Annotated in this window: 169 protein-coding genes and 2 tRNA genes (2 of these 171 only partly in view); 92 read left to right on the forward strand and 79 right to left on the reverse strand. The window is 45.7% G+C overall.

The features are described from left to right. Both V144x_RS20030 and V144x_RS20035 read right to left on the reverse strand, forming a co-directional pair. A protein-coding gene (locus V144x_RS20030) for a peroxidase family protein (protein ID WP_144987481.1) crosses the window boundary here: on the reverse strand, window positions 1-1,497 show its 5' portion. Its footprint begins 780 nt before the window's first position; 1,497 of the gene's 2,277 nt are visible here — the first part of the coding sequence; its start codon is at window positions 1,495-1,497; its stop codon lies beyond the left edge, outside the window. Window positions 1,498-1,814: 317 nt separating this feature from the next. Next, on the reverse strand, window positions 1,815-3,245 hold the full coding sequence (locus tag V144x_RS20035) for a sulfatase family protein (RefSeq protein ID WP_144987483.1): 1,431 nt from the start codon (window positions 3,243-3,245) through the stop codon (window positions 1,815-1,817). A gap of 372 nt (window positions 3,246-3,617) precedes the next feature. Between V144x_RS20035 and V144x_RS20040 the strand changes: the two genes are divergently transcribed. From V144x_RS20040 to V144x_RS20070, 7 genes are all read left to right on the forward strand, one after another. Then, a complete protein-coding gene (locus V144x_RS20040) occupies window positions 3,618-3,983 on the forward strand; it encodes a hypothetical protein (RefSeq protein WP_144987485.1) in 366 nt (121 codons plus the stop codon). Between the two features lie 281 nt (window positions 3,984-4,264). Next, window positions 4,265-6,250, forward strand: coding sequence for a DUF1549 domain-containing protein (locus V144x_RS20045; RefSeq protein ID WP_144987487.1), 1,986 nt, complete (start codon window positions 4,265-4,267; stop codon window positions 6,248-6,250). 83 nt (window positions 6,251-6,333) lie between these two features. Then, window positions 6,334-7,623 (forward strand): DUF1501 domain-containing protein, encoded by a 1,290-nt coding sequence (locus tag V144x_RS20050; RefSeq protein ID WP_144987489.1) that lies wholly within the window; start codon window positions 6,334-6,336, stop codon window positions 7,621-7,623. Window positions 7,624-7,912: 289 nt separating this feature from the next. Next, window positions 7,913-10,594 (forward strand): PQQ-binding-like beta-propeller repeat protein, encoded by a 2,682-nt coding sequence (locus tag V144x_RS20055; RefSeq protein ID WP_144987491.1) that lies wholly within the window; start codon window positions 7,913-7,915, stop codon window positions 10,592-10,594. Between the two features lie 83 nt (window positions 10,595-10,677). Further along, window positions 10,678-11,355, forward strand: coding sequence for a hypothetical protein (locus V144x_RS20060; protein WP_232102581.1), 678 nt, complete (start codon window positions 10,678-10,680; stop codon window positions 11,353-11,355). A gap of 119 nt (window positions 11,356-11,474) precedes the next feature. Further along, window positions 11,475-13,340, forward strand: a complete 1,866-nt coding sequence (locus V144x_RS20065; RefSeq protein WP_144987493.1) for a c-type cytochrome — start codon at window positions 11,475-11,477, stop codon at window positions 13,338-13,340. Then, on the forward strand, window positions 13,337-14,038 hold the full coding sequence (locus V144x_RS20070) for a TlpA family protein disulfide reductase (protein WP_144987495.1): 702 nt from the start codon (window positions 13,337-13,339) through the stop codon (window positions 14,036-14,038). Before V144x_RS20065 ends, V144x_RS20070 begins: the two co-directional genes overlap by 4 nt. 36 nt (window positions 14,039-14,074) lie before the next feature. Here the strand turns inward: V144x_RS20070 and V144x_RS20075 are convergent, their stop codons facing one another. The 8 genes from V144x_RS20075 to V144x_RS20110 form a co-directional block, all read right to left on the reverse strand. Further along, complete coding sequence (locus tag V144x_RS20075; protein WP_144987497.1) at window positions 14,075-15,709, reverse strand: sodium:solute symporter; 1,635 nt, start codon at window positions 15,707-15,709, stop codon at window positions 14,075-14,077. 10 nt (window positions 15,710-15,719) lie between these two features. Continuing rightward, the gene (locus tag V144x_RS20080) at window positions 15,720-16,841 is read right to left on the reverse strand and encodes an Ldh family oxidoreductase (protein ID WP_144987499.1); all 1,122 of its coding nucleotides are present in this window, start codon (window positions 16,839-16,841) and stop codon (window positions 15,720-15,722) included. Between the two features lie 76 nt (window positions 16,842-16,917). Continuing rightward, the gene (locus tag V144x_RS20085; protein WP_144987501.1) at window positions 16,918-18,333 is read right to left on the reverse strand and encodes a DUF1501 domain-containing protein; all 1,416 of its coding nucleotides are present in this window, start codon (window positions 18,331-18,333) and stop codon (window positions 16,918-16,920) included. Window positions 18,334-18,384: 51 nt separating this feature from the next. After that, complete coding sequence (locus V144x_RS20090; RefSeq protein ID WP_197998543.1) at window positions 18,385-21,717, reverse strand: DUF1553 domain-containing protein; 3,333 nt, start codon at window positions 21,715-21,717, stop codon at window positions 18,385-18,387. A gap of 572 nt (window positions 21,718-22,289) precedes the next feature. Further along, the gene (gene pheT / locus V144x_RS20095) at window positions 22,290-24,746 is read right to left on the reverse strand and encodes a phenylalanine--tRNA ligase subunit beta (protein WP_144987505.1); all 2,457 of its coding nucleotides are present in this window, start codon (window positions 24,744-24,746) and stop codon (window positions 22,290-22,292) included. A gap of 54 nt (window positions 24,747-24,800) precedes the next feature. Further along, window positions 24,801-25,784: a phenylalanine--tRNA ligase subunit alpha gene (gene pheS, locus V144x_RS20100; protein WP_144987507.1), complete on the reverse strand. Its 984-nt coding sequence runs from the start codon at window positions 25,782-25,784 to the stop codon at window positions 24,801-24,803. A gap of 341 nt (window positions 25,785-26,125) precedes the next feature. Continuing rightward, the gene (locus tag V144x_RS20105; protein WP_144987509.1) at window positions 26,126-27,535 is read right to left on the reverse strand and encodes a DUF1501 domain-containing protein; all 1,410 of its coding nucleotides are present in this window, start codon (window positions 27,533-27,535) and stop codon (window positions 26,126-26,128) included. Between the two features lie 22 nt (window positions 27,536-27,557). Next, entirely contained in the window at window positions 27,558-30,536 is a 2,979-nt protein-coding gene (locus tag V144x_RS20110) for a DUF1553 domain-containing protein (RefSeq protein ID WP_197998544.1), read from the reverse strand. 1,019 nt (window positions 30,537-31,555) lie between these two features. Between V144x_RS20110 and V144x_RS20120 the strand changes: the two genes are divergently transcribed. Both V144x_RS20120 and V144x_RS20125 read left to right on the forward strand, forming a co-directional pair. After that, on the forward strand, window positions 31,556-32,944 hold the full coding sequence (locus V144x_RS20120) for a Gfo/Idh/MocA family protein (protein ID WP_144987515.1): 1,389 nt from the start codon (window positions 31,556-31,558) through the stop codon (window positions 32,942-32,944). 172 nt (window positions 32,945-33,116) lie between these two features. Next, complete coding sequence (locus tag V144x_RS20125) at window positions 33,117-34,424, forward strand: hypothetical protein (protein ID WP_144987517.1); 1,308 nt, start codon at window positions 33,117-33,119, stop codon at window positions 34,422-34,424. Window positions 34,425-34,462: 38 nt separating this feature from the next. On the opposite strand, the gene V144x_RS20130 is transcribed toward V144x_RS20125, so the two are convergent. Next, window positions 34,463-35,830: a hypothetical protein gene (locus V144x_RS20130; RefSeq protein ID WP_144987519.1), complete on the reverse strand. Its 1,368-nt coding sequence runs from the start codon at window positions 35,828-35,830 to the stop codon at window positions 34,463-34,465. Window positions 35,831-36,017: 187 nt separating this feature from the next. Here V144x_RS20130 and V144x_RS20135 point away from each other — a divergent pair, with 187 nt between their 5' ends. Both V144x_RS20135 and amaB read left to right on the forward strand, forming a co-directional pair. Then, entirely contained in the window at window positions 36,018-37,142 is a 1,125-nt protein-coding gene (locus V144x_RS20135) for a saccharopine dehydrogenase family protein (protein ID WP_144987521.1), read from the forward strand. Between the two features lie 8 nt (window positions 37,143-37,150). Beyond that, the gene (gene amaB / locus V144x_RS20140; protein WP_144987523.1) at window positions 37,151-38,689 is read left to right on the forward strand and encodes an L-piperidine-6-carboxylate dehydrogenase; all 1,539 of its coding nucleotides are present in this window, start codon (window positions 37,151-37,153) and stop codon (window positions 38,687-38,689) included. Between the two features lie 13 nt (window positions 38,690-38,702). On the opposite strand, the gene V144x_RS20145 is transcribed toward amaB, so the two are convergent. The 6 genes from V144x_RS20145 to V144x_RS20170 form a co-directional block, all read right to left on the reverse strand. Next, the gene (locus V144x_RS20145; protein ID WP_144987525.1) at window positions 38,703-39,140 is read right to left on the reverse strand and encodes a hypothetical protein; all 438 of its coding nucleotides are present in this window, start codon (window positions 39,138-39,140) and stop codon (window positions 38,703-38,705) included. 89 nt (window positions 39,141-39,229) lie between these two features. Beyond that, window positions 39,230-40,201 (reverse strand): DUF1559 domain-containing protein, encoded by a 972-nt coding sequence (locus V144x_RS20150; RefSeq protein ID WP_144987527.1) that lies wholly within the window; start codon window positions 40,199-40,201, stop codon window positions 39,230-39,232. Window positions 40,202-40,247: 46 nt separating this feature from the next. Further along, complete coding sequence (locus V144x_RS20155; protein ID WP_232102582.1) at window positions 40,248-41,708, reverse strand: DUF1501 domain-containing protein; 1,461 nt, start codon at window positions 41,706-41,708, stop codon at window positions 40,248-40,250. A 14-nt stretch (window positions 41,709-41,722) separates the two neighbouring features. Beyond that, window positions 41,723-44,803, reverse strand: coding sequence for a PSD1 and planctomycete cytochrome C domain-containing protein (locus V144x_RS20160; protein ID WP_144987529.1), 3,081 nt, complete (start codon window positions 44,801-44,803; stop codon window positions 41,723-41,725). 30 nt (window positions 44,804-44,833) lie between these two features. Continuing rightward, window positions 44,834-46,573 carry a FecR domain-containing protein gene (locus V144x_RS20165; RefSeq protein ID WP_144987531.1) on the reverse strand — a complete coding sequence of 580 codons (1,740 nt, stop codon included), beginning with the start codon at window positions 46,571-46,573 and terminating at the stop codon, window positions 44,834-44,836. After that, entirely contained in the window at window positions 46,570-47,100 is a 531-nt protein-coding gene (locus V144x_RS20170; RefSeq protein ID WP_144987532.1) for a sigma-70 family RNA polymerase sigma factor, read from the reverse strand. The genes V144x_RS20165 and V144x_RS20170 overlap by 4 nt, the downstream gene beginning before the upstream one ends. Before the next feature lie 363 nt (window positions 47,101-47,463). On the opposite strand from V144x_RS20170, the gene V144x_RS20175 reads away from it, so the two are divergent. Genes V144x_RS20175 through V144x_RS20185 form a run of 3 tightly spaced genes read left to right on the forward strand, consistent with a single transcriptional unit; the run spans window position 47,464 to window position 50,081 of the window. After that, window positions 47,464-48,069 (forward strand): C40 family peptidase, encoded by a 606-nt coding sequence (locus V144x_RS20175; protein ID WP_144987534.1) that lies wholly within the window; start codon window positions 47,464-47,466, stop codon window positions 48,067-48,069. Window positions 48,070-48,083: 14 nt separating this feature from the next. Continuing rightward, complete coding sequence (locus V144x_RS20180; protein WP_144987536.1) at window positions 48,084-49,139, forward strand: hypothetical protein; 1,056 nt, start codon at window positions 48,084-48,086, stop codon at window positions 49,137-49,139. Window positions 49,140-49,181: 42 nt separating this feature from the next. Then, on the forward strand, window positions 49,182-50,081 hold the full coding sequence (locus V144x_RS20185) for a carboxypeptidase-like regulatory domain-containing protein (RefSeq protein ID WP_144987538.1): 900 nt from the start codon (window positions 49,182-49,184) through the stop codon (window positions 50,079-50,081). 147 nt (window positions 50,082-50,228) lie between these two features. Here V144x_RS20185 and V144x_RS20190 read toward each other — a convergent pair whose 3' ends face one another. Together V144x_RS20190 and V144x_RS20195 are read right to left on the reverse strand one after the other, a co-directional pair. Continuing rightward, window positions 50,229-51,110: an alpha/beta hydrolase gene (locus tag V144x_RS20190; protein WP_144987541.1), complete on the reverse strand. Its 882-nt coding sequence runs from the start codon at window positions 51,108-51,110 to the stop codon at window positions 50,229-50,231. 190 nt (window positions 51,111-51,300) lie between these two features. After that, the gene (locus V144x_RS20195) at window positions 51,301-53,229 is read right to left on the reverse strand and encodes an FAD-dependent oxidoreductase (RefSeq protein WP_144987543.1); all 1,929 of its coding nucleotides are present in this window, start codon (window positions 53,227-53,229) and stop codon (window positions 51,301-51,303) included. Window positions 53,230-53,284: 55 nt separating this feature from the next. Here V144x_RS20195 and V144x_RS20200 point away from each other — a divergent pair, with 55 nt between their 5' ends. The 9 genes from V144x_RS20200 to V144x_RS28490 all read left to right on the forward strand — a co-directional run bounded on the left by V144x_RS20200 (window position 53,285) and on the right by V144x_RS28490 (window position 64,197). Further along, complete coding sequence (locus tag V144x_RS20200) at window positions 53,285-53,998, forward strand: FadR/GntR family transcriptional regulator (protein ID WP_144987545.1); 714 nt, start codon at window positions 53,285-53,287, stop codon at window positions 53,996-53,998. A gap of 36 nt (window positions 53,999-54,034) precedes the next feature. Then, window positions 54,035-55,111, forward strand: a complete 1,077-nt coding sequence (locus V144x_RS20205; protein ID WP_144987547.1) for a glycoside hydrolase family protein — start codon at window positions 54,035-54,037, stop codon at window positions 55,109-55,111. Between the two features lie 162 nt (window positions 55,112-55,273). After that, window positions 55,274-55,993 (forward strand): GntR family transcriptional regulator, encoded by a 720-nt coding sequence (locus V144x_RS20210; RefSeq protein ID WP_144987549.1) that lies wholly within the window; start codon window positions 55,274-55,276, stop codon window positions 55,991-55,993. Next, window positions 55,983-57,098 (forward strand): sialidase family protein, encoded by a 1,116-nt coding sequence (locus tag V144x_RS20215; RefSeq protein ID WP_144987551.1) that lies wholly within the window; start codon window positions 55,983-55,985, stop codon window positions 57,096-57,098. The genes V144x_RS20210 and V144x_RS20215 overlap by 11 nt, the downstream gene beginning before the upstream one ends. Before the next feature lie 307 nt (window positions 57,099-57,405). Beyond that, on the forward strand, window positions 57,406-58,314 hold the full coding sequence (locus tag V144x_RS20220) for a DUF1559 domain-containing protein (RefSeq protein WP_144987552.1): 909 nt from the start codon (window positions 57,406-57,408) through the stop codon (window positions 58,312-58,314). A 94-nt stretch (window positions 58,315-58,408) separates the two neighbouring features. Further along, window positions 58,409-58,828, forward strand: coding sequence for a YajG family lipoprotein (locus V144x_RS20225; protein WP_144987554.1), 420 nt, complete (start codon window positions 58,409-58,411; stop codon window positions 58,826-58,828). Between the two features lie 24 nt (window positions 58,829-58,852). Further along, window positions 58,853-59,950, forward strand: coding sequence for a sialidase family protein (locus V144x_RS20230; protein ID WP_197998545.1), 1,098 nt, complete (start codon window positions 58,853-58,855; stop codon window positions 59,948-59,950). Window positions 59,951-60,131: 181 nt separating this feature from the next. Continuing rightward, window positions 60,132-63,155 carry an outer membrane protein assembly factor BamB family protein gene (locus V144x_RS20235; RefSeq protein WP_144987558.1) on the forward strand — a complete coding sequence of 1,008 codons (3,024 nt, stop codon included), beginning with the start codon at window positions 60,132-60,134 and terminating at the stop codon, window positions 63,153-63,155. A gap of 220 nt (window positions 63,156-63,375) precedes the next feature. Further along, entirely contained in the window at window positions 63,376-64,197 is an 822-nt protein-coding gene (locus tag V144x_RS28490) for an EF-hand domain-containing protein (protein ID WP_197998546.1), read from the forward strand. An 89-nt stretch (window positions 64,198-64,286) separates the two neighbouring features. Here V144x_RS28490 and V144x_RS20245 read toward each other — a convergent pair whose 3' ends face one another. Beyond that, on the reverse strand, window positions 64,287-64,667 hold the full coding sequence (locus V144x_RS20245; RefSeq protein ID WP_144987559.1) for a hypothetical protein: 381 nt from the start codon (window positions 64,665-64,667) through the stop codon (window positions 64,287-64,289). Window positions 64,668-64,761: 94 nt separating this feature from the next. Then, window positions 64,762-65,736 (reverse strand): DUF1559 family PulG-like putative transporter, encoded by a 975-nt coding sequence (locus V144x_RS20250; protein ID WP_144987561.1) that lies wholly within the window; start codon window positions 65,734-65,736, stop codon window positions 64,762-64,764. Window positions 65,737-66,787: 1,051 nt separating this feature from the next. On the opposite strand from V144x_RS20250, the gene V144x_RS20255 reads away from it, so the two are divergent. Next, window positions 66,788-68,329 (forward strand): ATP-binding protein, encoded by a 1,542-nt coding sequence (locus V144x_RS20255; protein WP_144987563.1) that lies wholly within the window; start codon window positions 66,788-66,790, stop codon window positions 68,327-68,329. A gap of 300 nt (window positions 68,330-68,629) precedes the next feature. Continuing rightward, window positions 68,630-70,063, forward strand: a complete 1,434-nt coding sequence (locus tag V144x_RS20260) for a neutral/alkaline non-lysosomal ceramidase N-terminal domain-containing protein (RefSeq protein ID WP_232102583.1) — start codon at window positions 68,630-68,632, stop codon at window positions 70,061-70,063. Window positions 70,064-70,087: 24 nt separating this feature from the next. Here V144x_RS20260 and V144x_RS20265 read toward each other — a convergent pair whose 3' ends face one another. Together V144x_RS20265 and V144x_RS20270 are read right to left on the reverse strand one after the other, a co-directional pair. After that, window positions 70,088-71,002 carry a dihydrodipicolinate synthase family protein gene (locus tag V144x_RS20265; protein ID WP_144987565.1) on the reverse strand — a complete coding sequence of 305 codons (915 nt, stop codon included), beginning with the start codon at window positions 71,000-71,002 and terminating at the stop codon, window positions 70,088-70,090. 35 nt (window positions 71,003-71,037) lie between these two features. Next, a complete protein-coding gene (locus V144x_RS20270) occupies window positions 71,038-72,090 on the reverse strand; it encodes a pyridoxal-phosphate dependent enzyme (RefSeq protein WP_144987567.1) in 1,053 nt (350 codons plus the stop codon). Window positions 72,091-72,404: 314 nt separating this feature from the next. Between V144x_RS20270 and V144x_RS20275 the strand changes: the two genes are divergently transcribed. The 8 genes from V144x_RS20275 (at window position 72,405) to V144x_RS20310 (ending at window position 82,396) form a co-directional block, all read left to right on the forward strand. Continuing rightward, window positions 72,405-73,124 (forward strand): FadR/GntR family transcriptional regulator, encoded by a 720-nt coding sequence (locus V144x_RS20275; protein ID WP_144987570.1) that lies wholly within the window; start codon window positions 72,405-72,407, stop codon window positions 73,122-73,124. A gap of 298 nt (window positions 73,125-73,422) precedes the next feature. After that, window positions 73,423-74,334, forward strand: a complete 912-nt coding sequence (locus V144x_RS20280; protein WP_144987572.1) for a DUF1559 domain-containing protein — start codon at window positions 73,423-73,425, stop codon at window positions 74,332-74,334. 92 nt (window positions 74,335-74,426) lie between these two features. After that, window positions 74,427-74,852 (forward strand): hypothetical protein, encoded by a 426-nt coding sequence (locus tag V144x_RS20285; protein WP_144987574.1) that lies wholly within the window; start codon window positions 74,427-74,429, stop codon window positions 74,850-74,852. A 69-nt stretch (window positions 74,853-74,921) separates the two neighbouring features. Next, window positions 74,922-75,989 (forward strand): sialidase family protein, encoded by a 1,068-nt coding sequence (locus tag V144x_RS20290; RefSeq protein WP_144987576.1) that lies wholly within the window; start codon window positions 74,922-74,924, stop codon window positions 75,987-75,989. A gap of 309 nt (window positions 75,990-76,298) precedes the next feature. Beyond that, window positions 76,299-77,396 (forward strand): LacI family DNA-binding transcriptional regulator, encoded by a 1,098-nt coding sequence (locus V144x_RS20295; protein WP_144987578.1) that lies wholly within the window; start codon window positions 76,299-76,301, stop codon window positions 77,394-77,396. After that, window positions 77,378-78,370 carry a sugar phosphate isomerase/epimerase family protein gene (locus tag V144x_RS20300; RefSeq protein ID WP_232102584.1) on the forward strand — a complete coding sequence of 331 codons (993 nt, stop codon included), beginning with the start codon at window positions 77,378-77,380 and terminating at the stop codon, window positions 78,368-78,370. Before V144x_RS20295 ends, V144x_RS20300 begins: the two co-directional genes overlap by 19 nt. A gap of 40 nt (window positions 78,371-78,410) precedes the next feature. Next, a complete protein-coding gene (locus V144x_RS20305) occupies window positions 78,411-80,963 on the forward strand; it encodes a PSD1 and planctomycete cytochrome C domain-containing protein (RefSeq protein ID WP_144987580.1) in 2,553 nt (850 codons plus the stop codon). A 44-nt stretch (window positions 80,964-81,007) separates the two neighbouring features. Next, window positions 81,008-82,396: a DUF1501 domain-containing protein gene (locus V144x_RS20310; protein ID WP_144987582.1), complete on the forward strand. Its 1,389-nt coding sequence runs from the start codon at window positions 81,008-81,010 to the stop codon at window positions 82,394-82,396. A 13-nt stretch (window positions 82,397-82,409) separates the two neighbouring features. On the opposite strand, the gene V144x_RS20315 is transcribed toward V144x_RS20310, so the two are convergent. Genes V144x_RS20315 through V144x_RS20325 form a run of 3 tightly spaced genes read right to left on the reverse strand, consistent with a single transcriptional unit; the run spans window position 82,410 to window position 87,929 of the window. Then, window positions 82,410-83,348, reverse strand: coding sequence for an alpha/beta hydrolase (locus V144x_RS20315; protein ID WP_144987585.1), 939 nt, complete (start codon window positions 83,346-83,348; stop codon window positions 82,410-82,412). Next, window positions 83,345-84,802 carry a DUF1501 domain-containing protein gene (locus V144x_RS20320; RefSeq protein WP_144987587.1) on the reverse strand — a complete coding sequence of 486 codons (1,458 nt, stop codon included), beginning with the start codon at window positions 84,800-84,802 and terminating at the stop codon, window positions 83,345-83,347. Before V144x_RS20320 ends, V144x_RS20315 begins: the two co-directional genes overlap by 4 nt. After that, window positions 84,795-87,929 (reverse strand): PSD1 and planctomycete cytochrome C domain-containing protein, encoded by a 3,135-nt coding sequence (locus V144x_RS20325; RefSeq protein WP_232102585.1) that lies wholly within the window; start codon window positions 87,927-87,929, stop codon window positions 84,795-84,797. The genes V144x_RS20320 and V144x_RS20325 overlap by 8 nt, the downstream gene beginning before the upstream one ends. 438 nt (window positions 87,930-88,367) lie before the next feature. On the opposite strand from V144x_RS20325, the gene V144x_RS20330 reads away from it, so the two are divergent. From V144x_RS20330 to V144x_RS20350, 5 genes are all read left to right on the forward strand, one after another. After that, complete coding sequence (locus V144x_RS20330; RefSeq protein WP_144987589.1) at window positions 88,368-89,327, forward strand: DUF1559 domain-containing protein; 960 nt, start codon at window positions 88,368-88,370, stop codon at window positions 89,325-89,327. Window positions 89,328-89,471: 144 nt separating this feature from the next. Beyond that, window positions 89,472-89,969: a hypothetical protein gene (locus tag V144x_RS20335; protein WP_144987591.1), complete on the forward strand. Its 498-nt coding sequence runs from the start codon at window positions 89,472-89,474 to the stop codon at window positions 89,967-89,969. A 356-nt stretch (window positions 89,970-90,325) separates the two neighbouring features. Beyond that, complete coding sequence (locus V144x_RS20340) at window positions 90,326-92,218, forward strand: ABC transporter ATP-binding protein (protein ID WP_144987593.1); 1,893 nt, start codon at window positions 90,326-90,328, stop codon at window positions 92,216-92,218. Between the two features lie 180 nt (window positions 92,219-92,398). Beyond that, the gene (locus V144x_RS20345) at window positions 92,399-93,682 is read left to right on the forward strand and encodes a cytochrome-c peroxidase (RefSeq protein ID WP_232102586.1); all 1,284 of its coding nucleotides are present in this window, start codon (window positions 92,399-92,401) and stop codon (window positions 93,680-93,682) included. 214 nt (window positions 93,683-93,896) lie between these two features. Further along, on the forward strand, window positions 93,897-95,699 hold the full coding sequence (locus tag V144x_RS20350) for a heavy metal translocating P-type ATPase (protein WP_144991039.1): 1,803 nt from the start codon (window positions 93,897-93,899) through the stop codon (window positions 95,697-95,699). A 37-nt stretch (window positions 95,700-95,736) separates the two neighbouring features. On the opposite strand, the gene V144x_RS20355 is transcribed toward V144x_RS20350, so the two are convergent. Further along, window positions 95,737-96,837, reverse strand: coding sequence for a prolyl oligopeptidase family serine peptidase (locus V144x_RS20355; protein WP_197998548.1), 1,101 nt, complete (start codon window positions 96,835-96,837; stop codon window positions 95,737-95,739). A gap of 138 nt (window positions 96,838-96,975) precedes the next feature. On the opposite strand from V144x_RS20355, the gene V144x_RS20360 reads away from it, so the two are divergent. The 10 genes from V144x_RS20360 to V144x_RS20405 all read left to right on the forward strand — a co-directional run bounded on the left by V144x_RS20360 (window position 96,976) and on the right by V144x_RS20405 (window position 108,485). Further along, window positions 96,976-98,103 carry a serine hydrolase domain-containing protein gene (locus V144x_RS20360; RefSeq protein WP_144987597.1) on the forward strand — a complete coding sequence of 376 codons (1,128 nt, stop codon included), beginning with the start codon at window positions 96,976-96,978 and terminating at the stop codon, window positions 98,101-98,103. Between the two features lie 51 nt (window positions 98,104-98,154). After that, the gene (locus V144x_RS20365; RefSeq protein ID WP_144987598.1) at window positions 98,155-98,538 is read left to right on the forward strand and encodes a DoxX family protein; all 384 of its coding nucleotides are present in this window, start codon (window positions 98,155-98,157) and stop codon (window positions 98,536-98,538) included. Between the two features lie 341 nt (window positions 98,539-98,879). Next, entirely contained in the window at window positions 98,880-99,860 is a 981-nt protein-coding gene (coxB, locus tag V144x_RS20370) for a cytochrome c oxidase subunit II (protein WP_144987600.1), read from the forward strand. After that, window positions 99,857-102,088: a cytochrome c oxidase subunit I gene (gene ctaD / locus V144x_RS20375; RefSeq protein WP_144987602.1), complete on the forward strand. Its 2,232-nt coding sequence runs from the start codon at window positions 99,857-99,859 to the stop codon at window positions 102,086-102,088. Before coxB ends, ctaD begins: the two co-directional genes overlap by 4 nt. Then, window positions 102,085-102,921, forward strand: a complete 837-nt coding sequence (locus V144x_RS20380) for a cytochrome c oxidase assembly protein (RefSeq protein WP_144987604.1) — start codon at window positions 102,085-102,087, stop codon at window positions 102,919-102,921. Before ctaD ends, V144x_RS20380 begins: the two co-directional genes overlap by 4 nt. Further along, complete coding sequence (locus V144x_RS20385; protein WP_144987606.1) at window positions 102,918-103,151, forward strand: hypothetical protein; 234 nt, start codon at window positions 102,918-102,920, stop codon at window positions 103,149-103,151. The genes V144x_RS20380 and V144x_RS20385 overlap by 4 nt, the downstream gene beginning before the upstream one ends. Continuing rightward, window positions 103,148-103,681, forward strand: coding sequence for a QcrA and Rieske domain-containing protein (locus V144x_RS20390; RefSeq protein WP_144987608.1), 534 nt, complete (start codon window positions 103,148-103,150; stop codon window positions 103,679-103,681). Before V144x_RS20385 ends, V144x_RS20390 begins: the two co-directional genes overlap by 4 nt. A 34-nt stretch (window positions 103,682-103,715) precedes the next feature. Beyond that, on the forward strand, window positions 103,716-105,152 hold the full coding sequence (locus tag V144x_RS20395; RefSeq protein WP_144987610.1) for a cytochrome b N-terminal domain-containing protein: 1,437 nt from the start codon (window positions 103,716-103,718) through the stop codon (window positions 105,150-105,152). A gap of 70 nt (window positions 105,153-105,222) precedes the next feature. After that, a complete protein-coding gene (locus V144x_RS20400; protein WP_144987612.1) occupies window positions 105,223-106,815 on the forward strand; it encodes an FMN-binding glutamate synthase family protein in 1,593 nt (530 codons plus the stop codon). 512 nt (window positions 106,816-107,327) lie between these two features. Beyond that, window positions 107,328-108,485, forward strand: a complete 1,158-nt coding sequence (locus V144x_RS20405; RefSeq protein WP_144987614.1) for an ATP-binding response regulator — start codon at window positions 107,328-107,330, stop codon at window positions 108,483-108,485. A gap of 14 nt (window positions 108,486-108,499) precedes the next feature. On the opposite strand, the gene V144x_RS20410 is transcribed toward V144x_RS20405, so the two are convergent. Continuing rightward, window positions 108,500-109,126: an RNA polymerase sigma factor gene (locus V144x_RS20410; RefSeq protein WP_144987616.1), complete on the reverse strand. Its 627-nt coding sequence runs from the start codon at window positions 109,124-109,126 to the stop codon at window positions 108,500-108,502. A gap of 42 nt (window positions 109,127-109,168) precedes the next feature. Further along, on the reverse strand, window positions 109,169-111,100 hold the full coding sequence (locus tag V144x_RS20415; protein ID WP_144987618.1) for a protein kinase domain-containing protein: 1,932 nt from the start codon (window positions 111,098-111,100) through the stop codon (window positions 109,169-109,171). A 297-nt stretch (window positions 111,101-111,397) separates the two neighbouring features. Between V144x_RS20415 and V144x_RS20420 the strand changes: the two genes are divergently transcribed. After that, complete coding sequence (locus V144x_RS20420; RefSeq protein WP_144987620.1) at window positions 111,398-112,954, forward strand: hypothetical protein; 1,557 nt, start codon at window positions 111,398-111,400, stop codon at window positions 112,952-112,954. A gap of 84 nt (window positions 112,955-113,038) precedes the next feature. On the opposite strand, the gene V144x_RS20425 is transcribed toward V144x_RS20420, so the two are convergent. Next, window positions 113,039-113,365: a hypothetical protein gene (locus V144x_RS20425; RefSeq protein WP_144987622.1), complete on the reverse strand. Its 327-nt coding sequence runs from the start codon at window positions 113,363-113,365 to the stop codon at window positions 113,039-113,041. 69 nt (window positions 113,366-113,434) lie between these two features. Beyond that, window positions 113,435-114,460, reverse strand: a complete 1,026-nt coding sequence (locus V144x_RS20430; RefSeq protein ID WP_197998549.1) for a DNA alkylation repair protein — start codon at window positions 114,458-114,460, stop codon at window positions 113,435-113,437. Between the two features lie 288 nt (window positions 114,461-114,748). Here V144x_RS20430 and V144x_RS20435 point away from each other — a divergent pair, with 288 nt between their 5' ends. Together V144x_RS20435 and V144x_RS20440 are read left to right on the forward strand one after the other, a co-directional pair. Beyond that, window positions 114,749-115,483 (forward strand): helix-turn-helix transcriptional regulator, encoded by a 735-nt coding sequence (locus tag V144x_RS20435; protein WP_144987625.1) that lies wholly within the window; start codon window positions 114,749-114,751, stop codon window positions 115,481-115,483. Between the two features lie 157 nt (window positions 115,484-115,640). Further along, entirely contained in the window at window positions 115,641-116,351 is a 711-nt protein-coding gene (locus tag V144x_RS20440; protein ID WP_144987627.1) for a DNA alkylation repair protein, read from the forward strand. 172 nt (window positions 116,352-116,523) lie between these two features. On the opposite strand, the gene V144x_RS20445 is transcribed toward V144x_RS20440, so the two are convergent. The 3 genes from V144x_RS20445 to V144x_RS20455 all read right to left on the reverse strand — a co-directional run bounded on the left by V144x_RS20445 (window position 116,524) and on the right by V144x_RS20455 (window position 120,057). Next, on the reverse strand, window positions 116,524-118,473 hold the full coding sequence (locus V144x_RS20445; protein WP_144987629.1) for a M56 family metallopeptidase: 1,950 nt from the start codon (window positions 118,471-118,473) through the stop codon (window positions 116,524-116,526). A 3-nt stretch (window positions 118,474-118,476) separates the two neighbouring features. Then, window positions 118,477-118,869: a BlaI/MecI/CopY family transcriptional regulator gene (locus V144x_RS20450; RefSeq protein ID WP_144987631.1), complete on the reverse strand. Its 393-nt coding sequence runs from the start codon at window positions 118,867-118,869 to the stop codon at window positions 118,477-118,479. Window positions 118,870-119,001: 132 nt separating this feature from the next. Continuing rightward, on the reverse strand, window positions 119,002-120,057 hold the full coding sequence (locus tag V144x_RS20455; RefSeq protein ID WP_144987633.1) for a C45 family autoproteolytic acyltransferase/hydolase: 1,056 nt from the start codon (window positions 120,055-120,057) through the stop codon (window positions 119,002-119,004). A gap of 226 nt (window positions 120,058-120,283) precedes the next feature. Between V144x_RS20455 and V144x_RS20460 the strand changes: the two genes are divergently transcribed. Beyond that, window positions 120,284-121,408 (forward strand): prenyltransferase/squalene oxidase repeat-containing protein, encoded by a 1,125-nt coding sequence (locus tag V144x_RS20460; RefSeq protein WP_144987635.1) that lies wholly within the window; start codon window positions 120,284-120,286, stop codon window positions 121,406-121,408. A gap of 32 nt (window positions 121,409-121,440) precedes the next feature. Here the strand turns inward: V144x_RS20460 and V144x_RS20465 are convergent, their stop codons facing one another. Together V144x_RS20465 and V144x_RS20470 are read right to left on the reverse strand one after the other, a co-directional pair. Further along, on the reverse strand, window positions 121,441-122,199 hold the full coding sequence (locus tag V144x_RS20465) for a deiodinase-like protein (RefSeq protein ID WP_197998550.1): 759 nt from the start codon (window positions 122,197-122,199) through the stop codon (window positions 121,441-121,443). A gap of 293 nt (window positions 122,200-122,492) precedes the next feature. Then, window positions 122,493-122,942, reverse strand: a complete 450-nt coding sequence (locus tag V144x_RS20470) for a hypothetical protein (protein WP_144987639.1) — start codon at window positions 122,940-122,942, stop codon at window positions 122,493-122,495. Window positions 122,943-123,495: 553 nt separating this feature from the next. Here V144x_RS20470 and V144x_RS20475 point away from each other — a divergent pair. After that, a complete protein-coding gene (locus V144x_RS20475) occupies window positions 123,496-124,581 on the forward strand; it encodes a class I SAM-dependent methyltransferase (protein WP_144987641.1) in 1,086 nt (361 codons plus the stop codon). Window positions 124,582-124,609: 28 nt separating this feature from the next. Further along, complete coding sequence (locus V144x_RS20480; protein WP_144987643.1) at window positions 124,610-125,023, forward strand: methionine-R-sulfoxide reductase; 414 nt, start codon at window positions 124,610-124,612, stop codon at window positions 125,021-125,023. A 5-nt stretch (window positions 125,024-125,028) separates the two neighbouring features. Here V144x_RS20480 and V144x_RS20485 read toward each other — a convergent pair whose 3' ends face one another. The 4 genes from V144x_RS20485 to V144x_RS20500 all read right to left on the reverse strand — a co-directional run bounded on the left by V144x_RS20485 (window position 125,029) and on the right by V144x_RS20500 (window position 129,930). Further along, window positions 125,029-126,648 (reverse strand): protein adenylyltransferase SelO, encoded by a 1,620-nt coding sequence (locus V144x_RS20485; RefSeq protein ID WP_144987645.1) that lies wholly within the window; start codon window positions 126,646-126,648, stop codon window positions 125,029-125,031. Window positions 126,649-126,845: 197 nt separating this feature from the next. After that, on the reverse strand, window positions 126,846-128,501 hold the full coding sequence (locus V144x_RS20490; RefSeq protein ID WP_144987647.1) for a hypothetical protein: 1,656 nt from the start codon (window positions 128,499-128,501) through the stop codon (window positions 126,846-126,848). Window positions 128,502-128,545: 44 nt separating this feature from the next. Beyond that, a complete protein-coding gene (locus tag V144x_RS20495) occupies window positions 128,546-129,460 on the reverse strand; it encodes an ABC transporter ATP-binding protein (protein WP_144987649.1) in 915 nt (304 codons plus the stop codon). Window positions 129,461-129,480: 20 nt separating this feature from the next. After that, on the reverse strand, window positions 129,481-129,930 hold the full coding sequence (locus V144x_RS20500) for a GntR family transcriptional regulator (RefSeq protein ID WP_144987651.1): 450 nt from the start codon (window positions 129,928-129,930) through the stop codon (window positions 129,481-129,483). 253 nt (window positions 129,931-130,183) lie between these two features. Here V144x_RS20500 and V144x_RS20505 point away from each other — a divergent pair, with 253 nt between their 5' ends. Next, window positions 130,184-131,431, forward strand: a complete 1,248-nt coding sequence (locus V144x_RS20505; protein ID WP_144987653.1) for a hypothetical protein — start codon at window positions 130,184-130,186, stop codon at window positions 131,429-131,431. Between the two features lie 67 nt (window positions 131,432-131,498). Here V144x_RS20505 and V144x_RS20510 read toward each other — a convergent pair whose 3' ends face one another. Next, a complete protein-coding gene (locus V144x_RS20510) occupies window positions 131,499-132,698 on the reverse strand; it encodes an aminotransferase class V-fold PLP-dependent enzyme (protein ID WP_144987655.1) in 1,200 nt (399 codons plus the stop codon). A 461-nt stretch (window positions 132,699-133,159) separates the two neighbouring features. Between V144x_RS20510 and V144x_RS20515 the strand changes: the two genes are divergently transcribed. Together V144x_RS20515 and V144x_RS20520 are read left to right on the forward strand one after the other, a co-directional pair. After that, window positions 133,160-133,825, forward strand: a complete 666-nt coding sequence (locus V144x_RS20515) for a response regulator transcription factor (RefSeq protein WP_144987657.1) — start codon at window positions 133,160-133,162, stop codon at window positions 133,823-133,825. Window positions 133,826-134,105: 280 nt separating this feature from the next. Continuing rightward, window positions 134,106-134,489, forward strand: a complete 384-nt coding sequence (locus V144x_RS20520; RefSeq protein ID WP_144987659.1) for a rhodanese-like domain-containing protein — start codon at window positions 134,106-134,108, stop codon at window positions 134,487-134,489. A gap of 141 nt (window positions 134,490-134,630) precedes the next feature. On the opposite strand, the gene V144x_RS20525 is transcribed toward V144x_RS20520, so the two are convergent. The 4 genes from V144x_RS20525 to V144x_RS20540 form a co-directional block, all read right to left on the reverse strand. Beyond that, window positions 134,631-134,900, reverse strand: a complete 270-nt coding sequence (locus V144x_RS20525) for a BON domain-containing protein (RefSeq protein ID WP_197998551.1) — start codon at window positions 134,898-134,900, stop codon at window positions 134,631-134,633. 108 nt (window positions 134,901-135,008) lie between these two features. Further along, the gene (locus V144x_RS20530) at window positions 135,009-135,497 is read right to left on the reverse strand and encodes an Hsp20/alpha crystallin family protein (RefSeq protein WP_144987663.1); all 489 of its coding nucleotides are present in this window, start codon (window positions 135,495-135,497) and stop codon (window positions 135,009-135,011) included. 304 nt (window positions 135,498-135,801) lie between these two features. After that, window positions 135,802-136,014 carry a carbon storage regulator gene (locus V144x_RS20535; protein WP_144987665.1) on the reverse strand — a complete coding sequence of 71 codons (213 nt, stop codon included), beginning with the start codon at window positions 136,012-136,014 and terminating at the stop codon, window positions 135,802-135,804. Further along, entirely contained in the window at window positions 135,986-136,336 is a 351-nt protein-coding gene (locus tag V144x_RS20540) for a hypothetical protein (protein ID WP_144987667.1), read from the reverse strand. The genes V144x_RS20535 and V144x_RS20540 overlap by 29 nt, the downstream gene beginning before the upstream one ends. 408 nt (window positions 136,337-136,744) lie before the next feature. On the opposite strand from V144x_RS20540, the gene V144x_RS20545 reads away from it, so the two are divergent. The 3 genes from V144x_RS20545 to V144x_RS20555 all read left to right on the forward strand — a co-directional run bounded on the left by V144x_RS20545 (window position 136,745) and on the right by V144x_RS20555 (window position 141,577). Beyond that, entirely contained in the window at window positions 136,745-138,205 is a 1,461-nt protein-coding gene (locus tag V144x_RS20545; protein WP_144987669.1) for a PAS domain S-box protein, read from the forward strand. A 213-nt stretch (window positions 138,206-138,418) separates the two neighbouring features. After that, window positions 138,419-139,825: a magnesium chelatase gene (locus tag V144x_RS20550; protein ID WP_144987671.1), complete on the forward strand. Its 1,407-nt coding sequence runs from the start codon at window positions 138,419-138,421 to the stop codon at window positions 139,823-139,825. 51 nt (window positions 139,826-139,876) lie between these two features. Then, window positions 139,877-141,577: a vWA domain-containing protein gene (locus tag V144x_RS20555; RefSeq protein ID WP_144987673.1), complete on the forward strand. Its 1,701-nt coding sequence runs from the start codon at window positions 139,877-139,879 to the stop codon at window positions 141,575-141,577. 115 nt (window positions 141,578-141,692) lie between these two features. On the opposite strand, the gene V144x_RS20560 is transcribed toward V144x_RS20555, so the two are convergent. The 6 genes from V144x_RS20560 to V144x_RS20585 form a co-directional block, all read right to left on the reverse strand. Continuing rightward, complete coding sequence (locus tag V144x_RS20560) at window positions 141,693-142,421, reverse strand: hypothetical protein (RefSeq protein WP_144987675.1); 729 nt, start codon at window positions 142,419-142,421, stop codon at window positions 141,693-141,695. Window positions 142,422-142,866: 445 nt separating this feature from the next. Beyond that, window positions 142,867-143,268 (reverse strand): hypothetical protein, encoded by a 402-nt coding sequence (locus tag V144x_RS20565; RefSeq protein ID WP_144987677.1) that lies wholly within the window; start codon window positions 143,266-143,268, stop codon window positions 142,867-142,869. A gap of 84 nt (window positions 143,269-143,352) precedes the next feature. After that, window positions 143,353-144,465, reverse strand: coding sequence for a DUF1559 domain-containing protein (locus V144x_RS20570; RefSeq protein WP_144987679.1), 1,113 nt, complete (start codon window positions 144,463-144,465; stop codon window positions 143,353-143,355). A 143-nt stretch (window positions 144,466-144,608) separates the two neighbouring features. After that, entirely contained in the window at window positions 144,609-145,907 is a 1,299-nt protein-coding gene (locus V144x_RS20575) for a tetratricopeptide repeat protein (protein ID WP_144987681.1), read from the reverse strand. Next, window positions 145,904-146,938: a hypothetical protein gene (locus tag V144x_RS20580; protein ID WP_144987682.1), complete on the reverse strand. Its 1,035-nt coding sequence runs from the start codon at window positions 146,936-146,938 to the stop codon at window positions 145,904-145,906. The genes V144x_RS20575 and V144x_RS20580 overlap by 4 nt, the downstream gene beginning before the upstream one ends. Before the next feature lie 465 nt (window positions 146,939-147,403). Further along, window positions 147,404-150,745 (reverse strand): LamG-like jellyroll fold domain-containing protein, encoded by a 3,342-nt coding sequence (locus V144x_RS20585; RefSeq protein ID WP_144987684.1) that lies wholly within the window; start codon window positions 150,743-150,745, stop codon window positions 147,404-147,406. Between the two features lie 264 nt (window positions 150,746-151,009). On the opposite strand from V144x_RS20585, the gene V144x_RS20590 reads away from it, so the two are divergent. The 3 genes from V144x_RS20590 to V144x_RS20600 are packed head-to-tail and all read left to right on the forward strand — an operon-like array spanning window position 151,010 to window position 154,897. Continuing rightward, the gene (locus V144x_RS20590) at window positions 151,010-151,864 is read left to right on the forward strand and encodes an HAD-IIB family hydrolase (RefSeq protein ID WP_144987686.1); all 855 of its coding nucleotides are present in this window, start codon (window positions 151,010-151,012) and stop codon (window positions 151,862-151,864) included. A gap of 44 nt (window positions 151,865-151,908) precedes the next feature. Next, entirely contained in the window at window positions 151,909-153,129 is a 1,221-nt protein-coding gene (locus tag V144x_RS20595) for a glycosyltransferase family protein (protein WP_144987688.1), read from the forward strand. Window positions 153,130-153,133: 4 nt separating this feature from the next. Next, window positions 153,134-154,897 (forward strand): sugar phosphorylase, encoded by a 1,764-nt coding sequence (locus V144x_RS20600; RefSeq protein WP_144987690.1) that lies wholly within the window; start codon window positions 153,134-153,136, stop codon window positions 154,895-154,897. A gap of 27 nt (window positions 154,898-154,924) precedes the next feature. On the opposite strand, the gene V144x_RS20605 is transcribed toward V144x_RS20600, so the two are convergent. Continuing rightward, the gene (locus V144x_RS20605; protein WP_144987692.1) at window positions 154,925-155,332 is read right to left on the reverse strand and encodes a VOC family protein; all 408 of its coding nucleotides are present in this window, start codon (window positions 155,330-155,332) and stop codon (window positions 154,925-154,927) included. A 259-nt stretch (window positions 155,333-155,591) separates the two neighbouring features. Between V144x_RS20605 and V144x_RS20610 the strand changes: the two genes are divergently transcribed. Next, a complete protein-coding gene (locus tag V144x_RS20610; protein ID WP_144987694.1) occupies window positions 155,592-156,134 on the forward strand; it encodes a hypothetical protein in 543 nt (180 codons plus the stop codon). Between the two features lie 48 nt (window positions 156,135-156,182). Then, a complete protein-coding gene (locus V144x_RS20615; protein WP_144987696.1) occupies window positions 156,183-156,722 on the forward strand; it encodes a type 1 glutamine amidotransferase domain-containing protein in 540 nt (179 codons plus the stop codon). A gap of 44 nt (window positions 156,723-156,766) precedes the next feature. Here the strand turns inward: V144x_RS20615 and V144x_RS20620 are convergent, their stop codons facing one another. Then, window positions 156,767-162,208 carry a neutral/alkaline non-lysosomal ceramidase N-terminal domain-containing protein gene (locus V144x_RS20620; protein ID WP_144987698.1) on the reverse strand — a complete coding sequence of 1,814 codons (5,442 nt, stop codon included), beginning with the start codon at window positions 162,206-162,208 and terminating at the stop codon, window positions 156,767-156,769. Between the two features lie 204 nt (window positions 162,209-162,412). On the opposite strand from V144x_RS20620, the gene V144x_RS20625 reads away from it, so the two are divergent. From V144x_RS20625 to V144x_RS20690, 14 genes are all read left to right on the forward strand, one after another. Further along, complete coding sequence (locus tag V144x_RS20625) at window positions 162,413-163,570, forward strand: XylR family transcriptional regulator (RefSeq protein ID WP_144987699.1); 1,158 nt, start codon at window positions 162,413-162,415, stop codon at window positions 163,568-163,570. A 201-nt stretch (window positions 163,571-163,771) separates the two neighbouring features. After that, window positions 163,772-164,254, forward strand: a complete 483-nt coding sequence (locus V144x_RS20630) for a MarR family winged helix-turn-helix transcriptional regulator (protein ID WP_144987701.1) — start codon at window positions 163,772-163,774, stop codon at window positions 164,252-164,254. Between the two features lie 518 nt (window positions 164,255-164,772). Continuing rightward, the gene (locus V144x_RS20635) at window positions 164,773-165,387 is read left to right on the forward strand and encodes a sigma-70 family RNA polymerase sigma factor (RefSeq protein WP_144987703.1); all 615 of its coding nucleotides are present in this window, start codon (window positions 164,773-164,775) and stop codon (window positions 165,385-165,387) included. 19 nt (window positions 165,388-165,406) lie between these two features. Then, on the forward strand, window positions 165,407-167,605 hold the full coding sequence (locus tag V144x_RS20640) for a serine/threonine-protein kinase (protein WP_144987705.1): 2,199 nt from the start codon (window positions 165,407-165,409) through the stop codon (window positions 167,603-167,605). A gap of 184 nt (window positions 167,606-167,789) precedes the next feature. Then, a complete protein-coding gene (locus V144x_RS20645) occupies window positions 167,790-169,250 on the forward strand; it encodes a glycosyltransferase family 2 protein (protein ID WP_144987707.1) in 1,461 nt (486 codons plus the stop codon). A gap of 633 nt (window positions 169,251-169,883) precedes the next feature. Continuing rightward, the gene (locus V144x_RS20650) at window positions 169,884-170,807 is read left to right on the forward strand and encodes a DUF1559 domain-containing protein (RefSeq protein WP_144987709.1); all 924 of its coding nucleotides are present in this window, start codon (window positions 169,884-169,886) and stop codon (window positions 170,805-170,807) included. Between the two features lie 121 nt (window positions 170,808-170,928). Next, window positions 170,929-171,399 carry a hypothetical protein gene (locus V144x_RS20655; RefSeq protein WP_144987711.1) on the forward strand — a complete coding sequence of 157 codons (471 nt, stop codon included), beginning with the start codon at window positions 170,929-170,931 and terminating at the stop codon, window positions 171,397-171,399. A gap of 88 nt (window positions 171,400-171,487) precedes the next feature. Then, window positions 171,488-172,108: a GntR family transcriptional regulator gene (locus V144x_RS20660; RefSeq protein WP_144987712.1), complete on the forward strand. Its 621-nt coding sequence runs from the start codon at window positions 171,488-171,490 to the stop codon at window positions 172,106-172,108. 19 nt (window positions 172,109-172,127) lie between these two features. Next, entirely contained in the window at window positions 172,128-175,505 is a 3,378-nt protein-coding gene (locus V144x_RS20665; protein ID WP_197998552.1) for a PSD1 and planctomycete cytochrome C domain-containing protein, read from the forward strand. A gap of 15 nt (window positions 175,506-175,520) precedes the next feature. Beyond that, window positions 175,521-176,906 (forward strand): DUF1501 domain-containing protein, encoded by a 1,386-nt coding sequence (locus V144x_RS20670; RefSeq protein ID WP_144987715.1) that lies wholly within the window; start codon window positions 175,521-175,523, stop codon window positions 176,904-176,906. A 31-nt stretch (window positions 176,907-176,937) separates the two neighbouring features. Continuing rightward, window positions 176,938-178,056, forward strand: a complete 1,119-nt coding sequence (locus V144x_RS20675) for a mandelate racemase/muconate lactonizing enzyme family protein (RefSeq protein ID WP_144987717.1) — start codon at window positions 176,938-176,940, stop codon at window positions 178,054-178,056. Window positions 178,057-178,099: 43 nt separating this feature from the next. Then, window positions 178,100-179,134 carry a succinylglutamate desuccinylase/aspartoacylase family protein gene (locus V144x_RS20680; protein ID WP_144987719.1) on the forward strand — a complete coding sequence of 345 codons (1,035 nt, stop codon included), beginning with the start codon at window positions 178,100-178,102 and terminating at the stop codon, window positions 179,132-179,134. 33 nt (window positions 179,135-179,167) lie between these two features. Next, complete coding sequence (locus tag V144x_RS20685) at window positions 179,168-180,835, forward strand: sodium:solute symporter family transporter (protein WP_197998553.1); 1,668 nt, start codon at window positions 179,168-179,170, stop codon at window positions 180,833-180,835. Between the two features lie 25 nt (window positions 180,836-180,860). Further along, on the forward strand, window positions 180,861-181,709 hold the full coding sequence (locus tag V144x_RS20690) for an alpha/beta fold hydrolase (RefSeq protein WP_144987723.1): 849 nt from the start codon (window positions 180,861-180,863) through the stop codon (window positions 181,707-181,709). A 14-nt stretch (window positions 181,710-181,723) separates the two neighbouring features. Here the strand turns inward: V144x_RS20690 and V144x_RS20695 are convergent, their stop codons facing one another. Continuing rightward, on the reverse strand, window positions 181,724-182,197 hold the full coding sequence (locus tag V144x_RS20695; protein ID WP_144987725.1) for a PEGA domain-containing protein: 474 nt from the start codon (window positions 182,195-182,197) through the stop codon (window positions 181,724-181,726). A gap of 403 nt (window positions 182,198-182,600) precedes the next feature. On the opposite strand from V144x_RS20695, the gene V144x_RS20700 reads away from it, so the two are divergent. From V144x_RS20700 to V144x_RS20720, 5 genes are all read left to right on the forward strand, one after another. After that, window positions 182,601-182,674: transfer RNA gene (locus V144x_RS20700), tRNA-Pro, on the forward strand. Window positions 182,675-182,803: 129 nt separating this feature from the next. Further along, a complete protein-coding gene (locus V144x_RS20705; RefSeq protein WP_197998554.1) occupies window positions 182,804-183,406 on the forward strand; it encodes a class I SAM-dependent methyltransferase in 603 nt (200 codons plus the stop codon). A 375-nt stretch (window positions 183,407-183,781) separates the two neighbouring features. After that, window positions 183,782-185,266, forward strand: a complete 1,485-nt coding sequence (locus tag V144x_RS20710) for a DUF3375 family protein (protein ID WP_144987729.1) — start codon at window positions 183,782-183,784, stop codon at window positions 185,264-185,266. Next, window positions 185,263-185,844, forward strand: a complete 582-nt coding sequence (locus V144x_RS20715; protein WP_144987730.1) for a DUF4194 domain-containing protein — start codon at window positions 185,263-185,265, stop codon at window positions 185,842-185,844. Before V144x_RS20710 ends, V144x_RS20715 begins: the two co-directional genes overlap by 4 nt. 11 nt (window positions 185,845-185,855) lie before the next feature. Beyond that, window positions 185,856-189,263, forward strand: coding sequence for an ATP-binding protein (locus V144x_RS20720; protein WP_144987732.1), 3,408 nt, complete (start codon window positions 185,856-185,858; stop codon window positions 189,261-189,263). A gap of 151 nt (window positions 189,264-189,414) precedes the next feature. Here the strand turns inward: V144x_RS20720 and V144x_RS20725 are convergent, their stop codons facing one another. Together V144x_RS20725 and V144x_RS20730 are read right to left on the reverse strand one after the other, a co-directional pair. Continuing rightward, a complete protein-coding gene (locus tag V144x_RS20725) occupies window positions 189,415-189,663 on the reverse strand; it encodes a hypothetical protein (protein ID WP_144987734.1) in 249 nt (82 codons plus the stop codon). 220 nt (window positions 189,664-189,883) lie between these two features. Next, a complete protein-coding gene (locus V144x_RS20730) occupies window positions 189,884-190,135 on the reverse strand; it encodes a hypothetical protein (RefSeq protein ID WP_232102587.1) in 252 nt (83 codons plus the stop codon). Between the two features lie 869 nt (window positions 190,136-191,004). On the opposite strand from V144x_RS20730, the gene V144x_RS20735 reads away from it, so the two are divergent. Next, window positions 191,005-192,234 (forward strand): MFS transporter, encoded by a 1,230-nt coding sequence (locus tag V144x_RS20735; protein ID WP_144987738.1) that lies wholly within the window; start codon window positions 191,005-191,007, stop codon window positions 192,232-192,234. Next, a complete protein-coding gene (locus V144x_RS20740; protein ID WP_144987740.1) occupies window positions 192,231-193,454 on the forward strand; it encodes an anion transporter in 1,224 nt (407 codons plus the stop codon). Before V144x_RS20735 ends, V144x_RS20740 begins: the two co-directional genes overlap by 4 nt. Here V144x_RS20740 and V144x_RS20745 read toward each other — a convergent pair whose 3' ends face one another. The 12 genes from V144x_RS20745 to V144x_RS20800 form a co-directional block, all read right to left on the reverse strand. Beyond that, window positions 193,455-193,862, reverse strand: a complete 408-nt coding sequence (locus V144x_RS20745) for a DoxX family protein (RefSeq protein ID WP_144987742.1) — start codon at window positions 193,860-193,862, stop codon at window positions 193,455-193,457. Window positions 193,863-194,029: 167 nt separating this feature from the next. Then, window positions 194,030-194,920: an SgcJ/EcaC family oxidoreductase gene (locus V144x_RS20750; protein ID WP_144987744.1), complete on the reverse strand. Its 891-nt coding sequence runs from the start codon at window positions 194,918-194,920 to the stop codon at window positions 194,030-194,032. A 92-nt stretch (window positions 194,921-195,012) separates the two neighbouring features. After that, complete coding sequence (locus tag V144x_RS20755) at window positions 195,013-195,399, reverse strand: YciI family protein (RefSeq protein WP_144991041.1); 387 nt, start codon at window positions 195,397-195,399, stop codon at window positions 195,013-195,015. 41 nt (window positions 195,400-195,440) lie between these two features. Further along, the gene (locus tag V144x_RS20760; RefSeq protein WP_144987746.1) at window positions 195,441-195,827 is read right to left on the reverse strand and encodes a YciI family protein; all 387 of its coding nucleotides are present in this window, start codon (window positions 195,825-195,827) and stop codon (window positions 195,441-195,443) included. A gap of 21 nt (window positions 195,828-195,848) precedes the next feature. After that, window positions 195,849-196,328, reverse strand: coding sequence for a DUF1579 domain-containing protein (locus V144x_RS20765; protein ID WP_144987748.1), 480 nt, complete (start codon window positions 196,326-196,328; stop codon window positions 195,849-195,851). Window positions 196,329-196,342: 14 nt separating this feature from the next. After that, a complete protein-coding gene (locus tag V144x_RS20770) occupies window positions 196,343-196,738 on the reverse strand; it encodes a YciI family protein (RefSeq protein WP_232102589.1) in 396 nt (131 codons plus the stop codon). A gap of 87 nt (window positions 196,739-196,825) precedes the next feature. Next, window positions 196,826-198,076, reverse strand: a complete 1,251-nt coding sequence (locus V144x_RS20775; protein WP_144987750.1) for an RNA polymerase sigma factor — start codon at window positions 198,074-198,076, stop codon at window positions 196,826-196,828. Window positions 198,077-198,803: 727 nt separating this feature from the next. Continuing rightward, on the reverse strand, window positions 198,804-199,658 hold the full coding sequence (locus V144x_RS20780) for a GntR family transcriptional regulator (protein ID WP_144987752.1): 855 nt from the start codon (window positions 199,656-199,658) through the stop codon (window positions 198,804-198,806). A 289-nt stretch (window positions 199,659-199,947) separates the two neighbouring features. Beyond that, entirely contained in the window at window positions 199,948-201,321 is a 1,374-nt protein-coding gene (locus V144x_RS20785; RefSeq protein ID WP_144987754.1) for an alkaline phosphatase PhoX, read from the reverse strand. A 426-nt stretch (window positions 201,322-201,747) separates the two neighbouring features. After that, window positions 201,748-202,899, reverse strand: coding sequence for an MlaD family protein (locus V144x_RS20790; RefSeq protein ID WP_144987755.1), 1,152 nt, complete (start codon window positions 202,897-202,899; stop codon window positions 201,748-201,750). A gap of 80 nt (window positions 202,900-202,979) precedes the next feature. Beyond that, on the reverse strand, window positions 202,980-203,795 hold the full coding sequence (locus tag V144x_RS20795) for an ABC transporter ATP-binding protein (RefSeq protein WP_144987757.1): 816 nt from the start codon (window positions 203,793-203,795) through the stop codon (window positions 202,980-202,982). 40 nt (window positions 203,796-203,835) lie between these two features. Further along, window positions 203,836-204,678 carry an MlaE family ABC transporter permease gene (locus tag V144x_RS20800; RefSeq protein ID WP_144987759.1) on the reverse strand — a complete coding sequence of 281 codons (843 nt, stop codon included), beginning with the start codon at window positions 204,676-204,678 and terminating at the stop codon, window positions 203,836-203,838. Window positions 204,679-205,046: 368 nt separating this feature from the next. Here V144x_RS20800 and V144x_RS20805 point away from each other — a divergent pair, with 368 nt between their 5' ends. Continuing rightward, the gene (locus V144x_RS20805; protein ID WP_144987761.1) at window positions 205,047-205,781 is read left to right on the forward strand and encodes a leucine-rich repeat domain-containing protein; all 735 of its coding nucleotides are present in this window, start codon (window positions 205,047-205,049) and stop codon (window positions 205,779-205,781) included. Between the two features lie 71 nt (window positions 205,782-205,852). Further along, window positions 205,853-206,314 (forward strand): SRPBCC family protein, encoded by a 462-nt coding sequence (locus V144x_RS20810; RefSeq protein ID WP_144987763.1) that lies wholly within the window; start codon window positions 205,853-205,855, stop codon window positions 206,312-206,314. Window positions 206,315-206,322: 8 nt separating this feature from the next. On the opposite strand, the gene V144x_RS20815 is transcribed toward V144x_RS20810, so the two are convergent. From V144x_RS20815 to V144x_RS20845, 7 genes are all read right to left on the reverse strand, one after another. Then, complete coding sequence (locus V144x_RS20815; protein ID WP_144987765.1) at window positions 206,323-208,014, reverse strand: WD40 repeat domain-containing protein; 1,692 nt, start codon at window positions 208,012-208,014, stop codon at window positions 206,323-206,325. After that, window positions 208,011-209,285 (reverse strand): DUF1501 domain-containing protein, encoded by a 1,275-nt coding sequence (locus V144x_RS20820; protein ID WP_144987767.1) that lies wholly within the window; start codon window positions 209,283-209,285, stop codon window positions 208,011-208,013. The genes V144x_RS20815 and V144x_RS20820 overlap by 4 nt, the downstream gene beginning before the upstream one ends. 65 nt (window positions 209,286-209,350) lie before the next feature. Beyond that, on the reverse strand, window positions 209,351-211,087 hold the full coding sequence (locus V144x_RS20825; RefSeq protein ID WP_144987769.1) for a DUF1549 domain-containing protein: 1,737 nt from the start codon (window positions 211,085-211,087) through the stop codon (window positions 209,351-209,353). Between the two features lie 280 nt (window positions 211,088-211,367). After that, on the reverse strand, window positions 211,368-213,020 hold the full coding sequence (locus tag V144x_RS20830) for a PQQ-binding-like beta-propeller repeat protein (protein WP_144987771.1): 1,653 nt from the start codon (window positions 213,018-213,020) through the stop codon (window positions 211,368-211,370). Between the two features lie 16 nt (window positions 213,021-213,036). Continuing rightward, window positions 213,037-213,312: a hypothetical protein gene (locus V144x_RS20835; protein ID WP_144987773.1), complete on the reverse strand. Its 276-nt coding sequence runs from the start codon at window positions 213,310-213,312 to the stop codon at window positions 213,037-213,039. 98 nt (window positions 213,313-213,410) lie between these two features. Continuing rightward, window positions 213,411-214,796 (reverse strand): sulfatase family protein, encoded by a 1,386-nt coding sequence (locus tag V144x_RS20840; protein WP_232102590.1) that lies wholly within the window; start codon window positions 214,794-214,796, stop codon window positions 213,411-213,413. Between the two features lie 36 nt (window positions 214,797-214,832). Then, on the reverse strand, window positions 214,833-215,348 hold the full coding sequence (locus tag V144x_RS20845; RefSeq protein ID WP_197998555.1) for a thiol-disulfide oxidoreductase DCC family protein: 516 nt from the start codon (window positions 215,346-215,348) through the stop codon (window positions 214,833-214,835). 294 nt (window positions 215,349-215,642) lie between these two features. Between V144x_RS20845 and V144x_RS20850 the strand changes: the two genes are divergently transcribed. The 3 genes from V144x_RS20850 to lexA all read left to right on the forward strand — a co-directional run bounded on the left by V144x_RS20850 (window position 215,643) and on the right by lexA (window position 221,252). Continuing rightward, window positions 215,643-216,620: a vWA domain-containing protein gene (locus tag V144x_RS20850; RefSeq protein ID WP_144987775.1), complete on the forward strand. Its 978-nt coding sequence runs from the start codon at window positions 215,643-215,645 to the stop codon at window positions 216,618-216,620. Between the two features lie 295 nt (window positions 216,621-216,915). After that, on the forward strand, window positions 216,916-220,443 hold the full coding sequence (locus V144x_RS20855; protein WP_144987777.1) for an acyl-[ACP]--phospholipid O-acyltransferase: 3,528 nt from the start codon (window positions 216,916-216,918) through the stop codon (window positions 220,441-220,443). Window positions 220,444-220,646: 203 nt separating this feature from the next. Next, window positions 220,647-221,252 carry a transcriptional repressor LexA gene (gene lexA / locus V144x_RS20860; protein WP_144987779.1) on the forward strand — a complete coding sequence of 202 codons (606 nt, stop codon included), beginning with the start codon at window positions 220,647-220,649 and terminating at the stop codon, window positions 221,250-221,252. A gap of 14 nt (window positions 221,253-221,266) precedes the next feature. On the opposite strand, the gene V144x_RS20865 is transcribed toward lexA, so the two are convergent. Continuing rightward, complete coding sequence (locus tag V144x_RS20865; RefSeq protein WP_144987781.1) at window positions 221,267-221,830, reverse strand: DinB family protein; 564 nt, start codon at window positions 221,828-221,830, stop codon at window positions 221,267-221,269. 37 nt (window positions 221,831-221,867) lie between these two features. Continuing rightward, window positions 221,868-222,023 carry a hypothetical protein gene (locus V144x_RS28495; RefSeq protein ID WP_197998556.1) on the reverse strand — a complete coding sequence of 52 codons (156 nt, stop codon included), beginning with the start codon at window positions 222,021-222,023 and terminating at the stop codon, window positions 221,868-221,870. Between the two features lie 81 nt (window positions 222,024-222,104). Here V144x_RS28495 and V144x_RS20870 point away from each other — a divergent pair. Continuing rightward, window positions 222,105-222,177, forward strand: a tRNA-Ala gene (locus tag V144x_RS20870). Between the two features lie 177 nt (window positions 222,178-222,354). Here the strand turns inward: V144x_RS20870 and V144x_RS20875 are convergent. Both V144x_RS20875 and V144x_RS20880 read right to left on the reverse strand, forming a co-directional pair. Then, window positions 222,355-222,816, reverse strand: a complete 462-nt coding sequence (locus tag V144x_RS20875) for a Flp family type IVb pilin (RefSeq protein WP_144987783.1) — start codon at window positions 222,814-222,816, stop codon at window positions 222,355-222,357. A 971-nt stretch (window positions 222,817-223,787) separates the two neighbouring features. Continuing rightward, window positions 223,788-230,686, reverse strand: the final stretch of a protein-coding gene (locus tag V144x_RS20880) for a golvesin C-terminal-like domain-containing protein (protein WP_144987785.1). The gene runs 7,237 nt beyond the window's last position; the window shows 6,899 of its 14,136 coding nt (coding positions 7,238-14,136); its start codon lies beyond the right edge, outside the window; it ends in the stop codon at window positions 223,788-223,790.

The following is a 230,686-nucleotide window of genomic DNA, read 5'->3' on the forward strand; positions in this document are numbered from 1 at the left end:
GAACGTCTCCCCCATACTCGATCCCGGCAGATGATCTTCGGCCAGGCCGCCGACCCACAGATCGATGTTATCAACTGTGCCGTACAGCGCTTCCAGTTTGGCAGCGACTTCCGGATCGGATGAGATGTCGGAGAAGCTTTCCACGGCTTCCAGTCCCAAAGCAACCCTTGTTGAGTTATAGTCTGACAGTCCATGGTCGCGACCACGCTGAATATTCAACGACGCCAGATCGAAACCGCCGGCTCCTGGAGGACCAAACAGGAAGTTGCGAACATCATCAACGACTTCGTTATCGAGTTCCTGTGCCAAATTCACGGTTACCCCGCGCAACAGAGAATCAATCCCATGGTCTTCCAGTTCGCTCGGGTTGAAGAACGCGTCCAACAACGCAATATTGCCTTCGTCAGCAACGTTCCCGTTCTCGTCAAGCCGCAACAGTTCGGACGAGAGCATGGAGTGCCCAAAGCGATAGGCGGCATTTGAAAATTCGTTGGCGATACTGGGATCGACCGTGGAATCATATCCAGCGTATTCACTGACAGCACCGGTGCCGAACAAAGCCGGGAGGAATTCATTGAACGTGATTGCCTGTAACTGGGCAGCAACGGTCTGCCGCGCCTGTTGATACAGTTCTTCATCGGTCAGGTTCGGGTTTTCAGTTGCCAACTCTGTCGCAATCCGATTGTGCTCGCGCACCCAGATGGTGTGCATCGCAGTCAATGCGACGTTCTCGTTGGCCCGAATATCGCCCGCCAAAAAGAAGCCATCGTCTCCGTATGGCAGCAGATCACCGTCACTGGTTGCCAGCAGGCCACCTTCGAAAGTTCTCAACTGGGCGGCCAACTCTTCATCCGAACCGTAGATTACCGAACCATCGATAAACGCCGTAATCTGATTGATCTGCTGTCGAACACCGTTCTCATCCTCTTCGAATATTGATCGATTCAGATTAATAACAGCATCCCCAGTGCCTGTTGGATCGAAAAATACGTCACCGGTCGGTACTTCGATCGGGAATGACTCCAGCGGATTTCCGTCTGCATCATGAGCGGCTTCGGTCAGGGTGATATCATGATCGAGGAATTGTCCCCATAACCAGAAGATGTCTGTCAGATAGCGATCGTTGGTTTCAGAAGAGTCTGCGGCAGCGATGACATTGCTGATTTCACGAGCACTTGGACGATCTTCCCCCGCAGGAGTCGACAGGCCGTCACCATAGTCCGCGTTGGCCAGACGCAGAAGTTCTGTGTCGGTACTGCCGAGTTCCGGGTTGTTGATGTTATTGCCAATCCCGTCGATCGATGCGTATTCGGTAACGGTGTTTGACTCCGTGTTCGAATCGATAATGTCGGTTGAGATGGAATTCACCGCAGAGAGCAATTGACGATCTTCAAGGTACTCAGCAGCTGAAATGTGATATGATTTACGGGTGGCCTTGCGTTGACGATTGGGTTTTCTTAATAGCATTTCGAGTTCTCCTGATGCGTGCAGTGGCATGCGCGCAGTTCTCTCGAACTGATCGACGGAAGCCACCAGACGCGTGGTTGATTTTTTGTATAGACGAAGGCCCGCCCTACAAAAGGTTGATCAACCGGACTACTCAAGACAGCGAGTATTCCTTTTAGATAGAGTCTCTAATTTGAAAAACGAAAACCCGTTAAACTGATCCACAGAAATTCGACAGAAAATTTATCAAATTCATCAAAATGGATATGTTCGACACCTGTCAGTTCACTAGAGTTCGTTTCGAAATTCAAAATTAAGTGGACAGGCCGGTACCAAATCAGGCTCAGAAAATTTGTGAACGATAAAGCTTATTTGATTAATCGTGTTAATTCGGCCTGTAAGGTTTTGATGGTTGTCTGAGACTCTGGCTGATCAATCAGGTTTTTCATCTCATAAGGATCATGCTGAACGTCATAGAGTTCGTTCATACCTTCCAGCTCATTAAACTGGATATACTTCCAACGCGGTGTTCGTACTGCTTTATATCCCATTTTGACAAGACGTGGAAAAACAGTATCGCTGTTATATTCGATCAGGAACGAATCTCGCCAATCATCGGGTTGTTCCCCTTTGAGTAAAGGAACCAAAGTTCTTCCATCGTACTTCTGTTCCACTTTCACATGTGCCAGGTCCAGTATCGTCGGGGCCAGATCCACGCTGACAGCAAACTGATCGACGAGCGTACCTGCTTTGATTAAAGGGGGATAACGAACTAACAGCGGAACGCGAATTCCTTCCTCATAAGGAAGCCGTCGTTCGACACTCAAGCCATGCTCTCCATACCAGTAACCGTGATCACTGGTAAAAACAAACACGGTGTTATCAAGCTGCCCCTGTTTTTCCAACAGTGCACAGAGCTGCCCTACCCCTTCATCGATGCCCGCCAACATCCGCAGCCGGTCACGGATGACCTCATCGCTGGTTCCCGTTTCTCGACTTAAAGGAGGCAACCCTGGAACGGCTCGTAATAAGGCGCGTTTGCCTTTTAAGTTATCAATCACGTTTAAGCGTCTTGGTATCGCATCATTCGCGTATAAGTTCTCATGTCGTTTTGCCGGCATAAATTTCGCTGCGGAGGGATCAGTAATACTGCCGTCGTCACGTTGCGTCAATTCTGGATGTAACGCCTTATGAGCAATGTAAATGCAAAACGGTTTGTCTCGTTTCTGCTGAACGAATTCATTGACTTTCTGATTCAGAACATCCGTCGTGTGTCCGCTGTGTGGTACACGTTTGCCATTCTCATTTAACACCGGATTGAACGACGTTCCCTGCCCCTTCATACTCACCCAATAATCAAAACCGGGGCGGGCCGTATCGTCGTTGCCCATATGCCATTTACCGACGTAGGCTGTATTGTAGCCTGCTTTTTGGAGTGCATGCGGAAATGTTTTCAACGTGTGACTATGCTGGCTTCGATTTACATTGTCCAGAATTCCATGATTGTGTGTATAAAGCCCGGTCAGTAAACATGCCCGCACAGGAGAACAAAGAGGAGTGGAACAAAAGGCATTGCGAAAGCGGGCACCTTCATTAGCAATACGGTCGATGTGAGGCGTTCGCACAAAAGGATGCCCCATACAGCCCAGTTCGTCCCACCGCAGGTCATCTACCAGCACTACCACGATATTCGGCCTTTGCGCTGGTTCGGCAGCCTGCAATAAACTGACTTCGGAGGCTGAGAAAAGGCAAAGCCAAACTAAAACCCACTTCGACACACTCTGAATCAACCGTTTCATCTGCTCTGTTCCCGGATGTCATATTGGAAAAATGGTTTGAGCACTCTCGTCAGTTGCAATTAGCTCTTAGCCACTGTACCAGACTCCCTGACTGAATCAAGCAAAGCGCTTCGGGACACACTAAAAGCAACGATACCGGTTTCATGAAACAGCATGACATATTCCAGAAAGAAACGTAGGTCTCTCTTGTTACTAGTGCCCTGTTTTCATCTCAGACGCTGGAACCCGATCAGTTAAAATAAGAGAACCCGAACGGAATCTGGACCGCGCATTGTGCGTAGGAAGTTGTAGACATCCCAAAGGATGCGGTGAGAGCAGTACTTTGCGGGCTCTGTCTGTATTTCGTGTGTCTGCTAAAAAAGGAGAATTAAGATGCTGATCTGGTTTGTCCTGATTTTTCGTATGCCGATTTTGTTTTTGATTACACAGCATCATGGTGAACTGCATGAGTCGGTCAAGCGAAGTATTTGCGCAGTTTTGTCTCAGACATGGTATCTGCGCGGTCGTATAAGTCGTGGTTTTAGTAGAAAACAGACCATTTTGGATCAAAATAGTAGTGTGCATCGAGAACTGAACGTAAGAAGATATTTGCAAAATTTTGAATGCATAGCGGGTTTTGTGGTGAATGTTTTCGCAGCTGAAGAAGTTATTACTATTAGAAAAAGGTTGCCTCGCGCGCGACAGAAACGTAGTGTCCCGAGCGGCACGATTGTGTCAAGATGTGGTTTGCACCACTGAAAAAGAATCACGAAAAGACTCGGAGTTGCGTAAATGTCAAAAGATTTCCATTTTTACTCTAGTAGATTCACTGAGGTTAACATTCACAGGCAGAACCAGTTACTGTTTGTTCTCCTGTATTCGAATATTCTGTTTTCTTAAGAAAAAATTAATCGACTTTATATTAGTCATCGCTGGTCGGTTTTGTATAAAATAGTAACACACTCCATTCCATAATCCTCTTTATAGTCTGGAGTTCGGTCATGTGTGATTAATCGAGGAACAACTCTGGGAGTTATTGCATGTCAGGAAAGCAAGTCAAAAATGCGAGGGGACTCTCGCGACGCTGGAAGATCAGCGGTTTGTTTGGTGTGGTTGCCTTAAGCATCATCATCTTCTCGGGGCTTCATGATTCGGAAGCCGCTCAACGAAAACGAGGAGCCAAGAAGAAGCCAGCTCCCAAAAAAGAAGAACCACTTCCACCTCGATTTATGGTGAAGTCAAAACCGGTCAGCACAACGAAACTCTCCAGTGCGATCAAATCAGCAGAAAAGATCGATAAGCTGGTTGAATCAAATTACTTCAAACACAAAGTCAAACCCAATCCGATGTCGACAGACGAGCAATTCCTACGTCGCATCTATCTCGATATCACCGGCACGATTCCCACCTATCGCGAAACACGCTACTTTTTAGCTTCGCGTCATCCGGATAAACGAAAAAACTTAATCGACCGTTTATTAAACAGCGATGGCTACGCCAGTCATTTCTATAACTATTGGGCTGATGTCCTACGTTATACCGACCGTTTAAACAACAATGTCGATGGGCGCCCCTATCGACAATGGATTAAACAATCTCTGGCGGAAAACAAACCGTGGGATGATATGGTCAGCGAAATGATCACAGCAGAAGGCTTGATCTGGGAAAACCCCGCTACGGGTTATCTGCAACGCGACTCCGGTATGCCGCTGGACAATATGAATAATACGGTCCGAATTTTTCTGGGTACACGCATCGGTTGTGCGCAATGCCACGATCATCCCTTTGATCGCTGGAAACAAAAAGAATTTTATCAAATGGCGGCATTTACATTTGGTTCATCGACACGTGCCAATGGAAGAGACAAACGATTTTATACAGGCAGTGATCCTAACCGCCGTCTGCGAAAAGAATATAACGAGTTGGGACAGGAGGAAAAAGACAGACGCCGCAATCAGGGACGGTTTAACCGTATGATTCGGGTTAACATGATGGTTGTCAACGATCAGATCAATCGCAAGATCCGGCTGCCACATGATTACGCTTACACGGACGCCAAACCGAAATCGGTGATTGAACCAAAGACCTTGTTTGGCAAACCGGCTGATATCAAAAAGGGAGAAGCGCCACGCAAAGCGTTCGCCCGCTGGATGGTATCGAAAGATAATCCCCGATTTGCTCTGACCATCGCCAACCGCTTGTGGAAGCGGGCATTTGGTCGCGGTCAAATCGAACCTGTGGATGATATGATGGATCATACCGTTGCAGAAAATCCGGAATTGATGAAGTATCTTGAATCAGAGATGAAACGACTCAATTTCGATATGAAAGAATATCTGCGAATTCTATACAACACGAAAACCTATCAAAGACAAGCCACTACCACTGATACGCCCTTGAGTGAAGCTTATCATTTCCCCGGTCCCATTCTAAGACGTATGACAGCAGAACAGGCCTGGGATTCATTCTTAACGTTGGCAGTTGTTGATCCTGAAGAGTATCGAGAATTACCTTCGGATGTTCGATCTGACATCATCGCTGTGAACTTGAATGATGCTTCAGCTCAGGAAGTTCTCGATGCTGACAAAAAAGTACGAGAGGAAGTTGACCGTAAGCGTTATAAACGTGAAAAGAAATATAAATACAAAGGGCAATTACTGGCAAGAGCTTCCGAGTTACCCTCACCAGTTCCGGCCAGTCACTTTTTAAGGACCTTTGGTCAATCGGACCGTGAACTGATTTCTGCCTCTTCAGACTCAGGTTCGGTACCTCAAATTCTGTTTATGTTTAACGGTCCTGTAACTCATATGATGCTTGAGAAAGGATCTACGATTTACAATAACGTAATCGAACAAAAAACAGTCAAAGAGGGAGTGGATGTCATTTTCATGACAATTTTAAATCGACGTCCCGATAAAGAAGAATCCAAAATTGCAATGGACGAAATCGAAAAGAATGGAGCCGCCGGTTATGGAAATGTCATCTGGTCGCTCGTGAATACACGCGAGTTTCTGTTCATTCAATAATTGTCAATAAGACTACGTCCAGAGCGTTTGCTCTGGGCTAGACTACAATCACAAGAAAATTTTCAAATATAAAGGCATTCGCAATGCAAGAACTTCTTTCGAAACTTGATGGACTGGGTCGGCGACAGTTTATTGAATATGCTGCCAAGTCAGCTTTGGGAGTCAGTGTACTCCCCGTATTCAATAATCTGATAGAAGCGGCTCCAGCAAAATCCAAAGGTGGCAAAGCCAAACGCTTGATCTATTTATATATGGCCGGTGCCATGACTCACCTTGATACGTTTGACCTGAAGCCAGGACATAAAAATCAAGGCGAAACCAAAGCGATCAAGACCAGTGTTCCCGGAGCACAAATCAGTGAGTTCCTTCCCACACTGGCCGAAGAGTTTGATAAGATGGCGGTCATCAATTCCATGTATACCGAAACCGGCGCTCATGGTCCCGGCGAATACATGATGCGTACGAGCTATAAGAAGATCGCGACTACGCGACATCCTTCTATGGGTCCCTGGATTCAAAGATTTAAAGGACGTTACAACAAAAATCTGCCTGATACGGTTCTGATCAGTGCCCCGGCACGACACCCCAGTGCAGGATTCCTGGATCCTTCGTTTAGCCCCTTGCCAATCGGCGATCCTAATCGAGGCCTGGAAAACACAAAATCGCCTTCCTATCTGTCAGACAATTCATTTGATAAACGAATCAACTTGATCAACAAGTTTGATAAAAAGTTTCAAAATAAATTTAAAACCAAAGATGTTCTGGCTTATACGGATTTCTATTCCCAGGCCACTACACTACTTTCCAGTGATGAGCTCAAAGCATTCGACTTGAATGAAGAAAAGCCGGAAGACCGCGATAAATATGGTCGTAATTCCTTCGGCCAGGGTTGTATGCTGGCGCGACGTCTGGTTGAAAATGATGTGCGTTGTGTGGAAGTCACTTTCGGTGGCTGGGACATGCACCGCGATATCTATGATGATCGAACTTTACCAACACGTGCCGGGATTCTGGATAAGGCTTTAGGCAACCTCCTGAAAGATCTATCCAGTCTTGGTCTCCTGGATGAAACACTTGTAGTGCTGACAACGGAATTTGGTCGTACTCCTGTGATTAACCAAAACGCAGGCCGAGACCACCATCCCGGCGTCTTTTCTGCCGCACTGATGGGAGGCGGAATTAAAGGTGGTCAGTTCTATGGAAAATCAGACGAAGAGGGCCACAGTGTTGATGCGGATGGTGTCTTACCAGCCGACTTCAATGCAACGATTGCTACTGCTTTGAATCTGCCTTTGGACAAAGAAATTTTCTCACCCGATGGTCGCCCCTTCAAGGTTGCCCACGATGGTGAACCTGTCACAAAGCTGCTCTAAGTTCAGTTGTGGCTCGCAAAAAATCAAAACGGCTTCCACTTTGGAAGTCGTTTTTTTGTATGATATCACACAAAAAAAAATCCGATGTTTTTTTCGAAATCATATAATTATAGTAGCTTCCCAAATTTTCCGTGACTATGATCAAACTGTTGGTTCTCTACTGAATCAGCATCGCGTCCTTCCGAATAGATCAGAGTACCTCAAACTGTTAACCACTTTAAGTCAGTAGTTTGAAAGATGAGTCCCTCCTGCTTAACCTCAAGATTGTAAGCTGAGAAAGATCGCTCAGATGATGAAAGTCAGCCGTACATTGTTATTGGTTCAAATGTTGTTCAGCCTGTTTTGGTGCTGTACGATTACCAAAGCAGATGATAGTTGGACTCAGCTGAAAGGAAGCAGTCAACGATCGGGAAACGCGGCTGAGATCACTTTAAAAACTCCGCTCTCCCTTGCTGCAGCGGTTCCTCTTACAGACGGTATTTTTACATCTCCTGTCGTTAGTGAGGATCAAGTTTTCGTCGTTGATGGATCAGGGGTTGTCTTTGCCATAGACACAACGAGTCATAAAGTTATATGGAAGTTCGCCACGCGTGGCGGTTTGGGGAACTGCAATAATGTAGCTTCGCCTGCAATCATTGATAATTATCTACACGTTGGCACAACTGCCGGTTACTATTACGTTCTTGACTGTAAAAACGGCGCTGTCATCAAAGAAATAGACTGTCGTGAGCCAATTTTTTCTGCTCCCGTCGTAAACGCAAATCGGGTCTATTTTGCCACATTGGGAGCACAAGTCTATGCGGTCGAACCCAATGGTGAAGTTGCCTGGACCTGGGATTTCGTGAAAGAAGTTGTTCAGTTCAATGGGAACCGCTGGAGTGGTGCAGACTGGCTCGCACACCGCAAAGATCGAGTCACGTGGCGCGACCACTTTGTGTGTTCTCGCGACATTTGCTTCGCTGGAAATTCGATTGTCATTCCCGCAGGAGGGAGAACCGTATTTCTTGAGGACGATGGTAAACAACCCCGTCTGCGCGCAGTAGGCGAAGTCCCTAAATATGCCGGTTCAGAATATCCGGCGACCTTTGGGCAAAGTGCCGATGACGCTGGTAATGTATTTGTACAATGGCATCGCCGCGACAACGCAGGCCGCGTGGAAGTGATGCAGCTGGATGGTGAAAAAATCAAAGCAGATTATATCAAGGGAACTCAAACATCAATTCGAGATCCGGGGCTCTTGAGTTTTGCTTCCGTCAGTATTCGAGGCAATGATGTCTACCGTGTTCGCCCGGAAGAAGGGCTGGGACTGTGTCGTCACACCATGGGGGACGAGACCACTGAAGTCCTCTGTGCGGCTGCTTCTGTCTGTTCTCCTGTATTAACCCACGATCATGCTGTCTACGGAGGCCTTGATGGAAAACTATATGTTGTCCCACTGAAAGGTGGAGAGGCAACGACATTCACCACAGCCTTCGATGCACCGATCACAGCGCCCGTGGCAATCGCGAATAATAAAATCTATGTTCCCTGTGAAGATGGTTATCTTTATGTTCTGAACGCTGACGGAACAATTTCAGGACCAAAGGCTGCCTTACCGGAGCGAGATTTACAAGTCTGGAAAATACGCAGCCCCCTGACCGGACCACTCACTGATCCGAAATTTGACTGGTACACCAATTATGGAGACTTCGGTGGAACCAATGCGAACGCACAAGGTCTAAAGCCTCCACTCCGGATGCGCTGGGCACGTCGGTTGGAAGGGACCGTCAAACATCTGCCCGTCTGTGGTGGTGGTCGACTCTATACACATACTGCGGAAGGTCAAATCATTGCCGTTGAGCAGGACACCGGTAGACTACTCTGGAGACGCTATTGGCCCGACGTCTATTTATCATTTACCTCGCCACTATATATTGATGGGAAACTTCTGATCCCACAAGCAGGTATCAAAAAATCACGCATGCGCTGTCTGGATGCAGCAACCGGTAAATTACTTTGGGAAGCGCCCTTTACCGGTTCCCCCAGTTGGAGCCGTCAGTTTCCACCGGTCGTGCATGGCAATATTGCGATCTACGCTTCCGGCTCCGGCGAATACGCAACACAGGGAACGGAAAAGGCATTCACATTCGGAGGCAAGCCAGCAGTACAACCAGACGGACGCGAAGTGATGAGCTGGATCTATTCCAATGACAATCCTTACTACCCGAAAGATCACCATCCGATCGTCTGGGCCTGGGATTTAGATACCGGCGAGGTCATCTGGAAAAAAGACTTTTCCCAATATGGTCGTGGCGGAAATGATTGCGGTATCGCGATACTTGATGGCAAGCTTTATTACTCCACATTTTTTGGTTACGCCACCAGTCAACGCAAGCGGCGCGGATTACCTGTCGAAAACAATGGAATCACTGCCTGCCTCGATCCTGAAACAGGTAAAGTCGAATGGCTGACAAACAAATATTATGTCACTTCAAAGTGCACTCTCAGTGCGCGTGATGGGCGGATCTATATCGGTGGTTTTAACCGGGCTAATGAAAACACACAGGATCGATTCGTATGGTGCCTGGATGCAAAAGACGGATCACTGGTGTGGAAATCGGATGCAGTGACTTCGGCACTCAATGTCGTGACCGTAGGTGAGGAATTCATCTTTTCGAATGCATTACGAGGCAAGGGAAATGTATTTGATCGAGTTAGCGGAAAAGTTGTCAACAGCATCGGCCATAACTACGCCTGCTGTCGCTTCACACTTTCTGAGCCTTACGTTCTCGGTGCGAATATGGATATGATTGATCTTTCAGACAATGGCAAACTGGTTTCGACCGGCCCCGCCATTGATTCACGTGAATGTCTTGGAGCGGTCGTTTCGAACGGACGCATTTTCTATACATCACAGGCCAGTGGTTTTGTTGTCTCACAGACGTTTGGTGAAGAATCAAAAAAACTACCTGCGATCTGGGAAAGGCCGTGAATCAAGGGCATTCATTTGATGTCTGACTGAACTTTCTAATTAAGGATTTATTAATTTATGACACCTGGAGGGAAAAGAAAAAAGTGCCAACTCGTTTGCACTCCCTTTTGGCTCACATTAAAATTCGTGGATACGTCAGTGTAATGGCGTACCCTTCTGCAGTTGCAGAAATATTTTGTCGCGTATTGTTAACCAAGGAGAAATACATGAAAAGACTGCTTACACTTTCAGTAGCAATGATGTTTGTCGCTGCCAGTTCTATCAGTTCTGCTGCAGAACTAAAGTCTGGTATCGAAGTTGGTGGTAGACCTGGTGCTTACACAGTTAACGACTGCACCGGCCCTAACGCTGGTAAATCACTTTGCTACCGTTGCAGCTATGGCGGACGTCCTGTAGTCAATATTTTCGCTCGCGAAATCGATGGCAATGTTGAAGATCTGATTGCACAGATTGATGAAAAAGTTGGTGCAAACAAAGATCAAAAGATGGCCGCCTTCGTTGTTCATTTGACAGACGATGCTGACAAATCTAGCGCTGCCCTGAAAAAAGTGGCTAACGCTAAGAAAATCAAAAACACACCTTTAACTAACTTCGAAGGTGAAGCTGGTCCCTCATCATACAAAATCTCTAAAGATGCTGATGTTACTGTTTTGATGTGGGTTAAAGGAAAAGTGAAGGTCAATCACTCTTTCAAAAAAGGTGATCTGTCCAAAGACAAAATCAAGAAGGTCGTTAATGATACATCTAAGATTTTGAACTAACGATTTCTTACCATAACTCTGAAGATTCGTAGACCCCGCTTCCCAAAATTGGTTAGCGGGGTTTATGCATCCCACCGCATTAGACTAAGACGAGTCTCACAATTGGCAAAGGGGTTTCAATGTCTCACCGCAGAAGGTCCGTTCGTTTTTTTTACCCTCTGACACTTGCATGCTTCATCAGTTTGTTGCTGAGCCCCCAGTTTGTCAGTGCCGGCAAATCCAATAGTTTGATGGACATCTCAACGGATGGGAAATTGCTGGCTTGTTCCAATCGAGATAGCGGCTCTGTCACCATCATCGATTTGGATACCAACAAAAAATTAACCGAAACCAAAGTAGGCAAGCATCCGGAGGGAGTTACCTTTCTCGGTGACACTCACACACTGGCGACCGCCGTCTATGATGATGATTTAGTTGTGTTCCTTGATGGTGATACCGGTAAGAAAATCGGCCAGACGGAAGTATTTGACGAACCTTACGGCGTTGTCTCCACAAGTGATGGTACTAAAGTTTTTGTCACGCTCGATTATCCGGGTCGTATAGTCGAAATTGATACAAACTCTAAAAACGTCATTCGCGAATTTTCGAACGGCAAACACCTGCGAGGAATTGCGATTTCCAGCGATGATCAAAATCTCTTTACTACCGAGTACTATACAGCCCTGGTTCGCAATATTGATGTGAAAAATGGCCAAACGGTTGATGAATGGCCTGGAGGAAGTACCGATAATCTTTCTCGACAGATTACCTTACACCCTCGTCGTCCTAAAGCATATCTGCCACATATTCGATCGCGGGTGACTGTCGCTCATGGTGCTGGTTCCATCTTCCCGATCGTTTCAATTGTCGATACGAAATCCGGTGAAGGAAAGCGAAGACGAAAAATCCCGATGGATTCTTTTCGAGGGGCCCGTGTCACTTCAAATCCCTGGGACACAGCCATCACACCAGATGGCAAAACTTTTTTCGTCATCTTCGCTGGAACAGATGACATGTATATCTGCAATGTCATCGATGATGACTACCGCGAATTGACTTTTCGAGCATCACTCAACTTAGGACATAACCCGCGGGCAGTACGCGTCGCCCCCGATGGAAACACCGTTTATGTTTACAATGCGCTCGACTTTGAAGTAGTGGCATACGGCACACAATTCCCACGCCCTCGAGCTAGAATTAAGGTCACCGAAAATCCTTTGGGACAAGAAATCTTATTGGGCAAACGACTTTTTTATACCGCCTTACAACCAATGTCCAGCCGCCTCTGGATTTCCTGCGCAAGCTGTCACCCAGATGGACAGCCTGATGGAAAAACCTGGCATAATCCAGAAGGACTGAGAAACACACAATCACTTGCAGGAATGGCCTGGACGCACCCCATTCATTGGTCAGCGGATCGCGACGAAGTTCAGGATTTTGAGCACACGATCCGAGGACCACTAATGCAGGGAAAGGGGCTGGCCCAGGGAAAGATCAACCCTTCTTTGGAAGCACCTAACAAAGGATTATCCCGCGCATTGGATGCGATGGCAGCTTACTCAAACACTCATGAATTCACCTTGAGCCCCTATGCGAAAAAAGGACTGACTCCCGCAGCCAAACGCGGACGTCGACTTTTCTTCTCAAAACAGACTCAGTGTGCCACATGTCATAGTGGACCGTTCCTGACAGATTCTGTTCCGACGGGAAAGATCGTTCGGCATGATGTGGGAACATCGGTGGATAACCCTGGAGAGAAGATGGGACCCGCCTATGACACTCCAACTCTGCTGGGTCTTTATCGCACTGCTCCTTATTTACATCACGGAAAAGCCCAGAGCCTGGAAGAAGTGTTGACGATATATAACCATGATGACAAGCATGGAAAAACGAGCCAGCTCTCGAAACAGGAAATTGCGGACCTTGTCGAATTTTTAAAAGCACTCCCCTACGAAGACCCTGTTCCCAAAGCGAAAGCTGCGGGACTGGTTAAAATATCAAAATGAAAGTCACCAGTAACCTCATCGACAAATACTCACCTGGAAAAGCAATGCTCATGTATGCGAAATCGATCTGCCTTTTATTATCTGTAGTTTTACTCAGCAGCTGTGATCAGGAAGTACCTTCCGAATCGAAGACTGTGAAAACAGAAACGACTTCCGAGCCAATGGTAGAACAACAGCAGGCCATACCCGGAGCTCAAACATTTGAGGAAGATGGGATCACAGCAGAAATTGCCAGTTGGGGTCAACTGCAAGAATTTATCGCGAAACAAAAAGGAAAAATTGTGGTCGTCGACCTCTGGTCTACCTGGTGTGAACCATGTCTTCGCGAGTTTCCACACCTGGTTGAATTACAAAAGAAATATCCCGAAAAAGTCGTCTGTGTTTCTTTCAACATGAACTACGATGGAAGTAAGAACTCGCCTCCTGAATCAAATCGTGAAGAACTAATGGAATTCTTCACCGAACAAAAAGCGGATATCGTCAACATCATTTCCAGTACGCCTGACGAAGAACTTTATGAAAGTATCAATCTGGCGGCAATTCCAGCAGCTTATGTCTACAGTCCTGATAGTAAGTTAAAAAAACGTTTTGACAATGAAACACTAGCCTATGGTCAGGAAGGTTTTACATATAACAAACACATTGTTCCACTAATCGATGAAATGCTGAAGGAACCTCAAAAACAAGATTCGCATTAGAACAGATTGTTGTTCTTTAGAATCAGCGACTGTTAATTATGCAAAAGTAATATAAACACAAGACATGATTATCGCCAACAGTAAGGCAATCAGACGAGGATCGGTAACTCCAGAAAGTTTGCGGAATATAATTTCTTTCAGTGGGTGTTTCCAACACATCATTTCGATTTGATCGTTTGCAGGTGGTGGAGTCATCAGACTGACGGCAACAAAAATCACCGAACAAATCACAAACAACCACCATGCCTGAAGCATGAAAGGGATTCCTAATTCATTGGTAATCAGGCCAAAACCAAAGTCCAACGCAAATGTAAGCCCTCCCAAAACAGAGCCTGCAATCAATGTGACGAGTGACGCTTTGGCGGTTCCTCGTGGCCAAAGCACTCCCCAGATAAACACCACGGTAATCGGCGGCGCCAGACAGGCAATCATACTGTTAAGCCCTGAAAAGATGCTCTCGAATTTACTTCCCATTGTTGACCAACCAATTGCCAGAATCATAACAACAATCGCAGTGATTCGACCGGCTACAACCAACTTGGCATCACTCGTTTCCGGCTTGAGCTTTTTCACAACATCGATACTGATTAATGTCGCCGTGCTATTTAATGCCCCGGCAATGGTACTCATCAGCGCTGCCAATAAACCGGCTGCGATTAATCCTTTCAACCCCATGAGATCTTCAGTAATGAGTTTATTGATTAACACTGGTAACGCTCTATTTGGATTCTCTCCAATTTGATCTTGAAACAGAACATAAGCAAGGACTCCGGGAAAAACCATAATCATTAATGGTAAGATTTTAATGAACCCTGCAAAGAGCGGTCCGATCTGAGCATCTCGCTCCGCTTGCGCCCCTAAAACTCGTTGCACGATTGTCTGATCAGAACACCAGTACCAAATGCCCAGAACGGGATATCCTAAAACAAACGCATACCAGGAAAATCCGCCGTTTTCTTGAATCATACTCATATGCTGCTCAGGAAGTGCCGCACGAAGCTCAGAAAAGGAATTGATTCCTTGTTCATTGAGAGCACCAACTGCAAACCAGGTCACTGCAAAAGATCCAATAATCAGTAGTACGGTTTGAATCGACTCTGTGATGACTACCGCCTTGAGCCCTCCCATCACTGTATAAAGTGTCGTGATGGCAGAAATTACCAAAACCGAAGTAAAAACATCGATCCCAAAAAACTCATGTAAAATGGTGGAACCAGCATAGAGTGTCATTCCAATATGAATGAAGAGCGCAGCAACAACTCCCATAATCGCCAGCATAATCCGTGAACCGGCGCTATAACGCTGCTCTAGAAAATCAGGAAGCGTCACCACTCCACTGCGGTGGTAAATCGGAGCAAATACGAGCCCTAACATAATCAATGTAAACGCAGCCAGGCATTCGAAGTTTCCTACCACTAACCCTACTCGATACCCATCCGCCGCAAGCCCAATCAAGTGAACTGTGGAAATATTAGTCGCAAATAAAGATAATCCGATTGTGGTCCATTTAAGTGAGCGCCCTGCTAAAAAATAACTATTGACGGTTTGCTTTTGTTTGTAACTAACGTAAAACCCCATCCCAATAATCAATAGTAAATAAACCAGGATGATCACGAGATCTAAATGGGAGATATTAAGTTGGGTAGCTGCCAGCAGGAATGGCCCATTCATAAATTTTCAATCAAATCAAAGATTCCATGGCAGAAGTTTCCAACACAGGATCAACATCCGTTTGTGATTTAGAAACTTCAAGTGGAGACAGACCATATTTCGAAGCAAGCTGATTAAATTGTTTGACTAACTGCCAGCCGACGGGAATCCCCGTTTTCAATCGTTCTTGACGTGTTCTCAATTCAGGCTCACCCGGATAGTAAACCTGATCTTCTTGCTTGAGTGGTTGTAAAGCCCCCCAACGTTGAATGATCTCTACAATTCTTTCCTGAAACGAGTCTACTGAAGTGAAGTGGCTGATATCAATTGCGCCAACCAGGCCTCCCAACATTCGTTTTTGTGAAAGGTCCCCATACATCTTCGGAATGTCTGGTCCAATTGGTGCACCTCCTAAAAGCGCACACAACACATCAATCAACAACCCCAAGCCAGACCCTTTAAATCCACCAAACGGAAATAAAGCAACCACTTCGTTTGGATCAGTCGTCTCTTTTCCATTGGCATCCAGGGCCCAGTCACCGGGAATCGAAACTCCTTCAATCGCGGCATTCGCGATGGTATTCCAGGGGGTAATGCTTGTAGCCATATCCAGACAAAGTGACTTCCCATTTTTCCCGGGTGCGGTAATACAAAGTGGGTTCGTCCCACAAAACGGTTCTGCGGCTCCGTGTGGTGTCACCATTGGATCAACATGCGTAAATGCAAAGCCGATCATCCCCTGCTCGGCAATTTTTAATCCGTAGTATGCAAGTGCTCCGCAATGGGATGAGTTACAAATTGATACCCAACCAGCACCAGAATCCCTGGCAAGATCAATGGCATGATCCGCTGCCTTTACCATCGCAAGCTGACCCAATCCATGATCACCATCAACACGCCCGACAGCAGTTCCCAGCTTTTCCCATTGCATCTCAGGACGTGGGTTAATGCTCTGTTGTCGGATTCGCTCCAGATAATGAGGTAGGCGTGCGATACCATGCGAATCAATTCCCCGCAGGTTAGACTCTATCAGTGAATCTGAGACAAGTTCCGCTTCATCTTTTTTTAAATTGGCATGAGTCAGTAAGCGGAAGCAAAATTCTTTCAGCTCCTCAGCATTAAACAGAGTACTCTTCACTTGAATTTGTGGCAAAAGTCACCTCGTATAAAATATTTTTCAAGCAGGAAAGAAATGAGCACAGAATGGAAATTCGATTTCATCTTAAAATTCAGGCAAAGAGATCATACATCACTTCGCCATGAACGTCGGTTAAACGAAAATCTCTGCCCGCAAACTGATATGTCAGCTTTTTATGATCCAGTCCCAAAAGATGTAAGATCGTCGCGTGCAGGTCATGAATGTGAACCTTGTTTTTGACTGCATAATATCCATAGTCGTCAGTTGCACCATACTGTAACCCGGCTTTCACACCACCACCGGCCATCCACATCGTGTATCCTTGTGGATTATGATCGCGTCCATCATCACCCTGACTCACAGGAGTTCTTCCAAACTCTCCTCCCCAAAGCACTAACGTGTCTTCCAGGAGACCACGCGACTTCAAATCTTTTAATAAAGCAGCAATCGGTTGGTCGACTTCCATCGCATTACGAGGAAGCACCGTTTTCAGACCTGAGTGTTGATCCCATTTATAACTGTGTGTGATTTGAACGAAGCGTACTCCCCGCTCCGCAAAACGGCGTGCCATCAGACACTGACGTCCAAAATTCTTGGTGACATCATTGTCCAGACCATACATCTTTTGAGTCGTCTCAGATTCATCACTGATATCCTGCAACTCAGGTGCAGCGGTCTGCATACGGTACGCAAGCTCAAACGAGTTGATCCTGCCTTCAAGTGCGTCATCAGGGCCGGATTTTGTTAATTGTTCCCGATTCATTTGCTGGAGATAATTCAATTCCTTACGTTGAATTGATAAGGGGATTCCACTCTTGTTATTGATAAAAGGAATCAGAGCCCGGTCAGCGGGAATACTCGCATTCCCAATGGGAGTTCCCTGATAGTCGGCCGGTAAAAATGAGGAACTATAGGCATTCACTCCACCATGTGTCAGAGTCGGACAGACTGTAATGAAACCTGGTAAGTCCTGATTCTCCGATCCTAATCCGTAAGTGATCCAGGATCCCATACTGGGACGGACAAATGTGTCACTCCCCGTATGTAATTCTAATAGCGCTCCACCATGTCGAGAGTTAGATCCATACATCGAATTGATGATACATAGATCATCCACACAGCCCGCAACATGCGGAAAGACTTCACTGACCCAGGCACCACTCTCACCGTGTTGCTTGAACTTCCAAGGCGACCCCAACAAATTACCTGTTGTCGCCGAGAAAACACGTGGCTTATCAAAGGGAAGCGGTTTTCCGCTATCTTTCTGTAACTGAGGTTTATAATCAAAAGTATCCATATGCGAAGGACCACCGTGCATAAACAGAAAGATGACACGTTTTGCCTTCGGCGTGAAATGGGGCTTTTGAACTAATTTTTGTTGTGCTGCTTGACTGTCACTTCCCAGCAATGCAGCCAAAGCGAGACTCCCAAACCCGGCAGAGCTTTTTTGGAGCATCTCCCGCCGCGACATCAATGTATGCCCGAAATAATTAGTCCCACTACTCATATGATATCCCATTCAAAACCGACTATTAAAAGTCTTCTATTGATCTGATCATTAATTAACAAATAGAAATTCATTGCTGGCAATCAGAATCCGGCACAAGCTCTGCCAGGTTCGTCGTTCTTTTTCTTCTTCCGACATCTTTAATAATTGCAAATCCTGATTGTATTGACCGATATAATTTAACGCCTGATTGATTTCCTTCGCTGACGCCGGGCGACTGAATGTCCGCTCATAAATTCGATTAATTTTGGCAGAATTATCTAACTGCGTTTCATGAATGATTTCATCTGCAAAGTCTTTGGTATGCTGCATCATAAAATCGCTATTCATCATAAATAACGCTTGTGGTGCCACAGTTGTATGCGTGCGATCTCCCGAGAGAACACTCGGATCGGCAAAATCAAATGCCTGCAATACTTCATATAAGGCACTTCGTACGATCGGTAAATAAACAGAGCGACGATTCGTATCATAGACCACAGGGTCAACATTAGCTGTGCTCGTCACGTACTTCCGATTTTCGACATTCAACAAGGACCCCCCCATTTCATTATCGAGTTTTCCACAAACGGCGAGAATCGAATCCCGAATCGCTTCTGCTTCCAGTCGTCTGCGATTCATACGCCAGAGCAATCGGTTTTCAGGGTCGATTTCTGCTAATTGAGGATGATAAGCCGTACTCATCTGATAAGTCGAAGAGAGCATAATTAAACGATGCATTGATTTGATGGACCACTTATTTTCAACAAATTGCACTGCCAGCCAATCCAATAATTCTGGATGTGTGGGACGTTCACCAAGTTTTCCAAAATTGTCGGGCGTTCTGACAAGACCCTTTCCAAAATGCCAGCGCCAAATACGATTGGCCATTACTCGAGCCGTTAAAGGATGCTTGCCGCTGGTTAACCATTGCGCGAGTTTGAGCCGTCCGCTTTGTTGGTCATCGAGGGGAGTCTGATTTTCTCCTTCAATAATTCTCAAAAACTGCCGCGGCACTTCTTTGCCGAGCGTGAAGTGGCTCCCGCGGAGGTGTACCTTAATGTTTTCCGGTTTTTGTTCGGATACCGCCATTGCTGTAGGATATTTGGGTAACGCTTTTTCCAAATCTTGCTTTGCTTCCCTTTTTTTCGTTAGGACGGTTTTGATTTCCGCAACAAAATATTTTTCGTGATCCGCGGGTAAAGCAAAGGGGCCTTTGGAATCATAGAGCACTTTGCGAATGGCTTCTCGCTCGACATCGATTAAAGAAGTCGTTTCTTTTTCGGCTTTACTTTTTTGAATGGCCTGCCATTCTTTTTCAACGTCTGCAAATAGATCTCCATAAATCTGAGCTGCTTTTGTTAAGCGTTGTTTCAGAGGTAGATCATTAAGTATTTCAAATCGTTGATAATTTGTGCTCAGATTCTCTGGAGTTTTTCCAGTCCGAATGATTTCATTCCAGACAAAAAAGGGAGACGATTTGCCCGCTGAATCTTTCGTCAGATAATCGGCCCATTGCATCGTAACGCTGTCAATGAGTTTTACTTGAGGCGGAGCCACCTCAGCAATCAGACTCTTGTTTTCATCTGGGACTTTGCGAGGTTGAGAGATCAGGATTTTATCGATATGCGGAAAGGGAGTTTTACTTTCAAGATGGACCTTGTTCTTCCCTTGCTCAAATTGAAAAACCCCTTCCATTTTCCATTGTTGGGACTTCGGCAACCAACTCCCCGTCACTTCGCCGGCTGCATTATTTTTGACTAATTTATCGTTGATAGACAACTGAAGCGGACGAGCTGTTTGTGCGGCATAACGGATTTCAAATTGATACAGGCCGCTATCAGGGACTTCAATTTCATACTCGGCAATATTGGGTAAAGGTCCGTTATTATAAATGACACCAATTCCCTCACCATATCCGGTAAAGGACTTCTTCACGTTACCCGTCTGATAATCTTCTGCTTCAACAATAATCGCAGAATGGGACGCATAAGCTTCTGGATCATCACCAATCGGTTTTGTGGTTTTCAATAACTGATCGGCATGTTTTTTGATTTCTCCAGACAATAAGTAATCGGAAACCCGTTCACGTGCTAAATGCAGTAACTCGTCATCCGCTTTTTTCACAACAGATTGAATCTGAGAATCCAAGTCAGCGATTTGTTTTTGCTTCTGCTTTAGAGCTTTAATCTCACTGGGACTGGCCAGAATTCGTTCCTGCCAGCGTGCAACAACCTGGAAGTTTTCCATGGTCTTTGTGCTTTTAAAGATTCCCGCCAGAGAGTAATAATCTTCAATCGGAATAGGATCAAATTTATGTGAATGACAGCGGGCACAACCCATGGTAAGCCCCATAAAAGCACGGCTCACGGTATCCAGTTGCTCATCCACAATATCCATTTGCATTTTGGTTTCATCATCTTCGGCCAGCATTTTGGCACCGATGGAAAGAAATCCTGTCGCCGTGATTTTCTCAAGCCGACTTTCATCAGTCGTTTGATCAGCCAGGATATCACCCGCCAACTGCTCCTGCAGGAACTGATCGAAGGGCTTATCCTTATTAAATGCAGCAATCACATAATCGCGATATCGAAATGCGTTGGCATATGCTAGATTTTCATCGAGACCATTCGAATCGGCATACCGGGCTACATCAAGCCAATGACGTCCCCAGCGTTCGCCGTATCGGGGAGATGCGAGTAAGCGCTCAATGACTTTTGCAAATGCATCCGGGGAATCGTCTTTGAGAAACTGCTCCACTTCTTCGCGCGTCGGTGGCAAACCGATCAAATCAAATGTGGCGCGTCGAATCAGAGTTTGTTTATCTGCGGGCCTGGCAGGAGAGGCCTGCTTCTTTTCCAGTTTTGATAACACAAAGAAATCGATGGGACTTTTGGCCCATCCCCTGTTTTTTACTTTGGGAATTTCTGGTCGCTTTGGTGACTGAAATGACCAGAATTCTTTCTCTTTCTGACTAAAAAGTGGGCCATCATATTGGTTCGTTTCCGTATGAACTATTGGCTTTGAGTTAGGCCAAACCGCTCCCATCCGAACCCATTCGGTCAAGTCACGAATTTCTTTTTGCGAGAGCTTTTCTTTCGGCGGCATATGCACCTGGCCGCTATGGTTCACCGCACTAATCAAAAAGCTCTCTTTAGGCTTTCCGATGACGATTGCAGGACCACGATCTCCCCCCTTCAGTAAACCAGACAGGGAATCAACCCGCAAACCGCTCTCAACAGAATCCTCACTGTGGCAGTCGTAACACCGATTAATGAATAACGGTCGGATATGCTTTTCGAAAAACGCCTCTTGTTTAAGATCGGTATCCTCAGCTCCAGGCAAAGCCATGGGTGCGAATACCACAGTAAAGAATCCAAAGGCTACTGAAAGCATGCGATTCATTGCAGAAGATCCAAACATCTATTTATTTTAATCTGAATTACCTGAGCATATCCATTATCTTAAGGGCTGGAAAGCCCTTAGACTTGCCCAAAACGACCTCCAGCCAACGATTATATATTATATATAATATGAACTGCCAAGTAAAATCAACTCTAGATGAGAGAATCTGGCTCACTTTTTACATAATAAATCAGAGTGACCGCTAAACATCAAAATAAGGCCAAAAATCGTGATCTTACAATTAGCCTTTCAACGAAGTCAGCTTGACTCTTCAGAGGATTCTTGAAAAGAAAATCTAATTCATTTCAGAAAACCAGATAGATCCTTCACCCGCAGATTCAGATCTTACTGGATATCACCGGCCAGGCCTCTACCAAATCATCATGGCATGGTGCGAATTTGCGCGGGTCGATTCTTGGGGTCCCCTTCTCTCAGAGCATCTAGCATCCAAAAGAAGGGCCACCACATTTTTTGAATTGATTTCTGGCATCGCTGCACATGATGTGGATCACACGGGATTCCCAAATATTGTACCATTCAGAAAATCCCGACTGAACGAACTGCTATTCCAGCTATCGTTGAACTGCACCGTGCTCTGAGTGGAGTTGCTTAACAACATAGTCCATTAGTTGCTGTGCCTCGCCGGAAGTCAGAGAATATGTGTCATCGCGGAACAGCATGCGAATTGTCAAGCTCATCGCACCGTCCCCTACACTTTCACCGACAAAGGTATCGATACAGATAACTCTCTCAAGCCTCGGCTGTAATTCAACCACTGATTCCGTTTCTTTTCGCGGCTCAATTTCCAAATTCTCTACGGCAGATGCAAACGCGTTTTCAAGTGATTTTTCAATTTCTGCATAGCGTAAATCGATGGGAACCACGATCGAAATATCGCGGGCAATCACCTGAGTCCGTGCCAAACCAGCAAACATTTTGGCTGGCGATTTAATTCGGTTGAGTGCGGAGATATCTAATTCGAATCCATAAAGTGGAACGCGCGCACGATCTTTCATGCCTAAGACATTCAAGTCGATTCGGCCCAATGCACCAATTCGCTGATCACCGTGCTTTAGCGCCGCGAATTCTTCACCACGGTATCCGTGAGCAGGCTCATCACCCTCAAATGTGATTTCATCCACACTCATCTGAGCAAGCAGGTTTTGAACAAGCCCTTTTGCTCGTAGGAAATCGATTTCTTTTTCAGAAGCGATCCAGGCAGAATCATTCACAACTCCACCCAATACTCCACCAATCATCCAGCGTTCATCGATGTCATCCTGGTTCTGTCGAAATGTGCGGTCGATTTCGAAGAAACGGAAATTACTGGCACCGCGACGTGCGTTCCGTTCCACAACTTCAACCAGGCTCCCCACCAGACTTTGTCGTAGTGAAGTCATCTCCTTGGAAATCGGATTCTGAACCTGAATCCGTTCGCCCTGCCATTGACTGAATGATAACGCGAGCTTCTCGGTTGTGAGAGGAGGCGTACGACATTCCAGAAATCCATTGCTGTTGAGAAAAGTCGCAATACCCGTTCTGAGACTATCCGTCTCAGAGATCCGGCCTTTGGTCGTTGTCGCGATCATCGGCTTCATATCAATGCTGTCATATCGCAACATGCGAGCAACATCTTCAGCTAAAACGACCTCGTTATTGACATCGACACGCCAGGTTGGAACAGAAATCGTAAGATCACTATCATGCGTCATCTCCAGCTTGGAAAGACACTCCTTGATCTGATCATCACTGATCTCCGCCCCCAATATTTTGGAAAGTCGACCGGAATCCAAAGTGAATTTCGTCTGTTCTCGCTCAGTGGGATAATTGTCGGTTACGTTCGAAGCAGGCTTTGCCCCAGAAAGCTCCGAATCCTGCAACAACTGCGCGGCTCGGTTGAAAGCCCCACTCATCATACCATTGGGGTCGGTTCCCCGCTCGAAGCGGTAGGAAGAATCGGTACTGATGCGAAGTTTTCTTGAGGAGGTTCGAATACAGACCGGATCAAAACAGGCCGCTTCCAACAAAATTCGTTTTGAATCTACCGTCGTCTGGGAATCCCAGCCTCCCATAATTCCCGCTAGCGCAATGGGCTTCTCCGCATCCGCAATGACCAGCGGTTGATGCGTGCCATCCACTTCGGCTTCATCCAGCAGCTTCAGTTTTTCTGTTTTCTGAATGCGACGGACTTCAATCCGATTCCCCTTCAATGAATCAAAGTCAAACGCATGTAAAGGTTGCCCCCATTCCAACATTACAAAGTTAGTAATATCGACGACATTATTAATCGGACGCAAACCCGCCGTCTGGAGACGACTCTGTATCCAGTGTGGTGAAGTGCGGATCTGAACGTTATCAAACACCTGACAGGTATACCGGGAACAAAGCGTTTCATCTGCGATTTCAACAACGACGGACTCTGTCTGATTCTCAGCAGGGCTAATGACACGCTCGCTGGGATACTTCAGTTTCATATCGAGCACCGCTGCGACTTCGCGGGCAATACCAATCATTCCCAGACAGTCCGGGCGATTTGGCAAGACAGCCACTTCCACCAACGATTCCTGAAACGGTGAGACGGCTGGCAGACTCTCACCCAGAGTCGCTTCATCTTGAAAGACCTGTAAGCCATCTGATTTTGCAATCATTCCCAATTCACCATCGAGACAGATCATCCCTTCAGAGCGAACCCCTTTGAACTTTCCTTCAGAGATCAAAGCACCAGTAGGCAGCTTCGTGCCGGCAATCGCAACAGGGACTCCCCAGCCAACTTCGACAGGATGCGCGGTAGCACAAACGATCGTAATCAGTTTGCCTTTTTCGATTTCAACCTGACATTCAAAGTAATTGCCTGCTTCGTCTAATGGCTGCTTTTCCCGAATAAAACCAATCCGAATTGGTTCCAGTGCATGCGAGAGGTCATGTTCTTCTTCGATTTCCAAACCAACCGTCATGAATGCATCAAGCAATTCGCTCTCTTTGCAATCTTCAGTCAGATAATCGCGCAACCAACCAGTATTTATTTGCATCTTACTCTCTTCTCTGCCAGAAAAATTGTGTCAGTTTTTACAAGGAAATGGAGTTTAAAACTGACGCAAAAACGCTTCTTCATTTTCATACATCAACCGGATATCACTGATCCCGTGTCGAATCATCGCCATACGATCCAGCCCTAAACCAAAGGCAAAACCCTGCCACTTTTCAGAGTCCACACCGCCGGCTTGCAGCACTTCGGGTCGGATCATGCCCGCTCCCAAAATTTCGAGCCATTTACCGTTAAACATCACATCCACTTCCGCACTGGGTGTTGTGAACGGGAAATAACTGGGACGGAAACGGAGTTGGACATCTTCGCCAAACAAAGCGCTGGCTAATTGATACAACACCCATTTCAAATCTGCAAAACTGATATTCTCATCGATGGCGATCACATCGAGTTGATGAAAAATAGGAAAATGCGAGGCATCAATTTCATCACGTCGATAACAACGTCCGGATGTCATCGCCCGCAAGGGAGGCGGACCGAATTCCTTCATGGCCCGTGTTTGAAACGCAGACGTATGCGTCCTTAGCACGTTCCCTTTTGTGGTATAAAACGAATCGTGCATATCACGCGCCGGGTGCCAGTCGGGTGTGTTCAACGCGTCGAAATTATAAAATTCCGTTTCGACTTCGGGATAATCATCGTAACGAAAACCCAACCCGATCAGAATGGACTTTACTTCTTCCATCGTCGTTGCCAGTGGGTGACGATGCCCCGGCAAGGCACGTACGCCGGGAAGTGTTACATCAATGGCTTCGATGTCAGGCCCTGAGTTTTCACTCTCTTCCAGTTGTGACTTTTTCTCAGCCAATGCGGTCTGAATACTCTGTTTAATGCCGTTGAGAACTTTTCCAAACTCGCGTTTTTCCTCAGGCGACAACGACTTCAACTGTGCTTGCAGGGATTTCAGTTTTCCCTTCTTACCCAGATATTGGACGCGCACTTCATCCAATTCTGCAAGAGATTGTGCTCCCGCAATGCCTGCCATTGCTTCTTCAACCAGCGCGTCATTGTTGTCCGACATTTTGATTCTTCAGATTCTGGAATTTCTGTGTGATAGTATTTTGGTACTTTAAAGACCACTAACTCGCTCATATCTCATGAAATCACAACGAGTTGCGCACAAAAAATGTACTGAGACGAGGATTGTAACTATTCCGTCAAAATTCTGCAACCACCCTAAAATTCAAGGGATTTATGATTCATCGAAAGACTCAGCTGTGACTGTGCTTAGCAACAACAATCAGTTCACATTAATTAATAGCATCGTCATAGATTATGACAAAAAAGAGTTGGCCGGGTTCCCCTTAATAATGCCATGTCCCTTACCCTATGGATCGGATTTTAGGGACCTGCATAGGTGGATCAACTGGAAATAATATCAGTCACCACTTCACCATAGACATCAGTCAGACGGAAATCGCGACCCGCATAGCGATAGGTCAGTTTCTTATGATCCATACCCATCAGATGCAGCAGCGTGGCATGCAAATCATGAATATGTACTTTATCGCGTGCGGCATAGTAACCATACTCATCGGTGGCGCCATGCACATGGCCACGTTTCACCCCGGCTCCCGCTAACCACATGCTATAACCTTGTGGGTTATGATCGCGACCATTTTTCCCTTGTGCGATTGGCGTACGTCCGAATTCGCCGCCCCACACCACAAGCGTGTCTTCCAGTAGCCCCCGCTGTTTCAAATCAGCCAGCAAACCGGCAATCGGTTTATCCACCATCTGAGAATTGCGTTCGTGCCCCGCTTTCAATCCGCTGTGTTGATCCCATTTGTTGTTCCCCAACGCCACTTCGATATAGCGCACGCCCGCTTCTGCAAAGCGGCGGGCCATCAGACATTGACGACCAAAATTTTCTGTGGACTTCTCATGGATGCCATACAACTCGTGAGTCTCTTTTGTTTCAGAAGATAAATCCATCAAGGCGGGAACATTTGATTGCATCTTGAAAGCCAACTCATAGGAATTGATCACTCCTTCGATCTCATTGTCAACTTGCACTTTTTCCAAATGTCTCCTGTTGATCGCTCGCAATAAACCTAGCTGTTTTCGTTGTTGTTCTTCTGAAGCAGAATGATTGGTGAGAAAGCGTATCCGCGCCTCTTTCGCAGCCGTATCAGCATCACCAATTGCCGTTCCCTGATAGGCGGCAGGCAGAAACGCACTCCCATAATTCCGAACCCCACCATGCCCCCGTGAAGGACAAATCGAAATAAAGCCGGGCAAATTATTATTTTCCGTCCCTAGACCATACACCATCCAGGAACCCACCGAAGGACGCACCAGACTGTCCGAACCGGTATGCAGCTTCATCACTGCCTGCCCGTGCGATTGGCCATTGGTATGCATCGAATTGATCACGCACAAATCATCGGCATGACCGGCGACATTTTCAAACAGTTCGGAAATCCAAAGTCCGCTTTCCCCGCGCTGTTTGAATTTCCAGGGAGACTTCATCAATCGCAAATTTTCCTGCGATGATTTCTCGATGTTCTTGGCTGCTTTAAAAGGTAGCCGTTTGCCATCTTCTTTGTTCAAACGAGGTTTGTAATCGAATGTATCCACATGGCTGGGTCCGCCATGCATAAACAGAAAGATCACACGTTTGGCGCGTGGCTCAAAGTGAGGTTTCTTCTCCAGCAAAGGAGACCGTGATTTCATCGCTGCTTCAGAACTGAGGCCCGCCAGCGCAAGATAACCAAAGCCACAAGCGGATGACTTCAACATTTGCCGACGAGAAGGTTGGAACGGTTCCATAACAAATCAATCTGATTAAAAATTAATTGAGAAAACGAAATTCAGTAGAAGCGAAAAGAATCTGACAATAAGAGGCCCACGCTTGTAATCGTGCTGCCGATGAATCGGTACTCGTATTCGCCAGAGATTCAATATACTTGAGCGCTTCAGTCTGTTCTGCTGCTTCTGCTTCGCGTCCCAGACAAGTCAAATATAACTGAGATATTCTTTCCTGATCATTTTGTTTTGTATCTGCTAATAAGCGCTGCGCAGTGACTTGCGCCTGCTCCACCACAAACGGGCTATTCATCATAAACAGCGCCTGGGCGGGAACCGTTGTCACCGGACGATTTCCGACCAGCATTTCCGGTGCAGGAAAATCAAAGACCGCCAAGGCAGCCGGCACACTTCCCCGCACGATGGGGAGATAGACACTGCGACGGTACTGATTTGGATTCACTTTCACTTTTTGATTCTTGTTGGGATTTACCGCTTGCTCTGGGTAATGGTCGACTGAAGAACCGCCCTGCTTCAAATCGATCTTACCGGAAATCGACAATACCGCATCCCGAATACTTTCCGCTGACAACCGCCTGCGATTCATCCGCCAGAGGTGATAATTTCCCGGATCTTTCTCATATTGAGCCGCACTGAATTCCGAACTCAAACGGTATGTCTTGCTCAGCATAATCTGACTGATGAGAGTTTTGATTGACCAACCTTCTTTAACAAAGCGAATCGCCAGATAGTCTAACAGTTCAGGATGTGTGGGCTGTTCTCCCAGGTGACCAAAGTTATCGACACTACGCACCAGGCCATTTCCAAACAAGTGTTTCCAGACCCGATTCACAATTACGCGGCTCGCCAGTGGATTCTCGGGACGACTCAACCAGTTCGCCAGTTCCAGACGTCCACTCTGACGCGGACTAACAGGACGCGATTTTACAACAGAGGCAATCGTCAAAAACCCGCGATCGACTTTGTCACCCAGTTGATGAATATTCCCTCGTCGCGCGATACGATAATCTCCTGGTTCAGGCTGCTCACCTACGGCGAGTGCCACCGGTGCCGGAGGCGGTGCCTGCTTTTTCAACTCGGCAATCTGCGACTTTAGTTTTTTCACAGCAACCTGCAGACTTTTAATCTTCTTCTGCCTGGTGGTATTCCCAGGCTTTCGTGCTTCGATAGCTCCGGCCAGAGCAGCCTCTTGTTTTGGCAATTCAAACTGTGGAAGAAACTGAACGGCATCCACAATCACATAACCTGAAGTGTCTTTATTCGAGATGACAACCGAACTGGTTTTACCGGCTTCAAATTCAAAGCGGCCCAGTGAGACAAACATACCATCAATGGGACCTTGTTTTGTTTGGTTGACATAAACCGTCTTCGCACCTTGATGCGAATGAATCGTCACAGGCACACGATTGGCACGCCCGTTACTGCCTGCAAAGGCAAAACGAACTTCATACTTTCCGGCTGCGGGCAGATCGGGGACAAAACGAACTGATTTCTCCCCTTTACTCTGATTAAGATCATGTATGTAACCGATCCCTAAATAATTTTTAGAGTAAACCGATTCTTTCCAATCACCTGTTTTCACCGCGTGCACGTCATCAACGATAATCCCAGGCAGTGACTTTAAGTGCTCCTGCTGATCTTTTTTGTTCTGAAGCGTTTTGAGTTCTTTTGAACTCGCTTTCAGTTTCTTTTCCAATGACTTCAACTGTGACTGATACTTTTCCAGTGCCGCCGCATGCTCTGGTTTGATCGGCAAAGGACGTGTCATCCAGCCGGAAACAAACTGGTTATTTAATCGATTCCCCCGCACCGTTTCCGTACTGCGGAAGATACCCGCCAACGCGTAATAGTCGGTCATGGGAATCGGATCGAACTTATGGTCATGACAGCGGGCACATCCCAAAGTCATCCCCATAAAAGCGCGACCAGTTACGTCGATCTGCTCATCAACGACATCCATACGTAATTTCTCTTTATCCCGCTCACTGAGCATTTTGGCTCCCATCGCCAGAAATCCGGTGGCGATGATATTGCGAGACAACTCGGCATCATTCTCATAAGGCAGGAGATCACCGGCAATCTGCTCGCGGATAAATTCATTGTACGGTTTGTCTGCATTGAACGCCTGGATGACATAATCGCGATACCGCCACGCATTATAAAACGTCAGGTTAATATCGAGGCCATTCGAATCGGCATAGCGGGCAAGGTCGAGCCAGTGCCGTCCCCAGGTTTCACCAAACTGAGGCGTATTCAACAATCGATCAATCAGATGCTCATAAGCCTGTGGCGACTTGTCATTCAGAAACTTCTGAATTTCTTCAGGTGACGGAGGCAGACCGGTCAAATCAAAATAGACACGCCGAATCAATGTGCGTCTGTCAGCATCTGACACGGGTTTCAGCTTAGACTGTTCCAGCTTCGCAAGAATAAAGCGGTCGATAGGATTCGTAGCCCATGTTTTATCTTTGACGTCCGGAATCTTGGGATTCTTCAAAGGTCGAAACGACCAGAACTCGCGTTCTTTATCAAAGTCAATCGCCAGTTGTTTTTTAGTTTTGGGACGACTCGTTGCTTTTCCCTTACGTGGATCGGGCGCCCCCATTTGAATCCACTTTTTAAAATCGTTAATGACTTGTGCCGGTAACTTCTCATCCGGCGGCATCGCATAAAAATCAGGATCGTGCTCAATTGCCTGCAGTATTAAACTCTGCTTGAGGTTTCCAGGTACGACTGCTTTGCCGGAGTCGCCCCCCTGCAACATTCCTTCTCGTGTGTCGACCACAAAAGACGCACTTTCGACATCGGGTTCGCCGGAATGGCATTCATAACAATGTTCTACCAGAACGGGACGAATTTTCTTCTCAAAGAATTCTATGCCCGCTTGCTGATTCTGAGCAACTGCTTTTTGTTTGGGAGCTTGAGCGCTCACCGTCTGCTCGTTAACGAAAGTCAAAGCAGGTACGAATACAATCAGGAATGAAAAATAGAGGTAAGACCGCAACACAGTTCTCCTTCTCGAAACCGTGAATGATGAACACAATCAATACGCTAACGGAAATCAAACTCTTAAGGATGGATGAGGTTCAGGCCGGGAGGAAGTTTGTTTGATCATTCGGATCGAGCCTGAATTTCAATCATCGGTCATTGTAATCCAAAAATGGTTGAATATGAACTAAATAAAGTCATTTTTTACCTTTTTAAGACAGTTCTAACTTAGAAATTACCAAACTAGCGTCAAACCGAACCCATTAGATACGAACAAACAGAATGCTCCCAATAATCGGACCCAACAAACTAAAAGAAAACCTCCTCTCCTATTTCCTTAATGAACTAAAATTAATCCATTCCCCCGGTTCAGTTAGATTTCGACACCTGTATTTGAAATCAACAAATCATCTTGACATTTTCACGACTCCAAAACCTCTCGTTTTCCAAGAGACAAACCACACCTTGACACAGCCGCGCCTCTCGCGAAACTCCGTTTCTGCGTCGCGCGCGCGAGGCAACGTTTTTTTGGATAGTAATGACTTTCGCAGCTGCGAATACTTTCACCATAAAACCCGCTAGGCGTTCGAAATTTTTCAAATACCTTCTCAAGTTCAGTTCTCGATGCTCACTACCATTTTGATCCCAAATGGTCTGTTCTTTACTAAAACCACGACCTGCGCGAACGCGCAAATACCATATCTCAGACAAAACTGCGCAAATCATTCGCTTGACCGCCTCATGCAGTTCACCAAAATGCGACGTCGTTGAAAAGAAGCGCATCAAACAATCAACCGAGACCAAACAGACCAGCAATGTAATTCCCCTTCTGAAACAGACCCACTAAAATGATAGACAGAGCATGTGGAAGACTTTGACTTTCTGCGCAAGGCTCAACTCAGATTCCATTCGGATTCATTCATTGTAGTTGATCGCATTCCATCGTCTGAGATGAAAATCCGGCAGTAGTGCAAACCGAGACTGATTCTTGAAATCAGCAAGATTTATTTTGCACTGTCGAATCTGGTTCTTATAATGAACAACACACAGCACACACACCTTCACTTAAACTTTCCTCCTGAATCGTTTAGCCCACCTGGAGAGAATCTCATGGATCGCAGAAAGTTTCTACAAAATTCCGCCGCTGGAATCACAGCCACAATCGCCCTGGATGAAGTCGCGAAGGCCTCTGCCAGCGAACGTATTCGCGTTGGAATGATCGGCGCCGCGGGCCGTGCGTCTGCCCTCAATAAATACTTTGCCGCGAATCAGAATGCAGAAATTGCCTCGATCGCCGAGATTGATTCCGCCCGTCTGGGAAATACCGTCGAAACCGTCACGAAGTTGCAGGGTAAACAACCCCAGATCTTTCAGGACTTTCGCCGACTGATCGATGACAACAGCATTGATGCCATCGTGGTGGGAACCCCCGATCATTGGCACGCTATTCCGACCATCCTCGCCTGTCAGGCCGGGAAAGATGTCTATGTCGAAAAACCGGACGGCCACAATATTGTGGAAGGCCAACGCATGGTGGCTGCGCTGAAAAAACACAAACGCATCGTGCAAATGGGCTCACAACATCGTTCTACAGAACGCTTGAAATCCGCCCTCGAATATATCCGTAGCGGTGCACTCGGTCGTTGCCTGGTTGCGAAAGCCTGGGAAAGCACGCGTCAGGGAAATATCGGAAACCCACCGGACAGCACTCCCCCCAAAACCGTTGACTACGATATGTGGCTCGGTTCCGCCCCCAAACGGCCGTTCAACCGAAATCGATTTCATGGCCGCTGGCGCTGGTTCCATGATTACGGCACCGGAGACCTCGGCAATGATGGCGTGCATCGACTCGATATGGCGTTCGCAGCCCTCAACGCCGCCTGTGAGGCACAGGGAGACGAAGCGGTCTCGCTCCCCACAAAAATTTCAGCGACCGGCGGAAAATGGTATTTCGACGACATGCAGGAATGGCCTGACACCTTGCAGGTCACTTACGAATACACGAGCAAAACTCCGAAAATCCTGACTTATGAAATGCGAATCTGGGCTCCCTACCATTACCATGGTGAATCCGAAGGCGCCGTAATCTATGGCGACAAAGCCCACATGACCATCGGTAACAGCCGTTGGCGCGTCTACGGAAACCGCGGTAAGTTAATCAAGGAAGTCAAAGGGGGCAGCAACGCCGCGGCTCACGTAGCAAACTTCCTGGACTGCATCAAAACCCGCAACAAGCCGGTCTGCGACCTGGAAACCGTGGGCCATCCCGCCTCCGTGCTCTGCCATGCCGGCAACATCGCCGCCCGCGTCGGACGAACTCTTGTTCTTGATTCCAAAACAGAAACATTCGTCAATGACGACGAAGCAAACCAACTCCGCGGCCGCAAAGAATGGCGTAAACCCTGGGAATTGCCCGAAGTCTGATTTGACTCACACACACCACATTCAAGAAAAATATCGATTGAATCACTGGCTAACCTGTAGTAAACATCAATATTTTTCGTGTCTTTCATTGGAAGAAAAAAGAAGTCATGTCGAATTTTGAGTTTGTTCCAGCCTATTGTGCATTTTAAGAAGGTTAAAGAGGAGTTCGATTATGAATTTTCAAAAAGCCTTTTTAGTAAGTGCCATGAGTGCTTGTTCGATCATAAATAATTGTGATCTTTTAAATGGTCAGGAAAATTGTCAGACTGCGCCAGCATTCAAATGGACTCCATTGATGAGTGAGCAGTCCATTTCGCTAAAGTGCGAGGATTGTTCCATATTAGAGTTTGGAAAATCCTTGAATCAAGCACGCGGTGCTCAGAATTTTCCGCTTTCATTTGATGATTATGATAACTACCTAAAAAATGGCTCACTTGCTCTTTCAAAAGAAGTTCTGGATAGAAAAATTTCACTTAATCTGAATCGAGTTCCATTCTGGGATGCGGTTGGTGGGATTGCGTCTAAGACCAACTTAGGGATTTTGACCGATATTGATGGTTATCCCTATCTGACTGACGGTCTAGATACACCAAGCAATCACTGGGAAGTTGTTGGCCCCATGTTACTACGTGTGAATTTTGAATTTCCGGAGAAAGAAACTTCTGGTATCGAGGGGAAAGATAATATTGAAAAAGCAACCCATTTAGAACTGCGGTTCACCTATGGTGATGGAGAAGCCGATCGCTTCGATATGAAACTGAATGAGGTAGCAGTTATGACGAAATCGAAGCAATTACATCCCGTTAAGCTCAAACGATATTCTGATGGTACACGGTTTGGAAAGATACCATTTGGCCAGGACGAAGTAGCCATGATTCGTGGCAAAGTGATCGCGAATGTCGCAACGAAATTGCTTTGGTTAAGAATTCATCCCAACTCTATTTGTCAGGACAAGGATTTTGGATTACGAGCAAAGTGTAGCGAAGTGAAATCAACAAAAGAGTTAATACTTCGCCGAACCAATCGCACTGGAAAGGGTGTCGGTAAAGGGTTTGGAATTAATGGCACAACATACTTACCTTCCAAAGGACACGAAAAAATATACTACACAACCATTGAACTCGAGTGGAAGACAGACATCACAGAGAAGCAACAGAGCAGATTGGCAAATCAAGTTTCGTGGGATCGTCTTGATACGAATGAAGTTAATTTTATCGAAAAAATAATGCAGGATAATCTCATCTTAGATTTTGTTCGGAATAGACCGAACCAAATCAAAACTACCGATGGCAAGGTGCCAGATCGCTCTAACTTCTTCGCAGCAGCACCAAACTCTTTTGTTGAAACGAATATAGATAAAATATTGATTACACTTTTTTCAGAAGACCGTAACAAAATTAATATCTGCCACAAATTACTTTTTGCACGCAAGGGTCTACTTAAAGAGAACTTTACAGTAAGCACTGGATTTGGGAATTAATGTTCAAGGGGAGGTAGTACAAGTCCCAATTCCCAAACTCACGACTGATGAATTTTCAGCGGGTTGGTCTCCAGAATGATGTCATTAATCCCCGTCTGATTAAAGCCTTTGAAACCCTCTTCGCGTTGTAGAATTTCCATGTGAGATCCGATCGCGCCTTCCCTGCGGAAGCGGTCGGCCTCTTCTGCGGAAATCAAACCTTCCTCAAGCAGTGACATAATCCGCGACTCTTCAACAGCCCAGATTTCACCGGCGGTAAACGCCTGCTTGAGATGCGGTAGATCCGTAAACGGTTTCATCGTTTTGACTTCATTTTCGGACGCCAGTTGATCGCGGGCCGCATCGAATTCAAACAGACATTCGAGGTGATGCATGCCCGCCTGCAGAAATGCTTCGCCATGCAGACGACACCAGAGTCCCACCGTTCCCAGTTCGTCCAATTCCAGTAACGGCTCATGTGCAAAGTCCTGTGAGACTTCCGCAGGCGACAAATCGACGTCGGCAAAAATCACCACGCCTGTTGTCGGGTGCTCCAACACTTGAGCCCCCCACCCCGCTTCCTTGCCTGCATAAAAACGTTCTCGCAGGTCAAAGCCGAGTAGCTCAAACATCGCAATCAAACGTTGAAAATGCTTTCGACTGGAGCGATAGGTATGGTGATCGTGATTCGCCCAACCCAGGCCCATTGTATCCTGACGGGCTTTTTGAATGCGGGCGACTCCGTTTCTTTGTTGCCAATACGCACGTTCGGCAGCAAAGAAAAGATCACAAGTGCGATCCACACCCAAATCTTCAATCGCAATTTTAATCAGCGACTCGGCGTGTTCAAACCCGGCGATCTCATCTGAAAAATCGCGTTTACGAAGACGAAAGGCTTCAGTATGCGAGAGCAGATCTTCCAGGTCAGCCTGAAAGGATCTCTCCACGGAATCAAGACGAACACCATGTCTTTCGATGGCGTGTAACTCAAAATCGTTTTCCTGAAACGCCAGTCGATGTCGCACCGCAGCAGCGATTTCCCCTTCAATCGGAAGTTGTAGCGAATACTGATGAGTGGCTAAGAAATCTACCACAGATTCCACACGCAGAAACAGTCGTTCTGCTGACAAGGAACTGGATTGAATCGGCGGAAAATGTGCGGCAACATGTCGAAACAATTTGAAATTAAAACCGGTTACTTCCTCATAACCTAAACGGATCAAGGTCGCTTCTAACGCGTTGGACCAATGCAGTTCCAAATGATCCACCCAATCAATCAAGCGGGTCCCCGTTTTCGCTTGCAAATCACTCGCAAATTTTACGAGGGTGGGAGATTGTTGAGAAAACGTTACAATCCGCTCATTCAGAAAGTCGGCTGTCTCGGGAAAGCGTTTCCAGTCATAAGTTGCAAGTTGTTCGTCAGACATGTTTTATCTCCTTCAAACTTCATTCTTTCCTCTCAGAATTAAGAGTCAAGTCGCCTTTCTCTTTTAATACGATAATTATCCGTAAAACCGTAACTCAATCAGAAACGACTTTTCCAACGTATATAATTAAGTAGAGACTGATCTACTGAGAATACCACATCTTGAATTCACGTCTGGAGGACCTGGAATGTCTCAAACCATCTTACTCATCGGCGCGGGAAAAATCGGACGCATGATTGCATCCTTGCTTAACGATTCCGGCGATTATCAACTGCGAATCGCGGACCGTGTTCCCGCTGCCTTGGAACGAATACAGAAACGTATTCCTTCCGCTGAAACCTATGCCCTGAATGCCGACTCGCATGCGGAACTGGTCCACATGATGCAGGGTTGCACTGCAGTCATCTCGGCTTTGAGTTTTCGAGAAAACCCGGGCGTCGCCCGCGCTGCGTTAGAAGCAGGCATTAACTATTTTGATCTCACCGAAGACCGGCAGACAACGGTCGCCGTCAAAGAGATCGCCGACGATGCCGTCCCCGGTCAGGTGTTTGTTCCTCAATGTGGTCTGGCTCCCGGCTTTGTGACGATTGTGTCAAAACATGTGATGGAATGGTTTGATGAGATCGATACCATTCGCATGCGCGTCGGTGCATTACCCCAACACCCGACCAATGCACTCTCCTATAATCTCACCTGGTCTACCGACGGCCTGATTAATGAATATTGTAATCCCTGCGAAGAGATCCACGCGCACGAAATCAAGAACCGGCTCCCTTTGGAAGGACTGGAACAGTTTACCCTCGATGGCAATGTTTATGAGGCCTTTAATACTTCCGGGGGCCTGGGAACGTTATGCGAAACGATGCATGGGCAGGTTCGCGAATTGAACTACAAAACGATTCGTTACCCCGGCCATCACATGTTGATGAAGTTCCTGCTGCAGGATCTCAGGCTCGCAGACCGTCGTGAATTACTGAAGGATGTGATGGAACACGCTATTCCCATCACATTTCAGGATGTCGTGATCGTGTTCTGCACTGTCACAGGTAAACGAAATGGACAATTTGTTGAAAAAAGCGACTTGCGCAAACTCTATGCGCAGGAAGTCAAAGGAGAACAGTGGAGTGCGATTCAATTGACAACAGGAGCCGGTATCTGCGCTGTCGTCGATCTGGTTCAGCAGGATCAGATAAATGGAACCGGGTTTCTCAAACAGGAAGATGTGCCGTTCGATCTGTTTATCAATAACCGATTCGGTCGTTACTATCAGACAGATAGTCTTCTCTCTGAAAAATCGAATTTTATCAAGTGAGCTAAACTATGACTCATTCAATACAAGATGTCTTACAACGCATCGGCGTTCCCGGTCAGCCCTCCGCAGTTGGTATTGGAACCACCTGGCAAGCGGGCGCGGGAGAAGTCCTGACAGGAAAATCGCCCATTGATGGCGAGACGTTGGTCACGTTACAGGAAGCCACGCTCGGCGATGTCGGTCTGGTTGTCGACACCGCCAAAAATGCCTTTCTGAAATGGCGACAAGTCCCCGCCCCCCGACGCGGTGAATTCGTACGCTTAATCGGCGAAGCCCTGCGCGAACACAAAGCAGACCTGGCCGCGATCGTCAGTTGGGAAGCTGGTAAGATCACGCAGGAAGCATTAGGGGAAGTCCAAGAGATGATTGACATCTGCGATTTTGCGGTCGGCTTGAGCCGTCAGCTTTATGGATATACCATCGCCAGCGAACGTCCGGGGCACCGCCTGATGGAACAATGGCATCCATTGGGTCCCATCGGAGTCATCAGTGCGTTTAATTTCCCGGTTGCGGTCTGGGCGTGGAACTCGATGCTCGCGTTTGTGTGCGGAGATTCGGTGATCTGGAAACCTTCAGAGAAAACGCCTCTTTGTGCGATTGCCTGTCAACAAATCGTCAACAATGTTGCACAGGATTTCCCCGAGGTCCCCGACGGCATTTCGAACCTGCTCGTCGGACGCGCGGAAATTGGCAAAGCGTTAACAGAACATCACGAAATTCCATTGATCTCGGCAACGGGATCGATCCCCATGGGCCGCGCTGTTGCCAAAACTGTCGCCGGTCGCCTGGGACGCAGCCTGCTGGAATTAGGTGGCAACAACGCCATGATCGTCACCGAATCCGCAGACCTGGAAATGACCGTTCGTTCTGCGCTCTTCTCCGCCGTTGGCACCTGTGGTCAACGTTGCACCACACTGCGTCGTCTTATCGTCCACGAAAGTATCGCAGACCAATTACTGAACTCACTCAAGAATGCCTACCAGCGATTGCCCATTGGAAATCCCTTGAGTACAGGCACGCTGGTTGGGCCCCTCGTTGATCAGGCTGCGCTCGATGCCATGCAACACGCGCTGCGAACTGCTGAAAGTCAGGGGGGCACAGTCCACTATGGGAACCCCATTTTGGAAGATGTTCCCGCAGGCGGCTGCTACGTGCATCCGGCGATTGTAGAGATGCACAGCCAGACCGAAATCGTGCAACAGGAAACATTCGCCCCCATTCTGTATGTCATGCGCTATCGCACGCTGGAAGAAGCATTCGAAATGCACAACCAGGTTCCGCAGGGGCTTTCGTCAGCCATCATGACAAATGATATCCGGGAAGCAGAATTGTTCATTTCACCCGTCGGATCAGACTGTGGTATCGCCAATGTGAATGTCGGCTCCAGTGGCGCGGAAATTGGCGGCGCCTTTGGAGGTGAAAAAGAGACCGGCGGCGGGCGCGAGTCAGGCTCTGATTCCTGGAAAGCCTACATGCGACGCACGACAAACACGATCAATTATTCTACCGAGTTGCCGCTCGCTCAAGGCATCGAATTCAATCTGTAAGACATCAACGCAATTATTCATCGCTTTGGGTTCGATTCTCGGGTACTTCGAATTTCTGGACTGAGTTCTCTTCGGGAAAGACGGCCGTGGTTTGGAAATCAGCAAAGAGAGGGGGATCTCCCCCTCCTTCGTCCTCTTCTTGTGAAGACTGTGTACTGCGTCCCTTAATGATGACGGTATACGCGCCGCCAACGACGCCCCGCCCTGCTTTTGCCGTATCAAACTTACCATCTTCAATCGCCGCTACCCCCTGAGGTCCGGTGTTTCCTTCGTCAGCGTCTGCGACGAACAACACGGAACCATAGGGAACGGGTTTGCCGGCATAAGTCACCGTTCCTGAAACATCATACAATGTTTCACTTCTCCCGTTTGATCCACAGCTTTGGCTTAACAAACAACACAGACCGCCCAATAACATCACTGTCAGCTTGGGAACATTCAAATGAAACATGATCAGACTACCAAATCAGTTGTAGGTTACAATGAAAAAAGCATCTCCCAAGGAAGACTTCATGAGAGATGCAAGTTGAATCGATATGACTAGAACTCAAGCGTATTGGTTTCGCCCCCTTCGCGGCTGGCCGTCGCCAGATACACATTCAGATCGATATTTTCGGAAGCAAAATGTACGCTACCATCGGACATTAAAATGTGAGCGCCCCCTTCGTGTGTGCTACCGAAGCTCATATTATTGAATTCACCAGAAACGAATCCGTGCACGTTAATTCCAAACTTCACGTTCTTGCTACTCCCACACGAATCATTGTGGCAGCCACGATTCCAGGATCGGGGGGCAATTGCTTCGGCCAGATATTTATGAGCAGACATTTCTCCCACCATAATGGTATTGGAAGATCCATCCAGAATATCCCGCAGCCGCACCTGGGAACGAGGACCACCTAAGACTCCCAGATTGGAAACGTCATTTCCACTTCGACAATTGGGAATCGAAGTACCCGATGAAGGGTTTTCGCACTCCAGTTGATAAGGCGCCGAAGAAGTTGCATTGGTTCCCACCGGCCCCATGTTGCCCACATAGTGTGAGGCGAATGTCGGTGTGGAATTAAAGACTTCACTTGTATGCGTGGATTTCGTTTTATTAGAACTCGGGCAATGGTAAACCTGTGGCACGTTCAGACAGGCTTGCCGATTATCGGAAAAGGCATAGCCTCGATTGAGATTAAACGTTTGATACAAAGGCGCCTGATCCACAAACGGAAGAATCATCACAAGAAAGCTCATACTCACGTTATTGGCCGTCGAACTACCGGTTCCCGAACCAATCGATTGCCCATAGCCCCCTTGGGGAAAGATCCGATGAGTCTCATGATAATTATGTAACGCCAGACCAATTTGCTTTAATTGATTCTTGCAGGTACTGCGACGCGCGGCTTCGCGCGCCTGTTGGACTGCCGGTAATAATAACGCGATTAAAATGGCAATAATGGCAATCACCACCAGCAATTCAATCAGAGTAAAGCCACGCCGCTCTCTTCTGCCTGATGAACTCATGATTTCTTCCTTCGGTAAGATTTAAAAACGATTAAGAAAATCCGAACTAAAACACCTCATTGATGACTTCACCCCCTAATACGGTGGCGATTTCTTTTCGATTATTATGCATATAAAACAGTTTGTGCTGATCGATACCCAATGCGTGAAGCAGTGTGGCGTGTAGATCGGCGGGAGAGACGGGACGTTCGACGGGCGTGTATCCCAGGTCGTCCGTTCTGCCAATGATCTGCCCCCCCTTCACGCCTCCTCCGGCCATCCACATACAATAGGTCGTTGGTAAATGATCGCGGCCGCGCCGGTCCCCTTTTGCAGAGCCTTCCGTGGTCGGCGTTCGTCCGAATTCGCCTCCCCAGATCACCAGCGTCTCCTCCAGTAAACCTCGCTGTTTCAAATCTTTGAGCAAACCCGCTATTGGTCGATCCGTCGCACGGGATCGTTTCAGATGATTGGCCTTGAGCGAACCATGAGCGTCCCAACCTCCGTTTCGTAATTGCACCACCCGCACGCCGCGCTCCACGAGCCGTCGCGCAATCAGACAATGCCTGCCAAATTCCGCAGTCGGCTTATCATCCAGACCATAGAGTTTGGCAGTCTCAGCCGTTTCGCTCTCCAGATCAAAGACTTCCGGTGCGGAGGTTTGCAAGCGGAACCCGAGTTCGTAAGAGGCAATTCGCGCCTCCAGTTCGGAATCCTGACCGAGCTGCCCCAGATGCTCCTGATTCATCCATTTGATGAAATCGAGTTGCTGACGGCGATTCTGATTCGAATAACCGGACGGCATCTGGGTGTAGGGAATCCCCCGCTTTCCATCCACCAGTGTTCCCTGGAATCGCGATGGTAAAAACCCGGCCCCCCAGCCCGGTGTCTGCGGGGCGGGACCGGTACTGTTGGAAAGCATCGAAATAAACCCGGGTAGATCGCGGCTTTCACTTCCCAATCCATACGTCATCCAGGCGCCCAGACTGGGTCGATCACCAATGGCTGAACCGGTCAATGCAATACACTCTCCCGGTCCATGTACGGGCACCCGATGATTCACCGACCGCAAGACACAAATTTCATCAATCAACTGTGCGGTCTCGGGAAACAGATTCGAAACGGGAATGCCACTCTCACCATATCGTTTGAATAAAAACGGTGATGCCATCAGCTTGGAACCCAGGCCCGCACGCGGAATGTTCGGCACACGGGCCGCTATGCTCGCAGGGACCGCCTGCCCTTCCAGTTCGGTGAGCAATGGTTTCGGATCAAACGTATCAACCTGACTCGGTGCTCCCGACATAAACAGAAAAATCACGCTTTTGGCCGTCGCGGGAAAATGACGTTCGCCGCTACTGATGTGAGTTCCCTCTTCTGCACACAACAGCCCTTCATCGGCCAGCAAAGACAATAATCCCACAGCGCCAAAGCCGAGCACACTCTGCCCCAGCATTTCACGCCGACTCACAAACCGTCGATCGATGCCGGGAGAAAACCAAGTTTGATTCATTTCATCAGATAACATTAAAAATCTCTGAATTAAGGGATGTACATAAACTCGTTCAAATTCAGTAACGCATGACAGAGCATCGACAGCGGACGTTTCTGCTCCACTACAGGTTTCTCCATTTCATAAAAGAGCATCGCACGCTTCTGTTCCTGTGCAGTCGGCATGCGACCTAACACTCGTAAAAACGCACGCTCGACCTGTTGACCGTGATGATCGCCGGCTTCCTCAACAATCGTTTTCGCCAGGACCTGCGCCCGTCGATCCATGAACTGACTGTTCAACATAAAGAGAGGTTGCAGTGCGACGGTCGAAACCTGCCGACGGGAACAACTGGCGATACTGTCCGGCGCGTCAAACATCGCCATCACGGATGGCTTCTCGCTCCGCCGCTGAAACAGATAAATTGTGCGTCGCAAATTTTCCTCTTCGCGTTCCTGAGGCACACTCGGTCCTCCAAGTTCGCGTTTGAGTTCACCCGTCGCACATAAAATTGAATCGCGAATCGCTTCCGCTTCCAACCGACGACGAGGCCAGCTCCAGAGCAGTCGATTCTCGGGATCCTGTTTCAAATTGGTTTCGTTAAATGAACGTGCCTGCCGATAGGTTGACGAAAGCACAATCAGCCGATGAATGTGCTTCGTGCTCCAGCCCTGATCCATCAACTCAGCCGCCAGCCAGTCCAGCAACTCGGGATGTGTCGGTTTCTCGCCCTGCACACCAAAATCACTGGGGGTTGCCACCAGACCCCGTCCGAAATGATACTGCCAGAGCCGATTGACCCACACGCGGGATACCAGCGGATTCTTCCGATCCGTCAGCCAGTCCGCCAGCGCGGTCCGCGACATCGTTTCTGACGATTCCGAAGTGGCCCCCAATACTGCTGGCCAGCCTTTTCCTACTTCCGGTCCCCGCTTGTGCACATCGCCGCGAAGCAGGATTTGCGATTTGGTCAGTTTCAAGCGTTCTTTGGAATACGGGATCGGATCACGGTTCACTACCGGCAGCCGTTCGATGTTTCCATGCCCTGTTAACGGAGAATAATACCCCCAGGTATGCGGTTTCGTCGTGTGCTGAAATCGCTTCTGTTTGATTAATTTCTTCGCCTCGCGTTGATAAAAATCAAACGTCCCTTTCGGCATCCACGCTTTCATGTCTGTGGGGTTGGAAAGCGACTGACTCTGGAGTGACAGATTCCCCAATTGGCCATTCACAAAAAAGCCCTGCAGCCGATAATAGTCCCGCTGTGTCAACGGATCGAATTTATGGTTGTGGCATTGAGCACATTCCAGAGTCAGACCAAGCAGCGCACTACTGGTGACATTCACAATATCCACCAGCACATCATTTCGCTGTGCCGCCTTATCCATCTGATTACCGCTGATTCGAGCCGATGCTAAAAAACCGGTCGCGATCACATGCTCGTCTGCATACGGCTTCAGCTCATCTCCCGCTAACTGTTCCCTGATGAACTGATCAAAGGGTTTATCCTCATTAAAACTCTCGATGACATAATCACGATACCGCCAGGCATAAGGCCGCGGCAGATCATGCTGGTAACCGTGGCTCTCCGCCCAGCGCGTGAGATCGAGCCAATACCGCGCCCAACGTTCGCCATAATGTTTCGATGCTAATAAGTGGTCGACCAGTTTTTCGTAAGCACGCGGATCCGTATCGTTCACAAAGGTCTCGATTTGCTCTGCCGTTGGCGGTAAACCGATCAGATCCAAATAGAGGCGCCGAATCAATGTTCCCTTGTCGGCTTCCGGTGCAGGTTGAATGCCCTGTTTCTGATACGCGCGCTTGATAAACGCATCCACGGGCGTACGCACACGTTTGGAGTTTTGCATCACGGGCACTTCGGGGCGTTTAATGATTTGAAAGGCCCAATGATCGGACTCGGCTTTGGGCGTCGGTAATAACTGATGATCCCATTTTGCCCCTTGATCGATCCAGGCACTTAACAAAGCAACTTCCCGTTCAGACAACGGCTGTGTTGAATCTACAGGCGGCATCCGTTCCTCGGCGACTTTTGAGGAAACTAGCTGAATCAGCTTACTTTGTGCGCTTTCCCCCGGCACAATCAACTCTTCGCCGGTACTGAACCCAAGTAATTCGTCATACACATCCAGTCGATAGCCGGAATCGGGATTCGTGCCCGCATGACAGGAAAAACAACGTTGTTTAAGCAACGGATAAATTTCTTTGCGAAAATCAACCTGCGACTGCCAGGCTTGCTGTTTTTTCTGATTCATTGAGGGAATCTGTGACGGTGATAAATCGAGCATATCACTCCAGGTGCGACTCAATACCAGATCACTCACATAAATCCGGTCATCCACTTCCGTTTTATACCCGGTCGCAAAACCGACCCAACGCACCGCATTGACACTCTGCGGATTTACCGCGGTGGCCACGGGTTGGTCGAATTCGTCCGGTTTCGGATCGACCCATAAATCGAATCGCGTAAACCCCGCACGCAGGGATTTTTCCGGCTTCGATAATCTGCCGACAATCTGGTAATCCCGATCGCGTTCCAGCTCAACAGAACTCCAGGCGGTTTTATGGCTCCCAATCCGAACCATAAACACGACTTTTCCTTTTTGTGGACCGCTGGCAGCCACATGCACACCGATATTCGGAATGTGTGAAGCATGGACCGCCTCATCAGTGCCTTCATAACGATCCAGCCAGAAGACAAAAAACTCGCCCTGATCACGCAATCTTTCATCGACCGCATAACGGAATCGAAACCGCAGAAACAATTCCTGTCCCTGATAGGTTTCCTGCAACTCTCTGCGCAACGGATTATTGCGTTTGTTGGAACCTTGAATCAGCGCTTCATGTTGAATGGCCTGTTGCTGTTCGTTTTGTGATTTCTTTTGCTTCACATCGACAAACAGAGCCGGTTGCTGTTTCGAAAGTACCCAGCCTCCGTTCCAGCCAAATCCCGGTTGTTCTTTTTTGTGTGAATCAAACGTCTGATTGACTAAGCCCTGTGCCAGTCGTGATTCTTGTCCCGGTATCTGCTGAATGTGAGAGAGCAGCATCCCACAAACCAGTATGGAAAGTAGTCTTGTATTAAAAAGAAAAGCCCGCACAGCGCAAAACATCACAAAACTTTCAGTACAAACATTGATAAACTATTTCTGAACGGCAGCAGGTTGTGTGACTGCTTCATACGAATCACCAATGACGAGCCGATCCAGAAAAAGCGAATCGGTCACTTCAGTATATTGCCCGATCCGCATGCCTAGAGCGTTAATCGATTTCAGGAGCTTCCCCTCTTTCGGTAGGTTCACAACAACATCCGGAGTTTCTACCCGATCACCAACCGGGTTCACCCAGACCTCCAGATGATTAAAATGAGGGGCATTTTTCCTGGCAAGATGGCCTACCAGCAAAAACGTTTCATGATCGATGGGCTCCTGAAATAAGACTTCATCTTTCACAGTAAAACGAGCAAAGAACTGCCCCTCTTTAAACCCGACACTCGGCACCAGGGAATGGCTGTTTCCCAGACGGCCCTTTGAATCATCAAACCAGAGGCCAAAAAAGTCATCTCCATCCAAACCATGATATTGGACCAGGACGCTGAAATAGAAATCATCCTTAAGTGGTGTTTCCAGTTTGCGGGCCATCCGATGTGCGAGTGAAGGATAGGCATGATGACGACCGCGGGCCTCTAAGATCATCGGCCCCCCATCCAGTCCTCCCCATTGCATTCTTTTCTCAGGAACCATCAAGCGGGTAAAATTTTGATCGACCCACCAGCCTTCATGATCGAATCCGATACCACCGTTTTGTTGAAATAGCGAAGTCGACGGATATTCAAAATCCTCACCCACCAGAATCCCCGCAGGCAATGCGGAATTCTCTTTGATGAGCGAAATTTGATTCAATGGCTGGTGATTCTCAAAATGAATTGTCTCTTGCGGCGGATAGTTACCGGACTTCGCCGCGACGAGTTGTTCGAGCGTCGGCACATCTGCAAACTTCGCTGGCGTCACACTGATTTCTGCCCCCTGAACTGTTCCGTTCGAAAACCGTAGTGCCTGGCTGGCCTTGAGGTTGGCAAGCTTCTTGTTCGCGGACATCACCGGTTTCACATCAACTTCGCCTTCAAACACATGCACTTCCGCTTCGCCTGACCGATCCACAACGGTACCAAACCGTGTTCCCAAATCAACAATTCGTATTTTGGAAGTATCCACAGAAAACCCCTGCGCCTCATCAGGCACATACGCAGCCAGTTTTCCATGATGCAGCAGTGCATTCAAAGGAGAACGGAATTCGATCTTCGCCGGACCTTCTAAGACAACTCCTGCCCCACTCTGAAAATGGATGCGGGCAATTCCCGATTTCAACCACAGAGATTGCCCTGTTTTAAACTGAGTGCCATAGGGAATGTCTTCTTCGAGATCGTCATGTCCCCAAACCGCATCTTCCGTATCGAGTAGCATACCGACGTAGTCGGGGCGAGAGGCGATTTGGTTCTCTTGTCGGGGCGGCACTTTCTGGTTCAACCAAACAACAGCACCGACCAACAGAACCACCATGACTAACGCGATCCCTCGCAAGCGAAAAGAAAATCGACGGGAAGCTGGGAGCTCCGCGGAAGGGATTCCCAAATGAGTTGTCTGACTTTCGTGAGACAAATTTTCCTGATCTACAACATTGATTCCTTCCGGAACTGATTCATACAAGCTGGCAGACAAGAGTGAATCGAGATGAATTTGATTCGTATAATCTTTAATGAGATCAGGATACGCATTGAGAATCTCGGTCAGCCGCGCGTCTTGATCTGTCGTCAACTGTTTTTCCAGGAGACGGCAGGTCAGAGCTTCCAGTTCTTTGCGAATGGCATCATTGGGTTGATTCATAAATGCGCCTCCTGGGCAACCGTCTTTTGAATACACTCCATGAGTGTCTTACGAATCCGATACAAGGTCATCGAAACCGCATCCGCCGAGCGCCCTGCTTGCGAAGCGATCTGATTCACGGGTATCGACTCACAATATCGGTTTTCTACCAACTGACGATGTTCCGGCGAGAGCTTTTCCATACAATATGTGAGCGCCTCAGCGTGTGTTTTTGTATTGACCGCCTGTTGTGTGGCGATGACAGCGATCTGCTCCAGCGTCCGATCATCGAGGGCCGCCTGTCCGTGATTCCGTACCCGCTTAAAAAACGCCATCGCCTGCAGTTGAGCAATCCGACACGCCCAAGGCGTGAAATCTAATCGCCAGTTATACTCGGCCCGTTTCCGCCACAAAACGGTATTCGTTTCCTGCAACACATCATCCACATCCGCGGCCCGACGAATCAACGCCATTAACAAACCACGCAATACAGGTTGGCTGGCTGCAATTAAAGCGACGTATTCTTCATCAAGTTCCTGATTCTGCAAAACGAAAAACCTTCTCTGGCCTCAAGCCGATGAATCTACGTCAAAACAAAACACCGTGTAAGTTCATTAGATCAAACCCCACCAATCTAACGCACATTTTTTAAAAAAGATCTTTTTAATGCTCTCTGACAGTGCTTTGGAATAGCTTTAGTTTCATGAACTATTGCAAAAACAAAGATAGTATGGTTGTCAGAATAAGTCGTTAAAAGTTCTAAGCAATAATGGGCTAATAGATCAGCGATATTTAATCATGGATAAAATGGAAAAACTTTAACGATTAGTTGACATATTGACATAACCAACACATAATAGCAAAAATCCAGTATACAAAATTTATATTTATACTAGATTTAGGAACTCAAAATGCCCAGGTATGAAGAAATTCGGGATCAATTCAAAACTGGTGATATCATCTTATTCTCTGGAAAAGGTGCTTTTTCAAGTATGATTAAATTGTTTTCCGGAGGAAAATGGTCACATATAGGAATGGTTATTCGTCTTCCAGATTTTGACGATGCAGTACTACTTTGGGAATCTACTACACTAACAAATACATCTGATGTAGAGTTCAATAGCAGCATCAAAGGTGTACAGTTAGTTGCACTAAGTGAAAGAATTTCACGATATGCTGGAGAAATTTCCCTAAGACCGCTGAACAAACCAATTAATGAATCTATGTATTCAGACCTTTCTCAACTACGTCACAAGCTGTCTAGGCGCCCCTATGAAAGAGATGAATTAGAGCTATTGCGATCTGCTTGGGACGGAATTGCAGGGGCTAACAGTGAAGATCTCTCAAGTGTGTTTTGTTCGGAGCTAGTGGCAGAAGCTTATCAGTCAATGGGCTTGTTACCAGAGCCTCCAGTTGGGTTACCTTCAAACGAATATACGCCTCTTGATTTTTCTGAAGCAAGAGAATTGAAGCTTCAGGGCGACTATCGTTTGAAAAGAGAAATTTCTATTACCTAGCTGGATAAGGTCTTATGAATAAGAAGATAGTAGGCAGGAAGGTGAAAACAACTATGGCGGATACAGATACAACTCAAGATTCATCGAATAAAACTAATCCAGTTTGGGGAACTCAATACTTACCATATATCTTCTTGACGGCTGGGCTCCTATTAATAGTTTGGTTGATTTTACGAAATGAACCTTTCAAAGAAGCAATCTTTGCTTATGCACTACGTGTTTTTCTTAGCGTTTGTTCTGCATATTCCGTACAAGTTGTTCCCGGTTTTCTAAATCTTGAAATTAGTCAGAGGGGACGACGAATTACTGCAGGAGGTGCTTTTGCCTTCGCAATAATTACATTTTTTGGAGCTCCTGTTATTGCACCAACTTTAGATCCAGAAAACATTAGAAGAGAACCCCCTCGTACTTTTCCATGTAGAGTATGGCTACCAGAAAATTATTCAAGCAAACAGGTTGGATCGCTTTACTCAACATCTGCTCGTGAAGCGGGCTTTTGGGTTAGTAACTTAATTGATCAACATGAAGCAGATAAAGCTGGTTATTTGTCTCAACAACCTAATCTACTAAGAAATGTTGTCAAAGAGCTACAAACCACCTCGCTTAAAATTGATTTTGTTGAAAAAAAGAAAGACGAAAAAAATAAAGATGAATTAGTCAAAATCAAGGAAGAATTAAACCAACAAACAAATAAAGTGCAAGAAATTGCTAATCAATTAGGTGAATTATTACCTAGTACTCAACCATTAATTGTTATAGCGGAGACAGATCCATTTGAAAGTCCGTATGATGCTTTTAGTGCATCAGTCTCTACACTAACTTCAGCAACTGGCAATCCATCTGGCTCACATAAGATCTCTGCGTTTCTAGTTCGCAAAAAAGATGCAAAATACACATTTGAACCATTACTAGTATTACACAGCTCACAGTTAGAACGTAATACTATTCACGTCCCAGCATCAAACTCTGGTGATCAAATTCTTCTAGTAATTAAATTTATATTGAAAAAAGATGATCCATTTCCAAAACGTGCAGACCAGATACCTGTCCAAATAATTCCATTGAACTAAGTATAATTATAAATTTAAAGCTTAACTAAAGGGAGACAAGTAATGTTTCGACAATTGACTGGTGTATTAGTACTATTACTTACTTTGACAAACCCCTCATATAGTGATGTTGAGCTTTCAGGAATTGTTACTAGTAATGATACTCAAAAACCTATTAAGGGCGTTTTTATTAGGGTAAAGGCAGAACGATCAGGACGTACCTTGGGAAATATAGGAAGAACTGATAAAGATGGAAGATACTCCATTAAAATCAAAGAAGTAGACGAAGCAATTTTTCTAGATTTTAATCCAGGTGATCGAACAAATAACGCACCCGACAGTGTTAGACTATTATCTGGAAGTAAAAAACAACAAATCAACAAAGTTCTTAGAGCTGGTAACATTGTAAGAGCTAGATCGATGGCTCCACGTTCTTGCCCAAAACCTTGTTGCCCAAATCCTTGTTGCCCAAATCCTTGTTGCCCAAATCCTTGTTGCCCAAATCCTTGTTGCCCAAATCCTTGTTGCCCACCAATAGAAAAATCGGAGAAACAGAAAATTGAGCCGATTCCTGATGGAAAATCAAACTTTAGAAAGATGTCCTCTAATGATAGATTAAAAGATGCTCTGGAAAAACTTGCTTCATTTGAGGATTTTGGCTATCGATTGATACAGATTAATAATCCTGATGAATTTGATATTCAAATGAAAAAATCTATTGTAAACTATATGCGTAATATGCCACTCGCTAAAGAATTAATATACGGTGAAGACCAATACAGCCAAGGTCTTTATAATGCCTTAACTCGAAAGAGAGAAATCGTATTTTCTCTCTATAATCTAGAAAATATTGAACAAACTAGAGTCAACTCTCCAGAACCTTGTTGCCATGTTTACAAATGTAAAAAGCGATATCGAAAATCGAGAAAATGTAGAGTTCGTAAAAAATGCTGGCGTCGATAATTAACTTCTTTCACTCAATTAATATTAACTCTTACTGTTAAAAAAACAGAGTGATGAGAAATATCACTCTGTTTTTTTGTTTGTGCCAGAAACGCATCCTCCAAAGTATTCAATTTTCATGAATTCAAAGTTCGTTTAGTGAGATAATTATATCTGAAACGCCCGTTTCGTAAACTCCAACATAAGCGGAATAGATTCACTCACCACAGAAAACGTATGCCTTCCTTTAAGCATGATCCATTCGGGCGGCTGCTTCAGTTCGATCAGCCGTTCTCGAAAATGTTCGTTCATCGTCCGGTCGAATGCCTTGTCAGCGGTGACGATTAATACGCACATCCCCTTCAGCTTCTCGGCCCGCTCAATCGGATTAAACTGTTTCCAGACTGCTTCGTCTGAACCAAAGCGGGCGGTGGGCACACGGTACGACTGGCCTTTTGGTAAGCCGTTTCGCGGAAAATCGAGTAACCCAATCATCGAACTGACGGCAATAAATCGATCGGGATGGCGTGCAGCAAAATTCACACAACCAAAGCCCCCCATCGACCAGCCGGCAATCGCCCATTGTTGACGTGCAGTGGGTAACTGAAATTCCTGAGTAACAACAGCCAGCACTTCTTCAAGATACATTTCATAAACGTCTGACTTGCGCACCGGCGAATTAATGTACCAGCCATCATCGCCATCCGGCAGGATCACAAACAGACCGGAATCGAGCAACTGCTTGCGAACGCCCTTGTCTTCAATTAAAGAGAGTTCATGCCGACCACGACCATGTAGAATCACTAACATGCGACGTTTTTGCTGTTTGATCTGTTGCCGATGTTTTGGCAAGACGACCACAGCCCGTTTCCGTTGCTTGAGATTCTGGCTGAAAAACGTCACTCCCAGAATCCGTGGAAAGAGCTCCTCAGTTTCGAGCTTCGTCTCCTTAGTTTTCGGATTCTCTGCCATAACGAAACCAGCATTAAATGACAGTAAAGAAAGAACAATCCAGATTATCAGAAAATTCAAAAACAAACGCTGTTGCATCAAGTTACTACCCAAGCTGAATCAATGGAAAGATTACTACCACGAAATACACGAAAAGCACGAAATTTTTCTATATGAGGAATTGTTGAAAGCAGCAGAGATTGTATCACACACGATTAAAGATATTTTAATTGGATGACCATTAATGTTTTCGTGAATTTAGTGTATTTCGTGGTTAAAAAATCAGTCCTCAATAAACACGTACTTCACAAATCCGAGCATGATCGACTCCATTCGAAGCGGTCACAACAACACGGATTGCTGACAATGACGATGTTCGTTCGACTGTATGCACACGGCGACGTTGAAAATTCCCCTCGACTTCTGCTAACAGAAACCAGGTTTTTCCGTCAAAGACTTCGATGCGATAATCACGCACTGTTTCCGCCTGCGGCGCTCCCCACTGCATCTTTGACGTGTATCCATCATGATGACTGAGTGTCAGATGCCGATGCAAGCCTGTATCAAAAATGAGTTGAATTTCACTCGGTTGAATCGGCACATCCCACTCCAGTTGTAATGTAGCAGGTAAACCCGCTTTGGGATCAGACATCCAGCGGTGACCACCAGGATTCGCACGGCCCTCCGGTGCTCCCGCAGCTCCATGCACACAACGCGTCTGACCTGAAACCACATTCGCCGCTTCATAGCCAACCCGCTCGCTGCTGGCTGAAATACACGCGGCTCGCGCAAGATCGTTGTGATCCTGAATCTGAATCCCGACCAGATACGAATCGTCCCGCAACAACTGTTGCTGAACTTGTGCCATCACACCTTGATTCGAAATCAGCTCCGCCGGCGGCAACTTCTGCTGCACAGCGAACGCGGCTGCGGTCCCGACCCCCTGCCCGATCACCGCACAAGTCGCCATCACCCTTGTAGAAGAGAAAGCCACATGTGTTGCAGAAATATTGCGGCCGGCAAACATCAGATTGGTTCTGTTTTTCGAAATACAGGCAGACAGAGGCACATTATACAACGAAGGTACCGGATGTTGAGTACAGGGCTCAAGGTCGGGTGCGTCGATGCCTTCCGGGGGATGTAGATCGAGCGACCAGCCGCCAAAGGCAATCGCATCGGGAAAGTCGCGTGAAGTAAGCAGATCCTGTTCGGTCAGAATGTGTTGACCGATAAACCGTCGGCTTTCACGTTTGCCGGGGAGAAAACCAAACCAATCCAGCGCCCAGTGCGCCGCTTCAAAGGGATCGTCTCCTGCAGGCGTTCCCGGTGGTCCGTTCTTTACATGATCCCAAATCCCCATCACGACCGCTAACAACTCATCGCGGATCTCTTCATTCTGCTTGATCGTATCCAGTACACCGCCCCACTCTGCCCACCAGTAACCGTATTCATGCGTCGGTTGCTCTTCACCGGGTGTCGCATAGAGTCGCCGTTTCAATTCGTCCTGTTCAAATTTCCGTACCCACTCAGGTGCGATAAAGGGCATCGGTCGATTATGACGACGGGCCTGCAGCAAAATCGTGGAACCCAGGCGATGATTGTCTGGCGTTTCAGGAGCCAGTGATTCGTTGAACTGCTGCCGCCCTTCTCGCCCCTCAATAAACAGAGCCCCCGCTTCCGCTGCCAGCCGACCATCGCCGGTGCAGTCAATGAAGATCTCTGCGTTGATCGTAAAACGGTCTTCAGTACTTTGACGTTCTGCAATCGCATGCTCGATTTGATCACCGTTTAACGTGACGGCGGTCACCGCAGTATTGAGCAGCAATGTGAGATTTGGCTCCGCCTTGCATTTCTCAAATAAGATCAAATCAAACATCGAAGCCGACCGCTGAGGATTGCGGACACAATTCTCCAGCCGCAACTCTTCGATGATTCCCCCTTCACGGGCCTCTGTTTCCAGCTCCACCCCACGATCAAAGCCGCCTGTTCCATTCGCCCCTACGATATGCATGCGAATTTCGCTTGAGGCATTTCCGCCGAGTACAGAACGATCCTGACATAAAATGACCTTGGCCCCACAACGGGCCGCAGCGATAGCGCAACAGCAGCCCGCCATCCCGCCACCAGCGACGAGGATCTCGCAATTCAATGTATGTTCTTGCAAAAGGGTCACTTCGTTTTTATTGCCTTTGAATTTGACAATGCTATTAAATGCCATATAATAATCAAATCCAACCAATATTCAATCATAAACTCGTTAATAACACACTATAATGACACTTATAACCAAAGAACCACAGAATTCACTGGCACTGGAATTGTCAGAACGCATTCGACACCGGATCCAGTCTGCTGAGTTCAATGATGGTGATTTTTTTCTCACCGAAGCCGAACTTGCAGAGGAATACAACGTCTCGCGACGAATCGCCCGCGAAGCTGTCAACCGTTTGTGTGCACTGGGATTGCTGGAAGGTCGCAAACGAAAAGGACTCATTGTTCGCCATCCCGATCCGGTCGAAGTCTGGGCCAACTGCCTGCCATCACTGGCCAGGTCACAGGAAAAACTGGCCGAACTCGCACAGTTCCGTTATGCCCTGGAAGTGGGTGCTGTGGAAATGGCAGTCAAAAATGCGAGTGAAGAACAAATCGCTCAACTGGCAACTCTGGCCAAAGAATTCAAATTGATTGCGAGTAAAAAGAAGAACCGCAAACAACGAACCGAACTCGAACGACAATTCCATGGGCTGATTCTGGAAATGTCAGGTTCATCGTTTATCGCGGACATGCAGAAGCTATTAGCGACGCTCTTTGAAACATCTTACCCTCCAAGAGAATCCCCCGTTTTAGAAGACGACGTGAACGACCGCATCATCTGGCAGCACTTTGAACTCGTCAGCGCGATTCAAGACCGGGATGTGGAACGGGCACGTTCCGTGATGCGATCCCATTTGAAATACTTATTGATGTCCAAACCAGATATTCCCTGATAAATTGAATACCAACATTCTTTGAGGCCCATTACAATGAAAAAACAGATCCCCTCTCTGATTCCCTTATTGGCACTGTTCTCTGGCTGTCTGATGAATCTACCCGCTTTACTCGCGGGAGAGAACTCTACACTCCCCGAAGTGGAAGTCACCAACGTGCGCCGTGTTTTTCATAATGGAGAGCACAATGCGTTTACCGATATGATTGAGTTCAAAGGAAAATACTATCTCACCTTTCGCACTTGTCCGGGTGGCCACATGTTGTTTCCCAGCTCGCGCATTCTGGTGATGCAAAGTGATGACACCAAAACCTGGAAACAGGTCGAAGAATTTTCCGTTCCCAAACGGGATGTACGCGATCCTCACTTTTTGATCTTCAAAGACAAACTGTTTGTGTATACGGGAACCTGGTACTGCGGCGATGCTCCACCAAAAACCAGAACCCTCAATCAACATCTCGGATATGCAGTCTGGACTGCCGATGGTACGAACTGGTCCAAGCCGATCATGCTGGAAGGCACCTACGGTCATTACATCTGGCGGGCTGCCGCCTATGACGGCAAAGCGTACCTCTGTGGCCGACGCATTAAACATTTCACAGAAGGGGATAAAGATCGCGAACTCATCGAAACCGCGATTCTCGAAAGTGATGACGGTTTAGTATGGAAGACCGCGAGTCTGTTTAATGAAAAACAGGGTGACGAAACGGCGTTCCTGTTTGAAAAGAATGGCGACCTCTTGGCCATCGGCCGTAGTGGCACCAAGCCCGCCTGGGTCATGCGTTCGCGTCCCCCCTTTGAAAAATGGGACCGCAAGCAACTGGATCGCTACATCGGTGGTCCCTTACTAGCGAAATGGGGGAAACATTATCTGGTGGGAGGTCGTCAGCTCAAAAACAGAAAACCCGTCACGTCTCTGTACTGGTTCCAGAATGATCAACTGCACGAATTCGCCTCGCTCCCCAGTGGCGGTGATAATTCATACCCCGGAATCCTCATTCTGGAACCCGATCGTGCACTGATCTCCTATTACTCCAGTCATGAAAAAGACGAGAAAGGAAAGCCCATCACGGCAATCTACCTGGCAGACCTCAAGTTGAAGAACCAGAAATAGTTGGCCGCAGATAACAGGCAAAAATCCTTACTCTATTATTACTGACTGAGTAGAGTTGAATCCACATTGTGGAATTGAGAAACTTGACCCTGACGATATATCATGATATATTAAAGGGTGCAAATCTGCAATAAAACGATTTAACCGAATAACTGAGTCATTATGGAAGAAGCGCCTAAAAATCTGACCGAGCAATCCTATCAATATATCAAACAGCAAATGGAACGTAATGTTCTGCCCCCTGGTTCTCGATTGGTTAACAGGAAACTGGCATCAGAACTTGGCGTGAGCGCGATCCCCGTACGTGAGGCCATCTGTCGTCTCGCCTCTGAAGGCTTCGTCGAACACATTCAGGGATCGGGGGCATTCGTCAGGCAACTCAGCCGGGAAGATTTAGACGAACTTTATGTTCTAAGAGACCTTCTGGAAAGTTTCGCCGCAAGCGAAGCCGCGTTATATATTTCACGCCAGCAGTTAGAAGATCTACAGTTTATCATTGACGAACACCGTGAAATCACAGCCACAATGGTAGAACGCGATGCAAAACACACGACTCCGGCACAATTCAATCGCTGGGTCGACTGCGAAACAGAATTTCATGAGATCCTGGTGGATGCTTCGCGTAATCGTCTACTGAAAAAAGTCATCCAGGAAAACCGGGCCATCACGGCTGTGTTCTATGCCCTGCGTCAGTTGAAACATAAAATCATCACACCGGAAAGTGCAGAAGAAACCTGTGCAGGCAAAGAGCAGTTATTAGCTGCCCTAACAAAACGAGACGCTGAACTCTCTCGCAAAATCATGAGTGAACAAATCCAGGCGGGCCGCCGTGATGTGCTTGCTTTTATGCGAAAACAGGAAAGAGAGAGAAATGCGTCTTAACAACCTGGAAACGGGGATCCTCTTTAAAAATGACAAACCGCACGTCAAGAGTATCCACGCCTATTTTCCTTCTGTTGTGGTATTACCCGATGGCGCGCTACTCGGCATGTACATGCTGGGGGAAGCCTTTGAAGCAACTAACGCGCAGGTCCATTTATCTCGCTCTTACGACCAGGGCCGGACATGGAAGTATCAGGGACGCCTCTGTCCTGATACAACAGACCGAATCACATCCATGTTCGGACGAGTGGCGATTAACGATGATGGCGAATTAATTGCAAATTTGATTCGCTTTGACCGAACTGATTACCCAGATCAGGGTCTCTCAAATCCTGAAACTCTGGGGATGGTCCCCGCCGATTTATTATTAATGAGGTCGAGCAACTACGGGGAAACCTGGGATAATCCAGAAAAAGTCAAGCCCCCTTTGGCTAATTCGGAATTTGAAATGTGTAGCCCGATCACATTTTTAAAGGATGGTCGCTGGGTTTGGCCCACATCGCTGTGGCGTGACTGGGAGGGCAACTTGCCGCACGGCAACCGCATGGTGGCACTCGTTTCCCAAGATCGCGGCGTCAACTGGCAACATTATTTCGACGTGATGCATCATGAGAGGAATCATCAAACGTTCTGGGAATCTAAAATTGTAGAATTTCCCGATGGCCGTTTGCTGGCAATTGCCTGGTGCTATGATGAAGAATCAAAAAGCAATCTTCCCAATCAGTATTCCCTTAGTGACGATGGTGGCGCCACATGGTCGGCACCATCGTCAACGGAAATCTGCGGACAGACATTAACTCCTTATCTGTTAGATGATGGAAAAATTCTGAACATTTATCGTCGGCTTGATCAACCCGGGCTCTGGGCTTGCATGTCTCGTTTTAAAGAAGGACGATGGGAGAACCTCGATCAACAACCACTCTGGGGAAATAATTCCCAGGAAGGGAAAACGGCGACCGGTGAAAATATGTCGGAGAATTTTGCGGTACTCAAATTTGGAGCGCCCCATATTACTCGTCTGCCTGATGGTGACCTGTTTGTGACATTCTGGTGTTATGAGCAGTGCGTGAGTGTCATTCGCTGGTTTCGCTTTAGTATTGGTTAGAGCTCCTCTTGCAAAATCAACGTCTGATACGAACAGACTGAACTTTTCAAGAGCACTTGAAAAACCGGTAGCCTTTCAGTTGTATTAAGTCGCAAATGATTTCTTTGTAAATTCTTTAAGCGAATCGTACAAAACGCTAATTCTTCAAAAGCACTCCCTTTCTTCATTTTTGTATTGACAATATAGCAAACTACAATCATGATATATCATGATATATCTATATTTATTTAGAATCATAAATATGAATAGAAGGCGTTCAACTGATTTCATTCCGATTTTCTTTTCGCGTTGTGGGAGGCCCTAAACAATGTTGCGACGTAATTTTTTATCAAACACCATTCGTAGAGGTTTTACCTTAATCGAACTCTTAGTTGTGATCGCCATCATCGCCATTTTGATTGCCCTGCTCCTACCTGCCGTTCAGCAGGCTCGCGAATCAGCGCGCCGCAGTACCTGTAAGAACAATCTAAAGCAAATCGGGCTGGCGCTACACAACTACCATGATTCACACAGCATTTTTCCAGCCGGAAGAAGTTATACCGATAGTTCCTTTTCAGCGCCACAACTTTATGGATCTCATATGTGTTCCACGATGTTACTTCCCTTCCTGGATCAAGCACCACTTTATAATCAATTCAATTTTCAGTTAGCCTTCTATCAGGCACCCAACTCTGCCTTAACTCAACAAAAAATTGTCGTTTTTATTTGCCCCAGTAACCCGCAGGACGAAGGGCAAAATTGGACCGGTGCCGGTGGCCCCAATGATTCGTGGGGCAGCCATTATCACCCCGTTGCCCACAGTGGACGCGATGGAAATCCAGCGCGGGATGGGCAGGATGCCGTTGGTTTTAATAAAGATGGCATGTTTTTTAGAAACTCAAAAATCAGATTCCGAGACATCACCGATGGTTCCAGTAATACACTGGCATTCGCGGAAACTGTTGGCAACAAATTAGGCTCTCATCAATTATTTACCTGGGGAGCCTTTGGAGGCGGTGGAATTGGAGTCAGAAGCGGAATCAATACCAACTTTCCTTCACTATCCGGCTGGAGCTGGAACGGTGATGATTTTACCGGACCTGCCAGCCACCATACGGGAGGCTGTCATTTCCTTATGGGTGATGGTGCGGTCCGCTTTATTTCTGAAAATATTGATTTGGGTACGCTGCAGGACCTTACCACACGCGCTGGTGGCGAAGTGGTTGGTGAGTTCTAAAATCTATTCATTTTTCATGGCATCTACTTTTGTGTAACACGTATTGCATTTTCGATTTCAACAGACATTGATTCTTTCCCTCTGGTACTGGTAAATGAAAAGCAAGTTCTCTCTCTGTATTAGTCTGTTTGTAATACTTCTGGCTGGATGTGGCCAAAATTCTGATCAACTCTCATTGACTCCGGTCAGTGGTAAAGTGACTTATCAGGGAGAGATCATTCACGATGGCGTGATTCGCCTGATTCCTATCAAGGGCAATCAGGCGCCGGCAAGAACTACACAAATCAAAAAAGGACTTTATCAGTTCGCGGAACGGTCTGCAGTAAAACCCGGTACGTATCAGGTCGAAATTGACGCTTATCGAGGGGGTGCCAGTCTGCCGGGAGACAAAACTGAAAACTCAACAGAACGGGAACAGTTCCTCCCGGAACAATTCAATAAAAAAACGACAATCGAAACATTCACTGTCAAACCTGATAGTAACGAAATAAAAAAAGACTTTGACCTCAAGTAGAGAGAAACTTCCATGATCCGGAATATGAAGCACATAAAATTAAGAACCCTTTGTCTGGCGTTGACTGCATTCATCGCTACGATGAACTTATTACCTGACCATAGTGATGCGGAATCACGTCTCTTAATTAAATCTACAAAGGACCTACCTCGACATGGGGAAGGTGCCCTGCTGACACTCGATAACGGACGGTTACTTCTGGTTTACACTCAATGGTATGGCGCCAAAGGTAACGATCATGATCCAGCACGACTGGTGGAAATTCATTCGGACGATGGCGGCAAGACCTGGTCAGAGCCGAAAACAATCCAGGAAAATATTGGCAAGATGAACGTCATGTCCGCCAGCCTGGTGAAGACAACCAGCGGGAAGATCTTGCTGACTTACATCCGCATCGACAGTAACCGCTTCGCCAATTTATGGTTCAAAGAATCGACTGATGAAGGAAAAACCTGGAGCGAGCCCAAACAGCTTTCGCACGGCAAAAAAGGTCTGATTTTCACCGTCAACGCAGCCGCCATTCGTTTGAAATCAGGTCGTATCTTATTAGCCGCCTATGGTTCTCCCAGCGCCTGGCAGAAAGACGAACACTTTCGCGCCTTCAGCTATTACACCGATGACGAAGGAGCCACCTGGCATCGCTCAGAAAATGATGTCGATTGTCCTATGCGGGGCGCGATGGAACCGGAAATCGAGCAATTGAGCGATGGCCGGATCCTCATGTTGATTCGCACACAGACCACCAGAATGTACCGTTCCTATAGTAGTGATGGAGGCAAAACCTGGAGTCCTGCTAAAAAAACCGAAATCGTTCATCCCGAAGCACCAATGCTCTTACAACGCGCACCAGGCAAAGACGCACCTCTCATTTTAATCTGGAACAACGCCGTCGTTCCCGGTGCCGATCACCAGGGGCCACGTACGCCTTTCACACTGGGTCTTTCTTATGATGACGGAAAAACATGGGAGAATCTGACCAATATTGAAGAAAGCGCTAAGGGTTCTTACTGTTACGCTGCAGCAGCATTTCGAAAGAATGTACTGCACCTGGTCTATTATGGACCGGGTGGCCTGCGTTATCAGAGCATTCCCCTGGCCCAACTATTAAAGAAGAAGCAGTAAACAAAGACATCGAACCCGCTCTGATTCCATCGGCAAATGCTTCGTTGAAATCATGGATTTCGCCCCTTCTTTTCGGTGACAAGTCCTCGCGCAGCGATTACCATTAATATAGTAATCGCTGCACTCCTTGTTCTGTCAGATCACCACCAGACAGAGATCACCAATCAAATAGAGGCCCTCCATGAGATTCCTGACGGTTATTGCATTTCTGTTCGCACTGGGATTCAGTTCTGAAACCACGGTTGCCGACTGGCCCCAATTTCGAGGAAACGCAGCCCGCACTGGATATACCCGTGAACCACTACCAAACCGCCTGGAATTGAAATGGACGTTTCGTGTCCAACATGCTCCTACTCCTGCCTGGCCCACACATACACGCATTAAATTTGATGAAGTCTTTCAGCCCATCATCGTGCAGCAGACCGTTCTATTTGGGAGTTCCACCGATGATCAACTTTATGCACTCGATTTAGAAACAGGGGAACTCAAATGGAAATTCTTTACAGAAGGTCCCATTCGTTTTGCACCGGCTGCCTGGAAAGACCGCATCTTTGTTGCCAGCGATGATGGCAACCTCTACGCTTTGGCCATCAAAGATGGCTCTCTCCTCTGGAAAAGACAAGGTGGTCCCAAGAAAAAGTATATCATGGGCAATGATCGACTCATCTCGCACTGGCCTGCCAGAGGTGGCCCGGCGGTCGTGGGAGATCAGGTCTATTTTGCTGCGGGAGTCTGGCCCTCCGATGGTGTTTACCTTTATGCACTCAATGCAGAAACAGGAGAGGTGATCTGGAGCAACCGCGATTCAGGTCAGCTGGTGATGGATCAACCACATGGTGGCGCGAGGGCCAAAAGTGGCGTCTCTTCACAAGGGTATCTGGCGGCCAGCCAGGATCAGATTTTCATGCCTACCGGACGCGCTGTGCCTGCGGCATTCGAACGAACAAGTGGAAAATTCCAATACTTTCATATGCAGAAAAACCAGCAACGGGGCGGTTCTGAGGTCATCCTGGCTGATCAATTCTTTTGTAACGCCGGTTGCCTGTTCGATCAGTCGACGGGTCAACTGACACAACAAACGGGCACCGGACCGATGGCGGCAACCGATGGTGGAATTCTGCGCGGCAGTGGTCAATCACTGCTTTACAGCGCATGGACAGACACACAAACCCGCGACCGTAAAGGGAAGCCGATCACCATCAAACAGTTACAAGAGAAACGAGTCATCCCATTAAACTACACGATCACCGATGTCATTATTGCTGGAGTCGACGCCTACTGCGGATCGCATAACAAAGTCACCGCCGTCGATTTCAGCAGGCAGGCCAACACCTGGTGGTCCCATGAAATTGAAGGCACCGTCCGCGGTCTGGCTGCCTCCGATGAATGCCTTGTTGCCAGTACAGACCAGGGAGTAATTTGCTGTTTTGGAAATGGTGGAGCACAAGAGACAGACAACACTTCACCTTCCCCCACTCCAAAACCTGTCGCATCCCCCAAGGAATACCAAGCGGCCGCAAAAGAAATTCTCGACAAAACAAACCGGAAGACAGGAATCTGTGTCGACCTGGGTGCTGAGAATGCGCAACTCGCTCTGGAGCTTGCACGGCTCTCTGATTTGCAGATTTATGTCGTTATGCAAGATGCAAAACAAGCGGCTCAGGCCCGCAAGCTGCTTTCTAATGCCGGCGTTTACGGTTCACGCGTTGCCGTCCATGTGGCTGATCCGAAACGTACTCCCTACTCGAAAAACTTTGCAAATCTGGTGATTTCTTCGTCTTCTCTTGATAAAACAATAGGCTCCAAGCTGCTACAAGAAGCACGTCGTATCCAACGTCCCTATGGTGGTCAATTTTGTCGGGGAGCTTTGGGAAAGATCCAGGTTGAAACCAAATCGGAATTAAAAGGAGCCGGTAGCTGGACACACCAGTATTCCAATGCCACGAACACCGTCAACTCGGATGATGAAATCGTCAAAGGTCCTCTCAAAATGTACTGGTATCGTGACATGGATTTTCAGATTCCAAATCGTCACGGCCAGGGACCCGCGCCACTGGTGAATCAGGGAGTGATGGTCGTCGGTGGTTTACATGGCCTTTGCGGACTGGATGCCTATAACGGCCATACGGTTTGGCGATATCAACTCAAGAATAATCTCACGGAGATGAATGGCATTCATCATGATGTGGGAACCGCGGAAGTAGGCAGTAATTTCTGCCTGGGAGGCGATTATGTCTTCGTTAAACAAGACACCTTCTGTCATCAGATCGATTTAAAAACCGGAAAACTGATTCGAAAAATTTCCACCCCCGTCAGTCAAGACAATCCGAATCAGAACTGGGGCTATATCAGCTATCATGACGGTATTGTATATGGTACTGTCAGCAATGACGCACACTACACAAGCCCCCGTTATAAAAATCTGAAACTCCGTAACGAATCAGTTCTGTTTTTTGCCATCGATGCCAAAACCGGCAACATTCTCTGGACCTACCAACCCGAATATTCCATTCGCAATAATGCGATTACCATTGGAGACAACAGTGTGTATCTCATCGATCGTGAAATTGCGAAGGCTGATCACATCAAAGAATCTCGCCGAAACGGCAGACCTAATCCTGCCTCGGCTGAAGATGAAAAACGCAAAGGAAAATTGAAAGCCTTTCATGCCAAAGAGGGTACGGATCTCTGGAAAGCCGATCAGGACATCTTTGGAACTCAACTCGCCGTTTCAGAAGAAAACCAGACCCTCTTGATGTTCTATCAGGGTATCCGCCATAGTTTTTTCAAACTTCCCTCTGAAGTCGGCGGCCGAATTGCCGCCATCGATACCAAAACGGGAAAACGTATCTGGGATATCAAAGCCAAGTATCAATCGCATCCCGTCATCAACGGTGACAAAATTTATGCACAAGGGGGCGCCTGGGATTTAAAAACAGGTAAAAGTATCGACTTCAAATTTGATCGTTCCTATGGCTGCGGACAAATTTCTGCCAGCAAACACCTCATGGTCTTTCGCTCCGCCACGCTCGGCTATGTCGATTTAACCCGCAAAGCAGGCGTTGAAAACTTCGGGGGCATCCGCCTGGGTTGCTACATCAACGCCATCCCTGCCGGCGGACTGGTCCTCGTTCCCGATGGTTCGTCGCAATGTAACTGCTCTTACCAGATGCAGGCCTGGTTTGCCTTGGAAGGGAGTGAGTGAAAAACACTCAACCTTCCATTTGCTTCAAATGAAACGTTGCAGGAACACCAGGAACACTTAATCTGCAGATTCTCTGCGAAATTTCAAATAAATCCCGTGGTGATGCCCCAATAGATGCGTTATGCCTGCTGACGAGTCGTTTTCCGATGAAAAACTAGCAGAATTTTCATGGAAAATGAATGATGAGCGATTATGTACCATCAACGGGAGAGTCCATCGAATGAAGAAAATTATTGCATTCCTTGCTATCGCAGCTATTGCCGGGTTAATCACCACCAGCGTCTCCTCTCAGCCACCAGGAGGTGAACGAGAACGTCACCGACCAGAAGGACCTCCGCCTGATCCGCTCCTGATGTTATTTGATACAAACCGAGACGAAGAAATTTCGACACAGGAAATGAAACAGGCGACGGAAATCTTAAAAAAGCTGGATCGCAATCAAGATGGAGTTCTGAGGCGAGAAGAACTCCCTCGTCCCCCTCGCCCGGGAGAAGTTCGCCCCGGCAAAAATCCAGGAAAAATTCGTCATCAACAGAAACCTGTGTCAAAAAATGCCCCCGCTGGCAGTGTTATTTTCACAAATGGCCATCAAACCGATCCTCGTGATCATGGTCGGCCAGTCACTCTCATTGCAGCTGCGCTAGGTGTCAAACCCGAAGTCTTTCGTCAGGCCTTCAGCAATGTGAACCCGGCTCGCGGAGGAGATCCAACCCCCACACGTGCTCGTGCCAACAAAAAAGTGCTGATGGATGCGCTGGGGAAATACGGGATCACTAATGGTCGACTTGACGCCGTATCAAATTATTATCGCTACCAGCCAGAGAGGGGAGACCTTTGGAACCACACTCCTGCCGCTGCCAAAGCGATTATCAAAGATGGTAAAGTAACTGGTTTTCGTATTACGAATGCCGGTTCCGGCTACACGACAGCTCCTAAAGTGACAATTGCCGGACATGAAAATGTTCAAGTGAAAGCCACACTTGAATTCAGCAAGAATTTTCGTACGAATGGCAGTATTAAATCACTGATCATTGTGAACTGAGATTTTTAAATGGTTATCGCATGCGACGACGAAGCACATGCGATAACTATTCTACTAGAATCACATAATCGCCGAAGCACATTTCATACTTATGAACTCGCAGAAGAGAGGGCCGCTGCCTTTTGCTTGAGCACATCCAGTTGTGCTTGAATTTTATCCTTTGCTGCTGAACTCTGATAAAGCGACAAAAGTTCCTTGGCTGAATCTCGCAATTCAATGTAAGGCCCCTCATATTCGCTGGCGTAGGCGTCTAAAGATTCCATCAGCACAGACAGTTCCTGAGCCGCGCTCTTCGGTTTTTTCTTAGCAGATGCGATAAATGCTTCAACGGACTTCTGTGCAATCTCGCTTTTCTGTGACTCCGATGGTGGTGGAGCTGAAGGACCACCACAACCAGTAAAAACAACCGTCAATAAGAGCAACACCAAACAACTTGTCAGTTGCTCACCAATCGCAATTCTACTTTTCATTTCTATGTGCCTTTGTAGCTTTGAGTAAAAAAACAGCCCCAATAGAAACGATTGGAGCTGCTAACTTTTTGAAGAGAGAGAATCCATCTAACGATTAGAATTCACCAATCACATTTCCATCAGCAATCGATAATAAATTCAGGTAGGTCGTTTGATCGATGTTCTCAGAGATGAAACGCACCGAACCATCTCCAAGGCAGACATGTACACCACCTACGTGAAAACTGCGTGCCGCCTGCCCTCCCCCGGCGTTTGTATCATCAGGGTTGTTTCGCTTATTAAAGTTATTATCACTCGTGTTGTTAGAAGCATATGGAGTTCGATCAGTAACTAGACTGGTATTGGGAGTTAAAACACCATTCTCGTTTGTCCCACTAAACAACGCTCCCGTACACCATCCCCAGGCTCCTTTGTCATCACCAGTATTCGTACCAGTGACAACTTCACCCAGCATAATCACATTGGTAGTCCCATCGGAAATGTCTCGGATTTTCGCTCCATACTGCCCGATGGCACTAAAGACCCCTCGCTCATTGTCATTGTTATAGTCAGCGATATCTAAAGTCGATCCGGAACCAACAGATCCTGCATAGGTGATTTTTGAAAATCCGTTGAAGTCTTGTGTGAGTAAGAAACGATCAATGCCTGGATGGGAGGGGCATCGTAATACGGGAATTTTAGCTTGTAAAACACTATCCGTCGTATTTGCATTCGCACTACGTGCGGGCAGCGACATGTTGTAGTTGTTGTATAACGGGGCTTGATCCATAAATGGAAGAATTTGAACCACCCACGTGGTGCCCCAGTTAGCATCGCGGCCATTTGCAGGTGCAGAACCGACTCCATACCACACTGCCCCGGGAGGAAATGTGCGGTGTGTATCATGATAATTATGCAATGCAACTCCAATTTGCTTCAAGCTATTTTTACAGGTACTGCGGCGCGCTGCCTCACGTGCTTGTTGTACTGCTGGCAATAAAAGTGCAATCAGAATCGCAATAATGGCAATCACCACCAGCAATTCGATTAGCGTAAAACCTCGTTTTTTCTGTACGTTCTTCGATCGCATGAATGAAATCCCTGATAAATAATTTGAGTAATAAAATGGCCCGGAGACTAAGTTGGTCCTAAATAGGGACCACACTAATACGCTTCTAATTGGTGGAAGCTGGCCCTGAAAAAAGTTTGAAAGCTTGAGGAAGAAAACAAATTCCGCCACGTTGAGATATGCAATGAAACACTCTTCTTACGTTAACGTTACGGGAATTCTAGATTTTTCTTTAGCTCAGGCAACAAATACAATGAATCTTTTGTGACTGATCACCCAAAAACTATTACATGTTGAGTAAATTCAAAATAACACTGTATAGAAAGGAATTAATATTGAAGCTCCAAAAACACTTATATGTAAATTCAAATCCTATACATTACACTAAACAGAACAGTACTCTTGCTCGCTTTCCCTTATAAAAAAACTCAGCTTTATTGAATCAAACCTTAGTTAATAAAAAGAGAGAACCGAATTGATCGCATACATAAGATGAAAAATGCTTCAATCATTCTGTGAATCAAAAAACACACTCGTGCAACTTCTGCTTAAAATCAAGTGTTATACCCTGAAAGATACTTCAGATACTTCCCTCCCTGTAAGTACTATAAACATTCGACGTGAGATTTCTTTACGTACAAAACTAACTTGAACATAGTACAAGGAGGGTTTCAGCTCTTTCCCTGAAAGTGTAACTGTGTTTAAAATCTTCCCCTCGCTCAAACCATTTCATTACATTACGACATTCACAATTCAAAATAGTTCCGATCATAATTAGGCAATATTAACTCTGTTGATAACCCTAAAATCATTACTGCATCTGGTTTCTACTATGATCTAACCAGGTAATAACCGATTTTCTGATAACCAATTCATCTTGCTTATAACAGGAGAACAAAAACAAGAAAAAAGACCCAATGTAATTAAGTCCCTCTACTCTACTTTTATATTGAATCTAATTTCTTCCAAACCAATTCTTACCATAATCGAGGCACTACTCATTTAATGAGACGATTTGAGAGAGCGGTTGGTATCTATCGTACGCGCTAAAGCTGAAGGAGTACCACAAAGCATGACCAAGCCTCAAGTCTCACTTTTGCCGCTAGAAAATCTTATTACAGAAATTGAGCATTCAACTGTTTCGAATTTCAATCAAGCCCTATCGGATATGCATCTTCTTGCTGATATGCAGTTGCTTAGCGAGCAGGAATGCCAGACAAAAGCACAACCCAAAACATGTCATGAGACGGTCCTTTCAAATTGTACACTGGCACTGAATCATCTTCAGTCGACAATCACCAGAATGAAAGAGGAAGTGCATCAACTAAGTAGCCAGTTTGATGAAAACAAAAACAAGACTCTGGAATCAATCAATTCCTCACTTAGCGATAATGAAAATTCAGAACTAGAATCAACGAACGCTGTCATCCAGTCTCGGAGCGAGTTTCTCGCAAATATGACTCACGAAATCCGCACTCCCATGACAGCAATACTGGGTTTCAGTGAGCTGCTGGAAAACAAAGATCTCACGGCCTCACAACATTCAAAAGCGGTCCAAACAATCCAACGTAATGGCCGCTATTTACTGGATTTGATCAACGATATTCTTGACCTTTCTCAAGTCGAAGCGGGGAAATTTGAAATTGAAAAACGAAAGACAAATCCCGCAAGAATGCTCCTTGAAATAAAGGAGTCCTTAAATCATCGCGCATCGGCACAAAACAACAAACTCTTGATTGAACTTCAAGGTAAGATTCCTCAGTTCATTCATACTGATCCCACGCGGCTCAAACAAGCGCTGGTTAATCTAACCGAAAATGCAATCAAATTTACAAAGCATGGTACGATCCGGATCACTGTTGAACATGACCCACAGCAGCAACGGCTCTGCTACTATGTAACCGACACCGGAATTGGCATTCCATTGAATCAACTACAACACATCTTTCAGCCGTTTGGTCAAGTCGATTCATCTCTGACACGAAAACAAAGTGGAATCGGTCTGGGATTAACGATGACCCAACGCATTGCCAAAATGCTGGACGGCGATGTGAATGTTGAAAGTACGTATGGTAAAGGGAGCAAATTCACGTTCCACATTTCGACGGGAGATCTGTCAGGAGTGGAAATGGTAACATCTCTTGATTGCGATAAAATACGCAAATCAACGCCCATGGAATATTCAGCCAACAGCAAAATTAATGGACGAATTCTGTTAGTGGAAGATCGACCGGATAATCAACATCTGATCCGATTTATTTTGACAAAAGCGGGAGCAGAGGTCACGATTGCCCACAACGGTAAAGAAGGAACGGAACTCGCGTTGATAGAACTGCAAGCCAAGAATCCGTTCGACCTGATCTTAATGGATATGCAGATGCCAATTATGGATGGCTATGAGGCCACCCAGGTTCTTCGTAATGCTGGTTATAAAGGTCAAATTGTTGCATTAACTTCTGAAGTGAGGGATGCCAAGCTCGACAAACGTCTGTCAGCAGGCTTCGATGGTTTTTTGCCGAAACCTATTGATCGTAAAACCTTCATTCCAGAAATCGCTGCGCGGATGAGTCTGACATTAAAGAACGATCAAAATCAGCATCCGCAAGTCGCTTAATAAGAGTATCCCTTCGCTATCTCTCTCCAATCCGAAATGGGAAATGACGCGTTTCAACTGGGTGATGAATCCTGTTACCTTGTGAGTTGTCAATTTCAGACTTTTGCTGACTCAAACGAGCTTGCTATTTGGTATTCTCGCATTTACATTGGAAAGTTAAGAAAAGTGATTTCCTCTTCGTTTTCGTGAACAGACCATGTCCGTTTACACTGCAAAATCAAGTGGAAGCTTTCGAGAATGAAAAGGCTCTTTTAGCAATCAGCTCAAAAAAGTCTGATCCAAATGACAAGGAATTGTTCCATGAACCAGAGCCAGAAACTGGAGTCTCCTTCAAAAAAAATGCGAGGCTTGAGTCGTTTGTTTGTTTTGCAAATCTGTCTGCTGTCAATCAACTTTTGTGGCCTTACCAGTCATGAACTCTCTGCTGCAGAAAACTGGAAAGTGGGTATCGCCAAGGCAATCATTACTCCTGAAAAAGGAGTTTGGCTCGCCGGCTATGGGTCAGCAAGAGCCCCCGAAGGAAAACTGCATGATATCTGGATGAAAGCGCTGGCACTAGAAGATAGCCAGGGACATCGCGCCGTGTTAATCACCAGTGATTTTCAAGGCGTTCCTAAAATGATGAGCGATCGCGTCTTTGCACAAATCAAGAACCAGTTTGGACTTCAGCGTAAACAAATCATGTTTACATTCTCACACAATCATTGTGGGCCGCGTTTAGGTGATGATCTTTATGACTACTACCCGACCACTCCAATGCAGGACAAACTGGTTGATGAATACACGGATGCCATGGTAAACAAGACGGTCGAAATGATCGGACAGGCACTCACCAACCTTGCCCCCGCCAGTTTGAAGATGGGAACAGGCCACACCACGTTTGCAGTCAATCGCCGTAACAATCGCGAAGCCGATATTCCCGCTCTCTTAAAAGCAGGCAAGAAACTTGTTGGCCCCGTAGATCACTCTGTCCCCGTCATGACTGTTACGCGACCTGATGGAAAATTGGACGCCGTACTGTTTGGATACGCCTGTCATCCCACAACGCTCAGTTTCAAAAAAATATGTGGTGATTACCCCGGCTATGCACAAATAGAAATCGAGAAAAACCACCCGGGTGTCACTGCCATGTTCGTCAATACATGTGGAGGGGATCAGAACCCCCTTCCCCGTCGAACGGTAGAACTCTGCGAAAAATATGGACACATGCTGGCCGTTGCAGTAGAAGAAACTTTGAAAAAATCGCTCAGACCCATTTCTCCTGATTTAAAGATGGCGTTTGAATATGTCGAACTCCCGTATCTGAAAGTGGTCACGCGCAAGGACCTGGAAGCGGATACCAAAAGCAATAATGCCATCAAAAAGCGCTGGGCGGCGCGTCTTCTGAAAAAGCTGGATCAAGGTGAAACGTTCCCAGGTTCCTATCCTTACCCGATCCATGTATGGCGACTCGGAAAAGACACCCTGATGATTGGTATGGGCGCTGAAACCGTTGTGGATTATGCACTCCGTTTTAAAAGAGAGTTTGGTCCAAACACCTGGGTCTGCGGTTATGCAGATGATATGATCTCTTATATTCCTTCAAAACGTGTTTGGCTTGAAGGGGGCTACGAAGGTGGCTCAAACCTTTATGAGTATGGGAGACCCGCTTATCGTTGGGGACCCAATACAGAAGCGCTGATTTCCGCTTCCGTTCACAGGCTGGTCAAAGAAGTAGATCCCAAGCAAGATTAAGAGACTAATTCTAATCAGATTTCATCAAGCTTCTACGGGAGAGATTGATTTTCCAACGAAGATTTTCTGAACATGAGGCTCCTCTGTCAGCAACACTTGCTCATGTGCAGTTAAAGCACGCATCGGTCGAGGTGCAAAGTTACCCGGAATACCGCGCATATTCATTAAAGCTGTAACAGTTGAAAAGAGAGGAGCTGAAAATGATTGCAAAAATGAGAGCAATCCGGACAGATCCCGCTGTACCGCTGATAGTGTTTCCCAATCTTCTGCCTCAGTTGCTGCTACCATTTTTTTAATCCATTCTGGCACCAGAATATACACACCGTCCAGATGTTCGCTGACGCCAGACCGCAACAGAACATCCATTAAATGGGGTTGCGCCACAATCACACGAAACTGCTCACTGAGTGAATCAACCACCGGACGAATCGTCACAAAATGATCCGAGCATTTAATTCCTCGAATATTAGGATGCTCAGCCAGCTTCAACACAGTCTCCACTTCCAATTTTGTTCCCGTCGTCTGAGGCAGGTCATACAAAAATAATGGCTTCGAACTCAGATCTGCTAACGATAAATAATAATCGACCAGATCTTCCTGACTGAATTGGACAAAAAAAGGAGAAATCACGACAACCCCATCAATGGACAGATTCTCCACCATTCGTATGCGGTCGCGTGTCCGCACAAAGCTGGTATCACCCACCCCCACAAGTAATTCTGCACGGCCTTTAGTGAATTGAACACTCTGTTCCACAAGCTGTCGGTAGGTCTCATCTGACAAAAGCTGCATCAACCCCATAGTGCCACCCACTAAAAAACCATTGATTGCATGAGAAAGTTGATCATGAATCTGTGCTTCCATTCCTGGTAGATGGAGATCTTCTTCTGCAGTCAGTGGAGTTCCCAGCGCGGTAATCATTTTAACAGATTGTATCATATTGAAGGACTTTCTTTGTGCTCAATGACAAGTGGTTAAGATGTATGATTGATGAACTCTGATAGCGTAACGACCGGGCAGGTGTTTGAAGCCAGCATTCGATCTATTGAAGACTGATCCTTGAATCCTGTGCCCGTGATGAGACAGACCACGGTTTCCTCCCGGTGTATCTTTCCTTCCACGGCAGCTTGTAAGATGCCCGCCAATGAAACTGCAGCCGCTGGCTCACAAAAGATGCCTTCCTGTCGTGCCAGTTGCGACTGTACCTCATACACGAATTCATCTTCGACAAGATAACCAGAGCCACCAGTTTGTCTGCAGGCTGCAATCACTTTGTCTCCATCCAGCACACTGGCAACCTGTAGTCCACCAATTTCTGTCGTGCTCTGACAGGGCCGTGCATGGTCAAGTCCCTCCCGTAAGGGACCAACGATCGTATTATTACCAGCTGGTTGAACACAGTGCATGGCAGGCAGGTCGGTTATGTTTTTCTGTTTCAGTGCCGCTTCAAAGCCCCGAAAAACAGCCAGAATCAGCCCCCCGCCCCCCGCACAACTAAAAACATGCTCAATAGGACGTTGTAATTGCTCTGATTGACTTACAAGTTCCTGACCGATTGTCTCAACCCCCAGCATGCTGACGGGACTAAATTGATAACTGCTGATCTGAAGTTGCGCATCGGAGGCCGACCCGATCTGTTTCAGATACTCAAAAGTGTCCCTGGTAATTTCTGGATCTGATCCGAAATCCCGAATCTTCCAGATTTCTGCACCGTAGGCCAGCATCTGTTTCAGTTTGTTTTCCGGTGCGCCAATAAACACAGCAACCTGACATTTTATTCCCGCAGCAGCACTATAAGCGGCCAGCGCAGAACCGGCATTTCCGCTGGAAGAGGTCACAACGTGTTGTTTCCCATTCATCCGCATGTCAGAAATCGCAGCAGCGGCAAACCGATCTTTGTAAGACCCTGTGGGATTGACGGTTTCCAATTTAAAATACAAATGCTGCAGCCCCACATCAGGGCCAATGCGGCGCGAACGTAAGAGAGGTGTTTGACCTTCGCCCAAAGTAAAATGTTTTGAATCCATATACCATTCCCTGGTGAGAAATCAGCAATTCATTGATGCCAACGACATCACATTAAACCAAAGCAATTTACATCAGAGTTAGATTCAAAACATCAGTAATCTTGATCAAAAGAGTATGAATAGCCTTGACGCACATATTATCAGTTATATGATAATATCTTTGATTATCATACAATTTAATATTTTATAGTATAAAAATTTATTTGAAGCAATAAACCCAATCCCATGTTTTTGGACGTGGTTTCAGAAAATCGCATTTCATTGCCTGTCTCTCAGAGATTCACGAGAGCACGTATAGGAAAGTCGTCGTTAAAATGAAGATTTCGCAGGATGCCCGACAAGTTGATGCAGCAAAAACACTCAGTGCGGAACTGGCTGATCGCCTGTGTGAAAGAATCCGTAACGACCGACTCGCCCCTGGTTCACGCCTGGGAACAGAGGCCGATCTAGCCGATCAATTTGGTGTCTCGCGGACCGTGGTACGTGAGGCCATCGGTTCCCTGAGAGGCTTGGGAGTTGTGACGGGACGACAAGGTCTGGGGCTTTGTGTGGCAGAAGCAGATAACTTTTCCTCTGTCTTGCGGAAGGCTCTGGTACCACAGGTCGCCAGCCCCCAGGGATTATGTGAACTACAGCAACTGCGTGCCGTGATCGAAATTGGTTCTATCGCACTGGCAGTAGAACGGATCACATCTGAAGAAATTATTCGCCTGCAGACTATCGTTGCCGAGATGAAGCGTGTGATGAAAAACCTTAAGAAAGACGAAGCAGGAACGAGTAAAGCCTATAAAGAAATGGACTGCCTGTTTCACCAGACAATTCTTGCCGCTTCGCATGGCAGCTTTGTGAAACAGTTCCACGGAGTATTGCTGGATTACTTTCACGCAGGTGAATTCTACGGCCGCATTCCCACGTTGAAAGGACTCCGGGAACATGAAAAGATTGCCAATGCCATTGCTGATCGGGATACAGATAAAGCAACAAAACACTTAACGGAACATTTACAAACTCAGTTAAAAGCTCCGAGTGAATGATACTAAAAAGCCCCTCTTTTTTTTGTATCACAATAGATTTAACAATCGTGCAGACCATCGGACACTTGATTGAATGCGAGCGTTCTGATTGAGACATAAAATCAAATACGGCTGAGCACGTCAAAATGGTGAACCCTAATCTGGTAAATGCCATTAATCATTAATGGTGAAACATCGTTTGTCATAGAAAACAGTCTGATGGCTGACAACATTTATTATTCAGAGATCATATGCGTCTAGATACAAAGGTTATATTTATCGTATTGCGTTCTTTCCCCGTTTTGATGGAGATGAAACAATGTTACAATTCAAAGTCGAAAAGAAACATCATGGATTTACGCTAATTGAACTACTGGTTGTCATTGCCATAATCGCAATTTTAATCGCAATCTTACTGCCTGCAGTGCAACAGGCACGCGAGGCAGCACGACGCTCCTCCTGCAAAAACAACTTTAAGCAAGTCGGATTGGCTTTACATAACTATCACGACACCTTTACCGCGTTTCCCATCGGTGCTGGAATCAGTGGCGGTTGCAGCGGATACTCAGGAAGTCATATGTTTTCCTGGGGCGTGCGCATTCTGCCTTATCTGGATCAGGCAAATATTTATAACAATCTCAATTTTTCCGGTCCCACACCTTTTGTACCGCCCAACTTCAATTCGAGCACTTGTCTGTCTCCCGTGCTCCCGTTCCTCTGCCCCAGTAATCCTCAACCAGATGTGATCGTTAATAAAGCAGGCGCCTTTGCAGGTGCTCTGCCTGATGGCATGGCTAGAACAGATATGGCGGGCGTCGCCGATTCCATCAGCTGGAGATGCAATAGTGGTTCGGGGGTGCGACCGACCTCTGTCGGAAATGGTGTGCTCTATGGCATCTCCCGCGTCAAAATGCGCGACATAATTGACGGTGCAAGTAATACCCTGATCGTGGGTGAGATTACCGGTTCCCTCGCTCAAACCGGGTTGAACGGAAATTCATACACTGGCTATGACGTTTTCGATACCAGTAATGGCATCAACAGCATCGACACGGTCCCCGGTGGAGGTGCATTTGCATTTCGCCCTCAGGGTTTTTCCAGTTATCACGTCGGTGGTGCCCACTTTGTCCTCGGCGATGGATCTGTCCGCTTTATTTCCGAAAACATCGATCAGGGCACACTCTCTGCCATCACCACCCGTGCTGGTAAAGAAGTGGTCGGCGAATTTTAACTCCGTTTACATCGTCATGTTGGACATGCACGCTCACGCATCTTTTTGCGCTGACTAACCGGAATTAGTCAACGTTCTTTAAGGAGGCTGTTATGCCTGTCATACGAATGATTCTTTGTGGAGCATTGTTGGCTCTCTTCTCTGGCTGTGGAGGTGTCAGCGATGCGCCTGATCGGCGCATTGTTAAAGGTATCGTCACTTTGAACGGCGAACCGCTGGAAGGGGCTGCGATTCGCTTTCTACCACAACCAACGGGCCCCGTTGCAGCAGGTAAAGTCAAAAATGGGATGTACGAAATCTCGAATAAAGGTGGCGTCCCCTTAGGAAAACATCGTGTGGAGATCAAAGGCATTCCCATTCTTCCCGATGATACAGATGGAAAATCATTGGGAGAAATTGACGCCGCAACCAAACCTGCAATCTCCATTCCAGAGAAGTATCACACCAATTCTGAACTGGAAGCGACTGTGGAAGCAGGAAGTGAACCATTCATCGTCGACTTTGAACTGAAAGAATAAATGTCAAAAACTGACAACTTTAAGACCATACTTTTTATCAAAATCGTTTGAAACAAGGCAGAGAAAATAATGAAGCAGCTTTTACGTTCAACCTGCGTGATATCAATCACTTTATACTCGTTACACGTTTCTCAGGCAGAATGGAATCATCCACAAACGCAAAAATTACCCCACCGCCATCTGGGACCGTTTCTCAAACTTTCAGATGGAAGCCTGTTGGCTCCGGATGCCAAACAGGTCTTAATAAGTCAAGATGAAGGAAAATCATGGGCTGGCAAACCCTTGTATAAAAATCCTGAAAAATTCCATACCAGTAATGAAAGAGCCATCATCAAAACACGTAAGGGTACGATCATCCTAGCTTTCATGAATTTGAAAGAACGAAAATTCAACTGGAATGATAAAAAGGGAGGTCCCCAGTCCGACTGCTATCTCCCTGCTTACATTGTACGTAGCAAAGATGGCGGCCATACCTGGCTGGCCCCTCAGATCATTCAGGACCATAGCTGGTGTGGCGCTATTCGCAGCATGATTCAAACCAAATCGGGACGCATCATTGTTGCCGTTTCCAAAGCCATCGCTAATCCGGGTCGGCATGTGATGGTCACATACTACTCGGACGATGAAGGAGCAACCTGGAACCACAGTAATATGATCGACCTGGGCGGTTCCGGCGATCACGACGGCGCGATGGAGGGCACAATTGTTGAATTGAAAGATGGCAGAATCTATGCATTGATCCGCACAAGATTTGGTCGCTTCTGGGAGGCATTCTCAACAGATGAAGGTGCTTCCTGGCGTACCATTCGTCCTTCGCAAATTCCAGCCAGCAGTTCCCCTGCCATTCTGCAACGACTGGAAAGTGGCCGGATCGTCATGCTATGGAATCGTTTCCGTGACCCGGAACGCAAAAAGGGACGGCGCGAGGAATTGTCTATTGCGTTTTCAGACGATGAATGTAAATCCTGGAGCAAACCCATCATCATCGCACGGGACTTAACACCTTCAGGTCAAAAGCGTGAAAACCGGGTTTCTTATCCGTATGTGCTGGAAGTCAAACCCGGACAACTCTGGATTACCACCATGCAAGGCCCCGTCCGCCTGACTCTGAAAGAAGAAGACTTCCTCACAAAATAATCTCAACTGTGATTCCGCAGCAAGCTCCCAATGATTAGCGGAAATATCATCATCCCTATTTTCTAACCCCAATTCGTTTACGCAAATAAAATATATTTGCGTAAACGAAACTCCTATTTCCTATCCACTCAATTTTAGTGACATCAATATCTTTAGATGAATTTCTCTTTACATCTATCAATAAATTGTTTATCAACAAGAGTAATGTGAGAAATAACCACCTTCGTGCCCTGCTTATTTTTAATCTATATGCGTTAATTTGCATTCAACTTCTATATCGATTTCTGAAACCAACTACGAGGTCCGATTGTGAGTGGAACTGTTGAACTCGTTACAGTAAAAACAGTCGCCAAAGCAGCTGACTGTGCAGTGAGTACGGTGAGCCGCGCATTACGTGATGACCCTTCGATAAGCGAAGCGGCAAAACAGCGCATCCGACAAGTGGCAGAGTCATTAGATTACCGTCCGCTCAGACGCCGACGTCCTAAAGCAAATCCCAGCCAGAATACACCCAGTATTCTCCAAGGCAAGCGCTTGCTCGCCCTCTCTTTAGGACTGGATCGATCGCTGATCTCACTCCCGGTTGTCAGCTCTGCGTTTAGTGGTGTCGAAGATGCATTCTCAGAACTGGGAGTCCGTTTTCAAATCGCTCACATTCCGGACATGCATGCTGTCCCCTCCCATTTAGATTTTGACCAGATTGACGGTCTGTTTCTGATGGGTGCACTTCAGGGAAAAATGCTGATCGAATCAAATAACACGTTATTAAATCGTTTATCACAAATTCCCTCTGTCTGGCTCTTAGGACGTCCCGAAGGTTGCTCAGGTGATTTTGTTGGCGCTAATGATGTTCAGGTTGGCGCGAAAGCCGCCGATTATCTTGCCGATTATGGACATCGCAATGTTGCCTTCTTGAGTCCCAAGCCCAACCACTTGATTATGATGAACCGTGAAACCGGCTTCGTTTCACAGGCAATGCGCCGCGGCTTACACGTGCAACGCTTTGTTGATGCTCCCTCAGAAGGATGGTCACTTCCCATAAAACCACCGCTGTCTACAGAGGCCGTTCAGCACCTTGTTGATCAACTTTTAAAGGCTAAAAAACGTCCCACTGCGCTCTTTGCAGGTTCCGACAGTGTCGCAGCCGTGGTTTATGGTTCACTGGCGCGGCGTGGAATCAAAGTTGGCGAAGAGATCAGTGTGATTTCAGGAAACAACGACCATGCCTTTATTACGGGTCTGTACCCACAATTAACTACGTTTGATATTCACGCCCATGATATTGGTCGGCTGGCAGTGCGTCAGATGGAAACCCGTCTGGCAATGGGCAATGCGATTGCAAACGTCGATTTAACCTTGGAATCACATCTGACTCAAGGTGAATCTGTATGTCATTTAAACAGTTAAATAAACCGAATGCTCCCCGCATAGGAACAGCAAAGATGAATCGAATCACAAGACGTGAGTTTCTTTATTCGACCAGTGCAGCCACCGCCGGTCTCACAGGAATCAACTGGCTGGAAGCAGGGAAATCAGCCAGGCCTGAGCTCACACTGGGCTTCAGTCTTTATGGAATGCCCCATTTAAAAACCGAACAGGCGATCCAGGCTGTCGCTGAGATTGGTTATGACTCTGTCGAGCTATGCCTGATGGATCAATGGGACGCCACGCCCTTAAAACTCAATACCAAACGACGCCAGGAGGTCTCTAAAAAACTGGATGATACGGGATTAAAACTAACATCGCTCATGGAGCACTGTAGCCTGCCCGGTTCAAAAACAAGTCAGCAAAAGGTTCTGGAACGTCTCAAGCGGGCGGCAGAATTAGGTCATACTTTAAAACCAGTACACTCTCCACTAATTGAAACGACGGCCGGAAACGGAAAATGGGAGGCGCTAAAAAATGAAATGCGGGACAATCTGGGAGCATGGGCCAAGATTGCCGAAAGCACGAAAACGGTGATCGCCGTTAAACCTCATCGGGGCGGTGTTGTTGATCGACCCGAGCAAGGCGTCTGGCTGGTTCAACAAATCAATAGTCCCTGGATTCGCTTAAACTATGATTATAGTCACTTTACGCATCGAAATATTTCACTCGCAGATTCCATGCGGACGATGATGCCGTTTACCAGCCTGATTCAGGTTAAAGACACCATCAAGAAAGACAAAAAAGTACACTTTGTCCTTCCTGGCGAAAGTGGTGAAATCGATTATTCCAAACTACTCAAACTGGCCGTGCAAGCAGGCTATCAGGGAGATATCTGTTGTGAAGTCAGTAGTATGGTTTTTAAACAAAAAGGCTACGAGCCGATTGTTGCCGCAAAAACCTGTTATCAGAATCTGGCTCCGGCTTTTGATAAGGCGGGAATTTCACGCGGTTAGCCAGTAACGTTTTTTCATTCACAATGTAAATGGTTAGAACATGATTGAGCGCAATCGAATTCAACAACTCATTTCACTAATGGTTTTCGTAGTTTTATTCTGCCTGGAAAATTCCCTCTTCGCTGCCGAAGCAACAAAATCATCCGCTAAACAAATCGAATTCTTTGAACTCCATATTCGTCCTGTATTGATTGAGAAATGTGCCGATTGCCATACAGGCGACGAAGACGCGGAAAGCGCATTGGCAATCAGTTCCCGATCTGCCTTAATCAAAGGCGGCGATTTCGGCCCGGCGATTGTCCCAGGAAAGCCGGAACAGAGCCTCTTGTATCAATCCATTCAACGGACGCATAAAGAACTGAAAATGCCCCCTGATGTGGATGAGAAATTAAACAAAGCAACCATCCAACATTTCAAACGTTGGATCGAATGGGGTGCCCCCTGGCCTGAAGAGAAAACAAAACCCCTCACTAAATCTCAAGCAAAGAAAACACAGTCTCTAACAACATCACACTGGTGCTTTCTTACACGTCAAGCGATCGCACCGCCTGAAGTCAACAATCCCCAGTGGTCCCGGTCACCCATTGATCGATTTATCTACAGCCGTCTACAGAAAGAAAAGCTCACACCCGCACATTTAGCATCGCGGCGTATCTTAATCAGGCGGGCCTCCTTCGATTTGACAGGCCTACCCCCGACTCCAGAAGAAGTGCAGGAGTTCCTCGATGATCCCGATACTGATCTTCATGCGTTTTCCAAAGTTATCGATCGCCTGTTAGCCTCCCCCGCTTACGGGGAGCGATGGGGCCGTCATTGGCTGGACGTCGCAAGATATGCGGACACCCAGGGAGATGTCGGAGACTTTCCCATACCGGGTGCCTATTTATATCGAAACTGGGTCATTGATGCGTTTAATACGGATCTTCCTTATGACAAGTTCCTTCAGGCGCAACTTGCCGGAGACATCCTGGCGAAACGTGAAAATGATCCCCAGCGCGCACGTCAACTCAAAATTGCCACCGGTTTTATTGCCCTCTCCCGCCGGTTCGGCAATACACGATTTGAAGATCAGCATCTGACCATCGATGATACCATCGACACCATCGGTCGTGGCATCATGGGAGTTACATTAAAGTGTGCCCGCTGCCATGATCATAAATTCGATCCGATGCTGGCTACGGACTATTACGGTTTATATGGCATTTTTGAAAGCACACTCTACCCGACGATGGGCGCTTCGAATTCCCCTTCACCAACACAACTGGTCTCAGCGGAAAACAACCCGGAGTCACAACAAAAAATCAATGCCTACTGGGATCTCCTGAGTCACTATCAACATCAAATTCGAAACCATTTCCGCCCCTGGTTGAAGCCGACTCTCAAAGAGTATGCGGAAGTCGCTAAAAAAATCAAATCCGCGAAAAAAGAGGACCAATCCAATGAGAAGTTAGAAGCACGGCGTCAAAAGCTTCTGGCTTCTCACAAAGGGAAATTCCGGGAACTGATGGAACATGGTTTACCCTGGCTCAAACAGGAAAAGGCCCGACTGGTTAAACAACCTCCCGCAGAAATGTTGTATGCGGTCATCGATGGTAAACCTCACCACGCGAAGCTGCACCGTCGTGGCAACCCCAGCAACCCGGGAGAGGTGGTACCGCGCCAATTCATTAATGTGATTTCCAAAACAAAGCCCCATTTAGATCAAAAACAATCAGGTCGAGAAGAACTGGCAAACTGGATTACCGATCCAGCCCACCCCTTAACGGCCCGCGTGATTGTCAATCGGCTCTGGTATTATCACTTCGGACAGGGGCTTGTGAAAACCGTCGATAATCTCGGAGTCCTGGGCGCAGCTCCCTCTCATCCTCAATTGTTGGATTATCTGGCCAATCAACTCATTGAACAGGGGTGGTCCTTGAAAGCACTCCATCGTCAGATGCTATTAAGCCGCGCTTATCGATTAGATAGCAAAGACATCCTCGAAAACAGCAAACGAGATCCGGAAAATGTGTTTCTCTGGAAGTTCACCCGTAAGCGCCTCGATGCCGAGTCGATTCGAGATGCCATGCTGTTTGTGTCAGGAGAATTGGACCGTCAACCAGGAGGACCGCATCCTTTCAAACCCTGGCATAAGAAAGGGTATAGTCTGAATGGGCCCTTTCATGAGGTTTTTTCATCAAAAAAACGTAGCGTCTATCTGATGACGCAGCGATTATACAAACATCCGTTCCTTGGCTTGTTTAATGGTCCTGACACAAATGAAACCACTGGCACCCGCAAGAACGCCAACATTCCCACACAGGCACTGTTTCTGATGAACTCTCCATTTGTTCCCAAACTGGCAGAAGCATTTGCCAGACGAATTTTACAGACAGAAACAACGGAAGAAAAACAGATCAAAGCAGCCTGCCAGATCGCTTTTTCCAGAAACCCAACACCCACAGAAAAGGCCGAATTTTCGCAAACTCTCGACGCTTATCGCAGGCAACTACTAAAGGAACAATCAAAACGGTCTGCAGAAGTGAATGAGGCGGCATGGACCGGATTATGCAAAGTACTGCTCACGACTAATGAGTTCTTTTTCATCGACTAATTATTTTAACATCAAAAAAGCAACTTCCACTGAGGAGTGACAAGATGCAAGACCCCACATTCATCAATCGCAGAAACCTGCTGCAAGCGGGACTCGGAACAACGGCGGGGCTTTTACTACCATCTCCGCTGCCAGCCAAACTTTCGACTCCGCATCATCGCCCGCAGGCCAAGCATGTGATTATGCTCTATATGTCGGGCGGTTACTCTCATGTCGATACATTCGATCCTAAACCCGAATTGACAAAACGGCACGATCAATCGATCGGTGAAGAAGAAAAAGCTGCTGTCTCCGGACAACCGATTGTGAAACGTTTTCTCAAAGCCCCTCTATGGAAGTTTCGTCCCAATCGAGAATGTGGCACTGAAGTCAGTGACCTCTTTCCTCATCTTCGCAAGGTGATGCACGAAACTGCCTTAATTCGCTCCATGAATAGTGATCACCGGGACCATGGTGAAGCCACACTGCAACTTCATACCGGCAGTACCACCACGGCCATGCCCGGATTAGGCGCCTGGTTGAGTTACGGGCTAAAATCTTTTAACACAAATCTACCCTCGCATATTGTGATTTCGGAACACCGCCCTTATAACGGTCCTCAATTGTGGGACGCCAACTTTTTACCAGCGGTTAATAGTGGTGTGCGTGTCGTTCCCGGCGATGAACCGATTCCCTTTCTCAAATCTCCCACTTCATATGAGAGACAACAACTGGAACTTTCATTGTTGACAAAAATGAATCAACGTCATTTAAAACACCGCATGCACGATGCACAATTAGCGGGAAGAGTCGCCTCCTTTACTGCCGCTGCAGGTCTCCAACAACAGGCACCAGAGGCACTCGACTTATCGAAAGAAACGAAGGAAACGTTAAAACTTTATGGTGCGGAACGAGGAGACCAATCCAGTTATGCGTCACAATGTATCATGGCGCGTCGTCTGGTGGAACGGGGAGTACGCTTTGTTGAAATCATTGATGCCATCGGTGCCTGCCGTGATAACTGGGATGCGGCACATCGCGATATCGCCTCACATGAAAAGTATGCCCGTCGTGTGGATCAACCCATCGCCGCATTAATCAAAGACTTGAAACAACGTGGCTTACTGGAAGACACACTATTGGTTTTTTGTACCGAATTTGGACGTTCTCCCTGGGCTCAGGATGGGAAAGGCACCAAATCTCGCACGCATCACCCCAACGCCTTTTCCTGCTGGTTAGCTGGCGGCAGTGTACGAGGAGGAGCCGTTTACGGAGAAACAGACGACATCGGAAACTATGTCGTAAAAGATATGGTCCATGTACATGATTTTCATGCGACCATCTTACACATCATGGGACTCGATCACGAAAAACTCACATACCGACACGCGGGTCGTGATTTCCGACTGACCGATGTGCACGGACATGTCGTGCAGAAAATTCTCAAAGCATAGTCCTCATTCGGACTTAATGCTTTCTGGAGGAAATAAGCGACCTTTGGCGAAGCCAGTCTTCGGCGCGACTTGGAAAAGTATCGACGTTGGAATTTTCAACTGGCCGCATCCCGTAACCGTGCCCTCCTGTTTCATAAATGTGTAGTTCAGCCCCCACACCATTCTGTTTTAACGCGGTATAAAACTCGATGCTACTTAACGGAGTGGCGCTATCGTTGTGAGCGTGCGCAAGAAACGTGGGTGGGGTCTTTTTCGAAATGGTGATAACTTCATTCAGCTTCTCCGTTTTTTCATCGAGCAGCCGCCAGGGATAAATCAACAAGCTAAAATTGGGGCGGCAAGAGACATCATCGACCTTATCTTGTGGTTTGTAGGAGCGATCTTCAAACCGGGTCGTGACAAGCGACGCTGCCTGCCCTCCGGCAGAAAAGCCGATCACACCAATCCGATCTGGCTTGATGCCCCATTCTTTAGCGCGCTTGCGAACCAGGCTCAATGCCCGTTGTCCATCCTGAAGCGGTCGCTCCGAAAAAGGAGGTAATTTCTGATTGGTCTGAGGAGTGGGCGTTTTTTGTTGCTTTGTGCGATAATGAACGACAAATGCCGTAATACCTAATTGATTCAGCCATTCAGCCGCCTCGGAACCTTCTTTGTCCGTTACCACATAACTATATCCACCACCGGGAAAGATCAAAACCGCCGTCCCGTTCCGTTTTTCAACAGGAGGTTGAAAGACATGTAACTGAGGTCGTGTAATATTCTTGACGCGCGTCGCTGGAGGATTTTCATTAGGGCGTCTGGGAAGTGGTCTGCCTGTCTCACGCGTCGTCTCGCCAGGAGCAAGCCCCGGCCAGATGTCGATGATTGCATCTGGTTCACGTGCATTAGCAAAACTTAGCATGCTCAGCTGCATGCCAGGGATGAGAAACATGATCATCATGAACCGCTTCATGCCAGAATTTCCTTTATGATATTCGACGGTTCGACACCCGTCAGTTTGAAATCGAGACCCTGATGTCGATACGAAAAACGTTCATGATCGATCCCAAGTAAATGTAACACAGTGGCATGCAGGTCGCGCACATGCACCGGATTTTCGGCGACGTTGTAACTGAAATCATCAGTGGTACCATAAGTCATGCCTGACTTGACACCCCCACCTGCCAGCCACATTGTGAAACAGCGAGGATGATGATCGCGGCCCCCTTCGGGACTGTCCCACTTCCCCTGACCGGCAACTCCCCGACCAAATTCACCGCCCCAAACGACCAATGTATCATCCAACAACCCACGTTGTTTGAGATCTTTGACCAATGCCGCGCTGGCCTGATCAGTATCACGACAACGCGCCACACACCACGACCCCAGGCGACTATGATGATCCCAGTCCGGGTGAAACAACTGCACGAAACGCACGCCGCGTTCGATCAGTCGTCTTGCCAGCACACAGTTGGCGGCATAGCTACCCGGACGACGCGAATCGGGTCCATAGAGCTCAAATGTGGATTCCGGTTCATCACTCAAATCATTTAACTCGGGAATACTGGACTGCATCCGCCAGGCCATTTCATACTGACGAATTCGCGTTTCTATTTCCGGGTCACCCGTTTCTTTGAGACGCATCTGATTCAATTCGGCAATGCCATTCAACATTCCTCGTCTCACTTGACGAGGGAGTCCATCCGGATCACGAAGATAAAGCACGGGCTCTTTCGAATTACGAAGCTTTACTCCTTGATAGCGGGATGGCAAAAAACCGCTACCCCAATAATGATCGTAAAGTGGCTGATCACTGGGACGCTTCATCTTGGAAATCAAAACCAGATAATCGGGCAGATTCCGATTCTCACTACCCAGCCCGTAGCTGGTCCAGGCACCAATCGACGGTCGTCCCGCGAGTTGATGCCCTGTGAGGAATTTCGTCATTGCAGGGGCGTGGTTAATCTGATCGGTCACCATCGATTTAATAAAACAGAGTTCGTCGGCTACCTCTCCATGATAAGGCAACCACTCTCCGAGTGTCGCACCACTTTCTCCATAACGCTTGAACTTAGTACGCGAAGGCATAATCAATTGTTTTTGATTCGCCGTCATTGTTGTGAGTCGTTGCCCGCGTCGCACGCTTTCTGGCAATTCCTTGCCGGCCCACTTCATCAGTCCCGGTTTATGATCGAACAGTTCAATCTGTGAAGGACCACCTGATTGCGTAAGAAAAATCACGTTCTTGGCGCGGGGAAGTTTATGAGGTAAACCTGCCAACCCCGGTGCCTTCCTTTGATCAGCGTGCGCGAACTTTGTTGCTTCTAGAAGCCCTAAAGCCATCGCTCCCAGGCTCACTCCAGCTCCATGTCCCAGAAAATAACGGCGGGAAACATCCATTGCCTGTTTTATGATTTGATCATTCATGGGTAATTGCCTCATCCAGATTAAAGACCATACTCGCAATGACCATATAAGCGGCAAGCTCGCCAGGATCAACTTTGCTGTTATTTGGCGGTTGCCCCACCTCCAATAGTTTGAATGCATCCCGTGGATGACTTCGATAATGTTTGTGTGACATTTGGAATTCTCGCTCCAAAACGGCTTGCTCTCGTTTGTCCAAAGGTCGGGACAAAATACGACGAGCGATATAATCAAGCCGCTTTGGAATGGTAGTCTCTTTCGCCATCGCAGTCCGCGCTAACTCGCGTGAGGATTCCAAGACACTCAAATCATTCAGCAATGTCAGAGCCTGCAATGGGGTATTCGTTCTACGCGGACGCACTTCACACACACGACGTTGTGCACTATCAAACAAAAATGTAGGCGCGCTGGATCGTCGCCAGAACGCATACAAGCTGCGTCGGTACTGAGCGGCTCCCTGACTGGGTTCATAACGATAGCGCCCCATGAACATTTCCGCCCAAACCCCTTCTGGCTGATAAGGCATGACGGGTGGACCTCCCAGCACCGGATTCAATAATCCGCTGGCTCGTAGCACCGCATCGTGAATCATCCAACTTGGTAGACGAAACCGGGGCCCGCGCGCCAGCAGTCGATTCTCCGGATCGCGGGCTAATAATGCGGGGGAAACGTTGCTGCTCTGTTGATAGGTCTGGCTGGTCACGATCAGACGCAGGATATGCTGTAAATCCCAATCGTGTTCCATCAACTCTACCGCTAACCAGTCAATCACTTCAGGATGAGTAGGACGTTCTCCCTGTAAGCCAAAATCTCCCGGCGTCCGAACGAGTCCCATACCAAAACACATCTGCCATAAATGATTGACGACGACCCGCGCTGTCAACGGGTTCTCACGGGAGACTAACCAACGCGCGAGATCGAGACGATCCTTTGTTTTTTCTTTCGGTAGCGGAAAAATGGCTTCTGGTACCGAGCGAACCACTTCTTTTCCATGTTTATCCCAGACACCCCGTTCCAAGATAAATGTTTTGCGAGGTTCCTTTCTCTCTGCTAAAACCATTACATTAAGGTCACCCGCCGCTTTTTTCACTTTAGAAAGCTGTGCATTCGCGCGATCCAGGTTTGCTTTTCTCTTCTGATAAGCTGCATGATCAACGAGAAACTGATTCAACAGTCTCTTTCTCAACTTCGCATCAATTTTTGAATCCTTACCCGACTTGACTGCTGCCAATTCTTCTAGGGGCATCGGATTCAGTGATCGCACTGCTTGTCCGGGCTGATCTGTCAACATCACACGAAATCTCCCAATGTTCGCGTTACCCACTGTCGAACGATGTAACATGACGAAGATCAATTCTTCCTGATCGTCCAATACCAACGGTTCCTTTAATGCAAAAACGGCCATATGTCGCTGCTTCGGATCATGCGATTCCGTCGTCCAACCATTACGGGGATCATCATCCAGCGTGTCTTTGATTTTTCCGTACTTACGGCCTTTGGCATTTTTCTCGACATCAGCAACAGCACTGGAGATTTCAATATCCCTTAACTGAGAACTCCCCTGACGACGCACCTGAAGCTTAACATCAGTCAAAATAAATTCACCATTTGCACCACGGGTTAATTTTCCATCCGTGTGCGAAGTATGCGGAAAGACTTCCAGCCTCAAGCCCGTTACACGTGGTAAATTCGTGGAAGCAATTAAGCGATAATCATCCTGTCTGGGGTTAGGTCCACTGGTTTGAACCGTGCCATCCGCTTCTTGCGTGAGAACTGTTCCTTCGATTGATTTCAACGATCTGGTTTGAGGCAGATGCCAAGACTGAAACCCCTGCTGTACTAGATCGGTTTGTTTAACCAGCCACGGTTCAAACTCTCGTTCTGCCTGTTTTCGAGCGGCAGCCTCTAATGGTTTTCGTTCATCTACCACCTGCTGCGCTTCTTGGATGGCTTGCTTACCAAAGGGGGATTTATACTTGAGATAAGGCTTTGCCCGCGTACCGGCTTTGCCGTCCTCATCAATACTGTTAAAGAACGCAAACAGGCTGTAAAAGTCGGCCTGGGAAACCGGATCAAACTTGTGAGAGTGACATTGGCAGCAACCCAGAGTTAATCCCAGCCAGACCGTCCCTGTAGTGTTGACCCGATCAATAACATAATCAATTCGCGATTCCTCCGGATCGCGGCCCCCTTCGCCGTTGGTCATATGGTTGCGATGAAAACAGGTAGCCAACTTCTGTTCTGGCGTCGCATTCGGTAATAAATCGCCTGCGAATTGTTCAATCGTGAACTGATCGAACGATTTATTTTCATTGAACGATTCCACAACCCAGTCCCGCCACGGCCAATTGGTACGCGTCGCATCTCCCTGAAAGCCATCAGTATCAGAGTAACGCGCGAGATCAAGCCACCACATTGCCATCCGCTCGCCATAATGTTTTGATTTCAGCAAACGGTTCACGAGCTTCAGATAGGCATTTTTAGATTCGTCATTGATGAAAGACTCCACTTCTTCGGATGTCGGAGGCAATCCGGTTAGATCAAAAGAAAGCCGCCGAATGAGTGTTCGTTTTGAGGCCAGTTGTGAAAGCGTTAAACCCTCGTCCGCCAGTTTGCGTTGGACTAACTCATCAATCGGATTTACTTTGGTAGAAGACAAGTCTACCTTCAACGGTTTCTCAAATGCCCAATGCCTGCCCCACTCTGCTCCCTCGGCGATCCATTTTTTAAGCGTTGCAATTTGTTTCTTTGTTAACTTTTTCCGATGAGAATCGGGGGGTGGCATTAAGAGATCAGGATCACTGGTTGTAATCCTGGCAAATAATTCACTCGCCTCTGGTTTTCCTGGAACGATGACAGTCGTTCCATCTCGATCCTGAGTCGCCTTTTCACGTTGGTCAAGTCGCAAGTCTGCTTCTCGGTGTGTGTGATCAGGACCATGACAATGAAAACAGCGGTCGGACAGAATCGGCAGAATATCACGACTGAAGTTCACTTCACCCGCCAGGCAGATCTTATCGAAAGTCAATAAGACGAAAACGATTATTAATGGTTTGAAAAGGCTGGCAATTGGTTTCAAAACAGAAGGATATCCAAGTGAAGAAATCATGAGGTAGGCAAAGTCATACACGCAGTAATTTCATGTTACTTAGGGGGTTACCTCAGGTCCAGAGAAACCACTAAAAGTCGCCTCCAGGGAGTAGACTGGATTCACGTCATTTTGCAATGACCCGGTAATGCTCTGCTATACGAGGCTGACTTGGTATGAAGTTTGAGTAGATAACAAAAAAAGCTACTTTGGTAGCTTTTTGTTTATTATCAAGAATAGCTGAAAATAAGTTGACCACCCCCCTTAACTTTATATAATTAAATAATTAATACTAATGTATATTAATAATTGATTGTATATTAATTAAGTTGTGTATGAATTACTAGAAAAGACTTATTTTTTTAGGAGTAATCAAAGTTCTCCGAATCAGAACTTTTGATTTTATAAGTTTAAGAAAATCAGACGCTCATAGTTCCAGTTTTCCAAATATATTTATTCGTTTTTTAAAGGAAATGAACAATGGATCATTTAGTGAGAAGAAAGGCGTTTACGTTAATTGAATTATTAGTCGTGATTGCCATCATCGCAATTCTGATTGCCTTGCTCTTACCAGCGGTGCAACAAGCCCGCGAAGCGGCCAGGCGATCACAGTGTAAAAACAATATGAAACAACTCGGTCTCGCCTTCCACAACTACCATGACACTTTCAAAAGCTTACCAAATGGAAGTCACCCCACACCAAGTTATCCTGGTGGTGGTTACCACATGGGCTGGGTTCCTAAAATATTTCCATATTTGGACGAAGCGAATCGGCTTCAGTCAATGCAGGGGTTCTCACCAAACCCCATTACCGAACTCGGTCCATGGAGAATCAGCGCTGCACCACATAATGGAACTTCGGAAATCTGGGGCCCCATCCCTGTTCTTGCCTGTCCCTCATCAGCTTTAGGTGATCGATCTCCGGATATCACCAATTCAACACTTCCCTGGATTGTGACTCATGGAGCACTTCATTATCGAGGTTGCGCAGGTCGTATTGAAGACGTTACGAATCCTACAGATGGAAACAACTGGAGATGGGCGAACACTGGTTTAATATACCCTCTGAGTAACACGAAGTTTCGCGATGTCACAGATGGACTCACAAATACCATTTTGCTCGGTGAATCTTCTTCTTCTCAAGGCTGGTCTAGCGCGATGAAACGAGGTTGGGGTGGTATCCAACCCTGGACATGGGGCATCTATTGGTATACTGATACGCGACGACTTACTCTGGATAGTAAGAACATTCAATTCCCCATTAACTATCGCGGTGATTTTGGAACGAACCATACGCCTTATACCAGCTATCACGTTGGGGGAGCTCACTTCATGATGGCCGATGGTTCGGTGCACTTCATCAGCGAGAACATCGATCTTACATTGCTCAAATCTCTAGGAACACGTGCTGGAGGAGAAGTACTCGGTGAGTGGAACTAAACCCCCTCTAACAGTTTCACTCTAAATGGTCACAGAGGAGGGATCGAGTTGTTTCTTGCTCATCCCTCCTGACTGCGTACTTTGTTTGAGTCAATTAAAAAATCTCAACATCCTCTTATAGAAATACGTAATAAGGTATTTGCGATGAAATTGAATCTAACTCACTCCTATACTCACTTGACATACCCATCTCGCACTGTCCTGTCATTCGTCTGTGTGGTTTTATTATCAACATATGGCTGCGGCGACGGTCATCCCAAACGCTCGATTGTAACAGGTACTGTGACATACAACGGCAAACCATTAAGTATTGGCTCCCTTGTCTTTGTTCCCGTTGGCGGTGGTCCCTCCGCACAAGGAAAAATTGATCGCAATGGATTCTATGAAATGGGAACCTTTGATGATGACGATGGCGTCATTCCCGGTAATTACAAAATTATGATCACTGCCCTTACCAGTCCTGGTGGTTCAGGCTTGCCCGAAGACGCCGTCGATGGAAACGCAGGACCCGTATCAGTAATTCCGGAATGGTATGGTGACCTGGAAAAATCCGGACTGCAAGTGACAGTAAAGGCAGATGAGGAGAATACCATTGATTTACCTCTCACCGACGATAAGCCCAAAGATCATATTACCAATTAAGAACATGTAAAGGTCTTTAGCATATATGCAAGATTAATGCATCAGGCTGTTCTTGTAGTTCCGAAAGCCAGACTCAACCGGTCTGAATCTATATCTTTATGCCTGGAATTTGCTTTTTTGTTAACTGTCTTGTATCGGTAACCTGCAAATCAAGCAAAAACAACCCTCATATATAGTCTCGAACTGCCTACCAGCGTCTCTCCGTTCGCTTTCATCGGTATTCAAGGATATAATCAAGCTATGGCTTACTATTCGTGTGTCTTCGTTCGCGTTGATGTAAGCCTCTTTCAGTAAACGGTCCATTGAATCGCTCAAGGCGGTAATCGATAAAAATATCGCTAACATAAAGTTCATCGATGAGTACGAAATCGCATTCCAGTCGTAAACAATTCGAACAATACAAAACAGAATTTCATGAAGAACATGCTCCCCAACAGGGCAAAAAATCTTCAAAACGAGAACGTTCTTCATGGGAACTGGTTCGTAGCTTCTTCGATCTGCTAAAATTACATCGTTGGTCCGTCATTCTCTCATTGGTCACCTTGACCATCGCCACACTCCTGGCACTCATTCCTCCCGCAGCAACAAAATTTGTCGTCGATTATGTTCTGGATAAAAACCCACTCCCTCCGATGACGCCTCAGTGGATTCCTCATGAACCCTGGCCACTATTGGTCTTTATCACGATTAGCGTCATTTTGATTTCAATGATTCGTATCGGATTACAAATCTGGGGGCGCTGGCACGCGACTCGCGTAACCAAACTCATTCAAATGAAAGTAAGAAAAGACGTATTTGCACAAGCAGTTCGTCTCCCCTTGCATCGTATTCAGGAATTAAAATCAGGTGGGGCGGCCAGTATTCTGCGTGAAGACGCCGGCAGCGTAGGTGAACTGGTTTTTGGGATGCTCTATAACCCCTGGCGTGCCATCATCCAATTATTGGGGAGCTTAATCATTCTGGCCTGGGTGGACTGGCGATTGCTCCTGGGCGCACTGTTTCTAGTCCCCATGGTTTACCTGACGCATCGTACGTGGATCAGTCGAATTCGACCACAGCATCGAAAAATCAGGGCGCAACGCGTGAACGTTGATGGTTTGGCAACAGAATCATTTGGTGGCATGAGGGTCGTCCGTGCCTTTGGCAGACAGCGTTCAGAAACAAGCCGCATTTTACGCGGGAACCATTTGATGGGACGCCAGGAATTGTACGCCTGGTGGTGGTCGCGACTCATTGAAATCGTGTGGGAAACCGTGATCCCCGTCGCGTCGGCATGCCTGCTTTTATATGGTGGCTGGCAGGTACTACAAGGACAACTCACCTTAGGTGACCTGGTGATGTTTCTTGCCTATTTATTAATGTTACTGGGTCCATTAGCGGTACTCGCTCAAAGCGCAGCTCAGTTTCAAAATAGTCTCTCCGGTTTTGACCGCGTGCTCGATCTATTAGCAGAACCCCGTGAAATGGAATCATCCACCGCGCAAACGATTGGCAAATCAGAGATTTCCGGACGGATCACGTTCGAAAATGTCAGTTTCCAATATCCCGGCTCAGAACAATTTGCATTGCAGGATATCTCTATCGAAGTTGAACCGGGTGAAACCATTGCGCTCGTCGGTCCCAGTGGTGCCGGCAAAACCACGTTCTGCAATCTTGTCGCACGCTTCTACGATCCAACCACAGGACGTGTATTACTCGATAATTCCGACTTAACAGAGCTTGATGTCGAAAGCTATCGTAATCACATTGGCGTCGTAGAACAGGATGTCTTTCTTTTTGATGGAACGGTGGCCGATAACATTGGCTACGGGGACCGTCACACTATTGACGCGGAAATCCTACACGCAGCAGAAATTTCCAACGCACATGAATTTATTAAAGATCTTCCCCAAGGCTATCAGACGTTAATTGGTGAACGCGGCGTCAAGCTAAGTGGAGGACAAAGACAACGGTTGGCCATTGCCCGTGCGATTCTGGCAGATCCACGTATTTTAATTTTTGATGAAGCAACCAGTAATCTCGACACAGAAAGTGAACGATTAATCCAGGCGAGTCTGACTTCATTAATGCAGGATCGTACCTGTTTTGTGATTGCACACAGACTCAGCACAATTACGCATGCGGACCGCATCGTTCTATTTGAAGCAGGACGTATTACGGAAATTGGCACTCATGATGATCTTATGGAAGCAGACGGAAAATATCGCGAGATGGTACTGCTACAAACCAGCCCCGCTGAAGTCAGCTAAGATGAGCGAACCTGCACGTTGTGTGCACATTCGTCTTACCTGATCACATTCGCTGTTTGATTTTGCAAATTGAAATGCCTCTTTCGCATGTCTATAATTTGATATGTCAACAGATGATTGATCTCTCTTTCAGAAATTCAACTTTGTTAAAACTACGGGGTGTTCCCCAAAGGAAACAGTATGATGAAATTATTGCACCATGGTCGGTATGCTTTGTTATTGAAGTTCAGTCTCGCTTTGGGAGTTTCAATCGGGACAGCTCAATATAAAATCGACCAGCAAGGGGTTGCTTATGCCGGAGAAACGAAAGGTGTGTCTGCAAATAAGTCTAACAAGGTGCTGTTAGGCACGGGTGATCTGACATCCGGTATTCCAGGGAAAGGCCCGTTAACCTTCAAAGAAATTAAGGAATGGTTGAATCAATCAGAAAATCATGAAATCCTGGAAGTAAGTTTGCCACTCGGCCTCAGTGCGGGAACCGCACAAATTGTAGGCCTCAAAGAAAATCCTCTCACCAGGGCAAAAATAGAACTGGGCAGACAGCTTTATTTCGATAGAAGGCTGTCTGTAGATAACACTGTCAGTTGTGCCAGTTGTCATCATCCCAATGAAGGATATGGACGTCATACACAATTTGGAGTGGGTATCAAGGGGTTGGAAGGGGGACGTAACTCTCCTGTCAGCTACAACCGCATTCTCAGTGGTGCACAATTCTGGGACGGACGTGCCGCTTCATTGGAAGAACAGGCGGTCGGCCCCATCGCTAATCCGATTGAGATGGGAAATACGCACGAAAATGCTGTAAAAACAGTCAAAGAGATTCCCGGCTACCAGATACAGTTCGACAAAATTTTTAAAGAGGGAGTGACGATTGACAATATCGGCAAAGCCATCGCTTCCTTTGAACGAACCCTGGTCACAGGCCCATCACCCTTTGATTTTCAGGAGCAGCTCCGTCCGTTCCTGAAAATGGACAAAGAAGATCTTGAGGATCTGGAAGAGGAATACAAGGCTGCTTTAGCATTAACCAAAGCAAACCCGATGTCAAAAAGTGCTTTGCGGGGACGTACGTTATTTTTTAGTGAAAAGGTAAACTGTGCTGCCTGCCATTTAGGACCGAATCTGGCAGACGAAAAATATCATAACCTCGGCGTGGGAATGACAGTCAAGAACCCTGATTTGGGGCGTTATGTTGTTACCAAACAGGAAAAAGATAAAGGTGCTTTCAAAACGCCCACCATTCGTAATGTGGCTCTAAGCGCTCCCTATATGCACGATGGAGCTTTTGAAACTCTGGAGGAAGTTGTTGAGCACTACAACAAGGGAGGCCACCCGAATCCTTATCTCAGCGACAAAGTCAAAAAACTGAACCTCTCGGATCAGGATAAAAAAGATCTGGTCGAGTTTATGAAGGCCTGTACTGGTGCGTTCCCCAAAGTAGAATCCGGACGGTTACCTCAATAAAGAAATAGTATTCCCATTAAAAAAACAGCCTGGTTTTAAATACCGGGCTGTTTTTGTTTCCAGTATGAAATGTCGTGCTGTATTCTATAGATATGAATAAAACAAGAATCGTATCATTCATTAAAGGCTGAGCGTGTCAAACCCCAATCCGACGAGACCGGGTTCACCTGTCTGGAAATCTCTGGAAACATGGATCGCCCTGTTTACGATCATCATGATCGCCATCCATCTGGTGTTGCGCTATGGGCTGATTAGCGCTGAAATTACACAGAACATACCGCTCTGGTTAGTCCTCAGCCTGGGCGGCACACCTCTGGTTTGGGGACTGTTGGTCAAAATAATCCATCGTGAGTTTGGTTCGGATCTACTGGCGGGAATTTCCATAGTTGTCTCTGTTTTATTGCATGAGTATCTCGCAGGCTCTCTGGTTGTATTGATGCTTTCCGGGGGAGAAGCATTAGAAGCCTATGCCGTTCGTAGTGCTTCCTCTGTGCTGCAAGCATTAAGTAAAAGGATGCCCTCGATTGCTCATCTCAAAGTCGATTCGAAGGTTGATGATGTTCCCTTGGAACAAATCGCCATCGACGACACGTTAGTGATTTTTCCACACGAAATTTGCCCCATTGATGGAGTGGTACTCGAAGGTCATGGTGTGATGGATGAATCTTATCTTACGGGTGAGCCCTATATGATGTCCAAGACACCGGGATCTCAAGTGCTCTCCGGTGCCATTAATGGTGAATCGGCTCTCACGATTCGCGCGGAAAAACGGGCCGTGGATTCCCGTTATGCAAAAATCATGCAGGTGATGCAAACATCGGAACAGCATCGCCCCCGCATGAGACGAATGGCTGATAAACTTGGTGCGTGGTACACACCACTTGCCGTTTTGATTGGACTGGTGGCCTGGTTCCTTTCTGGTGATCCTGTGCGATTCCTGGCGGTGATGGTTGTTGCTACCCCCTGCCCGCTGCTAATTGCAATTCCGGTTGCCATCATCGGTTCGATTTCTCTTGCAGCCCGCAGAGCAATCATTGTTCGCGATCCTACCGCGTTGGAAACTGCCGACACTTGCCGTACGATTATTTTTGATAAAACAGGTACATTGACCTATGGTAAGCCGGTACTGACGGAACAGTTATGTGAAACCGGATTCGAACCAGACGAAGTCCTTTCCCTCGTAGGTAGTCTGGAACGATTTTCCAAGCATCCATTGGCGGTCGCCATTATGACTGCGATGCAGGAAGCCAAAACCGTGATTCATGATGCCACTGAGATTAGCGAACCGCCGGGAGAAGGATTGCAGGGAACGGTCGCCGGACAAAAGATCCAGATCACAAGTCGCAAGAAACTTCTCAAACAACAACCCGATCTTGCAGATCAATTACCACCCCAGGCAGGAGGTCTGGAATGTGTGATCCTGATCAACAACCAATATGCTGGTATCTATCGTTTTCGCGATACACCTCGTACCGATGGACTCTCCTTTATTAATCATCTCTCACCACAACATCAAATCCATCGAACTATGCTCGTCTCCGGCGATCGGGAATCTGAAGTCCGCTATCTTGCGGATCAAGTAGGAATCGACAATGTTTTTTTCAGTCAGAGCCCCGAACAAAAGCTGGAAATTGTAAATACCGAAACAAAAGACACCAACACGATCTTTGTGGGTGATGGAATCAACGATGCTCCCGCCCTGATGGCGGCAACTGTGGGAGTCGCCTTTGGTCAAAATAGCGATGTGACTACCGAAGCCGCTGATGTGATCGTGATGGATAGTTCTTTACAAAAAATTGATGAATTTCTACATATCAGCCGTCGTATGCGACGGATCGCCCTGCAAAGTGCTTTAGGAGGCATGGGATTGAGCATACTGGGTATGCTGCTCGCTTCAGCCGGATACTTACCACCGGTAGCCGGAGCTATCTCGCAGGAGGTCATTGATGTACTGGCCGTGCTGAATGCACTGCGTGTTGCCCTCCCGCCTAAAGCCTTGATCGACTTTAAAGTGTGATAAGCTGTTTGAAATTCAAATCACAAAAGAAGTCGCTTTAATTTCGATCAGAATTGGCCTTTGAGTGTGTGCCCTTTGGTTCAAAATGGATGGTAGGTTTACCATCTGCATATGAGACCACAAAACGTCCGTCTGATGTCGGGTAAATCACATCCTGTTTTAACTCAAAATCGGTGGGTGATTTACGAAGGCGGAACTTCTCTCGCCCGGGGATCATGTATTCGCCACCAAATTTCGTCATCATCTTGGTTCTATCACCGAGCGAATGACCGGTTGATCTGAAAACCACCTTATCAATATCCTGGGGAGTCACAAATTTGGCTTCCACATCCAGGTTTGCGGCTTTCATATTTTCATACATCTGTTTTGCATCAGGAAAGAGACAGTAACTGTCAGTGGTTCCGTGAATGATCACAATTTTTGTTTCATGCCCCAGATCTTTCATTACTTTTAAGTGTGCGGGATTCCCAATGTAGCGAATCTCTTGAGCTCCCGGCGTCAAATAACTGGCAGAACTTTTATCCTGGCTGTAACGCGCATTCAACACACTGCCGCCGGGTAAGTTGAATGCAATATCATCGGTGAGTCGTGGCATTCCACAAATATCAACGACACAGGTAAATGTATGGGGTGCCAGTTTATTACACATCAAAGTCACATTCCCACCACCGGAACCTCCCGAAGAATAGATTCGACGAGAGTTAAACGGAATTTTTTCTTTGATCAATTCATGGTATACAAAAGAAAGTGCCCGCAATGCATCAATGGCCTGCAAATATCCAAAATCATAAGGTGCTCCGACTTGTGTTTTCCAGGAACCACTTTGCACGTAATCCACAGAGATCGCAATCACGTTTAGTTCTTTAGTGAGTACGGCCGGATTCCCGGCTCCCGAAGTATTGGTTCCCCCCCAATTATGCAGGTTGAGCATCAAACCGGTCTCTGTAGTCACATTTGCCAGTTTGTTACCGGGATAATAGAGATACACTTTGACCGAACGTGGTCCTGGCTTGAATGGCCATTCCTGAGTTTCGATTGAAACGGTTCCATTCTGAGCAGGTAACTCTGCCGCCTTTAAACTTGCTAACCAAAGTACCTGACAAAAGAGAGTGAATAGGACAGAAAAATTCTGGATCATCAAATTGACCTTATTCTGATTGAATCTCATCGGGATAGGTAGTCGCACTTAAAATCGCTTGACGAATGCTGCTAGATTGATCATGGTGAATGAGTTGGCCTGAGTCAACACAAACGATCATCTTTGAGGACTCACATTATGACTTCACTTCCCATTGTAAAACCCCAGGAGATCAACCTCGATGGAGAACGGATACAGCAAGCGGGAAAACTACTAACAGAATGGACGGTTACAGGCATCATTCCCGGTGCTGCGATTGTGGTCGGACGGCATGGGAAAATTGTTGAACCACAGTTCTTTGGAAAACAGGGACCGGAAAATAACGCGGAGACCGTTCGACGAGACGGCATGTTCCTTCTTGCTTCAATTACCAAACCAATTGTCTACATGAGTGCATTGAAATTGGTGGAACGTGGTGAGCTGGTATTAACGGTCCCTGTCACGAATTACATTCCCGACTTCGCAGCCCACCATAAGGAGTCGATTCTGGTGCATCACCTGTTTACGCATACTTCAGGTATGCCTGATATGCTGGAAAACAACGTTGCCTTGCGTCAGTCACTGGCTCCCTTAGAGAAATTTATTCGTGGTGCCATCTATGACACAGTGCCTCTCTTCCAACCTGCAGGTACTGGGCTCAGTTATCAAAGTATGGGAACATTGATTGTTGCGGAAATTGTGCAACGCATCACCAAAAAAACGATTGCCCAACATGTGAGAGATGAAATCATCAATCCATTGGGTCTGCAAAGCACCTGGCTTGGACGTGGTGATTTTCCGCGCGAACGTCTTGTGCGTGTTGAAACACCAGAGTACCAGATTGGTTCCAAGTTTGGCTGGAACAGCAATTACTGGCAGGACCTCGGCGTCCCCTGGGGAGGCATGTTTAGTTCTCCTGAAGACATGGCCGTCCTCTGCCAATGTATGCTCAACTACGGAGAACAGAACGGCGTGCGACTACTTTCCCGATCGATGATGGAAATGGCAACGACGAACCGGCTCAATGATTACCCTGACCTGCCCGAACCGATTCGTCGCTCTCAACCATGGGGACTGGGATGGCGATTGAATCACCCTGGCCAGAGTGGCAGTTGGGGAAATCTTCTTGACCGAAGTGTCTTTGGTCATACTGGAGCCACAGGTACCATGGTCTGGATGGACCGCCGTCGTGATGGCTTTGCAGTAATTTTAACGACCGGGATTCGGTCGAAAGCACCTTGGCGATTGGTCAGTCTGTCAAATATCATTGCTTCTGCCTTTAAATAGAGGGGCAAGCACACCCTCGCTACTCAAGTATGAGTTTTAAAGAGACAAGAAATGAAAACGTTCTCAAAATATTTCCTTGCCCTGTTTATGGTCGGTGCAGGAGTCATGCATTTTGTGAATCCGGATTTCTTTCTGAAAATCATGCCTCCCTATTTACCTTGGCATCTTGAGTTGGTTTACCTGAGCGGATTCTTTGAAATCGGGCTGGGTATCTCTCTCTGTATTCCACGAATCTCAATATGGGCTGCCTGGGGGATTATCGCGTTACTGATCGCGGTTTTTCCCGCTAATATTCATCTCTATTTACATCAGGAAATCATGCCCGCGCCTCCCTGGTTACATTTGATACGGCTTCCCTTACAAAGTCTTTTCATTCTCTGGGCGTATTGGCACACTAGACCCACTCTGGAACAAATACCATCAACCAACGTTTGATGAGCAGAAATCACTACAAAAAATTGTTGATCACATAAGAATTTCACACGGAAGCTGTTCAATAATTCTCAGGTTATGTTACAGTCTGTACGATAATAGATGAGGTAGAATCTCAGACTGCCGGTATGAAAGCATTCTGCATTTCATATCGACTTAGGTAAGATAGTTCATTTGGGTTCTATCAATATGATTTTGTTTTGTATTCATCTAAGATTTTTTCTGAATAGAAATTGATCAATTCACATCGATTAATCACACTATGTACTGCACTCAGTAACGAATCAGACTGCTCCGTCAATACAAAGTAGACACCTTTGAAGACCAAGCTCCAGGCATTGATTATGAACTCTGTGATTCCTGTTCTTGACCCCGCGTCTCCACAGGCAGAGGCAATTAACGACTTATTTCTTCAAGTGCTACTGATTAGTGCGATCATCTTTGCGATTGTGGCAGGCCTGATCTTGATCGCTATCTCACGTGGTCGAAGAAAACAAACATTGCCTGAACAGGATTTCGGTAGCGAAAAAACAGAAATTGCCTGGATGGTTGGCCCCGTGATTATTGTGATTTGGCTAGTCGCGATCAGTGCGAATCTGGTGATCACTCTCAATGCGATTCCTAAGGCTGATCCTGACGGTAAAACGGATATTAGTGAAATCGATTTGATTGTGACCGGCCATCAATGGTGGTGGGAAGTTGAATATCCAAAATCAGGTGTGATCTCAGCGAATGAAATTTATATCCCTGTCGGTAAAAAGCTACGCGTTCAGATTTCCTCTGATGATGTGATTCATTGCTTTTGGGTGGCTCAGCTTGGCCGAAAGATCGATGCCATTCCGGGGCGCGAAAACTACATTTGGCTGGAAGCCGATGCACCCGGCTCGTATCAGGGACGCTGTTCCGAATATTGTGGTGCTCAGCATGCCTGGATGAACTTCAAGGTTTATGCAGTATCTAATGAGGAATATGAGCAATGGCTGGCGAGTGAAAACAAAGCAGTCGCTCAACCAAAATTACTCTCTCCATTGGCCTCTGCTGATGAACAGTTAGCATTTGCTGGTAAACAGTTCTTTTTCCAGGCGACCTGTCAACAATGCCATACGATTGAGGGCACACCAGCCAAAGCCAGGATTGGTCCTGATTTGACGCATTTTGCCAGTCGCAAAGAAATTGGTGCAGGTGTGATCGAGAATTCATCGGAAAATCTGGCGCTGTGGTTAAAAGATCCTCAAGCACTCAAACCAGGATGTAAAATGCCCAACTTTAAGTTAAATGAAGAGCATCTCAAACAACTCGTAGCCTACCTGGAGACACTCGAGTGACGACAGGATCGATCAAACAATCAGAACTTGCCAGTATCGAACCTCCAGTCACTTCGACCGTCATGCTCGACTGGGTGAGTACACTCGATCATAAACGCATCGGTATTATGTATATTCTGACCGCCGTCTTTTATCTGGCTGTGGCGGGATTTGAAGCATTGTTAATGCGAGCGCAATTGGCATTCCCCAATAACACCTTACTTTCGCCGGAAATGTTCAACCAGTTATTTACCATGCATGGCACAACCATGGTCTTTTTGGTGGGTATGCCGGTCTTAACCGGATTTGCCAATTACTTTGTTCCATTGATGATCGGCGCCCGTGACGTTGCGTTTCCCCGCCTGAACGCCTTCGGATTCTGGATGCTATTTTTTGGGGCTCTGCTGATACACTATAGTTTCTTGACAGGCTCAGCCCCCAATGCCGGCTGGTTCAGCTATGTTCCTCTTTCCACCAAAGCCTATAGTTCATTGCAGGGTGTTGACTATTGGATCATTGGCTTACTAATCATGGGAGTGGGCTCCGTTTCCGGAGCGATTAATATCTTCGCCACGATTATCTGCATGCGTGCACCAGGTATGAGTTTGCAGCGGGTTCCGCTATTCGTCTGGATGATGTTAATGCAGGTCATTTTGATCATCCTGGCATTACCAGCATTAAACTCGGCATTGGCAATGCTGTTAATTGACCGCTGGCTTGGTTCGGCATTTTTCGATCCCACACGCGGCGGGTCTGCGGTTCTCTGGCAACACTATTTCTGGATCTTTGGCCACCCAGAAGTTTATATCTTAATCCTGCCCGGTTTTGGAATGATTTCCGAAGTCATCCCTGTATTCTCCCGTAAGCCTATCTATGGTTACACTTTTGTAGCGGGTTCTTCAGTGGCAATCGTGCTACTCGGCTATGGCGTCTGGGCACATCATATGTTTGCCGTTGGTCTGGGTATGTATGCCGATATCTTTTTTGCCATCGGTTCCCTACTGATTGCCATTCCCACAGGCATCAAAGTCTTTAACTGGACGGCCACACTCTGGGGCGGAGAAATCCAATTCAATACGGCATTACACTTTGCAGTTGGCTTTCTGCTGCAGTTTGTCATCGGCGGCTTAACGGGGATTATGTTCGCAGCCGTCCCGATCGACTGGCAATTGACTGACACGTATTTTGTGGTTGCCCATTTTCATTATGTATTGATTGGTGGACTTGTCTTCTCTTTGTTCTCAGCCGCCTATTACTGGTTTCCTAAGATGACCGGCCGCATGCTCAACGAACGATTGGGAATCCTGCAATTCTGGTTGTGGGTCCTCGGCTTTAATATGACATTTATGGTCCAGCATTTTCTGGGAATGATGGGCATGCCCCGACGGGTTTATACTTACGCTGACAATCCCGGCTGGGCACTCTTAAATGGAATTGCTTCAATCGGTGCTATCTTTATGGCTGTCGGCACACTGGTATTTCTTTGGAATATCTGGATCAGTTTACGCAAAGGCAAAATTGCCGGTGATAATCCATGGGATGCGTTCACACTGGAATGGGCGACGACTTCCCCACCACCACCTGAAAACTTTAGCTCGCTTCCAGAAATCAAAAGCCGTCGTCCCGTTTGGGATATGAACCACCCCGAATACGCAGATTGGAAGTCCGCACAGACACCACCCGACAAAGGCAAGCGACTTAATTTACCTAAACTTGCGGCATGGTCATTTATTGCTTCTGAAGCCGTCTTCTTCCTGTTATTACTGATAGCTTTTGTTGTGTTTAACACACGCAATCGCGGAGGCATGGTTACCGCTTCCGTATTAGATGTGGAACGAACTGGTATTTTTAGCCTGTTCTTGATCTCTAGCAGCGTGACCTTCTGGCTCGCAGAACGATTTTTAAAAGCTGGCAAGAAATCGATGTTTACCTTCTCGCTAGGAGTGACGATCCTGTTTGGAACCATCTTCCTGGCAGGACAGGTTTGGGAATATACCGGTTTGTTAACTAGTAATGTAACAATTAATACCGATCTCTTTACAGCAACATTTTTTACGATCACCGGATTCCATGGAATTCATGTCACCGCTGGAGTCCTTGCATTGATCGTGATGCTCGTTATGGGAGTCAAAGGGAATCTGACTCCCAAAAAATCACATGTGTTCGGCGCAGTAGGCGTCTATTGGCACTTTGTAGATGTTGTCTGGCTGTTTGTTTTTGGAATTATTTATCTGGGACTTCTGCAATGAGTTCGTATTTCGATCTGACAAGCGGATTATGGAAATGGAGTTCACCAGTCTGGCTACTGGTTTTGTCTCTGATAGGACTCTATGTTCTAATTCAACGTGGCGCATTAGGTAAACGCAGCCTCTATTTCATTTTCGCAATGTTCACTTTGGCGATGGCGTATGTCTCACCCATTGGCGTTTTGTCTGATGGTTACCTCTTTAGCGCCCATGTCATTCAGCATCTGTTACTACTACTGATCGTACCGCTCTTCCTCCTGTTGAGTCTTTCCAGATCTGCCACAGAATCACTCTTTAGCCACCCCTTCATGAACCGACTGGGTTATGTGTTGGCAGTCCCTTTTCTAGGCTGGCTCAGCGGCTTAGGTGTCATGTGGTTTTGGCATGTACCTTCGTTTTGTAATGCTTCAACAGAGAATTATGCGCTGGGAGTTTTTCGCGATGCCACATTTTTGCTCGCAGGTCTCGTATTCTGGTGGCCCATATTTTCGCCTTTGAAACGCTATCACCTTCCTTCGCCACTTGCCATGATTTACCTGTTCTCAGCCTGCCTCGGATGCACACTGTTAGGGATCTATATTACATTCACCGTCATTTCGATCTGCCCGGCATTTGCCAACCCTGTTGATCGATTAGGAATTATGCATCTGCTTTATGACCAGGGAATGACCCCCGCACTTGATCAACGATTAGGCGGACTTTTAATGTGGGTCCCCCCCTGCTCACTTTATGTCTGTGCCATTATGGTCGTACTCAAAAGGTGGTATTCTGAAATGGAACGACTTACACCACAAACAGCTGGGACAACCAACTCGCTCCGGGAGGCACGCTCATGAATCAAGAAGAGTTACAAGAATCTCCCGAGCAGGAAAATTTAGAACAGGAATTAACAGAGCAGGAAATCGAACCAACGTATGCTCCAGCCGCGCTCGCCATGGGCATTACATTCATGCTTTGGGGAATTTTAACACATTGGAGTATGTCCTTGATCGGAGCGGCTGTAATCGTCGGTGCAATCTGGTCCTGGATGAATGAGATTCGTAATTCATGGAGTGAAACGCCTTGAATAATCAACCACCACAGCAATCTGACAAACCGTGTTGCCAGCATCCGCGTAGAACATTTCTGACGCGGCTTTCGATCGGATTGTCAGCGGTGATCGGCCTCGTCATTACCTTGCCCGTGATTGGATATGTACTCGCCCCCATTTTTAAAAAACCAAAAGAGAAATGGCGAGCCGTTGGCAAACTTGAAGATTTCAAGGTCGGCGGATTTGTGCTGGTCCAATACGAAGACCCGTCGCCTGTCGCCTGGGCGGGAGTTACTGCCACGGCAGGTGCCTGGCTTCGACGCGTGAGTGAAACAGAGTTTATCGCTTTTTCAATTAATTGCCGCCATCTGGGATGTCCCGTCAGATGGGTGGATGACCCTAAACTGTTCATGTGCCCCTGTCATGGCGGCGTTTATTATGAAGATGGAACTGTAGCAGCAGGACCACCTCCTGAACCTCTTCAGAAAATTACTGTTCGTGTCCGTAATGGCCAAGTCGAAGTACAAACAATACCAACTCCGCTGACCTTAACGACGCTCACATGAAACCACTTTTGATGAAAAGCGAGTATCCGGCTGAATGAGCAACAACTCTCTCAAGCGAACTTGGAACTGGATCGACAATCGAATTGGTTTTACCGATTACATTGTTCCTCTGATGGTACATCTCGTGCCAGACAACGCGCGCTGGTGGTATATTTTCGGAAGTGCCACTCTTTGCGCATTTATCGTGCAGGTGGTCACTGGAATCGGCCTGGCGATGGCGTATGTTCCCGGTGGTGAAGACACTTATGAAAGTTTGAAATACATTACCGATATTGCTCCTCTGGGGAGTCTCGTGCGCGGCATGCATTATTACGGCGCCTCGGCAATGGTCATGCTGGCTGTGATCCACATGGTTCAAGTATTCATGCACGCCACCTATAAATATCCACGCGAAATGAACTGGATGAGTGGCGTTGTACTGCTATTCGTAGTACTCGGAATGGCATTTACCGGCCAACTATTGCGCTGGGATGCGAATGGGGTCTGGTCAGTCACCGTTGCTGCAGAAATGGCGGGCCGCACCCCCTATATAGGCCCTACGCTTGCGCATTTCATGCTCGGCGGCGAAACAGTCGGCGGTTCTACGATTACGCGTTTCTTTGCGATGCATGTCTTCATCATGCCTGCCATTATTATTGCCGGCATTGGTTTGCATATGTTGCTGATCATGCGACATGGCATTTCAGAAATGCCTGACGTTAACGAGCCAATTGACCCTGACACTTATAAAGAAGCCTATGAAGAGCGAATCCAAAAAACGGGAGTTCCCTTCTGGCCGGTCGCGATGTGGCGCGACGTGCTTTTTTCGACGCTCATCGTCGGCGTCATCATGGCCTGTTCTATTTTTCTGGGACCTCCCGCGCTAGATCCTCCGCCTAACCCCAGTAGTATCAACGCGAATCCCCTGCCGGACTGGTACTTCTTGTGGTATTTCGCAGTGCTCTCGCTACTCCCTCCTCAACTTGAGACTTGGGTGATTCTGGGAGTTCCCGTTGTCGGTTTCATCGTCTTATTCTTTTTGCCGCTGATCTCAAATAAAGGACACCGCGCTCCTTCGAAACGTCCCTGGGCGGGGGGCGCTGTCATTTTCATCTCGATGGCATTCATTGTGCTTACGATTTATGGATATAAAAAACCGTGGTCGCCCGATTTTGATGTAAAAGAACTACCCGCTTCTGTCGTCGGTACCGATAAGGGACCTCTCGCAGAAGGGGCCAAGCTGATGCATATCAAAGGTTGTCTGTATTGCCATGACATTGGTGGATATGGAGGCCATCGTGGACCGGAATTGACAGAGATTGGAAAACTTCTGACTCGTGATGACATTATCATTCGCATCAATAATGGTGGCCATAATATGCCTGCGTTTGCAAGTTCCATGTCGTCTGTTGAGCTAAACCTGATTGTTGATTTTCTGTTAACACGCGGTGTCACTCCGGAAGAGGACGTACCCAAAAACCCAACTCAGTAAATCACTTGATCTGTTCGTCATTCAATCTATTTCTTATCACTTTTGTCATTGTCCCTGATTGGTGTATTCAATGAGATATTTGGTTTACATTCTGACGATCATCTTAACAGTTTTAAGCCTGATTCTGGGCCTCGCAGTAGATCATGATTTTTTCTGGTCGTTACTCATGCTGATTCCCTTAGCCTTACTTGGCACCTGGGACCTGGTCCAAACACGTCATAGCATCACACGCAACTATCCGATCATTGCACATCTGCGTTTTCTCTTTGAAATGATCCGCCCCGAAATTCACCAGTACTTTGTCGAAAGCAACATCGACGGCCGCCCTTTTAATAACGATGAGCGATCGCTCATCTACGAACGCGCGAAAAACATTGACGGGTTGAAACCGTTTGGGACAGAGTTGGATATCTATGGTGATGAGTACGAATGGCTCAATCATTCCATGGCACCGCGTCCTAAATCGAAAGAGTTATTCCGTACCACAGTCGGCGGTCCTGAATGCAAACAACCCTACTCCTGTTCTATTCTCAATATTTCAGCCATGAGTTTTGGAGCACTCAGTCCGAATGCGTTATTGGCTTTGAATGCAGGAGCAAAAAGGGGCGGATTCTACCACTGCACAGGTGAAGGTGGAGTGAGTCCCTATCATCTAAAGAATGGTGGCGATCTTGTCTGGCAAATCGGTACAGGCTATTTTGGTTGTCGAAATAACGATGGAACGTTCAATCCCGACTTATTCCAAGAACAGGCCAGCCACGATGCTGTGAAAATGATCGAAATTAAACTCTCACAAGGCGCAAAACCAGGACATGGCGGCGTGTTGCCAGCGGCAAAGATCACAGCGGAAATCGCTTCCACACGAAAAATTCTGATGGGACAAGATTGTGTTTCTCCTCCCGGCCACAATACGTTCAGCAACCCCATTGGATTGTGCGAATATGTCGCACAACTTCGTGACTTATCGGGAGGTAAACCAGTTGGTTTCAAACTGTGTATTGGACACCCTGGTGAATTTCTCAGCGTTTGTAAAGCAATGCTCCAGACGGGGATTTTGCCTGACTTCATTACCGTCGATGGTGGTGAAGGCGGTACGGGTGCAGCTCCCTTAGAGTTCTCTGACAATATGGGAATGCCTTTACGAGGCGGTTTAATGTTTGTGCATAACGCGCTCGTAGGTTGCAATCTACGAGATAAAATCAAAATCGCCGCTTCTGGAAAAGTCAGCTCTGCATTCACACTCGCTCGCACTTTGGCTATCGGCGCTGATTGGTGTAACGCCGCACGAGGCTTCATGATGGCGGTCGGTTGTATTCAAGCTCAGAAATGTCATACGAATACGTGTCCTGTCGGTGTTGCCACTCAAGACCCAGGACGTCAGAAGGCATTGAACGTCGAAGATAAAAGTACACGCACGTTTAACTTTCATCATAATACAATGGAAGCATTCGCCGATGTCATCGCGGCCGCAGGTCTCGATCATCCCAGTGAACTACGCCCCTGGCATGTCTACTTGAGAACGGGGCGCACTAAAATGGCCTCTTATCACGAAGCCTTTGATTTTCTAAAACCGGGCGAACTCCTCGAAGAGTGTCCCTATCCGGTTTACAAAAAAGTCTGGGATTTATCTTCCGCTGATTCATTTCAAATTCAACATCATTAATCTGAACACTTTATATGTACGCGAACAGATAAAGTAAAGTCTGAGTTTTTTGCCTCCATTCATATCAATGTCTCAATATTGATATAGTTACAGGCTCCCTTCGTTGATGTGCACAGAATGTTACTCTAATCAGAATCTAAAGCGCTAACAGTACGCTCTCTCATGGAAACGAGTACATTTTAAACTCGTAAGATTTTGATCACCTCTTTCTATCAGCTCAACGTCTTGTATCGTACTGGCACCAGTTGTATCAGAACTTACATTCAGTCATTGACAACTAAACTCAATTTAACTTCACAAGTGACAACTTGAGAACTCTGACATTTTGAGGCAAGCGTACTTCACATAACATTCCGATTCTGATGAGCACAAACTCTAACTTACGTTTACGATAATCATAGCATCAGTTTCGCAAAAAAGGTGATTCACTTAGATTACTCTCAGGTTTTATAAATGCTTTTTATTATTAATTATTTCATAATATTTCATCTTTTAAAGCAGGCGATTTTTACATGAATGTTGACAATCAACTTGAAAAGCTCAAGGTGCTTTTGGTGAAAGCGAAAACAGAACGTGCCAAAAGAGTCATTGCTCAGTTGAATGAAATCAGCAATAGTAAAAATGATAGAGTAACACACGTCACATCGACAGATGAAGCATGTGATTGTCTGAAAAAAGATAACTACTCGGTTGTATTTCTTGATCTGAGTTTACCTAATAATTCTGCTCTCGATTTGATTTCAGTGATTCAAAAAACATCCCCCGCCATCCCAATCATTGTCTTATCGACATGGGAGAATGAAGCTCTCTGTTACACAGCCATTCAAAAAGGAGCACAAGATTATCTAATTAAAGGCGAGATCTCCAAGCCACTACTTTCTCGTGCAATTTTTCACTCTCTCGAACGCAAGCGGCAAATACAGTCTCTTGCACTTCAAATCGACAATTTACAGGCATTTGCCAGGGCTGCTTCACATGATTTAAAAGCTCCTTTGGGAAACATCAAGATGATCAGTGAAATTGTGATTGACGAAGCAGGAAACCAGATGGAATCTTCTGTACGGGAAATGCTCCATAGTTTGCCTTCAATCGCCGGTCGTCTTAAAAAACTGATCGATGATTTACTTGAATTTTCTATGCTGGGGCATAAAAGTTTGCACCGAGAACAAATTTCTCTCGACAAAGTCTTGAATTCTGTATGCCAGCTTCTGGAATTGCAGATTCGAGATCAAAATGCAACCATAGATATTGACCACTTGGATAACGTTTATGCTGACTCAGATTTGATGGCGACCGTCTTTCAGAATCTCATTGGTAACGCATGCAAATATGTAAAAGATCATGCACCTGTCATACGCATTAGCACAAAAAATGAAGACCAGTTTGTTGTTGTCATGGTCGAAGACAATGGAATTGGAATTCCTGAAAAAGAACAGCAAAGAATTTTTAATCCCTTAGTACGTGCTGTCAACACTTGTGACTATGAGGGAACAGGATTGGGACTGGCGATGGTCAAAAAAATCATTGAAGCACATCAGGGAAAAGTCTGGGTTGAATCTTCTGGCAATAAGGGTTCTACTTTTTTCTTCACACTCCCCAAACCGATACCTCAAACTAATCATAAGCTCCAGGGACAATTTGAAATGAACCATACCCGACTTTTAGACTAATTTGAAAATTGTATTTAATCCAGAACATCACCCAGTTCCTGCCTCAAGCGATGAAGGACTCGCGATTTGGCAACACGCACGGTCCCAGGGCGCATTGACAGATCCTCACCGACTTCCCTGGGAGTCTTCCCTTCCACAACAACTTGCCAAAATGCTTCCCAAGTCTGTTTGGCAAAATCCTCGCGGATCAGTTCGAGCGAATGAAGAAATAAACTGTCGTGGATCTCATTGCCATCACTTTGATCGTCGTCCCATTCGACATCAGGAAATTGTGAAAGTGTTTTGTAGGCTTCGGTACCACCGATCGCTCCTGGTTGGCGACCGGTTTTACGAAAGTGATCATAGGCTTTGTTACGTGTAATCGTCCGCATCCAACCACGAAACGTATCCCCGGGACGATCCTTATGGAACTGATTAATGTTCTTGGCAAGTGACTGAAATACATCCTGAAAAATATCGACGATATCCTGTTCTGGTACATTGAGCCGCCGGCACCAATAAAATACCAAAGGTGCGTATAACTCGACCAGACTATCCCAAGCCTTCGAGTCATTTTCTTTCAGCCTGCACAACAGACTTCGAGATGTTGAGACAGAACCAACTCGCACACTATTTTTTTGTGAGTCATCGGTTCGAGTCATATCGTTTTCTACTTTAATGCTGAGTATTCTAAAAGTTGAGTATCACAATCGAAAAGAACGGCTGCGACGTGATTTGGCACTCACGACACAAACTCCGATCACCAACAGAACAACTGCAATACAGGTCATCAAGATGAACGCTCCGCGAAGGCCAGTTCTCGTAGCTTCGATGTCACGGTCGAGTCGACGTCCAATTTTGAAAACACCACCGACCTCACCAACATGCCAATCCTTCTTGGGGCTTTTACTCTTGGCGTCGTTATGGCAGTTGAGACAGCTTTTTTCCATCAGACGAGGCTTGGCAAATAATAACCAACGATGTCCGTCGATCTCACGAAATTCGTAATACTCTTTAAATTGCTGCGCAGAACCATTCCGATTTTCTTCCAACCAATCCAATGCTTTGCGTTCAAATTCGTCTTGAGGGCCACCGTCTTTTCTGTTCGGCCATGGGTAGCGACTATAAATACGGGCGCTCAAATTTTCATCAGTGTGGCTGATGCGCTCTCCCATGTCGATGGCAAACGTTGCTGGTAGCGGTAATATGCCATCTTGAGGTGTATAATGTGGTGAAATTCGCACATCAACTTTATTTCGATTTAACCCATCAATCAACTCACTGTAAAATCTCCAGGTCTCGTCCAACATAGCCGCTTCCATCCGCGCACCTTCGAGAGCCGTTTGCCTCACAAAATACTCGGACAAGCTCGATAGATAGACAATTCCCACTCCCGATCCTATAGCGACTGCCAAGAACAGGCTGACTGCAAAAGGATACCGACGACACCAGCGCCATAATCGTTCGCCGTATCCTTCCGGACGCGCGAGAATTGGTTCCTTAGCAAGGAAACGATGCAAATCATCGGCAAATTCACGAGAACTCTGATACCTTCGCGCAGGAGCTTTCGCCATCGCTTTCATGCAGATTGTTTCTAAATCATGGGGAATTTGGTCATTCAGTTGTCTTGGAAAACGTGGTTCATCTTCGAGTACCTGCAGCAGGAGCATCCGTCGATTTCCCTGAAAAGGCCGTTCGCCCGTGAGTATTTCGTAGAGGATGACCCCAAGACTATAAATGTCGCTGTGAACGTTTACCTCATGCGATTCACCTCGCGCTTGTTCGGGAGACATATACGCAGGCGTCCCCATGACACGGCCTTCGGAAGTCATCGTGTCGCCGTTATCGCGCTTCGCTAGTCCAAAGTCTGCAATGTGGGGGTGACCTTCGGCATCAATCAAGATATTTGATGGTTTCATATCTCGATGGATCACGTGATGTTCGTGTGCATAGGCCAACGCATCTGCGATCTCAGCGACTAACTCAGCAGCACGATTATGGTCGATATTACCAGCCTGTATCTGGCTTTCTAGGGTTTCACCTTCAATGTATTCAGTAACGAGATAACAGACATCTTCTTCAGTGTGGCCCGTGTCGTAGATTGCGACGATCGCTGGATGTTTGAGCTGAGCCGCACTGCGAGCCTCGCGGAAGAAGCGTTCGATTTCTTCATCGTCGGCAAAAATCCCAGCACGTTGTACTTTTAAAGCGACAATTCGGTCTAGCTCAACATCCCTGGCTCGAAAAACATAACCGAATGAACCAACTCCCAGCTCAGCTTCCAGTTCGAATCGTCCCAATCGGCATGGTCCTTCGGCCAGTTTGCGAGCCAGTCGATGTCCTGAATCGAGTAAAACATCAGAACATTCGCCATCTTCATACTGGTAACCAACACTCCTGGCCACTTCAACCAGTTTTTGTGGAACATTAAGTGTTTGATCCTCAGCTCGATCCGCATTGAGGAATTTTAGCTCAGTCACAAGACCGTCGGCATATTCATCTAAATTCTGAAGTGAAGAATCACAATGTTGGCAATCAGTGACATGGGCTGCAATCTTTTCCAACTTTGCTTCAGGAAGATCACCGACAGCAAAGGCTTTCAGTTCATCAGCTCTCGGACAAATCGAAGACGCCATGAATTAACTCCTTATGTCCTATCTTACCGAACTCGTTTGTAGTACTCCAAATGATAATAACGCACAAGCGTTACATTCGCGAAGCAATTTGTCGTAAGCAATTTCTAATGAAAGACTTAGCATATTACAGTTCATAAGCAGAGGTCCCCTCCTACATAACTCATAAAGGAACGATGTAACGCGTCTGCGTTATCTTATATAGCAGGAAATCTGTAGACTTCGACTCTGTTTTCGGCAATAGGAAAATTGGATCCGTGCTTATCATTTTCGATCCATCACATTAGTAGGAGAAACAAAATGAACTCGAACAGCCGCCGCGAATTTCTGGCAGACATCGGACGAGGTATGTTGATCGGAAGCGTAGGGTCATCACTCGCGCTTGATCTCGGACTTTCTCCTGCTTTCGCTGATGATGACTCTAAGAAGCTTACTTTTGGGAACATGGAACCCCTGGTCGCAGCCTTGCAGGAAACACCGCTCAATAAACTGCAAACAATGCTGGTCAAAAAATTAAATTCTGGTACCGATTTGCAGACTTTAATATCGGCTGCCGCTCTTGCAAATACGCGATCATTTGGCGGCCAGGATTATACAGGATTTCATACGTTTATGGCGCTTGCACCTGCCTACCAGATGGCCCAACAACTGCCTACGGAACTCAAGCCACTTCCCGTATTGAAAGTACTCTATCGAAACACCTCACGGATTCAGGAAACGGGGCACCACAAAAATGAAGTCCTCCATCCTGTGAAGGCAACAACTCTGCCGAAAGGGAGTGCCGGTGGACCACTGTTGCAGGCAGCAACTCGTAGTGCTGATTACGACAAAGCCGAAGGTATATTCGCCGCACAGGCGCAAGGGCCCATTGGTGAAGCCTTCAACCATTTACAGTTCGCGATTCAGGATGAACTCAACGTTCATCGTGTTGTTTTGTCCTGGCGCGCGTGGGCAATGCTCGATATGGTCGGCCAAGAACACGCACACAGCCTCCTTCGTCAATCGGTCAGGTTCTGTGTGAAAGCGGAACAAGGTATTGTCAACTCGAAGCGTCAACCATCAAAAATTCGGACCGTGCTTCCCATGCTTCTTGACCAATACCGTTTGCTCAGTAAACCAATTGGGAAGCGAAAAGCAGATGATGCCTGGGTAGAATCGCTCGCTCAAACGATCTACCATGGCAGCTCAGAACAAGCCGCCGACGCTGCTGCTGCGGCCCTGGCAGAAGGTTTTGATCCTGAAGCAATCGGAGAGGCAATCTCCCTCGCCTCGAATGCTCTGGTCCTGCACGACCAGGGTCGCACGAAGGCACGCCCCGATAAACCGATTGGCAGCGTACATGGGGATTCTGTTGGCGTACATGCTTCCGATTCGGCCAACGCCTGGCGGAATATTGCCCGTGTAAGCAACAAGCGGAATATGCTCGCTAGCTTAATTGTTGGGGCTTATCATACAGCCACTGGCAGATACAAAAGCAAACTGAATGCGGTATCTTATCCGCTCGATGAACAGATTGAGCAGATTACGTCAAAGAATCCAGCAACACTGATTCAAGAAGTAGAAGCCGCCATTCGCGATAAGGACCAGTTCCGTGCTGCAGCTGTGGTTCATCGTTATGGAGAACTTGGACATAGCGCGCGTCCGGTATTCGATCTTTTGCTGCGATACGCCACCAGCGAAGATGGTGCCTTGCACGCCGAAAAGTATTACAGCACGGTGAATGAGGAATTCCGTAATACGCGAGCAGCGTTCCGTTGGCGCCAACTCGTAGGCCTTGCTCGTGTCACTGCCAGCGAATATGGTAAACCATCTCCTGGTTATGCAGAAGCCTGTGGATTGTTGAACGTCAATTCTTAATCGCAAGTCTCGTACAAATCTGAAAAAGAATGCATCCAAGACAATTCGATAAGAGTTGTCTTGGATGTTTCACTTTAAACCGTGCTACTCCCAACTGCGTACTTTTATGAAATGGACCATATCCCCTTCAGCAGCTTCTATGTTTTCCATCAATTGGAAATAGGCTTGGCAGTTTGGACTTTCATTTACAGCTTCCATGGCAGCCGATACATCCTCCTTACTGGCCCAGTGAATGACATCGACCCATTGTCGTCCCTCACGTTTCAGTAAGTCTCTTCTCAAGAACCCCTTTTGTTTGCGCAGGAAACCCTCCTGTAAAGCTTCAGAGGCCTTTAGCAACGCCGGCTCACTGATACCTTCGGCAAGAGTAAAAGGAGCCCATTCCACAATCACTTTTTCAGACATAATCATAATAGAACTCTTTCTTTAAATATTAGTTTGGCTATTTGAAATGACTCATCGTTGACAATAAATTTCTTTTTACGGCATGATTAACTCGAAATCTTTAGCACCAAATGAAGACCCATTCACAAAAATTTCAATGCGGTGTGTGCCTGGATAATAAACTCGTGTCGTAATTTTTTTGAGCGGATGTTTTCGTGAGACATTGAGTGTTGAAGAAGGTTCCAGAATTCCTGTTTTGCATTTAAAGACCTTAGGAGTAGTGGTCCCATTTGCTTTTTGATGATGAATTGCATAATCAATGATCAAATTCTGAGGTCTTGTGGAAGTAGATCGCAAAGAAATTTCAAACTTGAGCTCATTACCAAAATTGACAGATGGCGTCAAAATATCAAACGTTTCAAGCTCTGCTCTGAGTGTGCCGTATCCAAGCGCTTTTAAAGTCTTCTGGTGTCCCTGCTTGATCAAGGTACGACAAGCATGCCGCACTAATTTTTCTCTATTTTTTTCTGCATCTTTCATCCACCTTTTCGCAATTTCTGCCACAAGATCCGGATGATCTTTGGCAATATCATTCAAATTATTGGCAACAGAACGTCGTACATATTCTTCCTTGTCGTCCTTCAAGATTTCAAGTAGTGCCAAAATAGGGGTTGGGTCATCAATGAAACCGGGTAATTGCATCGCCCAGGGAAGACGTGGACGCGTGCCTTCCGAAACCAGACGACGTACATGATAGTTCGAATCTTTGGCCCATTTTTTCAGCACAGATAAAGTGCGTCTGGGCTCTGCTAAAAGAAAATGTCGAATGCCAAATTCAGAAGTAAACCGCTTGGTCATTTCCTTAAACAAAGACATGGAAAGGTCAAAGTGCTCAAGTCCCTGAAGGCCGACATATTCCACCATAGGCATCACCCCCCAACCAGAGATACCACTTTCTGCGTTGACTGGATCGTCAACATCACCTCCATTCTCCTCAGCAAGACTGCTCAACATCACGGAAGCCGCTTTTTCAAAATCACGAGGCAAAAAAGTGCAAAGCGCTTCAGTAATTTGTGCGGAGCGTTCTTTAAGCTCTAATTTTTTGAGACCTTTAGTCGACATTTTCGTAAACCCACTGCAATCAAAGTCAGGCCAGGCCCTCTGAAAATGTGCCCCCATAGCAACAATTATTTTTTTGTTAAACATGTTTTTAAACGGCTCAATCATCTCGTTCCTATTCTAGAATTACACTTTTATTTCTGATCGAAAGTTACTTAGTCAGTTTAAAATGATAAAAGTAACTCATTAGAACTATTTTCTAAGACATCAAAACAGCACACACTGAATTGGTTTGATTTTCGATGATGAATGATAATTGACTAATAAGACAAAATATGTCATATTTTATACATGGGACGTAAAAAAATACTATCCAGACTCGAACGCCTTGATGAACTCATTGGCTTGCTCAAAGCAGGAGAATTCTACACTGTTTCCGACCTTGCCAATCGCCTTTCTGTAACTCCTCGCACTTTGATGCGCGATCTGGATGTATTAAGAGACAAAGGTTACCCCATAGAAGCAAGTCAGGGACGCGGTGGGGGTATATGGCTGCGCCGCCATTGGGGAATTGGCCGGCTCAATCTCAATTACCGTGAGGTGATCGACTTATTGCTCAGTATGGCAGTCATGGAAAAAATTGGCTCTCCTATCTTTCTTGGAAATTTAAAAGCAATTCGACATAAGATATCTGTCTCTTTCCCACAGGAACAAAGAGATAGAATCCAAGCCTTAAGGAGAAGAATTCTGGTCGGCGAATTGGCCTCTCAACAGGTTTTGGAGGATTTTCAAAACGTGGCGGCGATTAAGGGGCATGCTGTATACGAAGCGTTCTTTGAAATGAAGGAACTCAAAATTACTTATGAAGATGCCGAAAAGAAAAAAACGAAGCGCATCATTGAACCACATTATTTACTTCTGAATTGGCCTGTGTGGTATGTAATGGCCTGGGATCATCTTCGAAACGATGCCAGATGCTTCAGACTGGATCGTATCAGAACAGCAAAAACAATCGAAAATTCATTTCGATTGATCAATGAGAAAAAGCTGATGGAATCGATTGAAGATTTTGCCTCTTCGATATAACTCAAAGGAGACCCGATGACCACTGAAAGAGTACAAAACAGCAATCACTGACAACTTTTGCTCGAATTAGTTCATAATCTACTTATTTTATGATACATTGAATGTGATTAATTTTGAGTGACTAATCACATCTTTTCCCTTTGTGAGGTGACATAACATGAAAACTGTAAAACAGGTTATGGTCGAGCTCAAGAAAAAAGGCGACGCACAGACTCGAAAGACCTACGCACGTCATGGGATGCCGGAGGACACGTTTGGTGTGAAGATTGCTGATCTCAAATTGATTGCCAAGAAAATCAAAGGAAACCAAGCACTGGCCTGCGAGTTATATGAGACAGGAAATTACGATGCCATGTACCTAGCCGGTATTGTGGCTGATGGCTCACAAATGACAAAAAAGCAACTGGAATCATGGGCCAAAACAGCAACATGTGCCATGCTATCGGAGTATACTGTCCCTGGAGTTGCCAGCGAAAGCCCTCATGCTCAGGCGCTGGCCATGAAATGGATTCGATCCAAGACGGAGTCGATTGCGAGTAGTGGTTGGAATACCTACACTGGCATCATAGCGACAACACCTGATGAAGACTTAGATCTGGAGGAAATTAAATCGCTCTTGGATCGAGTTGCCAGAGAAGTTCACCAGGCACCTAATAAAGTTCGTTACACAATGAATGGATTTGTCATAGCCGTGGGTTCCTACGTTAAACCACTGTTGAAAAAGGCTAAGCAGGTCGCAAAGAAAGTAGGTGTTGTGTCGGTCGACATGGGCGATACCGCGTGCAAAGTTCCACAGGCCTTGACATACATTGAAAAGATCGAATCAGCAGGTCGAGTTGGTAAAAAGCGCAAAACAATTAAATGCTAATCATCACTTGAATGAATCTTTCCCATCAACCCAAACTTTTCTTGAATCTCTCAAAAAAGAAGTCCGGGCAAACTGGACTACCCGGACATCATTTTTTACTAAGGTTGAAAATCTTTTTCAGTGACCTGTCTCACCTTGTATAAGCACATCGAGTGGTCCCTGCTTTGCATGATCAATATCTTGCTTTCGCTTTAGCCTCTTCTGCTCTCTTGAGGGCCGCTTTGAGTTGTTCGATCTGTTCGAAAGCCGCTTTGAGTTGTGCCACTTCTTTTGTAAGACGCTCAATCTCAGCTTGCTTTTTCATAATTAAGTCTCTGCCACTCTTTTCGTATTGCAGATGTTGGACGATTTTTTCGATCACAGCCGGATCACCTAGACCTTTAATTTCCTTACCTGAACGCGAGTGTGACTTTGGTGAATGCAGCTGAGTTGGTCCTGGCAAACCGATTGCAATCCCGGAAACAGGTGTGGTATTTTTGATTGATGTATTTCTTCTCTGACTTGCGGTATGGGACAACTCCGGAGTCCCAAAAACTGTGATATGCGGAGGTTGAGTTTTGCTTTGAATCCTCACGTTTTTGCGAGTTTGTGCCGCGAGTAACTGTTTGAGTAGCGACTCCATTCGATCCACGCGTTTTTCCAATGAATCCGAATGACTCTTACGGGCCTGCCTGTGGCCATCCTCGTCAGAATCATCACTCAAAAGGAGTTCTTCTTCTCTGTCTTCATTTTGAGCTTTAATTTTCGATGAACGGATCAATTTCCGCCGGTTCACTTGAGTCTCGGGAGATGGAAGAATACTGTCGTCCAGTTCATCACCTTTATTAACAGGCTTGACCTTTACCCGAACGCGTTTCGGCCCCGGGACCGGGAGTTCTTCGTCCTGCTCGACCTCAATATTAATATCCAGATCCGAGGGCACAACCTCTTTTTGCCCCAAAGCGACTTCGGCTGCCATCGGCAAAACCCCAAACGCCAGCGTCAAAATCATTATTTTAACAACCGGTGATGCCGGCTTTCCGAATTCGTTTTTCAAAATCATTTCAACTCTCCGTTTTAGAGAACAGGAATGACCAAATCCGCTTGCCAACACAGGCGAAGAGACTTGGTCTGACATGATAAATTCATTGGTACGTAGCAGCGCTTCTCCGTAATCTGCTAATTGATCCGGATACATTCGCAAAACAAGTGCGTCACAGCACGCTTCTTCCGCTGCCCGCAACTCACGGCGTACCCACAAGACGATTGGATTCCACCAATAGAGCGAAACCACAACCACTTCCAAAAAACGCACCCAGTGATCTGCACGCCGTAGATGGGCAAATTCATGGGCCAAGATAGTAGCCAGTTGGTTACCATGCATTCCATCGACTAATTGCTTCGGCAATACGACATTTGGCGGATAAGCAGCAGGCCAGACCAGAGGGCTCACCACTGCTTCCGTGAGACGCAGATCCGGCAATCGGCTGAGAGAAAGTTTTTTAGCAATCGGTCCCGCGACAGACTTCAGTTCATCTGTTGCTGGCAACGTTTGACGTATGAGTCGATTGAATTCAACAACCCGACAACAGAATATGATGATCCAGATCAGAGAACCGGCCATCCAAACCAACCCGGGAATCACCCACCACAAAACTGTCTCGTCGGGAACGTCAGGTAAGAAAGGAAGCAGGCTCTCCCGACCTTCCGGGTGAGGCAGAACACTTGCCTCCACTGCTAAAGGGACGTGCTGACTTCTCGCCATAAGTTCAAACCCCTGCTCGGCCAATTCTGTATCATCCAAATGAGAAAGAGAATCGTTCAGAACCGGTGTAACAAGACTCCCACTCATAGTTTCAACTTCTTCTAATTTGAGCGGTTCCGGTTTGGAAAAGTTGATTTGACTCTCATTCAGAGACAAAGTCTCTGTAGCATCCTTTGCTGGGAAATGAGCAGACATATGTGGAACAGGAATAGAAACATGCCAAAGCGGCGGCGACACCAGTTTGACAAGCACCAGTAACCACAATAGATGAGCCACATGTGGACTCTTCCAAATCCTTGTGATAACCAATACCAGAAGAGCCATCACTGAAGCGACTAGCGCATTGCTGATTCCAGTTTCAAATAGAGTTTGCCACATCACTTATAACCCCTTGGGTTTGTAATTTTTGAGCATTTTACGAATCGCATCGGCATCTTCCTGACTCAGTTTTTGAGCCTCCATCAAATGCAGAATAAACGGCGCCATCGAACCATCCGAAAGCTGATCAGCCAATTCAGCTAGTTTCAACCCGGCAATATCTGATTCGGTCACCGCAGCGGCAAATCCATGCGGGTGCGTGCTCCGATCACGTTTCACGGCCCCCTTCGCTTCCAACCGTTTGAGCATCGAATGAACGGTAGCAAAATCTGATGCCGTACAATTCGGATATACTTCTTCGGTAATCCGACGGGCCGTTTCTTTACCGTTCTGCCATAGTACACGGAGCACCGCAAACTCGGTATCCGTCACATGCAGAGTCTTTTTCCTGGCCATATTGCCTCCGAAATAACTTGAACAAATCCGTTATAGACAACTTGCCTATAATCTGTCAAGACCTTTTCGAAAAACCTGAACTATGGCGAAACTAAGAATAAGCCTCTCCCACGATCGACTCAACCAGACATGTTACAGCTGATATGTTTCATAAGCCGAATTACAGGGTGTCCCCCGCGAAACATGCATCCGTCTTTGCTCCGGTTCAATGATGACTGAAAATACCGTTTGCCAGAATCCGGTTCCATCATCATCGTTGACGTGCCGACAAATGGAACGCGGATGATCTTCATGATCAGAGAGTGCGGCTTTGATCTCATCGATGTTCATTCCATTGGCACTAGAGTTTAGCAAGGTATCAATGCGCGCCTTGCGGGGATGAGATTCGATCAATTCCGGGAACTGTTCGTTATATTCACAGATTTCCGGATGAAGGCAATGGTTGGTATGTGTAATCCAGCTTGTTACATCAGGACGCAGGACATAAACTTTTTCAATAGACGCTTCAATATCGACCGGTCCTTCAGGAGTCGCCAACATAATATTCACGGGAATCGCTCGATTGGCACGTTGGATCGCATTCGCTGCTTCATCAAGCGATTTCGCTTCATAAAGACCACGCAAAGTGAAATAATGAGGAACCCCAAGCGATCGACTCGGTGCTGGCAGTGTATTCACACAGGCACCGATGCCAGCATCGTTGAATCCAATATACGCTATTAAGCCAGCCTGAGTCACGTTCAGTAATGCAGGCTTACCAATCGGCCGGCGTGTCAGAACCACCGTGAATGGATCAAGTGCTGGATCACTATCCCAATTCTGCGCAACGACCATGCCCCGTTCCGAATTAGCAGGTAAACTTAACGCCGTGCAACCCGCGTCCGAATCGGCTGTGAATTGATTTCGAATCTGCAAAAGCATCAATTCCCATAAAGGCAAGTCCACAGCTTCTGCAACACCCCGTAATTCATCCACCGAATCCTGACTATAGCTTTCAGCCAGTGGGATGCAACTTTCGGAGATGCTTTTTGCTTTTTCATAACTTACTTGAACGGTTTTATTCAGACGTTCTAAAGCGATGGCACAAAAAGCACGTACTTCTTCGCAAGCGGCTTCTCCCAATTGCCTCCCCATTTCGTAAGGCGTGCCAGAAATTTCGATTTCACGGTATCGGGTTTCATTAGACATGAGAGTCTCTCATTACAGGCAGGTTTAATAGCGAAATTACATGTGTATTGACGGTCACATTTTTCAAGTTAGTAATCGTTATTGTAAAATAAAAACTCTAAAGAATCATGTTATCATGGCTTATGAGAAAATGAATCGATAAACTAGAAAATAAATCAAGTAGAATCATTTTGCATATTGGACCTTTTAACTGATTGCAGCCAGCCTCTGACTTCCAAGGTGAAGAATGACACGCATACACAGTTTTGCTGCTCTATTGATCTTAGTATTGATTCTCGTTAATAATTCCAGTGCTCAGGAAAAGTCACCTGCGTTTCAATATCGATTCAAAAATGCTTCGATTCCATCGGCTACTTCGAACGAACCAAAAGCTGCTCAATTTTCTTCGAATTTAGTAAAAGACCATCTTGATCTTGGTGCAACGCTGTGGGCAAAGCAAAAAAAATGTGTCTCTTGCCATACACACGGAATCTACATGCTGACTCGTCCCGCGTTAACACCTTATTGGGGCGCACCCTCGAAAGAAACGCGTGCGTTTGTTGTCGCACAAGCAAAGGAGTTGAGAGAAAACAATGACCGGACAGGATCACTGCCTGTCCAAATGGCATACATCGCCCGTGGACTGGCCGCATGGGATTCTCAGTTTCGCCAACAAACTTCAACTGAAGCAGACGCTGCTTTGCGACATTTATTTGAAATGCAGGCAGAAGGGGGACATATTCTCGTCAAAGATCGTTGGCCTCCTTTGAATTCCAGTACGTATCATGGCACTGCGATGGCAGCAATGGCCGTCGCGAATGCGCCAGGCTGGCTGGCTAATCTCGATGATGCAGAGCTCCTGGCAAAGATCGATAAGCTAAAACATTATCTCAGAGAGACAACACCGAAGAACGATCATGAGGGTGTTCTACTACTATGGGCATCAACTTGTATGATGGATCTTCTAACAGACGAAAGACAACAAAGTCTGGTGGACATGATTTGGAAACATCAACGGGAAGACGGGGGTTGGTCAATCCGAACCTTCGCGACACCCGAGAGTTTGGGCGGGGGAAAACGTACTGAAAGTCTTCGAGCTGAACCAGATTATCAAAACCCATCCAGCGATGGATATCAGACTGGTTTAGTAGTCGTCGTGTTGCGAGACGCTGGCATCTCGGCAGATCATCCACGAATCAAGAAAGCAGTGAAGTGGCTGTTGTCCCATCAACGAGAATCTGGCCGCTGGTGGACACGTTCGCTTAACACAAGGTCACGCTTTCACTTTATTTCTTATAGCGGTACAGCCTACTCAGCTTTGGCACTCGCCAAGTGCGGTGCCTTAGCAACAACTTCTCAATCACCAGAGTAGTTCGACACGAAAAACAGAATAGGCACACAAAACTAACTGCTGCTTTTCGTTAGATTTTTTGAAAGCCAGTTCCGCAAGCTTCGTGCATCAGTTCCAAGCGGCGAAGGAACCGTAACGAAAAGAAACTTTCCATCAGTACCTACAACAACCATGCGATTGGGTCTGCCTGCGTATGCCTTCCCGACACGATTGTCGATTGTATCGATGGCAATCGGAATGTTGAGATCCTTTGTACGTTGGCAGATAGCCGCGTTTGAAACACGTGTTAGCATGTCTGTTGGTTGGGGGATCTTGCGCAAACTCTCTTTACCGTTCTGATCGATGACCGACAAGACCGAATCGGGATGGGCTTCGCGAACATAAACGAACAGAAACTGAGCACGATCTTTAAATTGTTCGTAGACGGCATCAACTCCTTCCAACTGATTTCGAAAAGGAGGGCAAGTAAAACTTCCAAAAATCAGCACGACGGGTTGATTGGCTCGTAAATCGTGAAGTGTGACATTCTGCCTCGTCTTCTTATTTGCCGATTTTTGTGTACGAGACGTTTTCCTGCTTGAAGTATCTTGCCATAACAGAGGAAGCGAAAACTCGGGAGCTATATTTCCTACTTCTAATTGATCAACCCAACGTTCGCCACTCCGGTCGGGTCGGGTAATCACTTCACCAGGCTTACGAAAACCTCGACCACGCCCCTTCTTGGACTGAGCCGAAACATAGTCGACGAACAGCAAATTGAAGGTACAAACAAAAATGCCAGGTATCACCCAGAATGATGTTGTGCGTTGCATGGACTTTCTCGGCATAAAGAGACCCTAAGTCGATCATTCAGAGAATAATGAAGAAAACACCAATCATTTAAACCCAATTATTCCGTCCAGGTTTCGCAGTTTTTGAAAGAAAGTTTCAAATTCTACAGTTGAATGATCATAGGTAGCAGCGCAATGAAGGGAGTAGCATTCGAAGCAATCGATTTGGAATTCCTTTTGTGAAATTAAGCAGATGAAAGAATAGGTTAACCTAAGTTCTCTCTCATAAATCTTGCTGCAAGGGCAATGGAGACTTTGAAATGAAAGCCAGTATTTTAGTCGGCTGTACCGATGTCGTTATTGAACGCGTCTTGAACAAGTCGGCGTTCGTGTCGCTGGTGTGCAATGTAGCTAGAGATCCAGTCTCGCAAGTCGTGTCGTAACTCATCCGCGATCTTTTTGAGAGGACGTGCCGCCTGCATACGTATTTGCAACTCTTTTAACTTAACCAGTAGTTCACAACGTTCCTCATATAAATTTTTGACCTGTGCTTGCCAGTTGGGATGCTCCTCAAGTACTTCCTCCATATAGCCACCTTGATCTTGTAACTCAAATTCGCGGGGCATTGTTTTCAACAGCGTATCCAGTACCTCAGAGATCCACTTCCAGGCCCCCACATCTCCATCGGCTTCCTCTAATAAATCTAATAAGTCACCAAGAAGAATGTATTCTAAGGCCGAGATATCGATTAATGTGTTATTTCCAATGTGTGAATTTCTGGCCATAAAGAAGCCCTCCTTAATTTTGCTAAGATGCCCGTTCGGAATGAACACCATCTTTTTTTGATACGAGATTGCTATTCGTAGGCAACTCCTGTTTTAATCTTGCTTGATCAATGGGAAGTGAAATGAGAATGCTTTGAACTGATGTTACCAATTTAACATCCGAGGGTAAAAAGGTCAAAAAAACTTTTGAATCTGGTACTCCGAGATAAACGTAACATCATCTATCTCATCTCTTTGTCTGAAATCGTAAATAGAAGCAAACACCTTTCTAGAACAGGGTTTATAGATCCGTTTTTTCGCATTTCCAAAAATGATCTTTTTCAAGCTACTACTGAAACAAAACTCACCAAAAAGTGTCGTAATATCTCATTTAAAGTTTGTCTTAATCGCCTACAATTTTAGAGAGGCCAAACGACAATTCTAGAATCATGGTTTTGCATTCGATACACTGAAGGCAGAACTACAGTGGAAATCTGAATGTTGAAAATTGCTAATTCAAAATCGCATATCGTTAACTCAAGTTTGAGTTGTTTCGTAGACAGGACTAAATAACATGCCCACAACAACTGGTATGAAAGGCGGTGGTTACTACGACGCTAACTCGGAAGAACAGCGATCTGCCTCTGATGCATTTCTTCCCTGGCTCGAAGAAGCTATTGCCGCGTTACCTGCGCCGGACTCGAATCAGCAATCATGGAATTTTCTTGATATCGGCTCTTCGGAGGGAGCCAATGCCATCCATACTATGAAGCATCTGATTGAAACAGTACGTCGTCAATCTGACCTGCCTGTCTGGGCTTTGTTCGACGATCTCCCCACGAACGATTTCAATCAGCTGTTTTTGAATCTCTTTCCTGCTTCGACCCCTAGCCTTTCCGCAACCAACGTCTATACCGCAGCCATCGGGGGATCAGCGTTCGGAAGACTAGTTCCTCCCCAAAGCCTGCACCTGGCTACCACGTTTAATGCCATCGGCTTTTTTGAAACCCGACCGGCAGACAGGCTGCCACACTTTATTCTGCCGATGGAGCCCAATCCCCATGCACCACGTGAGGGAGTCGAAGTGTCAGTCAGTGAACTGATCCCGTTCCAGAATCAGGCCCATCAGGATCTATGCCACTTTTACGCCGCACGGGCTGACGAACTAGTTGTCGGCGGTAAGCTTCTGGTCCAGATCTTTGGGAGAAACGAAACTCATTCTACTGGCCACGGGCTCATGGATGTACTCAGTGATGCTTTACTGGATTTTGTCGAAGCAGATATGTTACCGCGCAGTTTTTATGAAGGTTTTGTTTTCCCCGCTTATTATCGCGATATTGAAGAACTAATTGCTCCCATCCGGAACAAACCAGAACTAGCAGCCGCCTATCGTATCGAACATGCAGAATCACGCGATGTTCCAGTGCCTTTCAATACTGTTTTTGCCTCTACCAACGATAGGGAAACCTGGGCTCATAGCTATATCAGTTTTCTGCGTGCTTTTTCAGAACCGGTACTTGCAGCTGCACTGCCGGACGATTTACTAAAAGAAAATATCGTTGAGAAACTCTATCAACGCATGGAACGTCTGCTGATGGATCATCCGCAGCGATACGAGTTTCATTTTATCTCGATTGCCACCTTGCTAACGCGAATCTAACAAAGATTTTGAAAGAGGAACTGGAATCATGGAGTCATTCGGACAAAAATATAATGAACTCACACCTGAGGAAGCCCGTGTGATCATAAATAAAGGAACCGAGCGACCTTTCGTAGGAGAATATACAGAGCTCAAAGAAGCGGGAACCTTCATCTGTCGACAATGCAATGCGCCCTTATATCGTAGTGAAGACAAGTTTGAGAGCCACTGTGGCTGGCCCAGTTTTGATGATGAACTTCCCGAAGCCGTCGAACGCCTTCCCGATACCGATGGTTCTCGCACAGAAATCGTCTGCCGTAACTGTGGAGGCCATTTAGGGCATGTTTTTTTGGGCGAACATATGACCGAAAAAAATACGCGACACTGTGTGAATTCCATCTCGATGAAATTTATTCCCACTCATCAATCCCTGCCAACCGTCATCAAAGAAATTCAATCCTGAATCTGCTATGAACTACAGGAGAGCATAGAACAGCCAGCCCTGCTGCGCGCCCACTCAGGACGTTTCGCAGCATGCTGGTCCTGGTCTGGCTGCTCGTCATACGGATGTCGCAATAACTCAAGCAAATCGTTGACCATTGAAAAATCGCCCTGCTCTGCTTTATCAATCGCCAATTGTGCCAGATAGTTTCGTAGCACGTATTTGGGATTGACACGGTTCATCTTTTCTCTTCTGACTATATCAGAAGATTGTTCATCGCGGAGTCGCTTCTGATAACCTAGAATCCAATCGCAAATTTTTGTGCGAACTTCTCCGGTGACTTTTTCAGGCTCGTAGTAAGCATCCATTAGCGGTTCGAGCATCGCCATTTCATCGGCAATTTCATCACTTCCATTTTCAGATTCTATTAATGACAGTTTACGAAAGAAAATCGTCATATCAGTTTCAACCAACTGCAGGACCTCTGCAAGTTCTTCAAACATTTTATGGTCCGTCTCGGTTTGAAACGAACTCAGACCCAATTTTTCTGCCATCATAGACTGCCAACCCTGCTCAAAACCATCCGTGTACACATCCAATGCCTGCTGCAATGGCTCAGCATCTTCAATCAAAGGATAGACGGCATTCGCCAGTCGCACAAGATTCCAAAGTGCAATCTGTGGCTGGTTCCCAAATCGGTACCGACGTCCAGAAGCATCAGTTGTGTTGGGAGTCCAGTTCGGGTCGTAACCTTCCAGCCAACCATAGGGTCCATAATCGATGGTTAAACCAAGAATCGACATATTGTCTGTGTTCATGACGCCATGCACAAACCCGACGCGCATCCAATGCACCATCATCTCCGCAGTACGACGGCAAACTTCTTCGAACCAGTGCAAGTAGACGTCGTGATTCGGCTCGCCAAGATGCGGAAAATCGGTTCGAATCGTATAGTTGACCAGTTTGCTCAGTGTTTTGATATCACCACGGGCCGCAAATATTTCATAATTCCCAAAACGAAGGAACGACGGCGCAACACGGCAGACAACGGCCCCAGGTTCAAGTTTGGGATGTCCATCATAAAACATATCTCGTTCGACCTGCTCACCCGTTAACACCAAACTCAAAGCACGTGTCGTTGGAACTCCCAGGTGAAACATGGCTTCACTACACAGAAACTCGCGAACTGAAGAACGCAGGACTGCTAAACCATCTGCTGTACGCGAATAAGGAGTAGGACCAGCGCCCTTCAGTTGCAAGGTCCAATGTTCTTCTCGTTGATTAAGCACTTCTCCCAGATTAATGGCCCGCCCATCTCCCAATTGACCTGCCCAGTTTCCAAACTGATGACCGCCATAACACATGGCAAACGGTTCCATGCCCTCCAACACATGATTTCCGGCGAAAACCGCAGCGAACTGATCAGACTCCGAGGGATCTATTTGCAGGTCCAACAGATCAGCGACTTCTTTTGAATAAGCAACTAACTGAGGTTGTGCCACTTGAGTGGGCATCACAGACGAGTAGCAGGACTCTGTGACTTGCCGACGAAAATTTTTTGTCTCGAGATCGGCCGGCAACTCCCGTGTAAATTGGTTATCGAACTGCAGCTCATCCAGACGTCGGACCGTTTGTTTATGTGTCATAACGCTATTTAGTTGTTTAGGTAGAATAGAGAAAAGTGAAGCGTCTTAAAAAGCTGATCAATTTCTATCAAATTTGAAAGCGCATTTTTTCTATTATAGGCAGTCTCTTCTCAAAAACATGGACCAGTTAAAAGAAAAAGAGTGTCTTTAATCCTTCAAAAACACTCTTCTGTGAATAGGTTCTGCTGAGATTCAAATTATTCTTCCAATCGCTGGATTTTTTTCGAAGCAAGATATGCTGTAAACAGCGTGATGACGCTGACCATTCCGTATACAAGGGGGAAATGTTTGTTTGCAAGATTGAATTTACCTCCTCGTTCAGCTGTGAATAGATTGTTGTAAACAAAGATGGGATCATAATCAGAGATTGTAGGAATCGATTCCATGACCATTGAGCCAATAAAAAAGAAGGAGAGCGCGACCACAGCCCCTCGCACTGGCTTTTTCCACCAGCAGACTCCCAAAACCGCCAGTGAATACATCATTGAATGCAACACTGGGTAACAGACGATATAAGACCAGCTTAAAAAATTCGTGTTATAGAAAGTGGTTTGGGAAGAAATATTTTGAAGTGAATTCCAACTGACTAAAATTGTTGTCCCATCCAAAACCAGCAAAACGGTAAAGAGCCCCACGAAATATTTAAACCAAAACCAACGGTTGATCGAAATGGGTCGGGAAATCCAAAAGTGTCCCAAATCAGGCGCAAGTTCGGCAGCAAAAACGCCCGAACCAACAACTGTCGCCCAAAGAATCCCCAACACCCACATCGTAGACGGTAGACTATAAGCCGTCATCTCCATTACTTTTTCAGGAGTACTCTCGGAAAACACTGTCATCAGAGCTACCAAACATGCCAATACGAATCCCGTGACTACTAATGGAACAGACTGCCTCAAGTTAATCCAAATCAGTGAAGAAGTTTGTCCTCGATGAGGAAAGGATATCCAGGAAAACAGAGGTGGTAGATTCCACCAACGTTTTTTACCATATGAGACAAAAGTTTTCCGTGTACCATATCGTCGAGTAAACCAAAATCCCAACCAGAACAAAATCACCAGATTCAGAATTAATGGTATCCAGACCCAATTGGCTATATCAATATCATGGTAAATGCCGCGTGTATCGCCATAACTAGAAAACAGAGCCAATGAGTGCGGAACAAAAATGCCGATCCAATTTCCTATCTGGGTGAATCCGGCAGATTGAATCATGACTCGAACCGCTGTCAACGGAATCCACAGAAACGCGATGATCGCCCCGAGAAAACCCACATGAGATTCGCGACGACAACGGACACCAATTACCACCATCGCCATGAATGAAGCTATGATTTGAATCACGACTATACAAATCACTTTTCCAAGTAAACCAACTGCAGGGATTGCAGCCAGACTGGGACGCAGTGTTCCAACCACACCAGGAATATTGACAATAGAACGACCAGAACCAAGACTTACTGCGCTTGGTGGCACTTGCTGCAGAACTCCGCATATTAACAACACTGCAAGAATGAAAGCACCCAGTAAGACTGGCCCCACCAAAGTAAAAATAGCAAATAATAATCTGACAGCAGCGATACGGTGGAGTGAAACAGGTAGTGTCGAGGAGAATGAAAGTGATTGATGTGTGACTTCACTTAAACACACCCTCATGGCCAGAAAAACTGTCATGAACAAACTATAAACTATACAGACAATGCTGAATCTGGAAACGGGTGTGCGATAACCCAATACGCTTTCATAAATCACAACATATATTAAACCACTTAGAATCCAGGCTAAACAAACAAAAAATGTTCGCTTTCGCTCATGCCATTCTTTCCAGAGCAGAGATTGTAAGACCGAATCCATATAACGGAACCTTTATTCTATCACACGCAAGGTACTTTGTTTCATTATACAACAACCGGCGTACCTGCTTGCGGCCAAGCCTGAGTGCGACCGATAACAAACGCTTCAAATATCTCATCGAGACTTAAGTCGACAACTTCATGATCAACTCCCAACTCGGTTAAGTGCTCCACAAAGTCTGCTGCACCATCGACGGTTACAATAAATTGATCTTCAAATTGCTGGACATCGCGCAGACCTTGGGGCGGTAACACTTGGGATATGCCATCAGAAGTCAAAACAATACGTTTGACTTCACTACGTAGTGTTTCTGTCGATGACTGGCGGATGATTCTGCCACCATCGAGAATTGCTACTGTGTCAGCGACTGCTTCGACTTCATCAAGTAAATGCGAACTAAATAGAACCGTTCGACCGGAAGCCTGTAAATGTTCGATCAAATCACGATTGAATTCTTTGCGGGCAATCGTATCGAGTCCTAACGCAGGATCATCCAGAATCACCACATTGGGTTGATGTGCAAGTGCCAACGTTAAACCTAGTTTGACATTTTGTCCTTTGGAAAGCTGTTCAATCCGTTGATGTCGAGGAATGTGAAATCGTTCCAGATAATCGTCGGCTAATTCCTGATGCCAGGCAGGATAAAATGGAGTAAGAAAATGACAAAGTTCAATAGGTGTCATCCAACCATACATAGTTTGATCTTCAGCGAGATAACCGACGCGGCGACGTAATTCAATCGCATCTCGGGTCGGGTCACAGCCATCGATTTCCATTGATCCACCATCTGGTTTCAATAAACCAAGCAGCATACGAATCATTGTTGTTTTCCCAGCCCCGTTTCTGCCCAGCAGTGCCAAAGTTTCACCACGAGGAATTTCCAACGAAACATTTTCAAGCACAACATTTTTACCAAACGTTTTGTGAAGTTGCTGAATTTTAATGGCTGTCTCTAACATGAACGACTCCCGATGAATGATTAAGCTGTATTGGATTCTGTTTTGATCTTTTGCCGGGTAATAGCTTCTGCTTTGAGCTCTCGTTTTGCATCAGAAATCGATGTTGTCAACAATTTTCGTAGTTCAGTCGCCGTAAGACCCAATAAAACTCCACGATGGACGACTGCAGAAAACTCTAGTTGAAATTGTGTACGTTGTTCAGCGAGTTGCTGGGCATTTTCTGTCAGAGCAGATTGTGGCAAGACAAACGTGCCTTCACCGTGTCGCATCTCGACCAGTCCTTCCGCGGACAGTCGCTCGTAGACACGTACGATCGTATTCACATTGACGGCCAGTCTTTGTGCCAGCTTTCGTACGGACGGCAGACAATCCCCTGGCTTCAATGTTCCTGAAAGACAATGAGCCTGAATTTGCTCTCTAATCTGCCGGGAAATCGGCGTTGAGGAACCTCGTTCAATTCGAATGTGCATAATAAACCCTCTCAAAGAGTACACAGTACTATAACAGTATATTTTGGAGAGTCAATACCTTTTCCTACAAGTAACACTTTGTCTTTCGATGGTGTGCAATTTTTTGAATTCCCTTTTACCTTGAAGAATCAAAACGAAATCAGCATAGTTAACATAAACCAACATTGATACATTCTCAGAAAGCTAATCATTCTTCCTTTACTTTGGCTGGGAGTGATTCGCAAACTTGAGTCAGAAAAGCAGGAGGTAATGCATGTCTCTCATAAATCGGCGAACCTGGCTCAAACAGGCTTCCATGACATCGCTGCCCTTGTTGATGACGAGCGTCATAAATGCGGCCGAAACCTCTGGGCGCAAAAAATTACCGGTTGCAGCTATCGTTACGGAATATACTCCCAACTCTCACGCCGATGTGCTTGTTGGAAAAATCTTGGAAGGTTTCAAACAACAAGGAGGTCCGGGCCCTGATTTGTATCTGGCATCACTCTATACCGATCAGGTCCCTGAACGGGATTTGAGCCGTGCGCTGTCCCTCAAATATCAATTCCCTATCGCTCCGACCATTGAAGAAGCAATCACACTTGGATCAAACCAGATACAAGTGGCTGGTGTATTGAGTATTGGTGAACATGGAACTTATCCCAATACTCCCGATACGAATCAGAAGATGTATCCGCGAAAACGATTCTTTGATGAAATCACAGCCACATTTAAAAAATACAACAAAGCGGTCCCTGTTTTTAATGACAAGCATCTTGGTTATCGGTGGGAAGACGCCAAAGAAATGGTTGACACTTCTCGGCAAATGGGATTTCCCTTGATGGCCGGCTCGTCATTGCCTCTCACCTGGCGAAGACCGGCATTGACGCTACCTGAGAACTGTGAGATTGAATCCGTACTCTCTATTGGCCGCGGGCACTTCGAAGCGCATGGTTTTCATACTCTGGAAGCCCAACAATGTTTAATCGAACATAGAAAGGGACCAACAGGAGTGACTGCAGTACAAGCAGTTCGCGGCAGACAAATCTGGGAATCAGAACAACAAGGCCAGTGGAGCAGGTCAATGTTACAAGCAGCTTTGGATGCAATTCCAAATGTTGCAAAAGGTAACTGGGAGGAGATTCTGAAAGATGACAGTGCATTCTTTCATATCGATCATCAAGATGGCTTGAAAAGTACAGCAGCAATCGTCAACAGACTGGGGCGCCATTATGCCGTTGCTCTGAAATTGCGTGGACGAAAGAAACCGATGGCAACTTGGTTCAAACTGGAATTGAACCCGCCGTTCGGGCACTTCGCCTACTTGCTCAAAGCAATCGAACATATGATTCATACTGGCCAGCCTGCGTATCCGGTGGAAAGAACGTTACTGACAACGGGAATTCTGGATGCAGCCATGCATAGCCTGGCCGCCAATGGTAAGCGATTGGAAACACCACAACTGGTTATCGATTATAAACCTGGCAATTGGCCTTTTGCGAACCAGCAAATGAAGCATTAAATTTCAAACATAAGATCGTTACGTCTACAATTTTTTCGCCCCCTTATCTCTTGAAATGAGAGATTCTTTACTTCAGCACCTCACACAGACGTTTGGCCAATATGCGAGCGTAATCTGCAGTCAAACAAAGCGGATTGATCGTCAGCAGCCCTTCATGCAATCGTGCATGGCCTACATAAACGGGCGGTGATCCCTGACGCAGTTTTTGGCATACTTCGAAAGCCGTTCCCACGGCTGATTCATCAATTTGAATTTCCAATTGAGGCCACCGCTCGCTACTTTCCGGCAGTATCAAATAACAGGTCGCGTTGACATTTGCCAATTCCAATTCTTCTCCGATCATCTCCAGCCAAGATCGGAATTCCAAATTTTGTGCGTCATACGCCCCCGAGGCAAAGAGATCTAAGGCAGTCAAAACCGCAACAATTTCCTCTTTAGAAACCTTGAGTGCCCTGCCAATTCCGTGTCGTGGCAATCCCTGAAAAAGCGTGGTATCGATAAAATCAGCCGGAGGCTGCCAAAGCTGGCTATGGTCATCCATATCGAGCATCTGCAGTGCAGCCGAAGAAATCAACTCGCGTGTCCCACACAATAACCCGGTCGACTGTGGACCTCGAATCGCCTTGCCTCCACTAAACGATACCAGATCAGCTCCGGTAGCGGCTATTGCTTTGAGATTAGAGCGGGGAGGCACTTCACCCGCGGCATCGACCAATACGGGAATGCCATGCTGATGCCCCACTTCGACAACGTCTTTTAAGGCAGGCTGCGAATCTTCCGCATGTACATACACAATCCCTGCTGCATTCTCTGTGATCGCAGCTGCATATTCCCATTGCTCTGTACGTCGTACTCCCGCATTTGAAACATTCTCGTTGAACCCCACTTCAACCAATCTGGCTCCAGAAGCCCGAACGGCATGGTCATACCCACTTCTCTGCTCTCGTGCAATGATAAATTCATGTGGAAAGTGTTCACAGTGAGGAAGTTGCTCCATCCGCTTTAAGTCATGACCAGTTAGTATCGCGGCTGCCCCCAGAGTCAGTGCGCCAGCCGATCCAGAGGTAACCAGACCTGCTTGAGTTCCTGTATGCTCAGCAATTTTTCGCGAGGCCGCAGCCTGGAGCTGTTCCAGAGAAACCCACTCACTCGCTGCCTCACGAAACGAGTCCAACACTTCAGATGACATGGGTGCGCCGCCTAATCGTGTCACACTCCCACATGCATTAATGATCGGCTCGACTCCCAATTTTCTATAAATATTCATCCTAAACTTTCTTTCTGGGAAAACTCACTGGTGCATGAAAATGAACTATATTTCTTGACGCTGCCAATTTAATAAAAGCGGCTTCGACAGAATGAAAACAAGTCTCGATTCCTTGATGTGTCAACAATCAAACTGAAAAACTACTAGTCATTTAGATTACCGCCATTAATCAACATTTGATAGTTAAAAACATGATACTCTATCTCAGAAAAGACCTTTAAAATCGTTGTGATTACAATAGAAATTTCATGTACATCGCCACGATCGAAATGTCTTTCTACAATCAACATGTCTGAATTTTAAGGGCTCATAATAACACTCAATTGCAACTCTATCGAACAATTTCATCTTATTATATAATAGAGTATTGACTCGCTACGACAGCCGTTACAATGAACCTAACTCCATCTCTTGTTTCAAGGCAGATATGAAGTCAGAATATGGCCTAAAGGGCAATAGTAATGAGCCAATCAAATCAGCATAAGACGCAAGTGATGATCGTGGATGATCACCCCATCGTCAGAGAAGGCTATTCGCGCCTGATTGAACGACAGGATGATTTAGAAGTTTGCGCTGAAGCAGACAGTAAAGTTGATGCGATCAAACAAATCATAAACAATCCGCCTGATCTCATCATCGTGGATATTTCTCTGAAAGATGGCAGCGGCCTGGAATTGATCAAGGATATTAAATCCCAATTCAAGCAGATCAAAATGCTAACCGTTTCAATGCATGATGAAACTCTGTTTGCTGAGCGATCCATCCGCGCAGGCGCCTTGGGATATATCAACAAACAACAGGCTCCGGAGCAATTGATTAAAGCGATTTACCGAGTTCTGGAAGGGAAAGTCTTTTTGAGTTCCAATGTCACAGAACGTATGATTTGCCGTTCTATCGGATCAGATAACTACACAGACCAATCACCTATCGAAAGTCTCTCAGACCGAGAACTGGAGGTCTTCGAACAAATTGGGGAAGGAGAAACAACACGTCAAATTGCTCACAAACTGAATCTGAGCCCCAAGACGGTTGAAACCTACCGAGAAAATATCAAACACAAGCTGAGCCTGGAAAATGCGACTGCATTGACCAGACATGCCATCCAATGGGTTCTGGAAAAAAACTGAATACAATTCCCTCCCCCGCTCGAAATCATTAAAAACTTGAGCCTCCCTTGTCATAACCCGAATCATTATTGCATCGGTTCAGAATCATATTGCCACTAGGAAAATCCCCCATAGCGACCTGAGAATTTTACCTGAGAATTTTCACGCGATCGACCTGATAGTAGTCTACTCTTTCCTTGAAGTAAAATAGCTCTCATGAAATCGGTATTCTGTTTTTCTAAAGAGGCACAAAAATTAACTAATGCCAGGCAGCTTGCCATGATTATGTGAGGTTGAGCCGATGGTGACTATCAGCCGGAGCGAATTACAAGGGCTCCTGAAGTCGTGTCCCAATTTAAAACTCATCGAAGTATTACCTGAAACCTCTTATAAAGAGTTTCACTTACGAGGAGCCATCAATATTCCGCTGGATGATCATTTTGAAGGGAAGATTCTGAAAGTAATTCCCGACAAAAAACAAACCATCATTGTTTACAGTTTGAACTTTGAATGTAAAAGTTCAGAACAGGCAATCCAGCGTCTTCGGAAAGCGGGTTACAAGAACATTTATGATTATGAACCAGGAAAAATTGATTGGAAGGCAGCACAACTCCCCATCGAAATGGGCCTTCAACAATCGAATGCGTTAAAGAAGCAACAAGGCTTTCTCTCTTTTGTTGAATAAGTGGCTTTATTCACTGCATGCTTTCAGAGTTCAACTCATTGAAAGTATGCTGGCACACACCCAATGCAACGGGTGAAGACGAAACCTGGTGCGTGCCAGCATCCGACTTGTTCAACTAATAAACCTTCTGTTTAACTATCATTAAAAATGTCCTACATATCCGTCTTCTACGACCAGATTATTAATGACAGACCTGACCTCATTTATTGAAAGAACTTGAGTCTGGGCAACCTGCTTTAAGAAATAGGTAGGGACTTGTCCTTCGAGGCGCACGACGTTTTGTTCTACCGCAACTCTAATATGAGACAAGGCATCATACCCCGTTGATCGTAGAACCCGCTTGATCCGTGCGATGAGTTGATGTTCCGGATTGGGGGCTAGTACGATTCGTGCTTCTTTTTGCAGCTCCACGATGCTCTCCTTAGTCGTTCATTTTGTAGATCACTAGAGGTAAAAAGGTGTACCACAGATGAACCTCTGTGGCACACCATCTTTATCAAAGCGACTTCCAGGTATGCTTTAAAATTTGGGTTTCACAGTAATTTTGTGTGGCTTGCTCAAATTAGATTTGGGTAATGTAATTGTTAAGACACCATTGTCGCATTGCGCCTCCACCTGATCACTGTCCACTTCACAAGGAAGCGTCATTGATCGAGAAAAACTGCCACTCGAACGTTCGATTCGATGATAGGTTCTCCCCTTTTCTTCTTTCTCTTCTTTTCGTTCCCCTGTGATCAACAGCGTGTTTCCAGTGACTTCGACTTCAATTTCCTCAGCTTGAATGCCGGGAACATCCATTCGCACTTCGATTTCATTGTCAGTTTCAGACATATCGAGCACCGCATCAAAAGCTTGTGTTAGCCCTCCCTCACCAGAAAAACGGCTTAACAAATTATCCATCTCATTACGCAGTGCCCAGAAAGGTGCACGACTCCCAAATGGACCAGATCTAATGATGGATTGCTCTGGTCCTGAAACTGTCCCCTTAACGGCTTGTGTAACTGCCATTGATATTTCCCTCCTTATTTAGAACAATCAAGATACAAAAGGCTGCTCCCATAATGTACAGAGATCCTTATTCCTCTTGTGCATTCAAAGCCAACTCAGACTGTCATTTTTTCAAACATGAAAGAATTTTCTGCTCAACTCAATTGCATCGTAGCAAACCAAAACAAGTTTTAAATCGGAGTTTCTGCCAAAAACTGATGCAGGATTGTCCTCACATTAACCTCGGGAAACTCCCGATAAGAAAAGAAACTTGCCCCCTTATATCACCGGTGAAAAAGGACACACTTAGGCTAAAAAGCACCAACTAAAAAGTAACCTGATCCAGCTTCTCATCCAAATCAGAGTAATCCTGATCTTCTAGTGTCTGCTTTAAAGGGATCTCACTTCGCCGGATCGGAATATGAGCAGGACAGTCAATTCCCAGTTTCACTTTTCCTCCCCGAATCTTGACTACAGTTAAAACAATATTGTCAGCGATCCGAATCTGTTCATTGATTTTTCGAGCTAAAACGAGCATGAGATTCTTTCCGTGATGAGGAGGTTCGCGACATTTGATTTTGACAACAAAAACGTGCTAAATATGCCAGACGTTCTAATGTGTTCCGTTCAAAATGGCTGACCCGGTGCCAGCTACCCAGATCCAAAAAATCCAGATTGGCAGCCCAAATCACTCGCACTAATTCATCGCGAGACATCTGATGGATTTGTCTGTTAGACAAATTAGCGATGAGGGCTTGATCTAACGCCTCGTCCTGCTCTGCCCATAACACTTTGTTTTGAAATCGGGCATGATACTGTGTATTTTCTAAAGCAAGCCCGCTTCCTGTGGTTTTCATCATCTTGTGTTCCTGGAATGAGAGTTTGCATGGGGTCTAACCCACTGCTTATTAACATCCCTGCCATTGAATGGTCACAAGAATCGCTCACGCTGAAATTTAATTCAACGTATCTATGCGTGATCCACATTTCATCATGAAAATTTTTGCCAGTATATGTTAAAATCATGTTAAATTTTCACAACTAGCATTTTTCTACCTGAACGATACTGAGCATCACGATATCGAAGCAGTTGAATTTCGAAAATCGGAAATTCGACCAAACTTGAATAGGGAAATTCCCTAGGTATCAAATACGAAATCAAGTATCTCTCCGGCATTTACTTACTCAAAAGCGTTGGTTATGTTGCGGAGTGCTTTGAGATCCAGAACTATTTTTTGGAAACCACATCCAGAAACGAGACCAGTGTCATGTACGAAACACGAAGCTTACCAGTGTTACTAGTGGAAGCAGATCCGGAATCGCGTTCACAAATTACACAAATTCTCGCAGGTGATCATTACCGGGTTGACACTGCTGAAACGATCGCTCAAATGCTGGATCGTGATAACTGGTCCGATTATTTTTTGATCATTCTTGAACAAGAACTTCCAGACGGGAGAACTGACGAACTCCTCCCCAAGCTACAGAAGTTAGCTCCCAATGCAGAGTTGATGATTATCACTGCACAATCCAGAATTGAGAATGTCGTCATCGCTTTTCGAAATGAAATTGCTGACTATTTCGTGAAACCCATTGATCCGGATTTGTTTCGTTCCTCATTAAAACGGATTCTAGAAAAGCAGAGCGTCTCCAGTGAATTACGACAAATACAGGCACAACTCAAGGCGATTGTGGAAACGGCTATTGAAGGGGTCGTCACCATTGACCACAACGGGTTAATCACTTCTTTTAATCCGGCAGCTGAAAAAATGTTTGGATACTCAGCAAATGAAATGATTAACAAAAATGTCAGTTTACTGACCCCTTCACCGACTCGAGAGCATCATGATGAGTATATCGCACGTTATCTGGAGACCGGGGAATCAGATATCGTTGGGATGAGACGTGAATTGAAAGCCTGCCATCGAGATGGAACGATCTTCCCCATTGAACTCTCAGTCACCGACCTACCTCAATTCGGCATCTTTGCAGGAATTATTTCTGATATCAGTGAACGCAAACAGGCAGAACAGAAACAGGAAAAATTGACGAAAGCGATTGCAATGGCTGGACAACAGGAACGTCGTCAACTGGCAAATATTCTGCACGATCACCTGCAACAATTACTGGTCGGGGTACGAATTCATTTAGATATTGCAAAGAAAGATGCTTCTGTCGAGGCAGTAAAGCAGACTCTGGTTCGTGCAGATGAATTACTGAGTCAAGGCATTGAAGTCACTCGCTCGTTAACGGCTGAGTTAAACCCGGTCATTCTACACGAGGAAGGTCTGGTAACAGCGCTCGAATGGCTATCCCAAAATATGAAAGATCGTTATAACTTAGATGTCAAGTTGGATCTTGACCGTCAGGCGAATTCTTCTAATGAGCTGATAAATATCATTTTATATGAATGCATCCGCGAATTGTTGTTTAATGTGGTAAAGCATTCTCAAACGAATCAGGCATTTGTTCGAATGAGTCTCCTCTCGGAACAGAAAATTGAAATTGTCGTTTCGGATGAAGGAATTGGCTTTGATCCCAAACAGCTCGACCAGCAGATCTCAGAAGCCAGTGGGATTGGTCTCAGTAACATCGAGTTTCGCTTATCACTGATCAAAGGTAAGTTTTGGCTGGAGTCTGCTAATGGTAATGGAACAGTTGCACGGATTATTGCCCCATTTGAATTAAGAGATGCCAAAATACAGAATGAAACACCATGGGCTAAATAAGCCCCTGCTGTGTATCTCTCAATTTTTCTGAATTTGCAACATACTGAACAATCGCACCATAGTTTACGGGCCAGTTTCGTCTATCATTAGTTAAGTGATTCATCTGACTGAAACTTGCATGAACATTTTCAGAAATTTGTAGATTCTCAATCTGCAAACAACTAATAATCATTCATTAACTATTACCAATAAATCTTAAGATAAGCAGGCTTTATGAACCGCCCTACTAATCTAGCTGAACTCCGTGAAAGCGGCTGGCAAAGCAAAACTGTGAAACGTGAGATCTATGATAATCTAATGCACGCTTTACAAGACAGCGATGAATTATTTCCCGGAATTATTGGTTATGACAGTACCGTCATTCCTGATATTGTCATGGCTCTGCTCTCTGAGCATGATATGCTGTTCCTGGGTGAGAAAGGACAAGCCAAAAGTCGCATCATGCGATTGCTGGTTCGCTTTCTAGATCCGGAGATTCCCTATCTTGATGTTCCGGACTCTCCCGTCCACGATGATCCTTACCAGCCCATCACCAGCATTGGGCGGACATTTTTGGAAAATACCCCAGACCATGAAGTCCCCATTGGCTGGTGGTCTCGTGAAGATCGATATGCAGAACGTCTGGCCCCTGGAACCAAGTTTGCCGATGTGATCGGTGAAATCGACCCAGCCAAACTGGCACATGGCGAAAGTATGTCTGCTGAAAGTGCGCTACACTTTGGACTGATCCCTCGCATGCATCGCGGCATTTTTGCCATGAACGAACTGCCTGAACTGGATGAACTCGTGCAAGTCGGACTGTTCAATATTCTGGAAGAACGCGATGTACAGATTCGCGGTTATCCCATTCGCTTCGATCTGGACATGCTGATTCTGTTTTCGTCCAATCCGTCGACCTTCAATCGTAGTGGAAAAGTGATCCCACAATTGAAAGACCGCATCGGTTCGGTCATACACACTCATTATCCACATGAGCGCAGTCTGGGCATTGAAATCATGGAACAGGAAGCAGCCGTTGATCTTGAAGGTGATGTACCTGTTGTCGTTCCCTACTTTATGCGTGAAATTATTGAACAGATTACAGTCGCTGCGCGAAGCTCCAAATATGTTGATCACGATTCTGGAGTCAGTGCTCGTTTCAGTATCGCCAACTATCGCACAATGGTGGCTTCCGCGCGCAGACGCGGTGCGGTCCTCAATGAAAAACCAGCGGTACCCCGCATCAGTGATTTGGGGCATCTCTATTCTTCGTCTCTGGGAAAACTGGAACTCGACATGATGGGTGCCAACCAGATGTCCGAACGTCAGGTACTTGACTCCATCATTGCACAAGCAATTCAGGATGTCTTTCAGGAATATATTGTCGAACATGGACTGGCTGAAATTAGCGAAATCTTTTCTCAGGGAATTAAAGTTGAAGTCGGAGACATGTTACCCTCTTCACAATACGCGGACCGCCTGAAACGAGTCCCCCCCATCTGGGACAAAGCATTCGAAGTCAATGCATCAGGCGATGAAGCAATTCGCGCCGCTTGCATTGAATTTGTATTAGCCGGCTTGTACGCCAACAGCAAAATTTCACGCTCGCAGGATCATGGTCGAATCGTGTACGAAACCTGATCTCTCCTCTAATCCAAATAATCTTCTCTTAAGAGAGATCGAGACTCGATTATGACTGATAAACGACTCACAGGTGGGATCATTCACACCTACCAGAAATACGACCCCAAACGATTCCCTGATCCGACAGAGCCTCCCCCCGATCTAGTCTCGCCCGCCTTAAATCACATGATGTATTATGGTTCGATGCGGGAACTGACAGAAGAGGAACTTGCACGAGCGATTCACCTCGACCCCAGTCAGATTGCCGGTCTGGGGCCCAGTCTGGATGCGCTGATGGCAATGCTGGAAGAACGGAAACGGCATATACTGGAAACTTATGAAACAGATGGTGTACGAAAAAAAGCGCGTCGACGTTATCACGGCTATGCAAAACAAATCAAACCTCCGCGACGTCTCAAAGAGTTTTTTCACCAGGCAGTACGAGAAGAACAAATTTATGATCTAGAACGCATCTGGTATAAAGCCGATGATGACCATAGTCCCTTTGCTCAAGGTCTGGTTCAGTTGGTAGATCGCCTGGGAGACAAATATGAAATTGACGAACTGGCAGCTAAGTATCATTTTACTGGGCGGACTTCCCTGTCGATTCCTGAGGCACTGGAGATTAAAGCGGAACTCGAAAAAATAGACGAACTATTAAAACAACTGGAAGAAGCGCGTGAAACAGCGCAAATTGCCATCATTGATATGGAGGCACTTTCGGAATTCACACAACCCGGTGACCTCGAAACGCTGTCACAGATACAAAAACAAGTTCGAGACCTGTTACGTGAAATGGCCGATCAGCAAGGTCTGGAATTTTCCAAAGGTCAATTTAAACTCACTCCCAAAGCATATCGTCTGTTCCAAAGTCGTATTTTAGAACGCATTTTCAGCGAGCTACAAGCATCGCGCACGGGACGGCACTCTGGCCCCGTCGTCGGCGAAGGTGCCGTTGAGCTGCCGAGTACGAAGCCATACGAATTCGGTGATTCGGTCTCCAATATGGACATCACGCAATCATTCACCAACGCGATTCTGCGTGAGGGACCCGGATTACCCATTCGCTTGAAATCCGACGACTTAGTAATTCATAAAACGCAAAACTCCCCCAAATGTGCCACAACCGTCCTGATGGACATGAGTGGTTCCATGCGTTACGAAGGGCAGTATGTCAACGTAAAACAGATGGGACTGGCATTGGAGGCTTTGATTCGCGGCGAATTTCCAGGTGACTATCTGCAATTTATCGAGATGTATACGTTTGCCAAACCGCGCACTACTGGCGAAATTGTCGAACTGATGCCCAAACCAGTAACGATATTTGATCCTGTTGTTCGCTTGAAGGTGGATATGAGTGATGAAAAAATCAGCGAGCAGGTCGTGCCGCCGCACTTCACCAATATCCAACACGGCCTGCAACTCTCTCGGCATTTTCTTGCATCGCAGGACACCCCCAATCGACAAATCATCCTGATTACCGATGGCTTACCAACTGCACACTTTGAAGGAGAAATGCTCTATCTCCTTTATCCACCCGATCCGCAAACAGAAGCCGCCACAATGCGCGAAGCGCATTTATGCCAACGCGAAGGGATCACGATTAACATCTTTCTGATTCCCAGTTGGTCACAATCCAGCGAAGATATCCAGTTCGCCCATCGCCTGGCAGAAGCCACTCAGGGTCGTGTTTTCTTCACCGCAGGCCGTGATTTAGACCGTTACGTCGTCTGGGATTACGTTTCACACAGACGTGATATCATCGGCTAGAAACAAATCATTTCAATAATTCAACAAAATCAATAGAACGCCACTGCTGATTTATCAGCAGTAGCGATTTCTGGTGTTTAATTCTCTCAGGCGAGGCCAAAAGAATTATTGAACCTTATGTGGGTCCAATAGTAGATACGTCTACGTCAAGAGTAGATAAATCAGAGCCACCTTCAGTTGCCTCAACCCAAGTATTCCCCGTCAATCTCAATCGATCCCCGGTCGACAAAGTTATAGGGAACGATTTTTTGTACGAGAAATTATGGTTAAAATATGGCTGCTGTGGGTCGAAACTATCCAAAACGTTTCCCGCACCGTCTTTCACACTTACTTCATCAGTTGAAACATTGAAGCTCAGAACTGTGGTTCCATTCTTACGAACATTCAACTCCGATAGACTATGCGAATCTCCTTGAGAGGTAAAATGGTAAGTTACATGAACTGTTGTTGTAGAATTCCCATTGGTTGCATGAAGCAATTCGTACTCAGCATCATAGTCCACACCAGAAGCATCATCAGATGTGGTACTGCTCATACTGAAATCGACAACTTCTTGCTCATCAACGTTCGAGCCACATGTGACATTGTAAGAAGTAGTTCCACATGAAGCACCATAGGCTGCCCAATACTGATCAGATACCCCATGAGTACCAATTATAGAATCATTAGTTGTTCCGGTTTCAGTTGCTCCGGGATCTCCAGTACAGGCCGAAGAGACAACATCAACTTGTCCAGAAATCATTCCCCAGATATCACCCGGGTCTCCGAATGCTTGCTCACCTATGCACATGCAGCTCATTGCAAGCACAACTGAAGTGATACTTAATTTTCGCAACCCAATCATAGATACTCTCCTACAAGAAAGATGAAAGTAGTTCGTAGGACGCCAAAAAGTTCCTGCGAGTCGACTGGATGTATGCTACAAATAAAAAATGAACATTTTATTACTACATCATGAATATTAGGCATCAAATCATCATTATAATATTGACAATTTGATCAAAAGAAAATCTCACCAGGGACACAGGATAAATAGGGCTATTTACACATTGAGAGAAAACAATTTAAGCGTCAATTGCACCTCGTCTTACAGCTTCGAGATGAGAATCTCTTGTACTGGTTACGAGCCATTGACAAACTGGAATTCAAGCACAATTGCTTGATTCCGTTGAAAACCAAATATTGCCTCCTGGTTATCTGCTGCAATATAGATTTTTGTGATTTGCCAATGAATGTGAACCGACATTTGTTATTTCGAATAGCACAAATGGTTCAAAGTAAGCATGGTACTAACCAGGAAGAGGTGCCTCCTTAATTTTCCACTCGTCTCCTTCGCGCTGTAGTTTCCAAGTCATTTTTGTTTCTGTCTTCTCACTGGGTTTTTCTTTTACAACTTTGTCTCTTTCTTGTGAAGACACATAGCCTCCCAAAATTTTTACAGGAACGATTGCTTCATCTCCATTGATCTCGGCTCCCCCATCAACAACAAACACATACTTACCGTAATCCTTTCGATTTTTAGGGGCCGCTCCGGAAATGAAAGCAGCCTCAAACATTTCATCACTGCTAATAGAATCACCAAGCCCCATCACATGTGCATAGACATCTTGTTCTACTGAAGGTTTAACCTCTGCGCCACTTCCACAGCCAACCAACAGACCAAAGAGGAAACATAATATCATATTTTTCATTTTTTATTCTCTTGTTATTTGTTGTCAAAAAAGTACGCTACAAACAAATTCTGAATATAGCGTACTCATGAAGCTCACATTTTTTTAAAATTCACCAATAGTCTCTTCATTGCGAATTGTGTTTAAAGGCCGCCAGACAGCTGCATTATCAACATTATCGCTGATGAAACGCACTGCGCCATCTGCCAATAATGCATTCACACCACCCGTATGGTAACTGCGCGCGGCAGCATAGACATCAGCAGTTGTCCGATCTTCAGTACAATTCAGAAACGGGTTGGTATCTACTGGAATGTTCGTATCACAGGCAGCAAGAATATCAGGTACTTTTGCATTGGGGTTATTAAAAGCGGTAAAAATGGTCGCTCCCATTGCCGGTGAGAGCCAGACTCCCCGGATATCAGTACTGGTACCAGAAGCAAAACCATCAGCGCCCACAATTTCACTAATGGCTACTGTATTGCTCATTCCATCCACAAAATCGCTATCTGTCATTCCTTTGCCCTGTTGGAACAAGTCACCAGAGCCTCCAGAAGGAATAGCAACTTCCTGTTGAGTTGAGAAGTAACAACCAAAGGCTCCTCGTGTTGTACGAGATTCCCAGGAAAGCATATTACCTGATCCCCAACTGGCAGCATAATTATTCCCTTTGGCTAATGCTTCCAAGCCGTAAGTTCCATCAGAGAACTGAGAATTATCTTGAGGTGCTGAAGGACAGTGATTAAATGCCGGCAATCGCTGACGACCAATATGAGCAGGAGCTAGCCATTCACAATGGTCCCAAGGATTACTCGTGCCATCAGTTCTCGCTTTTAAATTATCACCACAGGTTTTGATCTGATCCCACAAACCAGGTTGTTCCATGTAAGGTAAAAGCATGACTAACCAGTGAAATCCGAATTCATTCTGGCCATTTTGCCAACCCCCAGTTTGAAAGCGGTTGCCCGATTCATCGTAGCATACATAGCCTGGTGGAAACGCACCAAAGGTATCAAGGTGGTTGTGCAAAGCCAGGCCATATTGCTTGAGATTATTCTTACACTGTGAGCGTCGTGCTGCTTCACGCGCTTGTTGCACAGCTGGCAACAATAGTGCAATGAGAATCGCAATAATCGCAATCACGACTAGTAATTCAATTAATGTGAATCCTCTACGGTGTTCTTGTTTCGTCTCTTCCTGAAAACGTTGACGATACATGTACTTACTCCTGATTAAAACAATAAAAACGATTAATAACGCCCTCTATGAGTAATAGGGCCTGAAAGACTTCTGTCACTAAGTTCAAAATACACATTCACATTCAGAGCATATTTTTTGCAACACTCCCTGTTGTATTTGGATTACTGACTTCCATGACGCCAGACGCTCAAGCAGCCAAAATGCTGTTTTTGCAAAGAGGCAATCAGTTTCTTACCAGATGTTTCGTAATGGGTCGGATTGAGTACCATCGCCTGCTGAGCATGTTTGTTTGCTTTTGCTGTTTGTTGAGTATCTTCATAAAACTGCGCGAGTAAAAAGTGTTGGTCCGCCGTGGGAGCCAATGACAACGCCGATAAATACGCATTTTCTGCTGCTTCATAGTTCCCTCTTTTCCTTTCAGCAAATGCAATCCCTTTCCAGGCAGAAACAATTCCCACCTGTTGCTGCTCTGATTTTGGCAACTTCTGCCAGGCTTTGAGTGATCGTCGAAAGTATCGTTCACTATTCGCCCAGTTTTCCTGATGTTGATAAATATTCCCCAGTAACTGAAGAGTGAGTGGGCTGGTCGATGATTTCTCAGACCATGGTTCTAATAGTCTGATCGCCTTAGCAGGTTGTCCCAATATGGTATGTAATCGGGCGGCATGATACGTCTGCTCTTCACTAGGAACCGGTCGTAACTTCATGAATGCTAAACTTTGCTCAAGATCGTAACAGGCTCGATCAAGATCATGGGCAACATCGCCGGCAGGTTTGCTATCGATTTGCACCCAGGGAGACAATACAGTCACTTCGCGCGTTAATCGTCGTGCATCGCCTAACCGACCGCTGGCGATATATTCTTCAATTTTGATCACGGCTTCATCAACTCGCGATTCAACATAGAACCTAGGTATCACCAGGGCCGTCAATAACGCGAGAAACCAGACCAATGCTCCCTTGCTCTTTATTTGAGTCGTTTCTTGCGTTAGTACTAAATTCCCCACTACTAACAAAAAGGAGGTCATTACAAAAAAAGCCACTGTAGGGCGCAAAACGAGTGATTCCCAGGCATCACTGCTGCTGAAAGTACTGCTTGACTGAGCATTGTTGACAGCCTGAATTAGGATGATCACTGTTCCTATAAAAAACAGAGACTGCACAAGAAGAAATAATTGAAAACGACGACGTTTTAATTCAACACAAATCCATTCAGTTAAGAGCAAAGCCAATGGCAACATACAAAGAAAGCTGACAATGATGATATCGGAACGCACATAAGGCAGACTCAAGCCTCCTGCACTACGTATGTTTTGTAACCACCAACCAGCCAGACAAGTCAAAAGAATCGCAAACAGGAAAGAAACCGTTCTGCCCCTGCTTGGGTTGACATGACCTGAAGTATTGAAGTCATTACTATCATGTAATGGATTTAAAGTCGCTGTTTCGCGGTTATTCATGCTGTTTTTGGCCTCCGCGATTTCCAAATGAAACCATCATACGCATAATGCAAAAAGGCCATCATTAAATTTATTGTAAGCCAGATTTCCAATAAGTGAGATTCCATTAGCCAGGACCCCATCCCGAGAATGAGCACAAACACAGCCAGAACAATTCCCCAACGTGGCATCAGACGTTGAAAGAGCTGTGTAGTTGCTTTTCCCGCTTTTTTTGTGCGATCAACAGACCAGCTGACAATGGCTAAATATTCAATAGAATGAAAGAGTGCGGAAGCAGTCGTTAACACAAGTAACAGCATTGGGTTTCTGACAGCCACAGCCCATAACATAGACAAATAAAGCGTCATCACGCTTGTAAAATACAGACACCGCCCCAATGTTTGCGGTTTAAGCTGCCAGAATTCGCGCAAAATCATAGTTACTGGAATCACCGCAAACAGGTAGTCCAACATCCCCCAACCCTGATTTGCTGCGGCTCCCATCGATGCCCAACTCGCAATGCGAAATGTCACATACAACAGAAACCCCCGCATCAGCCATTTATCGATGCGCGATCGTTTAAGTGAAATGCCACCAGTTTTACGACCATAAATCCGATAGATTCCATGATGCTGCGCTGCGAAATGCCAGGCATTCCAGATATAATCAATCGTCAGCAAACAAGTCAGTGCACCGGTTGAAATTTTTACTGCCAAAGGTACTGATATCAATAAAATCGTCACCAAAATATATTTTGTTTTATTCGCCTGTAATCGATCGCGTTCAAGAAAGAGCAATGCTGGCGTAATCCATCGATGAGGCGTTGTGATAAAATAGATCTGCCAAAAGCTAATGCTACTTTGGGTTTCCAGTCCTCCCAACCACTGAAGTAACACCAGTAACGGCCATCCCAAATTCGCTAAAAAAAAGAGATCATACTTGGGATCAACGAGCCACGCATCCTTGATTGCTTCTCGAAAATTCTCCGTTACAGCCTCTGATCGCTCAGAAGTTGTTTGCGGTAATAATGTTGTCTGGGAAATTTGTGACATAAAAAAGCTGCAATAACGTTTGATTATTGCATTAAAAAATGGAATTCCAGGGCGAGGTTATAAAGCAATTCCACAACACAAGTGCCACGTCTATCATCTGTGGACACACACTAATTGTTCTAGATCGCCTGACGAAACAGTTATAATTTCAATAATGACTCAACACACTTAAACACATTAAATATGTGAGCATGTTAAGTGCGAATTATTAATAAACTGTTAACAAAACAAGAAATTAGCTTTGCAGAAATCCTTTGAAAAAAAGTGCCTGTATGTCAGGCATATTTCAATCAAAAAAATTCCAAGATTAATGTTTCGTGAATTCTTCTTTGAGATTGTGAAAACTTGAGAGATCGTTTCACCAGAAGAAACGAAGAGACATGAAAGCAAGATCCGGATACGAAAAACAACATTTTCGCTAAACAATGACAATAAGGAATAAACAGATTTCGAACTCTAGTATTCCTAACCAGCAGGTTGTGCCGGATTGAAGCCTTTGATGTTCTTGTAATTGGGCTTCACTGAAGAATTGTCATCCATCACTCGAAAATGTGCGTCTGAAGTTTTGCCAGATGCCAGTTCCTTCACATGGACACGCCAGATGCCTGCTTTGTCATTAGGGGCGATTTGAATGGGGAAGGACTGCTTGCCGTCAACCAAAGCTCGGAAACCAGATTGTTCAGCGATGCGTCCTTCGGAATCTTCAATAGTCACTTCGACAGGAATCACAGCTGAAACGGGTTTACCATGTTGACTGGTCACATTGAGAGAGACATTAGCAGACTCACCTCGTTTCAATTGATCAGGAACATCAACGGTAATACGTTCAATGGGATCCTGCATGAGCATATAAATCCCCCCTGCTCCAGGCCCCAATTGAAGAGAAAAAGTCTGCTTGCCTGCGGACTTTTGAGTCAAAACTGGTTGGTGATTCACCAAATCATAGAGGTATCCCTCTCCCCGGTTAATGGACAAAGTTGTCTCAGAAGGCAGTCCATTTTCCATCACACGACCATGATGTCCCACATACTTTCCATATTCGCGATGATCATTGACCAGGAAAATATAATCCGTAATCTTCCCACGTCGAGAATAATGAACTACGTTTTGGTTAGAAGAGTCAACAAATCGATTATACTTGCCTGATAAGGCTGCTTTTAATTCCATCGCTTTTTTCTGGAATTCTTGTTTGTCAACGTCTGCCTTACCAGTTCGAGAATAAGATCTAACTCGAATATCAGGCTGAATCGCAGGGGTGAGAAATTCATCTGCAATCACAAGACCACCGCGTTGTTGAAATGCCTCTATCTTTTTCAAAACAGATTTGGTAACAACATCACCATGCATAATGACCAGAACTTTGTACTGGTCTAATCCCTGTTGAGTAATGGTTTCATCAAAGACGACATCGGTTTGTAATCCTGCCCATTGCAGCATCTGATGGGCATCTCCCAGCCAGTACCCATTCCAGCCCAGAGTTCCTCGGCGCGCAAAAACCTGGGACGCAAAACTTTCATAAAACGCGATATCATTCTTAGCAGCAGGAATGTTTCGCAAAGTCGGTCCCAAGGGTTGCACAACCTCATGAATCAGGCGTTTCAGTTCGTGCTGTGTTTGCGTGTTTGTTAAGCGATACGCGTATGTTCCATCAGTGGGAACCAAAGACTGCCAACCGTGGTACATGATCCCTTTAATCGGACGAGATATTTTAGCCCAGAATGCTTCACGTAATTGCATCGGTGAAATGGTAATAAAATCAGCATCAGGTTGTTCCTGTTCCCAGGTTGCTTGTGTTGCAGGAATATCTTCAGGCTTCTTCGGTTTTGGAGCAGTCTGTGAGCGATACCAGATGATCTGTGTCATCTTCATCACATCTTGTTGTTTTTTTGAACCGCGTGCCATCGCGAACATTTCATCGAGTACGACGTTAATACGAATGGGATCGGGATAAGTGTAAGTCCAATGTGAAAGTACATCGACATTCCCTCCAGAACCAAAAACAGTAGCAACTCGCATTGCAGGGTCATACCAGGTCCAGAGTGTTTTATCTGTAGAATTGAGACCACGTTCCAGATCACTGTTCAAGTCATTCCAACCATCTCCCTTTTTCCAGTGCCATTTGTAATAGACATAAAGCGGGTGATCATCTTTCACAACGCGATTTTTAGGAAAGTCTTTCAGTTTGCTATAGGAGACACCATACGGAGACCCTACTTCTGCGGGAACATCAAACCCGGCGTGTTTTTTAAACGCTTCAAGATCATGTTGATGAAAACAGGGACGTGAATGGCCACGTACCTCAGTATGCAGCAGAGCTGAATCGAAGGCAGGGTAATCTTGATAAGTTTGAACAACGGATGCCCCTACGTTATAGCAATATTCTTTTATAGCAGGGATCGAGGCACAAATATCCTCGCGACTTGATTTTTTGGTTCCATCGCGATTCATTCGCTGATATTTCTCTTGGTTACGCAAATACGTACCAGGAGAGAGTGAAGCATAAAAAGAAATTCCGTTGGCTAGGCCACGATCAAGCCCCGCGCGAACCTCTGTTACTCGCTGCTCAGAATCAGCCAGAGCCGGTTTACCTGCTTTAAATATTTTTGAATAATTGGCTCTCAGTCCTGCCGCATGCGTAAATCCGATCTCTTTCAAACGATCAATCTCGCTGATTCCCGCTCCCCACATTATAACGGGAAACTGATCTGGCAATTTTCGAGAAACGATTTGAATGGGAAAAGATTCTTCAGCAGATGTATTTAGTGGTCCGGCTGTTTTTAATTTTGCGGTCAACAAATACTGGTCTGGTCGTAATGACGTATTTAGTGGAAATAGCACTTCCTGTGGCTGACCGGTTTGTAAGTTTTTTAGAGCCGAAGTTCCCTGCGCTTCACCATTCAGCAACCAGGTGACCGTCGTTTCAGGAAGTAACTTCTTTTGCAAATTCGTCACCTGAAACGCAATTGTACAATTTTTTTCCATGCGAATAAAACAGGCACGTTGGGAGATTCTCTCAAAGCGAACCGGGCGAAATTCTAATTCCCCCTCACTGATTCGGACTTGATCAACGAGACCAGGAAAACCACCATAATTACTTCCATTACGGTCACCAATGGTCAGGGGTCTTGTTCCTGCTGCAACAGAGCCAATCCCACTAATTGTTTTTTCGCCATGGGGGATTCCATTGACTAAAAATCGTCCACGCCCTGCTCCGTCATAGAGAAATACAATGTGGTACCATGTACCCGGTTTTAATTTGAGTGGATCAGAATACCAGGTTTCCGATGAGGCGCCAAAACCGAGAACCGCTTTGAGGATTCGAGTGCCTGAACTCCCTGCTCGATTGAACAAGAGTTGATAATCGGTGTGACCCGCATACTTTTTATCCAGAAGGAATGCAGAGTGGGCCTTTTCGATATCTTTACCAGGGTTGATCCACATTTCGAGTGTGAAAGGTCCCTGCGGAGACAGTTTGGGAGAATCTTTCACAATTGCATAATGTCTTTTGTCTTCGACAGGAAAACCAGGAAAAGACCGCAAAGCGGCACCAAATCGCCCTTGTGATTCAACCTTAGCTCCTTTAAATTTTGCGGTATGACCATTGCCGGAAAGATCTTCGCCTGCATCAGTTTCATCAAACGTCCATAATCCAAGGACGTGTTTTCCGGCAGCATTTGCTTTCGTGTACTGCGATTGCCATGGCTCCTGAAGCATTACAGTTTGTTGGCCTGCAGCATCAAGCGAAGAAAAAGTACTCAGCAAAAGAATAGACAAAGCAGTAAATCGAAGATGCTTTCGATTGATCATGAGTCAGTGCCTTTGAAGAATCACATGCAGGTAATCCCTGGATATTTAACCTTATTTATTTAGTCTAGCAATTCCATGAAGCATTGAGAACACAACCATGAAAAACCGCTCAAATATATTTAGATTCGATAGTTTCAATCTCTACGTTTGTTCCTCAGCCTGCGTACTGCTATGATGATTCTCGCGCATCAAACTGACGGCCTTTTTTGCAGCCCTTCATCCGAGATGGAATCCTCTTAGTTCTTTTGTGTTACCTCTCTATCTATGAATGTTGACCCACGTTTTAATCAACAAACACCCCCTCCACTTGTTGTCATGACAGATTTGGATGGGACATTGCTGGATCACAATACATATTCTTATACACCAGCGATACCAGTATTAGCACGTCTCAAAGCAGCTGGTATTCCTTTGATTCTGAATACCAGCAAAACAGCCGCTGAACTTGAAGTGATACGCAAAGAGTTGGAAAACTCAGCCCCTTATGTCGTGGAAAATGGTTCGGCTGTTTTTATACCTGCTGAGTATTTTGATGGGGAATTGGAAAATCCTGCCCAGAAATCGGGATATTACATGCACGTTTTGGGGGCACTTCGTTCAGAAATTTTGGAATTGGTTCACAAAATTCGTATAGATAAAAAATTCCTGTTTACCGGATTTGCAGACATGGAAGTCTCTGAAGTCATTGCGCATACGGGCTTATCGGAAACAGACGCTATACTTGCAGCAACACGAGAATTCTCGGAACCACTAATCTGGCAAGACTCGGCACGTCAATTGCTTAACTTTGAAGCACTGATTGCCAATCATGGATTACGGCTGCTTAAAGGTGGCCGGTTTGTGCATGTGATTGGCGCGTGTGACAAAGGAAAATGTCTGCATTGGTTAAGGGAGCGTTTTACTAACTCGTGTGGTGCGCGACCTGCTTTTGTGGCACTCGGCGATAGCCAAAATGATGTCGCCATGTTGAACGCAGCAGACACTGCCGTCATCGTGCGCTCTTCCAAGCATGAACCACCGGTCCTTGAAAAGCGATCTTCAATCATCATAACTGAAGAAATTGGCCCACAAGGATGGGCTGATGCGTTAACCCAAATACTGGATGAAACACTTTCCTGATCATTCTGGTTTTGGCGCTCAAGCTTTGATTACGGAGGTCTGGTATGGGAGACTTTTACCAAAACGGTATCATTACAACACTACATAACCTTGCTTCACGTTCTAATGCAGAGATGGAAGCGGAATTGATCCGGTTTTCTGAAGTTCGCCCGATGAGCCTCGTGCTCCCCTGTCTGTACAGCGAACTCGAAGGACCGGCTCTCGATAAGATTGTCACAGAGCTGGCAAAAGTTGGTTATCTAAATGAGATCGTGATTGGTTTGGACCGGGCCGATGAATCGCAATACAAACACGCGATTGAATTTTTTAGTCGCCTGCCTCAGAATCATCGCATACTCTGGAATGATGGTCCTCGGCTCCAGGCAGTCAACAATATGCTACAAGAACAGGGACTGGCCCCGAAAGAGCTGGGGAAAGGTTGCAATGTCTGGTACTGTCTCGGCTATATTCTTGCACAGGGAACGACTTCTTCGGTAGCCTTACATGATTGTGATATTTTGACATACGATCGTAGCTTGCTCGCACGTTTAATTTATCCGGTTGCAAATCCCAGCTTCAACTATCAATTTTGTAAAGGTTATTACGCACGGGTCGCAGAGAGTAAGATGAATGGCCGGGTAACTCGATTATTAGTCACCCCCTTAATGCGCGCATTGAAAAAGATCCTGGGTTCATTAGATTATCTCGAATACCTGGATAGCTACCGTTACCCACTGGCGGGTGAATTTTCATTTCGCGTTGATGTGATTAATGATATTCGGATTCCCAGTGACTGGGGTCTGGAAATCGGAGTGCTCTCGGAAGTCAAACGTAATTTCTCAACAAACCGATTATGTCAGGTTGATATTGCCGACAAATATGATCATAAACATCAGAAGTTATCTGTTGAGGATGCACAAGCGGGTCTCTCTAAAATGTCTATCGATATTTCAAAAGGTATTTTTCGAAAGCTGGCCACCAACGGCGTTGTATTTTCGACTGAAACATTTCGTTCTATCAAAGCCACTTACTATCGAATTGCTCTGGACTTTATAGAAACCTATCGTAACGATGCCATAATTAATGGGTTAAAGTTTGATGTACACAACGAAGAAAAAGCGGTTGAATTATTCGCTGAAAATGTATTAAAGGCAGGGCTGCATTTCTTGGAAAACCCAATGGAAACCCCTTTCATCCCCAGTTGGAACCGTGTCCAAAGTGCAATTCCAGATATCTTCAGACATCTGTGTTACGCCGTTGATGATGACTACCGGGAGTTTTCCTGAAAACATGACCGACCCAGTTGAGCATTCTGCAATCAGTGAATATCGATTTCATATCGAAAACCATTTGCGCATCATTTATCCCGATCTCGATCATGCGGAGTTTGCTCAGTCACTGATTGATATTATGTGTCCTGACACTGGAGAATGCCGGACACCAGAAACACATCAAAATCACTGGACTCAACGCGACATCATCATGATTACTTATGGCGATAGTCTGCTCACGGAGGGGCAGCCGCCTTTGGAAACATTGCTGAACTTTGCAGAGACATTTCTGCAAGACACCATCAATGGAATTCATATCCTTCCATTTTTTCCTTATAGTTCCGATGATGGCTTTTCAATCATTGACTATCAACAAGTCAATGAGAAACTAGGCAACTGGAGCCATATCAATGCAATTGCTAAACAATTTCAATTGATGTCAGATCTTGTGATCAATCATTGTTCAAGCCAAAGTCGCTGGTTTGAACAGTTTAAACGGGGAAAGTCACCAGGCAAAAATTATTTCTTTTGTGCAACGCCAAAAGATGACATCTCTAAAGTAGTTCGTCCAAGAACAAACGAGCTATTACAATTGATAGAAACACCCGAAGGCCCTCGCTATGTATGGTGCACTTTCAGTCATGATCAAGTCGATTTGAATTTTGCAAATCCAGAATTACTAAAAGAAATTATCAAGATTATTAAATTGTATCTGGATCATGGTGTCAGAATTTTTCGACTGGATGCAATTGCCTTTATCTGGAAAATTCCAGGTACGAGCTGCTTAAGCTTACCAGAGACCCATGAAATTGTGCGATTATTACGAACGCTGATCCAATTTGTCTCACCGAAAGCGATTATCATTACTGAGACAAACATCCCAAATCGTGAAAATCTGGCTTACTTTGGGAACTCAAACGAAGCGCATGCGATCTATAATTTTTCTCTGCCTCCCCTGCTGGTCAACGCAATGCTACGTGGTAGTTGCCAGCATCTAAAAACATGGATGATGAGCATGCCCCCCGCACTGCATGGAACAACATACTTAAATTTTATTGCTTCGCATGACGGTATCGGACTCCGCCCTGCCGAAGGGTTAATGAGCGAAGAAGAAATCGGCGAAATGGTTTCTATGATGGAACAATTTGGTGGATTGACATCAATGCGTTCTCTCGCGGGTGGGGGCATGCGTCCTTATGAGATTAATATCTCCCTATTCGAAGCGATGAAAGGAACTCTGGACGGTGAAGATGAATGCCAGATCGAACGCTTTCTTTGCGCCCACGCAATTATGCTGGCTTTAGAAGGAATTCCCGCGATCTACATTCACAGTTTCCTCGGCACACGGAATGATCATACCGCTGTGGAACAGACAGGCCGTAGTCGTTCTATCAATCGTCATCGCTGGGATTATCAGCATCTTTTGAGCGTGCTTGAAGATGAATCATCAACACATTCACGAGTCTTTCAGGGACTTTGTCATCTGATAAATGTCCGCATCCGCCAACCAGCCTTTCATCCTAACGCAACTCAGTTTACTTTACACTTGGGAGATAGTGTATTTGCTTTCTGGCGTCAAAGTATGAATCGCCAACAGAGCATCTTTGCGATCAACAATATCACTAATAAGGAACAAATCATTCCCTTATCAGACATTAATTTGATTGGTACTGATTCATGGGTCGATCTGATCAGCGGTGAATTGTATTCAGACCTGCATGGTGACTTGGTTCTCAACCCATACCAGGTAATCTGGTTGACAAACTTATTAGACCACCATTAATATCGCTGACTTGTAACAACAGTCCTTCTATTGCTCTTCTGGTGGTTCGACTTGATTCTGAAAACAGAGCTCATAACCATCTGGATCTCTCAGAAAAAGCTGATTCATACCATAAAAAGCGACTTGTGGTGGTTCGAGCGAGAGTCCTTTTGATAAAAATTCCTCGTACATTGCCTGTGCATCACCGCAGTTGAAAAAGAGGCCTACTCCCTTGCTACGTTCATTAGCAGTTCCATCTTCATCGGGAACAGCCAATTGTAACATCAGGGCAGCATTCCCACGTTCGATCCGACACCAGGACAATGTACCTTCCGGCTCCCACGTGAGTTTGATATCAAAACCAAGCTGTTCAATATAAAAATCAACTGAGCGAGAGAGGTCATCGACAAATAAAAGTGGTACTAACTCCTGAAGATCTGAACTCGTACTCGCCATGAGAATGTCTACTTTCTAAAAAAATAAGAGTTGATCATCATAACGTGGAATGATGATTTTATACCAATCAAGATTGTTTCTAAAAGTGGATCAACAAGTCAGGATATCAAATTCTCGCCAAATGATTGTCTACATACTAGGAAAGCCAGAACGATATTTTTATGATCATTTTGAATGACTGTCAGTAGTTTTTTGCTGAAATAAACCATTCGACTCCTTTCAGATTTTCATTTTGAGCACTTCACTCGGGAATATTGACATGTTAACAAGTCTGCTTGTACCAATCATTTTGTCGGCGATTGCTTTATTTTTCGCCAGTTTCTTGTCATGGATGGTGTTCCAACTTCATCGAGATGATTGGAAAAAACTAGAAAAAGAAGATGAGTTTCTCAAAACCATGCAGGAACTGGATGTCCCATTGGGGAATTATATGTTTCCAGGTACAAATTCACCTAAGGAAATGAACAATGACGAATACAAACAAAAATGGGAAGCAGGCCCGTGTGGCGTAATGACAGTTTTTCCCAAAGTGAATATGGGAAAGAAACTGGGTCTGACTTTTGTGTATTTTCTGGTCATCAGCTTTGCGCTCGCTTATCTTTCAACGTTAGCGATCATTCCTGGCGCAGAATTCAAAACAGTTTTTCGATTCATATCAACAGCCGGCCTCTTCATTTTTTTATCGTCAAGTGTGCAACACGCAATCTGGTTTCATAACCGCATTATAGGACACGTCATTGAATCGATCATGTACGCTGTCATTGTAGGTTTGATTTTCGGATTTATGTGGCCCAGTGCTTAGTATTCACTTTTCCGCGAAAATAGTAATTGATCATTAAGGATTTAGAATATGAGTGGTTCCCTACCCTTGTCAGGTTCAAAGTTTCTGTTGTTTGTTGGTGATGATTACGAAGATCTTGAACTTTGGTATCCCAAACTTCGTCTGGAGGAAGCGGGTGCCAAAACGATCATGGCAGGTCTCGAATCAGGAAAAACCTATCTGGGGAAACATGGTTACCCTGCAGTCTCACAAGCAACAATCGACAGTATCAATTCGAGCGACTATCAGGGCGTCATCTGTGCGGGCGGGTGGATGCCTGACAAACTCCGGCGTTTTGAAAAGGTTTTGTCATTATTAAAGGAATTCCATACGAGTGAGAAACTGATTGCCGCCATCTGTCATGGAGGCTGGATGCCGATTTCAGCAGGGATTTACCATGGGGTCAAAGTCACTGGCTCACCAGGCATCAAAGATGATCTCATTAATGCAGGTGCCATCTGGGAAGATACTCCCGTTGTCATCGATCGGCATTTCGTTTCAAGTCGTCGACCAGGAGATCTGCCCGATTTTTGTAAAGGAATATTGGAAGTGCTGCTACAAGAAAAATGAATCCAACCGGAAGCTGATTTTCTCTATTTTCATATCGACATTTATTAATCGAATAATCGTTTTGCCTGTTTTTGAATCTCTTCGTTTGAATGTTCTATTAATAGTTTCTGAACAGTAGCGTCGATCATCTTTGTTGTAATTTTTTGCATTTGAGTTGCATTCAATAAGGCCCGCGCACGATTCTCCGTTCTGAGCAATGCTTCGAGAGCAAGCTTACGATTTCTTTGATTTAATTCTGGAACTGCATTGATCAAAAGTAGCGTTGATGCTTCGCAATCAATATCACCCAGCCCACTCACGGCTCCCATCTGTAACTCAGCCTGTTTAGAATTTGCGAGATATTTTTTTAATTGTGCTTTGCATGATTTAAAATCAAGCATCGCAATCATTCTAAGTGCGTCGTAGCGGGTACCTGATTTGATTTTTGGATCATCGGCCATCTTAACAGATTGCAACAACGCCTGTTTCCAGCGAGCAGCCAGTTTCGCGTCATCTTTTAAAATTGTTTCGATACGTGCGCGAGGCCAATCTCCGGCTATCGTGATTCCATTGATAATTCCTCCTCCAATCACAACAGCCTGCCAATGTTGCAAAGCCCCTCCCTTTTCAGGCAACGATGCTTCGAGTAACTTACGAATTTCATCAACCTGATTTCGTTTTCCTAATGCAATCGCTGTTCGCCAAATTTCAGGTATCTCGCGGTATTCATCAACTGTACCAACCTTGACACTGGCAACAAGCGACTTAATTTTTGCAACCGGGTCTACGGGAACCGTCTTTGGCTTCACTTCTACAGAACTAACGGGAACGGCTTGACTCAGGGTATCCGCTGGATGACTGGCAACGGAGATTTCAGAGAGAAAAACCCACCCTTTCTTACCTTGAAAATCAATACGGACAAAGCGAGACTGCTGTTGTGGAAGATTAATCTCAACAGTGCGGCCATCGATTCCATAAAGGCCTAAACCGTCAGGATGGTTATCAAATCCAGAAAATTTGAGATGGTTTCCATATTGCTCACCATTATTGCTGAAAGAAATCAAAACCGAAGCGGGGGCATGAATGGTGCCCGGCTCATGATTGACTCCATAGACAATTTTTAAAGAACGAATTGGTATTTTCTTTCCGAGATCAAAGTCGATACCTGGTTGAGGCTGTGTGCCGGCAAATCGGAACCCAACCCATTGACCATCATTAAATCGTGCTGATCCCGTTGACTGATTGACGAGCTTCGGCTTCTTCGGATCATCAGGATAAGTGGCATCAGGTTTCACGGCTCCGACATATTTGTATTTTATAGAAGAACTGTTTTCCTGAAGAAATACTAATAAATCTGCCATTGCTTCCAGTGAGATTTCACGTTCCAGGCCTTCTGGCATCAAAGATTTACCCGTATTCTGCAATTCTTCAAGTTGCGTTCTGAGAATCGTTTGCACTTTTCCTTTCTGGCCTTTCAAAGTGATGCTATTACTTTGCTCGGATACGAGAATCCCGGTATGAATCCTCCCTTCATCAGTCACAGCCAGATACGAGGCGTAGCGACCATCGACGGCTTTATTAGGATCTAATAACGATGTCAGCAAAAAGGATTTTGATTGATCCGTCAACGCAGCCAGATCTGGCCCTACCACATGACCTTTTCCATTTAAGCGATGGCAGGCAGCACACTGCTTCTCAAACACAACACTCCCACGTTGTATGTTTCCCTGCTTCAGATCAATTGATTGATATTGCTTAAGAATGGAAGCACGACTGGCACTGGTTGCTACAGAAAATATTTTCCTGGCACGCTGGCTGATCTCAGGGCTTTTGTGTTTAGTTAGTTTATCACGATTCGTTAAATCAATCTGAGCCGGTTGAATGAGTTTCTGTTCGATGCTCTTTAATAATTCAATAGTGGTATTCTCTCGTGAAAGCAATTGGTCAAGCACTTCAACTCGCAATGCAGGGGTATACTGTTTCCAGTTTTTGAGGACAGTTTGTATGGCAGAAGAATTCTGTGTATTGATCAAATTGCGCAGAGCAGCAACTTGAATCTTTAGAGGAGTTTGAGGGGAAAGCAAGTCCGAAATCAATCCAATATCTTTCAGACTCTGACCTGCGCTCATTACGAATTCTATCGCACCAATCCGATATTTCTCATGACTCTGATGATCTGATATTAACTGGCTGGCACGCTCGCGTAATAGCTGCACTTGCTGATGAACAGCCGCATCTTCATTGACTTTCTCGTGATTGAGCCCCCTTAAGATCTGCGAAAGAGAATCCCATTCCCATAATTGAAGCTCCTGATTTTTCTCAGTACCTTCTAACAGGCTCTCTAAAATCGTTTTCAGTGCCGCTTTATCCTTTGTGGCGATCGCCATCGCCAATAGCGCTTCGTAAACCGGTAACAATTTTGGTTTACTGCTGATTTGGGGAATCAGAACTGTAATCGCGGGTGCTAAGCGATCTGGTTCGAAACTCGTCAGTACTGCCGACCTGATATATACATTTGCAGAATGGTCTCTCATTAATTTTAACAAACCTTGTGTCGCTACGTCCCCTTTTAATTCACCTAACGAGTAAGCCAATTGTAAGATTACCGATAAATTTCTCTCATCCTTAGTTCGCTCCAGAACGGCATTTGCCAATTCATTTGACTTGTTCAAGAACGGTTCTGATAAACGAACAACTTCTCTGCGAACACCTGCAGCAGGATCATTAATCCGTGACAATAACAAATCTGAATCTAATGCCTGTAGTCCTTCCAAAGTGCTTAATGCTTGTACTCGGGACTCTGGTAAGCCTGCATTTACTGCAATAGATTTGATGATTGGAATTGTTTCCGAAGCAGATCGCAGAAGCAGTTCCTGCTGTACCATATCACGTAAGATACCATTACTTGACTTCAACAGATTCGCTAATTCTACTGAAGATAGCTTTTTGAGATTCGGTGCAGGTATCCGTTGTTGATCTTTGCGACTGATTCGATAGATTCTGCCTCGCGTCTCGCCAGCTCGTACGTTGAGTTTGGAGACTGCTTCGGGGGAAAGCCACTTCGGGTGTTCAATTAAATAGCGGTACATGTCAACGATCATTAACGATCCATCAGGGCTCATGCGCGCCTGTACGGGACGAAACCAGTTATCGGTAGAAGTCAAAAAATCACGATCTTGCTCTTCCGCAGCACGCTCACCTGCAAAACTGACACCTTTCGGATGAACTAACATCCGATGTACTAACTGATTGACAGGTTCACAAAGGAAAGCATTACCATAGAAATCATCCCCCAGTTTACGGTCACGATAGAGTCCCAGACCACAGACTGATGTAGGACGTCCGCGTGGTCCGCTTAAATGGAATTGCACCAGTTCCCCCACAGGAAAGAGCTCACTCCGATGACTCCCCTGAGGAACGGAGACTTCTGGCGGAGGAGAAACGACAAACGGATTCTTTCGAAAATATGATTCAGTCACTGGATAATGCAAACAGAGACTCCCGTTACGGCAGCCAAACCAGTTTCCCCAGTCGTCTCGAACCCGCCCCTGTTGAGAACGTCCACTCACGGGTTCCAATTCTCCCGTCTCCGGCTGAAAGCGAAAATCGCGATTCGTAACATTGACGGTCTGACCATTGAACGACTTTATGATCCCGCCGAATAAACCACCAGAAGCATAGACCCAGTTATCAAGTCCGGGAACCAAGCTGTTGACGCGTGCTTGAAAATTGTGTGTTGCAAACCCGGTTAAGATTTTACGCTGAAGGTCAGCTTTTCCATCGCCGTTTGTATCTTCCGCATAGATCACATCGGGCGCGGCACAAACCAGAACTCCTTTTTTCCAAACCATTAACCCGGTAGGAAAAGCAAGCCCTTCTAAAAAAACAGTGGCTTTGTCGTAGACTCCATCTTGATCCACGTCTTCCAGATACTTGACGACCCCTCCCGGTTTCATTTTCCCATCAATACCAAGTGGATAATCACGCATCTCGACAACCCAAAGCTTTCCATCGGGGCCGAACTCAATTGCGACGGGGTCAATCACAAGAGGCTCTGCGGCTACAACTTCTACCTTAAGATTATCTGCATAATTCATACGGGAGATCGATTCGGCAGGACTCAAAGGTCGTTTACCTCCAGTTTGGCTGACATCCACTTCTGCGCGAAATGAAGCTGGTAGCTGCCGATCAACTTCGCCTAGAATTTTTTTCTCTAAACCTGGCGCAAGTGGCGCTGGTAAATCATACCAGACCATCGCGTTCCGACCCTCATAGCCACCTTCCTGTAAAACACGTTCGGACGGAATGTAACAAGGCACATCGTTCGAATAAGCCGTAACCCAAATTTTTTCTCCATGCTTTTGTTTAAGCGCCAGAGAATAATCAACAACCACTTCACCACCCAGAAAAACCATAGCCAGGTCATTACCAAAGACCCAAGAGGTCACTGGACAAACAATTTTGTCAGTTAAAGCCTGCCCCTGTTTGAGCCGTCGAAGGTTCTTACGCGCAAAGTATCCTGTGATTCCTTTTTTATTTTTCTGATCTTCCCATTCTTGTCGTGTTGGAGGGGTATCTAATGGAAGCACCAAATCTTTATTCGTAGCGATGAGATTTCCTGAAATTCTAGTCAATTCTGTTTTGAAGCGTTGCCTTACACCTTTTGCAATAACTTGACCATTTACCCGTGCGGCTCCTTGATCATCACCTCTATATTTTGGATTCTGATCAGCGCCACAACCGATTACTACCATTCCCATACAGCCTGGAGTATCTGATTCAATCCCCTCGACGGCACACCCAGCCCAATCACCAGACATAAAAGGTACTCCTCCCAACGTCGTACAATGACAGGCATAATTTACCAGAATCGCTCGTGATTGCCCTTCAATGCTTTTCACATGTAGAATTGGTAGACTATGATCTTTAGGACCTGTAATCATCCGACGGTTTTTAGCAAAGTCTGCAACACTTATTCCCCATTCTAATATAGAAGGCTGAGCGTCTTTAATCGCATTCTCTGCAACCTGAACGAGTGAGGTAACGAGTTCGTGAGTGTATCGATCAATACGGGCTAATTCCTCTGGTGAAAGATCCTTCATATACAAATTATGCAGGACTCCATTGAGCATCGGAGCGGAATGCGTATGTGTGGAACTGATCACAAGATTTTCAGCATTAACTTTGTATTTCTGTTTCAGATTCGCGACAACCGCTTTCGTGACTGATGCAGGGACCCCACAATTATCGACAGCGATCAGAACATGTGGTTGCCCCTGCTCATTTTTAACTGCGATCGCACGGGCCCACAACTGCTGCTCCACGCGCGAAATCAACTCGGTACTGCGTGATGCGTAACCACTCAGCAATACAGGATATTCTGGAGTGATATCAATCTTGGCGACACCTACCAAGTAAGCGCTTTGTTTTTCTGCATATAAGCCGGAAATGAAACCAGATAGTAAAATTGCTACTACAAAAAAACGGGTTACAGTCATCTTCAACATTTTAGTCTCCCCAACAGACGTTGAACCAGTAGCGCATCAATCGAGTTGAAAAACAAAAAAAGCATCGAGAATTATTGTTTCCAAAAGACTCATTCGTCTATCATTTTATGAATTCGAATCTTCAGTGTACCTGCTCAGTTCACTCAGAATCAATCCAGTACTGCGACAGTATCTTTCGAAATTGCGACAACCCGAAACACGATCATGCCACACCGTACACCACAAGTAGCTATTTTTATTGAAACATCAAAAACATTTGGTCGTGGGATTCTGCAAGGCATTTCGACCTATTCACGCACACATGGACCCTGGTCTATTTTTATCGATGAGTGGGGACCTGCGAGTTCACTTCCCGATTGGATCAAGGATTGGGATGGAGACGGAATTATCGCCAGAGTTCGCTCTCAACAGATGGCAGATCGCTTAAAACAAGCTGGTGTTCCCATTGTTGACACACTGCATCAGATATCCAATTCTGACCTTCCCGGTGTCTATTCAGATGATATGGCTATCGCGGAACTGGCTTTTGAACATTTGCACGATCGTCACTTGAGACATTTTGCGTTTGTAGGTGTTGAAAGATCTAACTGGTCGCTCAGACGTAGTGTCGCCTTTACCGATCTAGTAAAACGACGTGGATTCGAATGTGAACTTTATTCACCACTTTCCCGTAGGCGTTTTGTCGAAAGTTGGAATGGAGGCCAGGAAGACTTGGGAGACTGGTTGGAATCGCTTCCTAAACCAATAGGTTTAATGGCTGCACATGATCTTCGCGCGCTATGCGTTCTAGATGCCTGCAGTCGTCGAAACATTGCTGTCCCTGAACAAGTTGCCGTAGTTGGCGTAGATAATGATGATGTATTCTGTGAAGTGATTGATCCTCACCTCACCAGTATCTCTCATCAGTCAGAACAAATTGGTTACGAAGCTGCTTCGCTCCTCGATCATTTAATGAAAGGAAAAACCACGCCGAGTTCTCCTTTGCTGCTTCCCCCTAGAATTCTGGTTCCACGCAGGTCGACCGACATCATTGCTGTGAACGATCTCGCAATTGCTTCTGCTTTGGAATTTATCAGACGCAATGCATGTTCAGAAATAAACGTCACATTAATTTCGCAACATGTGAATCTTACTAGGCGTTCTTTGGAACGCCGTTTTATGAAGTTGGTTGGTAAAACACCTCATCAATTAATCGCGGAAGAGCGGCTTCGTCGAGTAAAACAACTTTTAATCGATACAGATTTTACTCTGGAAAAAATTGCATCAATGGCGGGAATTTCGAGCGCTGCCTATTTGAGTGTCGTGATCAAAGAACATGAAAATTGCACGCCTAATGAGTTCCGTCAAAGAGCAACTCATTAAATGAGACAGGAATCCATTTTTCTTTCTCAATAATAAGTTGGTATATTTTTTTCCTTAACCGAATGAAAATTGGATTAATCTTATCTATCATTTTTATCAAACTATAAAACACAAGTCATGCAAAGACCTTGCAGCCTATTGACTCTTCAATAGTTTACTCATAAAATAGCGAGCCTTACGATCCACTTGTAAGGGGTTAAGATGCCACAAACAAACTTGCGCCAAGAGCTTAGAAAAAGACAACCTTTCGACTCCCTTGAACAGGAAGCCGTTCTGAATATCTTGCGAACAAGCGACATCTTTCATAATCAATTCGGAAGACTTTTTAGAGAGTATGGCTTGACACCCTCTCAATACAATGTACTTCGCATACTGCGTGGGGAAGGCAAACCGATGCCTTCTCTGGAAATCGCTGATCGAATGGTACAAGTTGTCCCCGCAATCACCGGTCTGATAGATCGCCTCCAGGCTCAGAAACTTGTAAACCGAAAACGCTGTACTGCGGATCGACGGGTGGTATTTATTGAAATCACCTCTAAAGCATTGGAGCTGTTGAAAGAACTTGATGAACCTGACCGAAATTTACACCGTAAACTCATCGGACATTTAAGTTCGGATGAACTCGCTGAACTATCTCGGCTACTGGAAAAAGCACGTACCTCTTTAGTCTCCTGTAATACTTGACTCCTGTGTTCCGCTCTGTATCAGTCTCGATAAGAATACCTATTCAAACTCTCCCTCCAGATTTCCTAATACAATGATCTCGCTGGTATCTTTTACCAAAAGGGAACTTTCAAATGAGCAAAGTGTCCCAAGTAATAACTAATGAACAAACAGTGGCCACATCTCACCCCTGCCAGATTTAAAAAAAGATTCTTTAAAAGACAATCATATTTTTTAAAATTAATTTTCAAATGAATATAACTTCAAATTGACCCTATACTTTCGCATGTAATTTCAATAGTGAAACGAATAAATCAAAGTCGTCTTATCTCTATAAAAAAATATTATTTCATTCTGAATATGGATCGAGTAAATTAGTATATATAATGATTCTCATTGATTATTCTGACTTGGAAAACGATGGTCAGTAATACCATCCAGAAAGAATCTTTATAATTGAACATAATACGTGAACATGGCGACATGGAGCTGAATAAAAGATGGAGCATGTATGTATCCATTGTCTAAGGAAAAGCTAAATGAATTACGGCTCCGAATGGCCATCAACACATATTTCTCTCTTAAATCGAGTACGAGTACCTACCGACTCCGAAGCGTGGAAAGAATTTGTCAACATTTATGGTCCACTCATTTATAACTACTGTCGAAAATCCAGATTAAACGACAGTGATTCGGAAGATGTTTGCCAGGATGTGTTTCGCCAAATCAGCTCTTCCCTTCATACTTTTGAGTATAATCAAAAATTAGGACGCTTCAGGTCTTGGCTGGGTACGGTCACTTATCATGAAATTTGTCGATTCTTCAAAAAAAATCAACGCTTTCAAAATCAGATCGGTTCAAACGGACTTCAAGAAATAATCTACGAGCAACCAGGAGAGATTGACGCGGTTTGGTCTGATGAATTTTGTAGTCATATCTATAAGGCAGCGTTGGAAAATATCCGACCTGAATTTGACGATAAAACCTGGAAGGCTTTTGAACTTACATGGATTAAAGACAGGTCTCCCAAAGACACTGCGGTCGAGCTTGAAACAGAGATTCCCCGGGTCTACAAAGCTAAGTTTCTTGTTCAAAGAAAGTTAAAGGAAGAAATTCAACGCCTCTCGTTTGATAGTGTTGTATTTCAGAAATAGAGAATAACTTGAGTCTTTCATGGATAAGTGCATCTCAGATAATTTGTTGCTACAGTATCTCCTGAATGACTTAGATACAGATACGTGTGAGCTTGTAAGAGCCCATCTAAATGAGTGTCCCAGTTGCCAAAAAAGAACGGAGATTTATTCTGAGGATAGCGAACTGAAACAATGGCAGGAATGCCATCTACGAAGCCAAAATGGTGATGACTCAAAAAATCATCCGTTTTCTCAAGACAAATTAGATCGCTTATTTAACTCTACTGTATCATCTATCCAACAATCAAAGACTACAGTTGCAAAAAGTGTTCGGCCCTCCAGTCATAACAGCAGCATCCTTTTACGGAAAGAACCTGAGCCCCCCCCGATACGAGTTATCGGGCAGTACCAACTAATCAAAAAAATTGGTCAGGGAGGAATGGGTGTAGTCTATGAGTCAGTTCACTCAAGATTGAAAAAACAAGTTGTCCTTAAACTACTTTTGAACAAAGACTGGGAAAATACTGACCAGACTCAGAGATTCTACCGCGAAATGGAACTGATTGGTCAGTTAGATCATCCCAACATTGTTAAGGCAACAGATGCAGGAGAAGCTGATGACACCTGTTTTCTAGTTATGGAATATCTGGATGGCCATGACTTAAAAACAATTCTCAAACAGGAAGGTCCTTTGTCAATAACAGCTGCCTGTTCAATATTAAGGCAAGCCGCCAACGGACTCCAATATATTCACAATCATGATTTGATTCACAGAGACATCAAACCGTCTAATCTTTTTTTAACCACTGATGGACAAGTTAAAATTCTCGACCTGGGATTAGCTGGACTGCGACATGCTGGCTCTTCTCTGGATGATTTAACCGACACGAATTGTATCATGGGTAGTGCCTACTACATGGCTCCAGAGCAGGCTCAAAGTATTAAAACGATTGATCAACGTTCCGACATCTATAGCTTGGGTTGCACATTTTATCAACTATTAACAGGTCAAGTTCCATTCAGAAGAGAAACACCCGTTGAAACCATCATCGCACATCGAGAAGATTCGGTACCTCGTTTAGCTGATCAGCTCCCGGAGATTCCTGTGCTACTGGAAGAATTATTTCAATCGATGGCAAAAAAAAATCCGGATGACAGAATTCAAACGATGGCTGAAGTCGTTAAGATACTCGACGAATTTCTAAACCAAAAAAGTGAATTACCACTTAACGAAACATCGGATACGTATTTGACTGAAAGCCAAGAGCTGAAAGAACTATGCCTTAAGACCGTGCTAACACCTCCCGTTGAAGCACAGAAATACTATTCCAGTACACAATACCAACCTACTCAACGCATTCTGAAATATAAAAAAATTATTATTATTGCGTCAATAATAATAATGACTGGAATTCTAACACTTGGAATTCAATATATCTCACGCACCAATCACACTACTAATACTAAGCTTAAATCCTCTACTGCGATCCCGAATGATCGACAACCGGAAAAAGAAAATCCCAAATCTATTCCAGCTCCGGGACTAACTTCAACTCAAGCGAAAATTGAAAGAGACGTGGCTAATTGGGCATTGGACCACGGTTGCGAAATAAATATTGTAGTACCATATGGAGAAGAATACCCAACAATAGAACAAAAGAAATCATTGCCAAATGAAGACTTTTATGTGAAGATCATTGCGTTTAAAAAAATTCAGATGATAACTCAAGAGAAATTGAGTCGACTATCTGGCCTTACTAATCTATACGAGCTTCAGTTAAACGACAACCCTATAGAAGACGATGCACTTGCTGCGGTTAGTGGTTTAACTTCACTCCAAAAACTTGATCTACATGCTTCTGGAATCACTGACAAAGGGTTATCTCACATAAGCAATCTTAAAAATTTGACAAATCTGTCACTTCAAATAAATTCAAATATTACGGACGAAGGTTTGCAAGTTATAAATCAGTTAAAAAATTTGGTGTCACTAAATCTTGCGAAAACGAATATTTCAGATGAAGGTCTTATATTTATTCAAAACAATCAAAAAATTGATTGGTTAAATATTGAAGGAACGAAAGTAAGTGATGAGTCAGTTAAACACCTCAAAAAACTCATTCTCTTAGAACATCTTTTCGTAAAAGGCTCAAAAATATCCAAGGCGGGAATCAAAGAAATCAATGATTTCTTTAAGAAAAGAAACCATTTACCATTTTATATTAATCCCACACCCTAATAATCGATATTTGTACCCACTGAGCATTCACTACGTTCACACTTCGATACGATTTTCATAATCTAAACTCTCTTTTACTGTGAACGAATTCTACCTCTGCAAATTCTTGTCTTGACTCATGTATGCCCTTTTGAATACTTGAATTCAGATCTGTGTTAATCACCTATTGATAGAGGGCCAAGAAATGGTAGGTAATGCACTCTGGCCGAAACCAGAGAAGACAAATAATCATCATGAAAAGACTTCCCCAAAAATAAAGGTTCGTGAAACAAAGGTCAGCATCATCATAGGTGCCAGGAATAATGCACCTTTTCTTTCAGATGCCATTGAATCAGCACTCAACCAAAGCGTCCCCTGTGAAGTCATATACTCAGATGACTGCAGTTTTGACGAGTCACTCAAAATTGCAAACCGCTTCAAAAATCAGGGGTTAATTGTTGTTAATTCTGCTTTCCACCGAGGAGTCTGCGACGCAAGAAACGATGGTGTATCTAGAGCAACAGGTAACTATTTACTTTTTCTGGATGGTGACGACATACTCCCACCAGACTATGTAAAAAAACATCTGAAAGAAATCACTTCTATCACTCCGTTCGTATATGGCGATGCCAAAGCTTTTGGTGATTACTCCACACTTTGGGAGGCACCTGAGTGGGAAACTGGTAAACTCTGGTTGAGAAACTTTGTTAACACTTCTGCTCTTTGGAATCGCCAGGCATTTGAAACGGCAGGTCGCTGGAGAAATAAAATCAATACCATGTGGGACTGGGATCTGGCCCTTCGAGGATCGAGATTAGGTACACCCGCGCGTAGCAAAGCCATACTAAAATATCGCCAACATTCCAGATCCTGGTCTGCAAATATACAAACAAAGTATAAACAGCGACAGGAAAATCTACTGCCACAAATGCGTCGCATCTGTTCGAGACTCAGCGTAGGTTCGATATTCAGTGGTAGGCTCAGTAAATTTTTTCCACATTGGATGTCTTCAGTTGCTCAGGCAGTAAAGCTAATCGACAGTTCTGAACCTGTTGAATTGGTGATACTTGATAATTCAAATGATCCAAAAGCTCTTTCTATGATTAGATCTGAATCCAATCGATATCTGAATACTTTTGAAACCATCAGGATTATACCTCATTCGGTAATGATAAACTTTTCAAATGAGAAAGAGCGAAGAAATCAAGTTGCTCAATTTATGGCTCATGCCTGTAATCGATTACGTGTTGAAATGAGAGGTGACATTCATTGGCTCATTGAAGACGATATCCTTGTCCCCGTTGAAGCAGGTGTCAATCTAATTGAACAATTGACAGCAGGATGGATTCCTCCTAATGCCGTTTCTGGTTGCTATCGAAATCGTCATGTAGAAACACAATTCGTTGGAGGACATTTTGACGATTATCATATCGTTAATGCTTTTTCAGAAATTGGTACTGAGACAAGTACGGTTGATTACTGTGGGACAGGTTGCCTGATGTTTTGGAAAGATAGAACACCTCAATACTGGGAGAGCCATTATCGAAATGTACCTGCACACGACTGGGAGTGGTGTGCAATGTTAAAGCAATCGGAAGGAAAAATTTTAATGCTACCTTCCGTTCACTGCGGCCATGCCAGAACCCCTGAGGAGATTCTCTACTAAGGAGATCTGAACTGAGGGCATAGCAGATAAAAATGCACAGGCCCACAAACACAATGATAGGAAGCAGGCACTAGTCCCCTAACTTTGCGCGCTGATTGAAGCAAGGGGCCTGTGCAATTTTGTGAAAACTTCATTTATGCAAATCGCAATAATGACGAGCACCCTCTATATGCATATAGTGACTCAAAGTAGATTTCTTCCCAAGAAAAATCATAAATTTGATAAATATTGATAAAGAACAAAAAATCATATATTCACAAAGAGATATTATTTTGAACAGGTAACAAATTTTTCATCTCATTTCTAGGCTAATATTCACTTAATTGTTTACTGTATCAGAAAAAAGTATACAAAAAAACCCCTTCTCATCCTAGTCCATTTTTCCCAATTATTTCTTAATAATATATTACTTTTATCTGAAAACCAATTTTCTCAATCTATCATATGAACAAAAAAAACCAACTAAACATTATTGTACATTCCCTTCTTTTATCATCAAAAATGAGTCCCACTTCGTTTTTATTTGACATTTTATTGTTAACAATTTACAAATATAATATTATTTAGACGTTGATCTATTCCAATTCAGATCACTTGATCAATTCGTTACTTACCAATTCAGGGGGAATAATCATGCAACAAGCTACCAAGTCAAAGGGATTCACCCTTATTGAACTCTTAGTCGTGATTGCCATCATCGCAATCTTAATTGCTCTATTGCTCCCCGCAGTTCAACAAGCAAGAGAAGCAGCACGTAGAAACACCTGTAGAAATAATTTGAAACAGATTGGCCTCGCTTTTCATAATTACCTTGAAACACACAAGGTTCTTCCTCCAGGATATATCCAAACTAGTCAAAGAAACCGTAATGAAGCAACTTGGATCTCTGTTCTACTCCCCTTTATCGATCAAGCGAATCTCTACAACACGATAGACTTCAATGCTTGCTTTGGATGTACTAGTGTTGGTGGCACAAACTTTGAGTTGATTTCAAATCCGATTCCCATGCTGCAGTGCCCTACTGATCTTCCTGTTCCGTCTCTCCCTTTTAATGTGTTTGCTAGAGGAAATTATGCTGCCAGCAATGGAATTGGACCGCTCATTTCCGGCTTTGGTATCGATCCCAGTCCCCCTACACGGGGTCCCGTGGGAGCTTTTGATCAGAATTCTGCCAAAAGAATGCGAGACTTCCGCGATGGTAGCAGTAATACAATTGTTGCTTCAGAATTAAGAAAAGTTGAAAACGGAACTGACTTTCGCGGAGTATTACATTATCCCGAAGGTCCTTTTATCCATCATAACTATACACCAAATTCTAATGTTCCTGATCAATTACGTATTGCCTTCTGTGATACCAATGCCAAACCAGCATGCACAGGCACTTACACTGCTTTCAATAACAGGAATTTACTTTATTCTGCACGCAGTCTGCATGATGGAGGCGTTCACGCACTTCTTGGAGACGGGGCTGTCCGTTTCGTTAGCGAAAATATTGACTTAAATACCTGGCAATACCTTGGTGATCTGAATGATGGAAATTCGATTGGGGAGTATTGATTAACTTTAATGTGAAATCAGATTTATCAATGGTAGCCATGATATCGATTCGCTTACAGAATCCTGCTTCGGTCAATATTCATATTTATCTTTGAAATCACTGTTAAGGAATTACTTCCAGATGGCTTTAGATTTTTTCAATTCATCTTGTCGAAAACTATGTTTGACTTCACTCATTTTTTCAAGCTTAGTGGTTCATTCTTCAAGTTGTTCTCGTTCTGATAATAACTCTCCAGAACGTGCAGCAATCAATGGTCAGATTAAATTTAAGGGAGAGGCTGTTGAAGATGGCATGATTACATTTACGCCTCTCTCACCCACTGTTGGTCCTTCAACAGGTGCCAAAATTAGAAAGGGCTCTTATTCAATTTCTCAAGAATCTGGTCCTGTCGTCGGGATGAATCGTGTAGAAATCACCGCATATCAAAAAACAGGGAAAAAAATTGAAGCAGGAACTCCCAACCCACCAGGTACGATCGTGGATGAATTAAATCAATTCATTCCCAAAGAGTATAATGCGCAGAGCAAAATAACGATTCAAATCAATACTGGGAATAATGAAAATAAAGACTTTGATCTCGTTAAAAAATAGAAATCTTTTTGATTATTTTGTTATCGTCCACCACAATTAGATTGGACATCTTTTAAAAAGTAAATCACCCATAGTCTAAGGAAAATCAATGAAGGAATCTCAGTTAGTTCGAGGGCTGGGCGAACAGATAGTAGAACGTCTTAGAGAGGATATCTTTTCAGGGAAAATTGCAGAAGGAGAGCGTTTACGTGAAATCGATTTGGCCAAACGATTTGCCGTTAGTAGGGGGCCAATTCGTGAAGCGATTCAGCAACTTGCCTGGGAAGGAATTGTAGAAGCAGATCGCAACAAGGGAGCGATCGTTTCAACATCTGCTCCTAATGAAATTTCAGAACTGATCATTCCACTTAGATGTACGATAGAAAAATATGCAGTGCGACTTTTTTTTGATAGTTTGACAGAAGAAGATTTTTTGTTGTGGGATAATATTCTCGAAAAAATGAAGTTTGCCTGTGAAGCACAAGATTTTGCGTTGATTTCGGAACATGATATTGCCTTTCACCGTGCTTTAGTCAACCGATCTCATTCTCCCGACCTCTTAGCAATCTGGTCTTCCATCGTGTCCCGAGTCCGAAGACATTTTCGTGAGTCTCATTTGAAATATACAAAACCAATTCAAATCTACGAAGAACACCTGCCGATTATTGATGCTTTAAAAAACAAAAGTCTGGCGGATGCACTACAGGTTATTGAGGATCATATTGAATAGAGCAGTAATAAAACGAATCATGTCTTTTAAAAACAAACTATCAATAGCGAGTCAAAGCCTTGGAATCCTTCTGTTAGGACTCTTCTCTGAGCAGGCATTAGCAGTAAACGATCAAAATAATTCCATTCAACGGGAGCATTATTTTGAGCAACACGTTCGACCGCTCTTGATTAAACACTGTCTCAAATGCCATGGTCCTAAGAAACAGTTTGCAGAATTTCGGCTTGATACGCGTGCGAATCTTCTCAAAGGTGGAGAAAGTGGACCGGCAATCAAGGTGAATCACCCTGGTGAAAGTCTCTTAATGAGCGCGATCCGTCGTGAGTCACTTGAAATGCCTCCCGACAAACCATTATCTAAAACAGACATCGAAGTTTTAGCGACGTGGATCAAAAACGGTGCCATCTGGCCTGAGAAAGTAGTGATCGGAACTTCAACCAAAGTCGATTTTTCTAAACATTGGGCATTTCGCCCCATTCGAAATCCCATTCGACCCTCTGTGAAAGATACTCTCTGGCCACAAAATGATATTGATTATTTCATTCTTTCAAAACTGGAACAGAATCGACTTAAACCATCATTACCCGCAAAACCGGCTACCTTACTCCGCAGAATGATTTGGGATCTTACCGGCCTGACTCCCACGTCTGAACAGATCAAATTATTCTCAAAAAGGATTTCGTCTCAGTCAGCCGATTCAATAATCGACCAGCAACTCGCCTCCCCACATTATGGAGAACGCTGGGGAAGATATTGGCTTGATTTGGCCCGTTATGCAGACACCAAAGGCTATGTATTCTTTGAAAAACCTATTTTCCATTCCGCGTTTACCTATCGAGACTACGTGATTAATAGCTTCAATAAAGACAAACCGTTCAACCAGTTTGTCATGGAGCAATTAGCCGCAGATTTTCTGAAAGATGAAATCCCACACGAGTCCCAAGCAGCACTCGGATTCATTACCGTTGGTCCAAGACTTAAAAATGATATCCATGATATTATTTCAGACCGAATCGATGTCGTCACACGTGGACTACTAGGTTTGACCGTAGGCTGTGCACGTTGCCATGATCATAAATACGATCCTATTTCAATTGAAGACTATTACTCTATGTATGGAGTCTTCCGAAATTCTCTCGAACCGATTCATCTTCCATTTCTTAAAAAAAACAAGATCCCTGATCATCTAGCGACACAGGTGCAGAATATTAAACTGGCTGCAGAAAATTTAGAAGAACTCTACAAGAACCAACATACAAAAGTATCACGAGATGCACGCCAGAGACTGTCAGAATACCTGAGCATAGCACAATCTCGGAGAAGTGGTCCGGATACCGTCAAATTTGATGTGATTGTTGATGGTGATGACCTCAATCCGGAAGTCTTATTAAAGTGGCAGGAGTTTCTAGATAATTCTGAAAAAACTAACTCCCCCGTATTTTCGATATGGCATCAGTTGGAACATATTCCCAAAGAGAATTTTTCCGCTCAATCAAGACGCTTACTTCAAAAGAAAACGAGTGACGATAACGTTGATGCTGTAGTAAGACTGATTGCCAACTCTCTATTACAATCAGAACTTGATCGTTTTCAAGATGTGATTTCCGGCTACGCAAAACTATTCAAGCAAGTTGATCAGGAATGGGACCACTGGATTGCCGAAGCGTCTAAACCGGGAAGTACTTCAAAATCCATCCCGTTTGCACCTGAAAAACAAGTATATCGTCAAGCCTTTTATAGCACCCACTCACCGTTAATCACTTCTTTACACGGATACACGGTTTTAAAATTATTTCCTGACAGAAAGTTACAAGAAACCGTCAAAAAACTTAATGCCACTCTAGATAAAGCACGGGCAGCCGCCCCTGTTGAACTGGCTCAAATGATGGCACTCACTGATGCGAATCAAATCATCGAACCACGAGTTTTCAGGCGTGGAAATCCGGGAACTCCAGCTCAACCAGTTCAACGGCACTATCTGACCTTTTTCAATCAGGTATCCGACAAACCGTTTACACAAGGAAGCGGAAGACTGGAATTAGCTAAAGCGATTGTTTCGCCTCAAAACCCTTTGACCACCCGCGTGATTGTGAATCGCATCTGGCAGCATCACTTTGGTCAAGGAATCGTTACTACCCCGAGTGACTTTGGGATCCAGGGAGCTTCCCCTTCTCATCCGGAACTCCTGGACCATCTGGCAATCTGGTTCATGGAAAACGGATGGTCGATCAAAAAACTCCATCGCTATATCATGCAGTCGGCGACCTATCAACAACAGAGTCTCTCACATGCTTCAGGAGAGAAAATTGACCCAGCCAACAAATTTTTATGGAGAATGAATCGTCGACGTCAAGACTTTGAAACAATGCGTGACACATTGCTCCAAGTCAGCCATCAACTGGATACTACAGTTGGCGGTAAGTCAATCAAAGGTATCGTATCGAAATCCAACAAACGCCGCACAATCTACACATTCATTGATCGTCAACGCGTTCCCGGACTGTTACGTACCTTTGACTTCCCTTCTCCTGATGTCAGCAGTGGAAAACGAAATTCGACTTCTGTTCCTGGACAGTCTTTGTTCCTCATGAATCATCCCCTCGTACTGAAATCTGCTCAAATTCTAGGAAAAGAAGCGCAGCGAGCAGGCAATCCAACAGCTGGTATCAGGCAGCTCTATCAAAGTATTTTGCAACGTAAGCCAACTCAGCAAGAACAAAATGACATGCTTCAGTTCCTGGAAACAGAACCCGTTCCTAAAAAACAGTCTCTGATTGCAACGGCCTGGGAATATGGTTATGGGATATATGACGAGAACTCAAAAAAATTATCAAATTTTAAAGCGATACCTTACTGGAACGGAAAACAATATCAAGGAAGTGATAAGCTACCAGACCCAAAACTAGGCTGGGTCTTTTTAGATAAAACAGGAGGTCATCCGGGTAATGATATGAATCATGTCGCCGTAATTCGGTGGCGCGCTCCAGAAACGATGACTGTTTCGCTCAAGGGAATTCTCAAGCATGAAATATCACATGGAAATGGAATTCGTGGACGTGTTCTTATCTCTGGCGAAAAAAGATTAGGCCCCTGGAATGTTCACCAGAGTTCGGTCAAAACGACTCTCGAGAATATCGAACTGGAAAAAAATCAAACAATCGATTTTGTCGTCGATATTGCAGGTCATCTCGGATACGACTCGTTCGTCTGGTCGCCGGAAATTATTGCTCACCCTTCCAATTCGATAGCATTTTCCAAGACGGCAAAAAAACAAATGCCGATTCATCACTGGCATTATTCCCAGGACTTCAGAAAACCAGACACGATACAAATTACTCCCTGGCAAAGTCTGGCCCAGATTCTTTTGTTATCAAATGAATTTCAGTTTATCGATTAAATAAACGAGCATCACATGCAACATATCACTGAAAATAAACTACCAATTGATAGGCGTGAAATGTTAACGCAATCAGGCATGGGCATGGGAATGCTTGCATTAGCAGGACTAACCGCTAAGGAACACTTACAGGCTGCCAACACCACACATCATCGTCCCCAAGCTAAACAAATCGTGCACCTGTTTATGAATGGAGGTCCTTCACACGTTGATACATTTGATCCTAAACCATTACTTAAAAAGTATCATGGCAAGCCTCTGCCTAACCCCAATTTACCGACAGAGCGAAAGACTGCTGGTGCTCTGAGTTCTCCTTTTCAGTTTAAAAAATATGGTGAATCGGGAATTGAAGTCAGTGAGCTATTTCAAAGAACAGCTGCGCATATCGACGATATGTGTATTATCCGCTCGATGCATTCTGACATTCCTAATCATGAACCTTCACTTTTATTGATGAATTGTGGTGACAATGCTTTGCCGCGCCCCAGTTTCGGATCCTGGGTCAATTATGGTCTCGGTACCTTAAACGAAAACCTCCCCGGTTTCGTTGTGCTTTGCCCGAATGGTTTTCCTGTTGTAGGACCTAAAAACTGGCGTTCCGCATTTCTCCCGGGCTCTTTTCAGGGAACGCATTTAGATACAAAAGAAACTGATGTTTCACGACTCATCGAAAACATCAACAACCCGCAATCGCCGAAACGACAACGCCGCCAACTGGACCTGCTTCAGAAAATCAATCAGCGACATTTAGCAAATCGAGGACACGACTCACTATTGGAAGCTCGAATTCAATCTTTCGAACTAGCCTATCGCATGCAGTTTGAAGCATCAGACGTTCTTGATCTTTCAAAAGAACCAAAACATATTCAGGAAATGTATGGAGATGGATTACAAGGTCGACAATTATTGATGACTCGCCGACTGCTCGAAAAAGGTGTACGGTTCATACAAGTCTGGCACAGTGGCGGTCAGGAATGGGACCATCATAGTGGAATTGAAAAAGGCTTACGAAAGCTATGTGGTCAATGGGACCAACCAATTGCCGCGTTTCTGACTGATCTCAAACAACGCGGAATGCTCGATTCTACTTTACTGCTTTGGGGAGGTGAATTTGGACGAACCCCAGTCGCAGAACTTCCAGCGATGAATGGTCGTGATCACAATCATTATGGATTCAGCATGTGGATGGCCGGTGGAGGCGTCAAAGGTGGACATGTCCATGGAGCCACCGACGAAACAGGATTCGCTGCCTCCGAAAATAAAGTCCACGTCCATGACTTACACGCCACAATGCTGCATTTGCTCGGTATTGATCATGAAAAACTTACCTACCGCTATGCAGGCCGCGACTTTCGTTTAACCGATGTTCATGGTCATGTCGTCAAAGAAATTCTTGCATAATCTTACTTCTCACTCAAGGCACATAAAACACATGAAAATTGAACAAATCATTTGTCAAATTCTCAGATCAGGTTCCGTCACGAATAAAACAGCCAGTTGCCAGGATTCAGTTCTGGTTCGCATTAAAACAGACAATGGCCTGGAAGGCATCGGTGAAGCCGACTCTTCCCCGGAAGTCGTTAAAGCAGTGATCGACGCTCCCTATAGTCACAATGTTGCGTGTGGATTAAGAGAATTACTCATCGGAGAAAACCCACTCGAAACAGAACGACTCTGGCAGAAAATGTATCGCCATACAATGTACTTTGGCAGAACCGGTGTAACGATCACCGCAATGGCTGCGATCGACATGGCACTTTGGGATTTAAAGGGAAAACATTTTGGTGAACCGATCCACCGACTTTTGGGGGGGCAACACCATACGAAGTTTCAAGCCTATGCTTCGATTCTGTTTGGGAAAGATGGTCGAGAAACATGTGACATAGCACAGCGCTGGATTGAAAACGGATACACGGCTGTGAAATTTGGTTGGGAGCCGATGGGAGAATCGGAAAAGCTTGATATAGAACTTGTTGCTGGTGCCCGTGAAGGAATGGGAGATGGCATATTATTGATTGACGCAGGTTGTGTCTGGGACGCCCGAACTGCATTGCAGCGCGCACATGCATTTTCCGAATATAATATTGGCTGGCTTGAAGAACCCCTCTTCCCCCACGATATCGCTGGCTATGCCTGGCTCAAAGATCGTTCTCCCGTTCCCATTGCTGCTGGCGAAGAAGAATGCGGTCGTGAGTCATTCCGACCTTATTTTGACCAGAGAGCACTTGATGTCTACCAAATTGATCTGGCTCGTAATGGGTTTACCGAAGCCTCTTATCTGAAACAAAGAGTGGCTGAAATCGGTGCACGCCCTTGTAACCATTGTTACACCAGCCCAATCACCGTTGCAGCCAGCCTACACTGGTTAGCCACCTGCAAAGATGCGTTTATCTTCGAAGATTGTGTGGAAGATGAGCCTCTCAGACACGAGTTAACTTATGAGAAAGTACAAGCGGAAGACGGCATGATTCAAGTCCCAGATAGACCAGGGCTCGGGATCACGCTCAATGAAGATTTCATTGCAGCCCACGTCGTTGCAGAGTCAAAATAAAGTCCACAAATGATTTCCTCCCTCAATTAGTAGAATTAACATCATGTCTCAAACACCAATTCAAACAAAGATTGATTTCGACAAACCAGGAATCCAATGGAGTACTCTCAATATTCCCTTCTCTTATAATTTAAGCGGTTGGTCACAGCTGCAAATACCGATCTCTACAATTGGACATGGAGAAGGACCAACAGTTCTATTGATGGCAGGAAATCACGGCGATGAGTACCCGGGCCAGATTGCCATTATGAAATTAATGCAATCGCTGAAAATAGAACAGATTTCCGGTCGCATCATTTTTATCCCCGCGATTAATATTCCGGCTGCAAAAGCGGCAACCCGTCTCTCACCCATCGACGGTAAAAATTTAAATCGCTGTTTTCCCGGTGATGCAGACGGCACTGTTTCCGAAATAATGGCGCATTATCTGACTCACGAAATCTTTCCTCTCGTTGATGTCGTAATAGATTTACACACGGGCGGACGAGGGGTCTATTTTTATCCGTGTGCCCATATGCATCTGGTAGAAAATCTGGAACAACGTCGTCGAATGGCGTTGGCAACTGAAGCTTACAATACAGATTTTGCTTTTCTGTATGCGGATATTGCTGGAAAAGGTCTCTTACCAGTCGAAGCTGAAAACATGGGAAAAACCGTGGTCACAACAGAAATGGGAGGTGGCGAAGTCACTACGGCTCCCGTGCATCAAGTCTCACAAGCAGGATTGCGTAACGTATTGGTTCATCTGAAAGTCTTGCAGGGAGAAGAAAAAAATCGTACAGATTTAGGACTCCCTCCCACACGATGGGTGCAGGCTCTGAATGCAGAAGACTACATTTTTGCACCAGAGTCAGGGCTCTTTGAAAGCTTCGTGGATGTGGGATCCGAGGTCTCCGAGGGACAGCCACTGGGAGCGCTCTATTTTCTTGAACGTCCAGACCGTAAGCCATCAATTATTGAAGCGAACTCGAACGGGATTGCCATCGCCCATCGTGGCCCAACTCTGACCAGTCAGGGAGATATTGTTTTCTGTCTGGCTCATGATGTTGAAGAACAAGTGCTGAAAACATTTCAATAACAGAATACTGTTTCAACACCAGGAATGAGACACATGAGTTGGCTGGACTGGGTTATCGTTTTCGTTCTGAATGGATCGGTTATCGGTTTCGGATTTTATCTGGCCCGGAGTACCAAATCCAGTAGTGACTGGTTTCTGGGAGGACGTTCACTTCCCTGGTGGGGTCTGGGCCTCTCAATTTTCGCAACCAGTATCGATAATGCAGACGCCGTTTCATTGACCGGATATGCGTATAATCATGGCATGCATATCATCACAGCCTTTACACTCGCGAGCGTCTGTGGAGCAGTTCTGGCCTCATTTTTAGTTGTACCCGTTCTCTATCGAGGCGGTTTTTTTACTAACGCCGAGTATTTGGAAACACGGTATGGAAAATCGATTCGAACTATCAGTGCACTCATACAAATCCAGTACCGAACCAGTATGTTAGGTCTGATGATCTGGTCTATTTACTTGATGCTACAAGGGATCCTTGAATTTTCACCCATTCAATGTTGGACTTTAATTGTACTGCTGGTCATTTTTACCGCTGCCTATACAACCTGGGGAGGCCTAACCTCTGTTGTCTGGACTGATGCATTGCAAAGCCTGATCATGATGGCGGGCGGCATTACCATTTTCTGCGCAGTCTGGATGGCCAGCGGAGGTTGGTCTGCCACTATTGAAAAGCTATCTCAGTCAACGGACGCGAAGGGACAACCTCTGATTAACTGGTTACACATTGGTCAGTTTCAGGACAGTCAATCTACGTCTCCCTACTTGATTGTAATCGGCTGGACTATTGTGGGTCTTGGTTATTATACCGTCAATCATACACAAACCATGCGTCTCATGGGGGCGCGTTCCCTGTGGGATATGAAAATAGCAACGCTCTTTGGTTGTCTGCTCATTATGCCAATCATGATCGGAACGACATTAATGGGAGTCATGGGGCGTGTTCTAGTTCCCGAATTCACAGAGCATTCAGGTGCTGACCAATTATTCCCCTATTTTGCCAATCAGTTTTTAGCCCCTGGCTTTAAAGGACTGGTTGTAGCTGGAATTCTCTCAGCTGCGATCAGCACATTTGACTCAATTGGATCAGCTTTATCAGCACTCTTTACACGTGACATCTATGCTCGCTGGATTTGTAAAGATCAAACCGAAAAACATTATTTGGCAGTCACACGTTGGGCCACCATCGGTATCCTGCTGATGGGATTTCTTTACATTCCTTTCATCGTTCGCTATGACAATATGATTCAAGCATTTCGTACTTTAATTCCCATTTTTGTCACACCATTGTTTACGATCTATTTATTAGGAGTTCTGACACAAGTCCCTCGTCAAAGTGGCCTCGTTGGTCTCATTGCCGGTTCTGTGTTTGGATTATTCGGCTTCATTGATCGTGAATTCGTAGACCTCGAATGGCTCAGTCCCCTTCTGACTGAAAAATGGTATGCCTTCCCCTGCTCAATGATTGTAACGACCGTCGCTATGTTCGCCGCGGCTCTCAAGTGGGGATGGTTAAAAAAAGAAATACTCTCAGAAAAAGACATGAAATTATCAAAGCACAACTGGTTATCTGAAAGTCGCGAGTCCCTCCCCAGAATCAAAGATACACCATTTTCAAAACCACTCCCGCAGTACTTAAACCCAAACTGGTATGCAATCCTCTTAGTGATGCTATCATTCTGGATTATATTTGGCTTGTTCTGGTAAACAGAGTTTAAAGAGTACACTATCTATGCCTCGTTTCCCTATGAAACCTTATCGAATTCATACTGTCATGTGCCTGTTGACAATCGTATTTGTTGTTTCACTCTTCACATTAGAGTCATCTCTGGCGGCTACTCCTCAAGACATCGAATTCACGGCAAATTATGATCATACAAAACAAAACTATGTCATGATTCTGCCAAGAAGTTTCTCGGATCAAAAATCGTATTCGATATTAATTGCTCTCCACGGACATGGATCTGACCGCTGGCAATTCGTTCAAGATATGAGAGGAGAATGTAAAGCAGCTCGTGACATCGCTATGAAATATCACATGATTTATATTTCTCCCGATTATCGTGCACGAACATCCTGGATGGGTCCCAAGGCAGAATCTGACCTTATACAAATCATTGAAGATCTGAAAACGAAATTTAAAATTAAAAAAGTGTTCTTATGCGGTGGATCAATGGGCGGATCCTCGAGCTTGACCTTTGCAGCGATCCATCCCAATTTGATTGATGGAGTCGCTGCCATGAACCCCACCGCAAACCATTTGGAATACAATAAATTCCAACCCGCTATCCAAGCCTCATTCGGCGGATCAAAGCAGGATATACCACAAGAATATAAGAAACGCAGTGCAGAGTATTGGCCGGAAAAATTGACGATGCCCATCAGCATTTCAGTCGGTGGTCAAGACAAAATAGTTCCGCCAGATAGTGCTCGTCGTTTGGTTCGAATTCTCCAACAAATCAACAAAAATGTATTGTTGATTGATCGACCTCAACAAGGTCACTCTACTTCTTATAAAGACAGCTATTCCTTATTAGAATTTGTGATCCGAAAATCATCTCAGAGGAAATATGAACAATAATGCCGAGCGTTGGTTTACTGTCCAATTTGCGTTTCACTTCGCAACAGGTTACCACGATTCAACAGTTCCTCCGTAGGCACAACGACTTTAGGTTGTAACTGGTACGTAAATTCATGCCGATTTGTCACCTCAAACGGAAGCAGGTTATCTGAAACGGCATCCAGTGGAAAAACCTGGTACCAGGGCGTTTGCACTTTTTGCATTATCGTCTGCGTTTCGTAGCCATCTTTTGTCAGCGTGATCTCACTAGTAGAGTAGTAAGTAAAATCAACCGATGTCGGAGTATACCCGATTTCTTCTCCATCCACTTTCACAAGTGCTCCAGAAGGGATTGAGCGGATTGTCATTCTCCGATGCACGCAGCCGAACTGACCGAAGGTTATTAAGACCAACGCTAGCACGAGTACCCCACGTTTCATTGCGGTGTTGAGACAATCAGGGTTTGGTAAGCCAGAACCTGAATTCACAATCGGAAAGGGATGAGACATTGAAAACTTGGTAAGAAATGACAGGGACTCAAACGAACGAGACTCCAGGTTCCAGAACCTGAATCAAGAGCGGGGATTCTACTTTGGTTCTCACTTTCTGCCAAGAGAAGTTTCGATTGCAACGAGAGAAACCATTTCACATAAACACATTGTAATTAAAGACTTACAAACCATAACTTGTAACCGCCAATTAAATTGATTTCCGTGAACCTCGTTTGTACCACATGTTTCTTTATCTCAAGAAGCCTTAATTTAAGAGTTTTTCACAGTTCTGTTGATTATTTTGCAGACAAAAGTGGGTATCTGAGTCAGTTATCTTGAATTTCTAAGGCGAGCGTGCGATAAAGTGCGAATAAATAGTAAGTTATAGATCGCTGAGGCCAAAAAGCTCAGAGTTCAAATTCGGGACGTGGCGCAGCCTGGTAGCGCGCTACACTGGGGGTGTAGAGGTCGCAGGTTCAAATCCTGTCGTCCCGACTTATTTTTCTATCGCGCCAATTTCTTATGTTGGCTTAATGTCGCTTTCTAACGGTAGGAACAGTAAAATTGTGAGCCTGTACGGCCATAACACAATTACCTTCCGAGGAAACTTCGAGGCTCTCATCAGTGATTCATCCCTTCCTCCAAGGTTTTTTCGAAAACCCAAAGCAAGTTGCATCGCTTGTACCGAGTTCAAGTTATTTACAGAACAAGCTGAGTTCACTTCCCTGTTTTCAGACAGCTCAATTTGTTGTCGAACTGGGACCAGGAACAGGTGGAACAACGGCAGCACTACTCAGAGCAATTCCGAGATCCTCTTGCCTGCTCTGTGTAGAAATCGTCTCAGATTTTGTTGATCAACTTCGACAACTCTCTGATAAGCGGCTATATGTAGAAGAAGGATCCGCATTTGATCTTGAAATATTACTGAAACATTATGATTTTCCACCTCCCGATGTGATTGTATCAGGAGTCCCCTTTTCCAATATGACGTCTGCAGAAGGTCGAAAATTGATTGAGAGCATACACTCTGTTTTGGCTCCTGGTGGTACTTTCGTAACTTATCAGTTTCGAAATCGAGTCTGTGAACTGGCAGAGAATTACTTTGGTTCACCCCAAAATAAGTCTTTTGTCCTCTGGAACATTCCCCCACTGGGAATCTATCAGTGGAAAAAAACGCCAGCCATACCATCCAGGAAAGAAGCTTACAATAGCCAAACCACCATCTGATACTTTGTTCCATGCTTGCATATCAAGCACTTATTTTACTCGAAATAAAGAGTAGGTAATTATGGATCGAACAGAAAAGAGCTGAAAGTCATTCATCAAACCCTGACGCTTTTGATCAACATGAATGATCTCACGGATTCCCTAAACCTTTTTGTTCACGTATGTATCTAATCCGTTTTTGAACATCGTTATTTTTCTAATACTAATCCGCGATGCTCTTCTAGTTCGGCTCACTTTTTCTAGTTACAAACCGTAATTCAAAAACACTGAAAACTTGCGATTTTCTGAAATCCCCTGTCCCATTTGCTCTAAAACCAGTGTACATTAAAGAATGTGCTCTAAGAGCTCTGATAAGATTATTTGGTGATATAACCCGTGGAATTGGACCGACTCAATACATTTTTTTCGACGAACCCATCGGCGAAATTACTTCGTGCGACTCACTCAGCGTACGTAATTCACTTCCTGAACCAACATTTCAAAGTAAATGGAAACCTCGCTACACCTCATTCCAAAATTCAGCAACAACTTAATCACTATCTGGAACAAATCCACGAAAGAGAACCAGAAATCCTGCGAGAGAGTGCTGACGCTTATCTGACACAATGGTCTACCGGTGAGACTCGATGGTTACGGCGTTATTTTGATTCCCAACACGCGGAATCGGTCTTTCAACTGACCCCCCACTCAGAAGATGTATTAAAGTTTCTCACGGAAATGATGGACCATTCTCTAGGTTTTGTGGGAACTGAATCGAGGCTGACGCGAATTATTGGAACACTTTCAGATATTGTGGTTCGGGGGTCCGCTGACCGTGAACGACGTCTAGAACATCTCCACGCTGAACGTGATCGCGTTGAGAGTGAAATTCGCTCGCTTGAATCAGGAGACGTCGTTTCAACTCACAGTTCCACGGCCATTCGAGAGCGATTTGCAGATGCAATTTCTGATCTCATTTCACTACAAGGTGACTTTCGGGCTGTTGAAGAATCGTTCAAATCTATTACCCGCGATGTCCAGAAACAGCAAACGGAAGCGATGGAGACTCGGGGTCAGATTCTGGGATTTGCACTCGACGCAGAAGATCGACTCAAGGAAGAAGATCAGGGAGCCAGCTTTAAAGCGTTTGTCGACCTTCTACTCTCACAATCGCAACAAGATGAACTGGAAAAAATTATCATTCAATTAGAAGAGATGGTTGAACTGGAATCACAAACAGAAGGAAAAGATCGCGTAAAACGTATGATAAGCAGCCTGTCTCTGGAAGCAGAACGTGTGTTGAACACCACACGCCGATTGAATTCTACACTGCGCAGGCTTCTGGATTCAAAAGTGAGTTCGAGTCGACTCAGGTTAGCTTCCGTGCTGCGTGAAATCCAGGCAGCAGCGGTGCGTCAGGCAGAACAACCTCCTGAATTAGGCATCAATGTTTTTACCGAACTAGATTTGTATCACGGTTTGGAACGCCCCTTCTGGCAACCCCCGGTCAAATTTGATGCGATCGAAATCACGCATGAAGAACCGGACGACAAAGCGCGATTCGACGCATTTCGAAATCTTGCCGAGATGCAACGTCTTGATTGGGATACCATGCGGTTTAATATTGCCAGTCAGGTTCAGTTTACTGAACGATTGCCTCTTTCAGATTTATTGGAAACTTGCCCGCCAGTCAATGGCGCAATAGAAATGTTGGGTTACATTCAAATTGCACATGATGAAGGCCATGAGGTAGATGAAAACTCTGTCGACGTTGTTTGTATCGAAACTGAAAACGGACTGCTGGAATTTGAAATTCCCCGAGTTTTCTTTCTATCAGAAACACTGCGAAGACGTTCCGGGCTGAGGAGTAGCACCATATGAGTGATATTCCGGAGTTTCGTGAACGTGGTATTGTTGCAGTCAACCTGCTACAGGGAGTGATCTACGAGGAGCAAGCTGACCTCTGGTCTCTACTACTTAGTAATGAATCAGACTTAAGCGAGTATTTCTGTGAAATTGGACTGACACTGATAATCGATCGTGCAGAGGGTATCGCCTACCTGCGCCAGTTTGGCGATGATGAACGCACGGGAGGTTACGAACGCTTGCCGCGTTTATTTAAGAAAACTCCTCTTAGTTATAAACCGACCTTGTTGTGTGTTCTATTACGCGAAGAGTATCGAAAATTTGAAGAGGAAGACCTCGACAACGAACGCTGTGTTATCGAAGTCGACTCGTTGTTTGAACTTTGGAAATCCTGCTTTCCAGCAAATTCAGATGAAGTGATTTTACGCAAACAACTCATCACAGCGTTAAATCAACTCGAAAAAATTAAATTTGTTGCTACGTTGAAAGAGGAACCCGGTTCATGGGAAGTCCGCAAACTATTGAAGGCACGAATTCCCATTGATGAGCTGGAACACTTGCGCGACCGGCTAATTGCAAATGAGCGCAAATAGGAAATCACTCCATGCAACACTTATGTGACTTACGTCCTGATCGCCCCGGTTATCGATTACAGAAACTGGAGGTCTTTAATTGGGGAACTTTTGACAGTCAAGCTGGAACTGTTTTTTGCTTTGAACCAAAAGGGCGAACAGCATTATTAGTTGGTCACAATGGATCAGGAAAGTCGACTCTCGTTGACGCCTTACTGACTCTACTGGTAGACGGCAAGACACGAAACTACAACGTAGCAGCAGGAGCGAAAAAAACAGAGCGTACACCCAAAAGTTATATTAAAGGCGCCTTTGATCGAACAACCGATGAATCAAACTCGAATGTAGTAAAGTTTCTACGTCCACAAGGAAATCATCTGACGGCAATTTCTGCTGTATTTAGCGATGAACAATTGGGACAATCTTTCACATTGACACAAATACTGTATCTCAAAGCCGACGGTTCTGATGATCGGGTTTATGCTATTGCCAATGAATCGCACGAATTAAAATCCGATCTACAAGGTCTGCAAAAATCTGATGCGGTTCGCGAGCATCTCAAACAACAAGGATACCAGACTACCAGAGCGTATACTGAATATCTGGGTTGGATCACCAAACGAACTCAGATGCGAAGCAAAGCCATTGATATGTTCAACCAGACTGTGGCAGTCAAGGATATTCAAAGCCTGAATGTATTCATTCGCAGACATATGTTGGAAGCTCAGAACTGGCATGATAAAGTACAAGGGCTGCTGAAGCACTTTAATGATTTAAGTATCGCACATAATGAGCTGGTTCGAGCTCAACAGGCACAGGAACTGTTACTTCCTGTTGAGAGCATTGGCAAGAAATATCGTCGTAAAAATGAGGCGCTAAATTTCTATCAGCACCAGCTTGATGCATCTGAGTCATACTTCCCTCAATTGAAAATCGAAATCTTTGAGCCGGAACTGAGGGTACAGAATCAAAATCTGAAAACACAGGAAACTGTGATTAAGAGATTAGATCAGGAACTGGAACAGACACGAGAAACCGTACGACAGACAAAAAATGAAATCGAACATGCGGGCGGTGAACGACTGCGACAAATCCCTGGATTGATCCGGAATGAACAAACAAAGTTAGATTTTAAACGTGATACCTTTCAAAAATATCACAAGACTCTAAAAACTTGTGGCATCAATGACATCGTAGGCAACGCGAAACAGTTCCAGCAGATTAACAAACAATTATGTGAAATATCCAAGTCAAACAGTGACAAACTAGTAGAGCTGAAAAACAGGCAAGAGACAACGCTTGGCCAAAAAACGAGCATCGTAAGCCAACTGAGACAGGAACGTGCTGATCTGGATATGCTACAAAAACAACATAGTAACTTGCCTCCCCGTTTTTCTACGATTCGCAGTCAACTCTGTGCCGATCTGGGTCTTGATGAAAGTCTATTTCCTTTTGCAGCGGAACTGATTTCAGTATTACCTGATCAACAGAACTGGACCGCGTCCATCGAGATGGTTCTCCGTTCGTTTGCTCTCAGCTTGTTGGTTCCTGAACAGTTTTATCCACGTGTTCGAGCCTATGTCGAAGGAAATCGCATAATTGATGCACACGGGGCAGGTCAACGACTGGATTATTTGTGTGTTGGAAAAGTCACGGATTCAGCCGGTGGTGATCGAATTCATCCGCAGTCACTCTGCAATAAACTGCAATTTAAGCCGCGTCATAACCTTACCCCCTGGCTACGGACAGAAATTCAACAACGATTTAACTTTCACTGCTGTAATAGCATCGAAGAATTCAATGACGTTTCCAAATACGCCCTGACTGCACAACGACATGTCAAATACGATTCAAAGCGGCATCAAAAAGATGACCGAGAGCGCACAACAAACCCACGTTTCTTCATTTTGGGTTGGGATAACACTGATAAGAAGAGTCGTATACGTCATCATATTCAAGAACTCGAATCCGAAATCAAAATTCTGACCGATGAAATCATTTCAATTAATGACCAGATAGAAGAAATTCAAAATACGTTTCGAGCCGCGGATGCAGCCTTGGATATAAGTGACTTCGACAAGATCGATATCAAACGTCACCAAGATGAAATCGTTACACTTGAAGCAGAAAAAAAGAATCTGGAAGAATCGAATAAAACCGTACAAACGCTGCAAAAACGGTTGAAACAGTCAGAATCAGAGGAGCAGACGCTCAGTGCGAAACGTGATCTATGTTTCGAAAAACGTGCAAAATTGAAGGGTGATATTAGTCGTGTCACTAAACTGGTAGCATTGGCTCACACTCAGCTACAGGCACAGCAGACAGCCGGTAATTTTGACGTACATCACGAAATGTTTGAAACCATCGCTGAATCACTGGATAAACCAGCTTTGTCGATTGAGAATTTTGAGCAACGAATTCAAAACTGGCGAGCTTCGACACAGAAGCAAATAGACAAATTGAGAAGTCCTTTAGAAAAAATCAAAGAGGACCTGATTAGTGCCATGTCAAAATATCTGCGCGATTTTAAAGAAGCAGCAAATGACCTCGATGCCTCTCTGAAATCACTCGATAGCTTCCAGGGTTTACTGAATCAGCTTCGCCTGGAAGATCTGCCCCGTTATGAACGCCAATTCAAAAACCGGCTGAATGATCAAGTGAGCCAGGAAATCGCGCTGTTCAATACGGAACTCCGCACCGAACAAAAGTTGATCGAAGACAAAATCACTCAGCTTAATAACGCACTGAAGGATGTTGAATATTCACCTGGAACGTATATGCGATTAAAGCCTCATCCGGTAAATGACCGAGAAATCGAGGATTTTCGACGCTCGTTGCGTGAGTGTCTTGATGATTCGCTGGAACAAACTCCTGAGGCGAACGAAGCAAGGTTTGTACGTATCAAAAATCTGGTCGAACGCTTGTCTGACAAAGAAAAAACAAATTGGAGAAAAAAAGTAATTGATGTCCGAAACTGGTACGACTTTGCTGCAGAGGAAATTGAGCTTCAATCAGGGTTGACTCGTAGTTGCTATGATGGAAGTTCGGGGCAATCCGGAGGAGAGAAGGCCAAACTCGCATTCACCATTCTGGTAGCCGCTTTAGCTTATCAGTTTGATATTGATCCCGTGGGCAATGTTCCCGGCAGATTTCAATTCGTTGTCGTTGATGAAATGTTCTCCAAAGTCGATGACCAAAACGCCGAATATGCTTTGAAACTTTTCAATCAGTTTGGGCTGCAACTTTTGATTGTGGCTCCGCTGGATGCCAAAGCCCGTGTAACAGAGCCATTTGTCGACCGATATCTACACGTGGTAAAAGATCCTGAGACAAATTGTTCAATTCTCCATAGTATGACAGCCCGCGAGTACGACGAAGTGGTACAGAAAGTCTCACACAACGCGAGACCAAAAGCGAATCAAAAACAGATTATGAAATAGGAGTCTTCTTGCCACTGGTCTCACCAGCACAGATTGTGAAGTAAACGATAAAAGCATGTCCATGTTCTTTATCATTGAATCGTATTATTTACGACACGCCTACTTATCTTCTTAATTCAGACCGACTCAAATTATTGTGATCAATCAGTGCTCAAAGTGCTCCTAGATCATCAGAAACAGCATCGATCAGACTCGTACCATCGATAATTTGATAGTTTCCTTTTTCGATACAATTCACGGACCTGCCAAACTCGTCTTCCAGAAACTCATGTTTATCTTCTATTTCATAAAATCCATTCTTTTGATCATACTCATGACGGATTCTCTTGTATCCAGAGATCAGAACAGTCTCACCTGATCTTGTGACCACAGTGAATTCGCTTGCTTTCCTGACATTCATTCTAATTTTCCTTATACATTGTGTACTAATATCGAAAACATTGTGTCTCTACTACCAGCGTATTGTGAGCCCACCTGAGGAATGTGCTTCTCGGAGATTATCGGTGAAAATCACTTGATATTAAGAGGGTAGAGATAATGAGTCAGCAATCCTGAGATTACTTTCTTCAACTCAGTGAAACGTTGAGTTGATTGACTTCACTCACCTCAAAAGCGATCGATTATTCACTCACTTTGCGAAGAAACTTGACGCCGTACTCCCAGAAATCAGCTTCTGGAAATTGCTTTTTGCGTACGATTTCTGAATGGAACCAGATGACTTTCTCTTCTAAAACAGTAAGACCAACTAAAATATCTTTTCGATCGAGGTCACCTGCAAAGAGAAAAGAAACGCCAGATTGCGAAATAGACAAGCCTTGCACCTTGATTGTCTCTATATCAAAATCAAGAACAGGATTCTCTGTTGGCAACAATATTTGGAAACTACCGCGAAAGGGTTTTCGTACATGTGACCGTTGATGTGCAAACTGGATCGAATTCTTTTGTTCGATTTTATCCAGAAGTGAAAAAATTCTCTCAGTAGCCTGTTGCTGAGATTTACTAGTTGCTTTTTTTATTTTGTTAATACTTGGGTTAGTGACTTGCATAAAGACAGTGCTTTCTAAGTTGTATCGTAGTATTGGTCTGTCCTCCTAAGTAATAGCTCTCACTAACTCTATACACTCACATTTTCAGTAATTTTTTGAGGGAAATTCCTCAAAACCAAGCTTAGTTGCCGACATATTACCGTCATCAATTTTATTTGTTGTAACCCGCAATATATGAAATTCCACAATTCAGTCTTTGCTGTGAGTGAATGTCTCATCGATTCGTTTACAACCAACCTCGCCTGACTTCGCATAAAGAAAAGCGAGCACATAATGATCTGGCGTGCTTAGAAAAGTACCTTGTTTATGAAATCGATTCTTCCTCTGCATTCTCGATCACAGAATCAAAGAGAGAAAAATAGAATTGAGATCCTCTCGTCAATGAATCCACATTTTTTTGAGTCTAAGCACGTTCTACAAATTTATCAGTAGTTTTCAGAGATGTTCTCCCGTTATTGCAGCATTAGATTAAACTGATCTCATTTAATCCACAGCTTGACGACTTTGACTTTGCCATCTTATAATCCCATGTTTTCATCTAATCTCGTACTGACCGAACAAGAAAACGATGCGGAGGCAGACCGAAATAGTCATGCAGGAAGCGCAGCTTTTGTCCCCGCCGGAGGAATTTAATAATTAGCACTCCAGCAGAGAGTACTAACCAAACCGATCAAGGCAGTGGTACGAATCCACGCTTGAACTGGCTCAATTTTTTTGCGGCAGATGTTGGTGATGGCATTGGCCCTTTTATGGCCACTTATCTGATTACAACATCTCACTGGAGTGAGGCATCAATCGGAATATTCCTGCTCACTTTGAATCTGGCAACTGTTATCGCACAGACACCTTCCGGATGGTTGATCGACAATACGCGTTATAAGCGTTATCTCACAGCAGGCGCAGCATTAACGATTGCCATTTGTGTCTTAGTCCCTGCCTTCGCATCGGAAATGGCCCCGGTATTGATATCAGCGGCGATTCTAGGCTTAGCAGCAGCAGTCATACCTCCGGCAATTGCAGCGATCACACTTGGAATTGTAGGCCCCTCCGGACTCACAAAACAGACTGGCTCAAACCAGGCATTCAACCACGCCGGTAATCTCGTATCAGCCGTAGCAATTGGATTAGTTGGTACTTATGTCGTATCTTGGGGTGTCTCACCCATCGTCGCATTTCTGGCGTGCAGCGCGGCAATAATCGCCTTAATGATTCCTGAAAAGTCTATTAATCATACTGTAGCCCGCGGTGGAGTTTCGAAAATCGAAAAGGAGAGTCAATCAGAATCAGGGCGAAGCGCCCTGGCATTGGTTTTTACAAATCGATCTCTGTTGATCTTTATGGTTTGTGTGGGTATGTTCCATCTCTCGAACGCAGCCATGCTTCCTCTTGCCGGGCAAAAGCTAGCGTTGGAACACAAAGAACTTTCCACACTCTATATATCCATCTGCGTTGTCATTGCTCAAGTCGTCATGATTGGCATTGCCGTGCTTGTGGGCCTGCGGTGCGATCAGTGGGGACGTAAACGTTTTCTACTCGTTGGCTTTGCCGTCCTTCCTCTGCGTGGTTTACTGTTTTCTCAGGCGGAGAACCCATATCTCATTATGTCTGGACAGATTTTAGATGGCATCGGAGCAGGAATTTACGGGGTCATTGTGATCCTTGTTGTCGCCGACCTGACGAGAGGCACAGGCGTATTCAACTTTGCAACAGGGGTCGTGATCACAATTCAAGGACTGGGTGCCTCCTTTGGCTCATTTCTTGGGGAATGGTGGGCCGGAGAATATGGCTACAGTTCGTCATACGCACTCTTAACAGCACTAGGGGTAATCGCCTTGTTGATTCTGGCAGTATTAATGCCAGAAACTCATCCTGATAAAGTTAAGCCTTCGCGATTCAATTCTGGTAGGAGCCGGTCCACAACATGACCACTTTTGTTGTCATCGTATACATTATTGTCTATCTCAGTATGCTCCTGGGTGGTATTCCTGGATTACGTGTCGACAGAACCGGTGCTGCGTTGCTGGGTGCTATTGCCCTCTTAGCTGTTGGAAATATTAGCGAACAAAACGCACTGGCCTCAATTGATGTCCCTACGCTTGCACTCCTGTTCGGATTAATGGTTGTCTCGGCGCAATTCCAGCTGGGAGGATTCTACGGCATCGCGACAAAACGAGTAGTTGCGCAAGATATGTCTCCCCCGGCGCTCCTGGCTGTTGTGATTTCTCTTACTGGAGCATTCAGTGCCCTCCTCACAAACGATGTTGTTTGCCTGGCAGTCGCTCCGCTGCTGTCACACCTCTGTATCGAAAAAAAATTGAACCCGGTCCCCTATTTACTCGCATTGGCATGTGCAGCGAATATCGGCAGTGCAACCACGCTTATTGGTAATCCACAGAACATTCTCATTGGTGAAGCGTTAAAAGTACCATTCAATGGATACCTGCTTATCGCAATGCCTCCCTGCTTACTCGGGCTCCTCATCGTTTGGGGAATCATCGTATCTCTATACCGCGGTAAGTGGCATTTCGAGACAGAAGCAAGTTTAGAAAACACGGAGATTGAGTTTGATCGTTGGCAGACCTTCAAAGGAATTCTTGTTTTAACACTATTAATCGCGTGTTTTATATTCACCGCATGGCCACGCGAGTTACTGGCATTGGGTGCGGCGGGAATATTAATGCTCAGCCGAAAATTCCATTCCCGGAAGATCATGGGGCTGGTCGACTGGTCTCTGTTGGTGCTTTTTATCAGCCTGTTTATTGTGAATAAAGCGTTTCAACTTACCGGCGGTATGGACTGGCTCGTCGCTCAGACCGAGTCCGCCGGCATCCCACTTGACCAACCGGCACCGCTGTTTATCTCAACTGTGATTCTGGGAAATCTGGTTTCCAATGTGCCAGCGATCATGCTCTTGTTACCCATTGTCAAGGGAAGCGATGTGGGCCCGTTGCTGGCGCTCAGTAGTTCCCTCGCCGGTAATCTAATCATTGTAGGCAGTGTCGCCAACATCATTGTGGTTGAATCAGCAAGACAAGCCGGTATTAAAATCGACTTCAAGACACATGCACGCGTCGGTATTCCAGTAACTCTGGTAACTCTTTCGGTAACAGGTGCTTGGCTTTGGCTGGTTAGTTTATTCAGCTGACTAAGTCATGTTTCTGATCGGAAGAACTCCCCAAAGTCGTTTCTCGCGCAGATACAAACCTAACCAGATAAGCACGCCAATCGCGACTTGAATCATGAAGGGATCACCTACGCGCCAATGAGTACAGATCGCTCCGCCCATGTATCCAGTCAATAATATGGCACCAAGCACGGCCGTCCATGGAATCAAATAGAGCAGCACACAAGTAATTTCAAGAATGGCAAGCGGCAAAATCATTGACTCCGGCAATCCGAGTTTCTCCATCCCTTCAGCAAACTCAGGTCCCCCTTTGAGCTTCATCATTGCGCTCATTCCAAAAGCAAGTGCAACGAGAACCGAAATCACACGCCCAATCCAAATCATCACAGTCTGCGCAGTCGACGTCGGCTTTACTTCACTTTGATTCATTTTTGATTCCTTTGAAAAACTTTATCGAAGTGTAACTCGCACTCTTTTGAATCGTTATATTTTTTATAACTCACAGAGTCAACTCGAAAGGTTCTTCACTTTTCAAAGTTAACTCCCACAGGCAGGCCCCGTTCCTGGTCGGGCTTACCCAACGAAACAAAATTTCTTCAAATTGTTTCTGCAATGACTTCGTCAGTAATATACGAGACCTTCTCCGTCATCGGATCAAAGGGGACCGAAACATGTTCATGCATAACACGCCACTCCCCTTCCGTTCTCTGGTAGCCGATCGTTATTCGCAACCAGGTCTGGCCAACTGGACTCTCTTCATCAATCGGTACGACATGATGCAATCCGTGAGCAAAGGCCACATCTCCATCTACCGTAACTGTAAAATCACGATGCTCAGATTTCATTTTAGCTGGAAAATAAGGTAAACATGCTTCCCAGTTTGCACGATATGCTTCAAGCCCTTTGAGTCGGTAAGGTGGTTTGACATCATACAGAAGTATGTCTTCCGAATAGCCCGTCAGCATGGCATCCACGTCCTTTGACTCCAAGGATCCTGACCAGGCTTTGGCAAGCGACCGAATCTCGTCTTCATCCTTGGAAGCTGGTATCCCTTGGGCATTATTGTTACGTTCCGCAACTTCTGTTTGAACTCGTTCTTCCTGTTCACGTAACTCGGGTGTTAATGCTTCACCGAAGTCATCGAATTCAAATACTTGACGTATCTCGATATCCGAGTCTTCGGTCATTGGATTAGGACAACGCGTCACCCAGTCAATTGCTTCCTGCATTGAGCTCACTTTCCAAAGCCAGAACCCGGCAATCAGTTCCTTGGTCTCGGTGAAAGGACCATCGGTAACAGTTCGATCCTTCCCGGAAAAACGTATACGAGCGCCGTTTGAACTTGGATGCAAACCTTCTGCTGCGAGAAAGATTCCCGCTTTTGACAATTCTTCATTAAAGTTTCCCATCTCAGTAAGCAGTTGCTCGCTCGGCATTTCACCTGCTTCCGAACTTTTGGTCGCCCTTACAATCACCATGACTTTCATTAATTTTCTCCTCATCTATTAAAAACTTCATGTCACCATCTTCTTGGGACAGAAAAGACTAACTTCAATTTTGTTACACCGAAAAAAATTTGTTACAGAACAATATCCGTATCCGCCTTGAATTCCTGGTCAGGCAAATTGGGTAATTCGACGAGGGGTCGAATCTCAACGGTCCCCTTCTTCGCTGGTGGTAGTTGGCTTGCCACTGCGATTGCCTCATCCAGATTCTCAACGTCAATCACATAGTATCCCCCGAGTTGCTCAGTCGTTTCGGCAAACGGTCCATCAGTTACCAGTCGTTTTCCATTACGAATACGAACACTGGTCGCCATCTCAACAGAATGCAAGGGAGATGCTGAAAGAAACTTCCCTTGCTTGTCCAGCTCATGACAGACCGCCGTTGAGTCTGACATACACTGTTCACGCTCGTCTTGTGTCCAACCATTTTCCGCACTGTAGATCAGTAACATGTATTTCAAGGCAATCCCCTTTTCGTTTCTGATTTGCTTCAAAAATGATTTCACCGCATGGCTTCATCGCGGGCTTTAATTAATGCATTTATGTGTTCATCTGCCGGGCGAATCTCAAAAGGTCCAAAACGAACACCCGGATGTTTTGACATCAATTCTACTGCCTGATTCATATCACGTGCTTCCAGAATCAGAATGCCGCCAATTTGCTCCTTTGTTTCCGCAAATGGTCCATCTGTTGTCTCGACCTGACCTCCGCGGTGTCTCAAAGTGACAGCGTGTTCGGCTGGCTGCAACGCTTCTCCTCCTGTGAAATGTCCACCACATCGCAGTTCATCATCATAGGCGAAGCACTCTTCCATGAATGCCGCCATCTCAGCCTCCGTTTTCCCTTCCATCGAGGCGGCATCGTAATACCCCAGACAAAGAAATTTCATCTTCTACTCCTGATCAGAACTCTACTTGCTACGACGATGATGCGAAGACATAAATTCATTCCATTCACCATCCTCGCCGAGGATTTGCGAAGTCAACACCCAATGCGCCTCATCGATGATTTCCACAATATCCTGATACCGCGCCATTCCCTCCTGTTCCCACTTCGGACCCTCGGTATCCAAAATCAGCTTGGTACCCGACTCATCAATCGAACCGGAATAGAGCCAGAGATGGGTCATCATGGAAGCCACAAACGTACCCACATACAGTTTCTTCTCCGGGTCGTAACCGAGTGTCATTACAGATTTCCAGACTCCATCTTCGGGTGCCTCCCCTTCCCCTTCAGCAATGAGCCACAAACCTCCCAGCGAGGTACAATTCATGTGGCCTATTGTTTTGTTAGGTGGTTGATCTGGTCCCATTTGGCACTCAGTTTCAACGGCCCACTCACCAACGAGTTGATCGAGCCAACTGTGTTCTTTCTGTGGTTTTGCAAACATTGTTTTCTAGCTCCCTAACTACTAAAACTCTGTGAAGATCTCTCTTCAATCATGGCATTAATCTTTTCATCGGCGGGGCGAATTTCAAAGGCGCCGCCACGAACCATTGGATGTTTTGACATGAGCGTAATCGCATGGTTCAAGTCCCTGGCTTCCAGAAAGAGGATTCCACCCAACTGCTCCTTCGTTTCAGAAAAAGGACCATCAACAACCATCGCCTGCTCTCCCTGCCAACGAAGCGTTACCGCGTTCTGACTGCTCTGAAGTCCCTGACCACCTAGAAAATGGCTTCCTCTCCGCAGTTCATCATCATAGGTAAAACACTCGTTGATGAAGGCAGATTGCTCGTTTTCTGACATTTCATCCCATTTTGCTTCATCAATGTATCCCAGACATACGAATTTCATCATTTTCTCCCGATTTTGAACCTAAAAAAGTAGTGTTTACTCACTAGTCGTTTGGCTGGACAACAAATCGACACAAAATCGAAAAAAAATTTATCCCAGCTCAATCAGTCGTTTTTCAAGAAAACGACGTTCCGGCTCCTGACGAGCAAAGCTCAGGGCACTTTCATAGGATTTTTTGGCGTCTTCGGTTCTCCCAAGACGCCGACACAAATCGGCACGAGTCGCATGTGCCAAGTGATATTCGACTAAATCGCCCCGTTCAAGAATCGACTCAACCAGCTCAAGCCCAACTAACGGTCCTTCCTGCATGGCAACGGCGACAGCCCGATTCAACTCAACTATAGACGAGGGTTCGGCTTGTAATAATAAATCGTACCAACTTACAATCTGTGCCCAGTCTGTCTCTGCAGCAGTGCGAGAGTTCGCGTGAACTGATGCAATGGCGGCTTGAATCGTGTAAATGCCATAATCCCGCGAAGCAACTGACCGATTCACCAGCGTCGTGCCTTCTGAAATCTGTTGACGATTCCAGAGAGAACGGTCCTGATCCTCGAGCAAGATGACATCACCGTCTGAGGTGGCACGTGCATCACGTCGCGACTCCTGCAATAACATGAGGGCCAGAAGCCCCATCACCTCTGAATCAGGTAATAAATCCAGCAAGAGCCGTCCCAGGCGGATTGCTTCTTCGGAAAGATCAATCCTGATCAGTGACTCACCTGACGAAGCAGAGTAACCTTCATTGAACACAAGATAGATCACAGAAAGCACCGCGTCCAAACGAGTCGGCAACTCGGCAAGGGAAGGAACTTCGTATGGAATTCCCGCATCACGAATTTTCGCCTTAGCGCGAACGATGCGTTGGGCCAGCGTGGGTGGAGTAATCAGAAACGCACTCGCAATTTCCTCTGTTTTTAATCCACACACTTCTCGCAGGGTCAGAGCAACCTGAAGTTCTGGTGAGAGCGACGGATGGCAACATGTAAAGATCAATCTCAGTCGGTCGTCTTCAACCTCCTGATTTGCTTTTTCAGCTTTGTCGTCTGCAATCTCTTCAAGTCGTCTGGCGAGTTCTTCCAGTGAAGCATCAAACCGACTACGACGGCGAACAGAATCAATGGCTTTGAAGCGCCCTGTGGAAACGAGCCATGCACGTGGATTCCGGGGAATTCCATCGCACTGCCATTGTTCCACAGCGGCTGTAAACGCTTCATGCATTGCTTCCTCAGCAAGATCGAAGTCTCCCAACAAGCGAATCAGTGTGGCGAATACACGGCGCGATTCAATTCGATAGAGTTCATCTACCTTATGTCGAACCTGTGCAGCGCTACTCTTACTCATCGATTTGATCCCATATTGGATAGCTTTTATATGAATGCTTCTATCTGGATCAGCACAAAACGTCACTCTTATAATTGAATACCACCAAAGGGTCAACTTTGCCGAATCTATAGAATCTCAACCTTCTCCGCCCTTCACTTAGACAAAATTCTTAATCACTAAAAATGTTCATCATCAATTCGAAGCATTTAAAAACTCATTTACTTTCAAAAATTCAGTGCTTGTAAGGACAGCTTGACACGATCATGCCAACGGCGAAACTGCGCAATCTGCGTCGCGCGCGTGGGAATGATTTCTTTGCGATACATACTTGGGCACCTGTGGATTCCCGCACTATAAAAGTCGCTATTTTTTAAAGGATTGAAGATGAATATTTTGCATCGACTCTCAATGAACACGTCTTTTTTCTCGATTATCAAACGTTATCACACGCGTATCTCCACAGATCAAAATATTCTCAAAACGTATGAAGAGCGTCTCGCTACTCATTCACGCAATATTTTGCTTGACCTGTTCGCGCCGTTCCCGATGATACTGCAAAGCTAAATCAACAACTCCAACCACGAACGACCAGATAATATCTGATTGCACGTCTGTACGAAGTAAGATAACACTCCCATAACGGTAACACTTAACAGCATTCTACGCGATATTATCCCGTTGCTTCAGATGAAAATGTGACAGTAGTGTCAAGGTGGGAAGATACGTACTTAGTTGTGAACTATTTCTATTTCACAATCTTGCTTAATATCGGATGGTTGTCACGAATGTGGTAAGACAGTGCTTTGCGGGCCGAGCGCCAGTCCTTCTTGATCAGCGCTTTCAAAATGGATTGATGCTGGCGTACGGTTTCGATGGCAGTCTTTCGATCCTGGTCTTCCCAGTCAAACAGGATGTCATAGTACCTGCCTTGTCGCTGGAAAAAATCTTGAATGTAATAATTACCCGCTTTATCGATGATGTATTCATGCAACGAATTATCGATCAAGACACTATCTGCATTCGATTTTGGAATTACATTTCCATCCAGAATTTTTTGTAAGTCCTCTTTGACCAGATAGGGTTTTGCCAGATCAAGTGCCTTTAATTCAAGTAGTTCACGCACTTCAAGAAATGCCTGCATGTCTTCCTGACGAAAGGGTCTGAGCCTCCAACCACGACGAGGAATGTGATCCAGAATCCCGGTTCCCGCTAATCGGTTTAAGATAATCCGTAGCGAAGAACGGCTGATTCCATATTTCCTGGCTGTCACCTCCTCACGAATATCGATTGGCTCTCCTTTTAAACTCAGTTTCACAAACTCATTTGTGATCACTTCAAACATATCGGCAGGAGGCTCAGGTAAAGCAGATTTTTTCCCTCGCTTGAGTGGTTTAATTTTTTTCGTATTTAAAACTAACCTGCGATTCGCCCCCTTCTTCAACAAACCTTCTTCAACCAGTTCAGCGATCGCGAGACGCACTGGAGAAAAGCTGACCTGGTAATGCTCCGCTAAAGACTCGAGTGTCAATTGAGCAGGCAGTTCCTGCCCGCTTCTCAAGCGTGCTTCCAAATCATTTTTAATATAATTTTTGAGTGACATGGTTAAAAACTGAGACCATCGTGTGAGCGTGGGAACTTCGTCAGAAGCAATTGAAACAGCAACGAATAGGAATCAGCACACTACTATCCGGCTTTGCTTTCAGTTTACTGATCATCCTGTACCCTTTAAAGGCTATACCTCTCGAAAAGAGAGAAAGCCTCACTTGTTGGCTTTGATTCACTATAATTCCGTTCTGTATTCCATAAAATAAGCCTGCGATCCTTACTTAGAATCACAGGCCTGGCATGTTATCAATGGATTTGATTGAAATCAGAGAAAACCTCGTCGCTTAAACTCCCAGTTCATCCCAGGGACCAGTAATCGCAAAAGTAATACCGGGCTTGTGAATGTTAACAAAGAGCCATTTCCCATCCGGGCTGAAGCAGGCCCCCGCCCATTCACCACCAGTAAAGTCACCTTCCAATTGATTATGCTGTCCCTTTTTCAGCTGAATATTATTGATCGCAACAGTTTTCAGTATCCCTTTACGGCTCAGTGCATGCAAACGAAGCGGCTTCAAATCTGCATCTTCACACAGAATCAAACCTCCCCGGGGGCTCACGGTCAGATTGTCAGGACTATCTAAAATGTCATGGCTTGTTGATTGAAACACGAGCTGTAACGTTTGATCCCGTGGTGAGAAAGACCAGACCTGCCCCAGTCCTGCTTCGCCTCCATTGGTACAGTTGAAATAAACAACACCATCACCAAACCAGCAACCTTCCAGGCGACCGAACGTTGTGCCTCCTTTCTCTTTTCCCTGGGAATAAACTCCCAATCCATCTTCTTTTCCGGGTGTATCACGACGCAATGGATCTTCAATATCGACCCACTCTGCTTCATACCGAACACCCCGCTTGGCACCGGTTCTTAAATCGTCTTTCCCTTTTACTTTGAGCATTTGCAGGTTCCCTCCCTTACTCAAAACTTCGCGCTCATTCGGGAGAAAACGATAGAAACCGGCAGTGTCGCGGTCTTCCGTTTCGTAGATGATGCCATCATGTGGATCAACGGCAAGCGCTTCGTGCACAAAACGTCCCAATGCAACAAGGGGTTCTAGTGAAGCCTTACCTTCAGAGGGAACTTCAAAGACCCAACCATGATGTTTTTCATGTTGATATTGGACGCCTCGAAAACTTCCTTTGGGGCCGAGCACTGTTTCTTCGCATGACAACCAACTCCCCCAGGGCGTGGGCCCCCCCGCACAGTTTTGCACGGTACCGGCCAAACTGGTCCAGCTTTTTAACCATTTTCCCGCTTTCAGGTCGAACTGTAAATTGGCGCATCCACCTCCTGCCTTTGGATCATAAGTGAGTGCTTCCGGACCAAAACTTTTCGAACCATATATTTCATGATTACGACAGAGTGTAAGTATATCCCCTTTCTGGGAAATCACTCCCATCCCGTCATGTCCTTCAGGAGTGATTACTCCATCTGACATTTCGTCTCCCACCCAACCGAAAGACTGGTACTGAAACCCTTCTCGTAATCGGAGTAAAGGCAGCCCTGTCGTCTGGTCCTGAATTGGTATCAACTCGGAGCCATTATCAAATTGAATCCCTTTGGCACTAGCACTCGTGATAAAACGGGAAAATACTGTTGCGACTGCGGGAGCAGCGATGGCGGATTTTAAAAAATCACGTCGAGAAGATGAATTTTGCACGGATTCTCTGCTTACCAATCTTGAGAAGGGAAATCATTCGTTTAAATTCAATCATTGAACGAATCAAAGACCAGACTTGATTTTTGGAATCATACAGAGAATTGTTAATTTTTGATTAACGTAGAGTTAATTTATCTTTTCCAAAAGTTTAAACGTTTTTATCAACACATTGGTTCAGTAATCGCCTTCATCATGGACAATTTTGTGTTCATAGCCCAAGAGAACTACTGTATCAAACCTCTCATTTTGCCTGAAAAACAGTAAAAAAAGAGGCATTCCTATGAGTAAAAATCTTCAGAAAGCCATTCCCATTTCATTTGATTTTTCAATGAAAATTTTAACGGCAGCCACTGAATTCGAAGCCATTTCATATAAATAATTGACTAAATTTATATGAAGCGATTATTCAGGCAATCAAAGGCTCTATTAGGGTCCTTTTGTCGAAGGAAACGAAAATCCAGACTGTTTTATGCGGGACCGTGGTTGTTCTGTCGGCTCTTTGAGCCCGGAACTCCCTTTCATGGCACCGCTGACTCCAAGAATTTCCGGGTGACGGGCAATCTTATCGCTAAAAATTCGGATGTCACGGGCAATTGGTTCCAGATTATTTAACAGAACGGTTAAAGAACTGGCAGAGCGGGTCATATTACGATAGAGCTCCGGGTCCGACATGAATTTTTTCAAGGAACCATCTCCCTGGTTTAAGGCACGCGTAAATGAATTCATCTCGGCCATAATCGCATCAAGCCGGGATAAACTGCGATCCAGCTTGACCACCATCGACTGGCTATGCTTTGCTAACGGGTCGGTAACCCGAGAAAGGTTATCCAGGTTTTCTCCCGCTTTTTTCACGGCGACTTCAACGGAGGCAATCGTCCGGTGGGTGCTTTCAATCATCGCAGGCATGGCGGCCATCGTGCGTTTCAGGTGTTCCTGTTGTTTGGGATCGGCGACCAGTTGATTCACATTACTCATCATCTGGTTCATCTTCTTCATCGCCAGAGAAAATTCCTGCAATGACGTCGCAGCCCGCTCAACGACAACGTCCAGGTTCCCTTCTTTCGTTTCCATGATCCGGTTCATATTCATGGCCAGCTTTTCCCACTCGCCACTGGTGGAAGTAAATGCTTGCAGCGTCTTCGAAACCTGCTGCTCCATCCGGTAGACGATCTCCATCGGATCACTCGGAGGCTTACCAATCAGACGCTCTCCGGGTTTGATAAAATCAGAGCTGACGCCGGGAGAAATCACGATCTTCGAGTCTCCCATCAGAGAACTGACAATCTGAGGGCTCGCATCTTTACGTAAGTGTTGTGTATCGAGAATGGAAACAAGCAACACAACACCAGGCTTACTATCACTGGTGACTATCTTAGAGACTTCCCCAATGCGAATTCCATGTCGCACAACGGGGGTTCCACGATGAACTCCGGAAATGGATTCAAAACGCATTGCGATAGAATACTTTTTTTTCCATAGCGCTTCCAATTTACCAAAGTGGAAAATCATGGCGGCCCCGGTAATCAACGCGGAAATCACAAACAGTCCGACTCGAAATTGTATCTGGCGATCCGTCATAAATGCCTCTGAATCGATCTCATCCTTGAGATCCAATTTTATTTTATAGTTAATAGAATTCGAATATTCACTGTCACCATTTAGCTGGCTTCTGCCAGTTCACGAATCCGATCACCGGCTTCACCGTACACGAACTGATGAACCCGTGGCAAAGGAGATTGGAACGCTTCTTCTGATGTCCCTTCGAATACAATCTGTTTCTCTACCGAATTCAAACGAGCTAATGGATACAACATAATAATTCTGTCCGCGACTTTTTTAACCGTACTCATATCATGTGTGACGACAATACTCGTTACCGGGCGGCTGACGCGTGTCTGCAAAATCAGTTCATTGATCACATCCGTCATCACGGGATCAAGGCCCGTTGTTGGTTCATCATAGAGCATGACTTCAGGAGTCATTGCCAAAGCACGTGCGAGGCCTACTCGTTTTTTCATACCCCCGGAAAGCTCTGCCGGTTTTTTATGGCTGATTGATTCTGAAAGTCCGACTTCCCTTAACCGTTCAACGACAATTTGATCCACTTCTGATTTATTTAATTTCGTATTCTGTTTTAAGCCGAACGCAACATTTTCATAAACAGACAAACTGTCAAACAATGCCGCCCCTTGGAATAGATAGCCAATTCGAAGTCGATCTCGGTGTAACTCACGCTGAGTTCGATCGGAAACAGAACGTCCATTCCACAACACGTCTCCCTGTGTAGGTTGCAGCAAATTCATGATCAGCTTCATGGTCACGCTTTTTCCGCAGCCGCTTTCACCGATCACAACCAGTGTCTCACCTTTACGGACTCCAAACGAGACATCACGCAATACTTGCTGCGTTCCGAATTGACGCGAGATGTTTCGCAATTCAATCACGTAGTCATCGTTTGCTTTCCGCTCAGTCATACTAATACTTTTCTTTCGAGCCATCCATCACGTCTTATCGTTACCTGAGAACACCTGGATAAACAGACTGCATAAAGTGGAAGAAGTTCACGATCGAAACTCCCAACAGGAAATCAAGAATCATGATTACAATAAATGAATACACAAATGCCTCGGTAGCCGCTTTACCGACGCCTTCAGCGCCTGCACCACAGTGAAACCCCCGGTGACAAGAGATCAACGAGATCGCCGCTCCGAAAAAGAAACTCTTGAAGATGCCTCCTAATACATCGTATGCAAACACGAAGTCTTTTGAATAATGCCAATAGTAAAATGATTCGACACCTAAAACCTGAGTACTAAAGAACCAGCCTCCCAGGATTCCGATGGCATCGGCAATTACTGTCAGTAGTGGTATCAATAAACAACAGGCTAAGAACCGTGGCACCACGAGATAATGAATGGGATCAGCACCGAGTGCGCGGAGGGCATCAATTTGTTCGGTGACCCGCATCGTTCCCAGTTCGGCCGACATCGAAGTACCCACTCTCCCTGCCAACATGATGGCCGCGAGCACAGGACCTAATTCTTCCACCAGCGAGATCGCGATCACAGCACCGATCTGATTTTCCAAATGCATCAATTTAAACTGATCATAAGATTGGACGGCGAGAACCATTCCAATGAATCCCCCTGTAATCAAAATCACGGGGATACTTTGAATGCCAATATGATACATGCACGACCAGAGATTGCTGCGAGGAGGCAGCCGAGTAATCATCCACTTGACCATTTCCCAACCAAAGAGAAACAGGTCGCCCATTAAACAAATTGTGGTAATTACTCCGCGTCCCAAACCATGAATCATGGTATCCCTAGGATACGTAGTCGAAGCAGATGACATTACTTGTTTCCAGTTCAGACTTTGCAAATCAAACAATAGAACAGACAGAGGCGGGAAGGTTACCGGATTTCCCGATTTGAATCGAGACCATTTCTGCCATGAAACGTAAGTTCCCCGACTTATCAGGCATCCTTAATTTTCGTTTCTGAACGTGACATTTTGTGAGTTGAGTCTTTTCTAAACTGGTTCATCCTTGGTAAAATAGCTTTTGTCGAATTGAATTGACGCCGATTGCTCTATCTCCAGTAGTCGTATTGATTTAGTGTATAGCATTAGTTAGCAGAGATTCAGAAATTCTACTAGGACGTAAAGAACTTTCAATTTTGAATCAGCACCAAAGCACGAATGAGAAAGTAAGGATAGGTAAAATGAGATATTTTCCTGTAGCATTGTTTTCCGCAGTTTCACTCTCAATGATGTCCTTTGTCTATGCAGCAGACAAAAAAGCAGACCCAGCCACTGAACAGGCCAAATCCAAAATTCGTGCCGCCGGTGGTTCCGTTCTCGAATTGGCACAGAATGATGATCGGCTTGAAATTGCCTTTCATTTGTCTGATCAAAAAATCACAGACAACACTTTGAAAACTCTCGCAGGGCTTAAGAAAGTCTCCACGTTAAACCTGCGTGGTACTGACATCACTTCAGCAGGGCTGGCACAGCTAAAAGACTTGAAGGGTTTGACTCACTTGCATCTGGAAAAGACAAAAGTAAACGATGCCGGGCTGGTACATCTGAAAGCACTGCCAAATCTCGAATATTTGAACCTCTATGGAACTCAGATTACTGACGCGGGATTATCAAATCTCAATCAACTGAAAAAGCTAAAACGTCTCTATGTCTGGCAGACGAAGGTCACTCGCCCCGCGGGTTTGGCTTTAGAAAAACAGATTACAGGATTGGAAATTATTGGTTTACCAGAAGAACCCAAACCCAAAGAAGCTAAAAAACCGGAGCTCCCCAAGAAGCCCGCTGCTTCCAAAAAGCCAGCTGCCCCTAAAAAAGTAGAAAAGAAAAAAACGGAGAAGAAGGCGGAAAAGAAACCAGCTAAAAAACCAGCTGCGAAGAAAGAAGCCCCCAAGAAACCAGAAAAAAAGAAGAAGTAACATTTTCTACCAATCAGGAAACATTTCAGGCAGGGCTCTCTCAGCCCTGCTTATTTCAGGAGCGGGCCACGATGGAAATTTCGTATCATCAGGAAATCATCGCTCCGATTGAAATCGTATTTAACTTCCTGACCGATGACGAAAAAATGAAGCTCTGGATGGAAGGCCTGCAATTGATCGAATATCCAGAGAAAAAAAACGTTGATGATCCGATAGGCACACGCTTCATCTATCACATCAAAGAAGGTGGTCATACTCAACAATATTCAGGATCCGTCACAGAATATACTCCCCCCACACTGTGGGGAATCGAGCTGAGTACCCCCGCCTATCAATTCAATATAAGCTATGAATTAACAAAGCAGGCGCGTAAAACCCAACTCGATTATCATTGTGAAATGGTGTTTGGGTCTCTCTTCCACCGCATCATGGGCTTTCTGTTTCGCGGTTTGACAAAGCGCATTCTCAAATCGCAAATGACCAAACTAAAGCAGCTCTCTGAACAGGAATCAGTACGTCGCTCTCCTCAATAGGCGGTGGTCTATTTCTTCTTTTTCGTTTTTGACTTCTGTTTGGCTAACTCAAATGGTGCTTTAGGTGCCATACTGAAAAGACGCGCGGTCTTATCGTAACCCGCAATACACATACGCAGACCATCCGGATGAAAGTCCAGGTCGTAAGGCACACTTTTTACCTTCTGAGAAAAGAATGGTTTCTGCTCTCCCAGTTTCCAGAACCAGATCATACCAGAGGAGTTTCCCCCCACAGCTGCGATAAAATCGCTCTGGGGGTGAAACCGAACTCCCCAGCATGTTCCTTTAAAATTGTCGCTGGGAGTCATGATCGCCAACTGCTTACCAGTTTCCCAATCGAACAAGACCACTGTTGGCACACCTATGCCTGCAAATGCATTGGAGACCTGACCGATACCGCTAATCGCAAAGTATTTGCCATCCTGGCTAATATCCATTCCACGCACTCCGCCAATATGTCCACGAAATGTGGTGTCATACTTATAGATTGCGCTCCCATCAAAGTCACGAACTGTTTTCCAGGTCTTTGTATCCCACTGTTTCAGATTTCCTCTCAAATCGCCGGACAGCAGATATCGACCACCAGGATGAAACTTTACATTATAGATTTGATGTTCATGACCTTGCAGCGTTTGAATGAGTTCTGCCTTTTGAATTGACCAGATTTTAACCAGACGATCATTGCCAGCGGTCGCAACAAGCTTACCATCAGGGCTGACAGAAACACCACGCACATATCCTTTATGTGCCTCAATTAAGTGCTTTGGCTTTGGTTGATGAGAATTGATATCCCACCAGGCAATTTTTCCCTCATAGGCTCCGGTAACCATCAATGACGTAGAGCCATGCAGATCAAAACGTCTGACCCAACTGTTATGACCTAGCAGCTTTGTATTGGAGGCACTGACAAGATCCCAACGATTGAACACGGAATCTTGAGCACCGGCGAGTAAATAGTTTCCATTCGGATCAATTTTACAAGAATACAACGGACGCGTGTGCTGATAGGAGGCGACTTCTCTTAAAAGTTTGGGATCGGCAACGGGCGACTTTTCACGAAAGAGGCTCGCAATTTCTGTGAGCTGACTCTCTTTTGTCTTTAAGAATCCCAGTTGTTTTTTCTCTACGGCAACCTGCTTTTTCAGTTCTTCTAGTTTCTTTTGTGCGTCTTTTAAAGATTGAGCCAAAGCTTTGACTTGCTTTTCACTGTTAGAAATTTGAATAGAGAGCTGCTCAAGATCAGGCAGAGGCTTAACCGCTTTGAGTGGCTCACTCCCCTTCCGGGTAGGACTCTTTGCTTTCGCTTTCATTTCGCTCAATCGCTTGAGCTCTGCTCTGGCTTTTTTCAGTAAACTGGAATCTGTTTTGATTTGTTGCTTCGTAACCTGAATTGTTTTTTGGATGTCTGCGATTTTTGTATTGAGAATTTGAAATTTTTGTGAGAGTGCTTTAACAATTTTAAACTGAGCCGCTGACTGCTTTGCCACTTTCGACACATCCAGTTGTGCATACTTGAGAGCCATAGGCAAAGGCGTAGGACCATGATCAAGAATGGGCTTCACAGCCAGCAGGGGAACCTCAGGGGCTGCAGGTTTTGCGTCCGGCTTTGCACCCATTACTGGAGATAAAAGCGTAACAACGGCATATCCCCCAGCAAGCAGGTAGCTCAGCTTCGAACAAATTAAGTGTAAAAAACTCACGCCAGAATCTCCTTGATCGGCTCTGCCTTCGGGTCTGCTTTCGCAATAGGCTGGCCATTCGGATAAAATTCTTCAGTAGAGTCCAGGCCCACTGCCTGATAATAGGTGTGAAACAAATGACCGCCGTTGACTTCACGATCGATGACTTTGGTACCTGTTTCATTTGTTTTTCCGGAAACGGCTCCCCCTTTGATGCCGGCTCCTCCCAAAGCAACCGACCAGGCAGTTCCCCAGTGATCGCGCCCTACTCGTGAATTAATTCTTGGAGTCCGCCCAAATTCACACATGCAGATGATCAATGTGTGTTCTAATAAACCGCGGTCCGATAAATCAGAGATAAATGTGGCAAACGGCTTGTCAAATTCACCCAGTTGTTCAATGTGAAAGTTGAAGTTCTCAGAATGAGTGTCGTAATTGGTATGACCTACTTTGACGAAGGTAACTCCTTTTTCAATAAGCTGTCTTGCCATCAAACAATGGCGACCAAAATCGTGCTTACCATAGCGCTCAATGTCTTTGTCAGAAAAACTACTGAAATCAAAAATATCTCGACGCGCCATGAGAGCAGCCGCTTGATCGAAGGATTCGTTATAAACCTCGGTATGAGCAGTCTTTCTTTTTTGCTCGAAACGTTGGCTGATTTTATGGCGTAACTTTCTGCGCATCACATCCCGCTCTGGTTGCATCGATTTCGGTAATTCCAGATTATTGGGTGCCTTACCTCCGGATAAGACCAATGGTGCATGGCGAGGGCCTAAAAACGTGGACTCAGTGGAGGAACCACCCACTCCGATGGCAATGTATCCTGGCAAAGGACTGTCCGGGGGCGCAAGGTGGTTTGAAAACGTAGATCCCAGATAAGGAAACGCAAATCCGGGCTGTTTCTTGCGACCGGTTTGCATAATATAATTTCCCTTGCCGTGATCATTTTCTTTTGTATTCACTCCACGCACTAAAGCCAGATGGTGCATTTGTTGCGCGGTATATGGCAAACGTTCGCTGATATGCACTCCTGGAGCCGATGTCGGGATTGCCAGAAACGGCCCTCCCGTTTCAGTTCCCGGTTTCGGATCCCAGGTTTCTAACTGACTGACTCCACCAGACAGCCAGAAGACTACCACCTGCTTTTGCTGTGTTGAAAGTTTTTTTGCGGCTTGAACTTGAGTCATCCCGTTAAAACCAAGCATGCTCAATGCTCCCGCAGTCGTTCCACCTAAAAATGAACGACGCGTCAGACTCTCATGGGTTCCACAAGCATAATGACAACGCATGGCCTCCCCTTCCCTGTCTTTCGAATTAATTTCTTGACTAAAAAAACTCGATACAAACTGTGCTTCTAATGATTAAATCGAAATTCGGAAGACATGACTAACGCCCAGATCAGATCACTTACCGTTTGTGATCGTTCTGTTCCTGCTTTGCCTTGAAGCAGTGTCGTAACTTCTTCCGTCTCTACTTGATCTGGGTATCGATTTAACACACTGAGATACAATTCCTCTGCTACTTTATCTGATTGATCAACCGGTACTTTCAAAACTCGATCTGCCGTATTCCCGGTCCTTGGTGTTACAAATCCCTGGATTGCTCCATCATTTGATAAATAAAGAATTTGATCAGCTGTGACTTCAAACTCTTTGACAGGTTTACCTGGCGAACCACCAAACAATGACACGAATCGCTTTTCATAACCTACCAGTTTTTTTCGCAACGTCTCTTCGGTCAATTTCTCTTTCAGACTTTTCCGATAAATGTCAGTAAAGCCTGTTGCCTGCAAGACCGCCCATGCAAATTGTTCAGGTGTTAACGGTTTCATGATTGCGTGTGTGAATTGGGATTCATCTAATTCTTTGGCATCTTTCTGATTGAATGCATCGTTGACACTCGATCGCTGGTAGGTCTCACTCAATACCAGCTCCCGCAAATACCACTTCAGATCAAATTGATGAGCAATCATCTGATCTGTAAGAGAATCCAGAAGCTCTGGATGTGAGGGAGGATTATCGGAATGATCCGCATTGAGTGGATGTACCAGTCCACGCCCCATAATCATAGCCCATAAACGATTTGACATGGTTCGCGCAAAGCGACGGTTTTGAGGTGAGGTAATCGCAATACCGAGTTGTGCGCGTCTGCTGTATTTTGGAATTGGTCTGACATCTTTGGCCGGCTTGACCTGGTATTCTTCCCCTTTTTTGAATGCAGGCTCTGAAATTGCAGCACCATTAAACACAACTGGAAGTGTCGTCTCGGGGCCTTTTGATGTTTTATCACGGACCTCAAATACAGATTCGAATTTCACTTCGCCTTCCGCTTTTTCAGCAAAGACAGTCTGTTTCTTTTTTTTGTCTGTGAACACAAAACTACGAATCAGAAAAGCGGAAAGGCCATAATAATGATCCTGCTTCCAGTCATCGACATCAGGGTGATCATGACATTGTGCACAAGTTAAATCAGCCCCCAGAAAGATCTCTCCAATATCACGAGTCAACTCATTGACGTCTCCATTTCGCGCTAAATAAAAGCGCGCTGCCGCCTGAGTTTCTTTATTGGAACCATCGGCTGCAAAAATCTCTCTGACGATTTGATCAAGGGGCTTATTTTCTGCCACAGATTTCCGTAAAAACTCTTCCCAGGTACTGACGTTGATGTACTTTTTCTTGAGACGACGCATTAACATCACATCTAATTGTCGTGATATATATCGCGCATATTCTGGTGACTCTAAAAGCTGATTTACCAGAATTTTTCGCTTATCAGAACGACGATCTTCTAAAAATTCTCGTGTCTGCGTGAATGAAGGGATACGGCCTGTCAGATCGAGATACACTCTTCTTAAAAATTCACTGTCACCACTGAGTGCAGAAACATATTGAGAATCGTCTTTGTATTGAGCTTGTATCTGCTCATCGATGATTTTATGAAGAGGCTTGACTGATTTCCGCTCTGGCTTTGCGGCAACAATCGGTCCGTCAGATATCTTTGATGATTCAGCAAACAGGGGCTGCTCTGCAAGAGCGTTCCCTAAGAACATAACGAGAAGCAAAACGTTAACACGCATGTTTGTTCGAAACATGGGTCTCCTTCCTTCCGTTCTCTTCAATTGATTCAGACAGTAAAACTATCTGTGGCGGGACGTACGGAACAGCTAAATTGGTCAGCACGTTGTTCGAAGGTCATAACACATCAACACATAGGCAGGCGTTTATTTATCGTCTATTTTGCAATCCCGTCTTCAGTCAGTCAAGTAAAAACCGTAGTTCTTACATAGGTTTAGGAAAACCAGACTGCGCAGATAAATCGCGGCTTGTTTACGCAATCTATCAGTTCTAACAACAACACGGGTCAAGAACAGGCTATTTAGCGGCATCAGAAATATCATAACAGGCGGCCTCTTCACTGTTTCGAACAAAGAGTTTGCCCTGGGCCAAAGCCGGGTGATTCCAGGTTTGCCCCTGTATAGCCTGAAAAGTAGCGATCTGTGTGTATTTCTCTGGATCTGCTTTCACGAGTTCCACACGACCATCTTCTGCCAGAATCAGCAGGTTGTCATTCACTAGAATCATCTGACCATAACCATAACGACCTCTTTTCCAGGCCCTTTTTCCTGTCTCCAGATTTAAGCAAGTCAGTATTCCCTCATCCAGCCCATAAACGAAACCATCTCGAACCACAGCAGAATTAAATTTGAGCTTTAAGCTCTTACTTTTCCAGTCTTCAACAACCTCTGGTTCGACGTTCTGTTTTGATTCACTAATCGTAATCCGCGCGGAACCGGCTCCATAACCAGCGCCCAGAAAAATCGAGGAAGGCCCAATTACAATCGGCTGAGCCGCGTTCACACCCGCTTGATTGGTCCATGGAAAAAACCATAACGACTTCCCCTCTTGTGGCGTAAAGCCTTCCAGTCCCTTGGAATGAAAGATCAATAATTGCGGTTCTTCATTCAGAAGCGAAAGCTGTGGAGAGCTATAACTTGATTTGTGTGATCCACTGGACCAGACCTCTTCACCCGTTAATCGATCTAATGCAATCACGGATTGAGGTTTCGACTCAGATGTCTCTTGCGGGATCCCCTGATTCACAATCACGAGATCTTCCCAAACCAATGGAGAGCCGGACATAGCCCATTGCAGATTGTTTAAATCATTTTCTTCCAGAAGGCTTTTTGACCAGACCAGTTCTCCCGTCACCGCATTAAGACAATTCAGAATTCCGGTTGCCCCCATGGAATAAATCATTCCGTCATAAAATGTGGGCGTCGCTCGCGGACCAGGGCCTCCTAAAACCTCGGTAAATCGAACATCATCATGATGATTCCAAATCTGTTTGCCCGACAAAGCGTCATAACAAACCACTGTTTCCTTTTCACCACGCTGTTCTTGAGTAAAAGCACGGTCGCCAATAATCGCAAATGATCCCCAACCAGAACCAACGGGATGTTTCCAGAGCAATTTGGGAGGCTGCACATCCCAATCCGTTCTGATTTTTTGGTCCCGAACAATACCATCTCGTTCCGATCCCCGATAGGCGGGCCAATCTTCAGAAGAAACTTCAAGCGTCGATGAATCTGCGTTTGATTCCTGTGGCATTTTCGCAGCCTGTTCAAAATACTTTTCTGCCCGCTGTTCGGCTGTCGGCAGAAAACGAAATTGAAACCGAGGAACCATGTCTCCTTCAAAACTTTCCACTCGTAACAGTGAAAAGAAAAGTACAAAAAAGAGAATCGTTCCGAGTAAGCCCTTAAAGCGTACTTTCCAGGAAATACCAGAAATCAACATCCACCAAATCAACAAACCGATAAAAATATTTCGGATCCCACCATAGACGGCAAACACCTGATACGTTCGATCTGGGGCTAATTGGAACCATTGGTAAATCGTGAAACCTATTCCAGCGAATAATATCGCGAGCCCCCACTTCCATCTCAGCTTTCGCGTTGGAATAGACTCAGGTGAAACTTGATCAGATACTTTGACGCTCTGATCCTCTGATTCACTGCCCCCCATATTCAACTCCGATTTATTATTTGAACATTCCTACGTAGGCTTTAATCGCACTCGATGCAGGTTTCATATCAGATTTCACAATCACAACCAGCGGTTTATACACAGTCTCGACGGACCTCGTGAATGGCTTGAATTTCATTTTGTCTTCTATCCAAACCAGAGGGCCTGACATCATGAAGTAGAGCAACAGAAAAGCGAACAAGCACATCATACTGACTGCCAATTTTTGTCGAGTTGTGGGAGGAGCAGAGTCAGTTGTTGACACATCTCTGGAATTGATTGAGGAGACCATTGTTCATTCACCTTAAAACACGAGTTTTCCTAACTGCATTACTCGGCAAATTCGATATGCGCTTCAATAATTTTCGTCAAAGAACAAATTCGCTGACATTATTTTTTTTTGAAAGCCGGCAGCCTCTCACCCGTTTCACGATGAAATTCATCAGGTCGACGATTGCGGGGAAGTCGATCATGGGTTTCTGCCTGCCATTGGTCAAGCGCTGACCGCAGCTCCTGTTGAATCTTTTGATAGTCCTTTTGTCCCGCCAGATTATTTAACTCATGAGGATCATTCACCACATCATAAAGTTCTTCTGCTGCACGCGGACTCACAAAACAACTTTTCTGATCCTTGGTTAACTTATTTCCATCTCGTAATTGACGCATTTTAATGAACGATTCACTGCGCACCGCATCGGCGGGAGGTGTTCCGGGAATATCGGTATAAAAATTTCGAATGTATTTATATCGAGGAGTACGAACAGCACGACCGAAATCTTCAAAATCATGCCAATTATGTTCGGCAAAAACATGTGTGCGGATCGAATCACTTGGATTTTGCAGTAATGATTTAAAGCTCTGCCCCTGAAACGTTTCGTCAATGTGTAAGCCAGCCAGGTCGAGTATGGTAGGAGCTAAATCAACGGAACTGATCAAGGAATCACAAACAGCCTTCGGTTTAATTTGTTTAGGCCAGGTGACAATCCAGGGAGTCCGAATCCCGCTATCATAAACAGTGGTCTTACAACGTGGAAAGGGGCGCCCATTATCACTCAGAAATACAATCACTGTATTTGACGCCACTCCCTGATTCTTCAATTCGTCACGCACCCGCCCGACAACACCATCTAATCTCGTGATTTCGTCATAGTATAGTGCCAGATCATGTCGCACTTCCGGAGTATCTGGTAAATAAGGAGGTACAATTACATCCTCGTTCGTGTGAGGTCGTTCTATAATATTCTGCTCATAGGGTCGATGAGGATCAGTAAATGCAAACCACATGAAAAACGGTTTGTCTTTAGGTCGCTGCTGAAGAGTCGGAACCCACTGATTGAGTTTAGTTGTCACATGGTTAAATTTCGATTCTGTTGGTTTCCCCATATGCCATTTACCGGCAGAAGCAGTGTAGTAACCTGCCTCCTTTAATTTCTCTACAAAAGTCACCTGACTTTCTGGCAATGGAAGATGCAGTTGATGCGCTCCCGTATTGTGAGGGTAACGACCAGTAATGATACTGGCACGGCTGGGACTACAGGAACTGCAAGTTAAGTAGGCATGATTGAATTTCATACCATCCGCAGCTAACTGATCAAGATGGGGTGTTTGGATTTTAGGATGTCCATAGGCACCGCAGTCATCCCAGGCCATATCATCTGCGATGAAGACGATAAAATTGGGCCTCTCGGCAGGTTGGTTGGCAGCGAATAAATTCGCTGACAGACTATTCAAAACCAGTAATGCGAAAAGTAATATTGTGTACGGCATCAATCTCATAGAAATCTCTTAGTCAACGATAACTGGTCTGAAGTATTAAGGTAAAAAGCGAGAACGTTCTTCCGGGGTTGGCATGCGACAAGTCTCGTGTTTGCCAAAAAACCGATATCTCGAACCAGCAATCAAACGATAACCAAGGTCTCTGATCGGCAGTGGTATACACCACAGAATCCATCCATAAAAATTCCAGGGAAAGGTCAATAGCCACAATAATCTTACAACAGCAGCCGAACGTCGATAAAGATGATTTCCATCTGCAGGACGGAAAACAACCGTGTCAACATGCTGAATATCTTCCTCACTTAAAAGTTGCTTCGCAGTTTCTCCCTGTAAGGGAGAATAGAAAACACGCACGTTTTTATCTCTGATGAGCGCAAAATCAACACTGGAATTACAGAGTCCACAAATACCATCAAAAAACAGAATCGGCTTTTTGATATCAGGATTCATGGCACTGTGCTCTGTTTGATGCGCGCTCAAAGAGACATTCTCCTGAGGCAACTCAGAAGTATTGTTTTGAACAGTCTGATCTAGGGCCGCTGATTTATTCATCTGATTTCATACCTAAACCTTGAAATAAGCTGAAAAGGGCCTGAAAAAACCTGAAGCGGACTCACATCACCTAATATTATACGGAACAAGTATTTATCTCTAGTAGTTTTTTTGGTCTTTGGGGTGAATCCCAGGGATTCCCGAGGTTTTTCATGGAGAATGAGTATGCCTGACGCTGCGATCAATCCATTTCTTTCTGTCGTTTAATGTAAATCGACGCTAGAATAACAAAGGAAACTAAATAGAAGTCCTTTCAATGGGCTCGCTTTTGATCGATTTCCTTAAGAGAAATGCATGTACAAGCCACCGTCACATTCTGGTTTACAATCGCACTGGAACAGTGGTATCGGTATTTCGACTGTGTTTCATCTGCTTCTTGTTTGTGGATTGGCAATTGTCGTGAAACAAGAGGCAGAATTGCCTTTATCAAATTCAGACACTGCGATACAAACCCGTTGGGCTCCCCCTCAAAAAACGGTTCAACCAGTGATTCTGGAATTAGAAGCAGTCACAGATAAAGCTGAAACCCCTTCAAGTTCGCAGGTACTCTCAAAATTACCTCCTGTGTCAGATCTTCATACTGCCCCGGATTCAGAGTCCCTCTCTTCGTTTTTAGACGGTCCCCTGCCACAAACAACACAACAGGAAGACACCCTCACAACCAAACATGCAGCAGATATTGTAGGCGCTCTCTTAACTTCTTCTGCGATTGGCAATGCCTCTCCTGGCACAGGAAATGGGCTGGGTAACGGTGATTTCTTTGGTATGAAACCCAAGAGTAAAAAAGTTGTTTTTGTCGTTGATTCATCGAAAAGTATGAACTTTCCACACGATAGTGTGGGAAAAACCAGACTGGGCCGAGTTAAATTAGAACTAGCCAAAACCATTTACTCAATGGATAAACATCAACAGTTCTTTGTGATTTTCTTTAGCGACATCGCAAAACCAATGCCTGCCAGACAACTCCAGCCAGCAACCGCTGAAGCAAAGCAAAAGTATCTTTCCTGGGTTGCCAGAGTACCCGGTATCGGAATGACAGAACCGCTGGAGGCGCTCATTTTGGCTCTCCGTCTTCAACCAGATACGATTTATATTCTCACTGACGGGCACTTCAACCCGTCTACCGTCAAAGCCTTTAATAAAGTGGCAAAGAATACAAATCGCAATCGAAGTGTCGTCGTAAACGGAATTTGTATGGGAAGCCGTGAAGGCGAAAAGCTCATTAGGGAACTTGCAGAAACGAATTCAGGCACATACACCTTTATTCCTTAATCCCCACCTGCCAAATCACATCACAGATATACACTGAAGTGCCTTCTCTCACAGATTCTTAATGTCTGCTCGAATCTAAGTCTTTACAGCAAAATACTTTTTGGCATAGTATTGCCGTTTATTAATTTCGTCACAGATTTCAAGTGTTAATTTCAACCATTCTACGCCTTCAATAAGTGAAGCAATTTCATTACCTGTACTTCCCTGGACGCTTCTGAAAGTAGTCCATGCAATCACCCCTACTTTTTGGGGGTACTCTAGTGACGGCACATTAAAATCTGGATCTCGTTAAAATATGAATTCTACCACAATCGAAGTAACAGAGACTCAGAAGATCGACCCCAAAAAAGGAACCTTAAACTCAACATCATTTCTGGCACTTCTGGGAACTCAGTTTCTGGGAGCTATGAATGACAATATGTTTCGCTGGTTTATCATTCCGATTGCAAAACCAGAGATCGGAGACGCACAGGCACTCTCGTTGGGACTGGCCTGCTTTACTCTGCCTTATCTACTGCTTGCCAGTGTGGCAGGTTACCTTGCCGACCGGTTCAGTAAACGCACCGTGATCGTGGCTTGCAAGATAGCCGAAATCATCATCATGATTTTAGGAATCTGGGCTATTCAACTAGGAAACTTATACTTACTTTTTATTATCGTCGCATTAATGGGCTGTCAAAGTGCCCTGTTTGGTCCTGCGAAATTTGGCAGTATACCCGAAATACTACGCGATAATCGCCTTTCAAAAGGCAATGGCTTGATGGGACTGATTACAGTGGTTTCTTCGGCCTTGGGATTTATCGCAGGTAATTATTTATACCATTTTACTAAACCCAGTCTTACCTCTCCGGGATCATTCTCAGACATCAGTATCGCAGCATTGGCATTAGTTGGCGTAGCCGTAATTGGAACAATTATCAGTCTGAAGATTCGAAGTCTGACTCCGGCAGATCCAGATCGACTATTTCCCTTTAATCCTGCCAAAGAAACATGGCATCAATGGCAACTGCTTCGTAGTAGCACTCCCTTATTCAGAACCGCATTGGGAGTCGCTTTTTTCTGGATGCTTGCATCCATGGCGCAAATGAATGTCGATACTTATGGAATTCACGAGTTAGGGTTAGCCCAAAAAGATATTGGCCCCTTATTGGGAATCTTGGTTTTCGGAGTCGCGGCAGGAAGTATACTCGCAGGAGTCTGGTCTGCAGGTCGAATTGAGCTGGGAATTGTACCGATCGGTGCGGCAGGTATTGTGGTTACTTCTCTATTACTCTTCTTCACGGGCAGCAGTGTTGTACCTGGATCAGAATCCAGTTCACACTTCTACTATTTATTATCGTTACTCTGGCTCTTCTTGCTCGGAGTCAGTTCCGGATTATTTGACATACCCCTCGAAACATTCTTGCAACATCGTAGTGACGTGGAAACACGTGGCAGTATTCTGGCAGCCGCTAATTTTCTAGCGTTCTTTTTCATTCTCATCGCATCGGGTGTCTTCTTTGTGATGCAAGAATCCTTCAAAATGTCAGCCAGCCAGATTTTCATGGTGTTGGGCTTACTGACGATTCCAGTCGGCATCTATATTTTCAAACTGCTTCCGAACGCGACGATTCGATCTATCGTCTGGATGGTCAGTCGAACCATTTATAAATTGCGCGTCTGCGGACACGATAACCTACCTAAAAGAGGAGGGGCGCTCCTGGTAGCCAATCATGTTTCCTGGCTTGATGGGATCTTTCTCATCCTCACTTCCTCACGTCCCGTCAGAATGATTGCCTTCTCAACCTATGTTCAGAATCGGTGGGTTAAGTGGCTGACAGAGTTGTATAACACAATCCCCATCAATATCGATGACGGCCCCAAAGCACTGATGGCATCGATTAAAACAGCACGAAAAGCCATTGAAGATGGAGAATTAGTCTGTATCTTCGCAGAAGGCAAATTAACCAGATCCGGATATTTACAACCCTTTCAATCTGGTTTGATGAAAATTATTAAAGGGACAGGGGCACCCGTCATTCCTGTCTATATTGACGAACTTTGGGGAAGTATCTTCAGTTTTCATGGAGGAAAATTTTTCTGGAAATGGCCCCGACGGTGGCCATATCCGGTTTCCATTCGCTTCGGAAAACCTATACTTCATCCTGAAAACGAAAAACACGTACAAAAGGTAGTTCAAAACCTGGGCATTGAAGCGGCCGATTTTCGAAAGACTTATCAAATGATTCCACCCAGACTGTTTATTCGAAAATGTAAAAACCGAAGATTCAAACAAAAAATAGCAGACTCAACAGGTGTTGAACTTGCCGGCGGAAAAGTTCTCACCGGAGCGCTCTTAATGAGGCGGCTCCTCAATAAGCATGTATTTAAACAAGATGAAAAAATGATTGGTGTGCTACTGCCACCTTCTGTGGGAGGCTGTGTCGTCAATGCAAGCCTTGCTATCTCGGGTCGGGTTCCCATCAATCTCAATTACACTCTTTCCGACAGTGACATCAACTACTGTATCAAAGAAGCAGAGATCAAGACCGTTCTGACGAGCCAGAAGTTTATCGAGAAAAAACCCATCGACATGGATGCCAATGTGGTGCTTCTGGATGAATTAAAATTAAAAGCGACTATCTTTGACAAACTAATCTGCCTCTTCCAGGCATTTCTTGTACCAGCATGGATCATCGAACGCGTCATCGGATTACGACATGTCGATCCTGATGAATTGAGCACAGTCATCTTTACATCGGGATCAACGGGAAAACCCAAAGGAGTTATGCTGACACATCATAATATTGTTTCCAATATCAATTCCGCCGATGATTTATTACACCTCACCTCGCGAGACTGCATTCTGGGAATTTTACCCTTCTTTCATTCATTTGGTTATACGATTTCACTTTGGATGCCGTTTCTTCGAAATATGAGAGCCTGCTTCCACTTTAATCCAACCGATGCACGTACCGTTGGAAAAATGGTAGAAAAGTACGAAGTCACATTGTTTGCATCAACACCTACGTTTTTAAGGCACTTCCTCAAGCGATGCACACCGGAGCAATTTAAATCGTTAGATCTTGTCATTACCGGTGCAGAAAAACTACCTCAAAGTCTGGCGAAAGAATTTGAGGAAAAATTCGGAATCTTTCCAACGGAAGGCTACGGCACAACCGAATTGGCACCGGTGGCTGCGGTCAACATCCCCCCTAGCCGACAACTGGATCCGGACGAGATTAGCGCGAAGCCAGGTACGGTGGGACGAGCCATTCCCTGTGTTATGGCGAAAACCGTAAATCCGGAAACAATGCAGGATCTACCCGACGGCGAGGAAGGTCTGCTGTTTATAAAAGGCCCCAATGTCATGAAAGGCTATTTGAATAATGAAGAAAAAACAGCAGAAGTGATTATCGATGGCTGGTACAACACAGGAGACTTTGCCACGATCGATGAAGACGGGTTTATTAAGATCACAGGTCGACAAACACGATTTTCAAAAATCGGAGGCGAAATGGTGCCTCACGTTCGGATTGAAGAACTCATCACAGACATTGTCAGTGATCCGAATGAAGATGAACCAGAAGTCCAAATCGCGGTCACGTCAGTCCCCGATCCTAAAAAGGGAGAACGACTAATCGTACTCTATAAGCCCATGAATATATCGGTTGACACCATCATCAAAGAAATTAACAAAGCAGATATTCCCAATCTCTGGATTCCATCCAGCGATAGTTTTCTGGAAGTCGAATCAATTCCACTACTCGGAACGGGTAAGCTGGACCTTGCAAAAATTAAGGAACTCGCCTGTGAAGCATTTTCCTCTAAAGTGACCAGTTGACCCAAATCTCAAGAACTACTGAATACTAAACTTTAAATGCCTTTATCTCGCGCATTTATAAGTGTTTACACCTAATCGACCAAAAAGACTGTTAGTTTTTACCGTCTCATGAGTCCATAAGTGTAAATAACGGGCCATTGTGTGGTTAATTCCACGTTTCACAATGTAGTAACCGTTTTTGCTGAAAGAGACTGGAAGCAGGCATGATTAATCAAAATGTCAAACTAACTGAACGACAAATGCAAATCTATGAGTTCCTGAAGGACAAAATTGTAAACCGCGGATATGGCCCTACCGTGAAAGAAATTGGAGACGCATTTGATATTCGATCTCCCAATGGTGTAGTCGGACATTTAAAAGCTTTGCAACGCAAAGGACTCATCAAAAGAGAGTCCAACATTTCGAGATCCATCCAACTTTGCGATAACTCTCAAAAACCAGCAAACTTTCCTCTCGCTGGTTTGTTAAAAGCAGGTGCTCCCGTGGCACCTCCTGAAGGTGAAACCCAAATTGACTTCAGTTCGCTATTTGAATCTTCCGATAATTTCTGCTTGAAAGTCAAAGGCTCATCGATGATCGATGCGCAAATTCAAGAGGGGGATTATGTCGTCGTCAAAAGACAGGATACCTGCGAGCAGGGAGATATCGTTGTCGCGCTCGTTGATGACCACGAAGCCACATTGAAACGCTACTATCAGGAAGAGTCACGTATTCGCCTGGAACCCGCAAATGCAATAATGGCTCCCATCTATTCGAATAACGTCAAAGTCCTCGGCGTCGTAAAAGGCGTCATCCGAAAATTTGTTTGAGTTGTCGCTTTAACCTAATCCTGATCTGAGATTAAAGCCATCTGTTTTCTAGCCATTGAAATCAACATGGTATCGGGAAGAGTTTTTGCGCCGACCTGACGTAGCATATTCACAACTTGGGCAGTTGTATATTGGGCGTGAGTGCAAACATGTAATAAAACATCATAGCGTTTTGTCTGATGTATTTTCCCTTTGCCAGAACTGGTACTTCTTTTATTCACGATCTCTTCTAGCGAATCATCTGTCAGTTGGTCTAAATATCGATTCCAGCGTTGATCCAGTTCTGCCCAATTCTGTTTCAACTCTGCGAACGATTCTATCGCGCCAGATCCTTTTTGATTGCCCGGTAACTCTTCAGGCAGATCACCGGGTAAGGTGGGAGAGTCATCACCCAATAATGCTTCCAGCCAGACATACTCAGCCGCGTAAAGATGTAATAACGACTTCCAAATAGAACCTTGACCTATCTTGAATGTTTGTTTTCTCTGCGCCTCAGAAAGCATTTCAGCAGACGCAATCAATGCCAGATTCACCCATTGACGGTGTTCATGCAAACGCGAGATCAACTTGACCGACACAGACTCTCCTCCGTTAGAAATGAAGTGTTGAGTTTCTTCATGCCAAAATAACCAGTTTACTTTCATTCAGATAGAGTGAAATTCCACAAAATGGGTTCGGGAATATGTGATCGATCATTTCCGTAATCAGACCGGAAATCCCCTGCTTAAAGGGGATTAAATTCATAGGAAGATTTTTAACTGTTTTTTTCATTTAGATTGTTTCTCAGCACTTGAATTGCCGAAACTATTTTCTATCCTTACATTTACGTTAGGGAAGTTTCTACCTCGCTTAGGGGGATTAGCTCAGTTGGGAGAGCGTTTGGCTGGCAGCCAAAAGGTCACCGGTTCGAGCCCGGTATCCTCCATTTCAAGCTTACTGTTGTCTTAACAGTAAGCTTTTTTATTGCCAACTAACAATTTCGTTCCTGGCAGAAATGAAATGAGTTTCTCTCTGATTAATGGAAAACTGGCCTGCATTCCACAAAGAAATACAGGCCAGTCAATATCTCAATTGAGAAAAGAGCAGCAGTAGTACCGCTTGTTTACTGCGGTTGCTCAATGGGCAGTGGTGGTAGTGAATGATTAAGTTCACATCGCGGGCAAGGCTCCTCAAGCACTTCCCCTGACCTGCATCTGTCACATGGTTCCTCAACCACTTCGGGCTCCAGTTGAAAATCTTGTGAGTAACTGCCACGATTCAGATAATTACAACCATCATATCCCAGAACAGCTTGATTAGGATCATATCGGAAATAAGCAGAGCCTGAATAAAATGCTTTCGGTTTTCCCCAAAAGCCAGTCGAATAAAATCCGGTATAGGCATAATTCTGATTCAAAGAGGAAATTGCTCTCCCTACATCTGAAAATTCACTCACCACAGCTGTCTGAACATAGCTTAATCCTACGATCATTCCTAAGACAGCAACAGTTAGAATGATTACTAACTCTGCCGATATGATGAAACCATTTTCATCGTTCCAAAATTGTTTTACGAGATGACTCATCTTAAGCTCCTTTGTTTATTTTGATTAACTTGCGTTTCATAAAATTGAAAATCTTGGATGTTGGAATCGTCTCACGAAATAAATCTGCCTGGAATGATTTTCGATCTCATTTCTCAGCCTGCGCCATTTCGTTTCAACGCGATTTTTTTTGACACTGCTGTTTATCATCACAGGGACAGTTCCCTGGAAATTTTCTTCAACTCGGTTTTGAAATTGCTGATTGGCTAAAGCGGGAAAGGAAAGTTTCTCAGGCTTCCCTTCTCTGGTTATCAAGGCGGAACTCAATACCTCACTCACCATAAAAAATCAGGATAAGTAAACCAGAATCTCTTCCCGCTTCAGTCAATCAGTCATCGGTGGTCTCTCAGGTCACCGACTTGTGTAACGGTCTCTCAGGTCGCCACACACACTCTCTATGCGATGCACTCCTCGGCCAACGTTCATGCCACAGAAGCTGATAATCAAGATTTTGATATAACCGTTAAATCCGGTCTTTTCGTTAAGTCCGAAATATTCGGTCTGATCAATACAAATCGCAATACACGTGCCACTCCTGCAATTCACACAACAATCAGCACCACCACAATCGCTATAAAGCTAATAATAGTATCAACTTATAAAACCCCTACAATCATAACTTTTTATTGAGGTCGTTTTCAAAAAACCCCTGGACGTTCGAAATGTTCAAATTGCTTTACACCGGTTTTAACACTTTTGACAAGAATACCAATCGTAGGGATTATGCAGATTATGAAACGAATTGAGCCAAAATGAGAATCACCAGCCTGTCACTGAGAGTTAGATTTTGACTCAGAGCAGATGAGAGAGAGCAAGCGGGAAGGTATTAGAATGTGAAAGCAGAATTGCTCGCTTGAACTGAATAGAATGAATCTCAAAGCTGTCTGCAATCCACAAAAAAAGCCCCCTCAAACCGGAGTTTGAGAGGGCTGACGTTTTTCTCAGTCAGACGACTAGTTCAACAGCGGATTGTCGCCATCAACAATCGAACTGAAGAAGTCATCCACGTCGGACGTGTCGGCCGCTTCTTCGATCACGGGCAGGCGTCTGAGTGACTCACCCAGGGATTCACTCATCAGGTCGTGACCCGCTTCCTCCGCATCCAGGTCGGCATAACCCAGGGTGTGACCGAATTCGTGCAGGACCACAGTCAACAGATCCATGCGACCAAAGGCATCACTCTCTTCGTTCGCACTCAGGCCGCCATCGGCGTCTTCTGTGAACTCACTGTGATCAAAGGGTGTGTCATCCACGAACCAGCCATGACCGGCGGCATTGATGTCGATCATGATCGTCGTACTCGTGGCACCCCCCAGCATCGTGTCCGGCAGATCGGCCAGTACAAAGCTGATCGACTGCAGTCGCTCCAGCTCAGCGGCAGAAATCCCCGTAGCCGTCCAGTAGCTCAACGCCGCATCACGTACCGAATTCAAATCGGCCTGCGTCAGCACAGGGGCTCCCGAGTTGGCCACACTACTGGTGGCTTGAAGCGGTCCCGTACGTTCAATGCGAATCGCATCGGCCAGAATCGAACCATCCACGGCCGTATCGTTCAGGGTCACGGTAATCGAACCACCGGCACCGATGGTCACGGTTCCCAGGATCTCCCAGTTCGAACCCTCGGCGTTAAAGTCATTCGGGTCGATACGCTGATTGATGGCAATCGCTCCGCCACCGACTCCCGAACTGGTCACGTTATAGTCTACACCCGTGTCACGCAGTGGATGACCGTCCCAGGTCGCTGAGACCTGATACGTGCCGGCCACTAAACCGGTGAAGTTCCAACTTGCCGTACCGGTCTGCCCGATATTCATTTTCTGAGAATCAAAACCACGGTATGCCACAGCCCCCGATGCGAAGTAGTCGCCTCCGCTCGTGAAGCCGGCATCTCCATCGTCAATGATCAGTGAATTGACCGCAGTCGCCGAGACAGTAAAGCTGAAGGGATTCTCATCCGCATCATCGTTGGCAATGGTCAAGGCACCCGATGTCGAAGTCGCTCCATTGAACTCCAGTTCAAACGTCGTCGACTGACCGGCGGCCAGAGCCGTCGTGCCCAACGGGGTCGAAACCACAAAACCGGCAGGTGGAGTGATGGCTCCTAAATTCAGTGTCGCGGTTCCGGTATTGGTAATCGTAAATGTCTGGAACAACGAACTACCGAAGTTGGAGGTGCCCAGATCCACACTGCTGGCACCACTGGTCAGATTCGTGGCACCGGCCCGCACTTCAATTTCCGGAGCGGTCAGACCGACGGGAATCAATTCCAGTCGCATGGCGTCCGCGGCCAGATGACCCGTGGCACCATCATCGCTCATCGTGACCGTCAGGGTGCCACCGGCGGCAACCTGGAAGTTGCCCAGTTCTTCCCAGTTCGTGCCGTCGGCACTGAAGTCGTTCGGAGCAAACCGCTGATCCAGGCTGACCGTAATCGGACCACCGACAATCCCTGAGATCGTGATCTGGGCATTCGGAGCCAGATTACTGTGCTGGAACCAGTGGCTGGCAACCTGATAGGTGCCCGCGCCCAGATTGGTGAACTGCCAGGTCGCTGTATTGACGCCCGGCAAATCGCCGCCAATCAGTAAGTCCTGGTCATCCTGGAAGTAGTCGATGTAGGCCACCTGGGCGGTTCTGGTCTCCCAGGGATCACCCGTGTTGGTGTAATCCAGGTCGCCGTTGTCCACAATCATCGAAGCCGAAGCCGATCCGGAAACCATGAAGTTAAACGGATTCGCATCGGTCGAATCCACGCCAAAGGAGACCATGCCCCCAAAGCTGCCCGACGTGGCGGCGTTCATCTGCAGACTGAAGGTCGTGGAAGCACCCGGAGGCAGATTGGTATTACCCGGAGGGGCCACCATGCTGAAGCCGGCCGGAATACTGATGGGGCCCAGAGCCATGTTGCGTTCACCAAAGTTCGTAATCGTAAACGTGCGGATGACCGGAGCCCCCACAATCGTTTCTTCGAAATCAACGGCGCCCCCGTCTGCAACTTCCTGTGTGTCCAGGCCACTGCCGACTTCCACAACGATCACCGGATCCACGACACGGTAAATTCGGATTTGATCCGCATACACGATGCCGTCCGCATTATCGCTCAGTTGCACACTCAGCGTGTTACTGGTGATCTGCACCGGATCGCCGATGAACTCCCAGAGGATTCCGTCATCCAGGAAGTCATCGCTGCTCGTCCGCTGGTCTACAGCGACCGTGGTCACAGTCGCACCGTTATCAAAGATCGTATAGGGAGCATTCGAAGCAGCCCCCACCCCATTGGTGGTAATGTTAGGATTCACGTACCAGTTCGCGACCACCTGATAACGGCCCGGTTCCACATCGAAGGTCCAGGTCGCCGCATTGGCGCCTGTGCCTCCCTGGAAGAAGTCGCCCGCATACAGAAACTCCGGATCGAGCTGACTACCTGTTTCCAGCTCATTCCAGGTTCCCACAGTGGAGAAGTCCGCATCGTTGACACCCACGGTGGAGGGGCCCGCTTCCCCCATCACGGTGAAGTTATAAGGATTTTCGTCTTCATCACCGGTTGTGAAGGAGATCTGACCGAAGGTCGAACCTGTGGTGCCCCCGTCAAACTGGATGGTAAAGGTCACCGAAGACCCGCCATTGATCGTCACCGGTGTGGTGTCGGTCCCGAAGGGAGAGGCCGGATCAATGCTGAAACCGGGCGGAAACTCGATCAGGCCGGTAACATCCACGGGATCGGCTGACAGGTTCGTCACGGTAAAGGTCTTGATGATTGGAATGCCCGGCAGCGTACTGCCGAAGTCGACCACGCCGGTGTCGTCTTCCACGACGTCCCCGTCCACGGTCACCTGAATATCAGGTTCCGGCAGATATTCGATGCGGACCGCATCGGCAATCACACCGTTGGAGAGCGTGAAGTGGTCGCGGGGGAAACTGTTGGCATCGTTGGTCAGTTCCACAGTCAGTGTCCCGCCGATCACGGAGAAGGAGACATCCAGATCGAACCATTGCACACCGTTGGCGTCGACAAAGCTCGACGGGGCAACCGTCTGATCCACGTCGATCGGACCCCCTCCGTTCAGAGTGAAAGGTGCATCGTCCACACGGTTGGTGGCCGTTGGTGTGGTCGACCAGGTGGTGGAGACCCGGTAGTTTCCATCGGCCAGACCGGTAAAGGTCCAGGTTGCGGTTTCCGCCCCCGGTTGCGGTGTACTGCCCGGTTGATTGGGGACCGCACCCGAGACATCGCCTTCAAACCCACCGGCCCCGTTATTGACCGCATCCGGGAAGCTCACAAAACCGGCTGTGGCGGAGAAATCGGTATCCCCGTCATCGATGATGATCACATTCGAAACCGAACCCTGTAACAGGATGTTGAAGGTCTCTTCATCCACATCATCGGTGGTAAAGGAGAAGATGCCCGAACGGTCGCCGAAGGTATTCGAATCCATGGTCAGTGTGAACTGAATCGTATTACCGGGAGCAATCGCCTGATTGACCAGGTTGGTTGTGAAGCCGGCTGGCACCACAATGTTGCTGATATTCAGCGGTGCACTACCCTGGTTCGTGATTTCAAAGGTGCGGACCGCATCGGTCAACAGTTCGGTGGCACCGAAGTTGATGCCCCCCTGATGACCGTCCATGATGATCGTCGGCGGGACCGGTGCATCGGTGATATCGCGTAGTTCGATTTCGGGTCCGGCAGAGACACGTTCGATGCGGATCGCATCGGCGGTGATGCGGCCATTGGCCAGATTGGTCAGCATGACGGTCAACGTCCGGCTGTTGATTGTAAATACACCCAGGTTTTCCCAGACCGTGCCATCAGCGGTGAAGTCATCCGGCTCGAGTTGCTGGTTGAGATCGATGGTTCCCAGATCGACGGCGGCGGTACCGATGTCGGTGCGGGCGCCATCGAAGATCGTATACGGGGCATCCGTGGCCGCCTGTCCGACGACCGTGGGATTGGTGGAAACGGGCCAGGTGACCGAAATCCGATAGTCACCCGGTGTCAAACCATAGAATTCCCAGAAGGCCTGCGCGGGTCCGTTACCGATCGGAGATTCCTCACGTACCGAATGCACGTCATCTCCAAAACCGATACCATTCGTAATCGCGGCCGTACCCCCCGGATGGAAGGGCCAGTCGCCCCCAAGTGAGAAGCCGAGGTCGCCGTCATCGACAATGAAGGCGGGGGTGTCTTCGAAGGGGCGTACGTTTTCAAAGTTCAGGTATTGCACGGTGCCCACCCCGTCGGCGGTCAGGGAGAAACCGGTGTCGATCACTTCCTGGCCTTTGGCGTCGAAGTCGAGTACATCAATGCCCCCGCGGCCGTCAGCCGAACGCAGCACCGGAGGTCCGTCGATCGGGAAGTTGCCATCCTGCGAGAGTGGATCGATGAAGATAATATCATTGAACTCACTGCCCACGATGTTTTCCATGAAGCTGGGGTTCGTGTCGGGCTGTTGAGGTTGAATCTGTCTTAGTTCAATGGTGTTACCACCGAAGACATCCTGTGGGGTGTTGATGATGTCGACATCGAAGAGAATGCCCTGGCTGGCGAAGCGGAAGTCGATCGTGTCGTTACCGTGGATGTCGGTGATCACATCCTGGCTGCCGCCAGCCCCCGGTTCCATCAGGAAGACATCGTTGCCCCCGTTTTCACTGCCAACGCCGTTGCCGCCACCGTCCAGGTTGTCGCTGCCGAAGCCGTCACCGAGGATGTTGTCATCGTTGTCGCCGGTAATATTGTCGTTGCCATTTCCACCGAAGACGTTTTCGATGCTGTTGTCGTCATCGCCGCCACCGGTGCCTGCGACTAAGCCACCACCGATGTTGGTCGCGGTGCCCGCAAACAGGTCGACGGTGACGCCGGTTGTAAAGTCGCGGTAGTCCAGGCTGTCGTTACCGAGGGCCCCGTCGAGCGTACCGGTCAGACCAGCGCCATCACTTACATCGAAGCGATCCTGCTGGTTACCACCGATCAGGTTTTCGAACATAGTGAAGTCAATTCGCTGTTCGGGTGGTGTGGCGATTGCATCTCCGGCTGTGGTCGGACGACCGTTCATCAGATTGGGACGATCGGCAATCAGGAAACCTTCGTCAGTACCGGTAATGCCCCAGTAGTTATTCAGGTTTGGACCTTCCAGAATATCGTTGCCCAGGCTGCCGATCAGATCGTCGATATTATCAAAGCCGAGGCTGGCCACACCGGTACCCAGGATGCTGCCGTTGTTTTCACGGCCCTGGAAACCATCGATGGTGCCCAGCCCTGACAGGGCGATATGCACGGCGTTGCTGTAAGCATTGTAGTTGAGGGTGTCTGCATCGCCACCCCCGTCAATGAACCCGTTGAGTACATTGCTGCCCAGGAAGATAAAGAAATCTTCCCCGGCATCCCCGTTCAAACGCGTATCGACGCTGGCAGGCGTGGTGTTGAATAAAAAGAAATCATCATCGCCGTTAAAGCCGTTGAGGATCACGTTATTCAGGTCTTCTGGTGTGGTCATGTTGACTTCAACAACATCATTGCCATCGGTGCCCGTCACGTTCAAGTCATCAATATTCACTAACGTCACATCAGTGCCCGCGGCACTGGAAAGGCCATCCACGGTCGTCGAAGTGACTTCAAACGTATCCCCCGTGGCATCACCGGAATCAACGATCGTCAGCGTGTCAGTACCGCCTTCACCATCGACGGTGATATCAGCAAAGATGTTATCGACTGTATTCCCAGCGTCGAAGATCTGAATCTGATCATTGCCCAGACCGGTCAGGATGTTAACATCGGTCACGCCCGCTGGTGTGGAACGCACACGGATCGTGTCGTTGGCCGTATCATCGGCGGCAAACACATCGTCGGCATCCAGCTCAATCTGGGTGACAGTCGTTGCGGAGTCCAATGCGATCAGGTCGATCAGTTCTGCCCCCGTACCGGAAACAACCTGCAGTCCCTGGAAGCCGCTGAAGACCATATTGGTAAAACCACCGTTGGCCGTGATCTGGGAAACACCATCTCCCGCGGCACCGTCATCGTCGATATTCACAGTTGTGGTCAAGGGAGTCGATGAAGCATCGACCCGCAAGCCACCACCGGCGCCGTTGATGCCCACACCTTCCACAGCACCAAAGGAAAGTCCCAGATCGATGTCGGTTCCCAATGGGGTCGCTGCGACGATGTTACCACTGCCCAGACTGTCAATATTGTCCGAGAAGTAAGCCGCGTTGTGCGCGGTCGTGAAGTTGACGTTGATGGCATCAGTACCATCACCACCATCGTAGTGAATCGTGATGTCGTCGGCATCGTAGGTGGTCGGATTGAACTGATCTTCCAGCAACGTATCGGCGGCATTGTTCAGATGCGAACCGTTTGAGCCAGGAATCGCAGGTGCCGCCACATCGAACAGAGGCAGACCACCCGGTGATTCGTTGATATTGAGTGTTTCGTTGTCGGTCGAACCAATGACGGTGAACGACAGAATGTCGGCGGCGGCGCCAGAGAAGATATTGCTGGCGTTGACGTCGATCAACAGGTTCGTGCCTGCGGCATCCAGTTGCACGTCAATCGTGTCATCGGCCGCATTCTGGAAACCGGCGGCAAACATGTCCAATACCAGGTGGAAGGGAGTCCCACCACTGTTGACGTTTTCGATGCTGGTGAAATCCACAGTCTGTTCGAGGTCCGGAGCAACAAATCCGAAGGAACCCGAGCCGGGTGCTCCACCCAGTGTGAGGAATGGTGCAGCAGCCAGACCACTGAAGTCGAGGTTAAGTACATCGCCGGGTCCCGGTAATGTGGGATCGCCACCATTCACCGTGATCGGTGAATCTGCGGTCGGTAGAATGTTGAAGGTATCCGCGTCGTCAC

Origin of the sequence: Gimesia aquarii (assembly GCF_007748195.1) — a bacterium.
In the GTDB taxonomy this organism is placed as follows: Bacteria; Planctomycetota; Planctomycetia; order Planctomycetales; family Planctomycetaceae; genus Gimesia; species Gimesia aquarii.

What these genes read in the sequence shown, in the direction of transcription:
- V144x_RS20035 (WP_144987483.1), bottom strand. Translation starts at nt 3,245, where the DNA reads ATGAAACGGTTGATTCAGAGTGTGTCGAAGTGGGTTTTAGTTTGGCTT.
- V144x_RS20040 (WP_144987485.1), top strand. Translation starts at nt 3,618, where the DNA reads ATGCTGATCTGGTTTGTCCTGATTTTTCGTATGCCGATTTTGTTTTTG.
- V144x_RS20045 (WP_144987487.1), top strand. Translation starts at nt 4,265, where the DNA reads ATGTCAGGAAAGCAAGTCAAAAATGCGAGGGGACTCTCGCGACGCTGG.
- V144x_RS20050 (WP_144987489.1), top strand. Translation starts at nt 6,334, where the DNA reads ATGCAAGAACTTCTTTCGAAACTTGATGGACTGGGTCGGCGACAGTTT.
- V144x_RS20055 (WP_144987491.1), top strand. Translation starts at nt 7,913, where the DNA reads ATGATGAAAGTCAGCCGTACATTGTTATTGGTTCAAATGTTGTTCAGC.
- V144x_RS20065 (WP_144987493.1), top strand. Translation starts at nt 11,475, where the DNA reads ATGTCTCACCGCAGAAGGTCCGTTCGTTTTTTTTACCCTCTGACACTT.
- V144x_RS20070 (WP_144987495.1), top strand. Translation starts at nt 13,337, where the DNA reads ATGAAAGTCACCAGTAACCTCATCGACAAATACTCACCTGGAAAAGCA.
- V144x_RS20075 (WP_144987497.1), bottom strand. Translation starts at nt 15,709, where the DNA reads ATGAATGGGCCATTCCTGCTGGCAGCTACCCAACTTAATATCTCCCAT.
- V144x_RS20085 (WP_144987501.1), bottom strand. Translation starts at nt 18,333, where the DNA reads ATGAGTAGTGGGACTAATTATTTCGGGCATACATTGATGTCGCGGCGG.
- V144x_RS20090 (WP_197998543.1), bottom strand. Translation starts at nt 21,717, where the DNA reads ATGAATCGCATGCTTTCAGTAGCCTTTGGATTCTTTACTGTGGTATTC.
- pheT (WP_144987505.1), bottom strand. Translation starts at nt 24,746, where the DNA reads ATGCAAATAAATACTGGTTGGTTGCGCGATTATCTGACTGAAGATTGC.
- pheS (WP_144987507.1), bottom strand. Translation starts at nt 25,784, where the DNA reads ATGTCGGACAACAATGACGCGCTGGTTGAAGAAGCAATGGCAGGCATT.
- V144x_RS20105 (WP_144987509.1), bottom strand. Translation starts at nt 27,535, where the DNA reads ATGGAACCGTTCCAACCTTCTCGTCGGCAAATGTTGAAGTCATCCGCT.
- V144x_RS20120 (WP_144987515.1), top strand. Translation starts at nt 31,556, where the DNA reads ATGAACAACACACAGCACACACACCTTCACTTAAACTTTCCTCCTGAA.
- V144x_RS20125 (WP_144987517.1), top strand. Translation starts at nt 33,117, where the DNA reads ATGAATTTTCAAAAAGCCTTTTTAGTAAGTGCCATGAGTGCTTGTTCG.
- V144x_RS20130 (WP_144987519.1), bottom strand. Translation starts at nt 35,830, where the DNA reads ATGTCTGACGAACAACTTGCAACTTATGACTGGAAACGCTTTCCCGAG.
- V144x_RS20135 (WP_144987521.1), top strand. Translation starts at nt 36,018, where the DNA reads ATGTCTCAAACCATCTTACTCATCGGCGCGGGAAAAATCGGACGCATG.
- amaB (WP_144987523.1), top strand. Translation starts at nt 37,151, where the DNA reads ATGACTCATTCAATACAAGATGTCTTACAACGCATCGGCGTTCCCGGT.
- V144x_RS20145 (WP_144987525.1), bottom strand. Translation starts at nt 39,140, where the DNA reads ATGTTTCATTTGAATGTTCCCAAGCTGACAGTGATGTTATTGGGCGGT.
- V144x_RS20150 (WP_144987527.1), bottom strand. Translation starts at nt 40,201, where the DNA reads ATGAGTTCATCAGGCAGAAGAGAGCGGCGTGGCTTTACTCTGATTGAA.
- V144x_RS20155 (WP_232102582.1), bottom strand. Translation starts at nt 41,708, where the DNA reads ATGTTATCTGATGAAATGAATCAAACTTGGTTTTCTCCCGGCATCGAT.
- V144x_RS20160 (WP_144987529.1), bottom strand. Translation starts at nt 44,803, where the DNA reads ATGTTTTGCGCTGTGCGGGCTTTTCTTTTTAATACAAGACTACTTTCC.
- V144x_RS20165 (WP_144987531.1), bottom strand. Translation starts at nt 46,573, where the DNA reads ATGAATCAACCCAATGATGCCATTCGCAAAGAACTGGAAGCTCTGACC.
- V144x_RS20175 (WP_144987534.1), top strand. Translation starts at nt 47,464, where the DNA reads ATGCCCAGGTATGAAGAAATTCGGGATCAATTCAAAACTGGTGATATC.
- V144x_RS20180 (WP_144987536.1), top strand. Translation starts at nt 48,084, where the DNA reads ATGAATAAGAAGATAGTAGGCAGGAAGGTGAAAACAACTATGGCGGAT.
- V144x_RS20185 (WP_144987538.1), top strand. Translation starts at nt 49,182, where the DNA reads ATGTTTCGACAATTGACTGGTGTATTAGTACTATTACTTACTTTGACA.
- V144x_RS20190 (WP_144987541.1), bottom strand. Translation starts at nt 51,110, where the DNA reads ATGCAACAGCGTTTGTTTTTGAATTTTCTGATAATCTGGATTGTTCTT.
- V144x_RS20195 (WP_144987543.1), bottom strand. Translation starts at nt 53,229, where the DNA reads ATGGCATTTAATAGCATTGTCAAATTCAAAGGCAATAAAAACGAAGTG.
- V144x_RS20200 (WP_144987545.1), top strand. Translation starts at nt 53,285, where the DNA reads ATGACACTTATAACCAAAGAACCACAGAATTCACTGGCACTGGAATTG.
- V144x_RS20205 (WP_144987547.1), top strand. Translation starts at nt 54,035, where the DNA reads ATGAAAAAACAGATCCCCTCTCTGATTCCCTTATTGGCACTGTTCTCT.
- V144x_RS20210 (WP_144987549.1), top strand. Translation starts at nt 55,274, where the DNA reads ATGGAAGAAGCGCCTAAAAATCTGACCGAGCAATCCTATCAATATATC.
- V144x_RS20215 (WP_144987551.1), top strand. Translation starts at nt 55,983, where the DNA reads ATGCGTCTTAACAACCTGGAAACGGGGATCCTCTTTAAAAATGACAAA.
- V144x_RS20220 (WP_144987552.1), top strand. Translation starts at nt 57,406, where the DNA reads ATGTTGCGACGTAATTTTTTATCAAACACCATTCGTAGAGGTTTTACC.
- V144x_RS20225 (WP_144987554.1), top strand. Translation starts at nt 58,409, where the DNA reads ATGAAAAGCAAGTTCTCTCTCTGTATTAGTCTGTTTGTAATACTTCTG.
- V144x_RS20230 (WP_197998545.1), top strand. Translation starts at nt 58,853, where the DNA reads ATGAAGCACATAAAATTAAGAACCCTTTGTCTGGCGTTGACTGCATTC.
- V144x_RS20235 (WP_144987558.1), top strand. Translation starts at nt 60,132, where the DNA reads ATGAGATTCCTGACGGTTATTGCATTTCTGTTCGCACTGGGATTCAGT.
- V144x_RS28490 (WP_197998546.1), top strand. Translation starts at nt 63,376, where the DNA reads ATGAAGAAAATTATTGCATTCCTTGCTATCGCAGCTATTGCCGGGTTA.
- V144x_RS20245 (WP_144987559.1), bottom strand. Translation starts at nt 64,667, where the DNA reads ATGAAAAGTAGAATTGCGATTGGTGAGCAACTGACAAGTTGTTTGGTG.
- V144x_RS20250 (WP_144987561.1), bottom strand. Translation starts at nt 65,736, where the DNA reads ATGCGATCGAAGAACGTACAGAAAAAACGAGGTTTTACGCTAATCGAA.
- V144x_RS20255 (WP_144987563.1), top strand. Translation starts at nt 66,788, where the DNA reads ATGACCAAGCCTCAAGTCTCACTTTTGCCGCTAGAAAATCTTATTACA.
- V144x_RS20260 (WP_232102583.1), top strand. Translation starts at nt 68,630, where the DNA reads ATGAACCAGAGCCAGAAACTGGAGTCTCCTTCAAAAAAAATGCGAGGC.
- V144x_RS20265 (WP_144987565.1), bottom strand. Translation starts at nt 71,002, where the DNA reads ATGATACAATCTGTTAAAATGATTACCGCGCTGGGAACTCCACTGACT.
- V144x_RS20270 (WP_144987567.1), bottom strand. Translation starts at nt 72,090, where the DNA reads ATGGATTCAAAACATTTTACTTTGGGCGAAGGTCAAACACCTCTCTTA.
- V144x_RS20275 (WP_144987570.1), top strand. Translation starts at nt 72,405, where the DNA reads ATGAAGATTTCGCAGGATGCCCGACAAGTTGATGCAGCAAAAACACTC.
- V144x_RS20280 (WP_144987572.1), top strand. Translation starts at nt 73,423, where the DNA reads ATGTTACAATTCAAAGTCGAAAAGAAACATCATGGATTTACGCTAATT.
- V144x_RS20285 (WP_144987574.1), top strand. Translation starts at nt 74,427, where the DNA reads ATGCCTGTCATACGAATGATTCTTTGTGGAGCATTGTTGGCTCTCTTC.
- V144x_RS20290 (WP_144987576.1), top strand. Translation starts at nt 74,922, where the DNA reads ATGAAGCAGCTTTTACGTTCAACCTGCGTGATATCAATCACTTTATAC.
- V144x_RS20300 (WP_232102584.1), top strand. Translation starts at nt 77,378, where the DNA reads ATGTCATTTAAACAGTTAAATAAACCGAATGCTCCCCGCATAGGAACA.
- V144x_RS20305 (WP_144987580.1), top strand. Translation starts at nt 78,411, where the DNA reads ATGATTGAGCGCAATCGAATTCAACAACTCATTTCACTAATGGTTTTC.
- V144x_RS20310 (WP_144987582.1), top strand. Translation starts at nt 81,008, where the DNA reads ATGCAAGACCCCACATTCATCAATCGCAGAAACCTGCTGCAAGCGGGA.
- V144x_RS20315 (WP_144987585.1), bottom strand. Translation starts at nt 83,348, where the DNA reads ATGAAGCGGTTCATGATGATCATGTTTCTCATCCCTGGCATGCAGCTG.
- V144x_RS20320 (WP_144987587.1), bottom strand. Translation starts at nt 84,802, where the DNA reads ATGAATGATCAAATCATAAAACAGGCAATGGATGTTTCCCGCCGTTAT.
- V144x_RS20330 (WP_144987589.1), top strand. Translation starts at nt 88,368, where the DNA reads ATGGATCATTTAGTGAGAAGAAAGGCGTTTACGTTAATTGAATTATTA.
- V144x_RS20335 (WP_144987591.1), top strand. Translation starts at nt 89,472, where the DNA reads ATGAAATTGAATCTAACTCACTCCTATACTCACTTGACATACCCATCT.
- V144x_RS20340 (WP_144987593.1), top strand. Translation starts at nt 90,326, where the DNA reads ATGAGTACGAAATCGCATTCCAGTCGTAAACAATTCGAACAATACAAA.
- V144x_RS20345 (WP_232102586.1), top strand. Translation starts at nt 92,399, where the DNA reads ATGATGAAATTATTGCACCATGGTCGGTATGCTTTGTTATTGAAGTTC.
- V144x_RS20350 (WP_144991039.1), top strand. Translation starts at nt 93,897, where the DNA reads ATGATCGCCATCCATCTGGTGTTGCGCTATGGGCTGATTAGCGCTGAA.
- V144x_RS20355 (WP_197998548.1), bottom strand. Translation starts at nt 96,837, where the DNA reads ATGATCCAGAATTTTTCTGTCCTATTCACTCTCTTTTGTCAGGTACTT.
- V144x_RS20360 (WP_144987597.1), top strand. Translation starts at nt 96,976, where the DNA reads ATGACTTCACTTCCCATTGTAAAACCCCAGGAGATCAACCTCGATGGA.
- V144x_RS20365 (WP_144987598.1), top strand. Translation starts at nt 98,155, where the DNA reads ATGAAAACGTTCTCAAAATATTTCCTTGCCCTGTTTATGGTCGGTGCA.
- coxB (WP_144987600.1), top strand. Translation starts at nt 98,880, where the DNA reads ATGAACTCTGTGATTCCTGTTCTTGACCCCGCGTCTCCACAGGCAGAG.
- V144x_RS20380 (WP_144987604.1), top strand. Translation starts at nt 102,085, where the DNA reads ATGAGTTCGTATTTCGATCTGACAAGCGGATTATGGAAATGGAGTTCA.
- V144x_RS20385 (WP_144987606.1), top strand. Translation starts at nt 102,918, where the DNA reads ATGAATCAAGAAGAGTTACAAGAATCTCCCGAGCAGGAAAATTTAGAA.
- V144x_RS20395 (WP_144987610.1), top strand. Translation starts at nt 103,716, where the DNA reads ATGAGCAACAACTCTCTCAAGCGAACTTGGAACTGGATCGACAATCGA.
- V144x_RS20400 (WP_144987612.1), top strand. Translation starts at nt 105,223, where the DNA reads ATGAGATATTTGGTTTACATTCTGACGATCATCTTAACAGTTTTAAGC.
- V144x_RS20405 (WP_144987614.1), top strand. Translation starts at nt 107,328, where the DNA reads ATGAATGTTGACAATCAACTTGAAAAGCTCAAGGTGCTTTTGGTGAAA.
- V144x_RS20410 (WP_144987616.1), bottom strand. Translation starts at nt 109,126, where the DNA reads ATGACTCGAACCGATGACTCACAAAAAAATAGTGTGCGAGTTGGTTCT.
- V144x_RS20415 (WP_144987618.1), bottom strand. Translation starts at nt 111,100, where the DNA reads ATGGCGTCTTCGATTTGTCCGAGAGCTGATGAACTGAAAGCCTTTGCT.
- V144x_RS20420 (WP_144987620.1), top strand. Translation starts at nt 111,398, where the DNA reads ATGAACTCGAACAGCCGCCGCGAATTTCTGGCAGACATCGGACGAGGT.
- V144x_RS20425 (WP_144987622.1), bottom strand. Translation starts at nt 113,365, where the DNA reads ATGATTATGTCTGAAAAAGTGATTGTGGAATGGGCTCCTTTTACTCTT.
- V144x_RS20430 (WP_197998549.1), bottom strand. Translation starts at nt 114,460, where the DNA reads ATGTCGACTAAAGGTCTCAAAAAATTAGAGCTTAAAGAACGCTCCGCA.
- V144x_RS20435 (WP_144987625.1), top strand. Translation starts at nt 114,749, where the DNA reads ATGGGACGTAAAAAAATACTATCCAGACTCGAACGCCTTGATGAACTC.
- V144x_RS20440 (WP_144987627.1), top strand. Translation starts at nt 115,641, where the DNA reads ATGAAAACTGTAAAACAGGTTATGGTCGAGCTCAAGAAAAAAGGCGAC.
- V144x_RS20445 (WP_144987629.1), bottom strand. Translation starts at nt 118,473, where the DNA reads ATGTGGCAAACTCTATTTGAAACTGGAATCAGCAATGCGCTAGTCGCT.
- V144x_RS20450 (WP_144987631.1), bottom strand. Translation starts at nt 118,869, where the DNA reads ATGGCCAGGAAAAAGACTCTGCATGTGACGGATACCGAGTTTGCGGTG.
- V144x_RS20455 (WP_144987633.1), bottom strand. Translation starts at nt 120,057, where the DNA reads ATGTCTAATGAAACCCGATACCGTGAAATCGAAATTTCTGGCACGCCT.
- V144x_RS20460 (WP_144987635.1), top strand. Translation starts at nt 120,284, where the DNA reads ATGACACGCATACACAGTTTTGCTGCTCTATTGATCTTAGTATTGATT.
- V144x_RS20465 (WP_197998550.1), bottom strand. Translation starts at nt 122,199, where the DNA reads ATGCAACGCACAACATCATTCTGGGTGATACCTGGCATTTTTGTTTGT.
- V144x_RS20470 (WP_144987639.1), bottom strand. Translation starts at nt 122,942, where the DNA reads ATGGCCAGAAATTCACACATTGGAAATAACACATTAATCGATATCTCG.
- V144x_RS20475 (WP_144987641.1), top strand. Translation starts at nt 123,496, where the DNA reads ATGCCCACAACAACTGGTATGAAAGGCGGTGGTTACTACGACGCTAAC.
- V144x_RS20480 (WP_144987643.1), top strand. Translation starts at nt 124,610, where the DNA reads ATGGAGTCATTCGGACAAAAATATAATGAACTCACACCTGAGGAAGCC.
- V144x_RS20485 (WP_144987645.1), bottom strand. Translation starts at nt 126,648, where the DNA reads ATGACACATAAACAAACGGTCCGACGTCTGGATGAGCTGCAGTTCGAT.
- V144x_RS20490 (WP_144987647.1), bottom strand. Translation starts at nt 128,501, where the DNA reads ATGGATTCGGTCTTACAATCTCTGCTCTGGAAAGAATGGCATGAGCGA.
- V144x_RS20495 (WP_144987649.1), bottom strand. Translation starts at nt 129,460, where the DNA reads ATGTTAGAGACAGCCATTAAAATTCAGCAACTTCACAAAACGTTTGGT.
- V144x_RS20500 (WP_144987651.1), bottom strand. Translation starts at nt 129,930, where the DNA reads ATGCACATTCGAATTGAACGAGGTTCCTCAACGCCGATTTCCCGGCAG.
- V144x_RS20505 (WP_144987653.1), top strand. Translation starts at nt 130,184, where the DNA reads ATGTCTCTCATAAATCGGCGAACCTGGCTCAAACAGGCTTCCATGACA.
- V144x_RS20510 (WP_144987655.1), bottom strand. Translation starts at nt 132,698, where the DNA reads ATGAATATTTATAGAAAATTGGGAGTCGAGCCGATCATTAATGCATGT.
- V144x_RS20515 (WP_144987657.1), top strand. Translation starts at nt 133,160, where the DNA reads ATGAGCCAATCAAATCAGCATAAGACGCAAGTGATGATCGTGGATGAT.
- V144x_RS20520 (WP_144987659.1), top strand. Translation starts at nt 134,106, where the DNA reads ATGGTGACTATCAGCCGGAGCGAATTACAAGGGCTCCTGAAGTCGTGT.
- V144x_RS20530 (WP_144987663.1), bottom strand. Translation starts at nt 135,497, where the DNA reads ATGGCAGTTACACAAGCCGTTAAGGGGACAGTTTCAGGACCAGAGCAA.
- V144x_RS20535 (WP_144987665.1), bottom strand. Translation starts at nt 136,014, where the DNA reads ATGCTCGTTTTAGCTCGAAAAATCAATGAACAGATTCGGATCGCTGAC.
- V144x_RS20540 (WP_144987667.1), bottom strand. Translation starts at nt 136,336, where the DNA reads ATGATGAAAACCACAGGAAGCGGGCTTGCTTTAGAAAATACACAGTAT.
- V144x_RS20545 (WP_144987669.1), top strand. Translation starts at nt 136,745, where the DNA reads ATGTACGAAACACGAAGCTTACCAGTGTTACTAGTGGAAGCAGATCCG.
- V144x_RS20550 (WP_144987671.1), top strand. Translation starts at nt 138,419, where the DNA reads ATGAACCGCCCTACTAATCTAGCTGAACTCCGTGAAAGCGGCTGGCAA.
- V144x_RS20555 (WP_144987673.1), top strand. Translation starts at nt 139,877, where the DNA reads ATGACTGATAAACGACTCACAGGTGGGATCATTCACACCTACCAGAAA.
- V144x_RS20560 (WP_144987675.1), bottom strand. Translation starts at nt 142,421, where the DNA reads ATGATTGGGTTGCGAAAATTAAGTATCACTTCAGTTGTGCTTGCAATG.
- V144x_RS20565 (WP_144987677.1), bottom strand. Translation starts at nt 143,268, where the DNA reads ATGAAAAATATGATATTATGTTTCCTCTTTGGTCTGTTGGTTGGCTGT.
- V144x_RS20570 (WP_144987679.1), bottom strand. Translation starts at nt 144,465, where the DNA reads ATGTATCGTCAACGTTTTCAGGAAGAGACGAAACAAGAACACCGTAGA.
- V144x_RS20575 (WP_144987681.1), bottom strand. Translation starts at nt 145,907, where the DNA reads ATGAATAACCGCGAAACAGCGACTTTAAATCCATTACATGATAGTAAT.
- V144x_RS20580 (WP_144987682.1), bottom strand. Translation starts at nt 146,938, where the DNA reads ATGTCACAAATTTCCCAGACAACATTATTACCGCAAACAACTTCTGAG.
- V144x_RS20585 (WP_144987684.1), bottom strand. Translation starts at nt 150,745, where the DNA reads ATGATCAATCGAAAGCATCTTCGATTTACTGCTTTGTCTATTCTTTTG.
- V144x_RS20590 (WP_144987686.1), top strand. Translation starts at nt 151,010, where the DNA reads ATGAATGTTGACCCACGTTTTAATCAACAAACACCCCCTCCACTTGTT.
- V144x_RS20595 (WP_144987688.1), top strand. Translation starts at nt 151,909, where the DNA reads ATGGGAGACTTTTACCAAAACGGTATCATTACAACACTACATAACCTT.
- V144x_RS20600 (WP_144987690.1), top strand. Translation starts at nt 153,134, where the DNA reads ATGACCGACCCAGTTGAGCATTCTGCAATCAGTGAATATCGATTTCAT.
- V144x_RS20605 (WP_144987692.1), bottom strand. Translation starts at nt 155,332, where the DNA reads ATGGCGAGTACGAGTTCAGATCTTCAGGAGTTAGTACCACTTTTATTT.
- V144x_RS20610 (WP_144987694.1), top strand. Translation starts at nt 155,592, where the DNA reads ATGTTAACAAGTCTGCTTGTACCAATCATTTTGTCGGCGATTGCTTTA.
- V144x_RS20615 (WP_144987696.1), top strand. Translation starts at nt 156,183, where the DNA reads ATGAGTGGTTCCCTACCCTTGTCAGGTTCAAAGTTTCTGTTGTTTGTT.
- V144x_RS20620 (WP_144987698.1), bottom strand. Translation starts at nt 162,208, where the DNA reads ATGTTGAAGATGACTGTAACCCGTTTTTTTGTAGTAGCAATTTTACTA.
- V144x_RS20625 (WP_144987699.1), top strand. Translation starts at nt 162,413, where the DNA reads ATGCCACACCGTACACCACAAGTAGCTATTTTTATTGAAACATCAAAA.
- V144x_RS20630 (WP_144987701.1), top strand. Translation starts at nt 163,772, where the DNA reads ATGCCACAAACAAACTTGCGCCAAGAGCTTAGAAAAAGACAACCTTTC.
- V144x_RS20635 (WP_144987703.1), top strand. Translation starts at nt 164,773, where the DNA reads ATGAATTACGGCTCCGAATGGCCATCAACACATATTTCTCTCTTAAAT.
- V144x_RS20640 (WP_144987705.1), top strand. Translation starts at nt 165,407, where the DNA reads ATGGATAAGTGCATCTCAGATAATTTGTTGCTACAGTATCTCCTGAAT.
- V144x_RS20645 (WP_144987707.1), top strand. Translation starts at nt 167,790, where the DNA reads ATGGTAGGTAATGCACTCTGGCCGAAACCAGAGAAGACAAATAATCAT.
- V144x_RS20650 (WP_144987709.1), top strand. Translation starts at nt 169,884, where the DNA reads ATGCAACAAGCTACCAAGTCAAAGGGATTCACCCTTATTGAACTCTTA.
- V144x_RS20655 (WP_144987711.1), top strand. Translation starts at nt 170,929, where the DNA reads ATGGCTTTAGATTTTTTCAATTCATCTTGTCGAAAACTATGTTTGACT.
- V144x_RS20660 (WP_144987712.1), top strand. Translation starts at nt 171,488, where the DNA reads ATGAAGGAATCTCAGTTAGTTCGAGGGCTGGGCGAACAGATAGTAGAA.
- V144x_RS20665 (WP_197998552.1), top strand. Translation starts at nt 172,128, where the DNA reads ATGTCTTTTAAAAACAAACTATCAATAGCGAGTCAAAGCCTTGGAATC.
- V144x_RS20670 (WP_144987715.1), top strand. Translation starts at nt 175,521, where the DNA reads ATGCAACATATCACTGAAAATAAACTACCAATTGATAGGCGTGAAATG.
- V144x_RS20675 (WP_144987717.1), top strand. Translation starts at nt 176,938, where the DNA reads ATGAAAATTGAACAAATCATTTGTCAAATTCTCAGATCAGGTTCCGTC.
- V144x_RS20680 (WP_144987719.1), top strand. Translation starts at nt 178,100, where the DNA reads ATGTCTCAAACACCAATTCAAACAAAGATTGATTTCGACAAACCAGGA.
- V144x_RS20685 (WP_197998553.1), top strand. Translation starts at nt 179,168, where the DNA reads ATGAGTTGGCTGGACTGGGTTATCGTTTTCGTTCTGAATGGATCGGTT.
- V144x_RS20690 (WP_144987723.1), top strand. Translation starts at nt 180,861, where the DNA reads ATGCCTCGTTTCCCTATGAAACCTTATCGAATTCATACTGTCATGTGC.
- V144x_RS20695 (WP_144987725.1), bottom strand. Translation starts at nt 182,197, where the DNA reads ATGTCTCATCCCTTTCCGATTGTGAATTCAGGTTCTGGCTTACCAAAC.
- V144x_RS20715 (WP_144987730.1), top strand. Translation starts at nt 185,263, where the DNA reads ATGAGTGATATTCCGGAGTTTCGTGAACGTGGTATTGTTGCAGTCAAC.
- V144x_RS20720 (WP_144987732.1), top strand. Translation starts at nt 185,856, where the DNA reads ATGCAACACTTATGTGACTTACGTCCTGATCGCCCCGGTTATCGATTA.
- V144x_RS20725 (WP_144987734.1), bottom strand. Translation starts at nt 189,663, where the DNA reads ATGAATGTCAGGAAAGCAAGCGAATTCACTGTGGTCACAAGATCAGGT.
- V144x_RS20740 (WP_144987740.1), top strand. Translation starts at nt 192,231, where the DNA reads ATGACCACTTTTGTTGTCATCGTATACATTATTGTCTATCTCAGTATG.
- V144x_RS20745 (WP_144987742.1), bottom strand. Translation starts at nt 193,862, where the DNA reads ATGAATCAAAGTGAAGTAAAGCCGACGTCGACTGCGCAGACTGTGATG.
- V144x_RS20750 (WP_144987744.1), bottom strand. Translation starts at nt 194,920, where the DNA reads ATGAAAGTCATGGTGATTGTAAGGGCGACCAAAAGTTCGGAAGCAGGT.
- V144x_RS20760 (WP_144987746.1), bottom strand. Translation starts at nt 195,827, where the DNA reads ATGAAATTTCTTTGTCTGGGGTATTACGATGCCGCCTCGATGGAAGGG.
- V144x_RS20765 (WP_144987748.1), bottom strand. Translation starts at nt 196,328, where the DNA reads ATGTTTGCAAAACCACAGAAAGAACACAGTTGGCTCGATCAACTCGTT.
- V144x_RS20770 (WP_232102589.1), bottom strand. Translation starts at nt 196,738, where the DNA reads ATGATGAAATTCGTATGTCTGGGATACATTGATGAAGCAAAATGGGAT.
- V144x_RS20775 (WP_144987750.1), bottom strand. Translation starts at nt 198,076, where the DNA reads ATGAGTAAGAGTAGCGCTGCACAGGTTCGACATAAGGTAGATGAACTC.
- V144x_RS20780 (WP_144987752.1), bottom strand. Translation starts at nt 199,658, where the DNA reads ATGTCACTCAAAAATTATATTAAAAATGATTTGGAAGCACGCTTGAGA.
- V144x_RS20790 (WP_144987755.1), bottom strand. Translation starts at nt 202,899, where the DNA reads ATGACGGATCGCCAGATACAATTTCGAGTCGGACTGTTTGTGATTTCC.
- V144x_RS20795 (WP_144987757.1), bottom strand. Translation starts at nt 203,795, where the DNA reads ATGACTGAGCGGAAAGCAAACGATGACTACGTGATTGAATTGCGAAAC.
- V144x_RS20800 (WP_144987759.1), bottom strand. Translation starts at nt 204,678, where the DNA reads ATGTCATCTGCTTCGACTACGTATCCTAGGGATACCATGATTCATGGT.
- V144x_RS20805 (WP_144987761.1), top strand. Translation starts at nt 205,047, where the DNA reads ATGAGATATTTTCCTGTAGCATTGTTTTCCGCAGTTTCACTCTCAATG.
- V144x_RS20810 (WP_144987763.1), top strand. Translation starts at nt 205,853, where the DNA reads ATGGAAATTTCGTATCATCAGGAAATCATCGCTCCGATTGAAATCGTA.
- V144x_RS20820 (WP_144987767.1), bottom strand. Translation starts at nt 209,285, where the DNA reads ATGCGTTGTCATTATGCTTGTGGAACCCATGAGAGTCTGACGCGTCGT.
- V144x_RS20825 (WP_144987769.1), bottom strand. Translation starts at nt 211,087, where the DNA reads ATGTTTCGAACAAACATGCGTGTTAACGTTTTGCTTCTCGTTATGTTC.
- V144x_RS20830 (WP_144987771.1), bottom strand. Translation starts at nt 213,020, where the DNA reads ATGGGGGGCAGTGAATCAGAGGATCAGAGCGTCAAAGTATCTGATCAA.
- V144x_RS20835 (WP_144987773.1), bottom strand. Translation starts at nt 213,312, where the DNA reads ATGGTCTCCTCAATCAATTCCAGAGATGTGTCAACAACTGACTCTGCT.
- V144x_RS20840 (WP_232102590.1), bottom strand. Translation starts at nt 214,796, where the DNA reads ATGAGATTGATGCCGTACACAATATTACTTTTCGCATTACTGGTTTTG.
- V144x_RS20845 (WP_197998555.1), bottom strand. Translation starts at nt 215,348, where the DNA reads ATGAATAAATCAGCGGCCCTAGATCAGACTGTTCAAAACAATACTTCT.
- V144x_RS20850 (WP_144987775.1), top strand. Translation starts at nt 215,643, where the DNA reads ATGTACAAGCCACCGTCACATTCTGGTTTACAATCGCACTGGAACAGT.
- V144x_RS20855 (WP_144987777.1), top strand. Translation starts at nt 216,916, where the DNA reads ATGAATTCTACCACAATCGAAGTAACAGAGACTCAGAAGATCGACCCC.
- lexA (WP_144987779.1), top strand. Translation starts at nt 220,647, where the DNA reads ATGATTAATCAAAATGTCAAACTAACTGAACGACAAATGCAAATCTAT.
- V144x_RS28495 (WP_197998556.1), bottom strand. Translation starts at nt 222,023, where the DNA reads ATGAAAAAAACAGTTAAAAATCTTCCTATGAATTTAATCCCCTTTAAG.
- V144x_RS20875 (WP_144987783.1), bottom strand. Translation starts at nt 222,816, where the DNA reads ATGAGTCATCTCGTAAAACAATTTTGGAACGATGAAAATGGTTTCATC.